205 protein-coding genes, 2 tRNA genes and 4 riboswitches (2 of these 211 cut by a window edge) are annotated in these 225,686 nt (G+C 71.0%); of the genes, 94 read left to right on the plus strand and 113 right to left on the minus strand.

What is annotated here, in order from left to right; genetic code table 11:
- Positions 1-151 carry the beginning of a TlpA family protein disulfide reductase gene (locus V6S67_RS14465; RefSeq protein ID WP_334210890.1) on the minus strand. It extends 470 nt beyond the left edge of the window, so only the first 151 of its 621 coding nucleotides appear in the window; its start codon is at positions 149-151; the stop codon falls past the left edge of the window.
- Positions 152-190: 39 nt separating this feature from the next.
- Positions 191-865 carry a histidine phosphatase family protein gene (locus tag V6S67_RS14470; RefSeq protein WP_334210891.1) on the minus strand — a complete coding sequence of 225 codons (675 nt, stop codon included), beginning with the start codon at positions 863-865 and terminating at the stop codon, positions 191-193.
- Between the two features lie 169 nt (positions 866-1,034).
- Here V6S67_RS14470 and V6S67_RS14475 point away from each other — a divergent pair, with 169 nt between their 5' ends.
- On the plus strand, positions 1,035-1,592 hold the full coding sequence (locus V6S67_RS14475; protein ID WP_334210892.1) for a YceI family protein: 558 nt from the start codon (positions 1,035-1,037) through the stop codon (positions 1,590-1,592).
- Between the two features lie 245 nt (positions 1,593-1,837).
- Positions 1,838-2,539, plus strand: a complete 702-nt coding sequence (locus V6S67_RS14480) for a hypothetical protein (protein WP_334210893.1) — start codon at positions 1,838-1,840, stop codon at positions 2,537-2,539.
- 40 nt (positions 2,540-2,579) lie between these two features.
- On the opposite strand, the gene V6S67_RS14485 is transcribed toward V6S67_RS14480, so the two are convergent.
- Both V6S67_RS14485 and V6S67_RS14490 read right to left on the minus strand, forming a co-directional pair.
- Complete coding sequence (locus V6S67_RS14485) at positions 2,580-3,287, minus strand: redox-sensing transcriptional repressor Rex (protein WP_334210894.1); 708 nt, start codon at positions 3,285-3,287, stop codon at positions 2,580-2,582.
- A 135-nt stretch (positions 3,288-3,422) separates the two neighbouring features.
- Positions 3,423-3,677, minus strand: coding sequence for a glutaredoxin family protein (locus V6S67_RS14490; protein ID WP_334211612.1), 255 nt, complete (start codon positions 3,675-3,677; stop codon positions 3,423-3,425).
- Positions 3,678-3,766: 89 nt separating this feature from the next.
- Here V6S67_RS14490 and V6S67_RS14495 point away from each other — a divergent pair, with 89 nt between their 5' ends.
- Positions 3,767-4,579 carry an HAD family hydrolase gene (locus V6S67_RS14495; protein ID WP_334210895.1) on the plus strand — a complete coding sequence of 271 codons (813 nt, stop codon included), beginning with the start codon at positions 3,767-3,769 and terminating at the stop codon, positions 4,577-4,579.
- 198 nt (positions 4,580-4,777) lie between these two features.
- Here V6S67_RS14495 and V6S67_RS14500 read toward each other — a convergent pair whose 3' ends face one another.
- The 4 genes from V6S67_RS14500 to V6S67_RS14515 all read right to left on the minus strand — a co-directional run bounded on the left by V6S67_RS14500 (position 4,778) and on the right by V6S67_RS14515 (position 7,251).
- Positions 4,778-4,876 carry a 30S ribosomal protein bS22 gene (locus V6S67_RS14500; RefSeq protein ID WP_003792170.1) on the minus strand — a complete coding sequence of 33 codons (99 nt, stop codon included), beginning with the start codon at positions 4,874-4,876 and terminating at the stop codon, positions 4,778-4,780.
- A gap of 185 nt (positions 4,877-5,061) precedes the next feature.
- Complete coding sequence (locus V6S67_RS14505; RefSeq protein ID WP_334210896.1) at positions 5,062-5,274, minus strand: helix-turn-helix domain-containing protein; 213 nt, start codon at positions 5,272-5,274, stop codon at positions 5,062-5,064.
- 201 nt (positions 5,275-5,475) lie between these two features.
- Positions 5,476-6,000: an ArsR/SmtB family transcription factor gene (locus tag V6S67_RS14510; protein WP_334210897.1), complete on the minus strand. Its 525-nt coding sequence runs from the start codon at positions 5,998-6,000 to the stop codon at positions 5,476-5,478.
- A 54-nt stretch (positions 6,001-6,054) separates the two neighbouring features.
- Entirely contained in the window at positions 6,055-7,251 is a 1,197-nt protein-coding gene (locus V6S67_RS14515; protein ID WP_442884886.1) for an acetoin utilization protein AcuC, read from the minus strand.
- A 170-nt stretch (positions 7,252-7,421) separates the two neighbouring features.
- Between V6S67_RS14515 and V6S67_RS14520 the strand changes: the two genes are divergently transcribed.
- From V6S67_RS14520 to V6S67_RS14530, 3 genes are read left to right on the plus strand one after another with little or no spacing between them, the layout of a single operon-like run.
- Positions 7,422-8,834, plus strand: coding sequence for a TrkH family potassium uptake protein (locus V6S67_RS14520; protein ID WP_334210899.1), 1,413 nt, complete (start codon positions 7,422-7,424; stop codon positions 8,832-8,834).
- Positions 8,827-9,495 carry a potassium channel family protein gene (locus tag V6S67_RS14525; RefSeq protein WP_334210900.1) on the plus strand — a complete coding sequence of 223 codons (669 nt, stop codon included), beginning with the start codon at positions 8,827-8,829 and terminating at the stop codon, positions 9,493-9,495. The genes V6S67_RS14520 and V6S67_RS14525 overlap by 8 nt, the downstream gene beginning before the upstream one ends.
- 31 nt (positions 9,496-9,526) lie before the next feature.
- Positions 9,527-10,930: a glycosyltransferase 87 family protein gene (locus V6S67_RS14530; protein WP_334210901.1), complete on the plus strand. Its 1,404-nt coding sequence runs from the start codon at positions 9,527-9,529 to the stop codon at positions 10,928-10,930.
- Here the strand turns inward: V6S67_RS14530 and proC are convergent.
- The 6 genes from proC to trhO form a co-directional block, all read right to left on the minus strand.
- A complete protein-coding gene (gene proC / locus V6S67_RS14535) occupies positions 10,896-11,753 on the minus strand; it encodes a pyrroline-5-carboxylate reductase (protein WP_334210902.1) in 858 nt (285 codons plus the stop codon). The two genes, V6S67_RS14530 and proC, sit on opposite strands and share 35 nt — an antisense overlap.
- A 276-nt stretch (positions 11,754-12,029) precedes the next feature.
- Positions 12,030-12,830, minus strand: coding sequence for a sugar phosphate isomerase/epimerase family protein (locus tag V6S67_RS14540; protein WP_334210903.1), 801 nt, complete (start codon positions 12,828-12,830; stop codon positions 12,030-12,032).
- 1 nt (position 12,831) lies between these two features.
- Complete coding sequence (locus V6S67_RS14545) at positions 12,832-13,845, minus strand: Ppx/GppA phosphatase family protein (protein ID WP_334210904.1); 1,014 nt, start codon at positions 13,843-13,845, stop codon at positions 12,832-12,834.
- A gap of 60 nt (positions 13,846-13,905) precedes the next feature.
- Positions 13,906-16,653, minus strand: coding sequence for a type I DNA topoisomerase (gene topA, locus V6S67_RS14550; RefSeq protein WP_334210905.1), 2,748 nt, complete (start codon positions 16,651-16,653; stop codon positions 13,906-13,908).
- Between the two features lie 120 nt (positions 16,654-16,773).
- Positions 16,774-18,486 (minus strand): DUF7059 domain-containing protein, encoded by a 1,713-nt coding sequence (locus V6S67_RS14555; protein ID WP_442884812.1) that lies wholly within the window; start codon positions 18,484-18,486, stop codon positions 16,774-16,776.
- Positions 18,483-19,409 (minus strand): oxygen-dependent tRNA uridine(34) hydroxylase TrhO, encoded by a 927-nt coding sequence (trhO, locus tag V6S67_RS14560; protein ID WP_334210906.1) that lies wholly within the window; start codon positions 19,407-19,409, stop codon positions 18,483-18,485. Before trhO ends, V6S67_RS14555 begins: the two co-directional genes overlap by 4 nt.
- A gap of 86 nt (positions 19,410-19,495) precedes the next feature.
- Here trhO and V6S67_RS14565 point away from each other — a divergent pair, with 86 nt between their 5' ends.
- Entirely contained in the window at positions 19,496-20,146 is a 651-nt protein-coding gene (locus V6S67_RS14565) for a GNAT family N-acetyltransferase (RefSeq protein WP_334210907.1), read from the plus strand.
- Between the two features lie 48 nt (positions 20,147-20,194).
- Positions 20,195-22,684, plus strand: a complete 2,490-nt coding sequence (locus tag V6S67_RS14570) for a DEAD/DEAH box helicase (RefSeq protein WP_334210908.1) — start codon at positions 20,195-20,197, stop codon at positions 22,682-22,684.
- A 147-nt stretch (positions 22,685-22,831) separates the two neighbouring features.
- Here V6S67_RS14570 and V6S67_RS14575 read toward each other — a convergent pair whose 3' ends face one another.
- The 7 genes from V6S67_RS14575 to ssd form a co-directional block, all read right to left on the minus strand.
- The gene (locus tag V6S67_RS14575) at positions 22,832-23,215 is read right to left on the minus strand and encodes an Rv3654c family TadE-like protein (RefSeq protein WP_334210909.1); all 384 of its coding nucleotides are present in this window, start codon (positions 23,213-23,215) and stop codon (positions 22,832-22,834) included.
- Positions 23,208-23,585: a TadE family type IV pilus minor pilin gene (locus V6S67_RS19995; protein ID WP_442884887.1), complete on the minus strand. Its 378-nt coding sequence runs from the start codon at positions 23,583-23,585 to the stop codon at positions 23,208-23,210. The genes V6S67_RS14575 and V6S67_RS19995 overlap by 8 nt, the downstream gene beginning before the upstream one ends.
- Positions 23,586-23,812: 227 nt before the next feature.
- A complete protein-coding gene (locus V6S67_RS14585) occupies positions 23,813-24,442 on the minus strand; it encodes a DUF4244 domain-containing protein (protein WP_334210911.1) in 630 nt (209 codons plus the stop codon).
- A 260-nt stretch (positions 24,443-24,702) separates the two neighbouring features.
- On the minus strand, positions 24,703-25,338 hold the full coding sequence (locus V6S67_RS14590; protein WP_334210912.1) for a type II secretion system F family protein: 636 nt from the start codon (positions 25,336-25,338) through the stop codon (positions 24,703-24,705).
- Positions 25,338-25,997: a type II secretion system F family protein gene (locus V6S67_RS14595; protein WP_334210913.1), complete on the minus strand. Its 660-nt coding sequence runs from the start codon at positions 25,995-25,997 to the stop codon at positions 25,338-25,340. Before V6S67_RS14595 ends, V6S67_RS14590 begins: the two co-directional genes overlap by 1 nt.
- Positions 25,998-26,116: 119 nt before the next feature.
- Positions 26,117-27,298 (minus strand): TadA family conjugal transfer-associated ATPase, encoded by a 1,182-nt coding sequence (locus V6S67_RS14600; RefSeq protein ID WP_334210914.1) that lies wholly within the window; start codon positions 27,296-27,298, stop codon positions 26,117-26,119.
- Positions 27,299-27,426: 128 nt separating this feature from the next.
- Positions 27,427-28,500, minus strand: a complete 1,074-nt coding sequence (ssd, locus tag V6S67_RS14605) for a septum site-determining protein Ssd (RefSeq protein WP_334210915.1) — start codon at positions 28,498-28,500, stop codon at positions 27,427-27,429.
- Positions 28,501-28,603: 103 nt separating this feature from the next.
- On the opposite strand from ssd, the gene V6S67_RS14610 reads away from it, so the two are divergent.
- On the plus strand, positions 28,604-30,301 hold the full coding sequence (locus V6S67_RS14610; protein WP_334210916.1) for a bifunctional 3'-5' exonuclease/DNA polymerase: 1,698 nt from the start codon (positions 28,604-28,606) through the stop codon (positions 30,299-30,301).
- An 8-nt stretch (positions 30,302-30,309) separates the two neighbouring features.
- Here V6S67_RS14610 and V6S67_RS14615 read toward each other — a convergent pair whose 3' ends face one another.
- The 3 genes from V6S67_RS14615 to V6S67_RS14625 all read right to left on the minus strand — a co-directional run bounded on the left by V6S67_RS14615 (position 30,310) and on the right by V6S67_RS14625 (position 33,315).
- Entirely contained in the window at positions 30,310-31,014 is a 705-nt protein-coding gene (locus V6S67_RS14615) for an NUDIX hydrolase (protein WP_334210917.1), read from the minus strand.
- Positions 31,007-31,810 carry an endonuclease III gene (gene nth, locus V6S67_RS14620; protein WP_334210918.1) on the minus strand — a complete coding sequence of 268 codons (804 nt, stop codon included), beginning with the start codon at positions 31,808-31,810 and terminating at the stop codon, positions 31,007-31,009. Before nth ends, V6S67_RS14615 begins: the two co-directional genes overlap by 8 nt.
- 65 nt (positions 31,811-31,875) lie before the next feature.
- Positions 31,876-33,315: a hypothetical protein gene (locus V6S67_RS14625; RefSeq protein WP_334210919.1), complete on the minus strand. Its 1,440-nt coding sequence runs from the start codon at positions 33,313-33,315 to the stop codon at positions 31,876-31,878.
- 337 nt (positions 33,316-33,652) lie between these two features.
- Between V6S67_RS14625 and acs the strand changes: the two genes are divergently transcribed.
- A complete protein-coding gene (gene acs / locus V6S67_RS14630; RefSeq protein WP_334210920.1) occupies positions 33,653-35,611 on the plus strand; it encodes an acetate--CoA ligase in 1,959 nt (652 codons plus the stop codon).
- Positions 35,612-35,668: 57 nt separating this feature from the next.
- Here the strand turns inward: acs and V6S67_RS14635 are convergent, their stop codons facing one another.
- On the minus strand, positions 35,669-36,091 hold the full coding sequence (locus V6S67_RS14635) for an organic hydroperoxide resistance protein (RefSeq protein WP_334210921.1): 423 nt from the start codon (positions 36,089-36,091) through the stop codon (positions 35,669-35,671).
- A 109-nt stretch (positions 36,092-36,200) separates the two neighbouring features.
- Here V6S67_RS14635 and V6S67_RS14640 point away from each other — a divergent pair, with 109 nt between their 5' ends.
- The 5 genes from V6S67_RS14640 to V6S67_RS14660 all read left to right on the plus strand — a co-directional run bounded on the left by V6S67_RS14640 (position 36,201) and on the right by V6S67_RS14660 (position 41,804).
- Complete coding sequence (locus tag V6S67_RS14640; protein ID WP_334210922.1) at positions 36,201-36,785, plus strand: TetR/AcrR family transcriptional regulator; 585 nt, start codon at positions 36,201-36,203, stop codon at positions 36,783-36,785.
- 147 nt (positions 36,786-36,932) lie between these two features.
- Positions 36,933-38,258 carry an MFS transporter gene (locus V6S67_RS14645; RefSeq protein ID WP_334210923.1) on the plus strand — a complete coding sequence of 442 codons (1,326 nt, stop codon included), beginning with the start codon at positions 36,933-36,935 and terminating at the stop codon, positions 38,256-38,258.
- A gap of 7 nt (positions 38,259-38,265) precedes the next feature.
- Positions 38,266-38,751: a type II 3-dehydroquinate dehydratase gene (gene aroQ, locus V6S67_RS14650; RefSeq protein ID WP_334210924.1), complete on the plus strand. Its 486-nt coding sequence runs from the start codon at positions 38,266-38,268 to the stop codon at positions 38,749-38,751.
- Between the two features lie 56 nt (positions 38,752-38,807).
- Complete coding sequence (locus tag V6S67_RS14655; protein ID WP_334210925.1) at positions 38,808-40,706, plus strand: ABC transporter ATP-binding protein; 1,899 nt, start codon at positions 38,808-38,810, stop codon at positions 40,704-40,706.
- An 84-nt stretch (positions 40,707-40,790) separates the two neighbouring features.
- A complete protein-coding gene (locus V6S67_RS14660; protein WP_334210926.1) occupies positions 40,791-41,804 on the plus strand; it encodes a DUF5996 family protein in 1,014 nt (337 codons plus the stop codon).
- 174 nt (positions 41,805-41,978) lie between these two features.
- On the opposite strand, the gene V6S67_RS14665 is transcribed toward V6S67_RS14660, so the two are convergent.
- From V6S67_RS14665 to V6S67_RS14675, 3 genes are all read right to left on the minus strand, one after another.
- Positions 41,979-42,920 carry an ABC transporter permease gene (locus V6S67_RS14665; RefSeq protein WP_334210927.1) on the minus strand — a complete coding sequence of 314 codons (942 nt, stop codon included), beginning with the start codon at positions 42,918-42,920 and terminating at the stop codon, positions 41,979-41,981.
- Complete coding sequence (locus V6S67_RS14670; RefSeq protein ID WP_334210928.1) at positions 42,917-43,921, minus strand: ABC transporter permease; 1,005 nt, start codon at positions 43,919-43,921, stop codon at positions 42,917-42,919. The genes V6S67_RS14665 and V6S67_RS14670 overlap by 4 nt, the downstream gene beginning before the upstream one ends.
- A gap of 100 nt (positions 43,922-44,021) precedes the next feature.
- Positions 44,022-45,716 carry an ABC transporter substrate-binding protein gene (locus V6S67_RS14675; RefSeq protein ID WP_334210929.1) on the minus strand — a complete coding sequence of 565 codons (1,695 nt, stop codon included), beginning with the start codon at positions 45,714-45,716 and terminating at the stop codon, positions 44,022-44,024.
- Between the two features lie 373 nt (positions 45,717-46,089).
- Between V6S67_RS14675 and V6S67_RS14680 the strand changes: the two genes are divergently transcribed.
- Positions 46,090-46,932: a DUF2332 domain-containing protein gene (locus V6S67_RS14680; RefSeq protein ID WP_334210930.1), complete on the plus strand. Its 843-nt coding sequence runs from the start codon at positions 46,090-46,092 to the stop codon at positions 46,930-46,932.
- Positions 46,933-46,947: 15 nt separating this feature from the next.
- Here the strand turns inward: V6S67_RS14680 and V6S67_RS14685 are convergent, their stop codons facing one another.
- Positions 46,948-48,147 (minus strand): MarP family serine protease, encoded by a 1,200-nt coding sequence (locus V6S67_RS14685; RefSeq protein WP_334210931.1) that lies wholly within the window; start codon positions 48,145-48,147, stop codon positions 46,948-46,950.
- A 236-nt stretch (positions 48,148-48,383) separates the two neighbouring features.
- Here V6S67_RS14685 and V6S67_RS14690 point away from each other — a divergent pair, with 236 nt between their 5' ends.
- Positions 48,384-49,061: a Crp/Fnr family transcriptional regulator gene (locus V6S67_RS14690; RefSeq protein ID WP_104050098.1), complete on the plus strand. Its 678-nt coding sequence runs from the start codon at positions 48,384-48,386 to the stop codon at positions 49,059-49,061.
- Between the two features lie 187 nt (positions 49,062-49,248).
- Here V6S67_RS14690 and V6S67_RS14695 read toward each other — a convergent pair whose 3' ends face one another.
- The 3 genes from V6S67_RS14695 to V6S67_RS14705 are packed head-to-tail and all read right to left on the minus strand — an operon-like array spanning position 49,249 to position 50,813.
- A complete protein-coding gene (locus V6S67_RS14695; RefSeq protein WP_334210932.1) occupies positions 49,249-50,163 on the minus strand; it encodes an NUDIX hydrolase in 915 nt (304 codons plus the stop codon).
- 3 nt (positions 50,164-50,166) lie between these two features.
- The gene (locus tag V6S67_RS14700; protein WP_334210933.1) at positions 50,167-50,655 is read right to left on the minus strand and encodes a RidA family protein; all 489 of its coding nucleotides are present in this window, start codon (positions 50,653-50,655) and stop codon (positions 50,167-50,169) included.
- A 2-nt stretch (positions 50,656-50,657) separates the two neighbouring features.
- Positions 50,658-50,813: a DUF4177 domain-containing protein gene (locus V6S67_RS14705; RefSeq protein WP_108724255.1), complete on the minus strand. Its 156-nt coding sequence runs from the start codon at positions 50,811-50,813 to the stop codon at positions 50,658-50,660.
- Between the two features lie 35 nt (positions 50,814-50,848).
- Here V6S67_RS14705 and V6S67_RS14710 point away from each other — a divergent pair, with 35 nt between their 5' ends.
- From V6S67_RS14710 to V6S67_RS14730, 5 genes are all read left to right on the plus strand, one after another.
- Positions 50,849-53,200, plus strand: a complete 2,352-nt coding sequence (locus tag V6S67_RS14710; protein ID WP_334210934.1) for a transglycosylase domain-containing protein — start codon at positions 50,849-50,851, stop codon at positions 53,198-53,200.
- 1 nt (position 53,201) lies between these two features.
- Positions 53,202-54,149, plus strand: a complete 948-nt coding sequence (locus tag V6S67_RS14715; RefSeq protein ID WP_442884813.1) for a metallophosphoesterase — start codon at positions 53,202-53,204, stop codon at positions 54,147-54,149.
- Positions 54,150-54,260: 111 nt separating this feature from the next.
- Positions 54,261-56,129 (plus strand): ABC transporter ATP-binding protein, encoded by a 1,869-nt coding sequence (locus tag V6S67_RS14720; RefSeq protein WP_334210935.1) that lies wholly within the window; start codon positions 54,261-54,263, stop codon positions 56,127-56,129.
- Complete coding sequence (locus V6S67_RS14725; RefSeq protein ID WP_334210936.1) at positions 56,126-58,018, plus strand: ABC transporter ATP-binding protein; 1,893 nt, start codon at positions 56,126-56,128, stop codon at positions 58,016-58,018. Before V6S67_RS14720 ends, V6S67_RS14725 begins: the two co-directional genes overlap by 4 nt.
- Before the next feature lie 87 nt (positions 58,019-58,105).
- A tRNA-Pro gene (locus V6S67_RS14730) sits at positions 58,106-58,179 on the plus strand.
- Between the two features lie 53 nt (positions 58,180-58,232).
- Here the strand turns inward: V6S67_RS14730 and V6S67_RS14735 are convergent.
- The 4 genes from V6S67_RS14735 to purD all read right to left on the minus strand — a co-directional run bounded on the left by V6S67_RS14735 (position 58,233) and on the right by purD (position 64,972).
- Positions 58,233-61,361 carry a hypothetical protein gene (locus V6S67_RS14735; protein ID WP_334210937.1) on the minus strand — a complete coding sequence of 1,043 codons (3,129 nt, stop codon included), beginning with the start codon at positions 61,359-61,361 and terminating at the stop codon, positions 58,233-58,235.
- Between the two features lie 160 nt (positions 61,362-61,521).
- Positions 61,522-62,532, minus strand: a complete 1,011-nt coding sequence (locus V6S67_RS14740; RefSeq protein WP_334210938.1) for a hypothetical protein — start codon at positions 62,530-62,532, stop codon at positions 61,522-61,524.
- A gap of 251 nt (positions 62,533-62,783) precedes the next feature.
- Positions 62,784-63,683, minus strand: a complete 900-nt coding sequence (locus V6S67_RS14745) for a phosphoribosylaminoimidazolesuccinocarboxamide synthase (RefSeq protein ID WP_334210939.1) — start codon at positions 63,681-63,683, stop codon at positions 62,784-62,786.
- Positions 63,680-64,972 carry a phosphoribosylamine--glycine ligase gene (gene purD, locus V6S67_RS14750; protein WP_334210940.1) on the minus strand — a complete coding sequence of 431 codons (1,293 nt, stop codon included), beginning with the start codon at positions 64,970-64,972 and terminating at the stop codon, positions 63,680-63,682. The genes V6S67_RS14745 and purD overlap by 4 nt, the downstream gene beginning before the upstream one ends.
- A gap of 104 nt (positions 64,973-65,076) precedes the next feature.
- On the opposite strand from purD, the gene V6S67_RS14755 reads away from it, so the two are divergent.
- Positions 65,077-66,801: a molybdopterin-dependent oxidoreductase gene (locus V6S67_RS14755; protein WP_334210941.1), complete on the plus strand. Its 1,725-nt coding sequence runs from the start codon at positions 65,077-65,079 to the stop codon at positions 66,799-66,801.
- Positions 66,802-66,878: 77 nt separating this feature from the next.
- Here the strand turns inward: V6S67_RS14755 and V6S67_RS14760 are convergent, their stop codons facing one another.
- The gene (locus V6S67_RS14760; RefSeq protein ID WP_334210942.1) at positions 66,879-70,196 is read right to left on the minus strand and encodes a S8 family serine peptidase; all 3,318 of its coding nucleotides are present in this window, start codon (positions 70,194-70,196) and stop codon (positions 66,879-66,881) included.
- Positions 70,197-70,406: 210 nt separating this feature from the next.
- On the opposite strand from V6S67_RS14760, the gene V6S67_RS14765 reads away from it, so the two are divergent.
- The 6 genes from V6S67_RS14765 to purM all read left to right on the plus strand — a co-directional run bounded on the left by V6S67_RS14765 (position 70,407) and on the right by purM (position 76,588).
- On the plus strand, positions 70,407-71,411 hold the full coding sequence (locus tag V6S67_RS14765) for an asparaginase (protein WP_334210943.1): 1,005 nt from the start codon (positions 70,407-70,409) through the stop codon (positions 71,409-71,411).
- Between the two features lie 12 nt (positions 71,412-71,423).
- On the plus strand, positions 71,424-71,789 hold the full coding sequence (locus V6S67_RS14770; RefSeq protein ID WP_334210944.1) for a sterol carrier family protein: 366 nt from the start codon (positions 71,424-71,426) through the stop codon (positions 71,787-71,789).
- A 41-nt stretch (positions 71,790-71,830) separates the two neighbouring features.
- Positions 71,831-73,327 carry a DUF2079 domain-containing protein gene (locus tag V6S67_RS14775; protein WP_334210945.1) on the plus strand — a complete coding sequence of 499 codons (1,497 nt, stop codon included), beginning with the start codon at positions 71,831-71,833 and terminating at the stop codon, positions 73,325-73,327.
- Positions 73,328-73,346: 19 nt separating this feature from the next.
- Positions 73,347-73,811, plus strand: coding sequence for a hypothetical protein (locus V6S67_RS14780; RefSeq protein ID WP_334210946.1), 465 nt, complete (start codon positions 73,347-73,349; stop codon positions 73,809-73,811).
- A gap of 108 nt (positions 73,812-73,919) precedes the next feature.
- Positions 73,920-75,479 (plus strand): amidophosphoribosyltransferase, encoded by a 1,560-nt coding sequence (gene purF, locus V6S67_RS14785; protein ID WP_334210947.1) that lies wholly within the window; start codon positions 73,920-73,922, stop codon positions 75,477-75,479.
- A complete protein-coding gene (gene purM / locus V6S67_RS14790) occupies positions 75,476-76,588 on the plus strand; it encodes a phosphoribosylformylglycinamidine cyclo-ligase (RefSeq protein WP_334210948.1) in 1,113 nt (370 codons plus the stop codon). The genes purF and purM overlap by 4 nt, the downstream gene beginning before the upstream one ends.
- A 145-nt stretch (positions 76,589-76,733) precedes the next feature.
- Here purM and V6S67_RS14795 read toward each other — a convergent pair whose 3' ends face one another.
- Both V6S67_RS14795 and V6S67_RS14800 read right to left on the minus strand, forming a co-directional pair.
- Complete coding sequence (locus V6S67_RS14795) at positions 76,734-79,772, minus strand: endo-1,4-beta-xylanase (protein ID WP_334210949.1); 3,039 nt, start codon at positions 79,770-79,772, stop codon at positions 76,734-76,736.
- A 165-nt stretch (positions 79,773-79,937) separates the two neighbouring features.
- Positions 79,938-81,083 (minus strand): endo-1,4-beta-xylanase, encoded by a 1,146-nt coding sequence (locus V6S67_RS14800; RefSeq protein WP_334210950.1) that lies wholly within the window; start codon positions 81,081-81,083, stop codon positions 79,938-79,940.
- Positions 81,084-81,262: 179 nt separating this feature from the next.
- Between V6S67_RS14800 and V6S67_RS14805 the strand changes: the two genes are divergently transcribed.
- The 3 genes from V6S67_RS14805 to V6S67_RS14815 all read left to right on the plus strand — a co-directional run bounded on the left by V6S67_RS14805 (position 81,263) and on the right by V6S67_RS14815 (position 85,132).
- Positions 81,263-82,297: a LacI family DNA-binding transcriptional regulator gene (locus V6S67_RS14805; RefSeq protein ID WP_334210951.1), complete on the plus strand. Its 1,035-nt coding sequence runs from the start codon at positions 81,263-81,265 to the stop codon at positions 82,295-82,297.
- 120 nt (positions 82,298-82,417) lie between these two features.
- On the plus strand, positions 82,418-83,608 hold the full coding sequence (gene xylA / locus V6S67_RS14810; RefSeq protein ID WP_334210952.1) for a xylose isomerase: 1,191 nt from the start codon (positions 82,418-82,420) through the stop codon (positions 83,606-83,608).
- A gap of 3 nt (positions 83,609-83,611) precedes the next feature.
- The gene (locus tag V6S67_RS14815) at positions 83,612-85,132 is read left to right on the plus strand and encodes an FGGY family carbohydrate kinase (RefSeq protein ID WP_334210953.1); all 1,521 of its coding nucleotides are present in this window, start codon (positions 83,612-83,614) and stop codon (positions 85,130-85,132) included.
- Between the two features lie 121 nt (positions 85,133-85,253).
- Here the strand turns inward: V6S67_RS14815 and V6S67_RS14820 are convergent, their stop codons facing one another.
- A complete protein-coding gene (locus V6S67_RS14820) occupies positions 85,254-86,156 on the minus strand; it encodes an alcohol dehydrogenase catalytic domain-containing protein (protein WP_334210954.1) in 903 nt (300 codons plus the stop codon).
- Positions 86,157-86,258: 102 nt separating this feature from the next.
- On the opposite strand from V6S67_RS14820, the gene V6S67_RS14825 reads away from it, so the two are divergent.
- Entirely contained in the window at positions 86,259-86,747 is a 489-nt protein-coding gene (locus V6S67_RS14825; protein ID WP_334210955.1) for a MarR family winged helix-turn-helix transcriptional regulator, read from the plus strand.
- A gap of 156 nt (positions 86,748-86,903) precedes the next feature.
- Here the strand turns inward: V6S67_RS14825 and V6S67_RS14830 are convergent, their stop codons facing one another.
- Complete coding sequence (locus V6S67_RS14830; RefSeq protein ID WP_334210956.1) at positions 86,904-87,521, minus strand: hypothetical protein; 618 nt, start codon at positions 87,519-87,521, stop codon at positions 86,904-86,906.
- A gap of 320 nt (positions 87,522-87,841) precedes the next feature.
- On the opposite strand from V6S67_RS14830, the gene V6S67_RS14835 reads away from it, so the two are divergent.
- A complete protein-coding gene (locus V6S67_RS14835; RefSeq protein ID WP_334210957.1) occupies positions 87,842-88,678 on the plus strand; it encodes a PRC and DUF2382 domain-containing protein in 837 nt (278 codons plus the stop codon).
- A 200-nt stretch (positions 88,679-88,878) separates the two neighbouring features.
- Here the strand turns inward: V6S67_RS14835 and V6S67_RS14840 are convergent, their stop codons facing one another.
- Genes V6S67_RS14840 through V6S67_RS14855 form a run of 4 tightly spaced genes read right to left on the minus strand, consistent with a single transcriptional unit; the run spans position 88,879 to position 94,293 of the window.
- A complete protein-coding gene (locus V6S67_RS14840; protein WP_334210958.1) occupies positions 88,879-91,215 on the minus strand; it encodes a glycoside hydrolase family 3 N-terminal domain-containing protein in 2,337 nt (778 codons plus the stop codon).
- 2 nt (positions 91,216-91,217) lie between these two features.
- Positions 91,218-92,036 carry a carbohydrate ABC transporter permease gene (locus tag V6S67_RS14845; RefSeq protein ID WP_334210959.1) on the minus strand — a complete coding sequence of 273 codons (819 nt, stop codon included), beginning with the start codon at positions 92,034-92,036 and terminating at the stop codon, positions 91,218-91,220.
- Positions 92,036-92,983 carry a carbohydrate ABC transporter permease gene (locus tag V6S67_RS14850; RefSeq protein ID WP_334210960.1) on the minus strand — a complete coding sequence of 316 codons (948 nt, stop codon included), beginning with the start codon at positions 92,981-92,983 and terminating at the stop codon, positions 92,036-92,038. Before V6S67_RS14850 ends, V6S67_RS14845 begins: the two co-directional genes overlap by 1 nt.
- An 8-nt stretch (positions 92,984-92,991) precedes the next feature.
- Entirely contained in the window at positions 92,992-94,293 is a 1,302-nt protein-coding gene (locus V6S67_RS14855; protein ID WP_334210961.1) for an ABC transporter substrate-binding protein, read from the minus strand.
- A gap of 165 nt (positions 94,294-94,458) precedes the next feature.
- Between V6S67_RS14855 and V6S67_RS14860 the strand changes: the two genes are divergently transcribed.
- Together V6S67_RS14860 and V6S67_RS14865 are read left to right on the plus strand one after the other, a co-directional pair.
- Positions 94,459-95,514 carry a LacI family DNA-binding transcriptional regulator gene (locus V6S67_RS14860; protein ID WP_334210962.1) on the plus strand — a complete coding sequence of 352 codons (1,056 nt, stop codon included), beginning with the start codon at positions 94,459-94,461 and terminating at the stop codon, positions 95,512-95,514.
- Between the two features lie 82 nt (positions 95,515-95,596).
- Positions 95,597-96,760: an ROK family transcriptional regulator gene (locus V6S67_RS14865; protein WP_334210963.1), complete on the plus strand. Its 1,164-nt coding sequence runs from the start codon at positions 95,597-95,599 to the stop codon at positions 96,758-96,760.
- A gap of 149 nt (positions 96,761-96,909) precedes the next feature.
- Here the strand turns inward: V6S67_RS14865 and V6S67_RS14870 are convergent, their stop codons facing one another.
- Positions 96,910-97,149 (minus strand): DUF3073 domain-containing protein, encoded by a 240-nt coding sequence (locus V6S67_RS14870; protein WP_104050066.1) that lies wholly within the window; start codon positions 97,147-97,149, stop codon positions 96,910-96,912.
- Between the two features lie 300 nt (positions 97,150-97,449).
- On the opposite strand from V6S67_RS14870, the gene V6S67_RS14875 reads away from it, so the two are divergent.
- Positions 97,450-98,820: a septum formation family protein gene (locus V6S67_RS14875; RefSeq protein ID WP_334210964.1), complete on the plus strand. Its 1,371-nt coding sequence runs from the start codon at positions 97,450-97,452 to the stop codon at positions 98,818-98,820.
- A gap of 65 nt (positions 98,821-98,885) precedes the next feature.
- Here the strand turns inward: V6S67_RS14875 and clpB are convergent, their stop codons facing one another.
- Complete coding sequence (gene clpB, locus V6S67_RS14880; protein ID WP_334210965.1) at positions 98,886-101,510, minus strand: ATP-dependent chaperone ClpB; 2,625 nt, start codon at positions 101,508-101,510, stop codon at positions 98,886-98,888.
- A 201-nt stretch (positions 101,511-101,711) separates the two neighbouring features.
- Here clpB and V6S67_RS14885 point away from each other — a divergent pair, with 201 nt between their 5' ends.
- The 5 genes from V6S67_RS14885 (at position 101,712) to V6S67_RS14905 (ending at position 110,081) form a co-directional block, all read left to right on the plus strand.
- Positions 101,712-103,688: a penicillin-binding transpeptidase domain-containing protein gene (locus V6S67_RS14885; RefSeq protein ID WP_334210966.1), complete on the plus strand. Its 1,977-nt coding sequence runs from the start codon at positions 101,712-101,714 to the stop codon at positions 103,686-103,688.
- A gap of 144 nt (positions 103,689-103,832) precedes the next feature.
- Positions 103,833-105,320 carry a flotillin family protein gene (locus V6S67_RS14890; protein ID WP_334210967.1) on the plus strand — a complete coding sequence of 496 codons (1,488 nt, stop codon included), beginning with the start codon at positions 103,833-103,835 and terminating at the stop codon, positions 105,318-105,320.
- A gap of 252 nt (positions 105,321-105,572) precedes the next feature.
- Positions 105,573-107,123 (plus strand): APC family permease, encoded by a 1,551-nt coding sequence (locus V6S67_RS14895; protein ID WP_442884814.1) that lies wholly within the window; start codon positions 105,573-105,575, stop codon positions 107,121-107,123.
- 145 nt (positions 107,124-107,268) lie between these two features.
- Positions 107,269-108,321, plus strand: a complete 1,053-nt coding sequence (locus tag V6S67_RS14900) for an agmatine deiminase family protein (protein ID WP_442884888.1) — start codon at positions 107,269-107,271, stop codon at positions 108,319-108,321.
- Complete coding sequence (locus tag V6S67_RS14905) at positions 108,321-110,081, plus strand: amidase (protein WP_334210968.1); 1,761 nt, start codon at positions 108,321-108,323, stop codon at positions 110,079-110,081. Before V6S67_RS14900 ends, V6S67_RS14905 begins: the two co-directional genes overlap by 1 nt.
- Here V6S67_RS14905 and V6S67_RS14910 read toward each other — a convergent pair.
- A complete protein-coding gene (locus V6S67_RS14910) occupies positions 110,072-110,473 on the minus strand; it encodes a YccF domain-containing protein (protein WP_334210969.1) in 402 nt (133 codons plus the stop codon). The genes V6S67_RS14905 and V6S67_RS14910 overlap by 10 nt on opposite strands.
- Before the next feature lie 106 nt (positions 110,474-110,579).
- A complete protein-coding gene (locus tag V6S67_RS14915; RefSeq protein ID WP_334210970.1) occupies positions 110,580-112,256 on the minus strand; it encodes a DEAD/DEAH box helicase in 1,677 nt (558 codons plus the stop codon).
- 352 nt (positions 112,257-112,608) lie between these two features.
- On the opposite strand from V6S67_RS14915, the gene V6S67_RS14920 reads away from it, so the two are divergent.
- Positions 112,609-113,835: a M20 metallopeptidase family protein gene (locus tag V6S67_RS14920; RefSeq protein WP_334210971.1), complete on the plus strand. Its 1,227-nt coding sequence runs from the start codon at positions 112,609-112,611 to the stop codon at positions 113,833-113,835.
- A 47-nt stretch (positions 113,836-113,882) separates the two neighbouring features.
- On the opposite strand, the gene V6S67_RS14925 is transcribed toward V6S67_RS14920, so the two are convergent.
- On the minus strand, positions 113,883-114,716 hold the full coding sequence (locus tag V6S67_RS14925) for a GAF domain-containing protein (RefSeq protein ID WP_334210972.1): 834 nt from the start codon (positions 114,714-114,716) through the stop codon (positions 113,883-113,885).
- Positions 114,717-114,846: 130 nt separating this feature from the next.
- Here V6S67_RS14925 and trmB point away from each other — a divergent pair, with 130 nt between their 5' ends.
- Positions 114,847-115,725, plus strand: coding sequence for a tRNA (guanosine(46)-N7)-methyltransferase TrmB (trmB, locus tag V6S67_RS14930; RefSeq protein WP_334210973.1), 879 nt, complete (start codon positions 114,847-114,849; stop codon positions 115,723-115,725).
- A gap of 102 nt (positions 115,726-115,827) precedes the next feature.
- Positions 115,828-116,859, plus strand: a complete 1,032-nt coding sequence (locus V6S67_RS14935) for a DUF695 domain-containing protein (RefSeq protein ID WP_334210974.1) — start codon at positions 115,828-115,830, stop codon at positions 116,857-116,859.
- A gap of 57 nt (positions 116,860-116,916) precedes the next feature.
- Here the strand turns inward: V6S67_RS14935 and V6S67_RS14940 are convergent, their stop codons facing one another.
- Complete coding sequence (locus tag V6S67_RS14940) at positions 116,917-118,056, minus strand: EAL domain-containing protein (protein WP_334210975.1); 1,140 nt, start codon at positions 118,054-118,056, stop codon at positions 116,917-116,919.
- Positions 118,057-118,083: 27 nt separating this feature from the next.
- Positions 118,084-118,260, minus strand: coding sequence for a DUF1059 domain-containing protein (locus V6S67_RS14945; protein WP_334209576.1), 177 nt, complete (start codon positions 118,258-118,260; stop codon positions 118,084-118,086).
- 335 nt (positions 118,261-118,595) lie between these two features.
- On the opposite strand from V6S67_RS14945, the gene V6S67_RS14950 reads away from it, so the two are divergent.
- The gene (locus V6S67_RS14950; protein ID WP_334210976.1) at positions 118,596-120,215 is read left to right on the plus strand and encodes an amidase family protein; all 1,620 of its coding nucleotides are present in this window, start codon (positions 118,596-118,598) and stop codon (positions 120,213-120,215) included.
- Positions 120,216-120,284: 69 nt separating this feature from the next.
- Here V6S67_RS14950 and V6S67_RS14955 read toward each other — a convergent pair whose 3' ends face one another.
- From V6S67_RS14955 to V6S67_RS14970, 4 genes are all read right to left on the minus strand, one after another.
- Positions 120,285-120,467 carry a hypothetical protein gene (locus V6S67_RS14955; protein WP_334210977.1) on the minus strand — a complete coding sequence of 61 codons (183 nt, stop codon included), beginning with the start codon at positions 120,465-120,467 and terminating at the stop codon, positions 120,285-120,287.
- Positions 120,468-120,604: 137 nt separating this feature from the next.
- Complete coding sequence (locus V6S67_RS14960) at positions 120,605-121,456, minus strand: polysaccharide deacetylase family protein (protein WP_334210978.1); 852 nt, start codon at positions 121,454-121,456, stop codon at positions 120,605-120,607.
- Positions 121,456-123,021: a YcaO-like family protein gene (locus V6S67_RS14965; RefSeq protein WP_334210979.1), complete on the minus strand. Its 1,566-nt coding sequence runs from the start codon at positions 123,019-123,021 to the stop codon at positions 121,456-121,458. Before V6S67_RS14965 ends, V6S67_RS14960 begins: the two co-directional genes overlap by 1 nt.
- 63 nt (positions 123,022-123,084) lie before the next feature.
- Entirely contained in the window at positions 123,085-123,768 is a 684-nt protein-coding gene (locus tag V6S67_RS14970; protein ID WP_334210980.1) for an SDR family NAD(P)-dependent oxidoreductase, read from the minus strand.
- A 104-nt stretch (positions 123,769-123,872) separates the two neighbouring features.
- Here V6S67_RS14970 and V6S67_RS14975 point away from each other — a divergent pair, with 104 nt between their 5' ends.
- On the plus strand, positions 123,873-124,451 hold the full coding sequence (locus V6S67_RS14975) for a DUF5655 domain-containing protein (RefSeq protein ID WP_334210981.1): 579 nt from the start codon (positions 123,873-123,875) through the stop codon (positions 124,449-124,451).
- Here V6S67_RS14975 and V6S67_RS14980 read toward each other — a convergent pair.
- The 9 genes from V6S67_RS14980 to V6S67_RS15020 all read right to left on the minus strand — a co-directional run bounded on the left by V6S67_RS14980 (position 124,408) and on the right by V6S67_RS15020 (position 132,923).
- Positions 124,408-125,109, minus strand: a complete 702-nt coding sequence (locus V6S67_RS14980) for a PspA/IM30 family protein (protein ID WP_334210982.1) — start codon at positions 125,107-125,109, stop codon at positions 124,408-124,410. The genes V6S67_RS14975 and V6S67_RS14980 overlap by 44 nt on opposite strands.
- A gap of 51 nt (positions 125,110-125,160) precedes the next feature.
- Positions 125,161-125,727: a hypothetical protein gene (locus V6S67_RS14985; protein ID WP_334210983.1), complete on the minus strand. Its 567-nt coding sequence runs from the start codon at positions 125,725-125,727 to the stop codon at positions 125,161-125,163.
- 130 nt (positions 125,728-125,857) lie between these two features.
- Complete coding sequence (locus V6S67_RS14990) at positions 125,858-126,286, minus strand: heat shock protein transcriptional repressor HspR (protein WP_334210984.1); 429 nt, start codon at positions 126,284-126,286, stop codon at positions 125,858-125,860.
- 50 nt (positions 126,287-126,336) lie between these two features.
- Complete coding sequence (locus tag V6S67_RS14995; protein ID WP_334210985.1) at positions 126,337-127,335, minus strand: DnaJ C-terminal domain-containing protein; 999 nt, start codon at positions 127,333-127,335, stop codon at positions 126,337-126,339.
- Positions 127,336-127,541: 206 nt separating this feature from the next.
- Positions 127,542-128,201, minus strand: coding sequence for a nucleotide exchange factor GrpE (locus V6S67_RS15000; protein WP_334210986.1), 660 nt, complete (start codon positions 128,199-128,201; stop codon positions 127,542-127,544).
- Positions 128,202-128,203: 2 nt separating this feature from the next.
- The gene (gene dnaK, locus V6S67_RS15005) at positions 128,204-130,075 is read right to left on the minus strand and encodes a molecular chaperone DnaK (RefSeq protein ID WP_334210987.1); all 1,872 of its coding nucleotides are present in this window, start codon (positions 130,073-130,075) and stop codon (positions 128,204-128,206) included.
- Positions 130,076-130,214: 139 nt separating this feature from the next.
- On the minus strand, positions 130,215-131,528 hold the full coding sequence (locus tag V6S67_RS15010; protein WP_334210988.1) for a DUF2252 domain-containing protein: 1,314 nt from the start codon (positions 131,526-131,528) through the stop codon (positions 130,215-130,217).
- Between the two features lie 61 nt (positions 131,529-131,589).
- Positions 131,590-132,582 (minus strand): permease prefix domain 1-containing protein, encoded by a 993-nt coding sequence (locus V6S67_RS15015; RefSeq protein WP_334210989.1) that lies wholly within the window; start codon positions 132,580-132,582, stop codon positions 131,590-131,592.
- A complete protein-coding gene (locus tag V6S67_RS15020) occupies positions 132,579-132,923 on the minus strand; it encodes a PadR family transcriptional regulator (protein ID WP_334210990.1) in 345 nt (114 codons plus the stop codon). The genes V6S67_RS15015 and V6S67_RS15020 overlap by 4 nt, the downstream gene beginning before the upstream one ends.
- A 119-nt stretch (positions 132,924-133,042) precedes the next feature.
- Here V6S67_RS15020 and V6S67_RS15025 point away from each other — a divergent pair, with 119 nt between their 5' ends.
- Together V6S67_RS15025 and V6S67_RS15030 are read left to right on the plus strand one after the other, a co-directional pair.
- Positions 133,043-133,462, plus strand: a complete 420-nt coding sequence (locus V6S67_RS15025) for a cupin domain-containing protein (protein ID WP_334210991.1) — start codon at positions 133,043-133,045, stop codon at positions 133,460-133,462.
- Between the two features lie 45 nt (positions 133,463-133,507).
- Positions 133,508-133,732 (plus strand): hypothetical protein, encoded by a 225-nt coding sequence (locus V6S67_RS15030; protein WP_334210992.1) that lies wholly within the window; start codon positions 133,508-133,510, stop codon positions 133,730-133,732.
- Between the two features lie 93 nt (positions 133,733-133,825).
- On the opposite strand, the gene V6S67_RS15035 is transcribed toward V6S67_RS15030, so the two are convergent.
- Positions 133,826-134,359 (minus strand): GNAT family N-acetyltransferase, encoded by a 534-nt coding sequence (locus V6S67_RS15035; protein WP_334210993.1) that lies wholly within the window; start codon positions 134,357-134,359, stop codon positions 133,826-133,828.
- Between the two features lie 152 nt (positions 134,360-134,511).
- Positions 134,512-134,586: riboswitch (cyclic di-GMP riboswitch) on the plus strand.
- A 121-nt stretch (positions 134,587-134,707) separates the two neighbouring features.
- On the opposite strand from V6S67_RS15035, the gene V6S67_RS15040 reads away from it, so the two are divergent.
- Positions 134,708-135,523: a response regulator transcription factor gene (locus tag V6S67_RS15040; protein WP_334210994.1), complete on the plus strand. Its 816-nt coding sequence runs from the start codon at positions 134,708-134,710 to the stop codon at positions 135,521-135,523.
- Positions 135,524-135,530: 7 nt separating this feature from the next.
- Here the strand turns inward: V6S67_RS15040 and V6S67_RS15045 are convergent, their stop codons facing one another.
- The 6 genes from V6S67_RS15045 to V6S67_RS15070 form a co-directional block, all read right to left on the minus strand.
- Positions 135,531-135,983: a hypothetical protein gene (locus V6S67_RS15045; protein ID WP_334210995.1), complete on the minus strand. Its 453-nt coding sequence runs from the start codon at positions 135,981-135,983 to the stop codon at positions 135,531-135,533.
- A gap of 190 nt (positions 135,984-136,173) precedes the next feature.
- A complete protein-coding gene (locus tag V6S67_RS15050; RefSeq protein ID WP_334210996.1) occupies positions 136,174-136,464 on the minus strand; it encodes a DUF6221 family protein in 291 nt (96 codons plus the stop codon).
- A 223-nt stretch (positions 136,465-136,687) separates the two neighbouring features.
- Positions 136,688-138,256, minus strand: coding sequence for a sensor histidine kinase (locus tag V6S67_RS15055; protein ID WP_334210997.1), 1,569 nt, complete (start codon positions 138,254-138,256; stop codon positions 136,688-136,690).
- Positions 138,253-138,999 (minus strand): response regulator transcription factor, encoded by a 747-nt coding sequence (locus tag V6S67_RS15060; RefSeq protein ID WP_334210998.1) that lies wholly within the window; start codon positions 138,997-138,999, stop codon positions 138,253-138,255. The genes V6S67_RS15055 and V6S67_RS15060 overlap by 4 nt, the downstream gene beginning before the upstream one ends.
- A 183-nt stretch (positions 139,000-139,182) precedes the next feature.
- Entirely contained in the window at positions 139,183-139,431 is a 249-nt protein-coding gene (locus tag V6S67_RS15065; protein ID WP_334210999.1) for a hypothetical protein, read from the minus strand.
- A 113-nt stretch (positions 139,432-139,544) separates the two neighbouring features.
- On the minus strand, positions 139,545-141,698 hold the full coding sequence (locus V6S67_RS15070) for an MMPL family transporter (RefSeq protein WP_334211000.1): 2,154 nt from the start codon (positions 141,696-141,698) through the stop codon (positions 139,545-139,547).
- A gap of 100 nt (positions 141,699-141,798) precedes the next feature.
- On the opposite strand from V6S67_RS15070, the gene V6S67_RS15075 reads away from it, so the two are divergent.
- The 9 genes from V6S67_RS15075 (at position 141,799) to V6S67_RS15115 (ending at position 149,895) form a co-directional block, all read left to right on the plus strand.
- The gene (locus V6S67_RS15075) at positions 141,799-142,260 is read left to right on the plus strand and encodes a MarR family winged helix-turn-helix transcriptional regulator (protein ID WP_334211001.1); all 462 of its coding nucleotides are present in this window, start codon (positions 141,799-141,801) and stop codon (positions 142,258-142,260) included.
- Between the two features lie 41 nt (positions 142,261-142,301).
- Positions 142,302-143,099, plus strand: a complete 798-nt coding sequence (locus V6S67_RS15080; protein ID WP_334211002.1) for a methyltransferase domain-containing protein — start codon at positions 142,302-142,304, stop codon at positions 143,097-143,099.
- A 96-nt stretch (positions 143,100-143,195) separates the two neighbouring features.
- Positions 143,196-144,248 (plus strand): hypothetical protein, encoded by a 1,053-nt coding sequence (locus V6S67_RS15085; protein ID WP_334211003.1) that lies wholly within the window; start codon positions 143,196-143,198, stop codon positions 144,246-144,248.
- Positions 144,249-144,288: 40 nt separating this feature from the next.
- Complete coding sequence (locus V6S67_RS15090; RefSeq protein ID WP_334211004.1) at positions 144,289-144,957, plus strand: hypothetical protein; 669 nt, start codon at positions 144,289-144,291, stop codon at positions 144,955-144,957.
- Positions 144,954-145,340, plus strand: a complete 387-nt coding sequence (locus V6S67_RS15095; protein WP_334211005.1) for a hypothetical protein — start codon at positions 144,954-144,956, stop codon at positions 145,338-145,340. The genes V6S67_RS15090 and V6S67_RS15095 overlap by 4 nt, the downstream gene beginning before the upstream one ends.
- A 53-nt stretch (positions 145,341-145,393) precedes the next feature.
- Entirely contained in the window at positions 145,394-145,903 is a 510-nt protein-coding gene (locus V6S67_RS15100) for a low molecular weight protein-tyrosine-phosphatase (protein ID WP_334211006.1), read from the plus strand.
- 23 nt (positions 145,904-145,926) lie between these two features.
- On the plus strand, positions 145,927-146,544 hold the full coding sequence (locus V6S67_RS15105; RefSeq protein ID WP_334211007.1) for a LysE family transporter: 618 nt from the start codon (positions 145,927-145,929) through the stop codon (positions 146,542-146,544).
- Between the two features lie 78 nt (positions 146,545-146,622).
- Positions 146,623-148,710 (plus strand): aminodeoxychorismate synthase component I, encoded by a 2,088-nt coding sequence (gene pabB, locus V6S67_RS15110; protein ID WP_334211617.1) that lies wholly within the window; start codon positions 146,623-146,625, stop codon positions 148,708-148,710.
- A gap of 54 nt (positions 148,711-148,764) precedes the next feature.
- Positions 148,765-149,895 (plus strand): FAD-dependent oxidoreductase, encoded by a 1,131-nt coding sequence (locus tag V6S67_RS15115; protein WP_334211008.1) that lies wholly within the window; start codon positions 148,765-148,767, stop codon positions 149,893-149,895.
- Between the two features lie 9 nt (positions 149,896-149,904).
- Here V6S67_RS15115 and V6S67_RS15120 read toward each other — a convergent pair whose 3' ends face one another.
- Positions 149,905-150,777, minus strand: a complete 873-nt coding sequence (locus V6S67_RS15120; protein ID WP_334211009.1) for a GAF domain-containing protein — start codon at positions 150,775-150,777, stop codon at positions 149,905-149,907.
- A gap of 192 nt (positions 150,778-150,969) precedes the next feature.
- Between V6S67_RS15120 and V6S67_RS15125 the strand changes: the two genes are divergently transcribed.
- The 10 genes from V6S67_RS15125 to V6S67_RS15170 all read left to right on the plus strand — a co-directional run bounded on the left by V6S67_RS15125 (position 150,970) and on the right by V6S67_RS15170 (position 161,468).
- Positions 150,970-151,809, plus strand: coding sequence for a GAF and ANTAR domain-containing protein (locus V6S67_RS15125; protein WP_334211010.1), 840 nt, complete (start codon positions 150,970-150,972; stop codon positions 151,807-151,809).
- Positions 151,810-151,970: 161 nt separating this feature from the next.
- The gene (locus V6S67_RS15130; protein WP_334211011.1) at positions 151,971-152,576 is read left to right on the plus strand and encodes a GNAT family N-acetyltransferase; all 606 of its coding nucleotides are present in this window, start codon (positions 151,971-151,973) and stop codon (positions 152,574-152,576) included.
- Between the two features lie 520 nt (positions 152,577-153,096).
- Positions 153,097-154,083 carry an ABC transporter substrate-binding protein gene (locus V6S67_RS15135; RefSeq protein ID WP_334211012.1) on the plus strand — a complete coding sequence of 329 codons (987 nt, stop codon included), beginning with the start codon at positions 153,097-153,099 and terminating at the stop codon, positions 154,081-154,083.
- Between the two features lie 94 nt (positions 154,084-154,177).
- Positions 154,178-155,701, plus strand: coding sequence for a sugar ABC transporter ATP-binding protein (locus V6S67_RS15140; RefSeq protein ID WP_334211013.1), 1,524 nt, complete (start codon positions 154,178-154,180; stop codon positions 155,699-155,701).
- Complete coding sequence (locus V6S67_RS15145) at positions 155,698-156,729, plus strand: ABC transporter permease (RefSeq protein WP_334211014.1); 1,032 nt, start codon at positions 155,698-155,700, stop codon at positions 156,727-156,729. Before V6S67_RS15140 ends, V6S67_RS15145 begins: the two co-directional genes overlap by 4 nt.
- Positions 156,729-157,742: a galactofuranose ABC transporter, permease protein YjfF gene (gene yjfF / locus V6S67_RS15150; RefSeq protein WP_334211015.1), complete on the plus strand. Its 1,014-nt coding sequence runs from the start codon at positions 156,729-156,731 to the stop codon at positions 157,740-157,742. Before V6S67_RS15145 ends, yjfF begins: the two co-directional genes overlap by 1 nt.
- A 30-nt stretch (positions 157,743-157,772) precedes the next feature.
- Positions 157,773-158,651 carry an aminodeoxychorismate lyase gene (locus tag V6S67_RS15155; RefSeq protein ID WP_334211016.1) on the plus strand — a complete coding sequence of 293 codons (879 nt, stop codon included), beginning with the start codon at positions 157,773-157,775 and terminating at the stop codon, positions 158,649-158,651.
- A 107-nt stretch (positions 158,652-158,758) separates the two neighbouring features.
- Positions 158,759-158,876: riboswitch (SAM riboswitch) on the plus strand.
- A 165-nt stretch (positions 158,877-159,041) separates the two neighbouring features.
- Positions 159,042-159,959 (plus strand): ABC transporter substrate-binding protein, encoded by a 918-nt coding sequence (locus V6S67_RS15160; protein WP_334211017.1) that lies wholly within the window; start codon positions 159,042-159,044, stop codon positions 159,957-159,959.
- A 10-nt stretch (positions 159,960-159,969) separates the two neighbouring features.
- Positions 159,970-160,734, plus strand: coding sequence for an amino acid ABC transporter permease (locus V6S67_RS15165; protein ID WP_334211018.1), 765 nt, complete (start codon positions 159,970-159,972; stop codon positions 160,732-160,734).
- Positions 160,731-161,468 carry an amino acid ABC transporter ATP-binding protein gene (locus V6S67_RS15170; protein WP_334211019.1) on the plus strand — a complete coding sequence of 246 codons (738 nt, stop codon included), beginning with the start codon at positions 160,731-160,733 and terminating at the stop codon, positions 161,466-161,468. Before V6S67_RS15165 ends, V6S67_RS15170 begins: the two co-directional genes overlap by 4 nt.
- A 140-nt stretch (positions 161,469-161,608) precedes the next feature.
- Here the strand turns inward: V6S67_RS15170 and V6S67_RS15175 are convergent, their stop codons facing one another.
- From V6S67_RS15175 to V6S67_RS15185, 3 genes are read right to left on the minus strand one after another with little or no spacing between them, the layout of a single operon-like run.
- Positions 161,609-162,406, minus strand: coding sequence for an energy-coupling factor transporter transmembrane component T family protein (locus tag V6S67_RS15175; RefSeq protein WP_334211020.1), 798 nt, complete (start codon positions 162,404-162,406; stop codon positions 161,609-161,611).
- On the minus strand, positions 162,403-163,893 hold the full coding sequence (locus tag V6S67_RS15180; RefSeq protein ID WP_334211021.1) for an ABC transporter ATP-binding protein: 1,491 nt from the start codon (positions 163,891-163,893) through the stop codon (positions 162,403-162,405). Before V6S67_RS15180 ends, V6S67_RS15175 begins: the two co-directional genes overlap by 4 nt.
- Positions 163,890-164,495 (minus strand): ECF transporter S component, encoded by a 606-nt coding sequence (locus V6S67_RS15185; protein WP_334211022.1) that lies wholly within the window; start codon positions 164,493-164,495, stop codon positions 163,890-163,892. Before V6S67_RS15185 ends, V6S67_RS15180 begins: the two co-directional genes overlap by 4 nt.
- Before the next feature lie 61 nt (positions 164,496-164,556).
- Positions 164,557-164,681: riboswitch (TPP riboswitch) on the minus strand.
- Positions 164,682-164,826: 145 nt separating this feature from the next.
- Here V6S67_RS15185 and V6S67_RS15190 point away from each other — a divergent pair.
- On the plus strand, positions 164,827-165,087 hold the full coding sequence (locus V6S67_RS15190) for a DUF4235 domain-containing protein (protein WP_334211023.1): 261 nt from the start codon (positions 164,827-164,829) through the stop codon (positions 165,085-165,087).
- A gap of 61 nt (positions 165,088-165,148) precedes the next feature.
- On the opposite strand, the gene V6S67_RS15195 is transcribed toward V6S67_RS15190, so the two are convergent.
- A complete protein-coding gene (locus tag V6S67_RS15195; protein WP_334211024.1) occupies positions 165,149-166,276 on the minus strand; it encodes an FUSC family protein in 1,128 nt (375 codons plus the stop codon).
- 168 nt (positions 166,277-166,444) lie between these two features.
- On the opposite strand from V6S67_RS15195, the gene V6S67_RS15200 reads away from it, so the two are divergent.
- Entirely contained in the window at positions 166,445-166,699 is a 255-nt protein-coding gene (locus V6S67_RS15200; protein ID WP_334211025.1) for a hypothetical protein, read from the plus strand.
- On the opposite strand, the gene V6S67_RS15205 is transcribed toward V6S67_RS15200, so the two are convergent.
- A complete protein-coding gene (locus V6S67_RS15205) occupies positions 166,696-168,180 on the minus strand; it encodes an amino acid permease (protein ID WP_334211026.1) in 1,485 nt (494 codons plus the stop codon). The genes V6S67_RS15200 and V6S67_RS15205 overlap by 4 nt on opposite strands.
- 301 nt (positions 168,181-168,481) lie before the next feature.
- Between V6S67_RS15205 and V6S67_RS15210 the strand changes: the two genes are divergently transcribed.
- Positions 168,482-170,005 carry a SulP family inorganic anion transporter gene (locus V6S67_RS15210; RefSeq protein WP_334211027.1) on the plus strand — a complete coding sequence of 508 codons (1,524 nt, stop codon included), beginning with the start codon at positions 168,482-168,484 and terminating at the stop codon, positions 170,003-170,005.
- Between the two features lie 124 nt (positions 170,006-170,129).
- Here V6S67_RS15210 and V6S67_RS15215 read toward each other — a convergent pair whose 3' ends face one another.
- Positions 170,130-170,531 (minus strand): ArsR/SmtB family transcription factor, encoded by a 402-nt coding sequence (locus V6S67_RS15215; protein WP_442884815.1) that lies wholly within the window; start codon positions 170,529-170,531, stop codon positions 170,130-170,132.
- A gap of 163 nt (positions 170,532-170,694) precedes the next feature.
- On the opposite strand from V6S67_RS15215, the gene V6S67_RS15220 reads away from it, so the two are divergent.
- From V6S67_RS15220 to V6S67_RS15235, 4 genes are all read left to right on the plus strand, one after another.
- On the plus strand, positions 170,695-171,165 hold the full coding sequence (locus V6S67_RS15220; RefSeq protein ID WP_334211028.1) for an arsenate reductase ArsC: 471 nt from the start codon (positions 170,695-170,697) through the stop codon (positions 171,163-171,165).
- 102 nt (positions 171,166-171,267) lie between these two features.
- Complete coding sequence (locus V6S67_RS15225) at positions 171,268-171,915, plus strand: 4a-hydroxytetrahydrobiopterin dehydratase (RefSeq protein WP_334211029.1); 648 nt, start codon at positions 171,268-171,270, stop codon at positions 171,913-171,915.
- A gap of 17 nt (positions 171,916-171,932) precedes the next feature.
- Positions 171,933-173,477 (plus strand): FAD-dependent monooxygenase, encoded by a 1,545-nt coding sequence (locus V6S67_RS15230; RefSeq protein ID WP_334211030.1) that lies wholly within the window; start codon positions 171,933-171,935, stop codon positions 173,475-173,477.
- On the plus strand, positions 173,474-173,815 hold the full coding sequence (locus V6S67_RS15235) for a UBP-type zinc finger domain-containing protein (protein WP_334211031.1): 342 nt from the start codon (positions 173,474-173,476) through the stop codon (positions 173,813-173,815). Before V6S67_RS15230 ends, V6S67_RS15235 begins: the two co-directional genes overlap by 4 nt.
- 107 nt (positions 173,816-173,922) lie before the next feature.
- Here the strand turns inward: V6S67_RS15235 and V6S67_RS15240 are convergent, their stop codons facing one another.
- The 7 genes from V6S67_RS15240 to V6S67_RS15270 form a co-directional block, all read right to left on the minus strand.
- Entirely contained in the window at positions 173,923-174,303 is a 381-nt protein-coding gene (locus V6S67_RS15240) for a response regulator transcription factor (RefSeq protein WP_334211032.1), read from the minus strand.
- A 153-nt stretch (positions 174,304-174,456) separates the two neighbouring features.
- Positions 174,457-174,870 carry a monovalent cation/H(+) antiporter subunit G gene (gene mnhG, locus V6S67_RS15245; RefSeq protein WP_334211033.1) on the minus strand — a complete coding sequence of 138 codons (414 nt, stop codon included), beginning with the start codon at positions 174,868-174,870 and terminating at the stop codon, positions 174,457-174,459.
- Positions 174,871-174,875: 5 nt separating this feature from the next.
- Positions 174,876-175,133, minus strand: coding sequence for a monovalent cation/H+ antiporter complex subunit F (locus V6S67_RS15250; protein ID WP_334211034.1), 258 nt, complete (start codon positions 175,131-175,133; stop codon positions 174,876-174,878).
- Positions 175,130-175,678, minus strand: coding sequence for a Na+/H+ antiporter subunit E (locus V6S67_RS15255; RefSeq protein ID WP_334211035.1), 549 nt, complete (start codon positions 175,676-175,678; stop codon positions 175,130-175,132). Before V6S67_RS15255 ends, V6S67_RS15250 begins: the two co-directional genes overlap by 4 nt.
- Complete coding sequence (locus tag V6S67_RS15260) at positions 175,675-177,285, minus strand: Na+/H+ antiporter subunit D (protein WP_334211036.1); 1,611 nt, start codon at positions 177,283-177,285, stop codon at positions 175,675-175,677. Before V6S67_RS15260 ends, V6S67_RS15255 begins: the two co-directional genes overlap by 4 nt.
- The gene (locus V6S67_RS15265) at positions 177,282-177,788 is read right to left on the minus strand and encodes a Na(+)/H(+) antiporter subunit C (RefSeq protein WP_334211037.1); all 507 of its coding nucleotides are present in this window, start codon (positions 177,786-177,788) and stop codon (positions 177,282-177,284) included. Before V6S67_RS15265 ends, V6S67_RS15260 begins: the two co-directional genes overlap by 4 nt.
- Complete coding sequence (locus V6S67_RS15270) at positions 177,785-180,781, minus strand: Na+/H+ antiporter subunit A (RefSeq protein ID WP_334211038.1); 2,997 nt, start codon at positions 180,779-180,781, stop codon at positions 177,785-177,787. Before V6S67_RS15270 ends, V6S67_RS15265 begins: the two co-directional genes overlap by 4 nt.
- A gap of 143 nt (positions 180,782-180,924) precedes the next feature.
- On the opposite strand from V6S67_RS15270, the gene V6S67_RS15275 reads away from it, so the two are divergent.
- Positions 180,925-182,322 (plus strand): MFS transporter, encoded by a 1,398-nt coding sequence (locus V6S67_RS15275; protein WP_442884816.1) that lies wholly within the window; start codon positions 180,925-180,927, stop codon positions 182,320-182,322.
- Positions 182,323-182,326: 4 nt separating this feature from the next.
- Here the strand turns inward: V6S67_RS15275 and dcd are convergent, their stop codons facing one another.
- Positions 182,327-182,902 (minus strand): dCTP deaminase, encoded by a 576-nt coding sequence (dcd, locus tag V6S67_RS15280; RefSeq protein ID WP_104051780.1) that lies wholly within the window; start codon positions 182,900-182,902, stop codon positions 182,327-182,329.
- Between the two features lie 103 nt (positions 182,903-183,005).
- Entirely contained in the window at positions 183,006-183,860 is an 855-nt protein-coding gene (locus tag V6S67_RS15285; protein WP_334211040.1) for a tryptophan 2,3-dioxygenase, read from the minus strand.
- A gap of 98 nt (positions 183,861-183,958) precedes the next feature.
- Between V6S67_RS15285 and V6S67_RS15290 the strand changes: the two genes are divergently transcribed.
- From V6S67_RS15290 to V6S67_RS15340, 11 genes are all read left to right on the plus strand, one after another.
- Positions 183,959-185,008 carry a M4 family metallopeptidase gene (locus V6S67_RS15290; protein WP_442884817.1) on the plus strand — a complete coding sequence of 350 codons (1,050 nt, stop codon included), beginning with the start codon at positions 183,959-183,961 and terminating at the stop codon, positions 185,006-185,008.
- Positions 185,005-185,373, plus strand: coding sequence for a protealysin inhibitor emfourin (locus tag V6S67_RS15295; protein ID WP_334211041.1), 369 nt, complete (start codon positions 185,005-185,007; stop codon positions 185,371-185,373). Before V6S67_RS15290 ends, V6S67_RS15295 begins: the two co-directional genes overlap by 4 nt.
- Positions 185,374-185,398: 25 nt before the next feature.
- A tRNA-Gly gene (locus tag V6S67_RS15300) sits at positions 185,399-185,469 on the plus strand.
- A gap of 87 nt (positions 185,470-185,556) precedes the next feature.
- A complete protein-coding gene (panD, locus tag V6S67_RS15305) occupies positions 185,557-185,985 on the plus strand; it encodes an aspartate 1-decarboxylase (RefSeq protein WP_334211042.1) in 429 nt (142 codons plus the stop codon).
- Between the two features lie 160 nt (positions 185,986-186,145).
- Positions 186,146-187,465 (plus strand): extracellular solute-binding protein, encoded by a 1,320-nt coding sequence (locus tag V6S67_RS15310; RefSeq protein ID WP_442884818.1) that lies wholly within the window; start codon positions 186,146-186,148, stop codon positions 187,463-187,465.
- Positions 187,462-188,472, plus strand: a complete 1,011-nt coding sequence (locus V6S67_RS15315; RefSeq protein WP_334211043.1) for a carbohydrate ABC transporter permease — start codon at positions 187,462-187,464, stop codon at positions 188,470-188,472. Before V6S67_RS15310 ends, V6S67_RS15315 begins: the two co-directional genes overlap by 4 nt.
- Positions 188,472-189,320, plus strand: coding sequence for a carbohydrate ABC transporter permease (locus V6S67_RS15320; protein WP_334211044.1), 849 nt, complete (start codon positions 188,472-188,474; stop codon positions 189,318-189,320). The genes V6S67_RS15315 and V6S67_RS15320 overlap by 1 nt, the downstream gene beginning before the upstream one ends.
- A 37-nt stretch (positions 189,321-189,357) precedes the next feature.
- Positions 189,358-190,743 (plus strand): ABC transporter ATP-binding protein, encoded by a 1,386-nt coding sequence (gene ugpC / locus V6S67_RS15325; RefSeq protein WP_334211045.1) that lies wholly within the window; start codon positions 189,358-189,360, stop codon positions 190,741-190,743.
- Between the two features lie 90 nt (positions 190,744-190,833).
- Positions 190,834-192,423: a helicase HerA-like domain-containing protein gene (locus V6S67_RS15330; protein ID WP_334211046.1), complete on the plus strand. Its 1,590-nt coding sequence runs from the start codon at positions 190,834-190,836 to the stop codon at positions 192,421-192,423.
- A 67-nt stretch (positions 192,424-192,490) separates the two neighbouring features.
- Positions 192,491-192,925 (plus strand): DUF3592 domain-containing protein, encoded by a 435-nt coding sequence (locus tag V6S67_RS15335; RefSeq protein WP_334211047.1) that lies wholly within the window; start codon positions 192,491-192,493, stop codon positions 192,923-192,925.
- 26 nt (positions 192,926-192,951) lie between these two features.
- Positions 192,952-193,935: a hypothetical protein gene (locus tag V6S67_RS15340; protein WP_334211048.1), complete on the plus strand. Its 984-nt coding sequence runs from the start codon at positions 192,952-192,954 to the stop codon at positions 193,933-193,935.
- 28 nt (positions 193,936-193,963) lie between these two features.
- Here the strand turns inward: V6S67_RS15340 and V6S67_RS15345 are convergent, their stop codons facing one another.
- The 11 genes from V6S67_RS15345 to V6S67_RS15395 all read right to left on the minus strand — a co-directional run bounded on the left by V6S67_RS15345 (position 193,964) and on the right by V6S67_RS15395 (position 204,245).
- On the minus strand, positions 193,964-195,055 hold the full coding sequence (locus tag V6S67_RS15345; RefSeq protein ID WP_334211049.1) for an SDR family oxidoreductase: 1,092 nt from the start codon (positions 195,053-195,055) through the stop codon (positions 193,964-193,966).
- Positions 195,056-195,147: 92 nt separating this feature from the next.
- Complete coding sequence (locus V6S67_RS15350; protein ID WP_334211050.1) at positions 195,148-197,130, minus strand: NHL domain-containing thioredoxin family protein; 1,983 nt, start codon at positions 197,128-197,130, stop codon at positions 195,148-195,150.
- Positions 197,127-199,277, minus strand: a complete 2,151-nt coding sequence (locus V6S67_RS15355) for a cytochrome c oxidase assembly protein (protein ID WP_442884819.1) — start codon at positions 199,275-199,277, stop codon at positions 197,127-197,129. The genes V6S67_RS15350 and V6S67_RS15355 overlap by 4 nt, the downstream gene beginning before the upstream one ends.
- Before the next feature lie 120 nt (positions 199,278-199,397).
- Complete coding sequence (locus tag V6S67_RS15360) at positions 199,398-199,676, minus strand: HU family DNA-binding protein (protein WP_104051767.1); 279 nt, start codon at positions 199,674-199,676, stop codon at positions 199,398-199,400.
- Positions 199,677-199,922: 246 nt separating this feature from the next.
- Complete coding sequence (rpsN, locus tag V6S67_RS15365; RefSeq protein WP_026545363.1) at positions 199,923-200,228, minus strand: 30S ribosomal protein S14; 306 nt, start codon at positions 200,226-200,228, stop codon at positions 199,923-199,925.
- Between the two features lie 3 nt (positions 200,229-200,231).
- Positions 200,232-200,399, minus strand: a complete 168-nt coding sequence (rpmG, locus tag V6S67_RS15370; protein ID WP_019481734.1) for a 50S ribosomal protein L33 — start codon at positions 200,397-200,399, stop codon at positions 200,232-200,234.
- Positions 200,399-200,635 carry a 50S ribosomal protein L28 gene (gene rpmB, locus V6S67_RS15375; RefSeq protein ID WP_043441573.1) on the minus strand — a complete coding sequence of 79 codons (237 nt, stop codon included), beginning with the start codon at positions 200,633-200,635 and terminating at the stop codon, positions 200,399-200,401. The genes rpmG and rpmB overlap by 1 nt, the downstream gene beginning before the upstream one ends.
- A gap of 304 nt (positions 200,636-200,939) precedes the next feature.
- Complete coding sequence (locus tag V6S67_RS15380) at positions 200,940-202,082, minus strand: glucose-1-phosphate adenylyltransferase family protein (protein WP_334211051.1); 1,143 nt, start codon at positions 202,080-202,082, stop codon at positions 200,940-200,942.
- A 105-nt stretch (positions 202,083-202,187) separates the two neighbouring features.
- The gene (locus tag V6S67_RS15385; RefSeq protein WP_334211052.1) at positions 202,188-202,700 is read right to left on the minus strand and encodes a MarR family winged helix-turn-helix transcriptional regulator; all 513 of its coding nucleotides are present in this window, start codon (positions 202,698-202,700) and stop codon (positions 202,188-202,190) included.
- Positions 202,701-202,804: 104 nt separating this feature from the next.
- A complete protein-coding gene (locus V6S67_RS15390) occupies positions 202,805-203,422 on the minus strand; it encodes a M23 family metallopeptidase (protein WP_334211053.1) in 618 nt (205 codons plus the stop codon).
- 40 nt (positions 203,423-203,462) lie between these two features.
- The gene (locus tag V6S67_RS15395; RefSeq protein ID WP_334211054.1) at positions 203,463-204,245 is read right to left on the minus strand and encodes an SGNH/GDSL hydrolase family protein; all 783 of its coding nucleotides are present in this window, start codon (positions 204,243-204,245) and stop codon (positions 203,463-203,465) included.
- A gap of 83 nt (positions 204,246-204,328) precedes the next feature.
- Between V6S67_RS15395 and V6S67_RS15400 the strand changes: the two genes are divergently transcribed.
- Positions 204,329-205,345 carry a diacylglycerol/lipid kinase family protein gene (locus V6S67_RS15400; protein ID WP_334211055.1) on the plus strand — a complete coding sequence of 339 codons (1,017 nt, stop codon included), beginning with the start codon at positions 204,329-204,331 and terminating at the stop codon, positions 205,343-205,345.
- Between the two features lie 45 nt (positions 205,346-205,390).
- Here V6S67_RS15400 and V6S67_RS15405 read toward each other — a convergent pair whose 3' ends face one another.
- The 7 genes from V6S67_RS15405 to V6S67_RS15435 form a co-directional block, all read right to left on the minus strand.
- Positions 205,391-206,515: a M23 family metallopeptidase gene (locus V6S67_RS15405; protein ID WP_334211056.1), complete on the minus strand. Its 1,125-nt coding sequence runs from the start codon at positions 206,513-206,515 to the stop codon at positions 205,391-205,393.
- A 255-nt stretch (positions 206,516-206,770) separates the two neighbouring features.
- A riboswitch (cyclic di-AMP (ydaO/yuaA leader) is annotated at positions 206,771-206,996 on the minus strand.
- Between the two features lie 162 nt (positions 206,997-207,158).
- The gene (locus V6S67_RS15410) at positions 207,159-208,211 is read right to left on the minus strand and encodes a siderophore-interacting protein (RefSeq protein WP_334211057.1); all 1,053 of its coding nucleotides are present in this window, start codon (positions 208,209-208,211) and stop codon (positions 207,159-207,161) included.
- A complete protein-coding gene (locus V6S67_RS15415) occupies positions 208,208-209,155 on the minus strand; it encodes an ABC transporter ATP-binding protein (protein ID WP_334211058.1) in 948 nt (315 codons plus the stop codon). The genes V6S67_RS15410 and V6S67_RS15415 overlap by 4 nt, the downstream gene beginning before the upstream one ends.
- Positions 209,156-209,157: 2 nt before the next feature.
- Entirely contained in the window at positions 209,158-210,129 is a 972-nt protein-coding gene (locus V6S67_RS15420) for a FecCD family ABC transporter permease (RefSeq protein ID WP_334211622.1), read from the minus strand.
- 98 nt (positions 210,130-210,227) lie between these two features.
- Positions 210,228-211,289 carry a FecCD family ABC transporter permease gene (locus V6S67_RS15425; protein WP_334211059.1) on the minus strand — a complete coding sequence of 354 codons (1,062 nt, stop codon included), beginning with the start codon at positions 211,287-211,289 and terminating at the stop codon, positions 210,228-210,230.
- Positions 211,290-211,423: 134 nt separating this feature from the next.
- Positions 211,424-212,434: a glutathione S-transferase family protein gene (locus V6S67_RS15430; RefSeq protein WP_334211060.1), complete on the minus strand. Its 1,011-nt coding sequence runs from the start codon at positions 212,432-212,434 to the stop codon at positions 211,424-211,426.
- Positions 212,435-212,512: 78 nt separating this feature from the next.
- Positions 212,513-213,604 carry a YihY/virulence factor BrkB family protein gene (locus V6S67_RS15435; protein ID WP_334211061.1) on the minus strand — a complete coding sequence of 364 codons (1,092 nt, stop codon included), beginning with the start codon at positions 213,602-213,604 and terminating at the stop codon, positions 212,513-212,515.
- A 139-nt stretch (positions 213,605-213,743) separates the two neighbouring features.
- On the opposite strand from V6S67_RS15435, the gene V6S67_RS15440 reads away from it, so the two are divergent.
- The gene (locus V6S67_RS15440) at positions 213,744-214,826 is read left to right on the plus strand and encodes an NAD-dependent epimerase/dehydratase family protein (RefSeq protein WP_334211062.1); all 1,083 of its coding nucleotides are present in this window, start codon (positions 213,744-213,746) and stop codon (positions 214,824-214,826) included.
- Between the two features lie 43 nt (positions 214,827-214,869).
- Here V6S67_RS15440 and V6S67_RS15445 read toward each other — a convergent pair whose 3' ends face one another.
- Complete coding sequence (locus V6S67_RS15445; protein WP_334211063.1) at positions 214,870-216,939, minus strand: sensor histidine kinase; 2,070 nt, start codon at positions 216,937-216,939, stop codon at positions 214,870-214,872.
- Between the two features lie 278 nt (positions 216,940-217,217).
- Entirely contained in the window at positions 217,218-217,982 is a 765-nt protein-coding gene (locus tag V6S67_RS15450; RefSeq protein WP_334211064.1) for a DUF7793 family protein, read from the minus strand.
- Between the two features lie 149 nt (positions 217,983-218,131).
- Here V6S67_RS15450 and V6S67_RS15455 point away from each other — a divergent pair, with 149 nt between their 5' ends.
- The 3 genes from V6S67_RS15455 (at position 218,132) to V6S67_RS15465 (ending at position 220,358) form a co-directional block, all read left to right on the plus strand.
- Entirely contained in the window at positions 218,132-219,502 is a 1,371-nt protein-coding gene (locus tag V6S67_RS15455) for a dihydrolipoyl dehydrogenase family protein (RefSeq protein ID WP_334211065.1), read from the plus strand.
- A gap of 127 nt (positions 219,503-219,629) precedes the next feature.
- Positions 219,630-219,998 carry a hypothetical protein gene (locus tag V6S67_RS15460; protein ID WP_334211066.1) on the plus strand — a complete coding sequence of 123 codons (369 nt, stop codon included), beginning with the start codon at positions 219,630-219,632 and terminating at the stop codon, positions 219,996-219,998.
- A gap of 96 nt (positions 219,999-220,094) precedes the next feature.
- Entirely contained in the window at positions 220,095-220,358 is a 264-nt protein-coding gene (locus V6S67_RS15465) for a DUF6480 family protein (protein WP_334211067.1), read from the plus strand.
- 96 nt (positions 220,359-220,454) lie between these two features.
- Here V6S67_RS15465 and V6S67_RS15470 read toward each other — a convergent pair whose 3' ends face one another.
- The 4 genes from V6S67_RS15470 to V6S67_RS15485 form a co-directional block, all read right to left on the minus strand.
- The gene (locus V6S67_RS15470) at positions 220,455-220,781 is read right to left on the minus strand and encodes a PRC-barrel domain-containing protein (protein WP_334211068.1); all 327 of its coding nucleotides are present in this window, start codon (positions 220,779-220,781) and stop codon (positions 220,455-220,457) included.
- A 77-nt stretch (positions 220,782-220,858) separates the two neighbouring features.
- Complete coding sequence (locus V6S67_RS15475) at positions 220,859-221,908, minus strand: iron-siderophore ABC transporter substrate-binding protein (protein WP_334211069.1); 1,050 nt, start codon at positions 221,906-221,908, stop codon at positions 220,859-220,861.
- A gap of 126 nt (positions 221,909-222,034) precedes the next feature.
- A complete protein-coding gene (locus tag V6S67_RS15480) occupies positions 222,035-222,460 on the minus strand; it encodes a ChaB family protein (RefSeq protein ID WP_334211070.1) in 426 nt (141 codons plus the stop codon).
- Between the two features lie 127 nt (positions 222,461-222,587).
- Positions 222,588-223,571: an ATP-grasp domain-containing protein gene (locus V6S67_RS15485; protein WP_334211071.1), complete on the minus strand. Its 984-nt coding sequence runs from the start codon at positions 223,569-223,571 to the stop codon at positions 222,588-222,590.
- Positions 223,572-223,761: 190 nt separating this feature from the next.
- On the opposite strand from V6S67_RS15485, the gene V6S67_RS15490 reads away from it, so the two are divergent.
- Positions 223,762-224,322, plus strand: a complete 561-nt coding sequence (locus tag V6S67_RS15490; protein ID WP_334211072.1) for a dihydrofolate reductase family protein — start codon at positions 223,762-223,764, stop codon at positions 224,320-224,322.
- Positions 224,323-224,343: 21 nt separating this feature from the next.
- Here the strand turns inward: V6S67_RS15490 and V6S67_RS15495 are convergent, their stop codons facing one another.
- Positions 224,344-225,686, minus strand: partial view of an AbgT family transporter gene (locus tag V6S67_RS15495; RefSeq protein ID WP_334211073.1) — the 3' portion only. Its footprint extends 229 nt past the window's final position; the window shows 1,343 of its 1,572 coding nt (coding positions 230-1,572); its start codon lies off the right edge, out of view; the stop codon is at positions 224,344-224,346.

Consider the following 225,686-nt stretch of genomic DNA (forward strand, 5'->3'; position numbering starts at 1 on the left):
AGTTCTTGCCGTCGCCCGCGGCCGCCTGCTGCGCGAGCGGGTCCTCGGCCGCACACGACGTCACCGCGAGCGAGACGGGCACGGTGAAGGCCAGTGCCATCCCCAGCGTGAGCAGGCGACGACGCTTCGTGGAGCGAATGCTTGAAGTCACGGCATCTTCCGTTGATTTCTACGACGTGTAGTAATTCTATTACGCCCCGGGGACATTCGCCGCACCGGGCAGCAGGTCGGCACAGGGCTCGGCGTAGCGCACCCGCTCGATGGTGTCGCCCACGAAGTCGATCGACGTGATCGACGTGAGGGTGCACTCACGCTGCCGCGGGTCGTGCCACAGCCGGCGGTGCTCCGCGGCGAGCCGCGTGACCCAGATGGGGAGCTGGTGGCTGACCAGGATGGCCTCGGCGGGGCGGTCCGAGGTGTCCCCGGCGCGTTCCACGGCGCGGCGGCGCGCATCCTGCACGCCCGCGAGCACGCGCTCGGCCTGCTGGGCGTAGGGCTCGCCCCACGACGGCCGGAAGGGGTTGACGAGCAGCGGCCAGTAGCGCGGCTGGCGGAGCCGGCTCTTGATCCGCGACATCCCTTCGAACCGGTTGTCCGCCTCGATGATGCGCGGATCGGTGGTGATGTCGAGGCCGAGCGCCTCCGCGACCGGCTGCGCCGTCTCCTGCGCCCGGACGAGCGGGGAGGCCACGAGGTGCACGATGTTGGCCCCGGAGCGACGCCGTTCCTCGAAGTGGCCGGCCATCTGTGCGGCCATCCGGCGGCCCAGGTCGGAGAGGTGGAATTCGGGGAGGCGTCCGTACAGGACACCCTCGGGGTTGTGGACCTCACCGTGGCGCACCAGGTGGACGGTTGATCGCTGCATTCCTCCAGTTTCCCGCATGCTCGTGCACGAGTGCGAATCGGTGAACCCGCACCTCGACCCGCGGTACGGCGTGGTTTGTTGAACATTTGACTGATTCGTGGAATAAATCATGCATACGCATGCTTATCTTTGACGTACAGATCGTCCGGTCCACCCTCAGGAGTTCATCATGACTGTTCCCTCCAGCCTCACCGCAGGTACCTGGTCCTTCGACCCCGCCCACAGCGAGGTCGGGTTCAGCGTCCGCCACGCCGGCATCAGCAAGGTGCGCGGCTCCTTCGGCGACGTCGACGCCTCCCTCACCGTGGGGTCCTCGCTCGAGGACTCCAGCATCTCGGCGACCATCCGCACCGCCTCCTTCACCTCGGGTGACGCCAACCGCGACGGCCACGTCAAGGGCGCCGACTTCTTCGACGTCGAGGAGTTCCCCGAGATGACCTTCGTCTCCACCTCCCACGAGGGCTCGGGCGAGACCTACCGCATCCACGGCGACCTGACCATCCGCGGCATCACCAAGTCCGTGGTGCTCGACGCCGAGTTCAACGGCGTGGCCGTGGACCCCTTCGGCGCCACCCGCGCGGGCGTCTCCGCCTCCACGAGCATCTCCCGCAAGGACTTCGGCCTCACCTGGAATGCGGCCCTCGAGGCCGGCGGAGTGCTGGTGGGCGACAAGGTGACCATCACCATCGAGGCAGCCTTCGTGGCCCCCGTCGTCGCGACGGTCTGATCCACCCGATCCGACCCACCGGCCTGATTCGTCCGGCCTGATCCACCCAGCTGATCCTCTGCGGCCTTCGAGCCGCCCGCACCAGCCGGCGCCGTCCCCGTGACGGCGCCGGCTGTTGCCGTTGGGCCCTGTTCCGGCCGGGAACCGACGAACTAGTCTTGCAGTGACCACATCCGCGCCGGGTACGTCCAATGGGGGCACCGGCGCACGGATGACCGCACCGCAGCGCAACGGAGGACGCCGAGATGAGCACGCCACAGGACGACCCAGGAACAGGGCAGGGCGGGCAGGCCTGGAACCCGCCCGGAACGAGCGGCGGCCAGACGCCGGCGGGCCAGTACGGCCAGCAGGGCCAGCAGGGCCAGCCGGGTCAGTACGGCCAGCCAGGCCAGTACGGCCAGCCAGGCCAGTACGGCCAGCAGGGCCAGCCCGGCTACCAGGCGGCCCAGCCCTACGCGTATCCCGGCGGCGGTGCGCTGCCTCAGCAGGCGGACAAGGGCCCGGCACCGAGGGAGGTCATGAGGGCCTACTACCTCATCCTGGCGGCCGGCGCCCTGTACCTCGTCTCTTCCGTCATCACCTCGCTGACGATGGACACGGCAGGCCTCCCCGGTGCGTCCGTGGGTGTGGCGTTCGGGCTGGTGTTCGCCGTCGTCTTCACGGCCATCTACGTGGTCCTGGCCCTCTTCATCCGGCGTGGCCAGAACTGGGCTCGCATCACCGCGACCGTGCTGGCGGCGCTCGACGTCCTGGCGGTCGCCTCGACCCTGCTGCTCACGCCGCTCGCGAGCGAGGCGGCCGCGACGAGCGGTCAGGCCATCCCGCCCACCTCCGGACTGGCGACGGCCCTCAGCGTGCTCGTGATGCTCCTCGGCGTCGCGGGTGTCGTGATGACCTGGCTGAAGCCCGCGCGGCCCTACTTCGTGCCGCAGAAATTCGGGTACTGAGCGGGTAGGCACAGCCCGCGGCGGTTCCGCCGCGTCATGATCACTGGGCGCGGGAGATCGGACCGAGGTCCGGCTCCTGCGCCCTCTGTGCGTGATAGGCCAGGATCTGCAGTTCCGTGGCCATGTCCACCTTGCGCAGCTGCACGTGCGGCGGCACCTGCAGGACCACGGGCGCGAAGCTGAGGATGCTCGAGATGCCCGCTGCAACGAGCCTGTCACACAGCTCCTGGGCGACCGCCCCGGGCACGGAGAGCACCGCCATGTTGGTGCGCGTCCTCTCCAGCACCGCCTCGAGGTCGTCGACGGCGTTGACGCGGAGGTAGCCGACCTCCGCCCCCACCACGAGCTGGTCGGCGTCGAAGAGCGCCACGATCTCGAAGCCCCGTGACACGAAGCCGGAGTACCCGGCGAGCGCGCGGCCGAGATTACCGGCCCCGATGATGGCCACCCGCCAGTCGAGGGTGAGGCCGAGGGCGAGGGAGATCTGGCGGTTGAGGACCTGCACGTCGTAGCCGACCCCCCGGGTTCCGTACGAGCCCAGGTAGGAGAGGTCCTTGCGCAGCATCGGCGAGTTCACCCCGGCCGCGTCCGCCAGCTCCTCCGAGGACACGCGTTCGGTACCCTCCGCCAGCAGCGCGTTAAGGGCCCGCAGGTAGATGGTGAGGCGGGCCACGGAGGCGGGCGGGATGTGGCGGGCTCCGTCCCCCACGGGGTGGAGGCCTGGCATGTCCGGTGGTGTCACTGTCATCGGCTCCGTTGCTAGCGCCACCGTCCGCGGTGGGCGGGCGGGCCCTCCGGCACCTCGTCGTCGGGGGCGGAAGTACCCCCACTGTATGCCGAGCGTGCGGGGTCACCAAGCCGGCGATCGGAAGCCTCGGCCGGCTCACGCACCCGGCGTCGGGGACAGCAGCCGGCGGAGCCTAGCCTCGTCGATCGACCAGAAATCGCGCTGCACGCCGTCGATGAACAGGACCGGCAGTTCCTCGGCGAAGCGCTCCCCGAGCGCGGGTGCCTCGACCACGGAGAGCTCCCGCCAGCCCAGCCCGACGTCGGCCGTCACCCGCGCCACCACCGCCCGCGCATTCTCGCACAGGTGGCACTCGGGGCGGGTGAGGAGCACGACGCCGGGGCCCGGCATCTCGGCTGGCGTTTCCATCCCCCCACCGTACTGCCGCGCCGCGGCGAGGGTCGGCAGAGGGGCGGGGAGGGAAGAACTACACTACGAACATGCCGGACGCCGCCCGGGCCACGCAGCCCCTCCCAGAGCCCCCGGCACCCCTCAGGGGGGAAGCGGCGTTCTTCGACGTCGACAACACCATGATGCGGGGCGCGAGCCTCTTCCATGTGGCCCGGAAGATGTACCAGCGGAAGGCGTTCACCCTGCGTTTCGCCGCAGGCCTGGCATGGAAGCAGCTCCGCTTCATCATGCGCGGCGAGACCATGACCGACGTGAACTCGGTGCGCGATGCCGCCCTCGCCTTCGCCATCGGCATCGCCCACGAGGACATCCTGGCGCTCGGCGAGGAGGTCTACGACGAGATGATCGCGTCCAAGATCTGGCCGGGCGCCCGCGCCCTGGCCGAGCAGCACCTCTCCTCCGGCCGGCAGGTCTGGCTCGTGACGGGGACCCCCGTGGAGGTGGCGGGCGTCATCTCCAGCCGGCTGGGCCTGACCGGCGCCCTCGGGACGGTGGGGGAAGTAGCCGACGGCCTCTACACGGGCAAGCTGGTCGGCGAGTTCCTGCACGGCCCGGCCAAGGCGGCCGCCGTCCTGATCCTCGCGGAACGCGAGAACCTCGACCTCGCACGGTGCTGGGGATACAGCGACTCCTACAACGACATCCCCCTGCTGAGCGTCGTCGGCCACCCCGTCGCCATCAACCCGGACAGCAGACTGCGACGCCATGCCCGCGCGAACAACTGGCCCGTGTACGACTTCCGCAGCGGACGCCGCGCCGCCACGTTCGGCCTGCGTGCTGCCACCGTCGCCGGGTCCGTCTACGGTCTGTGGCGCGGCTTCTCACGCTTCCGGAGCCGCTGACCACGTTCCGCCGTCGCGGCGGGCCCGTCCTGATCCCGCGTCCTGCCCGTCCTGATCCAGCGTCCTGCCCGTCCTGATGCAGCGGCCAGCCCGTCCTGATCCAGCATCCCGCCCGCGAACGACGACGGCCCGGGCCCCCACCACAGGGGCGGGGATCCGGGCCGGTCGGCGCGCACCGGCTCGAGGCCGGGCGGCTGGCTACTTCTTGTTGCGGCGCTGGTGACGCGTCTTGCGAAGCAGTTTGCGGTGCTTCTTCTTCGCCATACGCTTGCGGCGCTTCTTGATTACTGAACCCATAGAGTCCTCACAGACGGTCGTGGTGCCAGCGCGGACCGCGGCCTGAAGCCGGTGAGCCAGCACTGGTGGCGGAAGGCACGTGCCTGGTGGCAGCTGCCCTGATGAAGTCGGGCGGGCCGAAAGCCCGCCCAAAACGCTCCTTAACAGCGTACATCCGTTTGGAGAACAGGCCGGACGGCCGGGACTCAGGCGCTCTCGGACTGCCCGTCCACCTGGGCGCTGCGCAGGAAGTTCCCGACGGCGGACTCGGGGACACGGTAGGAGCGGCCGAACTGCACAGCCGGCAGCTCCCCTGCATGGACGAGCCTGTACACGGTCATCTTCGACACGCGCATGAGGTCGGCCACCTCCGCGACCGTCAGGAACTGCACATCCGAGAAGGAATTCCCGTCTGCCATCTCACCACTTTTCCTTTGCATGGGACCGCGCTTCACCTGAGACCGGCATCGAGAAGCTTATCGCGGGGCGACCCCGTCCGGCGTGTCGCCTTGTAGCAAAAGGATTATCCGTCTATCGGATCACTGTAGTGGCTGGAGTGACGGATGTGAAAGCCCTTCGCGGACCGCTGCACCACCGATCTCCCGGGCGCCTGGACGCTCCTACGAGGACGGATCGCGACGACGGCGCAGCTGCGAGAGCAGATCGGCTGCCCGCTCGGCCGCCCGGCCCATGGTCCTGCCGATCTGGGGGCGCGGGACGTCCACCTCCGTGGGCGCCGGCCCTGCGAGGACCGCCGCAGCCAGCACCCCGGCGTCGGCCGGCTCGGGGTCGACGGCGGCAATCGTCTCCGCGAGGGCCTCGGGCAGCGGAGCGGGACGATCGTGCTGCGCGCCGGCGTCGGCCGGCAGCCCGTCCGGGAGACCCTCCATGTCGAAGCCCGCGAGCCACTCCCGGACGTGGCCGAGCGGCGCCGTCTCCAGCGAGTAGTAACGCTTCTGGCCCTGGGCGCGCATGGTGACGAGCCCTGCTTCCCGCAGGACCTTCAGGTGCTTGGACACCGTCGGCTGGCTCACCTGCAGTTCGACCACGAGCTCGCCCACCGCCATGTCGCCGTCGCGCAGCTGCCGCAGGATCTGCCGGCGTGTGCCTTCGGCGATGACGGCGAATACATCATCGATTCCCATCCGCCCACCCTAGCGATATATACGCCCCACGGCATCCTGCGGCGTGCCGCGCGTTCAGTCGAACCAGGGGTCGAGGCCGTGCAGGGGGAAGAGGGCCTTCCGCGTGGCCATCACGGTGCGGTCGAGATCGTCGTCGGGGTCGTAGCCGACCTCCCACGAACGCCACCACGTGTCGGCCCCGTCGCCCATGAGGCTCGGCGCCTCCATACCGTGCCGCTCCAGGACATACTCGCGCCAGGCGTCCGGCACAGGGGTCCTGGGGCCCGTGGTCGCTCCCGCCGCGACGGCGACGAGCAGGGCCCAGGACCGCGGGACGACGCTCGCGAGGGCGTACCCGCCCCCGCCCGTCGCGATCCACCGGCCCTCGCACAGGCGGTCCGCCAGCTCCCGGACGGCGAGCATCATGGCGTGCTGGGCGTCGACGCTGACCCGCAGGTTGGTGAGGGGGTCCTCCCGGTGGGAGTCGCACCCGTGCTGGCTCACGATGACATCCGGCGAGAACGCTGCGGCGAGCTGCGGGACGACGGCGTGGAAGGCCCGCAGGATCGCGGCGTCCCCGGCGGTCGTGGGCAGGGCGACGTTCACCGCGTAGCCCTCCGCATCCGGGCCGCCGATCTCTGCAGCGAAGCCCGTGCCCGGGAAGAGGCTCATCCCCGTCTCGTGGAGCGAGACGGTCATGACGCGCCGGTCGTTCCAGAAGATGCTCTGGGTGCCGTCGCCGTGATGGGCGTCGACGTCGATGTAGAGGACGCGCTGCGCGCCGCGGTCGAGCAGGCGCTGCACGGCGGCCGCGGCGTCGTTGTAGATGCAGAACCCGCTCGCCCGCGACCGTGCGGCGTGATGCATCCCTCCGCCGAAGTTCACCGCCCGGACGGCCCTGCCCGAGAGGACCGCGTCCGCTGCACCGAGGGACCCGCCGGCGAGCCGGGCACTGGCCTCGTGCATGCCCGCGAAGGCCGGGTTGTCCTCCGTGCCGAGCCCGCGGGCCGCGTCGGAGGCCTCCGGGTTGCGGCTCACGTGCCGGACGGCACGGATGTAGTCGGGGCTGTGGACCGTCGCGAGGTCCTCGTCCGACGCGACGGACGGCTCGGCGACCACCACGCCGTCGAGGTCGAGCAGACCGCAGTCGCGGACGAGGCGTGCGGTGAGATGCAGCCGCTCCGGGTTCATCGGGTGCCCGCCGCCGAAGTCGTAGGCCAGCATCGATTCGTTCCAGACGACCTGGAGGGGCACCGCTGACCTCGAGTGCATAGACATCCCTGCAAGGGTACGCGATGGGCGATATCCCGGCGACGCACCCGGATGGGATGCTTTACTACTGCAAGGACAATCCACCGCATCCACCCCTATTGGGGACCGGCGCGGGTGGACACGGTGCCGCTTCGGCGGGAGGACCAGCAAACGGGGCAGAGCGGGCGTCAATGGTAAGTCAACAGCCACGGTGGCTGACGGACGATCGACACGGATACGTCAGGCTGCTGGCCTCGGTCCGCGACTTCGTCGACTCCTTCGCGAACAGCTCCCCCGCCCGGCTCGCCCTCTTCATCTTCAGCGGTGTCATCCTCGTCTTCACGGTACTGCTCAGCCTGCCCGTGGCAGCCAGCGACAGGCAGGTCACACCCCTCCACGACGCCTTCTTCACCGCGGTGTCGGCGGTCTGCGTCACCGGCCTCACCGTCGTCTCCACTGCCACGCACTGGTCCTTCTTCGGCCAGCTGGTGATCCTGTTCGGCATCTTCATCGGCGGGCTGGGGACCCTGACCCTCGCCTCCCTCCTCGCCCTGATCGTGAGCAAGCGACTCGGGGTGCGCGGCAAGCTGCTGGCCCAGGAAGCCCTCAACAACGCGAGCCGCCTCGGTGAGATCGGCACGCTCCTGCGGATCGTCATCACCACCTCGGTGGTGATCGAGATCGTGCTCGCCGTCGTGCTGATCCCCCGCTTCATGATCCTCGGCGAACCCTGGTGGCAGGCGCTCTGGCACGGCGTCTTCTACTCGATCTCCGCCTTCAACAACGCCGGCTTCACCCCGCACAGCGACGGTCTGGTGCCCTACGAGACCGACCTCTGGATCCTGACGCCACTCATGGTCGGTGTCTTCCTCGGCAGCCTGGGCTTCCCGGTGATCATGGTCCTCGTCCAGGTACGGCACCGCTTCAGCAAGTGGACGCTGCACGCGAAGCTGACGGTGTACGTCTCGCTGATCCTCCTGGTGGCGGGGACCTTCGCCTGGGGCTTCCTCGAGTGGGAGAACGATCGGACCATCTCGAACCTCGGCGTCGTCGACAAGTCCATCCACGCCCTCTTCGCCTCGGTCATGACGCGCTCCGGCGGCTTCAACCTGGTGGACCAGAACGACATGAACTCGACGACGATGCTCCTCACCGACGCCCTCATGTTCGCGGGCGGCGGTTCGGCGTCGACCGCCGGAGGCATCAAGGTCACCACGATCGCCGTCATGTTCCTCGCCATCGTCGCGGAGGCGCGTGGAGACACCGACGTCCGCGTCTGGGGCCGCACCATCCCGCACGGCGTCATGCGCGTGGCCATCTCCGTGATCTTCATGGGCGCGACGCTCGTCCTGGTGGCCAGCGGTCTCATCCTCGCGCTCACCGACGAGTCCCTGGACAAGGTGGTCTTCGAAGTCATCTCGGCGTTCGCCACCGTCGGCCTCAGTACCAACCTGAGCGCCGAACTGCCCCCGGCGGGCAAGTACATCCTGTCCGCCCTGATGTTCGCAGGGCGGATGGGCACCATCACCCTCGCCTCGGCCCTGGCGCTGAGGCAACGCAGCACGCTGTACCGCTACCCCGACGAGAGGCCGATCATTGGCTGAAAGACCCGCCCACAACGCACCCGTCCTCGTGATCGGGCTCGGCCGCTTCGGTGCCGCCACGGCCGAGCAGCTCGTCCGGCAGGGCCGCGAGGTCCTGGCCATCGAGCGGGACCCGCAGCTGGTCCAGAAGTTCTCGGGCATCCTCACCCACGTGGTCGAGGCGGATGCGACCAACATCGACGCCCTCCGGCAGCTCGGCGCGCAGGAGTTCTCGGCCGCCGTCGTCGGAGTGGGCACCTCGATCGAATCCAGCGTGCTCATCACGGCCAACCTCGTGGATCTCGGCATCGACCACCTGTGGGTCAAGGCGATCACCCCCTCGCACGGCAAGATCCTGAAGCGCATCGGCGCCAACCACGTGATCTACCCCGAGGCCGACGCCGGACAGCGCGCCGCGCACCTCGTGGGCGGCCGGATGCTCGACTTCATCGAGTTCGACGACGGCTTCGCGATCGTGAAGATGTACCCGCCGAAGGAGACCCAGGGCTTCACGCTCGCGGAGTCCTCCGTGCGCTCGAAGTACGGCGTCACAGTGGTGGGCGTGAAATCGCCGGGCGAGGACTTCACGTATGCCCGCCCGGACACGAAGGTCTCCGGCCGGGACATGCTGATCGTGTCCGGTCACGTGGACCTGCTCGAGCGCTTTGCCGGCCGGCCCTAGGGTGCCCGGCGCTGCTCCCCGGGCGGGCCGCGTGAGAGCCTCCGGCGGGTCGCGCCGGCGTGACCGCGCCGCAGCTGCCCGGTCGCACCCGCCCGTCGGGCCCCAGCCCCACGAGTCCCAGCCCCACGAGTCCCAGGGACCCCGCGGGCTCCTCGCAGGCCTCGGGCCCCTCGGGGCGGCAGTCGTCGCGCTCGCTGGGGCGCTGGTGCTCGCCGTCGTGGTCCTGGCGGCGCAGATCCACGGGTTGGACCTGTCCGTGTACCGGCAGGGCGCACTCGCGCTGCTCGGACGCGCCGGCGACACCGAGCTGTACGACGACGCGCTCGTGCAGACGGACACGCGCGGGCTTCCCTTCACCTACCCGCCGTTCGCCGCGATCCTCTTCGTCCCGCTCGCGCTGGTGCCGGCACCGGTGGGGCTCGGCATCGTCACGGCGCTCTCGTGCCTCTGCCTCGTCGGCGTGGCCGTCGTCGTCGTGCGCTACCTGCGTGCCGCGACGCCGGCCGGCGGGGCCGCCCCCTGGCGGGCGGCCGCAGCGGTCCTCGTGGCGATGCTGCTCATCGGCATCAGCGGCCCATGGCGGGAGGGGCTCGGCTTCGGCCAGGTCAACGCACTCCTGATGGTCCTGATCCTCGCCGATCTGCTGCGGTCCACGCGCCTGCCGTCCGGCGTGCTGATCGGGATCGCCGCCGGCATCAAGCTCACACCGCTCGCGTTCGGCCTGGTGTTTCTCGCCCGGCGCGACTGGCGGTCGCTGGCCTGGCTGGCGGCGTCGTTCGGCGGGACGGTGGCCCTCGGGTGGCTCCTGGCGCCCCGGGAGTCGGCGGCCTTCTGGCTCGATGCGCTGTTCGACGCCTCCCGCGTCGGCGCGACGGCGGACCTCTACAACGTCTCGCTCAACTCGATCGTCGCGCAGTCGGGGCTGGGCGCGAGCGTGCAGCGACCCGTCTGGCTTCTCGCCTCGCTGGCCGTCGTCGCCGTCGGCTATGTCGCGATCCGGCGGGCCCTCCGCGACGGCGACACCCTCCGGGCCGTCACCGCCAATGCCGTGGTGATGCTCGCGATCTCACCCATCTCGTGGTTCCACCACTGGGTGTGGATCGCGCTGGTCCTGCCGGTCGGCTACGTGGTGGCCCGGCAGCACGCGGGCGCCCGACGGACGGTAAGCCACGTGTTGCTCGCCGTCCTCGTGCCCGTGATGATGTTCTCCTCGATCACGGTCACCCTCACGCTCACCGGCACGGTGTCCGGTGAAGGGCCCCTGCCGCTGCGTCTCTTCACGGGTCTCGGGGTGGTGCTGCCGGTCGCCCTGCTGGTCGTCTGGGCATCACTGCCCGAACGGTCCACACCGTCCGCACCGTCCGCACCGTCCGCACTGTCCACCTCGTCCGCTCGCCCTGTCAGGACGACGGCGGGACCGCCAACCCGCGCGTGATCTCCGCAGCCCGCGCCGTCGCGGCCCGGGCCCCGTCGGCGACGACGTCCGCCAGACCCCGCGCCTCGAACGTCTCGATGGCGGCCTGCGTGGTGCCGTTGGGGCTCGTGACGGCCCTGCGGAGGGCTGCGGCGTCAGCACCCTCCTCGGCCAGCATGAAGCCCGCCCCCGCGACCGTCTCCCGGGCGATCAGCGCGGAGAGTTCCGCGTCGAGGCCGAGTTCGACGCCGGCTGCGGCCATCGCCTCGGCCAGGAAGAACGCGTAGGCGGGGCCGGAGCCGCTGACGGCCGACAGTGCATCCACCTGGTCCTCGGGGATCTCGACGACGGTACCGGCGGGCCGCAGGAGCTCGCGCGCCTGCGCCATGAGTTCCGGGCCGGCGCTCGACCCGGCGGAGATGGAGAGCACTCCCCTGCCGAGCCGTGACGGCGTGTTGGGCATCGACCGGATGACGGGCTGACCCTCGGGCAGGGCGTCCTCGATCATCGCGAGGGACACCGCGGCGGCGACGCTCACGACGACGGCCGACGGCTTGAGGGCGGCCGCGATCTCCCGGGCCAGAGGCACGATGCCCACGGGCTTCACGCCCAGCACCACGACGTCCGCGTCCTGCGCGGCGGTGACGTTCGCGGCGTCGTCGTCGGCGGTGGCGAGGGCCTTCACGCCGTGGCGCTCCGCCAGCTCCGCGGCCCGGGCGGACCGGCGTACGGTGGCGGTGACCAGCACCGGGTCGAGGCCCGCGGCCAGCAGCCCGGCGAGGATGGACTCGTTCATGGATCCGCAGCCCAGGAAGGCGATGCGCTGCGCGGCTGGAGGTGTCATGGCCCCATCCTGCCACGCACGCGCCCAGCGTTCTCCCAGCCTCCTCGGTGCTCCGGCACAAGGACCGGTCCTAGTGTTGGGGATACCTCATAAGGGTGCGAGTGAGACCGGATGTCCTGATCCGGTCCGGCGCCGGTGGCACCAGATGATCCCCCCAACATCTGGACGGTCCACCGGCGCCTCCCTTCTTAACGGGGTTCCACCGGGCACGTTCGATGCAGTCTCACCGGACCCGACCCGACCCGACGGGCCCACCGGTCTACCGTGCGCGAGGCCTCAGTGGCGCAGGTGCTCCCGCGCGAAGCGCAGCGTCTCCGCCAGCCACTCCTCACGTTCCCCTGCGCCGCGCGCGCGGCGCGTGCTCACCTCCACGGCCACGACGCCGTCCCACTCGGACGCCGCGAGGTGGCCGAGGGCCTCGGCGCACCGCTGTTCCCCCTGGCCCGGCAGCAGGTGCTCGTCCTTGCCGTTCGGTGTCCCGTCGGTCAGGTGCACGTGCGCCAGCCTCCCGCCGAGCGCACGGATCTCCTCGTACGAGTCCATGCCCGCGATCGCTGCGTGCGAGAAGTCCCACGTGATGCGCTCATAGGGCTCCGGGACGGGGTTCCAGTGCGGCAGGTAGGCCTTCGCCTCGCGGCCCCGGACCTTCCACGGGTACATGTTCTCGACGGCGATCTCGACGCCGTACTCCGCAGCCACCCGCGCGATCCCCTCGGGGAACTCCTCCGCGTAGCCGGTCTGCCAGCGGAAGGGCGGGTGGGTGACCACGGTCCGGGCTCCGACCTCGGCGGCCATGGCCGCGGACAGCTCGATCTTCGTCCAGGCCTTGCCCCACACCTGCTGCGTCAGGAGCAGGGTCGGCGCGTGGATCGCGAAGATCGGCATGCCGTACCGCTCGCTGAGGACGGCGAGCTGGTCCGGGTCCTGGCTCACCGAGTTGTTGGTGACCATCACCTCCACGCCGTCGTAGCCGAGATCCTGCGCGAGCGCGAAGGCATCGTGGACCGCCAGCGGGTACACGGAGGCACTGGACAGGGCCACCGGGATGGCGGGCAGGCCGCCGGCGGGTCCGGCCATGTCAGGCCCCCCTGGGCAGGGCCGTACGCCGCATGGAGTCGAGCTGGGCGTGTCCCACCCCGGCCCCCGGCAGCGGTTCATCGGCGTCGAACATCTTGGCGTCGAAGCGTCGCAGCAGCAGTCCCTCGCGCAGCGCCCAGGGGCAGATGTCCATGGACGGCACCTTGAACAGTTCGAGGGCGCACTCGGCCACGAGCGCACCGGCGAGCACCTGGGGCGCCCGCAGGTCGGAGACGCCGTCGAGGTTCGTGCGGTCGGCGGCGCTCATGGCGGCGAGCCGCTTGGTCCACAGCGTGAGGTCCTCGAGGCGCAGCTCCCGCCGGACGAACGGCCCGGCGGCGGACGGCGCGGCGCCGGCGATCCGGGCCAGCGACCGGAACGTCTTGGAGGTGCCCGCGACGAGGTGCGGCTCACCGAGTTGCGCGAACTGCGGCACGGCCTCGCGGAGCGTCGCCCTGATATAGCGGCGCAGCTCCTTCACGCTCTTGGCCGACGGCGGGTCGCCCTGCAGCCAGTCGCGGGTGAGCCGGCCGGCACCGAGCGGCACGGACAGCGCCACCTCCGGGAGCTCGTCCGTCCCCATGGCCATCTCGAAGGAGCCGCCTCCGATGTCCAGGTTGAGGATGGACTCCGCGCCCCAGCCGTACCAGCGGCGGACCGCCTGGAACGTGACAGCGGCCTCCTGGTCGCCCGAGAGCTCCTGGAGGTCCACGCCGGTCTCCTCCCGCACGCGGGCCAGGACCTCGCTGCCGTTCCCTGCCTCGCGGATCGCCGAGGTGCAGAACGCGAGGAAGTCCTCGGCGTCGTGCCCTGCAGCGAACGCCCGGGCCTCGCGGACGAACCCGACGAGCTCGTCCTGGCCTCGCCGGGAGATCCTGCCCTGCTCGTCGAGGTACGCCACGAGCTGCAGGGGCTTCTTGTGGGACGCGAACGGCACCGGCCGTCCTCCCGGGTGGGCATCCACGAGTAGCAGATGGACCGTGTTCGACCCTATGTCCAGCACACCTAGCCGCATTGTTCCCGCGCTTCCAGCTCTACTCCCGCTTGTGGTCAGTGTCCGCGTGCCGCGCCAGGGCTACTTGCCCGCCGCGACCTTGCGCTTGGCGGGCGCCCGCCGGGTGGTCTTCTTCGGCGCCGGGCCCTTCGCCCGCTTCTCCGCGAGCATGTCGATCGCCTGCTCACGCGTCAGTTCCTCGATCGCCATGCTGCCCGGCACCGTGATGTTGGTGATGCCGTCGGTGATGTAGGGGCCGAACCGGCCGTCCTTCACCACGATGGGCTTCTCCGTCACGGGGTCCTCGCCGAACTCGGCGAGCGGAGGCGTGACCGTCCGGCCGCCGCGCTGCTTGGGCTGCTTGTAGATCTCCAGGGCCTGCTCGAGGGTGATCGTGAAGATCTCCTCCTCCGAACCGATGGACCGCGAATCGCTGCCCTTCTTCAGGTACGGGCCGAAGCGACCGTTCTGCACCGTGATCTCCTTGCCGTCCTCGTCCGTCCCGAGGACGCGCGGCAGGTTCATGAGCTTCAGGGCGTCCTCGAGCGTGACGGTGTCCACCGACATCGACTTGAAGAGGGACCCCGTGCGCGGCTTGACCTTCGCGGGCTTCTTCGGTGGCTTCGGCTTGCCGTTCTTGTAGTACTCGACCGGCTGGTTCGCGAGGTCCTCCGCGGTGACCTCGGGGATCAGTTCGATCACGTAGGGCCCGTAGCGGCCGTCACGGGCCACGATGGTGCGCCCCGTCTCGGGATCGGTGCCCAGCACGCGCTCCTGCGAGGTGGGGGCCTCCATCAGCTCGAGGGCCTTCTCGACGGTCAGCTCGTCGGGCGCGAGGTCCTCGGGCACGTTGGCGCGCTGCGGTTCGGTGCCCTCCGGGGCGTCCGCGGGCAGCGGCTTCTCGAGGTAGGGGCCGAACTTGCCCACGCGCAGCGTGATGCCGTCGGCGATCTCCACCGAGTTGATGCTGCGCGCGTCGATCTCGCCCAGCTCGGAGACGATCGTGTGCAGGCCCGTGTCCTTGCGATCGCCGTAGTAGAAGTGGTTGAGCCACTCCACGCGGCCCGCTTCACCGCGCGAGATGCGGTCGAGGTCCTCCTCGAGCTCCGCCGTGAAGTCGTAGTCGACGTAGTCGTTGAAGTGCTCCTCGAGCAGGCGCACCACGGAGAACGCGATCCAGCTCGGCACGAGGGCCTGCCCGCGGGTGCTCACGTAGCCGCGATCCATGATCGTGGACATCGTCGCCGCGTAGGTCGACGGGCGACCGATGCCGCGCTCGTCGAGCACCTTCACGAGCGACGCCTCGGTGTAGCGCGGGGGCGGCGAGGTCTCGTGGCCGACGGCCTCGATCGCCGTCGCACCGAGCGGGTCGCCCTTGGCGACGTCGGGCAGGCGGGTGCCCTGCGCGTCGTCGTCCACGCCGTCCTCGGAGCGGCCCGCGTCGCGGCCCTCCTCGTAGGCGGCGAGGAAGCCGCGGAACGTGATGACCGTGCCGGAGGCGGCGAACTCGGCGTCGCGGCCGTCGGTGCTCCGCGCGCCGAGGCGCAGGGACGCGGTCGAGCCCTTCGCGTCGGCCATCTGCGAGGCGACGGTGCGCTTCCAGATCAGCTCGTACAGGCGGAACTCGTCGCCGCGGAGGGACTGCGCCACCTGCGCCGGGGTGCGGAACGAGTCGCCCGCGGGACGGATGGCCTCGTGGGCCTCCTGCGCGTTCTTGGCCTTGCCCTTGTACACGCGGCGCGCCTCGGGGACGTACTCCGGGCCGTACAGCTCGGACGCCTGCCGGCGGGCAGCATTGATGGCCTGGTCCGAGAGCGCCGAGGAGTCGGTACGCATGTAGGTGATGTAGCCGTTCTCGTACAGCCGCTGCGCCACCTGCATGGTGACCTTCGAGCTGAAGCGCAGCTTGCGGGCCGCCTCCTGCTGCAGGGTGGACGTGGTGAACGGCGCGGCGGGACGGCGCGTGTAGGGCTTGGTCTCGACGGAGCGGATCTCGAACGCGGCGCTCTCCAGGCCCGTGGCGAGTGAACGCGCGGCGTCCTCGTCGAGCCGGACGGCGTTGGCGGCCTTCAGCTCACCACGGTCCGAGAAGTCCTTGCCGGAGGCGATGCGACTGCCGTCCACGGCCACGAGCTTGGCCGGGAAAGCGCCGCCCTTGGCGGAGTCCTCGGGCGTGAAGGTGCCGGTCAGGTCCCAGTACGACGCCGCACGGAACGCCATGCGCTCGCGTTCCCGCTCGACGACGAGGCGCGTCGCCACCGACTGCACGCGGCCGGCGGACAGACCGCGGGCCACCTTGCGCCACAGGACGGGAGAGATCTCGTAGCCGTAGAGGCGGTCGAGGATGCGGCGGGTCTCCTGGGCGTCGACCATCGGGATGTCGACGTCGCGCAGTTCCCCGAGCGCACGGGTGACGGCTTCCTTCGTGATCTCGCCGAAGGTCAGGCGGTAGACGGGGACCTTCGGCTTCAGGACCTGCAGCAGGTGCCAGGCGATGGCCTCGCCCTCGCGGTCGGCGTCGGTGGCGAGGTAGAGCTCGTCGGCGTCCTTGAGCGCCGCCTTGAGCTCGGCGACGGTCTTCCGCTTCTCCGGGGAGACCACGTAGTAGGGCTCGAAGTCCTTGTCGAGGTCCACCGCGAACTTGCCCACGGAGGACTTCTTCAGTTCGGCGGGGAGGTCGGACGGCTGGGGCAGGTCGCGGATGTGCCCCATGGACGCCGCGACCTGGAAACCCTCACCGAGGTAACCCGAGATGCTCTTGATCTTGCTGGGGGACTCAACGATGACGAGCTTCTTGCCGTGCTTCTTGTCCGTGGCCTTGGTCGGCACTTCTCTCCTATGAATACGGGTGCGATGCCGCGGATCGAACGCGGGCATCCGGTCCGAATGCCGCTGGCCGCGCTCCCCCAGTATGCGTCATGAGTACCTGCACAAGGGTAACCGGTGGTTTCAGGGGGCCGGAATCAGGAACCCTTCGCGGACGAGCTGCTCCACATCGACGAGCAGCTCCGAGGTGAAGGCCGAGTCGGGACGATCCAGCAGCATCGCCAGGGCGCCGGCGATCTGTCCCGCCGTCAGATCGCCGTCGCACGCGGACGCGAAGCCCGCGAGCTCCGTGCTCAGCAGGGTGGTGCGGCGCAGCCCGGCCCCCTGCCGCAGCAGGATGACGCCGGGGTGTTCCGCCCCGGGCCGCTGGTGCCGTTCCTCGGTGACGTCGTCGGCCACGAGCAGGAACTCGTCGGCGAGGCCGACACCGGACGCGGCCTGCTCCGTGTGCTCGGCGAGCCAGTCCGCCCGTCCGATGGCGGCCGCCAGGTGGGGGCCCACCGGCTGCTCGATCTCGTGCGTGATCTCCTCGAGCGTCACGCGCACGAGGCCGCCCGGATTCCGTGGGCGCCGCAGCCACACGGAGCCGAACCCGATGCCCTCGACGTCCCGGGAGGCGAAGTCCGCGAGGTAGTCGGCGAAGCTCCGCAGGTAGGCGTCGCGGTCCCGGTTCTCGGCGGCGTCCCGCAGCCACGTCTCCGCGTACTGTACGGGGGTCAGCTGCTCGCGCTGGATGATCCACGCGTCGACGCCGGGCGGCACGAAGCCGCGGATCCGCCGCTCCCAGCCGGTGCCCTCGGTGATTTCCCAGTTGCCGAGCAGCTGCGCCGCCCCGCCCGGTGGGAGGACGCCGGGCAGCTCCCGGACCAGGGTCTCCACGATGGCGTCCCCGGCGAGTCCGCCGTCGCGGTAGGTGTAGGACCCGGCCGGGTCACCCGTGCGCGGGGTGATCACGAAGGGCGGGTTGGACACCACGAGGTCGAACCGCTCGCCCTCGACCGGCTCGAGCAGGCTGCCGAGACGCAAGCTGACCCGCTCGCCGAGTCGCTGCGGGTCGAGGCCGAGGGCCGGGGCGTTCAGCAGGAGGTTGAAACGCGCGAAGGCGAGCGCACGCACGGAGATGTCGGTCAGGGTGACATGGCGTGCGTGCGACAGGAGATGGAAGGCCTGGATGCCGCAGCCCGTGCCGAGGTCCAGCGCCCGGTCCACGGGAGCCCTCATCACGGTCTGCGCCAGGGTCAGCGACGCACCGCCGATCCCCAGGACATGGTCGTGGGGCAGCGGCCCCGGACGCTGCTCGGAGCCGAGATCGCTGGCCACCCAGAGGCTGCCGCCGACGTCGGAGGCGTAGGGGCGGAGCTCGACGGCGGCACGCCAGGCGCGCGGGGCATGGTTCGTCCCGCCGGGCGCCGGGCGGGGTCCCGCGGCATCCTGGGGGACCCCTTCGATGAGCCGGAGCCGTTCGAGCCCGGCGACACCGATCGAGGGGAAGGCGGTCCGGAGGAGGTGCTCCGCCACGTCCTCGCCGAGGAGCCACAGGAGCACGGGCACGGCATGCGGGTCCACGGCACGCGGGTCCCCGGCACCGGTGTCCCCTGCGTCCGTGGTGTCGCCGTCTCCGAGGAGGCGCCGGACCTCCAGCAGGGCCGGCACGAGCTGTCCCCGGCCGAGCGCCGAGTAGGCGGGGCCGCCCAGGAGGGCGCCGACGCCGTCGACCGTGTAGTCGAGGGACGTCAGATCGGCGGCGAGGGCTTCGAGGGCTGCGGCGTCCATGCTGGACGGCGCGGACGCGACGTCGTCGTCGAACTCCCGGTGTCCGGCAGGAAGGGGCGTCATGCGGCGCCCGCGGTCGTCGCCTCGTCCTCGTCCGATTCGCAGCCCTGCGGGCAGCGCAGCGTGACGGGGTCGGCGGCGCACCCCGCGCAGTACAGGGTGAGGTTGCGGCAGGCGGGGTTGGAGCAGTTCTCGAAGGTGCTCGTGGGCGCATGGCACCGCACGCACTTGCCGAGGGTCACGGCGTCGTCGCTGAACTCGAGGTGCATGCGCCTGTCGAAGACGTACAGCGATCCCTCCCAGAGCCCGGTGTCGCGGTACTTCTCCCCGTAGCGGACGATCCCGCCGTCGAGCTGGTAGACCTCCTGGAAGCCGCGGTTCACCATGAGGCTGGAGAGCACCTCGCAGCGAATCCCACCCGTGCAGTAGGTCACGACGGGCTTGTCCTTGAGGTCGTCGTACCGGCCGGAGTCGAGCTCGCGGACGAAGTCGTGGGTGGTCCGCACGTCGGGCACGACGGCGCCCTTGAACCGTCCGATCTGCGCCTCGAGGGCGTTCCGGCCGTCGAAGAAGACGACCTCCTCCCCCGCCGCGCGCTTGGCGTCGACCAGCGCGTGCAGTTCCTCGGGCTTCAGGTGCGTGCCGCCACCCACCACGCCGTTCTCGTCGACCTTCAGTTCACCGGGGGCGCCGAAGGACACGATCTCGTCGCGGACCTTGACGCTCAGGCGCGGGAAGTCGTCGGCACCGCCGTCGGACCACTTGATCTCCATGCCCTTGAACGCCGGATACTCTCGCGTGGCCTTCACGTACTGCTTCACCGCGCCGACCTCGCCGCCCACGGTGCCGTTGATGCCGTCCTTCGAGATGAGGATCCTGCCGCGCAGCCCCCACCTCTCGCAGAGAGCCCGCTGCCACAGCCGTATCGCTTCGGGATCGGTCAGCGGAGCGAAGGCGTAATAAAGGGCGATCCGGTTCGTCGACACACGTTAAAGCGTACTTCGCGTCTCGGAACGGTCAGGCTCGCGGCCCTCTATGTCCAACGCCCGCGACGGGAACTAGGGTTCAGCACATGGGCGCACAAGCAGACAAAGCACTTCTCGACACGTGGATCACCGGGTGGTCCGCGTGCAGGGGCTACGAGCCGCACGACGACGGCCGCACCACCTCGGTCCTCCTGACCGACCAGCAGGACCAGACGGAGCACTTCCTCTTCGAACCCACCACCGAGCAGTTCCTCGACGTGGCCGCGGAGACCCGGCAGGACCCCCTGCGGGTGCTGACCGTCGTCACCGGCCGGATGCAGGAGCTGATCGACGCCGCCGCCCCGCTGGGCATGCGCGTGACCGACCGTCGGCAGTCGCTCATGAGCGTCGACATGGCCGGACAGGACGTCGAGGAGCCCAGGGCGCCCGGCGACGACTTCGTCCTCGGTCGTATCCGCGACGGGGCGTGCCGCCGTGTCACGGTCCACTCCCACGGGCGCCTGGCCGCCCGTGGTTCCGTGTCCGCGGTCGGCGAGTACGCGGTCTACGACCGGATTGTCACCGAGGAGGATTTCCGGCGGCGCGGGCTGGGCAGCTACGTGATGCGGGCCCTCACCGCCGACGTCCTGGACGACGACGTCACCCTGGGCCTTCTCATGGCCTCCGCCGACGGGCGGGCGCTGTATGAATTCCTCGGGTGGCAGCACCTGATCGATGTGTTCGTCATCAGAGGATAAGGACCCGATCCGCCCTCCCCGTCCGCAGGCCGATGGGAGAATGGCGGCGTGGCTGCACACGACTCCCTGATCCCCCTGCTCGGGGGTGGACCCGACCCCGAGCAGCTGCTGCATGTCCGCGAGATCCCCGCGCGGGACGCCGAGCACGCCCCGTGGCCGGAGTGGGTCCACCCCGACGTAGTGTCCGCCTTCGCCGCGCGCGGCGTGCACGAGCCCTGGCGTCATCAGGTGGAGGGCGCCACGTCCGCGCACGACGGCGAACACACCATCGTCGCCACGGGCACCGCGTCCGGCAAGTCCCTCTGCTACCAGCTGCCGGTGCTCGACGAGATCCACCGCAGCGAACTGGCGAACCGGGCCACGCTCGCCCCGAACGGGTCGGTGGCCCTCTACCTCGCACCCACCAAGGCACTGGCGGCGGACCAGCTCTCGGCCGTCAACGCGCTCAAGCTGCCCACCGTTCGCGCCGAGACGTACGACGGCGACACGGAGTCCGGCGCCCGCCGCTGGATCCGCGACCACGCCAATCTGGTCCTCGCCAATCCCGACATGCTCCACTACGGGATCCTCCCCAACCACACGTGGTGGGCGCGGTTCTTCCGCCGGCTGAAGTTCGTCATCATCGACGAGGCGCACAGCTACCGCGGCGTCTTCGGCTCCCACGTCGCGAACCTCCTGCGGCGGCTGCGCCGGGTCTGCGCGAGCTACGGCGCGCATCCCGTGTTCATCGGGGCGTCGGCCACCTCCGCGGCGCCCGCGGCATCCTTCAGCAGGCTGATCGGTGCTCCCGCGCGGGCCGTCGACCAGGACTGCTCACCGCACGGTTCCACCACGGTGGCCTTCTGGGAGCCGCAGCTCACCGGGTTGAAGGGCGAGAACGGGGCGCCCTCCCGGCGGACGGTCATCGCCGAGACGTCCGACCTGCTCGCGAACCTGATCTCCGCCCGGGTGAGGACCATCGCGTTCATCAAGTCCCGGCGCGGGGCGGAGAGCATCGCGCAGACCACCCGGCGGATGCTCGAGGACGTGCACCCGAACCTGCCGCACCGCATCGCGGCCTACCGTTCGGGCTATCTGCCCGAGGAGCGGCGGGCGCTCGAGTCGTCGCTGCGCAGCGGTGAGCTGCTGGGAGTGGCCAGCACCTCCGCCCTGGAACTCGGGATCGACATCTCCGGCCTCGACGCCGTCCTCGTGGCCGGCTGGCCGGGAACCCGCGCGTCCCTCATGCAGCAGATCGGCAGGGCGGGGCGGTCCGGCCAGGACGCCATCGCCGCGTTCGTCGCCAGCGACGACCCCCTCGACACCTACCTCGTGCACCATCCGGAGGCCGTGTTCGACCTCGCCGTCGAGGCCACGGTGTTCGATCCCTCCAATCCCTACGTGCTCGGACCCCACCTGTGCGCCGCAGCGGCCGAGCTGCCCCTCACGGAGGCGGACCTCGAACTGTTCGGGGCGACGTCTGAGGCCCTGCTCGGCACCCTGTGCGAGCAGGGCTTCCTGCGGCGACGCCCCGCGGGCTGGTTCTGGACCCACCCCCAGAGCGCCGCGGCGATGGTCAACCTCCGGGCCGACGGCGGCGGCCCCATCAACATCGTCGACGCGGACTCGGGCGCCCTGCTGGGGACCATGGACTCGCCGCAGAGCCACTACCAGGCGCACCCGGGTGCTGTGTACGTGCACCAGGGCCGGACGTTCGTGGTGCAGGAGCTCAACGAACAGGACCACTGCGCCATCGTGTCCCGGGCCCACCCCGACTACTACACCCAGGCGCGGGACGTCACGCAGATCGAGGTGATCGGGCGCGACGTCAGCGCCCTGTGGGGCGGGGTCCTCGCGAACTTCGGCGATGTGAAGGTCACCACCCAGGTGGTGTCCTTCCAGCGCAAGGCGTTCTCCTCCAACGAGATCCTGGGGGAGGAACCCCTGGAGCTCGAGGCCCGGGACCTGTTCACGAAGAGCGTGTGGTTCGAGATCAGCCCCGAACTGCTCGAGGCAGAGGGCATCCTCGCGGAGGAGCTGCCCGGAGCGCTCCACGCCGCCGAACACGCTGCGATCGGACTGCTGCCGCTCGTCGCCTCGAGCGACCGATGGGACATCGGAGGTGTCTCGACGGCGCTGCACGCCGACACGGGCCTGCCGACCATCTTCGTGTACGACGGGCACCCCGGGGGTGCGGGCTTCGCCGAGCGCGGATTCGAGGCTGCCCGCACCTGGCTGTCGGCGACCCGCGACGCCATCGAGGCCTGCGAGTGCGAGTCCGGCTGCCCCTCGTGCGTGCAGTCCCCGAAGTGCGGCAACAGGAACAACCCCCTGAGCAAGGGCGGCGCCGTCGCGGTGCTGTCCCTCATCCTCAACCAGGCGGCACGTGCTTCCGCGCAGGGCGTCGGCCCCGATGCCACAGTGGCGCCCGCTGAACCCGTGACGTCGTCCGCCGGCTCGGCGGTCGACGCCGCAGCGCCAACGCCAACGCCAACGCCAGCCTCCGCCTCCACCTCTGCCTCCGCCTCCGCGCACGGTCGAGCGGCAACGGCAGGCTGAGCGGTTCCAGCAGGTGGCCCTCGCGGGGGGCGGTCTCCCGCCGCCTCCACGTCCCGTGTCCCCGACCATCGACCACCGATCACCGACCACCGACCGGAGGACGGCGGGCGGCGGGCGGCGGGCGCTGAGCCCCATACCCCGATCCCCTCACGGCGGCGGCCCCGCCCTCGCCGCGCCGACCGCGTCCGGAAGCAGGCCGCGCCCGCTGATCGAGACTCGGACCACGGCCGTCCCGGGCCCTGTTCCGCCGACCGAGCACGCCTGCAGCGTCGCACCGTGATGGTGCGCCACCTCTCCCGCGGCCGTGCACGGGTCACCCGGGGTGATCCCCCTGGCGACGTCCGCCGCCGCGAGCGCTGCGAGATCGGCTGCGGTCGCCGCTTTCGACGCGGCCGCAGCAGCCTGGAGCAGGAGGGCGGCAGCTGCAATCAGGAGTAGTGCCATCAACGCGAGCCCTGCCATGAGCAGGGTCCCGGCACCCCTTTCCCGGTCGCCGCGGGACTGCCGTGCCGGCGGTGCCGCCCTACCCATCGTGTTCCTCCTTCCCCGACGCCGAAGCGTGCAGTTCGATGTCCAGCAGGTCGACGAGGGGGCCGTCCACATGAGCCCGCACTTCCACCGTCGTCCAGCCAGCACCCGAGACGATCCGCGCCGACGCCGCGGTCCCTGCGAGTCGCTGCACCGTCTCCTGCACGGACTCGCTGCTCTCACCCCGCATGAGTTCACGCGCCCCGGCTCGGGCCGCCTCCTCGAGCCGGAGCTGCGTGGCACCGACATGGGCCGTGCCGATCAGGAGGGCGAGCAGGAAGACCAGGACGGGTAGCACGACAGCGACCTCGGCAGTGACGGAGCCCTGTTGCAGCAGCTCCGACTGCGCTCCCGACGCCCGTGCTGCGCCTATCCCATGACCGTCACGGCGTCGACGCGCTGTCGGTGTCGGCACTTTGGATGCGGGCGTCGCGGGCGCGGGCACCGCGGCTAGGGGCACCGCGGCTAGGGGCACCGCGGAGATCCGTGCCGTCGGTGCCGGCATGGTGGATGCCGACGCCACGGCTGCGGGTGCGGCGGATGCGGGTGCAGCGGAGTCCCGCGCCGTACCGTGCCTCGATCCCTCCCGGCCGCCACGCATCAGCCGAAGTTCAGCGCAGACGTGATGAGGGACATCAACAGCCCTCTGACCTCCCCGCTCGACAGGACCGCGACCAGCAGCGCGGCGAACCCCACCGCAGCCAGGGTGGCGATCGCATATTCGGCGGTCGCCATGCCTGCTTCCCGGTCCACGGCGTCCCGACGGTGCCGGGTCACCCTGTCGTCCGATCTCCGGCGCCGGGCTCCGGCACGGCGGGCAGCCCGATCACCCCGGCCGATCGGGTCGATCGGGTCGATCGGGTCGATCGGGGTGACCCGGTCACCGGTCGGCAGGCTGCGCTCACCTCCCGTGCCGGTCCCTCCCGTGCCGGTCGCCGACACGATGGAAGCTGCGCCCATGGAAGCCATGCCGACGGATGACAGCGGCACGATCTGCGCCTGGCCGTCCTGCCCCTGCCCGAACGGCGTGCGTCCGACCAGCGCTGGCCTGATCTGCACCCGTCCGCCCGGCACCGCGGAGGCTACCGACAAGGGCATCACCGGGCACACCGTCCCGCCCCCGGACCGGCCACCCTGCGTCACGTCCACCGGCACCTCCTTCGAGAAGGCATCCCCTCCCCTCTGCCCCGGATCCTCCACCGTGCCGTGCTGCTGCATCCGCATTCCCATGACAGCTCCTTCTTCATCGACGTGGACCCTGCCCACGCGGCGTGAGCGGCGGTTGCCGCACCACCAACTCTGGCGCCCGCCCACGGCCGGTCGGGCGCCGGAGCCCGGTAAGTGGATAACCGGTGGAGCCCCCCTTAGCGGTGCAATCAGCGGGCCTGCAGCGGAGGGGCCCATCCCTCGGGAGCGCCGTACCTGCGACGTCGAAGCGCCGCGAACTGCCACGTCGCCGGAACCCGTCGCAGGGCACTGCAGCGCGCGAACTACAGGGCCGGCAGGAGACCGAGGACGACGGGCACGACACCGAGGCAGATGAACGCCGGCAGGGAGCACAGTCCGAGCGGCAGCACGAGCTGGACGCCCAGCACGGCGGCCTTCCTGTCGATCTCGCGGTTGCGCCGTCGTCGTAACTGGGCGGCATGAGCGTGCAGGAGCGCCGCAGATGGTGCGCCGGTGGAGGTGGCGAAGCGGAGACCGTCCCGGACGTCCGCGACGGTCCGCGCATGGACGCGCGCGGTGCGGCGGTGCCGGGGTGACGGGTACCGGGGCCTGGCAGGAACGCCGCGGGTGTGGCGAGGCCCTGCGTCGCTCGATGCCGCGGACGCCGACTCCCACGCCGACTCCCAGGTAGCCCCGAGAAGCCTGGCCGCACACACCCGGGCGAGAGCCGGCTTGAGATCGGGGTCGCAGGCGTCGCTGACGACCGTCAGGGCACTCTCGACCGACGCCCCGGCCGCCACCATCGCACCGAGCAGATCGAGCATCAGCGGGGCGTCCCGGATCCCCTGCCGGACCGCCGGGTTCTCCTTTGTTCCGGACACCCGCCGGAGGCGCCCGGAAGGGAGGGTGAGGATAGCCGACGCGACCCCGAGCAGGAGTCCCACAACGAGGCCTGCCATCACGGGCCACTCCCGGCTGCGCTGGCACGGTGCACGAGACGACGCGTCCAGAGGCGGGAGGCGATCATGAGCACGACCCCCGCGGCGAGGGCGGCCCGTCCGAGGAATGACCCCAGGAGGACCGCGAGGGGATTCAACCCCAGTGCGAAGCCCAGAACCAGTCCGACGGCCGGGAGCCACGCGAGAAGGACGACCGTGGCGCGCGGCCCGGCCAGTGCCGCCTCCCGCGCCGACAGCCCGTCGAGGTCGGCGACCAGTTGCGCAGCGTACTGCTCGAGGATCCGGGCCAGCGGGGCACCGCTTCGTTCCGCGACGATCAGGCAGCCGGACAGGTCAATCCACAACCGGTCGAGGTGCTCATGGGCCGGACCTCCTGCTGCGGGCGCCGCTGTGCGGTCCGTCGCCTGGCGCAGGGCCTCGGGAACGCTCAAACCCAGTTCCGCGGCCCGGCGCGCGGTGGCGAGTACCGGCAGCACTACGGTCGCGAACGCGCTCCGCGACCCGGCATGCACCCTCTCCAGGTCGGCCCACAGGACGTGCGGTGGCCGTCCTGCCCGGAGGAGGCCTGCCAGCTGAAGGACGAACAGCGGCAGTTCGTGCAGATCGACGGTCCGTCCTGCACCCTCGATCACCCCGCCGTGGCGGTGGCCGACGGACAAGGGCCGAGATCCCGGAGGACGGCCGACCTCCGTTCCACCACCCCGTGCCGGAGGCTCTGCTCCCCGCGAAGTGAGGAGCACACAGGACGCCGCCAGCAGGAGGGCGACGACCATCCCGGTCATGGCCCGGGAGGCCGGGTGCCCCGAGGGTCGGGGCCCTGTGCAGGGACTGCAGCGGCCCATCCCACGCGGTGAGCGAAATCGTCCCAGCCCGCGGCCCGACGGCAGCCCGCTCCGGAATCCACGAGGACGGGTCGGACGACCAGTGCGGTCCCCTGCCCGAGTTCGAGCAGGCCGATGCTCTCGACACGGCGGCCCCGAGCATCCCGCACGACGTGGACGACCACGTCGAGGGCGCTCGCCGCCTGCAGCGCGAGGGCGTCGGCCGTCAGCCCGGCGAGCGCCGCGAGCGCACTCAGGCGTGCGGGCACGGCCTCGGCCGAGTTCGCGTGGATCGTCGCCCCACCGCCGTCGTGTCCCGTGTTCATCGCCGCCAGCAGCTCACGCACCTCTGCGCCCCGGCATTCCCCGACCACGAGCCGGTCCGGCCTCATCCGCAGGGCCTGCCGGACCAGTTCGGTGAGGTCGAGCACGCCCGCCCCTTCGAGGTTGGCGTGCCGCGACTGCAGCCCGACCGTATGGGGATGGGCGGGGTCGAGTTCGGCGGCGTCCTCCACCAGCACGACGCGCTCCTGCGGCCCGGCGAGACCGAGGAGGGTGGAGAGGAGGGTCGTCTTGCCCGTTCCGGTCGCGCCGCTGATGAGGAAGTTGAGGCGGCTCCTCATCATCAGGGTCAGGGCGTCGGCCATCTGGAGCGCCACGGTCCCGCCGGCGGTGAGTTCCGCGAGGGAGAACACCCGCGGGCGCCGGATACGGATGGACACGAGGGTGCCCGTCGTGGAGATGGGCGGGAGGACAGCATGGACCCGGAGTCCGTCGAGGCGGACATCCGCAGCCGGGCATCCGTCGTCGAGACGCCGCCCGCCGGCCGCCACGAGACGGACGGCAAGGGCTCGCACCTCGTCGTCCGTGCCGAACACGCGGCCGATCCGCCGCAGGCCGGTGGTGCCGTCGACCCACACATCGGCCGGACCGTTGACGAGGATGTCCGTGACCGACTCCTCCGCAAGGAGGTGTTCGAGCGGACCCAGTCCTTTGAGTTCGGCTCGCACCCGGTCGAGGGCCGAGAGTGTGCCCTCCGAACCGAGCAGCCGGCCACTCGAGCCGACCGCGTCCGCGAAGGCCGCGCCGGTCGGCCGGACGTCCCCCGCCAGGACGGCCCTGCGGACGGTGTCCACCATGGACACCGCCCCGGCGTCATCCGTCGAAGGGCTCCCACCGGCACGTCCGCCGGCACCGGAACGGGGCGGAGGCTCGCCCTGTGCACGCAACTGGCGCCGCGTCGGCCCGTCCTCTCCGCTGCCGCCCCTCATCCCGCGCGCTCCAGCCCGGCGCAGACGGAGTGGACGACGTTCCGCGCCCTCCGGGGGAGCCTGAAGCCGAGCATGCCGCCACCGGCCTCCGCCGGAGCGGCTCCGCGGACGAAGGGCAGATACGGCAGCGGACCGGGCCGCCCGGTCAGATCGGCCACGTGCCATGCGTCGAGCCCGTCGAGGACGGGTCCGCGCAGCACCACCGTGACGTGCGCCGAGCCGTACACCGGCAGGACGGCCTCCAGCGCCGCGATGCTGCGCGGACGCGAGGGCACCAGCAACACGAGGTGATCGCAGGCCGATACCAGGGATCGGCCTGACGGGACGCTGCCACCGAGGTCCACCAGGCTCACGTCGAACGCGCCCCGGGCAGCGTCGAGCACGGCGGCCGCGGATTCCATTCCCTCCGCCGCAGCCGCTCCGCTGGCGTCGGGACGCGCCGTGTGGGACAGCACCGACAGATTCCCGGCGACCGGCAGGGCGGACTTCAGCTGCCCCGCGTTCAGGGTGCCCCGCAGCTCCCGGAGATCGCGCCAGCGGACGCCGGGGTGTTCCTCGAGCCCCAGGGCTACGTCGAGCCCGCCATGCAGTGGCTGCCCGTCCACCAGCAGGATGGGCCTTCCGCGGCGGGCAAGACTGCGCGCACACCAGAAGGCGAGCGTGCTGACGCCGCATCCGCCGGCCGTCCCGAGGAAACCGACCACCGATCCGGCAGCCGCCGGGTTCAGGCACCGGCCCAGGTATTCGGCGAGCCAGCCGGAGCCGTGCGGCAGGATCACGACCCGGGACGACGCCAGGCCCGCCGCGGCCGCCCACACGCGCGCCTCGTCCTCGGGCGCGCCCACCACGATCACCTCCCCGTGCCCGGCCACCCCCGCCCGGGCCTGATCGGGGCCGGCGAGCAGCACCGCCGGGTCCAGGGGCAGTGCGTCCGCGATGCCGTCCACGAAGGTCGGCGTGGCCCCGGCAGCCGCGCACGCCCGCGCCACCTGGTCCTGCACGTACTGGGAACCGCCCGCGAGGACCACGCGCCCTCGTCGGGCCTCCGGGGTCCAGGTCTGGTGCCTCATGCGCCAAGCCTCACCGGACGGCCCGGGCCGCCAGCGCTCGGCGGCCGCTATGTGGACAACCGGTGATTGCAGGAATGACACCGCCACCGCCGACAATATGGACATGTACATCGCCGTGGCACCGACGCCGTCGCACCAGGGCGGCAGCAGCAGCGTTTCGCTCCAGCGACTGGACCCGAGCGGTGTCCGGACGGGTGCTCCGAGGATCGTGGAGCCCGGTGGGCTCGTGTCCGCCGTCGCCGAGGCCGAGGTCGGCCGCCCGCGCTGGGTCTGGGACCGGACACGGCGCTGGTACCCCGAGCTGCTGGCGGCAGGCGTGAGCGTCGACCGGTGCTGGGACGTGACACTGACCCGTTCCCTCCTCGCCCATTCACCGGCGTGCCGCCCCTCCCCGTACATCGACTCCCTGCGGGCGACGGCCCGCACGGACGACGGCACCGAACCCGTGCGGACCTCGCTGCCGCCGGTCCCGCCCGCACCGAACCAGCAGTCGCTGTTCGACGAACCGCAGGCCACGGCGGGCCCGTTCCTCGACGACGTCGTCGACGAGTTCGGCCGGCAGCTCGCCGCCGTCGCCGACGCCACGGAAGCCGCGCGCCTCACCCTGCTCGTCGCGGCCGAGTCGGCGGGTGCCCTCATCGCCACCGAGATGGAGTCCTGGGGCCTCCCCTGGCGCCGGGACATCCACGAGGAGCTGCTCGAACGGAGCCTGGGCCCCCGGCCGGCGGAAGGCGCCCGGCCACGGGAACTGGAGCGGCTCGCCGGCGAGCTGCGGACGGCCCTGGCGAACCCGGGCCTGAATCCGGACTCGCCGCAGGAGGTCCTGCGGGCACTGCACCGAGCGGGGATCGAGGTGAGGACCACCCGGTCCTGGGAACTCGAGCGCCAGCAGCACCCGGCGATCGCGCCGCTCCTCACCTACAAGAAACTCTCCCGGCTCCTGACCGCCAACGGGTGGACCTGGCTCGACACCTGGGTGCACGACGGCCGCTTCCGCCCGGAGTACGTGGTCGGCGGCGTCGTGTCCGGACGCTGGGCCTCACGGGGCGGCGGAGCGCTGCAGATCCCTCACCAGGTGCGCGACGCCGTGAGACCGGACGAGGGCCACGTCTTCATCGTCGCCGATGCCGCGCAGCTCGAACCGCGGGTGCTGGCGGCCCTCGGGCGGGACTCGGCGCTCGCCGCCGCCGCACGCGGCCGCGACCTCTATCAGGGCATCGCCGACCAGGGCTTCGGCGGCGACCGGGCGAAGGCCAAGCTCGCGATGCTCGGTGCCATGTACGGCGCCACCAGCGGCGAGTCCGGCCGACTGATGCCGCAGCTGACCCGCGCCTACCCGCGGGCCATCGGCGTGGTGGAGGCGGCAGCCCGGGCGGGCGAGGCGGGAGACGGCGTGGCGAGCCATCTCGGCCGCGGGTGCCCGCCCGCATCGGAGGAATGGCGGGCTCGACAGCGCACCACGACGGCGGAGGAACAGCGCAGGGCGGACGGCGCCGCCCGGGCGCGGGGCCGCTTCACGCGGAACTTCGTGGTGCAGGCCTCCGCCGCGGAGTGGGCCCTCTGCTGGCTCGCCGAGATCCGTCGCCGCCTCGCAGCGAGCAGCATCCCGGAACCACGGAGCCGGATCGCGTTCTTCCTTCACGACGAGGTGGTGCTGCACGTCCCGACGGACCGGGCGGAGGAGGCGCAGCTCATCCTCGAGGAGGCCGCACGCGCCGCGACCCGCCTGATCTTCGGCGCCATCCCCATCGAGTTCTCCATCACGACCGTCACGGTGTCCTCCTACGCGGACGCGAAGTAGGGCGCCGTTCAGAGAGGCGCCGGGATCTCCTGCGACCGGTCCCAGGGCACGGTCCAACCGAGCCCGTCGAACATCGCGTCGAGGAGCAACGCCGTGAACCCCCAGATCACGGCGTCGGGAGTGATGAACGCGGGCGTCCGGCTGACGAAGCCGTTCCGCCGCACCACCGCCGTCCGACGATGCGCCGGGTCGAGGAGCAGTGCCACAGGGCACCGGAAGACCGCCTCCGACTCCGCCGCGTCCACGGCGTGCACGGGCGACTGCTCCGTCCACCAGGCGACGACCGGGGTGACCAGGAAGTTGCTGACCGGGAGGCCGACCTCCGGAAGCATCCCCACGATCTCGACGCCGGCGGGATCCAGTCCCGTCTCCTCGTGCGCCTCGCGGAGGGCCGCCGCGCCCTCGTCGGCGTCGCCCGGGTCGATCGCGCCCCCGGGGAACGCCACCTGGCCGGGGTGGTTGGACAGGGAGGCGGCCCGCATCAGGAAGAGGATGTCCAGGTCGTCCCGCCCCGGACCGTTCGCAGCGGGTCCGGGGTTCACGCCGTCGCGGACCCCGAAGAGGACGAGCACAGCCGCCCGGCGGCTCCGGGCGGGATCCAGGGCGGCGAACTGCCAGCCGCCGGGACGGACCAGCGCCGAGCCCGACGCGGCCTTCGCGCTCACCCACGCGGCCAGGTGGTCGTACACCGTGCCGACCGGAGGGCTAGGCACCCAGGCCGTGCCCGGCGTCTCGGAGTTCGGCCCGGGACCGTCCACCGCGCATGAGCGCCAGCAGGTCCTCCCGGCCCGGAGCGAGTTCGTACTTGAGCAGCTTCGCGGCCTTCATCGGGTCGGTCTCCCCCTCCCCGAAGGACGGGCACAGTGCGGCGACGGGGCACACGGCACACGCCGGCTTCTTCGCGTGGCAGATCCGCCGCCCGTGGAACACCACGCGGTGGGACAGCAGGGTCCAGTCCTTGCGGTCGAAGAGGGCCGCGACGTCCATCTCCACCTTCACCGGGTCCTCGGAGGTGGTCCACCGGAACCGGCGGGCCAGTCTCCCGAAGTGGGTGTCGACGGTGATGCCCGGGACACCGAAGGCGTTCCCGAGGACCACGTTGGCGGTCTTGCGCCCGACACCGGGCAGCGTGACGAGGTCCTCCAGGCGGGCGGGGACCTCTCCGTCGAACTCGTCGACGACGCGCCGGGACAGTGCGAGGAGGCTGTTGGCCTTGGCGCGGTAGAAGCCGGTCGGCCGGATGATCTCCTGCAGTTCCACCTCGTCGGCCTCGGAGAGGGAACGGGCATCCGGGTAGCGCTCGAACAGCGCCGGCGTCGTGAGATTGACCCTCACATCGGTCGTCTGCGCCGACAGGACGGTGGCCACGAGCAGCTCGAACGCGTTCCGGAAATCGAGTTCCGCCACCGCGTACGGGTACGTCTCACCCAGGATCCTGTTGATCTTCCGCGCCCGGCGCTTGAGCGCGACCGGCGATTCCTCCTCGACCCTGGGCTTCCTGCCTGCCACGTGCGTGTCTCCTTCCAGCGGTACTTCTCGAATCACCCGGGCAGTGGCAGGGGCGGCGCTCGGCGTCAGTCGCGCGGAGCGCGCTCGATGTTGCGCAGATCCCGCAGGATGCCGACGGCACCCGTGCGCTTGTCCTGGACGAGGAACTCGCTGCCACGGTCCTCGATGCCCACCTCCCAGTCGCCCGGCTGCAGCCGGAAGACCTCGCGGCCCGTCTGCTCGTCGTAGACCGGTCGCTGGGACCCGACGGCGAACCAGAACGCCTCGACGACGGGCTCCTCGTCCGCCGAGCGGGTCGCCGTGATCGGTTCCTGCCGGGCCCGCTCGCCGGAGGTGGAGTCGGCCGCGGCATCGGTCCGTGTCGTGTCGTCACGGACGACGTCGTGGACGCGCGTCTGCTCGGGCCGGGCCGAAGCGGAGGCGGAACGGTCCGTCGCAGCGGTGCCGTCGGTGCCGTGCGAGGCTTCACGCGAGGTCTCACCCGAGGCGTCACCCGAGGTGTCACCCACAGCGTGTGCGCCCATCTGGCCGTGCGGCGCCTGGTCGGGACGCACGGCGTCTCCTGCCGCGGCATCGGAGGCCGGGGCCGTCGTCGAGGTACCGCGCTCGATGCCGGCCTGGCCGGCTGCGGCAGCGCCTGCGCCCACAGCCCCTGCACCGCCCGCTCCGTACAGGCCCGCACCGTTCTGGCGGACACCGGCGGCAGCAGGATTGATGCCGGACGGGGACGTCCGGCCCGTGCTGCCGGGAGCCGCCGCGGTCTCCGCCGGAGCTGCCGGCTTCGGCGGACGGGGGCGTGCAGCCGTGATGGGACGGGCCGCAGTGCGGGCGGGAACCTCGGGGCGGTCCGTGAAGTCGTCCTTGAGGACGGGCAGGAACGGAGCGACCACGCTCGCGGCCAGCATGCCGAGCGAACCGATCAGGGCGACCAGGGGTCCCACGTGGTACGCGGTGACGGTCTGCAGGAAGAAGAACGTCGCGGCCAGGACGGCGGTGACCGACGCGAACTGGTCGACCGACAGGGACCCCACCCGCAGCCCGGAGCTGCCCAGCCGCCGGGCGGCGAGGAGCGCCAGTGCGACGACGGGCAACAGGATGCCGATACCGATGAAGAAGAGGGACGCACTGCTCCAGAAGTTGGTGTAGAGCACGTCGCCGCCGATGAAGGGCAGCAGCGTGCCGATGAAGACGAGCGCGACGCCTCCCCCGAAGATCAGCTCCCGCAGGGTGAACGGTCCCGCGGCGGCCTTGCTCGGACCCGTCGGGGCGTCCGTCGTCGACACACCGGACGACGTACCGGAACCCGACGTGCCCGACCCGGCGGTGCCGGCTGTGGTGACGGTGCCGACGGTGCCCGACGTCACGGTGCCCGACGTCCCGGCGCTCGAGGTACCGGACCCCGTCGTCGCAGCCAGGGCGGACGCACCGTCGTCGTGTCCGGCACCCGGCCGTGATCCCGCCGATGAGACGCCGGTGGCGCGCTTCCCCTCGGATGCTTCCGTCATGGTGTACTCCCGTTCGTAGCGCTCATCGCCCGCAGCCCTCGGCCGCCGGTCGTGGATACCTCCTTCCACCCTAGCCACCGGTCCGCGCCTTCTCCACCGACGACGGGCCGTGATCGGGCGCCGCTCACCGCACAATCGCCCCAGCTCGGCTAGGTCCTGTGACGGTGGACACACAGGACCCCGGAGGACTCGGTAATGTTCCCTTGAAGCGCGCATCGCAGCGCGCACACGAGCACGCAGACACGCGGACAAGCACAGGCGCACGGCCGCCCGACCGGGCACCGGGCGTCCCGCCCACCGCCGCACACCACACGATCACGTCACAAAGGGGTAGAACATGAGCGCCGATCGCCAAGGCGACGCCTTCGAGAACCTGCTGCACGAGGAGCGCCGCTTCCCGCCGAGCGAGGAGTTCGCCGCGAACGCCGTCGCGCAGCCGTCCCTCTACGACGAGGCACGCGAGCAGGGCACGGAGTTCTGGGCCCGGCAGGCCCGGGAACTGCTCACCTGGGACCAGGACTTCACGGAGACCCTCGACTGGTCGGACGCGCCGTTCGCCAAGTGGTTCGTCGGCGGGACGGTCAACGCCGCCTACAACGCCCTGGACCGCCACGTCGAGGCCGGCCTCGGCGACCGCGTGGCGATCCACTTCGAGGGCGAGCCGGGCGACACCCGCACCATCACCTACGCGGAGCTCACCCGGGAGGTGAAGCGGGCAGCCAACGCGTTCGAGTCCCTGGGCGTCCGGAAGGGCGACCGGGTGGCCGTGTACCTGCCGATGATCCCCGAGGCCGTGGTCACGATGCTCGCCTGCGCCCGCATCGGGGCCGTGCACTCCGTGGTCTTCGGCGGCTTCTCCGCGGACGCACTGCGCAGCCGCATCGACGACGCGGAGGCGAAACTCGTCGTGACCTCCGACGGCACGTACCGCCGGGGCAAGCCGAGCGCCCTCAAGCCCGCCGTCGACGGCGCCCTCGAGCGGGAGGGCCACACGGTCACGAACGTCGTCGTGGTCCGCCGCAACAACGAGCCGGTCGCATGGACCGAGGGCCGCGACCTCTGGTGGCACGACACCGTGGACACGGCCTCCGACGAGCACACCGCCGTCGCGCACGACGCCGAGCACCCCCTCTTCATCCTGTACACCTCGGGGACCACCGGAAAGCCCAAGGGCATCCTGCACACCACCGGCGGCTACCTCACGCAGACCGCGTTCACGCACAGGAACACCTTCGACCTGCGCCCGGAGACGGACGTGTTCTGGTGCACCGCGGACATCGGCTGGGTCACCGGGCACAGCTACGTCGCGTACGCGCCCCTGGTGAACGGCGCCACGCAACTGATGTACGAGGGGACGCCGGACACCCCCCACCAGGGCCGCTGGTGGGAACTCGTCGAGAAGTACAGGGTGTCCATCCTGTACACGGCGCCGACGGCCATCCGCACGTTCATGAAGTGGGGCCGCGACATCCCGAAGAAGTACGACCTGTCCTCGATCCGCGTCCTCGGATCCGTCGGCGAGCCCATCAACCCCGAGGCGTGGATGTGGTACCGCGAGGTCATCGGCGGCGGCAAGGCCCCGATCGTCGACACCTGGTGGCAGACGGAGACCGGTGCGCACATGATCGCCCCCATGCCGGGCGTCATCGCGACCAAGCCCGGCTCGGCGCAGGTAGCGGTCCCGGGCATCGCGATCGACGTCGTCGACGAGATGGGCGAGTCGGTGCCCGACGGTTCAGGCGGGTACCTCGTCATCCGCGAGCCGTGGCCCGCCATGCTGCGCGGCATCTGGGGCGACCCGCAGCGGTTCAAGGACACCTACTGGTCGCGTTTCGACGCGATGTACTTCGCGGGCGACGGCGCCAAGAAGGACGGCGACGGCGACATCTGGCTCCTGGGCAGGGTGGACGACGTCATGAACATCTCGGGCCACCGCCTCTCGACCACCGAGATCGAGTCGGCCCTGGTGAGCCACCCGTCAGTGGCGGAGGCCGCCGTCGTCGGGGCGAGCGACGAGACGACCGGCGAGGCCGTGGTCGCGTTCGTGATCCTGCGCGGATCGGCGAAGGACGACGACGACATCGTCACGACGCTGCGGAACCACGTCGCGAAGGAGATCGGCCCCATCGCGAAGCCGCGGAACATCCTGGTGGTCCCCGAACTGCCGAAGACGCGCAGCGGGAAGATCATGCGCCGCCTGCTGAAGGACGTCGCCGAGGGCCGCGAGGTCGGTGACGCCACGACGCTGTCCGATCCGACGATCATGCAGCAGATCGCGGTCTCCCTGCGGAAGTAGCCGACAGACGCGAGAGGCCCCCGCCTGAGCGGGGGCCTCTCGCGTGTCAGGGCTGGATCAGCCGATCGTGGCGTCCACCGTGACCTCGATGTTGCCGCGCGTCGCGTTGGAGTACGGGCACACCTGGTGTGCCTGGGCGACGAGCGCGTCGGCCGTCTCCTGGTCCACCCCGCCGATCTCGGCGTGCAGGGCGACCGCGAGCTGGAACGCGCCGCCCTCCACCGGGTTGATGCTGACCTCGGCGGTGACCGCCGTGTCGCTGATCCTCGCCTTGCTGCGGCCGGCGACGAGCTTCAGGGCGCTGTGGAAGCAGGCGGAGTAGCCGAGGGCGAAGAGCTGCTCGGGGTTCGTGGCCCCACCGGCGCCGCCCATCTCCTTCGGGACCGCGAGGTCCACCACGAGCTGCCCGTCGTCGGTGTGCGCCTTGCCGTTGCGTCCGTCGCCCGTCGCCGTGGCCACTGCCGTGTAGAGAGCACTCATGCGTGTCAGACCTTCCCTCGGGGTGCCCTGTCGGCGACCCATCTCCTAGTAGACTAACTAGTCACTCTACAACGGCATAATCCACCGGTGCCGTGCGACGATCAGGAGCATGATGGACACCTCCCTGCCGGTCCGCGAGCGACTCCTCGCCTCCGCGACCCGATTGTTCGACGAGAACAGCATCCGCTCGGTCAGTGCGGACAAGGTCATCGCCGACGCCGGCACCACCAAGGTCACGTTCTACCGGCACTTCCGGTCGAAGGACCAGCTCGTGGTGGCATACCTCGACGCCCAGCTCGAACGGCTGCAGGCCGCCCTCGACGCCGAGCGGGGCGCCGGCCGGGACGCCTGCGCCCTGCTGCTCCGCCTCGCCGCGGCCAACGGGAGCGCCGCGTGCCGGCCGGGCTTCCGCGGCTGCGCCTTCATCAACGCCGCTGCCGAGTACCCGGCTGACGGCAACGTGGTCCGCGCCGCGGTCGGGCGGTACCGCGCCTGGCTGCACGGCGTGGTCGCCGGGCTGCTGGAGGAGCTGGGCGTGGACCGGCCGGGGGTCGTGGCGGACCAGCTCATCATGCTGCGCGACGGCGCGATGGTGCACGGGTTCATGGGCGATCCGGGCGCCGTCACCGAGCAGCTCGTGACGGCCGGACGGGCCATCGTCGCAGCGCACCTGAGCTCGCCCCGGCCCGCCTGACGGCGGACCCGGTCCCGGCAGGCGTCCCCCTGCGGCGCCCGGCCGGATCCTGCCGCGAGCGCTCCGCGATCATGCGGGAGGGACGGCTGATGTGACGTTCGTCCTGAAACGTGGCCCGCATGCCGGGGCGGGAGGACAATCTTCAGCGTGTCCACTACCGTCCAGCAGCCCCCCGTCACGAATCCACGCATGGCCCGCCGCGTCGCCGGCGCCTCCTTCGTCGGAACGGCCCTCGAGTCCTACGACTTCTACGTCTTCGGCACCGCCGCCGCGCTCGTGTTCAACGTCGTCTTCTTCACCGAGCAGGATCCCCTGGCCGGGACCCTCTCGGCCTTCCTCGTGTTCGCCATGGGGTTCGTCGCCCGCCCGCTCGGCGCGATCCTCTTCGGCCACCTCGGGGACCGGATCGGCCGCAAGCGGACCTTGATCTGGACCATCACCCTCATGGGCCTGGCCACCGGCACCGTGGGCCTGCTGCCCGACTACAACACCATCGGCATCTGGGCGCCCATCATCCTCACCGCGCTGCGCTTCCTGCAGGGACTCTCCCTGGGCGGCGAGTGGGGCGGCTCCATCCTCATCGCGACCGAGCACGCCGAACCCCGCAAGCGGGCGCTGTATGCGTCCATCCCCCAGCTCGGCTCCCCCGTGGGCACCATGCTGATCTCGGCCATCTTCCTGGTGCTCGCCGTCGTGGCCCCCGACATCATGACCACCTGGGGCTGGCGCATCCCGTTCCTGCTCGCGTTCCCCTTCCTCGCCGTCGCGATCTACCTGCGCCTCGCCATCGACGAGACACCCGTGTTCAGGCAGGCGAGCGAGGGACACCAGCTGCCCCGCATCCCCTTCCTCGAGGTCCTGAAGTCCCAGCCGGTCGCGATCGTCGTCGCCATCGCCTCCGCCGTCCTCGGCATCGGCTCCTACTTCCTCATGGTCACGTACACCCAGGCGTACGGCACCGAGACGCTCGGCCTCTCCCAGGCCACGGTGCTCAACGCCGCACTCGTCGGATCGATCCTCCAGCTCGGCACCATCCCGGCGTTCGGCTACCTCGCGATGCGCATCGGCTCCGCGAAGGTCGTCGCGGGCGGGGCCCTCGGGACGGCGCTGATCGCCTTCCCGCTGTACTGGGTCATCAGCATCGCCACCGAACCGATGTACATCGCCGCGATCATCCTCGGCGGCATCCTCCCGACGGCGAGCTGGGCCGCCCTCGGCGGACTGATGGCGGACATCTTCAGGCCGGCGACGGCGTTCACCGCCCTCTCCTTCGCCTACAGCATCGCCGCGATCGTGGCCGGCTTCGCACCGTCGATCACGCAGCAGTTCGGCATCGCCACCGATGGCGCGTGGTGGCACCCCGGCGTCGTCCTCGCCGCCATGAGCCTCGTGACGGTGGCGGGGGCCCTCGGTGCCGTGCGGCTGCGGGCACGGCTCGCCGATCCGGTGACCGCCACCATGCGTGCGGCATAGTGGGGGCATGACCCCGCGCACGCCCAGCATCCTCGTGATCAACGGACCGAACCTGAACCTGCTCGGCACGCGTGAGCCGGCCGTGTACGGGACGGCCACGCTCGACGACGTCGTCCGCCTCGCCGCGGACACCGCGCAGGAGCGCGGGTGCACCACCTCGGCGATGCAGTCCAACCACGAGGGCGAGATCATCGACGCCATCCACGCGGCGCGGTCGACGAGCCACGGGATCGTCATCAACGCCGGCGCCCTCACGCACACGTCGATCGCCATCCGCGACGCCCTGGCCGGCGTGGGCCTGCCCGTGGTCGAGGTGCACATCAGCAACGTGCACCGGCGCGAGGAGTTCAGGCACCACTCCTACATCTCCGGGGTGGCCGATGCCGTGATCGTGGGCGCGGGCATCGACGGCTACCGCCTCGCCGTCGACCACCTCGCCGGTCTGCTCACCGCCGACGCCGACGCCGGCACGGCATCGTTCCCGAAAAGTTAGCGCCGCCCGTCGCCGGGCGGACGGCGTCGGGCCCTCCCATAGGGCACGATGGTGCTATGACGGACATCACTCCTGCCGGTAGCGCGCCCGCCCAGCCCGAGAACCCCGATGCACCCCTGCTCGAGGTGCGGAACCTGGCGGTGACCTTCCGGACCACCCACGGCGAGGTCCACGCGGTCGAGGACGCGAGTTTCAGCCTCAAGCGCGGCAGCGCCCTGGCGATCGTGGGCGAGTCGGGCTCGGGCAAGTCGACGACGGCGATGGCCTGCATCGGCCTGCTGCCCGGTAACGGGCGGGTGACCTCGGGCAGCATCCTGTTCGAGGGCCAGGATCTCGCGACCCTGCCGGAGGCGAAGATGCGCGCCATCCGTGGCCGGGCGATCGGCCTCGTGCCCCAGGACCCGATGTCCAACCTGAATCCGGTGACGAAGATCGGCACGCAGGTCGCCGAGACGCTCCTGGTCCACGGCATGGCCACCAAGAAGAACGTCAAGCAGCGCGTCATCGAGGTCCTGACCGCCGCCGGGCTGCCCGACGCCGGCGAGCGCGCCAAGCAGTACCCGCACGAGTTCTCCGGCGGTATGCGGCAACGGGCCCTCATCGCGATCGGCCTCGCCTGCCAGCCGCGGCTCCTCGTCGCCGACGAGCCGACGTCGGCCCTCGACGTCACGGTGCAGCGCACCATCCTCGACCAGATCGAATCGATGACGGAGCAGCTCGGCACGTCGGTGCTCCTCATCACGCACGACCTCGGCCTCGCCGCCGAGCGCGCCTCGCAGCTCGTGGTCATGCACCGCGGGCGCGTGGTCGAGACCGGGCCGGCCGAGCAGCTGCTCAACGATCCGCAGCACCCCTACACGCAGTCCCTCGTCCGCGCGGCTCCCAGCGTCGCCGCGGTGCGCCTGCGGCCCGGCGCGTTCACCGCGGATGCCGCGTCGCGCCTCAAACTGGCCGAGGCGGTCTTCGCAGAGCACGAGGCGGAGCACGCCGGTGGGCACGACGGTGCGCACGCCGGTGGACACGGCCACGACGCCGCGCACGCGCCGTCGGGTGCCCACGCCGCGACGTCGTCGTCGGACCGGGCGGCAGGGCCGGCCGGGGCGGCAGGGATCGATGCGGCGTCCGGGGTCACGGGCAGGGCGGCCCACGGCGCTCCCCCGAACATCGTGGAGATCCGCGACCTCACGAAGATCTACAAGCGGCGCGGCAGCAAGGAGGACTTCTACGCGGCGAAGAACGTGACGCTGGACGTCCCGCGTGGGCAGACCGTCGCGATCGTCGGCGAGTCCGGCTCGGGCAAGACCACCACGGCGCGGATGCTGCTGAAGCTCATCGAGCCGACGTCGGGCACCATGACGTTCGACGGCATGGACGTGGCCACGCTCGACAAGGCGCAGCTCTCCGACTTCCGCCAGCGCGTGCAGCCCATCTTCCAGGATCCGTACTCGTCCCTGAACCCCATGTTCACGATCGAGCGCATCGTCGAGGAACCACTCAACGCCTACCACCGCGGCTCGAAGAAGGAGCGTGCGGCGCGGGTCCGTGAGCTGATGGACCAGGTCTCCCTTCCGCAGAACGCCCTGCGGCGCTACCCGGCGGAGCTCTCGGGCGGGCAGCGGCAGCGCGTCGCGATCGCACGGGCGCTCGCCCTGCAGCCCGAACTGATCGTGTGCGACGAGCCCGTGTCCGCGCTCGACGTGCTGGTGCAGGCGCAGATCCTCAAGCTCCTCGGTGACCTGCAGTCCGAGCTGGGGCTGAGCTACCTGTTCATCTCCCACGACCTCGCCGTGGTGCGCCTCATCTCGGACTACGTGTGCGTGATGAAGGACGGCGAGCTCGTGGAGGCCGCCAGTTCCGAGGAGGTCTTCCAGAACCCGCGGCACCCGTACACGCGCCGGTTGCTCGCCTCCATCCCGGGCAACGAGCTGAACATCGACGAGGAGCTCGCCTCCTGATCGGGGCAGGACCGCGCCGCTGCTGTCCCCCGGGCGAGGCAGCCCCTACTGTGGTCTGATCCACCGGACAGCGGGAGGCACACGATGAGCGAGCAGCACGGCACGCCCAGCACGCCCAGCACGCCCAGCACGGGCACGGCAGGCGGCATGATGACGGCGGACGGGGAGCGGGACGCCTGGCCCCGGCTGCGCGTCGCGGACTGGCAGGACACGCAGGCGACCCTGCACATGTGGCTGCAGGTGGTCGGCAAGATCCGCATGGCGCACGCGCCGCTGGTCAACCACTGGTGGCAGGTGCCGCTGTACGTGACGCCGCGGGGACTCGGCACGTCCGCGATCCCGTACCGCGCGGGCATGTTCGACCTCGAGGTCGACGTCGTCGCGCACCGCCTGCTCGTCCGCAGCAGCTCCGGCGAGGACCGCAGCGTGCCCCTCGAGCCGCAGTCCGTCGCCAGGTTCCACGAGCGGACCATGGCGGCGCTGTCGGACCTGGGGATCGAGGCGCCCATCCGGCCCGTGCCCACGGAGGTGGACCCCGCCGTCCCTTTCGCCGAGGACCATCACCACACGTCCTACGATCCCGGCGCGGTGACGGCGTTCTGGCGGCAGCTCGTCCAGGCCGAGCGTGTGCTCACGCGGTTCCGCGCCGAGTTCCTCGGCAAGGTGAGCCCCGTGCACTTCTTCTGGGGAGCCATGGACCTCGCCTGCACGCGTTTCTCGGGCCGACCCGCACCTCTGCACCCCGGCGGCGCTCCGAACTGCGCCGACTGGGTCATGCAGGAGGGCTACTCGCACGAGCTCTCCAGCTGCGGATTCTGGCCCGGAGGCGGCGAGGAGGGCGCCTTCTACTCGTACGCGTACCCGGAGCCCGAGGGCTACCGTGACGCCGTGATCGGCGTCGAGGGCGCCTTCTACAGCGACGGGTTCCGCCAGTTCCTCCTGCCCTACGAGGCCGTGCGCACCGCGGCGGACCCTGACGCCACCCTGCTCGAGTTCCTGCGCGCCACCTATCGCGCCGCCGCGACCACGGGCTCCTGGGACCCCGATCTGCTGATCGATCCGCATCGCCTCGACCGACACACGCGGTCGGCGCGGTAGGCGCGGGACGGGCCGGTACGTGAGCCTCGGATCGTTCAGCCCGTGCAGCCCGTGCAGGCCGTGCAGGCCGTGCAGCCCGTGCAGCCCGTGAGAACGCGTAAGGGCCCGGACACGACGGCGGCCACCACCCGTCGCGGGTGATGGCCGCCGTCGTGCGCGGGTCCTGGCGCGGGACTACTTGCGCCGGGTCTTCGGGTCGAGCGCCTCACGCAGCGATTCGCCCAGCAGCGTGAATCCGAGTGCCGTGATCGCGATGCACGCACCGGGCAGGAAGGCGAGCTGCGGTGCGACCGCGAGTTCCGCCTGCGCGTAGGTGAGCATGCGCCCCCACTCCGCGGCCTGGGGCAGCCCGCCGCCGAGACCGAGGAACGACAGGGCTGCGGCGTCGATGACCGCGGTGGCGAGCGTCAGGGTGGCCTGGACGATCACCGGCCCCATGCTGTTCGGCAGCAGGTGGCTCATCGTGATGGTGCGGCGGCTGAGCCCCAGGGTCTGCGCCGCCAGGATGTAGTCGGCGCCGCGCTGGGACAGCATCGACGAGCGCAGGAGCCGCGCGAAGATGGGGATCTGCGAGACGCCGATCGCGATCATGATGGCGTACGAACTCTGGCCGAGGACCGCTGCGATGCTGACGGCGAGGAGCAGGTTGGGCACCGACAGCAGGATGTCGACGAAACGCATGATGACGTTGTCCACCCAGCCGCCGAGGCCGCCGGCAAGGATGCCGAGCAGCATGCCGCCCGCGAGGCCGAGCGCCGTCGAGACGACGCCGATCAGGAGCGAGGCCTGGGCGCCCCACATCAGCTTGCTCAGGACGTCCCCGCCGAAACGGTCGAGCCCGAGGGGGAAGCCCTCGATCTGCCCGGGGCCCGGGATGGTGGTGGGCGTGATGGAGGTACGGCCCGGGAGCTCGTTGCCGCCGTACGGCGCGAGGATCGGGGCGAGGACGGCCACGAGCAGGAACAGTCCGATGATGACGGCGCCCACGATCGCCTGCGGGTTCCGGCGGAGGCGGAGGAACGCGTCCTTCCACAGTCCGGTCCCTCCCCCGGTGTCGACCGCGGGATCGGTGGGGGCCGCTGAACCGCCGGCGGCGGGAGGCAGGATGGCACTCATTGCACACGCACCCTCGGGTCGATGACGGAGTAGGACAGGTCGACGATCAGGTTGATCAGTGCGTAGAGGATCGCGATGAAGATGATGAAGCCCTGGAGCACGGGGTAGTCGAGGCCGAAGATGGCGTCGCGCAGGAACCGGCCGATGCCGTTGAACGCGAACACCGTCTCGGTGAGCACCGCCCCCGAGATGAGCAGGCCGAGCTGCAGGCCGATCGTGGTGACGACGGGCAGCATGGCGTTGCGCAGGATGAAGCTGCCCCGGATGGTGCGCTCCATGAGGCCCTTCGCCCGCGCGGTGCGGACGTAGTCGGCGTTCTGCACCTCGAGGACCGACGCACGCGTGATCCGGACGATGATCGCGAGCGGGATGGTGCCGAGCGCCAGGCCGGGCAGGATCAGGTGCAGGAAGGCGTCCCAGGCGGCGTCGTACTCGCCCGTCAGCAGGCCGTCCAGCACGTAGAACTGCGTGTAGTGGGTGGCGTCGATGCGGGGGCTCTGCCGGCCGTCGGGCGGCAGGAGGGACCACTGGATGGCGAACAGGTACTTGAGGATGAAGGCCAGGAAGAACACCGGGATGGTGATCCCGACGAGGCTCAGCACCACCGAGCCGTGGTCCAGGAACCGGCCGTAGTGGCGTGCGGCGAGGTAGCCGAGCGGGATGCCGACGCCGATCGCGAAGACGAGGGCCACGACGGTGAGCTCGAGTGTCGCGGGGAACCGGGTGGCGAACTCCTCGAGCACCGGGCGGCCCGTGTTGATGGAGACGCCGAAGTCGCCCTGCAGCAGCTTGCCCATGTAGGTCAGGTACTGGGTGATGAGCGGGCGGTCGAAGCCGTAGAGCTCGTTGACCCGGGCGATGGCCTCGGGGGTGGCCTTCTCGCCGAGCAGGGCCGTGGCCGGGCCGCCGGGGAGGTTGCGCACCCACAGGAACAGCAGGATGGACAGGCCGAACAGGGTGGGGATGAGCAGGGCTATCCGTTTACCGATGACGCGTAACACTGGAGGTCCTTCCGGGTTGACCGGCGGGCAGCCGGGCAGGGGTAGCACACGCACGGGCCGGCCACCGTGATCAGTGGCCGGCCCGTGCTGCGGGTCGCTGCTACTCGCTCAGCTCGATGTCGGTGAAGACCTCGTCGTTGACGGGGCTCGCCGGGTAGGAGGTGACGCGCGGCGCGAACGCCAGCGACGGTGCGGGGTGGGCGAGCGGGATGGCCGGGTTGAACTCGGCGATCTGCTCGTTGATCTCCTTGTAGAGCTCCGTCTGCTGGTCGCGGTCGCTGACGCCGCGGGCCTCGTCGAGGGCCGCGAACAGTTCGGGGTTGTTGAAGCCGAACTCCAGCTTCTCCTGGCCGAAGAACACGCCGATGAAGTTGTCCGTGTCGTTGTAGTCACCGGTCCAGCCGAGCAGGTGCAGGCCGTGGTCCGGGGTGCCCTGGACCTGGTTGAGGTAGTCGGGCGACCAGGCTGCGGGAGCCGGCGTGACCGTGATGCCCACCTCGTCGAGCTGCGCCTGCAGGTTGGTGAAGACCTGCTCGGGCGTCGGCATGTACGGGCGCGAGACGTTCGTCGGGTAGTTGAACGTGACCTCGAAGCCGTCGGGGTAGCCCGCCTCGGCGAGCAGTTCCTTCGCACGCTCGGGGTCGTAGTCGTAGGTGGTGACGTCCTCGTTGTAGCCGTCGACGACCTCGGGGATGAACTGCGTGGCGACCTCCGTGCCCTCGGGCAGGGTCTGGGCCACGAGCGCGTCCTTGTCGATCGCGTGGGCGATGGCCTCGCGGACCTTCGGGTCCTTGAGCTCGGGGATGGCCTGGTTCATGCCCAGGTAGAGGATGGTGAACGGGTCGCGCGGCGTGATGTTGTAGCCGGCGTCCTTCAGCGACTGGGTGTCCGCGGGTGCCACGAGGTCGTAGCCGTCGATGTCGCCGGCCTCGAGGGCCTGGCGGCGTGCCTGCGGGTCGTCGATGATGCGGAAGATCGTGTTCGTGATCTGCCCCTTCTCGCCCCAGTAGTCGTCGTAGATGGACAGTTCGAGCTGCTGGCCGACGTTCCAGGCGTCGAACTTGAACGGACCGGTACCGACGGGGTGGCCGAGCGCGTACTCGCTGAGCGAGGGGGCCTCGGCGGTGCCGCCGATCTCGTCGGCCGCGTACTCCTCGAGGGCCGTGGGACTCTGCATCGCGAAGGCCGGCAGCGACAGTGCTGCGATGAACCCGGCGAAGGGCTTGGCGAGGTTGATGGTGACCTCGTTGTCGCCATTGGCCTCGCAGGACTCGTAGACGGCCTTGTCCGGGCTGTCGGCGAAGCCGCGGAACAGGGAGCCGTAGTAGTACGACGTCGTCTCGGCCTGCTGGATGCCCGTCCAGTTGTACCAGCGGTCGAAGTTGAAGCAGACGGCTTCCGCGTCGAACGGGGTGCCGTCGTGGAAGGTGACGCCCTCCTTGAGCTGGAAGACCGTGGACAGGCCGTCCTCGGCCGTCTCCCAGGATTCGGCGAGCAGGGGTGCGGGGTCGGCGGTGCCGGGCTCGACGCCCACGAGGCCCTCGAAGATCTGGCGGCTGACGCGGAAGGACTCGCCGTCACTGGCGAACGCGGGGTCCAGCGACTTCGGGTCGGAGGAGGCGGCGAAGACGAAGGTGGAGTCGACAGCGGCGTCGCCCTCCGCCCCGGTGCTCTCCTCGCGCTGGCTCTGCACGCAGCCGGTGAGGAGGAGCGCTGCGATGGAGAATCCTGCTGTGAGCGCCGCGCGTTTCCTCGCGAAACCTGCGCCGTGCACGGATGTGCCTGGGTTGGACATGTAGTACTCCTGGTGGACGAGTGATTCCTACCGGATGGACCGGTAGCCATGGGGACCACGACGGCGAACGCGCTGATCCGTGTGACGAGCCTAACTTCCGGGCAGCCCGCCAGCAGTATTTCGGCGGCATAGGTGGTTACGATTTGGCATCGCGGGTGCTACGGCCGAGGCCGGTAACGCCCCGGAAACCGCTGCGAAACCGGAGGACCCATGAACGGGACAGAGACGGCAACATCGGTGCGCTACCGGCGCTTCGCGGAGGTCGACGCCCGCGGCTACTCGCCCCTGTACGACGAGTGGTGCACGGGTGTCAGCGAGGACGACGAGGTCCTCGCCCTCCTCGACACCCTCCCCCCCGGCGCGCAGGCAGCCCGTGCTGTTCCTCGGGGCGGTGCGCTTCGTGGGGGTCCCCCTCGAGGGCTACGGCGTCTTCCGGGCGTTCGTCGTCGGACACTGGGCGGAGATCCGCTCGGTGCTGGAGACCCGGACCACCCAGACCAACGAGGCCGGGCGCTGCGCCGTCCTGCTGCCGAGCCTCGCGGCGATCAGCGCAGAGGAGGGGCGGCCCCTGGCCCTGATCGAGGTCGGGGCGTCGGCGGGTGCCTGCCTCTACCCGGACCGGTACGCGTACTCCTACGCGCCCGGCCCGTTCCTCGAGCCCGACGGCGGCTCACCCGTGCCTCCGCTCGCCTGCTCCGTGGCCGGCGACGTGCCGCTGCCCTCGGCGCTGCCCGTCGTGGCCTGGCGCGCGGGCATCGACCTGAACCCGCTCGACGCCCGCGACGACGACGACGTCCGCTGGCTCGAGGCGCTCGTCTGGCCCGAGCACGTGTTCCGCGCGGAGCGCCTCCGGGCCGCGCTCGGCGTCGTCCGGCAGGATCCCCCGCTGCTCGTCCGCGGCGACCTGAACGAGCAGATCGCCCCGCTCGTCCGGCGCGCACCGCACGACGCCGTGGTCGTCGTGTTCCACAGTGCCGTCCTCGCGTACCTGGACGCCGCCGGCCGGCGCAGGTTCCACGACACCATGACGGCTTTCACGGCCGACCGGGACCGCCCCGTGCACTGGCTCTCCCACGAGGGCCACGGCGTCCTCGACGGCGTGCCCGGCGCGATGGAGAAGGTGCCGGGCGAGCAGGACGGGAGGTTCGTGCTGCAGCACAACGGGCGGTCGGTGGCGCGCACCGGGCCGCACGGGCAGTCGATCGAGTGGCTCTAGCGGAGCCGGCGCCGCCTAGCCACGCGTGCACTGTCCGGCGGAGACGGCGTCGGCGAGCTCCGGTGCACCCTCGGCGACGGGCCGCAGCTCCTCGAGGGACAGCGCGTACCCCACCGGCGCGTCCGCCGTCGACTTCGCGAAGACCATGCCCGCCACCCGGCCCTGCAGGTCGAGCAGCGGCCCGCCGGAGTTCCCCTGCTGCACGTTCGCGGCGAGGCTGTAGACCTGGAGCGGCTGCGGGTCGGCGCCGTAGATGTTGTTGACCAGCACCGGCGAGAGTCCCTGGATGCTCGCGGGCTGGATCCGGTAGGGGCCACCCGCGGGATATCCGGCGAATGCCGCCGTCGTCCCCTGCCCGAGGTCGTCGCCGAGCGGAAGCGGTGCGGCGCCCAGCTCGTCGACGGCGATCACCGCGATGTCGCGGGCCGTGTCCAGCTGCACCACGCGGCCCGGCAGCGCACCGCCCCCGGGGACCTCGACCACGGGCTCGTCCACCCCGGCGACCACGTGGGCGTTCGTGATCACCCGGCCCGGGGCGACGACGAACCCCGACCCGGTCTGGTTCTGGCCGCACTGGAAGGCCGTGCCGGTGATGCGGACCACCGAGGCGGCCGCCGCGGCGAGCTCGGGGGTGTCCACCGAGGCGTCGGGTACCACCGCCGGCGCCGCGGGCCCCACGCTCTCGAGGATGGTCGGGATCCCGTCGTCGACCGCGATGGTGCGCAGCTGCGCCATCCAGGTGCGCACCGGACCCGGGGTGGCCGTGTCGATCCCCTGGATCACCCGCGAGGCCGCCAGCGGCTGGGAGAGGAAGGGCACGCCCAGGGTGCCGACGCTGAACGCGAGCATCGACAGCACGAGGGCGGCGACGACGACGTTGACGACGCCGCCGAGGATCCGGTCCACGATGCGCAGGGGCGGGAAGTCCGACCAGCGCCGGATGGAGGCGCCGAGCGCCGACCCGACGGCCTGCCCGACGATGACCAGCACCACGACCGTGCCGATGACCGCGATGAGGCGCCACGGGTTGTCGGGCACCCAGGCGCTGACGAGCGGGATCGCGAAGAACGCCGCGACGGCCCCGCCGACGAACCCGGCGATGCCGCCGAGGGTCACCAGGAAGCCGTTGCGGATCCCGGCCACGAGATAGCCGAGGAGGACCACCACCAGCACGAGGTCGAGGAGCGTGAACCCCTCGAGGCTGAATTCGGGCACGTACGTTCTCCTGGCTCTGGACGGCAGGAGGATCGCGCGCCTCCGGACACTGCGTGCGATTCTAGCCGCGCAGCATGGGAAGAAGCATGGCAGCCGGCTGTGGACAGGCCCCGAGGAGCCCGGAATACCGGGCAGTGGAGCGTGTATCAGTCGTCACAGGCGCTCCGGTACGGCAAGATGGTCAGCAGAAGACAGCGGGGACCGCCGCGGAACGACGCAATTCATCAGGAGATTTCATGGACATCGAGGTACTGCGCCGGGCGCCCCTCTTCGCATCACTGGGAGACGACGTCTTCGCGGCGCTCACGGACGAGCTGATCGAGGTCGACCTCCCCCGCGGTTCGTCGGTCTTCCGTGAGGGCGACCAGGGCGACCAGCTGTACTTCATCGTCTCCGGCAAGATCAAGCTCGGGCGCACCGCGCAGGACGGGCGCGAGAACCTGCTCGCGATCCTCGGCCCCGGCGAGCTGTTCGGCGAGATGGCGCTGTTCGACCCCAGCCCGCGCACCGCGACGGCGACCGCCGTATCCGAGACGCGCCTCGCGGGCCTGAAGAACGAGGACCTGCGGACGCTGCTCGAGACGCGCCCCGAGGTGTCGGCGCAGCTCCTGCAGGCGCTCGCCCGCCGCCTCCGCCGCACCAACGAGTCCCTCGCGGACCTCGTGTTCTCCGACGTCCCGGGGCGCGTGGCCAAGGCCCTGCTCGACCTCGCGGACCGCTTCGGCCGCCCCGCGACCGACGGCATCCTCGTGGCGCACGAACTCACGCAGGAGGAACTGGCCCAGCTCGTCGGGGCATCGCGCGAGACCGTCAACAAGGCGCTCGCCGAGTTCGTGCAGCGCGGCTGGCTCCGCCTCGAGGCGCGCGCCGTCGTCATCCTCGACATCCAGCGCCTGCGCCAGCGCAGCCGCTGACCCGGCCCGGCTCTGCCCGGCTCTGCCCTGTCCGGCTCGGCCGGGAATGACGGAAGGCACCCGCCGTGCGGCGGGTGCCTTCCGTGGTTCCGGGCGATCGTGGTCGGTGTGCGGCGTCGGACCGCACGACGGCCGCGCGTCGGGCGGGCGGGGACGCGGGACGGGGGGATGATGCGGGACGGTGGCGTCAGCGCCCCCGCTGCACCGACCCGCCCTCGGTGAGCTTCGGGCATTCGACCTGCAGCACCAGATCGCCGTCGTGCTCCGCGAGCTGCGGGTGGTACAGCTTCACCGGGCGCTTGTGGGACAGGTAGGCGATGCACCCGCGGGAGGAGCCGATCTTCTCGAGGATGATCTCGACGGCGGGCACCGCCAGCTCGCTCAGGGTGCAGCCCACGGTGTTCGGCTGGCCCACCTCGTCGCCGAGCCTCGTGGTGTCGCGGTCCGCGATCTCCTGGGCGGCCCAGCGCCACTGCCCCCAGACGCCCTTGCTCGCGAGGATGATCGGCTCCTGGTTCACGGGCTGCGCCGCCGCGAAGTAGTGCGTGTCGAAACGGCGGTGCGCGAAGTCGGGCGTCACCCAGTGCGAGAGCGGCTTGATGAGGTCCGTCCGGACGCCGAGCCCGCGACGGTCGAGGATGTCCGTGAAGCGGCACTCGCCCTCGTTGATCGCCTCGCGCGCCTTCATCCACTCCTTCGCCTGCGTGCCCTCCACCAGTGAGGACGCGTCGGGGCCGGCGAGCAGCACCCCGGTCTCCTCGAACAGTTCGCGGATGGCGCACAGCACGTGCCGGCGGGCCACGCGGTGGTCCTCGATGCCGAGGGCCTTCGCCCACATCGCCGGTGTGGGACCGAACCAGCGCAGGTCGTCGTCGTCGGACTCCTCGATGCTCCCGCCGGGGAACCCGAGCACACCGAGCGGCGAGTTGCCGCGCCGGTAGGAGAGGTAGGTCTCCGTGCCGATCGCGCTGTCACGCAGCAGGACCACCGACGACGCCGACCGGGCCTTCAGGGGGGTGCGCTCCCCATGGTCGATCCAGCTCCGCGCCGCCGTGCGCTGGTCCGGCGCGACGGGGAAGTGTCGGGTGCTGAGACGGTCCACGGTCTAGACGAACTCCGCGACGACCTCGACCTCGACGGGCGAGTCGAGGGGGAGGACGGCCACGCCGACGGCGGACCGCGCGTGGACGCCGGCGTCTCCGAGGACGGCGCCGAGCAGCTCGGAGGCTCCGTTGACGACGCCGGGCTGGCCGGTGAACGAGGGATCGGACGCGACGAAGCCGACGACCTTCACGATCCGCGTGATGCGGTCGAGGTCGCCGATCTGGCTCTTGATCGCCGCCAGCGCGTTCACGGCGCAGGTGGCGGCGAGGGACTGCGCCGTCGCGGCGTCGACACCGCCGTCGGCCCCGACCTTGCCCGAAGCTGTGAGTTTGCCCTCAATGAACGGGAGCTGGCCGGAGGTGTACACGTGGTTGCCGCTGATGACGGCGGGGACGTAGGCCGCGACGGGCGGAGCCACATCGGGAAGGGCGATGCCGAGGTCCGCGAGGCGCGCCTCGACGGCGGAAACCGCCGTATCTCCAGCAGGCACTGCTAGCTCTTCTCCCTCTTCAGGTACGCGACGAGGCCGTTGCCGTCGGGTCCGGGGACCACCTGTACGAGCTCCCACCCGTCCTCGCCCCACTGGTCGAGGATCTGCTTCGTAGCATGGATGATGAGCGGAATCGTAGAGTACTCCCATTTCGTCATGGGGAAAGCCTAGCGCGTGCTTGTAAACTGGAATAATGGCTGCGCGCAAATCACCCCTCTTCGACACGGCAACCACCCTCGGCAAGATCATCGCGTTCCTCGGGATCAGCGGTCTTGCGGGTGTGCTCGCCGCAGGCCTCCTCGTGCCCGTGGCTGCCGCCGCCGGCACGGGCGCGTCGGCCTCGCTGCAGTTCTTCGAGCAGCTGCCCGCCGAGATGGAACGTGAGGCGCTCGCCCAGCCGACCACCATCCAGGCCTCCGACGGATCCCTCATCGCCACCCTGTACGAGGAGAACCGCCAGCCGGTGACGCTCGACCAGGTGTCCACGACGATGCAGGACGCCCTGATCGCCATCGAGGACTACCGCTACTACGAGCACGGCGGCGTGGACCTCGAGGGCATCCTCGGCGCGATCGCCAGCAACGTCTCCAGCGGCACGACCCGCGGCGCCTCCACCATCACGCAGCAGTTCGTGAACAACGTCCTGATCGACGCCGCCCGCCAGAACGGCGGGACCGTCACCCTGAGCGGCGGCGGCAAGTCGGTCGGCGACAAGCTGCGGGAGATGAAGCTCGCCATCGCCGTCGAGAAGGAGATGTCGAAGGACGAGATCCTCGAGGGCTACCTCAACATCGTGCCTTTCAGCGGCACCACCTACGGCGTCCAGGCCGCCTCGAAGTACTTTTTCAACACCGAGGCCAAGGATCTCAACCTGGCGCAGAGCGCGCTCCTGGCGGGCCTGGTCAACGGCCCGAGCGCCTACAGCCCCGAGACGAACCCGGAGGGAGCCCTCCAGCGACGCAACATCGTCCTCGGAGCCATGCTCACGCGCGGCAAGATCACCCAGGCGGAGCACGACGCTGCCGTCGCGACCGATCTCGGTCTCGCCATCACGCCGACCCTCAGCGGCTGCGTCGGCGCCGCGCAGGCCCCGTACTTCTGCGACTACGTCACGCACCTCGTCCTCAACGATCCCGCCTACGGCGAGACGCCGGAGGAACGCGAGAAGGTGCTGTTCCGTGCGGGCCTGACCATCAAGACGACCCTCGACTCGCGTGTCCAGGCCGCAGCCCAGACCGCGGTCAACGAGACCGCGAACCCCGACACCACCGACGGTGCCGTGGGCCACTCCATGACCAGCCTCGAGCCCGGGACTGGCAACATCCTCTCCATGGCCCAGAACACCCGGTACATGCCCGGCGAGGCAGCCGGCGACTCGGTGCTCAACTTCAACGTGGACCAGTACCAGGACGGCGATCCCGCCAGGAGCCTCGGCGGCGTGGGCGGGTTCCAGCCCGGGTCGACCTTCAAGCCCTTCACCGTGGCCGCGTGGGTGGACTCGGGGCGCTCGCTGAACACCGCGATCGACGGCCGCAAGCGCACCTACCCCGAGGGTGACAAGTGGCCGGCGAGCTGCCTTCCCGGCGGCTCGTACACGGTCCTGAGCGACGACGGGAAGGGCTACTCGCCGCAGAACTACGGCGACACGAACTACGGCACCTACACCGTGCTGCGCGGGCTGGCCCAGTCCTACAACACGATCACCATGCAGACCGCCCGTCAGCTGGACATGTGCAGGATCTTCGACATCGCCTACGAGATGGGCGTGCACAACGGCAAGAGCGCGGACGGTTCCGCGGAGAAGCTCGACGTCCTCGCGCCGGGCCTCATCGGCGGCGTCCAGGACGTGGCACCGCTGTCCATGGCCACGGCGTTCGCGGGCTTCGCGGCCGAGGGCAACGTCTGCCAGCCGCGCGCCATCACCGAGGTGACCGCCGCGGACGGCACCAGCTACCCCGTCGCTCCCGTGAACTGCAAGCAGGCCATCTCGAAGGAGACCGCGCAGGGCACGAACTATGCCACGCAGGAGGTCATCAAGTCCGGCTCCGGCCAGCTCCTCGAGTTCGGGGAGATCCCGATGGCCGGCAAGACCGGTACCAACGACCAGCGGTCGCAGACCTGGTTCATGGGCTACAACTCGGGCATGGCGACGGCGAGCTGGATCGGCAACTGGAAGGAGGGCAACACCTCCCTGAGCGGCCTGCAGATCGGTGGCCGCACCTACCCCGAGATCGACGGTTCGCTGATCGCCGGTCCCTCCTGGGCACGCTTCATGCAGCAGATCCCCGGTTTGTACGTGGGCAAGCCCTTCGCGAATCCCCCGGCCGCCATGATCAACGGCCCCCAGCGCGGCACCACGCCGGTCAACCCCGCGCGGCCCGCGGCGCCGGGTAACGGCACCGGCACCAACACCGGTGCGACGGGGACCAACACCGGGGCGACCGGCACCGGTGACACTGGCACGGGCACCGTGACGGGTGGTACCACTGGAGGTAGCGCCGGCGGCAACTCCGGTACCAACGGCAGCAACGGAGGCAACGGCTAGCGTGAAATCGACTTCCACATCCCGGAGCGGGGCACCGCTCGGCTGGGCGGCAGGGCTGACCCTGACCACTGCGGCCGCGACCCTCGCCTACGCTTCGACCGTGGAGCGCACGCTGTACCAGGTACGGGAGGAGACCGTCCCGGTCCTTCCGCCGGGCACCCCGCCGCTGCGGGTGCTGCACCTGTCCGATATCCACATGGTGCCCGGGCAGAAGTCGAAGGCGGACTGGCTGCACAGCCTCGCCGGCCTGAACCCCGATCTCGTGGTCAACACCGGTGACAACCTGAGCCACCGGAAGGCCGTGGGGCCGCTCCTCGAGGCGCTGGAACCGCTCCTGAAGGTGCCCGGCGTCTTCGTGCCCGGGTCCAACGACTACTACGCCCCCGTGTTCAAGAATCCGCTGCGCTACTTCGCCGGCCCGTCGATCGCCCCCAGGGAGTCGGCGCCGCAGGACCTGCCGTGGGCCGACATGTTCAGCGCCTTCGGTGCTGCCGGGTGGGTGGACCTGACGAACAGGTCCCAGTCCGTCGGGTTCCGCGGCCTCCGCATCGACTTCACGGGCGTCGACGATCCGCACCTCGACCGCGACCGGTACGCGCCCTACCCCTCGGGCAGCAGCACCTCGGCGGAGGCACCGCACATCCGCGTCGCCGTCGCCCATGCGCCCTACCAGCGCGTGCTGGACTACTTCACCGACGGCGGGGCGGACCTGATGCTCGCCGGCCACACGCACGGCGGCCAGGTGTGCGTGCCGGGCTTCGGTGCGCTGGTCAGCAACTGCGACCTGCCCACGTGGCGCGCCCGGGGGCTCACGCAGTGGGAGCAGAACGGCCGCTCCGTCCCCCTCAACGTGTCCGCGGGCATCGGGACGTCGCGCTTCGCGCCGATCCGCTTCGCCTGCCGGCCGGAGGCGGTCCTCCTGACCCTTACTCCCCGGAGCCCGCGCTAGCCACCCCTTCCTGCTTCTTCGGGTTCCCGTAACGTGATCGGCGTTACAGTCCTCCTGGCCTAGGATGGTTGCTGAGGGACACCAATAACCATCGATCACCGAAGAGATGGCATGAAGAACCAGAACACCCTGTGGGAATCGCTCGGGCGCCTCTATCCGCATGTCCGGCCCATCATCCCGAGGCTCGTCCTCGGGCTGCTGTGCGCCCTCGGGGCGAGCGTGATGGCCCTCGCCATCCCCCAGGTGCTCCGCGTGCTGGTCAACGACGCGCTGGCCGAAGGCGGGTCCGCCCGCACGGTCTGGATCGCCTCCGGCGTCGTGCTGCTCCTCGGCGTCCTCGAGGCCACCTTCGTGGCGCTGCGGCGCCAGTTCGTCATCACCCCGGCGACGACGGTGGAGACGAACATGCGCACGTCCTTCTACCGCCACCTGCAGAATCTGACCGTCGAGTTCCACGACCGCTGGGGCAGCGGCCAGCTCCTCTCCCGCGCCATGAGCGACCTCAACCTCATGCGACGGTGGATGGCCTTCGGCCTCATCATGCTGGTGGTCACCTCGCTGACCGTGGTGATCGGCGTCGTCATCATGTTCTTCATGAGCTGGGTGCTGGCCCTGATCTTCCTCGCGGCCGCCGTGCCGCTGATCATCTACGGCTACTACTTCCGCGCCTCCTACAGCCGTGTCTCCCGCAAGAGCCAGGACCAGGCCGGTGACCTCGCGACGACGGTCGAGGAGTCGGTGCACGGTATCCGCGTGCTCAAGGCGTTCGGGCGGAGCCGCGAGGCGCTGGAGGACTTCGAGGAGCAGGCCGAGGAGCTCCGGCAGACGGAGATCTTCAAGGCGAGGTCCCTCGCGAACTTCTCCATGATCGTGACCCTGCTGCCCGAGCTCGCCCTCGGTGCGTCCCTCGTGGTCGGCATCATGCTCGCGGCGGGCGGCGACGTCAGCATCGGCTCGCTCGTGGCGTTCTTCGCGACGGCCGCGGCCGTCGCCGGACCGGTCGAGTTCATCGGTCCGCTGCTCGCCATGACGTTCACGGCGAAGACCGCCATCGACCGCCACTACGAGGTCATGGAGTCCGAGAACACCATCACCGATCCGGCCGTCCCGGTGCACCTCGGGGAACCGCGCGGTGCCCTGGTGTTCGACGCCGTGCACTTCCGCTACCCCGACGCCCCACAGGACGCCGGCGACGTCCTCGACGGGATCGACCTGACCCTGCGCGCCGGCGAGACGATGGCGCTCGTGGGCGTGACGGGCTGCGGCAAGAGCACCCTCCTCCAGCTCGTGCCGCGCCTCTACGACGTCACGGGCGGCAGCATCAGCATCGACGGCGTGGACCTGCGCGAGCTCACCCTCGGGGAGCTGCGCACGCTCGTGGCCGTGGCGTTCGAGGACACCACGCTGTTCTCCAGCTCCGTCCGCGACAACGTGCTCATGGGCTCCGACGCGACGGGCGCGGAGGCCGACCGGATCCTCGCCGAGGCCCTCGAGGTGGCGCAGGCCCAGTTCGCCCACGACCTGCCCGAGGGACTGGACACGCTCATCGGCGAGGAGGGCCTCAGCCTCTCCGGCGGCCAGCGCCAGCGCATCGCCCTGGCACGCGCGATCGCCGCGCGACCGACGGTCCTGGTCCTCGACGACCCGCTCTCGGCGCTCGACGTCGCCACCGAGGAACGGGTCTCCGAAGCCCTCCGCGCGGTGCTCACCACGACGACCACGCTCATCGTGGCCCATCGGCCCTCCACCGTGGCCCTGGCGGACCGCGTGGCGCTGCTGCAGGACGGGCGGATCTCCGACGTCGGCACGCACTCCGAGCTGCTCGCCCGCAACGACCACTACCGGTACGTCATCGCGAGCCTCGACGACGAGGAGATCGCCCAGCTGGGACGCACGGCGCAGCCCGCCGACCGGACCGCCGACGAGACCGCCCACCCCGCGCACGAACCCGCGCACGACGACGAGGAGGCGCTGGCATGAGCCGCACCACGGCGACGCCCGGCGAGGCGCCCAGGGGCAGGGGCAGGGGCAGGGGCAGGGGCACGGGCAGGGGTACGGGCGACACCGCGTCGGCCGGCGTCCTCAACGAGGACGACGTCCTCCTCGACCGGGCCCGGAGCAGGTCCGTCCGCGCGCGGTCCTTCACACTCCTCGGTTCCCTCATCCGCCCCAACCGCCGGCAGTTCGTCTGGACGGTCCTGCTGGTGGTCATCTCGCAGGCGGCCCGCGTGGCCGGCCCCGCGATCATCGCCTTCGGCATCGACCGCGCCCTGCCCGCCCTGATCGCCGGCGATCCCCTCCTGCTGTGGACCGCCGGCGGCACGTACCTCCTCGCCGCGGTGCTCGCCTCGGTCCTGACGGCGGGTTACGTCCGCGCGACGGCGCAGCTCAGCCAGGCCATGCTGCTGGACCTGCGGCTGCGGGTCTTCCGCCACACGCAGCGGCTGAGCCTCGAGTTCCACGAGAAGTACACCTCCGGGCGCATCATCTCCCGGCAGACCTCCGACCTCGAGGCGCTGCGCGAACTCCTGGACTCGGGCGTCAGCTCCCTCGCCTCCGGGGCCATCTTCATGCTCTTCACGGCCGCCACCATCTTCGCCCTCGACTGGCGGACCGGCTTCCTGATCCTGGCCGCGGCTGTGCCCATGTTCCTCCTCGCCCGGTGGTACCAGAAGCACTCCCAGATCGCCTACCGCGAGTCCCGGGTGGTGTCCGCGCGACTGATCGTCCACTTCATCGAGACGATGACCGGCATCCGCGCCGTGAAGGCGTTCCGCCGCGAGGCGGTCAACGCGAAGCGGTACGACGAGCTGGCCGAGGACTACCGCACGGTCACCGTCCGCTCCATCAACCTCAACGGCGTCTTCCAGCCCGGGCTCGTCCTGATCGGCAATGTGACAGTGGCCGTCGTGCTGGTGTTCGGCGGGTTCAGGGTCCTCGGCGGCACGCTCGAGGTCGGCGCGCTCCTCGCACTGCTCCTCTACAGCAAGCGGTTCTTCCAGCCGGTCGACCAGATGGCCATGTTCTACAACTCGTTCCAGTCGGCCGCCGCGGCGCTCGAGAAGGTCTCCGGACTGCTCGAGGAGGTGCCGACCGTCCGGCCGCCGAAGCATCCCGTCCCGCTGCCCCACCCCCGCGGGGCCATCGACTTCCACGGGGTGAGCTTCCGCTACGGGGAGGGCCCCGTGGTGCTGCCCACCCTGGACCTGTCCATCCGCGCCGGCCAGACCGTCGCTCTCGTGGGCCAGACGGGCGCCGGGAAGTCGACGCTCGCCAAGCTCATCGCCCGCTTCTACGACGTGTCCGAGGGCCGGCTGACGCTCGACGGCGTGGACCTCAGGGACCTCGCGCCGGAGGACCTGCGGCGTGCCGTCGTCATGGTGACGCAGGAGGCCTTCCTGTTCAGCGGGTCCGTGGCGGACAACATCGCCCTGGGCAGGCCCGAGGCGAGCCGCGAGGAGATCGTCGCGGCGGCGCGGGCCGTCGGGGCCGAGGACTTCATCCTCGACCTCCCGGAGGGTTTCGACACCGACGTGAACAAGCGCGGTGGCCGCGTCTCCGCAGGCCAGCGGCAGCTCATCAGCTTCGCGCGCGCGTTCCTCGCCGACCCGGCCGTGCTGATCCTGGACGAGGCGACGTCGTCGCTCGACATCCCGAGTGAGCGGCTCGTGCAGGAGGGCCTGCAGAAGCTCCTCGGCAACCGGACGGCGCTCATCATCGCGCACCGGCTGTCCACCGTGGCGATCGCCGACCGCGTGCTCGTGGTGCACGACGGCCAGGTGGTGGAGGACGGGACACCCGCCGACCTCATCGGCGGCACCGGCAGATTCGCGACGTTGCACGCGGCGTGGAAGGACTCCCTGGTGTGAACCGGGGCGCCGGTTTTCCTCGCCGCTGATCCTCGGCTATTCTTGGACAGTTGCGGTTCGGGAGGTTCGGCCTCCCGGGTGCGACACCGGGGTGTGGCGCAGCTTGGTAGCGCGCGTCGTTCGGGACGACGAGGCCGCAGGTTCAAATCCTGTCACCCCGACCCTGCAGGACGAGAGGCCCGCCGGCACCAGCCGGCGGGCCTCTCCCATGTCCTCAGGACCAGTGCTCCCGCACGAAGGGCGGCTCGGGCGATCCTGCCGTGTCCCGCCGGGCGCGTGTCAGCAGCGCGAACTCCGCCGGGGAGTCGATCTCGACCAGCGCGCAGGCACCGATCGTCCCGCGCCACCGCCGGGCGAACGCCTCCGCATCGGCACGCCGGCGTCCGAGGACGGACGGCACCGGCAGCGCCAGCTCCCGGGGCGTGAGCAGATGGGCCACCCACAGGCCGAGCTGCAGGAGGGGCTGCCGACGGACGGACGCCGGCTCACCGCGGGCGACCCGGAGGAGGAACCTCGGTGTGCGGACGGGCCCGAACAGCTCGGCGAGCGCCGTCGCGACCACGCGACGCTCGGTGGCCGAGCCGCCGACCACCTCCAGCTCGAACCGCGCCACCAGCTCCCCGCTCGTCTCGGGCGTGACCCGGATGTCCCCGTCGCCGAAGGTCGGCACGTGCCCGGCGTCGTGGAGCGCGTCCGCGGTCGCGCGGACCACCCGACGGTACGCTTCGGCGGTGCCGAAGGCCTGGCGTGCGGCGAGGCCGAACTGCCGGCACAGCGGCCAGGCCAGCCAGCCGGCAAGACCGAGCGTGAGCGCCGTGCCGGCGAGGCCTGCGGCCACGTGGGACTGCCAGAGGTCGATGAGCAGCCCTCCGAACCGGTACAGGACCACGGCCAGCGTGATGAGGATCCCGGCGAGGATCACCTGGAGCGTCCAGCCGGTCCGGAAGGCCCTCGGACGGTCGCCGGGCACGACGGCCGACGCTCCCTCACGGTCGGCGTAGGGCTCCCCGATCCGCCAGGCCCGGTAGCTGTCCGCACGCGACGGCAGGGCGTCCGCGGTGGTCTGGTTGATGCCGCCCACGCTCTGCCGCCGGTCCTTGCCCTCGAGGGCACGCAGCCGGGCCGCCTGCTCGTCGCTGAGCGCGATCGACTGCCCGCGCACCACCTGGGTGGAGTCCTCACGCCGCAGACCCCACACGCGCTCGTGCTTGCGGGTCATCCGGCGGATGTCCGGCGCGGACATCAGGCCGATCCTCGCGGGAATCACGGCCGTGACCACCCAGTTGTGGGCCACCTTCTCCGGCCAGGCCGGGTCCAGGCGGAGGGTACGCCCGCGGAGCTGCTGCGTGGAGGACGACGTCGCGACGGCGGTCAGGTCGATGAGCGTGTTGACCGCCGGGCAGTCCCACCCCTCCCCGAGCAGGCCCCGGGTGCCGACCACCAGGCGCACCTGCCCCCGGGCGAGCAGGGCGGACACCGCACCGACCACGGCGGCCGAGCCCCGGCCCGCCGCGTCGAGCGCGAGGACTCCCGGCGACCCCTCGACCGGGGTGGCGGTGACGGGGGCGTCGAGGGCCTCCGACAGCGCCGGCACGAGGAGGCCTGCGTCGTGCGCGGCGATCCGGAGGTGCTGCGCGGTGACGAGGACGGGGCACAGGCCGGTGAGGGTCGGATCGGCCACGACGGAGTCGAACACACGGAGTGCTCCCGCCGCAGGCCCGGCGGCACCGCGCTTGTTCCCGTGCACGGCGAAGTCGGTCACCACGACGGCGCGCACGAGCCCGCCGGTGGGCTGCTGGAGCTCGAGGCGCAGGATGTCGCCCACCGCCGCGTCCTTCGCCGCGGACGACGCGAGGAGGGTGTCGACGGGATCCCGTCCCCGCCGCACGCCGCGGTCCGTCAGCGTGTAGCCGAAATCGGCGACCGTCCGCCTGATCCGGTCCCACTGGTCGGCCCGCGCGGTGTCGGGCAGCACCCGGTCGAGCGCGTAGCGGGCGAGCAGGCGCACGCTCTGCTCGGTCTCCGGGGGTGTACGGAGGCCGTCGGGCAGCAGCGCCTCGAGGGGATGCTCCGGCGCAAGGGAGAGCAGCATCCGCGCCGCCGATTCCGCGAGGGCGAAGTCGTCGGCGAAGGCGCGGGCGAGGCGCTCCTCGGCAGGCCCGTCGCCGCCGTCGGCCGTCCCGGTCGACGGCTGGAGCAGCGCCGCGAGGTAGGCGACGCCGTCGTGCCCGGCCAGCAGGTCGCTGATGAGGTCGGCGAGGCGTCGCTCGTGCTCGCGCAGGAACGTCAGCTCGTCCTCGGGCGGCTCCACGAACCAGACATGGTCGCGGTAGGGGGCGAGGTTGCCCTCCTTGACGACGGCCGGGGTCGGCACCTCGTAGTCCACCTCGCCGAGCAGCGCCTCGTAGGTGTCGTAGGCCCTCCCGTCCTCGGGGGACGGCAGCGTGGCCGTCAGGCCGATCAGCAGGGGCGTACGGCCGGCAGCACGGATGCGCGAGGCCAGGTAGGCGACGACCAGCGCCCAGTGGTCGAGGAGGTGGTGGCACTCGTCGAGGATGATCGTCCCGACGCCGTGCGCGACGAGCCGGTCCACGAGTTCGCGGGCGTTGGGATGCAGCGCCGTCGCCAGCACGTCCGCGTCCTCCTGCGCCAGGTGCCGCCGGAGCCTGCGGGAGCGGCGCCGGATCCCGTCGCGGAACGCGCGCGGATTGGCCGTGCGCAGGTCCTCGATCCAACGCACCGCGGCTGCCTCACTGCGCCCTCCCCCGACGAGCTCCCGGGTCCACTCGGCCACGGCGAGATCGGTGAGCGGATTCCCTCCCTCGACCACGCTGAGCAGCTGGTAGGTCAGGGCGGTCAGGTCGCCGGGCCGGTGCGGGTCCTCGGACACGGCGCCTGCCGCGCCCTCGAGGCCTTCGGCGGTGCGGACCCACTGGGCGCGGATCGTGGCCGTCGGCGCGAGCGCGACGGCGCGTGCCCCGTGGCGCGCGGCGAGCAGCAGGCCGAGCAGCGTCTTGCCCGAGCCGGGCGGGGCGACGATGTGCAGGGGTTCGCCGGCGACGACCGGGACGCGCTCGAGGACGTCGGCCTGATAGGTCCGCAGCCGTCCGGCGAACCGCCAGGACGCGAGAGGGGTGGTACGGCCCGCGGACCCAGGAGGACCGCCGTGTGCCTGGCGCCGTGCGAGGCGCCGGGCGAGGCCCGCGAAGGCGTCCTGCGCGGGCTCCGCCGCACCGGGATCGAAGAGGGTGGCCCACGCCCGCCAGGCCTCGGCGAGTGCCCGGGGGTCGTCGAGCACCAGGGTGCCGGACCGGGTGATGACGAACTCCTCGAACCGCTGCACCGCGCTCCTCCCCCAGCTGTCACGCGCCCCCTGCGCGCAGACGTGCCCGCCCTCGGATCAGGCGTGGCAGCCCTATGCTAGTCGGCCCGCCGGCATCCGCCGGCGGGCCGACTAGCATGTCGCTGCGGGTCGCTCGGGGCCAGTCCGCTCCCGCGGCCCGTCAGCGTGCGGAGACCGTCACCACCTCGTAGCCGCCGGGGTCCACCGCGCCGAACTTCGCGTTGGCGAGGGCCAGCGTGTTGCCGAAGAGCGCGACCGTGGTGGGCACGTCGAACAGCGGGCTCGTGATGACGTCCTCGACCTCCCCGCTGGACAGGTCCTTCGACAGGTCGATGCGGCTGACCTGGTTGCTCCTGTTCTGGACGGCGTAGACGGTGTCCCCCTTCGCGAGGATGCCGTCGACGTTGGGCAGGGCCCCCGTCTCGATGACCACGCTCTCGCCCGTCCCAGGGTCCACGGTGTAGAGGGCCTGGTTCGCGGAGTGCGCCACGATCAGCGTCCTGCCGCGGTCCACCGCCGTGATGCCGTTCAGATTGAAGCCCGGCGTCACGAGTGCCGCCGGGCCCGACAGGGCGATGGTCTCCGGCTCCCCGATCCGTCCTCCGCCGTCCACCGGGACGAAGTAGAGCGCCGCGCTCCGGGAGTCGGTGAAGTAGGCGCCGTCCCGCGTGAGCGTGACGTCGTTGATGAAGGCCTCGCCGGTGGCGAGCTGGAGGTCCGCGACGGCGTCCCCCGTGCGGGTGTCGTAGACGTACGCCCGACCGGTCGCGCCGCCCGAGACGAACAGCAGGTCACGCTTCACGTCGGCCTTGAGTCCGACGGCGGCCCTGCCCTCGGGGGCGTCAATGAACAGTTCGGCCGTGCCCTCGCGGATGTCGCCGCGGAAGATGTCGCCGCGGCCGAGGTCCCCGGCGTAGAACGTGGAGCCCTTGCCCCTGGCGATGCCCTCGGCGGAGGATGCGCCGGGCAGCGGGATGCTGAGGTCCCGCTCCCGATGGGTGGGCACGGAGGTATGGGCAGAGGTCTGGGCGGAGGCCTGGGCGGCCGACGCCGGCGGTGCTGCCACGGCGCCCGCCGCCGGCAGCAGGAGGGCGGTCGCGGCGACGGCCACGGCGGCGTGTACTGCGCGGCGGGCGGTCGAGCGGCCCGGGGTGTGCTGGGTGCTGTTCACTGTGCTCCTCGATGGTTCGGCGCCGCCCGCGACCCTGAGGGTCCGCACGGCGCTGTGTCGACTGGAAACGGGATGACGCGAGTACTCGGAGGAAAGCCGGACCGGACGAGCCGGATCGGAGGAGAGCCGGATTCGACGAGCCGGACCAGGAGGTGGTCGTCGCGGCCCTGGGGCTTGTGCTCCGACCGGACTGCCGGCCGGACCGTAGGGAGAACGATCCGCTCCCGGGCATCGTGCCCGCGCTGCGGGCGTCAGGCGAAGGCGCGGCCCGTGAGGCGCTCGTACGCCTCGATGTAGCGGGCACGCGTCCGCTCGACGACGTCGTCGGGCAGTGCCGGCGGCTCGGAGTGCCGGTCCCAGCCGGACGCGTCCGAGGTCAGCCAGTCGCGCACGAACTGCTTGTCGAACGAGGGCTGCGCCTGCCCCGGCGCGTACAGCGCGGCGTCCCAGAACCGCGAGGAGTCGGGCGTGAGGACCTCGTCGCCGAGCGTGATGCGACCCGTCGCGGGATCGAGCCCGAACTCCACCTTGGTGTCCGCGAGGATGATCCCGCGCTCCCGGGCGATGGCCTCGGCCCTCGTGTAGATGTCCAGGGTGAGGGCGCGCAGCTGGGCCGCGGCGTCGTCGCCCACGGCCATCACGACGGCGTCGTAGGAGATGTTCTCGTCGTGCTCGCCCACCTCGGCCTTGGCCGACGGCGTGAAGAGCGCCGGGTCCAGGCGGGAGCCGTCCACGAGCCCCTCGGGCAGCGGCAGCGAGCAGACCGTCCGCGAGGCGCTGTACTCGAGCAGTCCGCTGCCCGTGAGGTAGCCGCGGGCGATGCACTCGATCGGGTACATGATGAGCTTCCGGCAGATCATCGCCCGGCCCTCGACCGCCGCCGGCACCCCGCCGGCCACCTCGGCGGTGACCACGTGGTTCGGGATGCCGGAGAGCCGCTCGAACCACCAGAGGCTGAGCTGCGTCAGGACGCGCCCCTTGTCGGGGATCTCCGTGGCGAGCACGTGGTCGTAGGCGCTGATGCGATCGCTCGCGACCACCAGGACGACGTCGTCGGGTCCGTCCTCGGGCTCGTACAGGTCGCGGACCTTGCCGGAGTAGACGTGCCGCCAGCCCGGCAGCTCAGGGTGCGGGGGTGCGAAGCCGCTCACGCCGGCGCTCCCGCGGGACCGCCGACGGCGACCCCGGTGCGCGCCGCCGCGAGCGCGATGTCCGTGCGGGCCTGCCCGCCCTCGAGCTCGATCCGTGAGAGTCCCTCGTACGCCGTGACCCGCGCGTCCTCGAGGGAGTCGCCGAGCCCCACGACGGCGAGCACCCGTCCCCCGGCGCTGACCACCTTGCCGTCGTCGAGCCTCGTGCCCGCGTGCAGCACGTGTGCGCCGTCCACGCGCGCGGCCTTCTTCAGGCCCCGGACACGCCGGCCCGTCACGGGGGTGTCCGGATAGTTCTCGGAGGCGAGGACGACGGCGACGGCGGCCTGCGGCGACCACATGAGCGGGTCGATCTGGTCGAGCGTGCCCTTGGCGGCCGCGAGCAGCACCCCGCCGAGCGGCGTCGTGAGGCGGGCCAGGACGGCCTGCGTCTCGGGATCGCCGAAGCGCGCGTTGAACTCGATGACGCGCAGTCCGCGGGAGGTGAGGGCGAGGCCCACGTAGAGGACCCCGGCGAAGGGCGTCCCGCGGTGCGCCATCTCGTCGATGACGGGCTGCGCCACGCGGCTGAGCACCTCCTCGACGAGCGTCGCAGGAACCCACTCGAGGGGCGAGTAGGCGCCCATGCCGCCGGTGTTGGGCCCCTGGTCGCCGTCGTGGATGCGCTTGAAGTCCTGCGCGGGGGCGAGCGGCACCACGGTGCGCCCGTCGGAGAGCACGAACAGAGAGACCTCGGGGCCGTCGAGGTACTCCTCGACGACCACGGTGCCGCCGGCGCTGAAGCACGCCGAGGCATGGGCGCGGGCAGCGTCGAGGTCGTCGGTCACCACGACGCCCTTCCCCGCGGCGAGGCCGTCGTCCTTCACCACGTAGGGGGCACCGAAGGTGCACAGCGCCTCGCTCGCCTCCTCGTCGGTCGCTGCCACGCGGGCCATCGCAGTGGGTACCCCGGCGGCGGCCATGACCTGCTTCGCGAAGGCCTTCGACGCCTCGAGCTGCGCGGCGGCCCTCGTGGGACCGAAGACGGGGATGCCGGCATCGATCAGGGCGTCGGCGACGCCGGCGGCGAGCGGCGCCTCCGGGCCGATGACCACGAGGTCGGCGCCGAGCGTACGCGCGAGGGCGGTGACGGCCGCCGGATCGTTCGCGTCGATGGCGTGGGTGGGGACGTCCTCGGCGATCCCCGCATTACCGGGAGCCGCGTGCACCTCCCGGACGAACGGGTCGGCCAGCAGTGCGCGGACGAGGGCGTGTTCGCGGCCGCCGGGGCCCAGTACGAGAACCTTCACAGTAGGACAGCGTACTGGAGGGCACCGGCCGGCACGCCCGGTGATCCACTGTTACGGCGACCCCTGATACCCATACCCCCTCCACCGCTCTCCGAATACTTTCCATGAGCACCCTCACCGAGCGCCGCCGCGGTACGTCCCTCCTCGCCGCCCTGGCCGGGATCCTCGCCGCGGGCGTGGTGCTCGGGATCGCCGAGCTCACGGGCGCCTTCTTCCGCGCCAGTGCCACCCCGGTCATCGCGATGGGCTCCACCTTCATCGACTTCACCCCGCCGTGGCTGAAGGACTTCGCGATCGACACGTTCGGCACCAACGACAAGCTGGCCCTCCTGGTCGGCATGGGCATCACCATCACCCTCCTCGCGGCTGTGCTCGGCATCGTGGCGTTCCGTTCCTGGGCCCTCGGCGTGGCGGGCGTGGTCCTCATGGGCGCCATCATCCTGGCCTGCGTGTTGACCCGTGCCGGGGCCTCCCTGCCCGACGCCGTCCCGACCGTGGTCGGCACCGCCGCGGGCCTGCTCGCCCTCCGGTGGCTCATCGCACGGCTGCGCCATGCCGTCGCACCCGCCACCGTTCCCGCCACCGCTCCCGCCACCGCTCCCGATGCCGCTCCCGATGCATACCGCGACCGGTCCGGGGACCTCCCCGCCGGGCCCGCCGCGAGCATCGGGTCCCGCTCGGACGACATCGGCCCCGCCCGCACAGGATCGGCGGCGACGGCTGTCGCGACCGCTGCAGCCCCTCCTGCGACCGGGCGCGGCACCTCGCGCCGCGGGTTCTTCGCCGCGGCCGGCGTCACCGCCGTCGTCGCGGCAGCGGCCGCGGGTGGCGGGCGCCTCCTCGCGGCGACCCGCACCAACATCGCCGCCGTGCGGGACGGCCTGCAGTTCCCCGCCCCGGCCAGCCCGGCAGCCGCCCTCCCCGCGGGCGTCCAGTCCCCCGTCGAGGGCGTGACGCCGTTCATCACCCCGAACGGCGACTTCTACCGCATCGACACCGCACTGAGCGTCCCGCAGCTCACCACCGACGACTGGGTCCTGCGCGTGCACGGCATGGTCGAGGAGGAGTTCGAACTCTCGTTCCAGGACCTCCTCGACGCCGAGCTGATCGAACGCCACGTCACCCTCACCTGCGTCTCCAACCCGGTGGGCGGATTCCTCGCCGGCAACGCGAAATGGCTCGGCTACCCGCTCCGGGAGGTCCTCGCACGGGCGAAGCCCCTCGACGGGGCCGACATGGTCCTGTCGACCAGCTCCGACGGCTTCAGCGCCTCCACACCCCTGCCCGTCCTGCAGGACGACCGCGACGCCATCCTCGCCATCGCCATGAACGGCGAACCGCTGCCGGTGGAACACGGGTTCCCCGTCCGCATGGTGGTGCCCGGCCTGTACGGCTACGTGTCCGCCACCAAGTGGGTGGTGGACCTCGAAGTCACCCGCTTCGCGGACAGGACGGCGTACTGGACGGACCGCGGCTGGTCCGAGAAGGGCCCCATCAAGACCATGGCCCGCGTCGAGGTCCCGAAGCCCTTCGCTTCGCTCGACAGCGGCCCCGTGATGATCGGCGGTGTCGCCTGGTCGCAGCAGCGCGGCATCACGAAGGTCGAGGTGTCGGTGGACGGCGGCGACTGGCAGGGCGTGACCCTCGCGGCCGAGGCGTCCGTGGACACCTGGCGCCAGTGGTCGCACGAGATCACCCTCGAGTCCGGCCTGCACACCCTCCGGGCCCGCGCCACCGACCGCGTCGACGGGCTCCAGACCGAGGAGCGCGCGGACACGGTCCCGGACGGCGCGTCGGGCTGGCAGACGGTCCAGTTCACCGTCAAGTAGGCCCCGGGCAGGGAGCGACGCCCAGACCTGCGCCCACCGGATGTCCGCTCCGGTGGGCGCAGCCGGGAGGTGGCGGATCAGTCGGACGCGACGCCCAGGATCTCGTCGCGGTCCCCGGACGGGTTGTGGTGGTGCAGGAACAGGGCCCGCGCGGTCGTGTCCCCCGCCGTCCGATGCACCCGCAGGATCGACCCGTCGGCCACGATGAAGCTGGTGTCCGAGGTGGTCCCCTCGAACCAGAGTGCCGGCTGCGTGACGCTGAACGGGATCCAGTCCGTCTCGTCCACCGGGACCGCAGCGCCCGACTCGTCGACGCTGAACGCGCTCGAGGTGCTCACGCGGTAGGAGATGGCGCCCGCCGCCGGATCGAGGCCCAGCGCCGCCACCGGGAGCGGCAGGGTCACCACGTTCGTGTCGAGCAGGTTCGTGTCGACATCGCCGGCCACGTTGTTGGCCGCACTGCCGCCCACGGCGACGGCCCCGACCGATCCGTCGTCGCCCACCGGGTACACGTTGAACAGGACCAGGTCGACGTTCGCCGCGCGGCCGGTCCGTGCGAGGAACTCGGGCTCGCCGTTGTTGTCGGTGTCGATCTCGACGATGAGCTGGGGCGCACTCGAGAGGGTGTTCCAGTTGGCCCACGTGCTGATCCCGAAGGACAGGGTGCCGTCGAGGGCGGTGCCGCCGGCCGCCACCACGCCGGGGACGGTCGACGATGCACCCACGGACTTCAGGTCGAGGGCGTACAGCGACTCGAGCGGCAGCGACTCCTGGCGGGGGCTCTCGGCGCCGAGGACGAACGGGGAGGCGACCGATGCGTACAGCGAGTCGGCGCCGCCCTGCAGCAGGCCGCGGCCCGTGAACGCGAGATCGGCCTCGAGGTCGGCCGGGGTGTCGAAGGCGAGCGCCGTGCCGGCGCTGAGGTCCGCGGTCGGCTTCGGCGCCGCATGGACGGGGACCCGGAGCGTCGACGCGGTGTCGCTGGTGAACTGCACGCGCCCCGAGGCGTCCGCGATGTACTGGCGCGGGAGTCCGAGCTGCACCCGCTCGGCGGCGGGGTCGAGGGTCTTGGCCAGTTGCGTCGGATCGGCGATGCTCAGCACGACGTCGAACGTCGCCGAGCCGTCCGCCGGGATGTCCGCCGTGGCGGTGGCGCTGCCGGTGGCGGTGACCGCGATGGCGACGCCGGGCATGGTGGTGGCCGCGAGGTACTCGGCCGTGTAGCGCACCGGGGCGTCCGAACGGTTCTCGACGGTGATCTGCCGGGTCAGCGCGAGGGGGTCGGCGCCGACCTCGAGGACGCCGAAGCCCACCGTGGTCAGCGCGGGGTCCTCGGAGGCGTAGGCGAGCGACGTCGCCGTCAGGGCGTCGAGTGCGTCGACGCGCCCGGACCCGGTGCGGTTCGGGGCGTGGACGACGCCGCCGGCCGTGAGGAGGTCGTGCGTCGCCGTGTTCATGATGACGCTCTTGACCTGCGAGGGGTCGTAGCCCGTGGCGGCCATGACGAGCGCGGCGATGCCGGCGACGTTCGGAGCGGCCATGGAGGTGCCCGTCTTCACGGACGGCAGGTTCCCCGTTCCGACCTGCACCGAGCCGATGGACGTGCCGGGTGCCGCGACGTCGGGCTTGACCACGCCGTTGGAACCGTGGACGCCGCGCGACGAGCTGGCGCTCAGGGTGTCGAGCGCGTTCGACGCCCCGGTCGAGGTGCCCTGGAGTCCGGCCGCGAGGCGGATCCGGAGCGTGCCCGCGGTGGCGGCGGGCCGGAGCCTGTCGGAGGACGCCGCGTTGAACTGCACGCCGGGGATCCCCGCGTTGCCGGCGATACCGGCCGCGAAGACCGACCGGGGCGAGTCGAGGACGACGCCTGCGGCACCGGCGGCCTGCGCGTTGTCGAACCGGATGCGTGAGCCGCAGGGCATCGCCCCGTTCTCCTCCCACTGCAGCCAGACCCACCTGCCCGCGAGGGACCCCGGGTCGAAGGGTGTGCAGCCGAACCTGTTGGCAGCGGGCGCTGCGACGACGTCGCCCGTCAGCTGCGCCTCGGTGGCCGTCGCGTAGCCGGTGAAGTCCGCGCTGTACTGGCCGGCGGCGCGGCCGGCGACGTCGGCCGGGGCGAGGACGTCCACCCCGTCGAGGGTGACCTGGGACCCGATCGAGTTGGCGACGGTCAGGGCCGATCCCGCGCTGCCGGGGGTGCCGCCGTTGTCGAAGACGTCCCCGCCGTTGCCGGACGAGACGACGGACAGGATGCCCTGGTCGGTCAGGCTGTTGACGATGTCGATCTCGGGGTCGTCGTACGCGGGGAAACTCGACCCGAGGGACATGTTGACGATGCTCGCGCGGTCCGAGAAGTCGCCGTCCTGGTTCGGGTCGAGGACGTAGTCCAGGGCGAGGCCGACGAGTTCGCTCGATCCCTCGCACCCGAAGACGCGGAGACTGACGAGCCCTGCCTCCGGCGCGGTGCCCGGGCCGATGCGCATGGCGTTGACCTGCTCGGCGGTGAGGCTCGAGTAGTCGCCGCGGAACGTGGTGCCGTCCTCGTTCACCCCGTAGCCGGCGGCCGTCCCGGAGACGTGGGAGCCGTGGCTCTCGCAGTCGAGGGGGTTGCCGTCGGGAACGGCGACCGGGTCGTAGGTCGGTGACGCCGGATCCGCGTTGTAGGCGTCCCCCACGAGGTCGTAGCCACCGATGAACTTCGCGGGGTCGTAGAGGCCGGAGGACTCGTCCGGGAGGGTGGCGGACGCCTTGGCCGTGGCGAACGCCTCGAGGGTGCCGGGCCCACCGAAGCCGGCGTGCGTGTAGTCCAGTCCGGTGTCGAGGACGGCGATGGTGACGCCCTTTCCCGTCCGGTCCCGCTGGGCCCAGGACGCGAGGGCACCGGTGTCCATCACGCCGCCCTTGTTGTCGAGGGTCTTGGGGACGATCCCGGTGATCTTCCGGACGTCGGCGCGGCCGGCCAGGGCGCGGATCCGGCCCGCGTCACCGGTGAGGGCGACGCCGGGGAGTGTGTCGGTGGTGGTGTACAGGCTGGTTGCTCCGGCGTCGGCGGCGACCTGCGCCGCCCGCGCCTCGATGCCGGCCCGGATGCCCTGCACCTCGGCGACCTTCGGCACGGGCGCGGTGAGACCGGAACGCACCTCCGCCGGCTGGGTCTGCTCGAACGCTCCTGCACCCTCGAACTGGACGAAGACCGAGACCTGCCCGCTCCGGGCCTGCAGGTCCTGCGAGATCTTGAGGTCCGGGCGGGCGAGCGAGCCGAGTCCCTGTGCGGTGGGCTCCTCCTGCGGCGCCTTCTCTGCGGCCGGGGCGGCGGTCACCGTACCCGCTGCCAGGACGATGCCGGTGAGCGTTGCGAGCGCTGCCCTTCCGGCCCGACGGTTCCACTTGCTCATGCTTCTCTCCTTCGTGGATCGGTCGTGCTGACCGGGCGGAGAGCGGGACCCGAGGAAGCCCGCCGGTACCGCCGAGAGACCTGTGGGTGATGGACCTGGGAGGAGGGCGCTACCAGCCGCGACCAGACGTGTCCCGTGAGGGGCGAAGCGAAGTGCTCCTACTGTCGCGGCTGGAAGCGGGAGAGTCAACGGGTAGGGAATACTGGAGACATGCCCTCCACCTTCACTACGGCCGATGCCGTGGACTTCGCCGTCCTCGAACGCAACGGTTTCATCGAGTCCCGCCACGTGGGCGCCGCCGTCGTCCTGGCTGCCGACGGCACCGTCGTGACCGAACTCGGGGACATCACGAGCCCGGTCTTCCCGCGCTCCACCCTCAAGCCCTTCCAGGCGCTCGCGAGCATGAAGGCGGGCGTACCGCTGCGCGGCCCCCAGGTGGCGCTCGCCGCGGCGAGCCATGTGGCCAGTGACCGCCACATGGACGTGGTGCGCACCATGCTCGACGCCGCCGGCGTCACCGAGGACGACCTCCAGTGCCCCGCGGACTGGCCCCAGGACGAGGAGGCCCGCAACGGCCTCGTCCGGGAGGGCAAGGGCAGGCAGCGCATCGCGTTCAACTGCTCGGGCAAGCACGCCGCCTTCCTCTGGGCGTGCACGGAGAACGGCTGGGACACCGCGACCTACCTCGAGCCCACGCACCCGCTGCAGCGGTCCGTGGCCTCGGTCATCGAGGAGTACACGGACGAGACCGTGGCGGCCTGGGCCGTGGACGGCTGCGGCGCACCCGTGGCCGCCGTCTCGCTGACGGGCCTCGCGCGCGGTATCGGCAGGATCGCCAAGGCCCCCTCGGACAAGCACGCGGACGCGCGGGCGGCGACGATCGCGACCGCGATGCTCGACTACCCCTGGGCCGTGCACGGCGAGGGCCGGGAGAACTCGGTGGTCATGGAGGATCTCGGGGTCATCGCCAAGAGCGGGGCGGAGGGCGTCCTCGTCCTGGCCGCGCCGACCGGGGCGTCGCTGGCGCTGAAGGTCCTCGACGGCAACTCGCGGGCGGCGACACTCGTGGGACTGACCCTCCTCGCCGCCTCCGGCGCGATCGACGCCGGGAAGGTGGGCGAGGTGCTCGCCAAGGTGGTCCCGCCGGTCCTCGGCGGCGGGCGACCCGTCGGCAGCCTGCGGCTCGCCGCCCCCGTCCTGGCGCTGCTCGACTAGGCCGGCGGGACCGTGGCACGGCGACGCATCACCGCTGAGGACGGCCACCGGGCCCTCGCGCGGGTGGCCGACGGTTCGGCGGCCCGGGCGGAGCTGGCCACCGCGGTGCGCTTCGCCCTCGAGGAGCTCGCCGAGCTGGCGCCCGGCAACAGCGTGGAGGTCCGGGTACCGCCCTTCGGCGTGACCCAGTGCGTCGAGGGACCCCGCCACACGCGGGGAACTCCCCCGAACGTCGTCGAGACGGATGCGGCCACCTGGCTCGCCCTGGTCACCGGTGGGACGGACTGGCCGGCGGCGGTCGCCGCCGGCAAGGTGGCGGCCTCCGGACAGCGCGCCGACCTCAGCGCATGGCTCCCCCTCTTCGGTCACCGCGCGTGAGCACCGGGCGCTCCGTGGACCCGCGCCCGCCGGGAGGACCGATGGCGGCGACGGGTGATTCCGGGACGGGCGCGGACCGTGCCGGTTCGACGGCGCGTGCCCGCGGCTCAGGGGTGACGGGTGCGGAGGACCGCCTGCGGAGACTCCGCACCCGGACCTCGGCGGCGGTGCGCCGCCAGCCTGCCGCAGCGTGGCTGACCGGTCTCGCCGCAGCCGCCCTCTACACCGTCTTCTCCGTCACCCAGTGGAACCAGCTCGGCTCCCCGTCCTGGGACCTCGGGATCTTCACGCAGCTCGCCAAGGCCTACGCCGGGCTCGGCGCCCCGATCGTGCCGATCAAGGGCGAGGGCTTCAACCTCCTCGGCGACCACTTCCACCCGCTGCTCGTCCTGCTGGCGCCCGCCTACGCGCTCGCGCCGTCCGGCCTGACCCTCCTGATCGTCCAGGACCTCCTCTTCGGGCTGTCGGTGGCCGTGGTCGCGCGGGCGGGCATGCGGCTCATCGGGCCGAGGTCCGGTGTGGCCGTCGGGATCGCCTACGCCCTGTCCTGGGGCCTCCAGTCCGCGGTCGCCGCGCAGTTCCACGAGATCGCCTTCGCCGTCCCGCTCCTCGCCCTCAGCCTGGAGGCCGTCCTGATGCGGCGCGTGCTGCCCGCCGTCGTGTGGGGCGGTCTCCTCGTCTTCGTCAAGGAGGACCTCGGGCTGACCGTGATGGCGCTGGGGCTGGTGCTCGCCTGGCGGCTGCGGACGGTGGCCGGGCTGTGGCTGACCGCCTGGGGTGCCCTGTGGCTGATCGTCTCCGTCCGCCTGGTCCTGCCCGCCCTCAACGCCGCCGGGCAGTACGACTACTCGGACCGCATCGACGTGGGCGCGATGCTCGGCGATCCCGCGGGCGCCGTCGTCGGCCTCGTCTCCGGTGCCGCCAAGTACGAGACGCTGCTACTGCTACTGCTCGCCGGCGGGCTCCTGTTCCTGCGGTCCCCGCTCGGTCTCGTGCTCGTCCCGACGCTGCTGTGGCGGTTCGCGTCGAACGAGGAATGGTACTGGGGCCCCGAGTGGCACTACAGCGCGGTGCTCATGCCCGTGCTCTTCCTGGCCCTGGTGGACGGCGTCCGCCTCCTCCGGGGGAGCCCGCGCGGCTGGATCCGGACCACGGCGCTCGTCGGCGTCCCCGCCGCCGCCGTCGCCTGCCTCCTGCTCCTGCCGGCCCAGAAGTTCGCGGTCCTCGCCGACCCGGCGACCTACAGGCCGTCCGAGCGCTGGGATGCCGCACACCGCATGATGGAGCTCATCCCCGCCGGGTCCACGGTGGAGAGCGGGGTGGTGCTCATGGCGTACCTCGCGCCCGAGACGCGCGTGTACTGGCTGGGCAACACCAATCCGGCACCGGACTACCTGATCGTCGACGCCGACGACTGGAGCTGGGGCGCCGTCCGGCCGGGCGACGCCGAGGCGCACGCCGAACAGCACTATCCCGGGTCCGACTACACCCTCGTGTTCAGCGAGGCCGGCTACCAGCTCGTCCGGCTCGAACGCTGACGCCCGCTAGCCTTGAAGCATGACCTCCGAGCAGCCCAGCAGCATCCCCGAGCCGCCGAACAGCACGCCCGAGCAGCCCGACACGCGCGGCGCCGTCCCGGCGGACGGTCAGCCCGCTCCCGCTGACCGGGCAGTCCCCGCCGAGGGACAGGCACAGGCACAGGCACAGGGGCAGGGACAGGGACAGCCGCAGCGTCCCGCAGAGCCCGCCTACCGGGAGGTGACCATCCGGAGGGCACCGAAGTTCGTGCCGTTCATGCTGCTCGGCGCGTTCCTCGGGTTCCTCGCGGCGCTCGTCGTGGCCTACACCGGCCCGGAGGACCCCACCCTCACGCGCGAGTCGATCCTCGGCTTCTTCACCGTGGCCTTCGCCCTGCCCGGCCTCCTGCTGGCGGCCCTGCTGGTGCTCGTCGTGGACCGCCGGAGCGTCAAGCGCGCCGAGCGCGCGCGTGCGGAGCGCACGTACGACGACGACGCCGCCTGAGGCGGGCCGGCCGGGTCAGCAGGCCGCGCCTGCGGCGGCAGGGCCGCTCGGACGGGCGGAAAGACGATCCGCGCCGGCGGCCCCCGCACACCGTGAGAGAATGGCCGCATGGTGCGCGGTGACGGACAACTCTCCCACGATCTTCTCCCCGGCGAAAAAGGACCACAGGACGCCTGCGGCGTCTTCGGTGTCTGGGCCCCCGGTGAGGAGGTGGCGAAGCTCGCCTACTACGGCCTCTACGCGCTGCAGCACCGCGGCCAGGAGTCGGCGGGGATTGCCACGAGCGACGGTCGCCGGATCAACGTCTACAAGGACATGGGCCTCGTGTCCCAGGTCTTCGACGAGTCCACGCTGAACACGCTGACCGGGCACATCGCCGTCGGCCACTGCCGCTACTCCACCACCGGCTCGTCCCACTGGGCCAACGCGCAGCCCACCCTCGGGGCCACCGCCGCGGGCACCGTGGCCCTGGCCCACAACGGCAACCTCACCAATTCGGCCGAGCTCTACCAGATGGTCCTCGCCCGCCACGGCAAGCCCCGCGCCGGCGAGATGGCGCAGGGCAACACCACCGACACGGCCCTCGTGACCGCACTGCTCGACGGTGACGACGACCGCTCCCTGGAGCAGACCGCCCTCGAGCTGCTGCCGAGCATTCGCGGCGCCTTCTGCTTCGTCTTCATGGACGAGGGGACCCTGTACGCGGCGCGTGACGCCTACGGCGTCCGCCCCCTCGTCCTCGGCCGCCTCGAGCGCGGGTGGGTGGTCGCCTCCGAGCAGGCCGCACTGGCCACCGTGGGCGCGAGCTTCATCCGCGAGATCGAGCCCGGCGAGTTCATCGCCATCGACGAGGACGGCGTGCGCAGCAGCCGCTTCGCCGCCCCGACCGCCGCCGGCTGCGTCTTCGAGTACGTCTACCTGGCCCGGCCCGACGCCGCGATCGCCGGCCGCTCGGTCTACGAGTCCCGCGTCGAGATGGGCCGGCAGCTGGCCCGCGAGAACTCCGCCGTCGCGGACATCGTGATCCCGGTCCCCGAGTCCGGCACGCCGGCCGCCGTCGGCTTCGCCGAGGAGTCCGGCATCCCCTTCGCCCACGGCTTCGTGAAGAACGCCTACGTGGGCCGCACGTTCATCCAGCCCAGCCAGACGCTGCGCCAGCTCGGCATCCGCCTGAAGCTCAACGCCCTCGAGTCCGTCATCCGCGGCAAGCGCATCATCGTGGTGGACGATTCCATCGTCCGCGGCAACACGCAGCGCGCCGTCGTCCGCATGCTGCGCGAGGCGGGGGCCGCGGAGGTCCACGTCAAGATCTCCTCGCCGCCGGTCCGCTGGCCGTGCTTCTACGGCATCGACTTCGCCTCCCGTGCCGAGCTGATCGCCAACGGTGCGGCGATTGACGAGATCAGTAAATCGATCGGCGCCGACAGCCTCGCCTACATCTCGGAGGACGGCATGATCGACGCCACGCAGCAGCCGCGCGAGCGCCTGTGCACGGCGTGCTTCACCGGCACCTACCCCATCCCGCTGCCCGACGACGACCGCCTGGGCAAGAACCTGCTCGAGCGGCTCGACCCCGCCGACAAGGCCGGCGCCACGGGCTGCGATCCCGGGCCGGACGCCGAGTTCGAAGCCGTCCTGACCGACGAAGACAAGAAGGAGCGGGTATGAGCGTGTCCGGACCCATCACCTATGCCAGCGCAGGAGTGGACGTCGAGGCGGGTGACCGCGCCGTCGAGCTCATGAAGGACGCCGTCCGGGCCACCCACGGCGAGCAGGTCGTGGGTGGGGTGGGCGGTTTCGCCGGGCTCTTCGACGTCTCCCGCCTCCTCACCTACACGCGGCCGCTCCTCGCGACGTCCACCGACGGCGTGGGCACCAAGGTCGCCATCGCCCAGGCCATGGACATCCACGACACCATCGGCATCGACCTCGTGGGGATGGTGGTCGACGACATCGTGGTGGTCGGCGCGGAGCCGCTGTTCATGACGGACTACATCGCGTGCGGGAAGGTTGTCCCCGAGCGCATCGCGGACATCGTCCGCGGCATCGCGGCCGGCTGCTCGATGGCGGGCACCGCCCTCGTGGGCGGGGAGACCGCGGAGCACCCCGGCCTGCTCGGCGAGCACGAGTACGACGTCGCGGGTGCCGCGACCGGCGTGGTCGAGGCGGACCGCGTGCTCGGCCCGGAGCGTGTCCGCGAGGGCGATGTCGTCATCGCGATGGCGTCCTCGGGCCTGCACTCCAACGGCTACTCCCTGGTGCGCCGGGTCATCCACCAGGCCGGGTGGGCGCTCGACCGACAGGTCTCGGAGCTGGGCAGGACGCTCGGCGAGGAACTCCTCGAGCCCACGCGCGTCTACGCGGCCGACTGCCTGGCGCTGGCCCGCAACGACGACGCGCAGGTGCACGGCTTCAGCCACGTCACCGGCGGCGGCCTCGCGGCGAACCTGGCCCGCGTGCTGCCCCGCGGACTCGAGGCCACGGTGGACCGGTCCACCTGGGAGCTCCCGCCGATCTTCACGCTCGTGTCCCAGCTCGGCAGCGTGCCCCTGCCGGACCTCGAGCGCACGCTCAACCTCGGGGTGGGCATGGTCGCCGTCGTCGGTGCGTCCGGCGCCGATGCAGCCCTCGCCCAGCTCACCGCCGCCGGCGTACCGTCCTGGGTCATGGGCGGCGTCCGTTCCGCGAGCGGCGGCAGCACCGACGGTCCGGACTACGTCCAGGGCGCCAAGGGCGTCGACGGCGGATCGGTGCGGCTGGTCGGCGCCTACGCCTGACCGGGCACGTCCACAGCACCGACACCGACACCGACACCGACACCGACACCGACGGAACCTACCTCTGCCCGGCCCCTGATCATCGGGCCACTAGCGCCACGAAGCCCCTGCCCTCGAAGGAGGACAGGGGCTTCGTCGGGACCGGTCAGGGCTTCCCGGGCTGCTTGCGGGTCACGACGACGTCGAACGAGCCGGTGCGGGTGTTGCCCGCCTCGTCCGTGGCGGTGCACGTGACCGTCGTGACGCCGATGACGAAGCGCGAGCCCGACGCGGGCTCGCAGGTCGGCGACACCGCGCCGTCGAGGGTGTCGATGGCCGACGGCAGGGTGTATTTCACCTTCGCGCCGCTGGCTCCGCTGGAGATGGCGGTGATGTCCGGCTGGTCGGCGATGCGCGGCGGCAGTACATCGGCGGGCCGGGCGGGCAGCCTGGCCGGGTCGACGATGCCCCAGTAGGCCGGCGTGACCTGCAGCTCGTCGTCGAAGGGCAGCGGCTGCTCCCAGGGTCGGGCCATGGGCCAGGTCCGCAGCCAGGTGCGGGCGTTGCTGATCCCCCAGAACGTCACCGAGTCCACGGCCGCGTCGTGCTCGCGCAGCATCGCGAAGAGGTCGCGGTAGTAGTAGCCGACCTCCGCTGCGGCGTCCGCGTCGTCCTCGAAGGCGGGGCTGTACGGATCCACGGGAGCGCCGCTGACATCGGCACCCTGGTTCTCCGTGGAGGCGTTGACGTCGAGTTCCGTGATGGCCTGCAGGAGCGCGGGGTCCAGTGCCTCGACGGCCTCGATGGAGTCCTCGAGCCACTGCACGGGCCGGGCGACGTCCACGTGGGCCTGGTGCCCCACGCCGTCGATCGGCACCCCCCGGGCCTTCAGCGCACGGATCAGGTCGAGGTAGTCGGCCCGCTTCTGAGGCATCTCCGTGTTGTAGTCGTTGATGAACAGGGCCGCCTCGGGGAAGTAGCGGTCCGCCAGGCGGAAGGCCTCGTCCACGAAGCCCTCGCCGAGGACCTGGAACCAGCGGCTGTCGCGCATGTCGTGCGGGTTCGCCGTGTCGCCGTCCGCGATGACCTCGTTCACTACGTCCCAGGCCCAGACGGGGCTGTCGCCGTCGGGGTAGCGGGCGTCGATGTGGTCCGCGATGCCCTTGATGTGCGCTTCCATGCGGGCCTTCAGGAGCGCCTGGTCGGCGGGGCTGTCGGTGAGGTCGCGGGTCCCGTCCTTGAAGAACCACGCCGGGGTCTGCGAGTGCCAGGCGAGGACGTGTCCGTAGACCTGGACGTCGTTGGCGTCCGCGAAGTCCAGCAGCTGGTCCAGCTGCGTGAAGGCGAACTGGCCCTCGACCGGCTGGACGCTCTCCGGCTTGCCCGCGTTCTCGGGGGTGAAGGCGTTGAAGTGCTTCCGCACGAGGTCCGCCGCCGTTCCCACGGTCTCCCGGGCATCGATGGCGACACCGACGTGCTCGATGCCGTCCGCGCCGAGGACGTCCTTCAGCGCGGGGACATCGGCCTGGATGGGCTTCTCGGTGACCGGTGCGAGGCTGAAGTCGTCCAGCAGGAAGTCCACCCCCACCGGGCCCTCGACATAGACCTGGGCCTTGTCCGCGGCCGCACCGAGCGTGTAGGTGCCCTTGAGCTGGACCCAGCCGTCGGCCGTCACGGAGGCACCGGCGCCGGCGACGCCGTCGTACGCGCTCCCACCGCCGTTGTCGCGCTGCACGGACACCTTGAGCGAGGCCGGCGCCTGGCCGGGAGCGAGCTTCGCCCACACGGATACCTGCACGGCGGTCCCGACGGGCAGGCCCGCCGTGACGTCGAGCGCGGCACCGTGCCAGGGCTGGGTGCGGTTCGTGACGAGCAGGCTGCCGGTGCCGGTGCGGGCATCGCTGCCCGTGGCGACGGACACGCCATCGCCACGAGCCGTCCAGCCGTCGGTGCCGGTCTCGAAGCCTGAGGTGACCTCGACAGGTGCGGCTCCTGCGCCGCCCTGCGGCAGGGTGAAGGTCCATCCCTCGGCGAGCTTCTCGCTCACCACCGTCGTGACGGCCCGGACCGTGTTGGAGCGGTCACCGCCGCCGTCGTGGGCGAGGACAACGGAGCCGGGGGTGAAGGCCGCGCGGAGGTTGGCGGTCAGGGTCGCCTCGCTGAGGTCGTTGCCGTCCCAGTCGAAGATGACGTTGCCGAGGCCGAGCGGCTGCATGCCGAGCGCCGCGGCCACCTCCCCGGTGGCGCCCCAGCTGCCGTTCGGCGCCCGGAAGTACGGCACCTGCAGGGCGGGATCGCCGACAGCGGTCCGGATGATGCGCAGGTTCTCCTTCAGGTCGGTCTCGACCTGCGCCCGGGTCCAGGAGCCCATGTCCGCGTAGGACGTGCCGTGGTTGCAGAGGGTGTGCCCCTCGGCAACGATGCGTCGCAGGAGGTCGGCGCCGCCGTCCGCCTGCACGTTCTGCCCGATGATGCAGAACGTCGCGGTGATGCCCTTGTCCCGCAGGAGGTCGAGGACCGCCGCGGTCTCCCCCGGGTTCGGTCCGTCGTCGAACGTCAGGGCGACGGCGTTCCCGGTGCCCCGCGCCGCGGCGAGGGGTGTGCTCGTGGGGTTCGCTGCGCCGCCCGGCACGAAGGACGCGTCGGGGGTGGGCTGCCAGGCTCCGCCGTCGGCGGGCCCGGCCGTCCCGGTGATCACGACGTCGTCCACGAGGTAGTCGTAGGGTGCACCCAGGTCTCCCGTTCCGAGGTAGGCCCGCAGCGTCGCCGGGTCGGCTCCGGCCGGGGCGTTGAAGGTACCGGTCACCGTGGTCCACGCGTCGGCCGAGACCGTGGTGTTGCCCACCCAGCTGTAGGCGGGTTCGACGACGAAGCGCGCCGACGTCGTCGTCCCGGCGGGAGCGGAGAGCTTCACCTGCGCGGAGAAGGAGTAGGTCCCGCCGGCCTGCAGGAGGTCGGCCGGCGTCTTCACGCCGTCGTAGTCGTTGGTCCTGCCCGTGACCAGCAGCGCCTTGTCGCCGTCGGCCTCGACGACCGACAGCGCGGCTCCGCCGTTCCGCACCAGCGGCCCGAACGCGCCGTCCTCGAAATCCTCGCTGAGGAGCACGGCGGGCTCCTCGGCGTTCGCCGCAGGCAGCGCCAGGGCGCCCGCCCCGGCCACCAGGCCGAAGGCCGTGACTCCTGCGATCAGACAACGTCGTCTCATGGTTCTCCTTGATGTCTCGCCCGGGTCCCGGGGAAGGGCACGGGCGACGGCCGCGGACAGTCCGCGGCCGTCGGTGGGTGCTGCTGTGCGTGCTGCTGTTGGTGCTGCTCTGCTTCTGCTGTGCCTGCTGTGGACCGGCGACGCCGGCTCGTGGCGAAGCGGTGCCTAGCGGTGACCGCGCCCTGGCCCGGCCTGCTCGAGGGTGTCCTGCAGCGCGTAGTAGGCGGGCTTGCGGGTGAAGTCGTCCCACATGACGGTCGCCTCCCCCTCGCCGGAGAAGAACACCGGCACCCAGGAGTACTTGTCGGTGAAGCCCCAGATGGTGAAGGAGTTGCACTCCTCCACGAGGACGCAGGCCTCGAGGGCCCGCTGGTAGTAGCTCGACTGCTTCTCCAGCTGCGCGGCGGTGGGTTCGGTCCCCGCTGCCACGTCCATCCGGACATCGATCTCGGTGATCGCCGTCTCGAGCCCCAGGTCGTCGAAGCGCTGGAGGTTGGCCTGGAGATCACCCGGGAAGCCGTAGCGCGTGCTCAGGTGCCCCTGGATGGCGAAGCCGTCCACGGGGACGCCCTGGGCCTGCAGCCGGGGGATGAGCTCCAGGTAGGCGTTGCTCTTGGCGTTGATGCCCTCCACGCCGTAGTCGTTGAAGAAGAGCTTCGCCTTCGGGTCTGCCTCGTGCGCCCAGCGGAACGCGTCGGCGATGATCTCCGGGCCGAGTTCACGGATCCAGATGTTGTCCGTGGTGCGCAGCGTGCCGTTGTCGTTGAAGATCTCGTTGGCGACGTCCCACTGCTGGATCTTGCCCGCATACCGGCCCACGACCGTCTGGATGTGCTCCTTGAGGATGGCGCGCAGTTCGTCCTTCGAGAAGTCGCCCTCCTCGAGCCAGGCCGGGTTCTGGCTGTGCCAGAACAGGGTGTGGCCGCGGACCACCTGCTTGTTCTCCTGCGCGAACTCGACGATGGCGTCCATCTCGGCGAACCGGTAGACACCCTGCTCCGGGTGGACGAACTCCCACTTGAGCTGGTTCTCCGGCGAGACGGAGCTGAACTCGGCCGCGAGTCGCTCCCGGTACTCCTGGTCGAAGGTGAACGGATCGGGGTAGGGCTGCGTCTCGTGGTGGCCGCCCCCGGCGACGGCCGTGCCGATCTCGAGGTCGCGCGGGGCCACCCAGCGGAGGGTGTCCTTCTTGTCGCTGGCCTTCTCGATGCCCGGAGCCCGGGTGGGCTGGGCCGCGTGGGCGGGGGCCGCAACGGGCAGGATGACGGCCGACGCGAGGACTGCGGCGGCGAGGGTTGAACGGATCTGCATGAGCTCTCCTTTGAGGTACCTGCGATGCGGTGACCGATACTCCGATCGGAAGTTTTCCGGAAGTTTCCGGAAATACCGTTGCTGTAGGTTAGGAACATCGCATCCCAGAGGTCAAGGGTGCGTTTCGATTTCGCTCCGGGGGTGCAGGACTGCAGCGTCGGTGCCCCGAGGAGGACGACGTGCAGGACAATGCGCAGGGCAACGCCCGGCCGGCCGTGACGATCTCCGCCGTCGCCTCCGCGGCCGGGGTCTCGGTCCCCACGGTGTCGCGCGTCCTCAACGGCAGGTCCGACGTCGCACCCGCCACGCGCGAGCGGGTCGAGGCGCTGCTGCGCGAGTACGGCTATCGGCGCCGTGGCGCGGTGGCCCCCGCGCCGTCGGGACTCGTGGACCTCGTGTTCAACGATCTCGACAGCCCCTGGGCGGTCGAGATCATCCGCGGCGTCGAGGAGGCGCTCAACGGGGAGGGCCTGTCGGTGGTCGTGTCCGCCATCCATCGCCGCGGCGGCACGGATTCGACCCGCAAGTGGCTGGACACGCTGGGCGACAGGGCGAGCGACGGCGCCATCCTCGTCACCACCGATCTCGACTCCTTCCTGCACGCGGAACTCCAGCGCCTCAACCTGCCCGTGATCGTCATCGATCCTGCGGGAGTCCCGGACCTCGAGGTACCCACCATCGGCGCCACGAACTGGACGGGCGCCGTAGCAGCGACCGAGCACCTCGTCGAGCAGAACCACCGGCGTATCGGCTTCGTCGCCGGACGGCCGGGCCTCTGGTGCAGCCGCGCCCGCCTCGACGGCTACCGGGCAGGACTCGATGCCGCCGGCCTCGCGTTCGACCCCTCACTCGTGGTTCCCGGTGATTTCGACTACGCCTCGGGCTTCGCCGCCGGCGTCGAGCTGCTCGCGAGGGAGGACCGGCCGAGCGCGATCTTCGCGGCGAGCGACCAGATGGCTCTCGGCGTTTACGAGGCAGCACGCCAGCAGGGCCTCCGCATCCCCGACGACCTCAGCGTGATCGGCTTCGACGACCTGCCGGAAGCGTCCTGGGCCTCCCCGCCCCTCACCACGGTGCGCCAGCCCCTGTCCGAGATGGGGATGCTCGCAGCCCGCACGCTCGTGCGGCTCATGCGCGGCGAGCCGGTCGAGAGTCCACGCATCGAGCTCTCCACGAAGCTCATCCCCCGCGCGAGCGTGCGCGCTCTCGCCTGACCGGACGGCGGTCCAGCACCGGCGCCGGAAGGCGAACCGGCATTCTCCCCTTGACTCTGCGCGCAAAACTAATATGTTTGTAACGGCAACATATTGGTCACACACCCCCTGGAGCACTCAATGACGATCGAGCCCACCCGCGATGACAAATTCTCCTTCGGACTCTGGACGGTGGGCTGGGAAGCCCAGGACCAGTTCGGTTCCGCGACCCGCGCACCCCTCGACGTGGTCGAGGCCGTCAACCGCCTGAGCGATCTCGGCGCCTACGGCATCACCTTCCACGACAACGATCTCTTCCCCTTCGGCTGCTCGGCCGCCGACCGCCAGCGCGAGATCGACCGGCTCACCGGCGCGCTGAAGTCCACCGGCCTGGTGGTGCCCATGGTCACCACCAACCTGTTCAGCCACCCCGTGTTCAAGGACGGCGGGTTCACGAGCAACGACCGCGGCGTGCGCCGGTTCGCCCTGCGCAAGGTCCTGGAGAACATCGACCTCGCCGCCGAGCTCGGAGCGCAGACATTCGTTATGTGGGGCGGGCGTGAAGGCAGCGAGTACGACGCGGCCAAGGACATCCGCGGCGCCCTCGAGCGCTACCGCGAGGCCGTCAACCTGCTCGGCGACTACGTCACCGACAAGGGCTACGACATCCGGTTCGCGATCGAGCCCAAGCCCAACGAACCGCGCGGCGACATCCTGCTGCCGACGCTCGGACACGCCCTGGCCTTCATCGAGACCCTCGAGCGTCCCGAGCTGGTCGGCATCAACCCGGAGACGGGGCACGAGCAGATGGCCGGGCTGAACTTCACGCACGGCATCGCGCAGGCCCTCTACCAGGGCAAGCTGTTCCACATCGACCTCAACGGACAGCGCAGCATCAAGTTCGACCAGGACCTCGTGTTCGGGCACGGCGACCTCCAGAACGCCTTCTCCCTCGTGGACCTGCTGGAGAACGGCGGCCCCAACGGCGGACCGGCCTACGACGGTCCCCGCCACTTCGACTACAAGCCGAGCCGCACCGAGGACATGGACGGCGTGTGGGACTCCGCATCGGCCAACATGCAGACCTACCTCCTGCTCAAGGAGCGTGCCGCCGCCTTCCGCGCGGACCCCGAGGTCCAGGCCGCGCTCCAGGCGTCGCGCGTGTCCGAGATCAACGAGCCCACGCTCAACGAGGGCGAGGGCTACGAGGCCCTGCGCGCGGACCGCTCCTCCTACGAGGACTTCGACACCGAGGCGTACTTCAACGGCAAGGGCTTCGGCTTCGTGAAGCTGCAGCAGCTCTTCATCGAGCACCTGCTCGGGGCCCGCTGACCCATGGCCCTGGTCACGGGCGTCGACTCGTCGACGCAGAGCTGCAAGGTCGTCGTCGTCGACACCCTGACCGGCGCAGAGGTACGCAGCGGCCGGGCCTCCCACCCGGAGGGCACGGAGGTGGACCCGGAGGCATGGTGGCGGGCACTGCTCGACGCCATCCGCGCCGCTGACGGACTCGGGGATGACGTCGACGCCCTCGCCGTCGCGGGCCAGCAGCACGGCATGGTGCTGCTGGGCCGCGACGGCCGGGTGCTCCGGGACGCGCTGCTGTGGAACGACACCCGGTCGGCCGGGGCTGCACGGGAGCTGATCGCCGAGCTCGGTACCGACGCCCTCGTGGCGCGGACGGGATCGGCGCCCGTGGCATCCTTCACCGGCACGAAGGTGCGGTGGGTGCGCGACGCCGAGCCCGACGTCGTCCCAGCCGTTGCCGCGGTCGCACTCCCGCACGACTGGCTGACCTGGCGCCTGCGCGGCTTCGGCCCGGAGGGCGGATCGCCCCTCGGTCCGGTCCTCGAGGAACTGGTCACCGACCGGTCGGATGCGAGCGGTACGGGCTACTGGAGCCCTGCGACGGACGCGTACGACCTCGACCTGTTCGAGCGGATGCTCGGCCGCCCCGCCCGTGAGGCGCGGGGCGCCGACGCCGCCGGAACCGATGCGGAGTCGGTGATCCTCCCCCGCGTGCTCTCCGCCGACGCCGTCGCCGGGACCGTGCACGCCTCCTTCCTCCCGTCCGGGGACCGCCGCATCGTCCTCGGTGCCGGCGCCGGGGACAATGCGGGAGCAGCGCTGGGCCTCGGGGCCGAGGAGGGCGACGTCGTCGTGTCCCTGGGCACCAGCGGCACGGTCTTCGCCGTGGCGGCCGACGCGGTCGCCGATACCTCCGGCACCGTGGCGGGTTTCGCCGATGCGAGCGGGCTGTTCCTCCCCCTCGTGGCGACCCTGAACGCGGCCCGCGTCCTCTCGTCCGTGGCCGGCATGCTGGGTGTCGATCACGAGGGCTTCGCCGAACTGGCCCGGGCCGCCGGACCGGGCTCCGGCGGCGTCGTTCTCGTCCCGTACTTCGAGGGAGAGCGCACCCCCAACCTGCCGACGGCGAAGGCGAGCTTCCACAACCTCAGCATCGCCTCGGGCACGCGGGAGAACCTTGCGCGGGCGGCGATCGAGGGCATGCTCTGCGGGCTCGCCGACGCCCTGGACGCGGTACGCGCCACGGGCACGCTCCCGCGGCACCTGCTGCTCATCGGTGGTGCCGCGCAGAACCCTGCCGTGCAGGAGGTGGCGGCACAGGTGTTCGACCTGCCCGTGCGCATCCCGGCGCCCGGCGAGTACGTGGCGCGGGGCGGCGCCGTACAGGCCGCCTGGGCCCTGACGGGATCGAGGCCGCGCTGGGTCGTGGGCACGGTGGAGGACCGTGCCGCCGACCACCGGCCCGTCATCCGCCGGCAGTACAGGACGGCGATCGGGTCCCTGCGGTTCCCGGGCCCCGACGCCGACCGGACGACGTCCGAGGCGTGACCGGCTGTCCGGGATGACTGCCGCACCGCGGGCCGCGCCTTGATGGCGCGGCCCGCGGTGCTGTCGGCCGATACGGCGGGAGATGGAGCCCGCGGGAGGCCGGCCACTCCACGCCGCGGGGTCACGGCTGCGTGATGACGACCTTGCCGCTGCCGTTCTCGGCGAGGGTATGCGCCTCGACGATGTCGGCCAGGGAGAGTTCGTGGTCGACGCGGGGCAGGTAGAGCCCTTCCTGCCCGAGCGCCGCGGCGTACTGCAGGAGGGCCGAGTCGTTGCGGGCGTCGACCTTCCTCACGCCGAGGCGCGCAGCCCCCTGGTCGTCGATGACGGTGACGACCCGGGACGTGTCCCCGACGATGTCCACCAGGTCCGGCAGCGAGTCTGACGGGGCCGAGTGCAGGGCGGCATCCACGCCACCGGGCGCGAGTGCCTGGACGCGCCCGGCGAGTCCCGGACCGTAGGTCGTGGCGAGCACTCCGAGGGATTCCAGGTACGCGTGGTTGCTCTCACGTCCTGTCCCGATCACCGTGGCGCCGGCTGCGAGCGCGAAGGCCGCGGCGGCGCTCCCCACGGCCCCTGATGCACCCTCGACGAGGAACGTCCTGCCCTTCAGGTCCCCGAGCGCCTCGATGACGGCCGCAGCGGTGGCGGAGGCGAGCCCGGCAGCGGCGGCCTGTGCCGTCGTCCACCCGGTGGGCACGCGGCTCCACGCGGTGAGCACCGCGAACTCGGCCGTGGTGTCACTGATCCCACCCAGGCCGAAGACGACGTCACCGACCCGGGTGTCCGTCACGCCCGGACCGATCTCGTCGACGACGCCGACGGCGTCCCGACCGGGGATGGCGGGCAACGGCAGCGGCAGGAACGGCGCGAGACGGCCGGCGCGCAGGAGGACGTCGATCGGGTTCACGCTCGTGGCGTGCACCCTGATCCGCACCGAGGCCTCGTCGGCATGGGGTTCGGGCGCGTCCTCGATGACGAGGACGTCGGGGGCTCCGTAGGAGTGGAAGCGGGCAGCGCGCATGGTGGTTCTGCTTTCGGATGGACGAGGCGCAGCGAATACTTGCTGCGGAAAGGAACGCTAACCCGTATTCGTTTCTGCGGCAAGTAAAGGTATTCTGATCCCGTGCCAGCAGATCGCCTCTCACCTCAGCAGGACCGGACCTGGTCCCTGCTGGTGGGCGTCATGATGTGGCTGCCGGCGGAACTGGATGCCTACCTGGAGCGCTCGGCGGATCTCAGCCACGCCGAGTACGGGGTACTGCGCTGCCTGTCGCTCGGCGAGGACCGCGAGGTCCACATGAGCCGCCTGGCTGCCACCGCCAGCGTGACACCCTCGCACCTGTCGCGGATCGTCGGCCGGCTGGAGAAACGAAGCCTCCTGACCCGCAGCACGGACCCCGCGGATGCGCGGAAGACCCTGGCGAGGCTGACGCCGTCGGGCGCGCGCCTCCTGGCCGAGGTAGAGCCCGGCTACGTCGCGGAAGTCCGGGCCCGGGTGTTCGAGCTTCTCGGCAACCGGCAGCTCGAGCAGCTGGAGGACCTCGCCGAAGCGATCCTCACACCGCTCCGGGGCGAGTGCGTAGCCCTCCTGCCTCCACGATCGGCCCGGTAGCCCGCCTCACGATCGACCCGGTCGCCGGCCCCCACGACGGCAGCCGGTGGCCCTGCTCGCGCCATCGCGGGCCGGGCGAGTGCGAGGTCGGCCGACAAGACGGAGGCGCCAGCCCGTCGGGGCAGCGCCTCCATCGTCATCCGTACTGCGGGCCGGTCAGATGCCGGCCTGGTGGTTGATGCCCACCTGGTCCACCTTGCGGTGGAAGCGCATGCCGGCCTTGCCGCCGAGGATCGCGCCGATCAGCGGGACGAGGATCGCGATCGCCAGCGCGATCAGGCCGCTCGTGGTGAGGGCACTGCCGTCGACCGGGATGCTCGGGGCGCCGTTGAGGTTGGAGAGCACGTTGAACTGGTCGCCGGCCACGGCCGCGAGGATGGCCAGGACGACGGCGATGATGATGCCCCAGAGCCAGACGGCGACGCCCTGCTTCACGCCGTCGAAACGCGCCATGCGGCCGGCGACGTACCCGCCGCAGTAGTAGGCGACGAACAGGATGACGGCGAGGACGATCCCGCTGACGATCCCGATGGTCCCGGCGTTCTGCGTGGCCTGGTTCGCGGCCTCGTTCGCGCTGCCCGAGGTGGAGGCCCCGATGCCGACGCCGATCGCCGTCGCCAGGGCACTGAGGATGACGGTCAGGCCGATGGCCGTCAGCCAGCCGAAGAACGCCGACCCGAACTTGATGCCGCCGAACTGCTCCCTCTCGGCGGCGACGACGTCGTTGCGCCTGCTCTTCGGGGTGCTCGCTCCCGAGATGTTCTCCGATGCCATGATGCTGCTCCTTGCGTGGTGGATGACCGCGACGGCCGCGACGGATGCCGACCGGCCCTGATCATCAGTCTGCTTACTACCGTGACCGAGGCGGATCCATCGACGCAACCGGTTTCTTTTGCCCGGCGTGCAAGAACCTGGTGGGCGAAGGGGACGCCCGCGCGAGGACCGCCCGTGGCGCGCCCGCGGCGCGTCGGGCGCAGGCCGACGCCGGCGAGGGAGTTAGTAAGTGCCCTTGTTATCTCTTTGCCGCTTGCCTACAGTGAGGCGCAGTGCAGTCCCCGCTGCACGTCCACGATGGCAGATGCTAGGAGCGCTACATGATCACCTCGCACGATCTCGATCGCCTGACCACCGGCAAGGGCACGGTCTACACGAACGACGGCGACAAGCTCGGCTCGATCGGCGAACTGTACGTCGACGACAGCACCGGCCAGCCCAGCTGGGTGACCGTCAACACGGGGCTCTTCGGCACCAAGGAGACCTTCGTGCCGCTGCAGGACGCTTCCGCCGACGGCAACGACCTCCGCGTCCCCTACACCAAGGACCTGGTGAAGGATGCGCCGTCCGTCGAGCGCGACGGGCACCTGAGCCCGGAGGAGGAGGAGCGCCTCTACCGGCACTACAGCATCGGGTCCGGCACGACGGCGACGGACACGAGGACCACGACGACCACCACCTCGGACCAGGGGCGCGAGGCGCCCGGCTTCCAGCCCGGCGACGAGCGGGTGGACCGCTCGGACAGCCGCGGGATCGTCGGCCACGACACCTCCGGGCCGACGACCGATGACGCCATGACACGTTCGAAGGAGGAGGTCCGCGTCGGCACGGAGACGCACGAGGCCGGCAGGGCCCGCCTCCGCAAGCACGTGGTGACGGAGAACGTCAGCCAGACGGTCCCCGTGAGCCACGAGGAGGTCCGCGTGGAGCGGGAGCCCATCACGGAGGCCAACCGCGGTGACGCGTACGACGGACCGGCCATCAGCGAGGAGGAGCACGAGGTGATCCTGACCGAGGAGCGCCCGGTGGTCGAGAAGGAAGCCGTCCCCGTCGAGCGCGTGCGCCTCGACAAGGAGACGGTCACCGAGCAGCAGACCGTCAACGAGCAGGTGCGCGAAGAGCGCATCGAGACCGAAGGCGGCGGCACCGGCCGCTGACGCTCCGCCCGACCGACACCGCTCGATCGACACCGCTCGACCGATCGGCTCGGCACGGCTGATCGGCACGGCTGATCGGCACCGGACGACTGATGGGCGCGCCGCGTGGCGCGCCCATCAGTCATGTAGAACCCTCGACGGCGGGCCCGTTCACCGGGAGCGGGCCCGCCGTTCGCGGAAGGGGACCGGCCGAGGCGCCGTCAGAGCGACGTGATCGTCACGTCGCAGTGCAGCCGCCGGGTGTGGTCGACCTGCCGGATGCCTCCGGTCAGGTCGAGCAGCACGGCGGCCCGGATGTCACCGCTCGACGCGCCGAGGCGCAGTTCGAGGGCACCCGGCTCGATGATCCGAACCCCGTCCCGCCCGGTGAAGGACGCGACGTCGGCGGGCACGGTGAACGCGACACGCGCCGAGGACCCCGCCGTGAGCGGTACCCGCGCGTAGCCGACCAGCCGCTGCACGGGCCGCACCACCGAGGCCACAGGATCGTGCAGGTAGAGCTGCACCACCTCGACGCCGTCGCGCTCCCCCGCGTTCGTCACGGTGACCGTGAGGCCGACCTCGCCGTCGGTCGCGATGGAGTCCGCCGTCGATGCCGCATCGCTCCACTCGAAGTGCGTGTAGCCGAGGCCGTGGCCGAAGGGGAACGCGGCCGTCGGGTCGATGTTGGACACCCCGCTGGACTGCGCCAGGGGCGCCGCCAGGTAGGTGGACGGCTGGGCGCCCGGTGATCCCGGGATACTGACGGGCAGCCGGCCTGCCGGGTTGATGCGTCCGCTGAGCACCCCGGCGACGGCACCGGCCCCCTCCTCCCCCGGGAAGAAGCCCTGCACGATCGCCGCAGCCTCGCCCGCTGCGGTCCCGAGCGCATACGGGCGCCCGGTCAGCAGCACCACGACGACGGGCTTCCCGGTGGCGAGCAGACCCTCGAGGAGCTGCTGCTGCACGCCGGGCAGGTCGAGCGATTCGGCGTCGCACCCCTCGCCGCTGGTTCCCCGCCCGAAGAGGCCGGCCCTGTCCCCGAGGACGGCGACGACGACGTCCGCACCACGCGCGACCGCGAGGGCCTCGTCGAAGCCGGTCGTCGCGCGCCCGTCGATGGTGCAGCCGGCCGCCGTCGTGATCTCGCTGCCGGGGAACTCGTCGCGGAGCGCGTCCGCGACGGTGGGGATCTCCAGTCCGAGCTCGACCTCGGGGTGCTGCTCGCCGACGTGGGCCGGGAACGAGTAGCAGCCGAGGAACGCGCGGTGGGTATCGGCGTTCGGGCCGATCAGCGCGATGCGCGGCGCCGCTGCCAGGGGCAGGACGCCGGAGTTACCCACCAGGACGATCGACTGCTCGGCCAGCCGGCGGGCGATGTCCCGGTTGCCCGCCGGGTCCAGGTCGACGACGGGCGCCCCGCCGCCGGCAAGGGCTGACGGTACGGCGGACCAGTCCGGATCGAGCAGCCCCAGGTCCAGCTTCTGCCGCAGCACGCGGCGCAGCGCGCGGTCCACGAGCGCCTCGTCGATCGTGCCGCCGTCGATCTCTGCGAGGAGGTGGTCGCCGAAGGTGTGCACGGTGGGGAGCTCGACGTCGACCCCGGCGGTCAGCGCGGCGGCGGCGGCCTCACCGAGGGTCCCCGCGACGCGGTGGAGCTCCTTCAGGAAGGCGATGCCGAAGTAGTCGGCGACCACCGTGCCGTCGAAGCCCCAGGTGTCGCGGAGCAGCGAGGTCAGGAGCGAGGCGTCGGCCGCGGTGGGCACGCCGTCGATGTCCGTGTAGGCGTGCATCACGGAGCGGACGCCGGATTCCCGGATCGCCATCTCGAACGGCGGCAGGAGGACATCCGCCCGCTCGCGTTCGCCGATGGACACGGGGGCGAGGTTGCGGCCGGCCTTCGACGCGGAGTACCCGACGAAGTGCTTGAGCGTGGCGACGATCCCGGCCCGCTCGAGTCCCTGCACGTACGCCGTCGCGATGGTCCCGATCAGGTAGGGGTCCTCGCCGATGGTCTCCTCGACCCTGCCCCAGCGGGCGTCGCGGACGACGTCGAGCACGGGGGCGAGGCCCTGGTGGACGCCGACGGAGCGGAGGTCCGTGCCGATGGCCGAGGACATGGTCCGTACGAGGTCGGGGTCGAAGGTGGCTCCCCAGGCGAGGGGCACCGGGTAGGCCGTGGCCTTCCAGGCCGCGAACCCGGCGAGGCATTCCTCGTGGACGAGGGCGGGGATGCCGAAGCGGTTCGCCGCCGTGATGCGCTCCTGGGTGCGCTGCAGTGACAGGGCGCCGAGTCCCGGTTCCACGGGGGCGGTGCCGAAGGGCCGGGTCAGCTGGCCGAGCCCGTGCGGCAGGAGCTCGTCGAGGTCCACGGCCTCGTTCATCTCGTGCTGGTGGGGGGCCACCTCGCCGCCCTCGGTGTTGGCTCCGACCCAGACGCCGACCAGCTGCGCGACCTTCTCGCGCAGCGTCATCGCCTGGATGAGGGTCTCCACCCGGTCCTCGGGTGCTGCGGCGGTGTCCCGCCACGGGGCGTCGTTCAGTGTTGTCTCAGTCATGGTCACTTTCCGCCAGCGCCCATGAGGCCCTGGACAAGCGCGCGGCGCGCGAACAGGTAGACGAGCAGGACGGGCACCATCGAGAGTGTGACCGCGGCGAGCAGCCCCGGGATGTTGATGCCGTACTGCGTCTGGAAGTTGAAGAGGCCGAGGGTCACCACGCGGGTGCTCTCGGACTGGGTGAGGATCAGCGGGAACAGGAATCCGTTCCAGGCCTGCAGGGCGGAGAACACGGCGATCGTGGAGATCCCGCCCTTGGACAGCGGCAGCACCAGGCGGAAGAACGCCCGGGCCGGGCTGGCCCCGTCCATGGCCATCGCCTCGTACAGCTCACCGGTGATGTCACGCATGGTCCCGCTGAGGATCAGGGTGCAGATCGGCAGCGCGAACGCGGCGGTGGGCAGGATGATGCCGAGCAGGTTGTCGTAGAGTCCCACGGCGTTGATCAGGTAGAACACGGGCACGATCACGGCCTGCGCCGGGATCGCGAGGCCCAGCAGGAAGAAGCGGAACACGAACGATGCCGCCCGGCTCTGGCTGCGCACGATCGCGTAGCTGAGCGGCGGGACGAGCAGGAGCACGATGGCGACGACGCCGACGGTGACCACCACGGTGTTGAGGAAGTACCGGCCGAAGCCGCTGGTGATCGCGTCCGCGTAGTTCTGCAGCGTGAAGCTCGTGGGGAAGGACAGCGGACCGTTGTCGCCGAACTCCTCCCGCGTCTGGAAGGTGCCCGAGAGCATCACGTACAGCGGGATCGCGACGACCAGCAGCCAGGCGAACGAGCCGATGCCGGCGAGATAATTGGGACGGGTCTTCATCACAGGCCTTCCAGCGAGCTGTTCATCTTGTCGTAGCCGGACACCTTGACCACCACGAGGGAGATCAGGGTGGCGACGACCACGAGCACGAGGGCGATCGCGCTGCCGACGCCGAAGTCGAAGCTCTGGAACGCCTCCTGGTACATGTAGAAGGCGGTGATGGTGGTGTCGGTCCCCGGCCCGCCGTTGGTCAGGATCAGCACGGTCTCGAAGGTCGTCAGGCCGCCCACCACCATCAGGATGATCGAGGTGATCGCCGTGTTGCGCAGCTGCGGCAGGGTGATGGAGAAGAACTGCCGCACCATGCCCGCGCCGTCGATGGACGCGGCCTGGTAGAGCACGGGCGGGATGCCCTTGGCCGCGCCCTGGTAGATGAGGGTGTGGAAGGGCGTGAACTGCCACATGCCCACGAAGATGAGGACGCCGATGGCGCCGGCCTGCGTACCGAGCAGGTTGCCGTCACCGAAGAGCCACGGGAGCTGGCCCGGGAGGCCGAAGTTCGGATCGAGCAGGGCGCGCCACAGCACCGAGATGGCGGCCGAGGACAGCAGCAGCGGGATGAAGTAGATGGCGCTGAGGACGGCACGGTTGCGCTGGTGACCCGCGGCCCAGACGCCGAGCAGGATGCTCAGCGGTGTCTGCGTCACCACGCCGAGCACGATGAACAGCAGGCTGAGCCAGAGGCTCTTGAGCATCACGGGGTCGGCGACGAGCGTCTCCCAGTTCTCGAGCCCCACGAACTCCGGATCGCCGAGGCCGCTCCACGAGGTGAAGGACAGGACGGCGACCGCTGCGAGCGGCACGAGCGCGAAGAGCGCGAAGAAGATGGTGGCGGGCAGGGCCCAGGCGAAGCCGGGGCGCCCCACGGAGGAGGCGCCCGAGCGGGCCGGGCGGCTCGTGGTCGAGCCGCCCGGCGCTGCCTGCCTGCGGGTTGCAAGCGTCGTCATGATCGGTCCTACAGTCCCTGCATCGCCTTGATGAAGCCGTCTTCATCGATCTGGCCGCTGAAGAACTGGGACACGGCGGTGTGGATGGTGACGGTCGCCTCGGGCGGGTACGCCTGATCCCAGGACAGCTGGAAGTTGGGCGCATCCTTGACGAGCTCGAACTGGTACGTGGCGTACTCGGGGTTCGAGGCCTGGTCGAGGAACTGCTCGGTGTTGGTGGTGGTGGGCAGGTTACCGATGGCGATCTGCTCCTGGACGAACTCGTCGGAGTACATGAGCTTCAGGAACTCGGCGGCCTCCTCCGGGTACCGGGTGTCCTTGTGCACGGAGTAGAAGTTGTTGGTGTTGCCGGCGAGGTTGGCGGGGTCACCCTTGCCGCCCTCGATCTCGGGGAACTCGCTGTAGCCGAGCGAGTTCTCAGCGAACTCGGGATTGGCGTCGAGGTGCGTCGCGTAGGCCCAGGAACCCATGAGCTCGAACCCGGCCCTGCCGCTGGAGAGCAGGGTGGGCGAGCCGCCGTCGGTGAACTTCACCGAGTCGAAGTTGGTGCCGAAGGCACCGGCGTCGATGAGTTCGCGAAGCATGCCGAGGGCCTCGCGGCTCTCCTCGGAGTCCCACACCTCGGTGTCGCCGTCGAGCGCGGCCTGGAAGAGTTCCGGTCCGGCCACGCGGTCGAACACGTACTGGAACCACATCTGGGTGGGCCACTGGTCCGCTCCACCGAGGGCGATCGGCGTGACGCCTGCGGCCTTCAGCTTCTCGACGTCCTCCAGCAGCTCGTCCCAGGTGGCGGGAGGGGCGTCGATGCCGGCCTGCTGCAGCACCTCGGAGTTGTTGAAGAGCATGACCGGCTGGGTGCCGCGCATCGGGATGCCGTAGCTCTTGTCGTCGACGACGGCCGTGTTGAAGACCGAGGGCAGGAAGGCATCCTTGAGCTGCGGGTCCTCCTCGATGAAGTCGTCGAGCGGCAGGAGGAGGTCGGCCTTCACGAAGTTCGCGATGCTGCCGCCACCCCAGTTGAAGAAGACGTCCGGAGCGGAGTCCGTGTCGATGATGGTCTGCAGCTTGGTCTGGTAGTCCGCGCCGGGGATCGTGTCGAGCACGACCTTGACGTCGGAGGTCTCGTTGAACTTCTCGACCATGGCCTGCTCGACCTTGTTGCTGGCGTCGCCGTAGACCGCGACGTGCAGCTCGTTCTCGGGCCGGCTCGAGGCGTCGCCGCCGCCGCCACCGCACCCGGCAAGGGTGAAGCCCAGCATCATGACCGCGGTGCCCGCAAGAGTGCGGGACATCCAGGTTCGGTTGTTCATCGTTGAACGCCTCTCGAAAGTTTCGATCATATGATCGAAAGTGGTGTTGTCGCATGAGTGTATGTAGCGCTCCTCGGCAAATGCAAGGCGGCGTGTGCAGCGGGTCACATTCTGCGACGAGCGGCGTCCGATGGCCCGCGAATACGCGGGGGTAAGCTATCGCTCATGTCGATTCCGGCGGACGAACCGCGCGTCACCCTCGCCCACCTTGCCGCGCAGGCAGGGGTGTCCCTCTCCACGATCTCCAAGGTGCTCAACGGGCGCACCGACGTGTCGCCGAAAACCCGGGCGAAAGTTGAGGAGCTCCTCGAGGAGAACGGCTACCGGCGGCGCAAGGTCTCGACGGCCAAGGCGGGCCTGGTGGAACTGGTGTTCCACGAGCTGGAGAGCGCCTGGGCCCTCGAACTCATCCGGGGCGTGGAGAACGTGGCCCGCAGCCATGGCCTGAGCGTCGTCCTCACGGAGACCGGTTCGCGGCACGCCCCCGGACCGGAGTGGATCGAGGGCGTCATGTCGAGGCGGCCCGCCGGCGTGGTCCTCGTGTTCTCGGAACTGCCCCAGGACTTCCGTACGAAGCTGGAGGCCAGGTCCATCCCGTTCGTGATCATCGACCCTGCAGGCGATCCGTCACCCGACGTCCCCTCGGTGGGGTCGGCCAACTGGTCCGGCGGGATGATGGCCACACGGCACCTGATCGACCTGGGCCATACGCGGATCGCGGCGATCAGCGGGCCGGAGGACATGATGTGCTCCCTCGCGAGGATCGACGGATACCGCTCGGCCATGAACATGGCGTCCCTGCCGATCGACCCCTCGTTCATCAGGTTCGGCAACTTCCACGTGGACGGCGGCCGGGACCACGCCTTCTCCCTGCTGCGCGGTCCCCACCCGCCCACCGCGATCTTCGCGGGCAGCGACCTCCAGGCCCTGGGCGTGCTCGACGCCGCCCGGCAGATCGGCCTGCGCGTCCCGGAGGAACTCTCGATCGTGGGATACGACGACCTGCCCGTGGCCCAGTGGTCGAGCCCTGCCCTGACCACCGTCCACCAGCCGCTCATCCAGATGGCGGAGGAGGCCACGCGCATGGTCCTGCGCCTGCGCGACGGCGAGCGGCCCGACAACCTGCGGCTGGATCTCGCGACGAGTCTCGTGGTGCGCCAGAGCACGTCCGCGCCGGACGGCGTCCTTGCGGTGGACGGCCCGATCGGGCAGCGAGCCTGATCCCGGGGAGTCCACCTCCCGATACGATGACACTCAGACCAGGCGCACGGAGGCTCCTGCAGGACGAAGGAGGATCCGCGCTGTGCGGTCATCACCCGGCACGGCGAACGGCACCGAGGGCCTTCGCGCGCAGAACCTGTCCCAGATCCTCACCATGGTGCACCGGGACGGACCGCTGTCCCGCTCCGAGCTGACCCGCCGGAGCGGCTTCAACCGCTCCACCGTCGGCGCCCTCGTGCAGGCCCTCGCGGAGAGGAACCTGGTGCGCGAGTCCGAGCCGGCCGGCGCGGGACGGGTGGGGCGCCCGAGCCCCATCGTGCAGGCGAACCCCGGCGTGGCCGTGCTCGCGGTCAATCCCGACATCGATGCGCTGACCGTCGGCGTCGTGGGCCTCGGCGGGCGGGTGCACCATCGCATCCGCCGAGAGACCCGCGGGATCCCGTCGCTCGAGGACGCCGTCGGCCTCACCCGCGACATCGTGGCCGGCCTGCAGCCGGCGCTGGCAGCCCTCGACCGGGTGCTCGGCGTCGGGATCGCGCTGCCCGGACTCGTCAACGCGGGCACGGGCCGCGTGCTCGTGGCACCGCACCTGGGGTGGCGCGACGCCGACCTCACCGGGCCGTTCAGCCGGGCGCTCGGGCTCCCGGCGGTCGCCGGGAACGATGCCTCGCTCGGGTCCCTCGCGGAGAGCATCTTCGGCGCGGCGCTCGGGGTACGGGACGCGGTGTACCTGAACGGCAGTGCGAGCGGTATCGGCGGTGGGATCGTCACCGGAGGAGCCCAGCTCGTGGGCAGCCGGGGCTTCGGCGGGGAACTCGGCCACACCCTCGTCAGCCCGGGTGGGGCCGCGTGCCACTGCGGCCGCTCGGGGTGCCTGGACGCCGAGGTACGCCTGGAACGACTGCTCGATGCGGCCGGCGAGGACGCCGGGGGCGGCATCGAGGCGCTCGAGCGGGTGCTCGCCGAGGACCCCGGGCCGGCCGTCCGAGCCGAGGCCGAACGCCAGCGGGAGTTGCTCACCGTCGCCCTGGTCGACTTCACCAATATCTTCGACCCCCGGCTGATCGTCCTCGGCGGATTCCTCGGCGCCCTCGTCGGGTTCCCCGGGGATCAGCTCAGCGGGACGGTCAACGCGGCATCGCTCGCGGGCGGGGTGGAGGTGCGCCGCGCGGCGCTGGGCCCGGAGCTGCTGCTGATCGGGGCCGCGGAGCTGGCGTTCCAGCCCCTGCTCTCGGCGCCGTCCTGACCTCCTGGAGGACACCCTCCCAGCGAGCACGTGGAGGCGGCTCCGATGCGGCGGCGACCATCAGGGACCTGTCCGCAGGCATACGGAACGGCGCATCGTCCCTGCCGGGCTGATGCGCCGTGGTGCACAGAAGGTCGGCGGATCGAGGGTCAGCCGGTGCGGCGGGAGCCGCTCTCCTCGCCGTCGTCCTCGACCTCGTCGGCGTACTTGTCCTCATACGCCGAGTAGTCCGGTTCAACCGGCTCGACGGGTTCGGTACGTCGGGTGGAAGCACGACTGCCCGGGCCTGTGAGCTCTCGCTGCAGTGCCGAATAGTCAGTGGCCGGGCTGAAGTACTTCATGTCCCGTGCCTGCTTGGTAGCTTTTGCCTTTTGACGGCCGCGCCCCATGGCGTGACCCCCTTTGTGCGTCGATCCGGAGGTGGTCACTGGGGCACGAGGCCCAAGGCTGCAGCGAGGCCCCGGAGTATTTGGTCAAATTGTCGTAAGTATAGGTTACATGGTTTCACCGTCGCCCGAGCCCGGTTCGGATCGACGGCGCGCGGGCCGCTGCGGTTGCGGTGCCTCCGGCCTGCCTGATCCACCCGCCCTGCGCCGGGTCCTCGCGGGAGCGAACTTGGATAGAGTCGGAGCCACGTCGGAGCGTCCCGGCGACGACCGACCAGGAATGCAAGGAGACAGCGGCCCACCATGAGCAACGAGGAGCAGGCACCGAGGGAGCCCGGGACCGGTCCCGCGCCGGACAGCACGGACGAGCAGGACGGCCCGACGCTGGTCGATCCCGACGACGTGGTCCTCGACGACGGGGACGTGTCCGCCGACGCCCTCGAGCCGGAGCTGTCGGTCTCGCCCGAAGCCCTCGATCTGGAGGAGCCTGCCCTCGGACCCGTGCGCATCAGTACCGACGCCGCGGAGGCGGCCTCGCTCGAGGAGGCCGCCGCCGAGGCACGCGCCGTCGCCGCGGAGGCAGAGGAGACCGGGACGCTCGTCGGCGGGCCGATGCCCGCCGACGCCCCGCTCGTCCGCGCCGCCCCGGACGGCACGGCACCGGCCGGGGGCGCCGCGGGAGACACGAGCGGCGACACCACTGACGCCACTGGCGCCCCTCACACCGCTGGCGCCCCTCACACCGCCGGTACTAAAGACACGACCGGCAGCCATGGCGCCTCCGCCGTCCCGCCCCCCGGCGCCGAGCGGCATCCGGACCCCGGGCACGGCGGGGACGCCGGGCACGGCGGGGACGGCGAGCCCCGCGGGGACGCCGGGAACGGCTACCCTGGCGAGGATGCCGGGGTCCCGATGGGCGGGCACTATGCCTTCCCGCCCGAGGGCGGCGAGCCTGGCCTCGGGCACCCGGACCCGTACCCAGGGACGGATCCGGCCTTCATCGGCCCGGGAGCCGCAGGAGCAGCCGGAGGCGCCGGCGTCGCAGGAGCCACCGGAGCGGGGGGCACGACCGGGGGCGCGGGACCCGCCGGCTCGGACGACACCCCGGGGAGCGGCTCCCCCGCCCGCGCCGGCTGGGTCCCCGAGGCGTCCGACGACGGGCAGCAGGGCGCCGCGCAGGATCCCCTCCGGCGCGACAGGACCCGGGCCAGGAGCAGCGCCCTGCCGCTGCTCCTGGTGGTCGGCGGTGCCGTCGTGCTCCTCGGACTCCTCGTCTGGCTGCTCGTGTCCCTGTTCGGCGGATCGGACGACGGGCAGCGCGTGGATCCGTCGTCCCTCGCATCCGGCGAATGCCTGGCGGAGTTCACGGACATCACCGAGGACGCGGCCCGGGTGGACTGCTCCGAACCCCACAACGCGCAGCTCGTGGCGAGCGAGAGCTACCCGGAGGACGCCGAGTTCCCGGGCCGGGAGCAGCTCGGCCTGCGCGCCGAGGCGGCGTGCGCCGACGCCTCGGCGGCCATCGACCCGGACGTCGTCACCGAGGACCTCCGCGTCACCCTGCTCAATGCGGTCCCGACCACTCAGACGTGGGCCGACGGCGACCGCCGCGTGGACTGCTTCGCGGTCGTCGAGGACGGCGGCACCCTGAGCCGGAGCCTGCTCACCCCCTGACGGGGCGGGATGCACGAAGGGGAGGGACCGGATGGTCCCTCCCCTTCGCGTCCGGGGTGCGGAGGCTACCGTGCGGCCCGCACGAGCAGGCCCTCCGGCTCCGCCCCGGGGTCCCCGAGCGCGTCCACATCGGGCTCCGGACGGTCGACGACCACGGTGTCGCCGTCGACGATCTCGCCGGCGAGGATGCCCCGGGCCAGCCGGTCACCGATCTCGCGCTGGACGAGTCGGCGGAGCGGGCGGGCGCCGTACGCCGGGTCGAACCCGGTGAGGGCGAGCCACTCGCTGGCGGCCTCACTGACGTCGAGCTCGAGCCTGCGGTCGTGCAGCCGGTCGCCCAGCGACTTCACCTGCAGCTCCACGATCCGCGACAGCTCGTCGAGGCTCAGCGGGTCGAACACCACGACGTCGTCGAGCCGGTTCAGGAACTCCGGCCGGAAGTTCGCGTTGACGGCCGACATCACGGCGGCGCGCTTCGCGGCGTCGTCGAGGGACGGGTCCACGAGGAACTGCGAGCCCAGGTTCGAGGTCATCACGAGGATCACGTTGCGGAAGTCGACCGTGCGGCCCTGACCGTCGGTGAGGCGGCCGTCGTCGAGCACCTGCAGCAGCAGGTCGAAGACCTCGGGGTGCGCCTTCTCCACCTCGTCGAGCAGCACCACGCTGTAAGGGCGGCGCCGCACGGCCTCGGTGAGCTGGCCGCCCTCCTCGTAGCCCACGTATCCCGGAGGAGCACCGACGAGGCGCGCCACCGAGTGCTTCTCCGAGTACTCGGACATGTCGATCCGGATCATGGCGCGCTCGTCGTCGAACAGGAAGTCCGCGAGCGCCTTGGCGAGCTCCGTCTTGCCCACACCGGTGGGGCCGAGGAACAGGAAGGAGCCCGTGGGGCGGTTCGGGTCCGAGACGCCGGCCCGGGCCCGCCGGACGGCGTCGGACACCGCGGACACCGCCCGCTTCTGCCCGATCAGGCGTGCGCCGATCACATCCTCCATGGCCAGGAGCTTCTCGCTCTCGCCCTGGAGCATGCGTCCTGCGGGGATGCCCGTCCAGGCGGAGATCACCTCGGCGATGTCGTTCGCGGTGACCTCCTCGGCGACCATCAGCTCCGGGGCGTTGGCGCTCTGCTCCTCGGCGGCCTGCGCCTCGCGCAGCTCGCGCTCCACCTGCGGGATCTCCCCGTACAGGATGCGCGACGCCGTCTCGAGGTCCCCTTCGCGCTGGGCGCGGTCGGCCTGCGAGCGCAGGTCGTCGAGGGATGCCTTCAGGTCGCCCACGCGGTTCAGGCCGGCCTTCTCCGACTCCCACCGCGCGTTCAGCCCGTCGAGTTCCTCCTGGCGGTCCGCCATCTCGGCGCGCAGGGCGTCCAGCCTCTCGCGGGACGCCTCGTCCTTCTCACGGGACAGCGCCATCTCCTCCATGCGCATCCGCTCGAGGGACCGGCGCAGCTCGTCGATCTCCACCGGCGCGGAGTCGATCTCCATGCGCAGGCGCGAGGCCGCCTCGTCGACGAGGTCGATGGCCTTGTCCGGGAGCTGCCGCCCCGGGATGTACCGGTGGGACAGCGTGGCAGCGGCCACGAGCGCGGAGTCGGCGATCGAGACCTTGTGGTGCGCCTCGTAGCGCTGCTTCAGGCCGCGCAGGATGCCGATCGTGTCGGGAACGGACGGTTCGCCGACGTACACCTGCTGGAACCTCCGCTCCAGTGCGGGGTCCTTCTCGACGTTCTCGCGGTACTCGTCGAGCGTCGTCGCACCGATGAGCCGGAGCTCACCGCGGGCCAGCATGGGCTTGAGCATGTTCCCGGCGTCCATGGAACCCTCGGACGCACCGGCACCCACCACGGTGTGCAGCTCGTCGATGAACGTGACCACCTGGCCGTTGGACGAGCGGATCTCCTCGAGCACCGCCTTCAGGCGCTCCTCGAACTCCCCGCGGTACTTGGCGCCCGCGATCATGGAGCCGAGATCGAGGCTGATCAGGCTCTTCCCCCGGAGCGACTCGGGGACGTCCCCGGCCACCATGCGCTGCGCGAGGCCCTCGACGACGGCGGTCTTGCCCACGCCGGGCTCGCCGATCAGGACGGGGTTGTTCTTCGTGCGGCGGCTGAGCACCTGGACCACACGGCGGATCTCGGCGTCGCGCCCGATCACGGGATCGAGCTTGCCGCTGCGGGCCACCTCGGTGAGGTCCACGCCGAACTTCTCGAGGGCCTGGAAGGTGTTCTCGGGGTCCGGGGTGGTCACGCGCCGGTCACCGCGCACGCCGGGGAGCGCGGAGGCGAGGACCTCACGCGTGAGCCCGGCGGACCGGAGGATGCCGCCCGCGGCACCGGCGTCGGAGGCGAGGGCCAGCAGGAGGTGCTCGGTGGAGACGAACTGGTCCCCCAGGGTGTCGGCCTCCTCCTTGGCGGCGTTGACCGTCTGCAGGGCACCGCGGGAGAACTGCGGCTGCGCCACGGAGGATCCCGACGACGACGGCAGGGCCTTGATCGCGGCGCTGGCCTGCACGCTCACGGTATCGGGATCGGCGCCCGCGGCCTTGAGCAGCGCGACGGCGATGCCTTCCCGCTGATCCAGCAGTGCCTTGAGGAAGTGGGGGGTCTCGATCTGTGCATTGCCCGCCGTGGAGGCATTCATGGCGGCAGCCGACAGCACCTCACGGCTCTTGGTGGTGAAATTGGTGTCCACGCGCGGTTCCTTTCCGTCCTGACGCAGGGATGGCGATCACATTGAGTGTACTCGACTCAACTTTGATGCGGGGCTGGATATTCCCGGGGGACACCCCTGTACCGGTGCTGTACGCTCCCGGCGTCGGGGATCAGCGGCGGGGCCCGATGCCCGGTGAGGCGCGGAGCGGCCAGAGACCGCGTCTCCGACATAATGGCCCGTATGGGGAAACTTCACCGCGCCACGTCCGTGCTGACCACCGCCGTTCTCGCACTGAGCCTTGCAGCATGCACCGACGACCGTCCCACGGCCGAGGACGCCGCCCGCACGCTGGCCGAAGGGCTGGGCCGGCTCGACGTCGGTCAGTCCTCCTTCGGCTCCCTGGAATCGTCCGAGGTGACCGGCCGGCTCGCCGCGATCACGGAGGGCTTCGCACCCGGGGCGCCCCGGGTGACGGTGGCAGGCGTGGAGGAGACGGGCGAGGACAGCGCGAGAGCCACCCTCGACTACGTCTGGGACCTCGACGCCTCGGACTCCGACTGGACCTACAGCACCACGGCGGACCTGACGCGCGTGGAGGACGTGTGGCAGGCCGCGTGGGACCCGGCGGTGTTCGTCCCGAACCTCCTGCCGGAGGAGAAACTGACGCTGACGCGGGTGCCCGGCGACCGCGGTGACATCACCGGCGCGCGCGGCGAGGTGATCGTCACCCAGCGGCCCGTCATCAGGGTCGGGATCGACAAGACGCGCGTCCCCGCCGAGCAGCAGGCGGCGTCCGCCCGGGCCCTCGCGGCACTGCTCGAGGTGGATCCCGCGGACTACGAGCAGCAGGTCACGGGCGCCGGCGCCGAGGCCTTCGTCGTCGCCCTCGTGCTGCGCGACGACGCCACCCGCACGGTGACCGACGCGCAGATCGACGCCGTCCCCGGCGCCCTGCGGCAGGCCGACACCCTCGAGCTCGCACCGACCCGCACCTTCGCCCGCGAACTGCTCGGCGGCGTCGGCGAGGCGACCGAGGAACTGGTGGAGCAGTCCGGCGGCGCCGTCACGGCCGGGGACGTCACCGGCCTCGGCGGCCTTCAGCTGCAGCACAACGCCCGGCTCGCCGGGACACCCGGCCTGGAGGTCAACGCGGCGCCCGTCGACGCCCCGGCCACACCGACGCAGCGGCTGTTCGCCAAGCCGCCCGTGGACGGGACGGACCTCGCGACCACGCTCGATCCCCGCCTGCAGAGCCTCGGCGAGCAGGTGCTCGCGGACGAGCCCTCGGCGTCGTCGATCGTGGCCATCCGCCCCAGCACCGGCGAGATCCTCGCCGCCGCCAACGGCCCGGGCAGCGAGGGGCTGCAGACGGCGCTGCTCGGGCAGTACCCGCCGGGATCCACGTTCAAGGTGGCCACGAGCCTCGCACTCCTGCGGAAGGGCTTCACCCCCCAGACGCCCACCGACTGCGCCGAGGAGGTGACGGTGGACGGCCGGACGTTCAACAACGCCAGCACCTACCCGTCCCGGTTCCTCGGCACCATCCCGCTGCTCGAGACCTTCGCGCAGTCCTGCAACACGGGGTTCATCTCCGCGCGGGACAGGATCACCCAGGCCGATCTCGCCGGCGCAGCCACCGACCTGGGTATCGGCGTCGAGGCGAGCATCGGTACGCCCGCGTTCTTCGGTTCCGTACCCACCGAGGCGGAGGGCACGGCGCACGCCGCCGCCATGATCGGACAGGGCGAGGTCCTCGTCTCACCCCTCTCGCTCGCCACCATGGCCGCATCCGTCGGCGCCGGCTCACGCGTCACGCCGACGCTCCTGGCACCCGGCGGGTCCACGGCCCCGGACCCCGGGTCCGAGGACGCCGCGGCGACGGCGGCACCCACCAGCGACGCCACGGCGTCGGCCACCGCCGAACCGGAGGCGGCACCGAGCGCCTTCACGGCCGCCGAGTCCACGATGCTGAAGACCCTCATGGCGGCCGTCGTCGCCCAGGGCGGCGCGCAGCTGCTGAAGGACGTACCGGGCGAGCCCGTCCTGGCCAAGACGGGCACCGCGGAGTTCGGCAGCGAGACCCCGCCCCGCACCCACGCGTGGGTGGTCGCCCTGCAGGGCGACCTCGCCGTCGCCGTCTTCGTCGAGGAGGGCGAGCTCGGCTCCACGTCCGGCGGTCCCCTCATGCAGGCGTTCCTCGCGGGAGCCGCCGCCTAACAGCCACCGGCCCGCCGCGGAGGCCGGGCCGTCCACTTCGACGACATGGGGGGTCGGATCAGCACAGTGAACGCAGTAGCTTGATCATCCCCCGGCGCCACACGTGCGCCGGGGGCCATTCGAAGACCGTTGAAAGGGTCGCAAGTGGATCTCACGTTCATCCCGCTCATCATCGGCGCGGTGGTGTTGCTCGTCGCCATCGTCGTCGCCGTCGTGCTCGCCCGCATGGCGCTGCACATCGCCAGCCCGGACCAGGCGCTCATCATCTCGTCCAAGGACAGCAAGGGGCAGCCGGACCCCGACAGCCAGCGCGTCGTCTTCGGCCGCATCTTCATCAACCCGTTCTCGCAGCGCGCCTACCCGCTGTCCCTCGCCTCACGCCAGGTGTCCCTGCGCATCGAGGGCATCTCCAAGAACGGCATCAAGCTCCACCTGACCGGCGTGGCCCAGGTGAAGGTGGGCGGGGACGCCGACGCCGTCCGCAAGGCGGCCCAGCGCTTCCTCAACCAGCAGGACGCCATCGACCACTACACCCAGGAGACCCTCTCGGGCTCACTGCGCTCCATCGTGGGAACCCTGACGGTCGAATCGATCATCCGGGACCGCGCCACCTTCGCCAAGAGCGTGAAGGAGGAGGCGGAGCACTCGATGCACAACCAGGGCCTGGAGATCGACACCTTCCAGATCCAGTCCGTCGACGACGACTCCGGCTACCTGAAGAACCTCGGCCGGCCCGAGGCGGCACTGGCGGAACGCAACGCGAAGATCGCCGAGGCCCGGTCCATGCAGGAGTCCGAGCAGGCACGCGCCCTGTCCGACGAGCAGGTGGCCCTCGCGCAGCAGCAGCTGATCATCCGGCGCGCGGAGCTGAAGGAGGAGGCGGACGCACGCCAGGCGCGTGCCGACGCCTCGGGCCCGCTCGCGCAGGCGGAACAGCAGGAGCAGGTCATCATGCGGGAGCAGCAGGTCGCCCAGCGGCGCGCCGAACTCCGCGAGCGCGAGCTCGACACCGAGGTGCGCAAGCCCGCCGACGCCGAGAAGTACCGCCTCATCCAGCAGGCGGACGCGAAGCTCGAGGAACGCCGTCGTGCGTCCGAGGCCAGCGAGATCGAGGCCCGCGTCGACCTCTCACGGCGCAAGCTCGTCGCCGAGGGTGACCGCGTGGCGGCCGAGGCGGATGCCGCGGCCAACACCGCCCGCGGCACCGCCGAGGCGGCGATCAACGAGGCCAGGGGCCGTGCGGACGCCGCCGTCATCGCGTCCCGCGGTGAGGCGGAGGCCGGGTCCACGGAGGCCCGCGGCAAGGCCGAGGCCGCCGGCATCGCAGCCCAGGCGGAGGCCTACGAGAAGTTCAACCAGGCCGCCATCCTGTCGAAGGTCCTCGAGGTCCTCCCCGCGATGGCCCGCGAGATCGCAGCCCCCATGTCCGCGATCGACACCATGACCGTGGTCTCGAACGATGGTGCGAGCCAGCTCAGCAAGAACGTCTCGAGCGGCGTCCACCAGACCACCCAGCTGGTCAAGGACACCACGGGACTCGACATCATCGCGCTCCTCGGCGACCTGATGAAGAACACCGAGAAGGTCGGGCTGAACGGCTCGAGCAGGTCCGGCGCCGACGACGGCTCCTAGCCCTCCACGGACGGAAAGGGCCGTCACCGCCTCGGCGGTGACGGCCCTTTCCGCTGCCCGGCGCCCTGGCTGCGCCGCGCCCCCTTCCCAAAACCGGTGACGCCCCCTACAGTGATCCGAGTAAATGAATGCCATTCATTTTGAGGTGCGGGTCACGCCCGCCCGCGGTCGGACATCCCTCCGGCCGCACCCGCCCCGGTGGACGACGTCGATGACGCGATGCGTCCACCCTCCTGAGGAAGGCCGACCACCGTGCCCATATCGCCCAGCCAGACCGCGACCTCGGGGGCCGGCTCCGCCGGCGGGACGGGGACCTCCCCGAAGGGACTCGCCCGCGGCCAGCTCGGACTGCTCGCCATCGTCATCATCGGCATCTCGACGATCGCGCCCGCCTATGTCCTGACCAGCACGCTGGGCCTCACGGTCGCCGAGATCGGCGTCCACCTGCCCGCCATCTTCCTCGTCGGGTTCATCCCCATGTTCCTCGTCGCCCTCGCCTACAAGGAACTCAACGCCGACTCACCGGACAGCGGGACCACCTTCACCTGGGTCACGAAGGCCTTCGGTCCCTTCGTGGGATGGATGGGCGGCTGGGGACTGCTCGCCGCGAACATCATCGTCCTGTCCAACCTGGCCGGCGTGGCCGTCGACTTCTTCTACCTGTTCCTCGGACAACTCACCGGCGACCCCTCGATCGCCGACCTGACGGCGAACAAGGCCGTCAACATCGTCACCTGCCTGATCTTCATGGGGGCAGCGGTCTGGGTGTCCTGCCGGGGCATCCGCACCACGCGCACGGTGCAGTACGTCCTCGTCGGCTTCCAGCTGCTCGTCCTCGCCTGGTACACCGTCCAGGCCTTCGCACGGATCGCGGCCGGTGGCGCCTCCGGCCCCGCCTTCAGCTGGGAGTGGTTCAACCCCCTGGGCATCGAGAGCTTCTCCGCCTTCGCCGCCGGCCTGTCGCTGTCCATCTTCGCGTTCTGGGGCTGGGACGTCTGCCTCACCGTGAGCGAGGAAGCCACCGACGGACGCCGGACGTCCGGGCTGGCCGCCACCGTCGCGGCGGTCGCCATCCTCGTGATCTACCTCCTCGGGTCCATCGCGACCGTGATGTTCGCAGGCCTCGGTGACACCGGCATCGGACTGAACAACCCGGACAACTCCGAGAACGTGTTCACCTCGCTCGCCGCCCCCGTGATGGGCCCGTTCGCGATCCTCCTGTCGCTGGCCGTCCTCTCGAGCTGCGGCGCGTCGCTGCAGTCGACCTTCGTCTCGCCCGCCCGCACGCTCCTCGCCATGGGCTACTACCGAGCCCTACCGGGCCGGTTCGCGCGCGTCAGCACCCGCTTCAACTCGCCGGTCTACGCGACGGTCTTCTCCGGGGTCGTCTCGGCCGCCTTCTACGTCCTGATGCGCCTGATCAGCGAGAACGTCCTCAACGACACCATCCAGGCGCTCGGCCTGATGATCTGCTTCTACTACGGGCTGACCGCCCTCGCCTGCGTCTGGTACTTCAGGGACTCGCTGTTGAGCAGCCCCCGGAACATGGTCTACCGGCTCTGTGCGCCGCTCCTCGGCGGGATCGGGCTGATCGTCGTCTTCCTCCAGACCGCCGTGGACAGCTGGGACCCCGCTTTCGGCAGCGGATCCGAGCTCTTCGGCATCGGCCTCGTCTTCGTGATCGGCATCGGCATCCTCGTGGCCGGCGCCGTCGTCATGCTCGTCGTCCACCGGCGCAGCCCCGACTTCTTCCACGGCCGGACACTCACCAGGGACTCGTCGTCGCTCGTCCTCGACGACTGAGCGCCTGCCGGTGGCCTCCGGCTCCGGCACTCCCCCGATCCAGCATGCTCCGATCCAGCACTCCCGATCCAGAAGGACTCCAGTGAACACCCGACACCACGACGACGCACCCACCCTTCCGGCGGAAGCGTCCCCCGGACGAGCGATGCCCACGGGACTCCAGAGGATGCCCGCGGAGTGGGAGCCCCACGACCGCACGTGGATGGCCTTCCCCCCGGCCAATGACACCTTCGGCTCCGACGGAAGCGGGACCCTCGCCCGGGCGCGGAACGCCTGGGTGCGCGTCGCGCAGGTCGTCGCCCGCCACGAGCCGGTGACGGTCCTGGCCGATCCCGCCGACACCGAGGCGGCCGCCGCACTCCTCGGAGGGGGCATCACGGTCGAACCGGTGCCGCTGGACGATGCGTGGCTGCGTGACTCCGGACCCACGTTCGTCCAGGGCCAGGACGGCGCGGTCGCCGGCGTCGACTGGCTGTTCAACGGGTGGGGTGCCCAGCACTGGGCGGCCTGGTCCAGGGACCGGCACGTGGGACGCGCGGTGGCGGATCTGGCCGGGGTGCAGGTCCTCGGGAGCGGACTCGTCAACGAGGGCGGCGGTTTCCACGTGGACGGACGCGGCACCGTCCTGCTGACGGAGACCGTCCAGCTCGATCCTGGCCGCAATCCCGGGGCCACCCGGGAGTCCGTCGAGACCGAGATCCACGCCCGGCTCGGCACCCGCCACGCCGTCTGGCTCCCCCGGGGCCTCACGCGGGACTACGGGGAGTTCGGCACCCGCGGGCATGTCGACATCGTCGCCGCCTTCACCCCGGCGGGCTCGCTCCTCGTCCACCGGCAGGACGACCCGGGGCATCCGGACCACGGGGTGACCCGCGAGATCAGGGCCGTCCTGGCGTCCTCCACGGACGCCGACGGCCGCCCGCTGCCGATCATCGACGTGCCGGCCCCGACGGTCACCCACGACGACGACGGGATCGTCGACTGGTCCTACCTCAACCACTACGTCGCGAACGACGTGGTGGTGCTCTGCGCCTTCGACGACCCGAACGACGCCGTGGCCGCGGGGATCCTGCAGGACGCGTATCCCGGCCGCACCGTCGAGCTCGTCGATGCGCGCGACATCTTCGCCTTCGGCGGCGGCATCCACTGCATCACGCAGCAGCAGCCGGCCCCGCGCCGTGCGGGCGGCGGTCTCTGATGGGCTTCGACGTGGTGGAGGCGACCGTCGCGGCGTCGAGGGAGGCCCTGCGCACGGGCGCGATGACGAGCGAGCAGCTCGTCACCGAGTACCTCCGGCGCATCGAGGCGTTCGACCGGGGCGGACCCCGCCTGAACTCCGTCGTCGTGCTCAATCCCGATGCACTGGACGAGGCGCGCGCGTCGGACCGCCGTCGTGCAGCCGGGCGGGTGCTGGGCCCGCTCGACGGCATCCCCTACACGGCGAAGAACAGCTACAAGGTCGAGGGCCTCACCGTCGCGGCCGGGTCGCCCGCCTTCCGTGATCTGGTGGCCCGGCAGGACGCCTTCACCATCGGGCGCCTGCGCGGTGCCGGGGCGGTCCTGATCGGCCTCACGAACATGCCGCCCATGGCCAACGGCGGCATGCAGCGCGGGCTCTACGGCCGCGCCGAGAGCCCCTACAACGCCGACTACCTCACGGCAGCGTTCGCCTCCGGCTCCTCGAACGGGTCGGGGACCGCGACGGCCGCGAGCTTCGCCGCCTTCGGCCTCGCCGAGGAGACGTGGTCCTCGGGCCGGGCACCCGCCTCCAACAACGGACTGTGCGCCTACACGCCGTCCCGCGGGGTCATCTCCGTGCGCGGCAACTGGCCCCTGGTCCCCACCATGGACGTGGTGGTGCCGCATGCCCGCACCATGGCGGACCTCCTCGAGGTCCTGGACGTCGTCGTCGCGGACGACACCGAGACGCGCGGCGACTTCTGGAGGATGCAGCCCTGGCTCCCCATCCCCCCGGCGTCGGCGCTCCGGCCCGCTTCCTACACCGCCCTCCACCCGGACGGGGTCAGCGAGGCGCGCCGGGTCCTCGCCGGCAGGCGCCTGGGCGTCCCCCGCATGTACATCAACGCCGACCCGGACGCCGGGACCGGCGACGCGCCGGGTATCGGCGGGCCGACCGGCCGGCGCATCGCCACCCGCCCGTCCGTCATCGCGCTCTGGGAGGCGGCCCGCCGCGACCTGGAGGATGCGGGGGCGATCGTGGTCGAGGTCGACTTCCCCGTCGTCTCCAACTACGAGGGCGACCGCCCGGAAGCACCGACCATCTCCACGCGCGGCCTCGTGAGCCGGGACTTCCTGCGCCGGGAGATCACGGACCTGTCCTCATGGGCATGGCACGACTTCCTGCAGGCCAACGGCGATCCCGCGCTCTCCAGCCTCGCCGACGTCGACGGCTCGACGATCTTCCCCCCACCGGAGGGAGCCCTCCCCGACCGCTATCACGGCTTCGACGACGACATCACCGGCTACCCGGCGCATCTGCGCGAGAACGCCATCAGCGCCCTGACGGACATCCCGCACCTCGAGGAAGGACTCCGGGGACTCGAGGAGACGCGGCGGCTGGACCTCGACCACTGGATGGAACGGCACGGACTCGACGCCGTGGTCTTCCCGGCGGCCGCGGACATCGCCCCGGCCGACAGCGACCGGGACCCCGCGTCGGCGGACATCGCCTGGCGCAACGGGGTCTGGGTCTCCAACGGCAACCTGGTGCCGCGGCACCTGGGCATCCCGACGGTCACCGTACCCATGGGACTGCTCGAGGACCTGCGGATGCCGGTGGGCCTGACCTTCGCGGGGCCCGCCTACGCCGACACGAGCCTGCTCGAACTGGCGGCCGCGTTCGAACGCATCGGGGCGTCCCGGCGCGTCACACCGCCCCGGACGCCGCGTCTGGCACCATCAGCCGATGCCGGCCGGCCCGGCGGGCTTCAGCGGTAGGTGGGCAGGTAGGTGCCCGACGACGGCACGATCACCTTGCCGAGCGGTGCCAGCGAGACCGGGATGAGCTTGAGGTTGGCGAGCCCCAGCGGGATGCCGATGATGCTGACGAACATCGGGATGGCCGTGAGCACGTGCCCGATGGCGATCCAGATCCCGGCCACGAGCAGCCAGATGACGTTCCCCACCGCGGTGAAGCCGTTCGAGGGCCCGCCCCGGTTCACGACCGTCTGGCCGAAGGGCCACAGCGCGTAGATGCCGATCCTGAACGAGGCCACACCGAACGGGATGGTCACGATCAGCAGGCAGCAGATGATCCCTGCCGCGAAGTAGCCGAGGGCGAGCCAGATGCCGCCGAACAGCAGCCAGATGACGTTCAGGAGTGTGCTCATGCGCCCATTGTTCCGCACACGCCCCGGCGGCGCACCACCCCGACGGACGGAAGGACCCCTACCCGGGCGGGCAGGGGTCCTTCCGTTCATGCGGGGAACCGGCGGGTCAGCGGGGACGGCGGTCGTTCGACGCCGGTGCGCTGGCCCTGCGGGAACCGGCGGCGCGACGCGCACCCTCGGCCCGCGGCGCCGACGACGGCGCGTGGCTGCGCTGCCCACCCGCTGCGGGGGCTCCCGCGGCGGGGCGACGGACGGCGTCGCCCACGCGCTGGCCCGAGGCGGGACGGCGGCTGCGCGTCGAGGTCTCGGACGTGGTGCGGGGCTCGTCGGCCCGGCGGCGCGAGCCACCGGTCTTCGCGGCGGCACCGGTGTCGGACCCGAAGCGGGGTGCCTGCGGCTGATCCTTGCGGCGGTCGGCACGGTTGCCCTGCGCCGTCTGGGGGTCGGCGGAGACGCGTCCGCGTCCACCCCGTCCTCCACGTCCGCCGGCCGCCGGAGCGGCCGATCCGCGCCGGGCGCGCTTGCGCTCGGCATTGGCGCCGGTCGAGGTGCCCTCGCCGCGGGTCGATTCACGGGACGCCAGGAGCGCCGCCCGCGTGCGGGGATCGATCTTCTCCGCGAGGTCGCCGGTCAGGGACAGCACGAGCGGTGAGGTGGCCTTGACGGTCTCGAACGCGACGTCGACGCCTGCGGCCTTCATCAGCTTCTGCACCTCGGACTTCTGCTCGGGCAGCGTGATCGTGACCACGGTTCCCGAGGAGCCTGCGCGGGCCGTACGGCCCGAGCGGTGCAGGTACGCCTTGTGCTCAGTGGGCGGGTCCACGTGCACCACGAGTTCGACGTCGTCCACGTGCACGCCGCGGGCGGCGACGTCGGTGGCGACCAGGACGCGCACGTCGCCGGAGGAGAACTCGGTCAGGTTCCTGTCCCGTGCGTTCTGGGAGAGGTTGCCGTGGAGGTCGACGGCGGGGATGCCGGCGTCGGTCAGGGTCTTCGCGAGTTTCCGGGCGTGGTGCTTGGTGCGCATGAACAGCAGGCGGCGTCCGGTGCCCGAGGCGAGCTGCACGATGAGCTGCTTCTTCTGGGTCTGGTCGCCGACCATGAGCACGTGGTGCTCCATCGTGGTGACCGCGGCCTGCGGGTCGTCCACCGAGTGGGTGACGGGGTCGGTCATGTAGCGGTTGACCACCTTGTCCACGCCGTTGTCGAGCGTGGCCGAGAAGAGCAGGCGCTGGCCGTCCTTCGGCGTGGTGTCGAGGAGCTTCTTCACGACGGGCAGGAAGCCGAGATCGGCCATGTGGTCGGCCTCGTCGAGGATGGTGACCTCCACGGATTCGAGGGTGATGAGCCGCTGGCGCATCAGGTCCTCCAGGCGGCCCGGGCAGGCGATGACGATGTCGACGCCCGCGCGCAGCGCCTTCTCCTGGCGCTGCTGGGACACACCGCCGTAGATCACCGTGGTGTTGAGCCCGAGCTCCTTGGCGAGGGGCTCGACCGTGGCGTTGATCTGGGTGGCGAGCTCACGCGTGGGGGCGAGCACGAGCGCCAGGGGACGCCCCGGCTTGCGGCGGTAGGCCGCTTCCTGCTCGGCGAGGCGGGCGACCATGGGCAGCGCGAAGGCGAGGGTCTTGCCCGAGCCGGTGCGGCCGCGGCCGAGGACGTCGCGCCCGGCCAGGGAGTCCGGGAGGGACTTGACCTGGATGGGGAACGGTTCGGTGATCCCCTGCGCGGCGAGGTTCTCGACCAGCGCTTTGGGCACACCGAGGGCAGCAAAAGTAGTCATGAAGAGTTCACGAGCTTTCTTCTCATACTCCCCGGCACCGGTCGGTGCGGGGGTTCGCCGAAGAAAAGTCAGACAGTGTCCACCGCGCTTCCGGATGCCGGGAGCTGGATGCGGGACAAAAGAATGCGTTCTAGCGACGCAGGCTGCGCATCTCACTGGCGGAACCGATCCGCCCTGCGCAGGCAAGTGTTCCCAGTTTACCAGCAGGACGGCCCCGGCCCCGCATCGGCGCGGGGCGGGACGCCACGGCGAGCGCCCGAGCGCCCGAGCGGCCACATCCCGCGACCTCGCCATGCCGCGGGTCGTCTGGAAGGCTGGGGGCACACGCACCGCCCCTGCCAGGAGGAGTCCCATGGATCCGTCTCCCGCCGCCCTGCTCGAGGACGCCCGCTCCCTCGCGGGCGAGATCACCGACCTGCGCCACCGCCTGCACCGGGAGCCCGAGCTCGGCCTGCAGTTGCCGCGCACCCAGGAGAAGGTGCTCTCGGCCCTCGAAGGCCTCCCCTACGAGATCACCCTCGGCACGGACACGACGTCCGTCACCGCCGTGCTGCGAGGGGGCGCCGCGGCGGAGGGTGCACCCGTTGTGCTCCTGCGCGGCGACATGGACGCCCTGCCCGTACAGGAGTCCAGCGGCGTCCCCTACGCCTCGGAGGTTGACGGCGTGATGCACGCGTGCGGCCACGACCTGCACACCGCGATGCTGGCGGGCGCCGCGACGCTCCTCGCCGACCGCCGCGCGGCGCTGCCGGGCGACGTCGTGCTCATGTTCCAGCCCGGCGAGGAGGGGTACGACGGCGCCGGCGTCATGATCCGCGAGGGCGTCCTGGAGGCCGCGGGCAGGAGGCCCGACGCGGCCTACGGGCTGCACGTGGTCTCCTCGATGATGCCCACCGGGATGTTCACGAGCCGCGGCGGCCCGCTGATGTCGGCGTCGGACGGGCTGATGATCACCGTGCGGGGCGCCGGAGGGCACGGATCCTCGCCGCACTCCGCCAAGGACCCCGTGACGGTGGCGGCGGAGATCGTCACGCAGCTGCAGGTCCTGATCACGCGGCAGTTCGACATGTTCGACCCCGTGGTGCTGTCCGTCGGGGTGCTGCACGCGGGCACGCAGCGCAACATCATCCCCGGGACCGCCCGGATCGAGGCGACCGTCCGGACGTTCTCGGCGGCGAACCGGGAGCGGATGGCGGAGTCCGCCCCTCGCCTGGTGCGGCACATCGCCGCCGCACACGGACTCGAGGCCGACGTCGAGTACCTCCAGGAGTACCCCGTGACCATCACCGACGCGGCCGAGACGGCGCATGCCGGGGCGCAGGTCGCCGCACTGCTCGGGCCGGACCGGTACGTCACCATGCCTCAGCCCCTGGCCGGCTCCGAGGACTTCTCACGCGTCCTCGAGGCCGTGCCCGGGAGCTTCGTGTTCCTCTCGGCCGTCACGCCCGGCGTCGAGCCGGCGACGGCGCCCTACAACCACTCGCCGAACGCCGTCTTCGACGACGGCGTGCTCGCCGACGGCGCCGCGCTCTACGCACAGCTGGCCATCAGCCGCCTCACCTCGGGCACCGCCGGGTAGGCACCGCCGGTCTCCGCCGCACCGCCGCCCGGGAAGCCGCCGAGGGGTCACCCCGCCCGACGTGGCGCGGAGATCTCCAGCTGCACCAGGGCGGCGAGCGTGCGGAGCTTCGTCTCGTCCTCCTGGGTGAAGCACCGGGGCTCGTCGTCGATGATGCAGAGCGCACCGATGCGGTGGCCGCCGGGCCCGGTGACGGGGTGCCCGGCGTAGAAGCGGATGTGCGGCTCACCGAGCACGTAGGGGTTGTCGCTGAACAGGGGGTCGCGCAAAGTGTCCGGGATCACGAGGGTCCGGTCGAACCGGATGGTCTCGCTGCAGAAGGACAGCTCCCGCGGGACGTCACCGGTGGCCGCGCCATCGGCGGCGAGGGTGATTTGGCGGTTCTCCGCGATCACGGTGAACGCGGCGATCGCCGAACCGAAGTACTCGCGTGCCATACGCGGCAGGCGTTCCACGCTCGCCGGCGTGCGGGACGCCAGGAGATCCGACACGTCGAGCGACATCAGGCGCAGCAGTTCGCGCTCGTCCGGCTCGCGGGCGTCGTCGCCCGGGTCCCGCGGGCTGCGTCCGGCGAGGACATCACCGTCCGAGGGGCTGTGCGCGTAGCCGGCCGCCACGGCGACGGAGGAGTCGCTGTAGGGCGCCCTCGTCCCCGCCGCGGTGCGATCGCTGCCGATCAGGTCGTTGACGGCATGGGACACCAGGTCGCGCTGCAGCTGGGGCAGGCCGTCCGTCCCGAGGAGGTACCGCTCCACCTCGGACACCGAGCACATACCGCCCATCCCCGCGTACACCGCGTGGACGGTGTCCGGACGCAGCCCGCGGGAGGTCACGAGGTCGCCCGTGAGTCCCTGCTGCACATCGGCGTTACTTCCACTCATCAGTCCCCCCTGCACGCGTCATTGCACTCTCTTTACTACCAGACCCCGTCGCGCCCACGCATACGGACGGTCCCGCGGCGGACCAGCGGGTGCAGGGGCTGCCGATGTGCTGCCGGTAGCCTTGGACCTGATGGAGCCACAAGCACAGACCCCCGACCAGCCGCACCGCACACAGCCCGTGTCCTTCGTCCGGCGGGGTTCGCGCCTCCAGGGACGGCGCCGCGAGGCGTGGGACGAACTCGCCGAGGCCTTCCTGATCGGCGTCCCGCGCGTCGAGAATGCCGATACGTCCGTCGCCCCGGGGTTCGTGTTCGATGCCGCCACGGCCTTCGGGCGGGCCGCGCCGCTCGTCGTCGAGGTGGGCTCGGGTCTCGGCGAGGCCATCACGCATGCCGCGGAGCTCGACCCCGGGCGCGACTACCTCGCCCTCGAGGTGTACCGTCCGGGTCTGGCCCAGACGATGCTGCGCATCAGCCAGAAGGACCTGACCAATGTGCGGACCGCGCAGGTCAATGCGGCCGAGGCCTTCGCGGGCATGATCCCGGCGTCCTCCGTGGCCGAGCTGTGGACGTTCTTCCCCGACCCCTGGCACAAGGCCCGGCACCACAAGCGCAGGCTCGTCAAGGAGGACTACGTGGAGCTCGCCGCGCGCGTCCTCGAGCCGGGCGGCATCTTCCGGCTCGCCACCGACTGGTCCAGCTACGCGGTGCAGATGCGCGACGTCCTGGATGCGAGCGGACACTTCGAGAACCAGCACGACGGGGAGCGCACGGGTGCCGAGAGCCCTCTGACCCAGGTGTGGGAGAGCGGCGTGGAGTCCGTGGTGGGCGGCGCGCCGGTGCGCGAGGGCCGCGACCCGGTCAGCACCGGGAACACGGGCGTCAACGAGGGCGTCGACGAGCGGGGCGGGTGGGCGCCGCGGTTCGACGGGCGCACCCTCACGAGTTTCGAGAACAAGGCGATCAAGGCCGGTCGCATGGTCTTCGACCTCACCTACCGCCGCCGCTGAGCCGGGACGCCGCCTCTCCGCCGCAGGCGTCACCGGGGTAGATTCTCTGGGGTCACGGCAACCGGACCATCCCGGACACGCGCATCAGGGGAAGCAGGGACCATGGGACTCTTCAGCCGCCGGGCACGGCTCGGTGCGGCGCGCGGCAGGGACCCCATCGTCGCGTTCTGGCAGTGGTGGGCAGAGGACGGCGAGGAGCTGCTGACCACCGCCACCCGGGCCGGCGACTTCGGTGCCTACGTGGAGGTGATGACCCGCAGGGTGCAGGCGATCGCCCGGGGCCTCGAATGGGAGACCCGGACGGGCACCGACGCCGAGCACGCACTCTGCGTCTCCAGCGGCGGCGACGCCGCGCTGCGTCCGGTGGCCGAGCGCTGGTACCGGGCCTCACCGCCGTCGAGCAGGCGGTGGGAGTTCATCCCCGCCCGCAGCGCCCGCCCGGACATGCTCGACTCGACCATCACCTACCGCGGGAGGACGTTCGACCTCAGCCGCACCCGCGTGCACGCGGCGCTGACGCGCAAGGGCGACGGCTTCATCGTCTCCGTGCACAACCCGGGATTCACGGGCCAGTGGGACGACGAGCACGGCCTGTGCGTGCTGCTGCTCGAGTGGCTGCTCGGCGAGGACGACGTGGAACGCTGGGTGCGCCGCGTGGACTGCATCGTGAACGACGTCGTCGACAGCATCCCGGCGGCGGATCTGCCCGCCCGGGTGGCCGCACTCGCGCAGACCCTGCCCGCTCCCGGCTGGCTCCAGATGCAGGGGACGCTCGGGACCGGCGACCCGATCCTCGTGCGGGTCCTGCGTCCGCTGCGCTGGATCGACCACCCGCGCTTCGACCTCCACACGGCGCTGCGCGTCCCGTTCGACGCCGACGAGCAGGGCCTCCCCCTGCCGGCGGCCCTCGATCCCCTGGACGACCTCGAGGACTCACTGGTACGCGCCCTCGGCCACCGCGGGATGATCGTCGCGGCCGAGACCTCGAAGGGCGTCAGGACGATCCATGTCTACTCGGACTCGGAGGACCAGAACGGCCGGGACGTCCTTGACGCCGCCGCGCGCGAGCGGCGCGGCGTGTCCGTCCGCCACGCGCTCGACCCGGGATGGAGGAAGGTGCAGGACTTCGCGTGAGCAGTCGGGGGCGCCATGGTCCGGGCGCACCCCTCGTCGGACGCCAGCCGTCCTGGCCTACTGTCCGGCAGCGCCGAGGGTGGCGGTGATGAGACGGTCCATGGGGGTGATGCCTGCGTAGCGGCCTGCGTTGTCGATGATCATCAGCGGATCGTACCGCTGCCCTTCGGCACGCGTGAGCGCCCGATGCAGGGCTTCTGCCAGTGGTGTGTCGAGGTTCAGGCGGATACCGGCGCTGACGACTCCGAGGTCGGCGTGCTGGGCGTCCACGATCCACAGGGGGCGTCGGTGATCGTCGATGACGACGACGCGGCGCAGGTTCGGCTGGACGGCGAACAGGTCCGCGGCCGCCCGGGTGCTGGGCGCGCTCGCGCACGTCTCCAGGACGCTACGCATCGTCGCCCCGCCGGTGTCCCGGGACCGTGCAACCATGCGGTGGGCCAGATCCAGATCGAGTTCGGACCATCCGGTGTCCGGGCGTCCCAGTAGATAGCCCTGCACGAGCGGTACTTTCAGGGCGACGAGCACGTCGAGCTCCTCGGCGCGCTCGACCCCCTCGGCGAGGATCCAGGCGTCGATGCGACCGGCGAACACCCCGATCATCTCCACCAGGGCACGTTTCGCGGGGTCCTCGTCGATGTCCCGGACCAGTTCGCGGTCCAGCTTGATCAGGGCCGGCCGCACGGCCAGGAGATGGTTCAACCCCGCATAGCCGGCACCGGCGTCATCGACGGCGATCATCGCTCCGGCGCTGCGCAGGCGGTGCAGGGCCGGCTCGAGTTCGACGTAGGAGTCGATGGGTGTCTGCTCGGTCAGCTCGACGATGATCCCGCCCAGATCGCCTTGCTCCGCCCAAACCGCCTGCACCTCGTCGGTCAGCAGCAGGGCGGGTGAGACATTCACCGTCAGGAAGCAGTTGACGGGCAGCGCCGGACGCCGGGACAGCGCACCGCGCAGAGTGGCAGCCTCGAACGCGGCGGACAGGCCGAGTCTGTGGGCCGCGGAGAACCACGCCTCCGGGTTGGTCTGCTCGTACCCGGGAAATCGGGCCAACGCCTCGTACCCGACGATGCTGCCCCGGGCGGTGTCGATGATCGGCTGGTACGCCGTCGCCGTGCCGTGCCCCTGACCCGCCGCCATGATCATGGAGCGGGTCACCGGCCCGGGCGGTGTGGCGGGAGTCGCCTCAGCTGCCATCTCGTCCCACCCTGGCCACCGGGGGTGTCACCCGACCGGAAGGATGGAGGACCGGACCTGCGCGATGACATCATCCGGCAGGACGTGGAGACCGTGCGCCGATGCAGCATGTGCTGCGACCTGTGTCAGAACCTCATCATCCGAACTGCACACCCATCGGGCGTCGCAGCCGGGCACCACGTCACCGCACGCGAAAGACTTCATCTCGTTCTCCGTTCATGTCCTGCTTCTTCCCTGAAGCAACCGTTCCGAATATACGGACCGCGCTCTCCCTGCAGGACCAGAATCAGCCGGTCTGTCGGAAGACAGAGCTTTTCATGCGCTGATCCTTCGTTGACATCGTCGGCGCGTCCTTGTCCGACCTCCTCTCCTTCGCTACCGGGTGTGCGTTCGACTCCCTGTGGACCGTGAAACCGGCGCGACATCGAATTGGTGCTCATGTGAAACCTGATCCTGTTGTGATGAAGCATCACGCGGAGCGCTCTCACGACCCACCTGATGGTGGCGGGCTTCATCACCTCGTACGAAGGACACCAGGAATGCTGTTTCCCCTTTCGCCGTCACTGTCCCGCACCCGACGCGTCACTTCCGGGCTCACGGCAGGACTCCTCGCGGCTGCCGTCGTCGCCGGTCCCGCGGTCGCTGCACCGAAACCACTCCCACTGGACCTCAGCACCGCCGGTGTCTCCGAAGTCCAGGCGGGCCTTGCCTCCCGCAGCTTCACCTCCGAAGCCCTGGTGCAGGCCTACCTGGAGCGCATCGACGCACTGAGCATCAACGGACCCCACCTGAACTCGGTGCGTGCCATCAACCCCGCTGCGCTGGCCGATGCGAAGGTGCTGGACGCCGAGCGCAAGAAGGGCACGATCCGTGGGCCGCTGCACGGTGTGCCTGTGCTCGTGAAGGACAACATCGACGTCGCCGGCATGCCCACCACTGCCGGTTCAGTTGCGCTCGCAAACTCTTTTCCCGCTGCCGATGCTCCGATGATCACCGAGCTGAAAAAGGCCGGTGCGATCATCATCGGGAAGACGAACCTGACCGAGTTCGCGAACTTCATGACCAACGGGATGCCCGCAGGGTACAGCTCACTCGGCGGCCAGGTACTCAACCCGTATGACGCCAGCCAGACGCCGAGCGGTTCCAGTGCCGGCTCGGGATCGGCCGGGGCAGCAGGGCTTGCGACACTCACCATCGGCACGGAGACCTCCGGATCCATTCTCAGCCCCGCCCGAGCCAATTCGCTGGTGGGCGTGAAGCCGACGGTGGGTATTGCGAGCCGGACCGGGATCATCCCGATCTCCGGCACGCAGGACACCGCGGGCCCCATGACGAAGTCCGTGTACGACGCTGCGGTCCTCCTGGGCGCCATGACCGGTGTCGACCCTGAAGATCCCGCAACGGCGGCGAACCCGAGCGACAACGTGGACTTCACGACGGCCCTCAGTGACAGCGCCCTGGAGGGAGCCCGGCTCGGCTACATCGCGAGCAACACCGACCCTGTGTACACGGCATCGCTCGAGGCGTTGCGTGTGCAGGGTGCGACCTTGGTTCCCGTCACCGTCGGCGGCACCGCGGCGCCGAGCATCCTCACCCTGGAGTTCGAACGGGACCTCAACACCTATCTGGCGCGCCTTCCGGAGAACGCCCCGATGGACACGCTCAGCGACATCATCGCCTACAACAGTGCCAACGCACCGGCGGCGCTGAAGTTCGGGCAGACGCTCCTGACGGACTCGGAAGCAGTCGATCTCGACGATCCGGCACAGCTGGCGCAGTACGAGGCAGCACGTGATACCGGCCTGGCTGAGACCCGGGCCGCTATCGACACCGTGTTGACCGCGAACGACCTCGACGCGATCGTTTCCAACTCGGCAACGACAGGTGTCGGTGCGCGAGCGGGTTACCCCTCCGTGATCGTGCCGTCAGGCTACTCGGAGGCCAATCGGAGGCCGTCGGGAGTCGTGTTCCTCGGGACTGCCTGGAGTGAAGCGGACCTCCTTGGTTTCGCCTATGACTTCGAGCAGGCCACCAAGGCCTGGCAGTCGCCGCAGAACATCAACCCGTCCCTGTTCCGCTGCACATCAGTGGTCTCACCCTCGGAGTGGGACTCCTCCTGCACCACCACGACGACGAAACCAGGCAAGGGCAAGAAATAGGCCGGAAGTTCAGGGTAGAGGCCGCTGCTTCGCCGAGGTGGCGGCCTCTCCATGAAGTGGACATGCGCGTCAGAGACCGGTGACGTCAACGTCCCCGCGATCCGGTCTGCGGTTGAGGTATGCGGTCAGGAACACCACGAGGGTGGCCAGAACGGCTGCGACGATGACGACCCAGGCCGCCGACATACCGGTGAGGCCCTTCAGCGCCGCGAAGAAGAGCGGCCACAGGAACAGCCAGAACAGGGGATTCATCAACCTGCTCCGTAGGCGGGAGCGACGAATGGTGGCCCTACGGTGACGTGAAGCGCTGCTGTCCTGGTACTTGTCGGATGCACTCATGGTCCCTACCCTCGCATCCGCCACGGCCCGGTGCGGTGAGGTCGAGTCGGCTACTGCTGACGATCGCCTGCCTGGATGGTCTCCCAGGACCAGTTGGAGATGAGTCCGGTGACCCCGAGCTCCCGCAGGCGCTGGTTCCCGAGCAGGCGCTCGTCGAAGCGTGCACCCCCGCACCACGCGCCCACGCGGGGAGCACGGCCGGCCATACCGGTGAGCCGGTGCACGACGTCGGTCACCTCTGCGGCCTCCGATGCGGGGGTGATCTCGTCCGCCGTGCGGTGGGTGAGTGTGTGGAAGCCGAGCTCGTGCCGTTGCGCCAGGGCGGTCAGCTCGTCGTCACCCAGCGTCCCGGCGCGGTCGTCCTCCACCTCGAGGGCGATGGGCAGGATCAGGACGGGGAGCGCGAGGCGTTCACAGATCGGGACGACCATCTCCGCGGCGTCCCTGTACCCGTCGAACAGGAGGACCATGATCCGTGGGTGCGGCCCGGCGGGGTCCCCGTCCGGCAGGATGTCCCGCAGCCTCGCGAGCCTGTGCAGGCGCTCGTGGACGGCCCCGCGGTGGTCCTGCTCGACGTCGTGGAAATTCAGGGTCAGGCGCGGGATCGCCGACAGCTCGTCCCGGGACCAGCCGGCGCCGACACTCCCGAGCAGCAGCTCCCCGAGGACGCTCTGCAGGACATAGGCCTCGTAGCTGAACGGCGCGGGCCGCCGGAGCACTTCGGGCAACGGAGCCAGGAGGGCCGGGATCAGCGCGGACGGATCGGCGCCGCCCGCGACGGCGTCATCGTCGAGCAGGACCACCGGCACTCCGCCGGGGCGCTCGCCCTGATCGAGGATGTAGGCCTCGAGCTCGTCGGCCCTGCCGGCGTCGACCGGCCCGCCGGATCCCGCGGGGGCCATCAACGCTCGCCGAGGGCGCGTCGGGCGGCGTGCCGCCCGGGTTCCCGATAGATCGGCAGCAGTCCGGCGGCCACCGCGTCGACGGCATCGCGGTCGAACCAGGCCGGACCGCCGAGCCGTTCCTCGGCGTCGGGCGTCAGGATGACCTCACGCCACCCGGCGCCGTCGGGCCGCCGGCCCACGCGCGCGAGATCGTCCCGGCCGTCCTCGACCAGCCTGCGGACGCCGGCCTCGCCGATCCTGCCGTAGGCCACCGTCTCCACCTCGGTCCCGGGCACCACGACCTTCACCGCGCGGGCCGCACCGTCCCCGTGCACCTCCGGCGGGGTCAGATCGGCCACGAGGATCTCGAGGCCATGCCCGGCGAGGATCACCGACGGGTCCGCCGCCGGGTCGGTCGGCAGGTCGCCGAACCGGACGACCGACCGGCGGGAGAAGATCGTCGCGTCGAGGCGGGCCCGCACCGCCGTGTCCTGCTCCGCGCCGACGCTCAGCCAGGCCACGGTCGCCTCGAGGACGCGTGGCTCCTCGGCGGACGGGTCGACGACCGACAGCGCGTCGTCGAGGTAGTCCTGCGGCGCGACGTCACGGACCGCGGCCAGGGGGCCGTGCATGAACGCCTTGCGGGCCCGGGCGGACGCGAACTCGAGGACCGCCTTCCGGAGCGCAACATCGCGGTCGGGGTGTGCCGCCTCGCCGCAGGCCGTGGCGACGACGAGATCGTCGCCGGGTGCGTGCCCCACCACGTACAGGTTCGGCACCCCGCGGTCCACCGAGGCGATCTTCACGATGACGTCCACCCCGGCGGCGCGCAGGGCATCGAGCGCCTCGCGCGTCTCGCGGTCGCCGTCGTCCGGTCCCAGTTCGACAACGGCGCCGCGGTCGAGGGCTCTGAAGGAGAGGCCGTTGCCGTCGCGCTGGAGGATCTCGAGGACGCCGTGGAGGACGGCCTGCCGCAGGCTCGTCCCCGCGCCCATGCCGTTCGCCACGGGCATCAGGAGGCGCTCCCCCGTGTCGTGGTGGCCCAGCTCCGAGGGGCTGCTCGCCACGAGGTCCACCGGCACGAGCACCGTCTCATCATCGAGTTCGAGGGCCGGTGGGATCGAAGGGTCCGCGCTGCCGGTGCCGTCCCCGGCCGGGACGGCGTGGGCGCGCCGCATCGGCACCCAGGTCAGGGTCATGTCGTCGCGGTAGGCGGAGCCCGCCGGCAGCCCGAGCGTCCTCGGGTCGGCGACCCGCTCCACGCCCAGCCGCGACCGCAGATCCGTGTAGGACCCTGCGGTCCGTCCGAGGCGCTCGAACGCCAGGTGGGAGAAGACGCCCTCGACGGTCTCCCCCAGCGCGCCGACGCGCGCCTGTGCCGCGGAGGGGCCGTAACCGACGCCGCCCATCCCCGCACCCGGGTGCCGGCTCCGCCACCAGGTGGCCCACGTGGGGACACCGGACCGGTCGAGGCCGTCGATGGCGAACTGTGCGCGCAACCCCGGCAGCGCGGCCTCGTATGCCTCCGCGGCGGCCGCGAGCGATCCGGCCGTCGACGGCGAATCGGTGCTCCTGTGCATCATGACCCCCAGTAGAGCACACGCCCCCGGCGGGCGCAGGAGGCTGGAATTCGCCGTCCGCCGGTGCTAGAATGCCGTGGAGGGCAGGTCCCGCTCGCCGTCACGGATAGCGGTGACGATGCGTCCTGCCACGTCCGCCGGGTCCTTGCCCTGCGGCAGCCGCGGCGCCTCCCCGGCGATGGGCCGCGTGGCGAGCCCGGTCTCGGTGTGCGGTGGTCGCGCGTCGAGCACCCGGACGCCCTGCCGGCGCAGTTCCAGTGTCAGCGCCTTCCCGTAGGCGCTCAGCCCCGCCTTGGTGGCCGAGTACGCGGCCATGCCCGCCGTGGGGCTCTCGGCGACGACGGCGCTGATCTGCGCGATGAAGGAGCCCTTTCCGAGCGAGGGGGCGACCGCGCGGATGAGCCGCATGTAGCCGAGGAGGTTGACGAGCACGAGTTCGTCGAGGGTGTCGTCGTCCACCTCGACGGCAGGACCGAAGGCCACGACGCCGGAGGCGAACACCAGGCCGTCGAGGGGGCGCCCATAGACGGCGGCGGCGATGTCCGCCGGTCCCGTGGGCCTGCCGAGATCCGCTGCGGCGTGGGCGACGACGGCGTCGCCCAGTTCCTCCACGAGGCCCGCCAGTTTGTCCCCGGACCGGCCGGACAGGGTCAGCTGGGCGCCCTCCGCCGCGAGCTGCCGCGACAGTTCGGCACCGAGGACCCCTGTGGCGCCGACGACGAGGACATGGGCACCGCTCAGCTCGGTCATGCGCAGAGTGTAGCAACGCCCTCCGACGCCCTCAGGGGGTGCGTCCCCGGACGGTTCCGCACCGCACCGGTCCCGTTCACGCCGGCCCCGTCTACAGTGTGGGCATGGGTGAGATGCAGAGCTGGCAGGCCATGGTCGGGACCAACGCGGCGCGGCTGGTCCGCACCACGGGCCGGACGCCGGCGGACTGGGCCGCGGATGCCCGCGCGGCCGGGATCAGCACCCGCGAGGAGCTGTCCCGCTGGCTGAAGGGCCAGGGGATCACCGGGTACAACCTGATGAGCATCGACTGGGAGGTCTTCGGGCCCCCCGAGTTCTTCCGGCTCTCCGCCGACGAGCTCTACGCCGCCCAGTACGCCGACCGGCCGGCTCTCCGACCGCTCGCCGACAAAATCCTGCTGTGGGCCACGGAGACCCCGGAGGTCACCCTCCAGATGCGCAAGACCTACGTCTCGCTCCAGACGCCGCGCCGGAAGTTCGCCCAGCTCACACCCAGCACCAAGACAGCGGTGGACGTGTTCTTCCGGCTGGCGGTGCCCGACCTGCCCGGCCTCGAACCCGTCCGCACCACGGATCCGTTCGCCTGGCGCATCCGCCTGCGGCACGTGGACGACGTCGACGAGGCCCTCCTGCGCGCGCTCAGCGCTGCACGGGAGGATAGCCTCGGTCATTCCTCCGCTTGAGCTCGTCGAGTTCCTGCTGGGCGGCGGCCTCCGCCTCGAGCTCCTCGAACGCCTGCTGCAGGCGCGGGGAGGACGGATCCGTCCACGACAGTTCCTCTCGCGCCTGCGCCTGCGCTTCGAAGCGCCGCACCTCGAGCTCAGCACTGCGCCGGGCGGCCTCGATCGCCGCCGCCTCGCGGCTCGACGATGCCAGCGCATCATGGACGCCGATCGCAGCCTGCGCCGCGGCCCGGCGCGCCAGCATGGCGTCGTACTCCAGGGCGTTCTGCTGCACGCGCTGCTCGAGCCGTCGTACGTCGTCGTGGAGCCGGCGGGCCTGCTGCTCCGCCTCGCGCAACTGCCGGGTGAGGGTCTCGAGGCGGCGCCGTGCGGTCATCGACTCGCGGATGGCGGCCCGGGCGGCGTCGTCGTCCCCCCGCTGCACCGCGGCGGCCGCTGCGGCCTCGACCCGGTTCACGTAGTCGGCGGCCTCGTTCGCGGCGAGGCCCACGCGGTGGTGGTGCGCTGCGACGTCCGCGGCACCCCGCCGCGCCTGGTCGAGCAGTGTCCGCTGGGCCTGCTGCGCGGCCTGCGCCTGCGCCCGCGGGTCCTCCTTCGACTCGGCCGCGGCGTAACGGTTGGCCTGCACGATGCGCGTGATACGGCGTTTGATCGTCACGGTGGGGACCCCCGGGTCGGTGAGCGGAGTGCGTCTACATGGTCCAACCGGTCACCAGGCCTGCCGGTTCCCGTAGCTGTTCCGCCAGGTGGTCATGGCGGAGATCTCGGTGCGCAGGCGGTTGGTGGCCTGCTCGAGCTGGAGCGTGTCGATGGACCGGGAGGTGTGCAGCAGGCACCGGCGCAGATCCGCCGAGAGCTCGTCGAGCGCCCGGGCCTGCGCGGCGAGGTCGGTGGTCCACTCCTGCTTCAGGGCGCGGTTCGGCTCACGGTCGGCCGCGCGCAGCAGGTTCTCGAGCGAGTCCGCGGCCTGATCGATCTCGGCGGCGGCGCGGGGCAGGTCACCGACGGGGCGTCCCTGGGCAGCGGCCTCGGCGAGCGCGAGGTGGGTGGCGCGGGAGGAACGCCTGAGGTCGCCGATGAGCCGCGCCGGTTCCCGTGTCAGCCTGTCCGGCGCGTAGGCACGGGCGGCCAGCATGCCGCGGTCCCTGGTGCGCTCGATGATGCGCGATCGCCTCACCTTGCGCACCACGAGCCAGCCCGCCACGCCCGTCCCCGCGCCGAGGGCGGCCAGTACGCCGGCCCCGATCGCGAGGGCCTCGACGAACAGCTCAAACATGATGTGCCTCCGGGACGGGTTCCATCCTCCAAGTCTGCCCGCGCTCCCTGACAAATTCCACCGGCACCCGGCGGCGAGGACCTGCGGGGCGCACCTCCGGGGGCGACGGCGGTCGCATGGGCGGCCGTGCCTAGTTCGCGGTGCGCTCGGTGTCGGGGCGCCAGACGACCAGCGCCTGGCTGCGGGGCCGGGGACGCTGGCCGCGGGCCAGCGTGACGACGTCGCCTGCGAGGCCGGCAGCGAACACGCGGCCCGACTCGGCGTGCATCCGGCGGGAGGCCAGTTCGGAGGACAGCTCGGTCACGCGCGCCTGCAGGGCGGCCACCTGGTTCTCGAGCTGCAGGATGCGGCGGATGCCCTCGAGGGACACGCCCTCCTGGGACAGCTTCTGGATCTCGCGCAGCGTGCCGACATCCTTCTGCGAGTAGCGCCTCGCCCGGCCGGGTGCCCGGCTGGGCGTGACGAGACCGAGCCGGTCGTACTGACGCAGTGTCTGCGGGTGCATGTCGGCGAGCTCGGCGGCCACCGAGATGACATAGATGGGCATCGTGTAGTCCATGGCGGGCCTCCTTCCGTCACCGGCTCTCCGGCGGTTGCTCGAGCGTACTGCTACAGGCGCGCCTTCGCGGCGAGCCCGGCGCGTGGGTCGGCGTCCTTCGTGGCATCGCGGAACGCTTCCACAGCGGCTTCGGCCTCCCTGGACAGGTTCTGCGGGACGACGACGTCGACGATCACGAGCAGGTCGCCCGTACCCTTGGACGTCTTCACACCCCTGCCCTTCAGGCGCAGGGTCCGGCCTGATGGTGTTCCGGCCGGGACCTTCATCTTCACCATCTCGCCCGTGAGCGTGGGGACCTCGATCTGGGCGCCGAGCGCCGCCTCGGGGAAGCTGACGGGCACGTGCACGCGGATGTTGTCGCCGTCGCGCTTGAACAGCGGGTGGTCCTTCACCGAGACGGTGACCATCAGGTCTCCCGGACCGGCCTGGCCCGGCTGCCCCTTGCCTTTCACACGGACCTTCTGCCCGTCCCTGATCCCCGCGGGGATGCGCACGTCGATCTGCTCTCCCGAGGGTTCGCGCAGGCCGATGGTGGTGCCGTTGATCGATCCGCCGAAGGAGATGGTGGTGGTGGCCGTCCGGTCGGCGCCCTTCTGCGGACGCGTGGACTGGAAGCCGCCGGGGAACCCGTTGCCGCCCCCACCGCCGCCGAACAGGTCGGCGAACTCAGGGGGCAGGTTGCTGTTCGAGAAGCCGGTGCGCTGGCGTGTCCCCGTACCGGCGCCCTGGCCGAAGAGGTTCCCGAAGATGTCCTCGAAGCCCGCGCTGCCGCCGGCTCCCCCACCGGTGCCGCCGGCCGAGAACCGTGCTCCGCCGCCCATCGCGCGGATGGCGTCGTACTGCTGGCGCTGTTCGCCGTCGGACAGCACCGAGTACGCCTCGGAGACGTCCTTGAACGTCTTCTCCGACGAGGCATCACCCTGGTTCTGGTCAGGGTGGTACTTGCGGGCGAGCTTCCGGTAGGACTTCTTGATGTCGGTGTCGGAAGCATCCTTGGAGACACCGAGGATCTTGTAGAAATCCTTGTCGACCCAATCCTGACTAGCCAATGGGCGTCTCCTTTCGTAGGTACTGCTGAAGAGTAGGGACCGGACGGGTCCGGCCGTACCCCGAGTGCCCGGCCTTTCCTCTCAACCGGTCAGTTCGGGGAAGACGGGTGGGGCCGTCTTCTGTAGGGCCTTTAATATTCCCGAGCGAGCTCTGCGAGCTCAGGAATTTCGTTGGCCCGGGAAGACTGCCCCACCCGGCGTTCCAGTTACTCCGGAACCGCCACGATGACCTGCGCGGCCCGGAGGACGCGATCGCCCTTGCGGTAGCCCGCGCGGAGGATCTGGCTGACGCTGTCGGCCTGGACCTCCGCACTCGGCTGCTGCATGAGCGCCTCGTGGATGTTCGGGTCGAAGGCGACGCCGACCTCGTCGATGCGGGTGAGCTCGTACGTCCTGAGGGCGTTCTCGAGCTTGCCCGCGATGGCCGCGAAGGGTCCCTCGGCGAGATCGCCGTGCTGGCGTGCGGCGTCGATGTCGTCGAGGACGGGCATCAGCGTGTTGATGACGCCGATGACCGCCTGATCGCGGGCGACATCGCGGTCGCGCTCCACGCGGCGCCGGTAGTTGACGTACTCGGCCTGCAGGCGGAGCAGGTCGTTGCGCAGTTCAGCGACGACGTCCACCGCCGGGTTGCCCCCCTCGGCACCGGCCTCGTTGAGGATCGCCTCGGCCTGGGCCAGGGCGTCCCCCTCGGAGGCGTCGCCGGCAGGTGCGGCCTGCCCTCCGGCCGCGGATTCCTCCGCGGCCGGAGCGCCGGCGTCGTTCTGCTGCCCACGGACTTCGCCGGTCTCAGGGTCGATCTTCCGGTTGTCGCGGAAGCTCACCGGCTCTGACGCGTGCTCTTCTTCGTTTCCGTGGTGCGGCATGGCTACTTCTTCTCGTTGATGTCGTCGTCGACCACTTCGGCGTCGACGATGTCCTCGTCGGTGCCTGCGGTGGCCGGCTGGTCGTCGGCGGGGGCGCTGCCTGCCGCGCCCGCGTCCTGCTGGGCGGAGGCGTAGATCGCTTCGCCGAGCTTGGACTGGGAAGCCTGCAGCTTCTCGAACGCCGTCTTGACCTCGGCGTCGTTGTCCTGCGACTCGAGTGCCTTCTTCAGGGCGTCGACGTCGGCCTGGACCTCGGTCCGGACGTCCTCGGGCAGCTTGTCCGAGTTGTCGGCGATGAGCTTGTCCACCGAGTAGGCGAGCTGCTCGGCGCCGTTGCGCGTGTCGGCGGCCTCGCGGCGCTGCTTGTCCTCGGCTGCGTGCTCCTCGGCCTCGCGCACCATGCGGTCGATGTCCTCCTTGGAGAGGGACGATCCACCGGTGATGGTCATCGACTGCTCGGTGCCCGTGCCCTTGTCCTTGGCGGACACGTGCACGATGCCGTTGGCGTCGATGTCGAAGGTGACCTCGACCTGCGGGACGCCGCGCGGAGCCGGCGCGATGCCGGTCAGCTCGAACGTGCCCAGCGGCTTGTTGTCGCGGGTGAACTCGCGCTCGCCCTGGAAGACCTGGATGGCCACGGACGGCTGGTTGTCATCCGCGGTGGTGAAGGTCTCGCTGCGCTTGGTCGGGATGGCCGTGTTGCGCTCGATGAGCTTGGTCATCATGCCGCCCTTGGTCTCGATGCCGAGGGACAGCGGCGTGACGTCGATGAGCAGGACGTCCTTGCGCTCGCCCTTCAGCACACCGGCCTGCAGTGCGGCGCCGACCGCCACGACCTCGTCCGGGTTGACGCCCTTGTTGGGCTCCTTGCCACCGGCGAGCTCCCTCACGAGCTCGACGACAGCGGGCATGCGGGTGGAACCGCCGACGAGGACGATGTGGTCGATGTCGCCGACCTTGATGCCGGCCTCGGCGATGACGTCCTGGAACGGCTTCTTGGTGCGGTCCAGGAGGTCCTTGGTGAGGTCCTGGAACTTGGCGCGGGACAGGTGCTCGTCGAGGTGGACGGGACCGTCGGCGGTGACCGAGAGGTACTGGAGCGAGATGTTGGTGGACGTCGCGGAGGACAGTTCCTTCTTGGCCTGCTCCGCGGCTTCCTTCAGTCGCTGCAGGGCGATCTTGTCCTTCGAGAGGTCCGCACCCTTGGCCTTGGCCTGCGAGAGCAGGTAGTCGACCACGCGCTGGTCCCAGTCGTCGCCGCCGAGACGGTTGTCACCGGCGGTGGAGCGGACCTGGATGGTGGAGAACGCGTCCTCGTCCTTGCCCACCTCGAGCAGGGAGACGTCGAACGTCCCGCCACCGAGGTCGAACACGAGGATGAGCTCGTCCTCCTTGCCCTTGTCGAGGCCGTAGGCGAGGGCCGCCGCGGTGGGCTCGTTGACGATGCGCAGCACCTTCAGGCCTGCGATCTCGCCGGCCTCCTTGGTGGCCTGGCGCTCGGCGTCGTTGAAGTAGGCGGGCACCGTGATGACGGCGTCAGTGACCTTCTCGCCGAGGTAGCTCTCGGCGTCGGTCTTCAGCTTCTGGAGGATGCGCGCGGAGATCTCCTGCGGCGTGTACTTCTTGCCGTCGATGCCGACGTTCCAGTCGGTGCCCATGTGGCGCTTGACCGAGGCGATGGTGCGGTCGATGTTGTTGACGGCCTGGCGCTTGGCGATCTCGCCGACCAGGACCTCGCCGGACTTGGAGAAGGCGACGATCGACGGAGTGGTGCGTGCGCCCTCGGCGTTCGCGATGACGGTGGGCTCGCCGCCTTCGAGGACCGAGACGACCGAGTTGGTGGTTCCGAGGTCAATACCTACTGCACGTGACATGCAAGTTCCTTTCGACTGCCCGGGATTTGCAAGGCGCTCATCCGCCGGGCGCGTGGATTGAGCGTTCTGCACTCAAGTATAGTCGCGCTCCGTCGAGGAGCAAAATGAAGTTGAGTCTCCTTGACTCAACCCCTTCCCGTCAGGTAGCGGGGACGGCAGTGATGAGGCCCTCCCGGAAGGCATCGACGAAGAGGGCGTGGTCCTGCCGCACCGTCTCCGCGTAGGCCTCGCCGAACCCCACGATGTCCTCGATGAACTCCTCCAGGGAGTTCCCGACGGCGGCGAGGATGGCGGTCTCCGTGCGGAAGGGCACGAGGTCGTGGTCGCTGTCCTCGTCCGTGGAGCAGTGGATCTTGGCCGTGGCCTGGCCGAGGGCCTCGAGGACGGGGGCCATCTGGTCGGGCTCCGTGAGATCCTCCCAGGAGAGGTCGCGCTTGTACGGGGAGAGCTCAGACACCACGAAGGAGACGCCCCGGATCGAGGTGTAGCCGAGGAACGGGTCGGTATGGGTCTGCAGCGAGCGCTGGCTGACGACGGCGCGGTGTCCGTCGTCGTCGAAGAAACCACGGACGCGCTCGTCCTCCACGATGCGGCTGGGTGCGGCGATGTTCGACTGCTTCAGGGTGAGGATGATGTCGTTCTCCTGCGCCTCGTCGAAGCCCTCGATGAGCACGTTGTACGTGGGCAGCCCCGCGCTGCCGATCCCGAAGCCCTTCTTCCCCACGATCCCCTTGACCCGGTAGAAGACGCGGCGGCGCGAGCGCTCGCCGTCGGGGATCGTGCCGAGGTAGCGCTCGAAGGCCTCGGACACCTCCGCGTACTCGTCGTCGTCGAGGGGTCGGATGGAGCCGTCGTCGCGGAACCGGCGCTCGTAGTCCTCGATCTGCGTCAGGGAGTCGAGCAGGCGCGTCCGCCGTGCCGCGCGGGCCTGCTGCAGCACGCGGTGGATGGCACCGTCCGTGTTGTCGAGGCCGAAAGCGAAGGCCGACTGCTCGTCCTCCACGTAGTCCCCGACCCGCCCGAGATAGGCCTCGAGGTAGGTGCGCGCCAGCCCGCGGACCGCCTGGGACGGCAGGGCCTTCTGCCAGCACAGCAGGGTCAGCGAGGCGACGAACCGGCGCAGGTCCCAGGAGAAGTGGCCGACGTACGCCTCGTCGAAATCATTGACGTCGAACGTCAGCCGGCCCTGGTTGCTCATGTAGGTGCCGAAGTTCTCGGCGTGCAGGTCGCCGTGGATCCACACCCGGCCCGTGCGCTCGTCCGCCCAGTCGTCCTCGAGCTCCGCCATGTCGGTGTAGAACAGGGACGCACTGCCGCGGTAGAAGGCGTAGGGATCCGCAGCCATCTTCCGGAATCGTGCACGGAAGGCGAGGGGGTCGGCGACCATCAGGTCCTGATGGGCCTCGACGAGGGTCCTGACGATGTGCTGCTGACGGGAATCGGTGGCTGCCATCCGCCCACCGTACGCGCCTTGCCCCTGCACCGCTCCGGGCACCCCGGGCACCCCGGGCACCTCAGCGCAGGGCCGGGATGCCCGGGCGCAGCGGCGCAGCGACGGCGGCCCGACGTGCCTTGAGGAAGCCGTCCACCACGTCCCAGGCGGCGATCAGCACCGTCACGGCCGTGACGATGGAGACGACGGTCCAGCCGCCGCCGGTCGCAACCGCCGGATCCCACCCGACGGCGGCGACGAAGTCCGGGTTGAGCAGTCGCCCTTCGGACCACAGGAGGATCGCGGGGACCACGAAGGCGAGATTGAGCAGGACATTCACGACGGCGGCGTGCCAGGTCCAGCCCCGCAGGTACAGCCGGACGGCGAACCCGGCCTCCAGGACGATCAGCGCCAGGAACCACGGGAGCCAGAAGGACCACAGGGCGGGGTCGAGCAGCGGGATGGCGCTGCCGTCGTCCGCACGGGCGACGGACCGGATCTGCTGCCACAGGATCGCCCCGGCGAACAGCGCGAGGAAGACGAGGGAGGCGACGAGTTCGGCCAGGCGCCCGTCGCGCGTGCGGTCCGGCAGCTCGGGAAGGCGGTCGAGCCTCCACTCCATGCCGGTGTCGGCGGTGCCGCTGCGTTCGAGGACCACGAAGAGCAGCGTGGTCCAGAAGCCGATGTGCACGGTCGTGGTGATCGCCGTCGACACCGAACTGCCGATGGCTCCCCCGATGCTGCCCGAGGTGAGGAACTGGACCACCAGCACCACGACGGCGGCGATGGGGACGAGGATGGCGACGAGCGTCTTCAGGAGCCGCAGCCAGTCGAGGTAGTAGCGCGGCCCGATGAGCGTGAGGGGCCGGTCCACGTAGTCCGCCGCGAGGCGCTCCGGGTCCCCCAGCTGGACCAGCGCCGAGCGCTCAGCAGCGGCAGGGTCCTCGCCGGAAGCGAGGCGGGCGTCGACGGCGTCGCCGATCAGCTCCCTGATCTCGGGGTCGAGGCCGGAGCGCTGGGACTCCGGGACGGTCCGCAGAGCGGCCCACACATAGCGATCGGTCAGCGTGGTCATGGCACTTCCCCTTCGGCGAGGCGATGGAGCGAGGTTGTCAGCCGGTCCCAGTCGGCCGTGAGGGTGGTGGCGAGGTCGTCGCCGGCCGGGCTCGTCCGGTAGAACTTCCGCGGACGGGATTCGGCAGTGTTCCACTCACTCGTCAGCAGGCCCTGTTTCTCGAGGCGCCGCAGGAGTGGGTAGAGCGTGTTCGCGTCGACCTGGATGCCCAGGCCGTCGAGCGATTCGAGGAGCGCGTAGCCGTAGTCGGGGGTGCGCAGCCGGGTGAGGCACGCGAGGACGACGGTCCCGCGCCGCAGTTCCTGCAGGTGTCCGGCAATCAGGTCGTCGTCGTGTGCCATGCCCGAAACTATAGTGTGCGTCACACACTATAGCAACAGGCACAATGATGGGGCCTGCTGAGATGAGATCGACCTGCCCACTGCGTCCAACCGTCATCGCATCGAACCAGGAGGCAGCCATGGACGCCCGGGCCACCACTCAGGCCACCACTCAGGCCACACCGCAGGTCACAGCCGCTCCCCTGCCGGCGCGCGCCATCCCCCGGGAGGAACTCGCGCTCCCGGGCAGCAGGACGCGCCGCTTCGATGGCGGGTCGTTCGGCTCCGCCATCTCCTACTTCGCGGTGGACAGCGACCCGGGCGACACTGTGGCCCTCCATCGCCATCCCTACATCGAGACGTGGGTGGTTCTCGACGGGAACGTGCGCTTCACCGTCGGCACCGCGGTCCTCGAGGGCACGGCGGGCGACACCGTCGTGGCGCCGGCCCGCGTCTGGCACGGCTTCACGAACGACGGCGACGGACCGCTGCGGATGATGTGCATCCATGCCTCACCCCGCATCATCCAGGAGTGGAAGGACGACAGCGGGCCCGCGTAGCCGCAGGTCCGCCACGACGGGGCGCCGGGTGCCATACTGTCCGGCATGGACCTCGAGGAATGGTGGAACGGCGTCACACAGCAGACGCGGGACTGGCTGACGGCCCACAACGGGGAAGCACTCAGTCCCGAGGTGGTGGCGGACATCAGCAGGGCGGGAGGCCTCGTGGCCACCGACTCCTGGTGGATGGGTGGGCGCGGGCCCGACGGCGTGTTCCTCTCGGACGCCGCGACGGACTGGATCGAGGAACGCGCCAACGCCGAGCAGTAGCCGCCCGGGCGCCCCGCTCGGGGGTGCGAGGGTGTCCTCCCGTTCCGTCGAGCCACACCGCTGCGCTGCACCGTCCTCGTGCCGGGGCGGGCATCAGGGCGCCCGGTCCTCCGTCGTCCCGGGCCACGGGGCCGTCGCCGCCTGGCCGGACAGGTCCTTGAAGTAACGGGCGACGGGCCAGCGCTCGAACCCGGCCGCCTCGTACGCCCGGCGTGCCGGTTCATGGCCCGGATCGTCGCCGGTCTCGACGAGGACCATCCTCATCCCGGCCTCCCTCCCCCGGTCGAAGGAATGGTCCATGAGGGCCCGGGCCACGCCCCGTCGCTGGAACTCGGGGTCCACCGCCAGCACGTAGATCTCGCTCATGCTGTCGTCCGCATGGAATCGCGTGCACACCCAGCCCAGGGGCAGGTCCTCCTCGAGGGCCACAGCGACGTTCCGTGGTTCGCCGTCGAGCACGGCCGCCAGATCGTGTACCTGGCGTTCGCGCCATCCGTCCGGGTAGAAGGACTCGTAGACGAACGGCGCCACCGCCTCGCGGAACAGCGGGAACACCGGCTCCCAGGCCCGTATCGAGAGCGCGAGCAGCGCCGCCCGGTGGGCCGGCTCGTACTGCACGATCTGCATGGAAGGACCGTAGCGCCCCGAAGCCACCGGCGCAGCCTTCGGCGCGCCGCTCCGCCGCGGCGGATCGGCGCCCGGCACGGCACGGACCGCAGCATGCCCGCGTCACGGATGTGTCGGTCGGGGTTGCTAGTATCGTCGGGCGGGCAACCGCTCGTCGATAAGGGCAAACCCGGTGCGAGCCGGGGACGCAAAGCCACGGGACCCACGCGGTCAGCCGGGCCGCCGAAGAGAACAGGTCCACGAGTATGCCTCGGACAGTCCAACTCAATACACCTCCCGGATCGGCCGGAGACGCTGTGGACGAGCACACCTCCCCCGCCGCGCGGAATCATCGCGGGGTTTCCCGCTATGAGTAGCTCCGGGCCCGGCGAGGTCCGGGCGGCCGTCGTGATCGAGGACGATCTCGACATCCGCAACCTGGTCTCCGCCATCCTCGCCCAGGGAGGCTTCCAGGTGACCGGCGCGGCCTCCGGCCGTGAGGGCGTCGACATCGTGCGCCAGGAACATCCGGTCGTGGTGACCCTCGACATCGGGCTACCCGACATCGACGGGTACGAGGTCCTCCGGCGGATCCGCTCCACCACCGACTGCTACGTGATCGTCCTGAGCGGCCGCGACGACGAACTGGACATCCTGACCGCCCTCCAGGCCGGCGCCGACGACTACGTCCTGAAGCCCTTCCGCCCCCGGGAACTGCGGGCGCGGATCGACGCGATGCTCCGCAGGCCACGCGCGGGCCAGACGACGCAGCATGCCTCCGCACGGCCGGCGCCTCCTGCTGCAGCTCCCGCCGTGTCCGGCGACGAGCGCCAGGAGTCGTCCGACACGCTCCTGCGGAACGGAGTCCTGGTGGTGGACGGCGAGGCCCGCACCGCCAGCTGCGCCGGCGTCGAGCTGCCACTGACGAAGACGGAGTTCAACCTCCTGCACGAACTGATGCGGAGCAACGGCGCGGTCCGGACCAAGGAGGAGCTCGTGCGGGTCTCGCGGGGTCGCGACTACCGCGGCTACAACTTCGTGAGCCGGACGGACGAGCGGGCCATCGAAGTGCACATCGCCAACCTCCGCCAGAAACTGGCACGGACCAAGGGCGACCCGGACCTCATCGTGACGGTCCGCGGCGTGGGCTTCCGGATCGTGCCGCGGAGCGCCACCTCGCGCTGAAGCGGCGTCAGGGCTGGCCGGAGGGCTCCTGGAGCGTCCTGACGGTGTCGTCGGCGCAGGCACGCAGCAGGGTGACGGAGCGCCTGGCGCCCTCCAGGTCGCCGGTCGTGACGAGCCGGAGGGTCGCGCGCCCGGCCTGGCCGAGGCGCAGCGCGCCCACCATCGCCGCGGACGTCGTCACGCTGAGCACGGCGTCCTCGGCTCCCGCCGCGTCCCCCTCGCCGAGCCGGAGGTCCAGCCTGTCGATCTTCCCCGGCAGGTCGGCGCAGAAATCGCGTGCGAACTGCCGCACGGTCGCCGCGTCGGAGAAGTCCCGCTGCATGTCCCGGAGGACCGCCGGGTCCAGGAGCTGCGCTGCCTTCCCGGGCGCGACCGGGACCGTGACGGCGTCGACCCCGCGGGGCGCAGGGCCGTGGTCCTGGTGCTGGCCAGGGGAGGGCGGGGTGGAATGGATGGGCACGCTTCAAGGGTAGTGACGGTCCGCCCACCCGGAGGAGTCCCTCGATGTTCTTGCGCAAAGCTTGCGGAAGGATGACATCCCGTGGTCGGGACGGACCCGATCGGCCGCGTCCGCAGCGGATCGACCCCGTGGGCCGGAGCTGCGGAGGGGCCGGGGAGGTCCTCCGCGAGCCGTCCCGCCAGGCCTTCGGCTAGGCCTTCAGCCCGTCCTCCAGGACCGCCGCCGTCCGCCACTCGGCACTGTAGTCGGCGTGTCCGGCCCACGGGAGCGCCAGCAGTCCGAGGACCTCCGCCCGCTGCCGGGCGTCCAGTTCGGCGACCGCGTACCGGAGGAGCTCGCGCTTGGCCCGGCATTCCGCGAGGACCCGCTGGGGGTCGAACCAGCCGCCGACACCCCACACTTCCTCGGGCAGGCTTCCCCTGCGGGCCGCCTTCTCGTCCTCGGAGATACGTGCGTCCAGAAAGGCGGCGATGTCGTTCATAGGTAGAGAGTAGCGACCTTCAGCCCTCAGGGGACCCAACGCCACGGCTCGGATGGAGCGGACGCCGCGCCGGGGATGTCACCGGCCTGCGGGACGGCTTCGTCGCCGACCAGGAACGTTCGATGGTCACCGCCAGCCGACCCGGCTGCGGAGCTGGATCCGTGAGGAGCTCGTCCCCTCCTCCGTCCTCCACCCGGTTGATCGACGTCCCGGGTCGGCACGCCTAGCCGGAGTCCCGGCCGGCGGACGCGGCGGCCCGGGCGGGCGGCCGGGCGAGGGGCAGGTCCACGCGGAACTGCGTGCGGCCGGGTTCGCTGGACACGCTGATGGTGCCACCGTTGGCGTCGACGAGGGCCTGGACGATCGCGAGGCCGAGGCCGGTGCTGGTGGCGCTGCCGGCGCCGGCGGACCGGGCGGCGTCGCCCCGGCTGAAGCGCGTGAAGACGGTCTCGAGGAACGCAGGGTCGATGCCCGGCCCGGAGTCGGTCACGGTGATGCCGACCGTGCCGCCCCCGACGGCGAGGGCGGTGGCGACGGCGGTGCCCGGCGGCGTGTGCCTGTGGGCGTTGGAGAGCAGGTTGATGAGCACCTGCCGGATCTCGGCCTCCACGGCGTGCACCTCCACGGGTTCGTCGGGCAGGTCCAGGCTCCAGGAGTACCCGGAGGCCGCGACACGGGCGTCGCTCGTCGTCTCGACCACGAGCTCGGTGAGGTCGACGTCGGACGCCTCCCCGCGCTGGCCCTCGTCCAGGCGCGCGAGCAGCAGGAGGTCCTCGACGAGGGAGGACATGCGCCTGGACTCGCTGTCCACCCGCTCGAGTGCGGACCGGCCGGACGGGCTGACCGTCTCGCTCATCAGGACCAGTTCGGTGTACCCGCGGATCGAGGTCAGCGGCGTACGCAGTTCGTGGCTGGCGTCGGCCACGAACTGGCGCACCTTCTGCTCACTCGCGTGGCGCTCCCGGAGGGCGCTGCTGACGTGGTCGATCATCGCGTTGAGGGCCAGTCCCACGGTACCGACCTCCGTGCCGGGCCGAGCGACGGCCGGGGGGACGCGCACGGGGATCGCCACCTCTCCCGAAGAGAGCGGCAGCTGCGAGACGGAGGTGGCGACGGCGGACAGCTCCTCGAGGGGGCGCAGCGAACGGCGGATGATCACCGTGCCGGCGAGTCCGGTGAGCACGATGCCTGCGAGGGAGAGACCGGCCACGGTGATGTCGAGGGACACCAGCGTGCTGTCGCGTTCGGTCGTGGACAGCCCGGTGACCAGGACGGCGCCACCGCCTGCAGCACCGGCTTCGCCGTCATCGCCTGCAGCGCCGGCCGGCAGGGCTACCGCGTCCACGCGGTAGTGGCCCGTGCCGAGGGTCAGCTCCTGCGGGCCGGCGGCAGGGTCGAGGGCGGCCAGCAGGTCGAGGTCGGCCACGGTGAGGGGATCCGTGCTGCCGTCGTCCTGCACCAGCGCGGAGGTCCGCACCTCCCCGTCGTCGAACACCGCGTTCAGGGTCCCTGGCCGTTGCCCGGCCGCGTTCTGCGGATCGACGTCGCGCCGCGGCCGCTGGTCGTCCCCCGGAGGGCGCCCGCCAGGGAACCCGGCCCGATCCGCAGCGGGGGTGAGGGCGGCGTCGAGCTGTCCGGTGAGGTAGGCGCCCATCGCGAGGTGGCTGAGCACGCCGATCGCGACGCAGATCGCGGTGAGCAGGGCGAGCGTCGCGAGGATCAGCGTGGTGCGGAGATGGAGCGGCCTCCGGCCCGCCCCCGGGCCGCCCTGCCCGATGCCGGGAGCGGTCACGGAGCCGCGGGCTTGAGGACGTACCCGGCGCCGCGCACGGTGTGGATCATGGGGGTCCGCCCGGCGTCGATCTTCTTGCGCAGGTAGGAGATGTACAGCTCCACGATGTTCGCCTGGCCGCCGAAGTCGTAGTGCCACACGTTGTCCAGGATCTGCGACTTGCTGACCACGCGCCGCGGGTTCTCCATGAGGTAGCGCAGCAGGTCCCACTGGGTGGAGGTCAGGGTGATGTCGTCGCCGCCGCGGGTGACCTCGCGGGTGTCGACGTTCATGAGGAGGTCACCGACCACCAGTTCGGCGGAGTCCGACGCCGCCACCCCCGAGCGCTGGACGAGGCGGTGGAGCCGCAGCAGAAGCTCCTCCATGCTGAAGGGCTTGGTGACGTAGTCGTCGCCGCCGGCCGACAGCCCGGAGATGCGGTCCTGGACGGCGTCCTTGGCCGTGAGGAACAGCGCCGGGACGTTCGGTGCGAACGTACGGATCTTCGTGAGCGCCTCGATGCCGTCGACTCCGGGCATCATGACGTCGAGGACCAGCACGTCGGGGCGGAAGTCCCGCGCCGCGGACACCGCGGTGAGTCCGTCGTTCGCCGTCGTCACGCTCCAACCGGCCATGCGCAGGCCCATGCTCACGAGCTCCGCGAGGCTCGTCTCGTCGTCGACGACGAGCGCCCGGATGGGGCTGCCGTCCGGGTGCGCGAGGCGCGGCAGGTTGTCGGTCATCGAGTGGGAGGCGTCGGCCATCGTGTCTACCTGGGTTCTTCCTGGGTCGTTCCGGGGTTCATCCCGGGGTCGTTCCGGCGACCGGCGCGCGCCGGACAGGGCGGGCGTTGCGGTCCAGTATCCCCCGGCAGCCGTGGGCCCGGTCCGAGATCCGGTGTCGGGGATCGGTGTCGGGGATCCGGTGTCGGGGATCCGGGGTCGGGATCAGGTCCGCAGCGGCGCCGCCGCGCCCTGGTCGAGCGAGCCGCCCGTGTCCTGTCGGCGGACCACCGCCTGCTCGGCGGCGACGGTGGCGCCCACGACGACGGCGTCCGCTGCAGCGGTGGCGGTGTCGGCGCCCGCCGGCGCGAAGGCGGTGGTGCCGAGGACCGCGGCCAGCACCATGGCCCCGAGGGCGGCCCGGAGGCCCCTGCGTCCCGGGGTGGGTTCGGGGGTCGGTCGGTAGCTGATCATGGTGTCCTCCAGGCGGGTGGGTCGTCGTACCTCCACCGTGCCGCCCGGAGTTCGACGGGGCCTTTCCGGAAGCTGTGCGGCCGCTGTGCAGGGAACTCCCAGCCCGCGCACCGTCACCGCGGGGACGGCACCTTCCCGAGCGCCGACGGCCACCAGATCCTCGGGCCGATGTCGTAGGCGAGCGCCGGGATGAGCAGCGAGCGCACCAGGATCGTGTCCAGCAGCACGCCGAACGCCACGATGAACGCGATCTGCGCGAGGAACAGGATCGGGATCACACCCAGCGCGGCGAAGGTCGCCGCCAGCACCACGCCGGCCGAGGTGATCACGCCGCCGGTCACGCCGAGCCCGCGGAGGATGCCGGGGCGCGTGCCGATGCGGAGGGACTCCTCCCGGACCCGGGTCATGAGGAAGATGTTGTAGTCCACCCCCAGGGCCACGAGGAACACGAAACCGAACAGCGGTACCGACGCGTCCGCGCCCTCGAACCCGAAGACGTTGTTGAACACGAGCGCCGAGACGCCGAGGGCCGTCGCGTAGGAGAGCGCCACGCTGGCCACGAGGAGCACGGGCGCGAGCACCGAGCGGAGCAGGACGATCAGGACCACGAGGATGACGGCCAGGACGATCGGGATGATCTTCACCAGGTCCGCGAGCGCGGTGTCGTTCGTGTCGATCGCCACCGCCGTGACCCCGCCGACCAGCGCGTCTCCTCCGCCGGCGTCGTCGAGCGCCGTGCGCAGCTCACGCACCACGTCCTCCGCCCGCTCCGAGTCGGCCTGGTAGCCGAGCGTGCCGCTGATCAGGATCCGCCCGTCCTCGACGACGGCGGCGCCGCCCGGGTCCGTGGTCAGCGTGGCGTCGGAGATGCCCTCCTGCGCCGTGACGACGTCGAGCGCCGCCTGCTGGTCCGCCTCGGGCGCGACGACGTAGACGGGACTTCCGGAGCCCGCGTCGAAGTGGCGGCCGAGCGCCTCCTGGCCGTCGACGGCGTTGGAGGGCGTCAGGATCACCGCGGACTGGGGGACGCCGTTCGCCTGCAGCTGGGTCAGCCCGAGCGCTCCGGCAGCCAGGACGAGCAGGGACACCATCCACAGCACCCGCGGGCGGCGGGCCACGAGCAGCGACACCCGACGCCAGAGGCCCCTGAGCCCTTCGAGTCCTGTCTCCGGCCCGGCGTCGGTCCGTGCCGCGTGCCTGCCGTGGTGCGGCGCGACGACGGCGGTCGCCCCCGGATCGAAGCGCGGCACCAGGGGCCAGAAGGCCGCCCTACCCAGCAGGAGCAGGAGCGCGGGGAGGAGCGTGAGCGCTGCAGCGAGCGAGAAGGCGATGCCGATGGCGGCGATGGGCCCGAGGCTCCGGTTCGAGTTGAGATCCGAGAAGAGCAGGCACAGCAGGCCGAGGATCACGGTGGCGCCGGAGGCGAGGATCGGCTCGAAGGAACCGCGGAAGGCCACGCGCATGGCCTCCCACGTCGTCCTGTTGCCGACGAGTGCCTCCCGGAACCGGGCGACGAGCAGCAGCGCGTAGTCCGTGGCAGCGCCGATCACGAGGATCGAGAGGATGCCCTGGCTCTGGCCGCTGAGCTGGATCAGATCGAGCTTCGCGAGACCGAAGATCAGCAGGATCGACGTCGCGAGGGCGAACACCGAGGTCAGCAGGACGAGGAACGGCAGCACGATGGACCGGTACACGGCCAGGAGGATGACGAACACGGCACCGAGCGCGACGGCGAGGAGGATGCCGTCGATCCCGCCGAAGGCCTCCACGAGGTCGTTGGTGAGCCCGGCGGGACCGGTCACGTAGCCGGTGACGCCGTCGGGCAGGTCGTCGACGAGGATGGTGCGCAGTTCGCCCACCGCCTCGGCGAGTTCGGCGTCGGAGGAGACGAACGCGACGTACTGGACGGCGAGGCCGTCCTCGGACGGGATGGGCCCCACGACCGGCGGAGCACCCTCGGCCGCCGGCTCGAGCCCCTCGACCTCCCCGAGCGTGGCGGCGAGATCCTCGTAGGGTCCGAGGTCCCGCGGATCGATCGCGGTCTCCGACTCGGCCACGATGATCGCCGGGACGGCATCGGAATCACTGAAGCGCTGCTGCAGCTCGCCCGCCTCCGTGGACTCGGCACCGGCGGGCAGGAAGGACGCCTGGTCGTTGCTCGAGACCTCCTCGAGCCGCCCGAAGGTCGGACCACCGACCGCCGCCCCGATCAGCCAGATCAGCACCACGACCGCGGGCAGCAGCACCCTCAACCATCTGTTCTTCATGGAGTTCCCTACCCACTCGACGTTATCTCTGCAATAAAGTATATCTATGATGGAGATAATGTGAACCGGCCTAAACTGAGGGGAAAGAAGGCGAGGATCCATGGCCGCGAGGGAAGAACTCATGGCACTGCTGCGGCAGTTCACGGTCGAGACCGACCGCTACGTCGACGTCGCGAGCGAGCGGGACAGCCTCTACCGCACCGACCTCCATGCCCTGAGCATCATGATGGGCGCTGCCCGCGCCGGACTCACGGTGACCCCCGGATTCCTGCGGGAGGAGCTCAACCTGAGCTCGCCGGCCACCACGGCCCTGGTGGACCGCCTGGATTCGGCAGGCCATGTGACCCGGCGGCGCAGCGACGTCGACCGGCGCCAGGTGCACCTCGAGATGACGGAGAAGGCACGCTCCACGGGGGCGATGCTGTTCGCTCCCCTCGCCCGCCACATCGACGCCGTCTTCGACAGGTACTCCGAGGAGCAGCTGGAACTCCTGCGCGACATGCTCCAGGACGTCACCGATGCCACGGTCGCCGCACGTGACGTGGCACTGGACGGCGGCTGAAATGCTGACCGAGTGCCCTCCCGCCGGTTAGCCTTCGGAGCATGAACGACGAGGTCTACTCCCACGGACACCATCCGAGCGTCACGACGGCGCACGCAGCGCGGACCGTCGCGTCGTCGGCCGCCTACCTCGAGCCCTTCCTCGAAGCCGGCCTCGACGTCCTGGACGTCGGCTGCGGACCCGGCAGCATCACGGCAGGGTTCGCCGATCTGGTGGCGCCGGGCTCGGTGACGGGCATCGACAGCTCGGCGGACGTCGTCGCGCAGGCCGCGGAGGCGCACGCCGATCTCGCGAACGTCGAGTTCCGCGAGGGCAACGTGTACGACCTCGACGCCGCCGACGAGTCCTTCGACGTGGTCCACGCACACCAGCTCCTGCAGCATCTGGCCGACCCCGTGGCGGCCCTCCGCGAGATGCGCCGCGTCGTCCGGCCCGGCGGGATCGTGGCGGCCCGCGAGGCCGACTTCGGCGCGATGACCTGGTTCCCGGTGGTCGACGAACTCGACGAGTGGCGGGAGCTCTACCGCACCCTGGCCCGCGGCAACGGCGGAGAGCCCGACGCGGGACGCCGTCTCCCCGGCTGGGCGGCCGAAGCGGGGTTCGCCGACGTCGAGGTGTCGTCGTCGAACTGGATCTACGTCACCGCCGAGGAGCGCCGCGTCCACGCGGAGTCCTGGGCGCAGCGGGTGCTGCATTCGGCCTTCGCCGGCCAGACCATCGAGCGCGGCCTGGCCGATCAGCGCACCCTCGAGCGTCTGGCGGAGGGCTGGCGCAGATGGTCGCGGCTGGGCGACGGCGTGTTCCTGATGCCGAGCGTGGAGATCCTCGCGCGGGGCTGACGGCGCGGCACATGTGATGGGGAGCCCTCCCCATCGCCGATCCCCGCCGTCCCGGTAGGCTGACGACCAGGTCTCAACCGCACGGGGGAACAGCTCATGACGAACGGTACGATCGGCGCGGATCTCGCCGCGCTCAGGGAACTCTCCGCGAGCTTCGGCCAGGCCCAGCAGCAGCTGTCCGGCATCTCGCTCATGATCTCCTCGCGGGTCAATGCGCCCGGCTACTGGAACGGCTCCGACGCGGACCGCTTCCGGGCCGCCTGGAACGCGGACCACCGCATGCGCATCCTCGCTGCGGAATCCTTCCTCACCGAGGGCGCCACCACCCTGCGTGCGAACGCCGACGAGCAGGAGGGAGCGAGTGACCAGGGGGCCGGCTCCATCCCGGCCGGGAACGGCGGAGGTACCGGGAACGGCGGAGGTACCGGGAACGGCGGAGGCGCCGGGAACGGCGGAGGCGCCGGGAACGGCGGGAGCGATCCGGAGCAGTCCCTGCTCGAGCGGCTCCTCGGAGGGCTCGGCGACCTCGGCAGCGACGCCTACGACCTCTACGGCGACCTCGACTCCCTGCGCGGGGCCACCGAGCTGCCCATCGCCGCCCTGAGCCTGGCGCGGACACTGCAGCTGTCCGGAGAGTTCGCGACCCTCGACGACGCGCTTCGCGCTGCGTCCCAGGGACGCACCTTCGCGCGGCTCGCGGAGGTGCTGGGTGGCGGGTCCTGGGGCCCGGAACTGCAGGCTCTCAGCAACGCGATCCCCGAGGGCGGGATCAGCCGCACCATCGGGAGCCTGGCGGAACCCCTGGGTTCCGTCGGGAAGGCCCTCGGCCCGATCGGCGTGGCACTCGGCGCGCTGACGACGTACCAGGACATCCAGAACGGCGACTACGGCCGGGCCGGCCTCCACGGTGCCACGACCGTCCTCGGCGCCGTGGCGCTCATGCCCATCCCCCCGGTGAACCTCGCCTGCGGTGTGGCAGCAGGCGCCCTCGCCCTGGGGGAACTCGCCTACGACCACATCCCGATCGTCCACGACGCCTTCAACGCCGTGGGCTCGACGGTCGCCGACGGCGCGGAAGCCCTCGGCGACGGCATCGAGAACCTCGGCGAAGGCATCGCCGACGTCGCCGAAGACGTCTGGCCGTTCTGACGATGACCGACAGACCCACCGCACTACGCAAGGAGTTCCAATGGCACCGGTAGTCTCCACCCCGGACCCCGTCCTCCACGGATCGGCGCTGCCGGTCCTCGGATTCGGCGTGGCGGAAGTGGCCTTCCTGCTCTCCCTCGCCGAGGGCGAGCAGTCCGCACGATCGAGGGACGCCCTGGCGATCGGGGCCGAGCTCTCGACAGCGGTGCTGACGGCGGCGGGGGCCTCGTCGCTCCTCGCCCGTGGCCTCGTCCGTGTCGAGGACGGGAGGATCAGCCCGCTCGCCGGCGCCGAGTACCTCGCGTACGTCCTGGCGGCGGCGGAACGCTGGACGCGTATCGGCCTGTTCAACGAGGACGCCTTCGAGTTCGCCATCTACGTGCAGGCCCGCGAGGCGTCCGTCCTCCTGCAACCTGCCGCGCTCAGCACCTGGTTCGCCGTCATCAGGGAACCCGGCGCGACGGATGCCGACCTGCTGCTCGACGTCGTCCGCACGAATGTCGCCGCGCACCCCTCGAGTGCCGTCTACCTGGGCACGTCGACCCTCGACGGAACCGCCGATTTCTTCGTCAGGGCCGCCGGGGACGACCTCTGGGACACCGCGGACGTCCCGGAACCGGGGATGCAGGACCGCGACCCGCTGGTACCGACCGCGCGCCTGGTGGAGAAGCTGGCGGCCCTGACCGCCCTCCCGGTCGTGCAGCGATGAGCGCCCCCCTGTGGCGCCCTCAGCAGTGGGACGCCCATGTGCCGCCGGATCTGAAGGAGCCCTTCCCCTCCGCGCACCCGAACAGCCGGCAGGGCATCCACCCGTTCAGCAATCCCCGCAACACCGCGCTGTTCGGGGTCGCGCTGGCGCTCATGGGCGTCGTGATCGCGGCGGGTGCCGTCTCGCGCTTCGCCGACACCGGGGAGGCAGGTGCCCTCGTGGTGGGCTCGATGATGCTCCTCGGCCTGGGCGCGGTCGGCGCCTTCGGGATCCACGTCGGCCTGGCGCGCCTGCGCTGGATCCGGCGTTTCAGGGAGGCGTACGGCTTCTCCCCCTTCGACCGGCAGCCCGGCGAGATCGATCTGCACCGGCTGGGACGGTGAGCCCGGAGGACGCCAGGACGATCCGGGACGTGCACCGCAGCTAGGCTGGCGTGATGTACCGCATCGTCACCGTCTGCACCGGGAACATCTGCCGCTCCCCCATGGCCGAACTCATGCTGACGCACGCGTTCGGCCGGGCAGGGCTGGGGGACGACGTCGTCGTCGACTCGGCGGGCACCACCGACTGGGAGGCAGGCAGGCCGATCGACGAGCGTGCCGCGGCGAAGCTGACCGAGCTCGGCATCGAGAGCCACCTGCACCGGGCCCGGATGTTCGAGCCGGGCTGGTACCGCGACCGCGACCTCATCCTCGCCCTCGACCTGGACCACTACCGCGAGCTGCGCCGGGACGCGCCCGACGACGACGCCCGCGACAGGATCCACCTCCTGCGTGAATTCGACCCGTCGACCACGGACACGGCCCTCGAGGACCTCGGCATCTACGACCCCTGGTACGGCGACGCGAGCGACTTCGAGGCCACCTGGAAGATGGTCGACGGTGCGGTGGACGGCGTCGTGCGGTTCGTACGCCACGAGCTCGATGCCGACCGTTCGGACGACTGACGCGCGGCGCATACCATGAACGGGTGGATCCCTCCCTCTGGCTGGCGCTGCTGGGCGCCCAGACGCTCATCAGCTTCATGCCCGGCGCGGGCGCGGTGAACACGATGAGCAACGCACTGGCCGTGGGATTCCGGCGCTCCATCTGGGGCATCCTGGGCCAGCAGACGGCCCTGCTGGTGCACATCGGCATCGCCGGAGCGGGCGTGGGCCTCCTCGTCGCGAACTCACCGCTCGCCTTCAACCTCATCCGGTACATCGGCGCCGCCTACCTCGTGTACCTCGGGGTGCGGAGGTTCCTCGCGCGGCCCGACCACAGCGAGGTCCGTGCCCTGCAGGGCAGCGAGGCGCCCCTGTCCATGTTCCGCCGCGGCGTGTGGGTGAACCTGCTCAATCCCAAGGCCATCGTGTTCTTCCTCGCGCTCATCCCTCAGTTCATCCGGCCGGAGGAGCCGCTGCTGGGCCAGTACGGCGTGCTGACCGCGACCGTGATCGTGATCGACGTCCTCGTCATGTGGTTCTTCTACGCGGGCACCGCGCGCTCGTTCCGGCGCTTCACCGAGGACGAGCGCGGCCAGAGGATCCTCAACCGCACGTTCGGGTCCCTGTTCGTCGGCGTCGGCGCCCTGCTCGCCCTGGCCTGAGCCGTGCCCGACACTCCCGACACTCCCGGCACTCCCGGCACTCCCGGCGCTCCCGGCACTCCGAGCCGCGCCGCCCCCCTGCTCATCGCCATCGACGGCCGGTCCGGCGCCGGCAAGACGACCCTCGCCGTGGAACTCGCCGCCCTCCTGCGCGAGCACCACACCGTCAGCCTCTTCCACCTCGAGGACATCTACCCCGGCTGGGACGGGCTCGACGCCGGGATCACCCGCTACGTGGAGCACGTCCTCACCCCCCTGCGGGCGGGACGGACGGCACGCTGGAACGCCTGGGACTGGGTGCGGGGGGAGGACGGCGCGGAGCGCACGACGACGGCGGCGGAGATCGTGCTCCTCGAGGGAGTGGGCGCGGCAGCGGCGGCGGCCCGCGACCGGCTCGACGCCGTGATCTGGGTGGAGGCCGACGCGGAGGTCCGGCAGCGCACCGCGATCGAGCGCGACGGCGACGCCTACGCCCCGTACTGGCAGCGCTGGGCCCACCAGGAGGACCGCTGGCTCGCTGCCGACGACCCCGGTACCGCCGCGGACGTCGTCGTGCAGGGCCACCGGGGGCCGCCGTCGCCCCAGGCCGTGCGCCTGGCGCTCACCGGGCTGCCCTCCTGCACCGTCCTGCTGGCGCCCGAGCGCGCGGGGCGGCGCGGACTGACGCTGGAGGCCGAGCGCCTCGAGGCGGTCCCGGACGCCGCGGCCCTGTTCTCGACGCTCTACCGCGACGCGCCCGCCGCTGCCTGGCTGGACAGCTCCGACGCCGTGGTGCAGCCCCCGACCGGTTCTCCGACAGGATCCCCGGCAGGGCCCGCGAACGGCGAGCGCAACCGCTTCAGCATCATGGCCGACGCCGGCGGGGCCTTCGGGCAGCTGGCCCAGCACCGCGGCGGCGTCACGGAGATCGTGGCCGGTCCCGTGACCACCCGGATCCGCGAGCCCTTCTTCCGCTGGCTCGACGACGTCTGGGGGCGGCGTGCCGTACGCGTTCCGGACGGCCTCGCCTGCGATTTCGGTCTCGGCTGGCTGGGCTACCTCGGCTACGAGCTCAAGCGCGAGACGGGCGGCGCGGACCTCCCCGGGCCGGGCCTGCCCGACGCCGCGCTCCTCTTCGCCGGCCGCGCCGTCGTCCTCGACCACACCGACGGCGCCGTCTTCCTCCTGACCCTCTCCGACGGACGGCCCGACGCCGACCGGGACGCGTGGCGGGCGCGGGCGCGGGCGGCCGTGACGTCGCCCGATCCCCTGCCGGCGCCGGCGCGGCTCCCGGTGCCGCGGTTCGGGGCACGGGACACGCACGCCGCGTACCTCGCGAAGATCCGGCAGGCGCAGGCCGAGATCACCGAGGGCAACACCTACGAGGTGTGCCTGACCACGTCGCTCGCGGCGCAGCTGGACGCCGGGGAGGGCCTCGACCCGCTGGACGCCTATCTCCGGCTGCGCGCCGTGAACCCCGCACCGTTCGCCCATTTCCTGCGCTTCCCGGGATTCGCCGTCGCGAGCACCTCACCCGAGCGCTTCCTGCGGCTCACCACGGACGGGCACATGCAGGCGGAACCGATCAAGGGGACGCGGGGGCGCTCGGCCGACCCCCGCGCCGACGCCGCGCTGCTCGAGGACCTCAGGACGTCGGCGAAGGACCGCGCGGAGAACATTATGATCGTGGACCTCCTGCGCAACGACCTCTCCCACCACGCGGTGCCGGGCTCGGTGACGGTCAGCCGGCTGTGCGCCATCGAGACGTACGCCACCGTGCACCAGATGGTCAGCACCATCGATGCCCGGCTGCGCCCCGGGAGCGCGCGGGCCGGCGTCGTCGCGTCGGCGTTCCCCGCCGGGTCGATGACCGGGGCACCGAAGATCAGCACCATGGCCATCCTCGACCGGCTAGAGCAGGCACCGCGTGGTCCCTACTCCGGCGCTGCAGGCTACTTCAGCCTGACGGGTGCCACCGACCTCGCCGTGATCATCCGCACCCTCGTGATGCAGGAGGACAGGGGCGCGGAGGACGACGGCGCCACCCGCCTGCTGCTCGGCGTGGGCGGGGCGATCACGGCCGATTCCGACCCCGAGGAGGAATGGGCCGAGGTGCGCACGAAGGCGCACGGCGTCCTCTCGGCCCTCGGTTCCGCGTTCCCCGGGCCTGCAGGTCCGGGCCGGTAGCCTTGCCGGAGGCGCCCGGGCCCGGCAGGGTCCCGGGCCCGGAGAGGAGCGCTCATGACGGGCATCACGGTGATCGGCGCCGGCCTGGCCGGGTCCTCGGCCGCGTGGCGGCTCGCGCAGGCCGGGCACGAGGTCGTGGTCCTGGAGCAGGACACCCCGGCCCACCGGCGGGGCAGCTCGCACGGCTCGGCGCGCATCTTCCGCTATGCCTATGCCGAGCGGCTCTACGTGGACCTGGTCCGGGAATCGGCCCGCGGGTGGGCCGAGCTGGAGGCCGCCGGGGCCGCCCTCCTCACGCGGACCGGAGCCCTCGACCACGGCGAGGGCCACGACCCCGCGGGCTTCGCCCGGGTCCTCGCGGCGGCCGGTGTGGAGCATGAGCTGCTCGGCGCCGCCGAGGCGTCAGCACGCTGGGACCTGGAGTTCACCACACCGGTTCTGTGGCACCCCGGCGCGGGAGTGCTCGACGCCGAGGCCGCCGTCGTCGCCATGCTCGACCAGGCACGCGCCCACGGGGCCTCGCTGCAGCAGGGGTGGCGCGTGACCGGGGTGCGACGCCACGGGCGCGGGTACCGTGTGCACGCCGGGGACGGACGATGGGTCGACGCCGAGCAGGTGGTCGTCGCGGCGGGCGGCTGGCTCCCCGACCTGCTCACGGAGCTGGCCCTGCCGGAGGCGTTCACCGCAGCGCTGCCCCTGCTGGAGGTGCGGCAGGAGCAGGCCTACCACTTCCCGTACACGGGGGACGGCGACAACTGGCCCACGTTCATCCACAGGACGGAGGACATGGTCGTCTACGGCCTGCCCGGCGGCAGGGACGCCGGCTGGTCGGGCCAGAAAGTGGCCGAGTACAACGGCGGGCGGCGTATCCGCTCGGCGGGGGCGCAGGACGGCGTGGTCCACGGCGAGAACCGGCGGCGCGTGGTCGCCTACGTGGAGCGCCACCTGCCGGGCCTCGTGCCGGAACCGTACGCGGAGACCACGTGCCTGTTCACGAACACCCCCACGGAGGACTTCGTGATCGACCGGGCGGAGGGCATCACGGTCCTCTCGGCCTGCTCGGGCCACGGCGCGAAGTTCGCGCCCCTGCTCGGTGAGCTGGTCACGGCGCTCGTGGAGGGGCGCGGCACGGTCCCGGAGCGGTTCAGGCCCGGCAGGGCGTCCGCAGCGCGCAACCGCCCCTGACGCCCGGCGTCAGCCGAGCGGCCCTCTCCAGATCTCCTCCTGGACGAGCTGCGCGAAGGAGCGCAGGTCGCGGACGTCGTTCTCCGTGAAGTCCCGCGGCTTGTCGTCCATCACGCACAGCGACCCGATACGCCACCCGTCGACGGAGGTTAGCGGGTGCCCTGCGTACAGGCGGACCTTCGGGCCGGCCGTGACGAGGGGGTGGTCGCGGTAGGAAGGATGCTGGAGTGCGTCGGGGATCACGAGGGTGCGGTCCGCGGTGACCGTCACCGCACAGAGCGAGAGCTCGAGCGGCAGGTCCTGGCCGATGGGCCCGGCCAGGGACTTGATCACCTGCCGGTCCTCGGCGATGAGGGCGATCGAGGACGAACTGACGTCGAACCATTCCCGGGTCCGCGCGGTCAGGCGGTCGAACCGGGCCTCGGCGCCGGTGTCGAGGAGGCCCGACCGGTAGAGGGCCTGCAGCCGCCGGAACTCCCGATCCTCCGTCAGGTCGGGCGATCCGCCCGCCGGACCGTTCCCGGGACCGCCGGCCCGGGTATCGGGCCGGAGTGCGCGGCGGTCGAACCCGTACCCGTCGGGATCGGTGACGAGCGGCCGGAGGTAGTCCTCGAAGCCGGAGGAGGTCGCCGCCCGGTCGGTGCTGTAATGGGCGCCGTCGGCCATGGAGCCGGTGGTGTCGATGATCTCGTTGATGGCATCGGCGATCAGGTCCCGGTCGCGGCGGGGTAGCCGGGTGAGCCCGCGGAGGTACCCCTCCACGTCGAACACGTCGTGGGTGCCGCCCAGCGCCGCGTAGCCCCTGGCCACCTGCTCGAGCGCTATGCCGGCCGCCCGCGTGGCCTCGAGGGCTGTCCACTGCTGGAGATACGCATCGGTCACTTCTGGTCCTCTTCCGTTCGTGGGCGAGCTCACGACGAGGAGCCATCAGCCGCCCCACGGCTGGCATCCATCGTAGGCCCCCGGGAGCACGTCGCACGGGATCGACGGCGACACCCGCGGGGGCTGGACAGGACGACGAAAGCACGCATGCCGCGTCGGGCCCGGCCGGGCCCTGGCCGTATAGTTCAGGCAGTGGTGCTCCTCCCGGGGCCCCACCGGTTCCGGCTCAGCAGGGAGCCCTTCCTGCCGCGGTGCGACGAACGGACCAGTGCCACCATGCCCGATGAAGAAGAACTCGCGTACGAGACCGAGCGTGATCCGGTCACGGCACTGCTGCAGGACATGGTCCTCGAGAGCGCGGACGTGCAGGTCTTCCTCACCGGACTCGCGACCGTCGCGTCGAAGGCTTTCACCGGCCCCTACGGGGAGGTGTTCTGCGGGGTGACCCTCCTCCGCCCGCGGTCCATGATCACCGTCGCGAGCAGCAGCGACCGCGCCCGCGACGTCGACGAGGTGCAGTACGGGTTCGACGACGGCCCCTGCCTCAGGGCCGCCCGCACGGGCGAGACCGTGCACATCCGGGACTTCCTGGCCGAGCGGCGTTTCCCCGAGTACCGGCAGGCCATCGCGTCCTACGGGCTCCGCTCCGCGCTCGGCATCCCCATCCGGCTCGAGGACGGGGCCAGCGCCGGCCTCGATTTCTACTCCACCACCCCGGACGTCTTCGACGAGAAGGGCATCGCGGTGGCGGAGGGCCTGGCCCGGGACGCCTCGCGCTCGCTGCGGCTCGCCGTGCGGATCGCCGCACTGAGCGAGGACAGCCGGAACCTCAAGGCCGCGATCACGGCCCGCACCACGATCGACATGGCCGTCGGCGCGATCATGGCCCAGAACAGGTGCCCCCAGGAGGAGGCGTTCGCGATCCTCCGGCGGGCATCGTCCACCCGGAACGTGAAGCTGCGGGACCTCGCCGTCACCGTCCTCGAATCGGTCGGCCAGTCGCACCCGGTCACCACCCACTTCGACCACTGACGGCGGGGCCGCTGGCGCGGGCGGCGACGGTGGGACAGGATGACGCCCATGAGCGAGGAGACCGGAAGGTGGAGCAGGGCGACCGTCCATCCCGACAGGTGGGTGGACCCGCAGGACGATCCGCGCAGGTCCGTGCCGCCGTCCAAGGTGAAGATCGGATCATGAGCACCCTCCGACCGGTCACCCTGCGCGGCACCCGGGTGCTCCTGGAACCCCTCGCTCCCGAGCACCACGACGGGCTCGTCGCGGCCGCCGCGGACGGCGAGCTGTGGAGGCTCTGGTACACCTCGATCCCGACGCCGGAGGGCATGCGCCAGGAGATCGACCGGCGTCTCGCACTGCAGGGCGCGGGCTCGATGCTGCCCTTCACCACGAGGCTCCCCGCGGACGACGGCGGGCCCGGCCGGATCATCGGCATGACGACCTACATGAACATCGACCGGGACACTCCGCGGGTGGAGATCGGCTCCACCTGGAACGCCGCCTCCGTGCAGCGCACCGGCACCAACACGGAGTCCAAGTACCTCCTGCTCCGCCACGCGTTCGAGGTGGTCGGCTGCCCAGCGGTGGAGTTCCGCACGCACTGGATCAACCACCAGTCCCGCGAGGCGATCGTCCGGCTCGGCGCGAAGCAGGACGGCGTGCTCAGGAGCCATACGCGGGCCACGAACGGCGAGCTGCGCGACACCGTGGTCTACTCGATCCTCGCCCACGAATGGCCCATGGTGCGCGATCACCTCCTGCACAGGATGTCCCTCCACGCCTGACCGACGGGCCCGCCGGCCGCTTCCCCGCCCGCTCGCCCGCTCGCCCGGAGCGTTTGTCAACCGGATCCTGGCGGTACCGCGCCCCGTTCGGGAAGGTGCAGGATGAAGCCGTCAGACTGCGGCAGCCACGGTGGGCCGCGGACCGGTTCGACTGGAAGAAGACTCTATGGCGGACAGTGGCGGAATGGCTGACAAGGCCAAGGATTATGCACAGGACCATCCCGAGAAGGTGGACTCGGCCAAGGACAAGGCCAAGGACGCCCTCGACGGCAAGGACAGCGATCAGAAGTAACTGACCCCCTACCGGAAGGCCGGACCGCGTGGCACGCGGTCCGGCCTTCCGTCCGTCACGGCCCCGGCCGGGCTCTCTCCGACCCGGGGAAGATCGCTACCGGATTGTGGCCCGGAGCCCTTGACCCGCCATTTGTTACCGTTCACAATTGCGGCAGGGCTCCCCGCCCCTGCAGCAACGACGGTGCAGATGCCCCCTTGCTGTGGTCCCGATTCCCAGGAGGCAGCAGTGTTCAGGAAATCCTTCGTGGCGGCCCTTGCCGCCACAACCCTCGCCCTCACGGCCTGCGGCGGCGGATCCGAGTCCGGCGGCAGCGGCGGCGGTGCCGGCGGTGACGACACCATCACCATGGGCTTCGCCCAGGTCGGTGCGGAGAGCGGCTGGCGCACCGCCAACACCAAGTCCGTCCAGGACTCCGCGGAGGCGGCGGGCGTCGATCTGAAGTTCTCCGACGCGCAGCAGAAGCAGGAGAACCAGATCAAGGCCATCCGGTCCTACATCCAGCAGCAGGTGGACGTCATCGCCTTCTCCCCCGTGGTCGAGTCGGGCTGGGACACCGTGCTGAAGGAGGCCAAGGATGCCGAGATCCCCGTCATCCTCACCGACCGGTCCGTCGATTCCGCCGACACCTCGCTGTACCGGACCTTCCTCGGCTCGGACTTCGTGGAGGAGGGCAAGAAGGCCGGCGAGTGGCTGGTCGAGGACTCGGCGTCCACCGAGGGGCCCGTGAACATCGTGGAGCTTCAGGGGACCACGGGCGCAGCCCCCGCCATCGACCGGAAGGAAGGCTTCGAGGCCGCCATCGCCGCCGATCCGGACCTCACGATCGTCGAATCGCAGACCGGCGACTTCACCCGCAGCGGCGGCAAGCAGGTGATGGAGGCGTTCCTGAAGAACACCCCGGACATCGACGTGGTCTACGCGCACAACGACGACATGGGGCTCGGTGCCATCGAGGCCATCGAGGCCGCAGGCAAGGTGCCGGGCAAGGACATCAAGATCATCACGGTCGACGCCGTGAAGGACGGGATGACGGCGCTCGCGGACGGCAAGATCAACTTCATCGTCGAGTGCAACCCGCTCCTGGGCGAGCAGTTGATGGACCTGGCGGCCAAGGTGGTCGCGGGCGAGGAGGTCCCGGCCCGCGTGGTCACCGAGGAGACCACCTTCACGCCGGAGCAGGCCAAGGAAGTCCTCGCGAGCCGCGAGTACTAGGAACCGGACCCGGCCGTCCCCGCGGGACGGCCGGGTCACCAGGGGGATGCGGCGGGGACCCGCCGCATCCCCAGGCACAGGAGGGCAGAGCCGTATGAGCGAGACCGTCCCCGTGGTGGACATGCAGGGCATCTCCATCGCCTTCCCGGGCGTGAAGGCGCTCGACGGCGTCGACTTCCGGCTGTTCCCGGGAGAGGTTCACGCCCTCCTCGGCGAGAACGGCGCCGGGAAGTCGACCCTCATCAAGGCGCTGACAGGCGTCTACCCGCTGGACAGCGGAACCATCACCGTCCTCGGGGCGCAGCAGAGCTTCGGCACCCCGGCGGAGGCACAGGCGGCCGGGATCAGCACGGTCTACCAGGAGGTGAACCTGTGCCCGAACCTCTCGGTCGAGGAGAACATCCTGCTGGGCCGCGAACCGCGCCGGCGCGGGGGCATCCACTGGCGGAACGTCCGGCGGAGGGCGCAGGAGGTCCTCGGGCAACTGCAGCTGGGCCACATCGACCCCCGATCCATCCTGTCCTCGCACTCCATCGCCGTCCAGCAGCTCGTCGCCATCGCGCGGGCCATGCAGGTGGACGCGCGGGTCCTCATCCTCGACGAACCCACCTCCAGCCTCGACGCGGACGAGGTCCAGCAGCTGTTCGCCGTCATCCGGACGCTCCGGGACCGGGGGGTGGCGATCCTGTTCGTCTCCCACTTCCTCGAGCAGGTCTACGAGGTCTCCGACCGCATGACCGTGCTCCGCAACGGCCGGCTCGTGGGTGAGTACCCGACCCGCGATCTGCCGCGCATGGGCCTGATCTCCAAGATGATCGGCAAGGAACTGGACGCCCTGACCGCCCTCGAGGAGGCCGAGAGCCGGCGCCACCCGGACCGCACGGAGCAGGTGCCGTTCCTGCAGGCGGAGGGCCTGGGCCGGAAGGGCTCCGTACGGGACGTCACGGTCACCGTCCACGCCGGGGAGATCCTCGGCCTCGCCGGGCTGCTCGGGTCCGGCCGCACCGAGACGGCGAGGCTGCTCTTCGGCGCCGACCGCGCGGACCAGGGACAGCTGACCATCAGCGGCACCCCCCGTACGCTGCGCACGCCGCGGTCCGCCATCGACCGCGGCATCGCCTTCTCCTCCGAGAACCGGAAGGAGGAGGGACTGATCGGGGACCTGTCGGTCCGCGACAACCTGATCCTCGCGATGCAGGCCGGCAAGGGCTGGTGGCGGCGCGTCCCCCGCGCCACCCAGGACGAGCTGGCCGAGCGGTTCATCAGGGCCCTCGACATCCGCCCGTCCAACCGGGACTCGCTCATCCGGGACCTCAGCGGCGGCAACCAGCAGAAGGTGCTGCTCGCCCGCTGGCTCATCACCGAGCCGAAGCTGCTCATCCTCGACGAGCCGACCCGGGGCATCGACATCGGCGCCAAGACGCAGATCCAGAAGCTCATCAGCAACCTCGCAGCCGACGGCATGTCCGTCATCTTCATCTCGGCCGAACTCGAGGAAGTACTGCGCCTCAGCGACCACATCGCCATCCTCAAGGACCGGCAGATGGTGGCCGACATTCCCAACGACGGAGTCACCATGGAAGACGTCATGACGGTCATCGCGGGAACGAACCCATGAGCGCGCTGCTGAAGCACCGCCTCACCTGGCCCGTCCTCGCGCTGGTCCTGCTGCTCCTGCTCAACCAGCTCTTCCGCGCGGACTTCCTCTCGGTCCGTGTCCAGGACGGCCACCTGTACGGGAGCCTGATCGACATCCTCCGCAACGGGGCCCCGACCATCCTGATCGCGCTCGGCATGACCCTCGTCATCGCCTCCCGCGGCATCGACCTCTCCGTGGGGGCGGTCGCGGCCATCGCCGGCGCCGTCTCCTGCATGTACATCTACAGCTCCCCCGATCCCACCTCCCTGCAGACCGCGGCCACCGGTGTGGCGATCGCCGTCGTCGCCGGGCTCCTCCTCGGGGCGTGGAACGGGTTCCTGGTCTCGGTCATCGGGATCCAGCCGATCATCGCCACGCTCGTCCTCATGACCGCCGGCCGGGGGCTCGCCCAGCTGGTCACCGACGGGCAGATCATCTCCGTCTCCAACGACTCCTACCAGGCGATCGGCGCCGGCTTCTTCCTGGGCCTGCCCATCTCGATCCTCATCGCGGCGGCCGCCTTCGGTGCCGCCGGGCTGCTCACGCGCCGCACGGCCCTCGGCACGCTCATCGAGGCCGTGGGCATCAACCCCGTGGCCAGCCGGCTCGCCGGCCTCGACGCCCGCACCATCACCTGGACCGTGTACATCTTCAGCGGACTGTGCGCGGCGGTCGCGGGCCTCATGATCAGCTCGAACGTCACCGCCGCCGACTCCAACAACGCCGGCCTCTACATCGAGATGGACGCCATCCTCGCCGTCGTGATCGGCGGCACCTCGCTGGCCGGTGGCCGCTACAGCCTCGTGGGCACGCTCGTCGGGGCGCTCATCATCCAGACCCTGACCACCACCGTCTACACGCTGGGCATCCCGCCCGAGGCGACCCTGGTGTTCAAGGCGCTCGTGGTGATCATCGTCTGCCTCCTGCAGTCCCCCAGGGCGCGCACCCTCTTCGGGCGACGCAGGCCCCCCGTCACCGCGCAGCCGCGGGTGGAGGTGGCCGCCTGATGTCCGTCCTCACCCGCACCTCCGCCCCGCTCGGCCGCTCCCGGATCGGCAGCCTGCAGAGCAAGGCACGGTACGCCCCCACGCTGGCGACCGTGGGCCTGTTCGTCGCGATGTTCGCCGTCGGCGCCGCCATGTACCCGGGGTTCCTGTCCGGGCAGGTCTTCCTGAACCTCCTCATCGACAACACCTTCCTGATCGTGCTCGCCGTCGGCATGACGTTCGTGATCCTCACCGGGGGCATCGACCTGTCGGTCGGCTCCGTCGTGGCGCTGTCCATGATGATCGCCGCCGCCCTCCTGCAGGCCGGCTGGAGCCCGGTCGCGGTGATCCTCCTCGTGCTCCTGACGGGGGCGACCTTCGGCCTCGCGATGGGCCTGGTCATCCAGGTCTTCGAGATCCAGCCGTTCATCGTGACCCTCGCCGGGCTGTTCCTGGCCCGCGGCCTCTGCTACGTCATCAGCGTCGACTCCATCACCGTGACCGACCCGTTCTTCACGTCCATGGCCCAGGCGAGGATCCCGCTGGCGGGGAAGCTGTTCGTCTCCCCCGGCGTCCTGATCGCCCTGCTCGTCGTCGCGGTCGCGTTCTACGTGCTGCACCAGACGCGCTTCGGCCGCACCGTGTACGCGATCGGCGGTGGGGAGTCCTCCGCGGTGCTCATGGGCCTCGCCGTCCCGCGCACCAAGGTGCTCGTGTACGGGATCAGCGGGGTGTGCTCCGCGATCGCCGGGATCCTGTTCTCGTTCTACAGCCTCTCCGGGTACAGCCTGGCCGCCACGGGGCTGGAGCTCGACGCGATCGCCGCGGTGGTGGTCGGCGGCACGCTGCTGACCGGCGGGTACGGGTACGTGCTCGGTTCCCTCGCGGGGGTGCTCGTCCTCGGTATCGTCCAGACGTTCATCTCCTACGAGGGCACGCTGAGCTCCTGGTGGACGCGCATCGTGATCGGCGCCCTGCTCCTCGCCTTCATCCTGCTGCAGAAGCTGTTCACCCGGAAGGTCGGACTCACCTGACGCGGCGGGCCCCCCGCTAGGCTGGGGCCCATGACGGTTCTCGTGTTCCTCGACCCCGACCACGACCACGGCAGGATCGCGGACGCCTCGCAGCCGCAGCTGATGATCTCCGATCTCGGCGCCACCCGCGGCGACGGCGTGTTCGAATCGATGCTCGCCGTCGACGGGACGCCCCGCAAGGAGCAGGCGCACCTGGCGCGGCTCGCGTCGTCGGCCGCGGCCCTCGACCTGGCCGTGCCGGGCGCCGACGCCTGGAGCCGCGCCATCCGCACCGCCCTCGGCGAGTTCGCGGGCGCCGAGCCGGGCCGGAGCAGCGCCGTCGTGAAGCTCGTGGCCACCCGGGGCGTGGAGGGCGCGGGACGGCCCACGGCGTGGGTGCAGGTGGCGCCCGTCCCCGCGGCCACTCTGGCGCAGCGCGAGGCCGGCCTGAGGGTCCTGTTCCTCGAGCGCGGGTACGACAGCACCGTGGCGCAGCGCGCGCCGTGGCTGCTCATGGGCGCCAAGACGCTGTCCTACGCCGTCAACATGGCCGCGATCCGCCACGCGAAGGCGTCCGGCGCCGACGACGTCATCTTCACCTCCTCCGACGGCAAGGTCCTCGAGGGGCCCACGTCCACCGTGCTGCTCGCCACCGTGCGCGACGGGCGGAAGACGCTCGTCACGCCGCAGCTCGAGAGTGGCATCCTGGCCGGCACCTCGCAGGCCGCGCTGTTCGCCGCGGCGAAGGAGGAGGGGTGGGACCTCGGGTACGGGCCGCTCGAACCGCACCACCTCCTCGACGCCGATGCCGTGTGGCTCATCTCGAGCATCCGGCTCCTCGCGCCGGTCCTCTCACTCGACGGGCAGGAGATCCGCACCTCCCCGGCCCTGACCGCGGAACTGACCGCTCTCGTGGACCGGTTCGTGTGAAGTCGGCCACACCCCGCGCCTGGACCCCCGGATTCCCGCGTCAAGCGGCGCAATATCCGTGATCCCGTTTTGACCGGACACTCCGTGCTGCCCTAGCGTTTTGCTCAAATCAAGAGTTCCAGCCATCGGCCCTGGCCGGCTGGACAGCAACCCTCTCCCGTAGTGGGGTGCTCCAGGTGAAGATTCGGCCGCCGGGTCCAGTCCCCCGGTTGGCAAGTACGGCGTCGTGCGGTCCTTCCCCGGTGTTCCGTCCGGTCCGGCCGCCACAGCGCGCACAGCCCAGAACAGCGAGCGTGTCACCCAGCAGCCAGCAGTCCTCCCGCCGGCCTCCGGCGTCCCAGCACCCCACCCAGCGCACCCGTTCCCGGGCCCGCCACCACGAAGGACACCATGAACCTCTCCCGTAAGGTCCTCACGGCACTGACCGTGCCCCTGCTCGCCCTGACGGTCTCCTGCGGCAGCTCCAGCAGCAGCGAACCCACCGAGACCACCGACGCCCTGGCCGGCAGCGACCAGCAGTCGCTGGACCAGTACACCACCGAGACCACCACCCCGGTCGAGGAGATCGATCCGGCGAACCTCGGCCTCATCACGGACGGGACGCTGCGCGTCGGCACCCTCTCCGACGCCCCGCCGAACATCTTCATCGAGAACGGTGTCTTCACCGGCTACGACAACGAACTGCTCCGCGCCATCGGCGACAAGCTCGGCCTCGAGGTCGAGTTCGCGTCCACCGACTTCTCCGCGCTCCTCGCGCAGGTGCAGAACAAGCAGTTCGACGTCGGCTCCTCCTCGATCTCCACCACGGCGGCACGCCGCGAGAACGTCGGCTTCACCAACGGGTACGACTTCGGCTACATGGCCGTCGTCACGAAGAACGGCTCCTCGGTCACCGGGTTCGACTCCCTGTCCGAGGGCACGCGCATCGGCGTGGTCCAGGGCACCGTCCAGGACGACTACGTCACCAACACCCTCGGCCTCGAGCCCGTCCGGTTCGCGGACTACAACACCGTCTACGCCAACGTGAAGAACGGCCAGGTGGACGCCTGGGTGGCACCGTCGCAGCAGGCCACGGGCCAGGTGAAGGAGGGCGACGACACCACGATCGCCGAGACCATCATCAACACCGAGAACTTCACGGCCTACGCCGTGAACAGCGAGAACCAGCCGCTCATCGACGCCCTCAACGCCGGCCTCGACGCCGTGATCGCCGACGGCACGTGGACCGAACTCACCAAGGAGTGGTACCCGGACCGCGAGATGCCCACCGACTGGAAGCCCGGCAGCAAAGCCGTGGAAGTAAAGTAGCGGTCCCTGCATGAATGCCTTTGAACAGCTCGCGCAGACCTTCTTCGACTGGGGGGCGATGGCCGCCGTCCTGCCGGAGCTCCTCACGGTGGGTCTGCGGAACACCCTGATCCTGGCCCTGGCCTCCGGCATCATCGGGACGATCCTCGGCATGGTCCTCGCGATCATGGGGATCTCCCGCAACCGGCTGCTGCGGTGGGTGGCCCGCATCTACACGGACATCTTCCGCGGCGTGCCCGCCGTCGTGATCATCCTGCTCATCGGCATCGGGCTCAGCCCGATCTACCGCCAGCTCACCGGCAGCACGAGCCCGTTCCCGATGGGGATCCTCGCGCTCTCGCTCATGGCGGCGGCCTACATCGGCGAGATCTTCCGCTCCGGCATCCAGAGCGTGGAGAAGGGGCAGCTGGAGGCCTCGCGCGCGCTGGGCTTCAGCTACCGCTCGTCGATGCAGCTCGTGGTGGTCCCCCAGGGCGTGCGGCGCGTGCTGCCCGCCCTGGTGAACCAGTTCATCGCGCTCATCAAGGAGTCCTCGCTGGTGTACTTCCTGGGACTGCTCTCGAGCGAGCGCGAGCTGTTCAGGATCGGCAACGACGCGGCGAGCACCACCGGCAACCTGTCACCGCTCATCGCGTCCGCGGTCCTGTACCTGTGCCTCACCATCCCGCTGACGCACCTGGTCAACTACATCGACAACCGGCTCCGCGTGGGCAAGAAGCAGAAGCCCGAGCCGGACGAACTGGCCGCGAAGATCGGTGAAGGAGCCAAGGCGTGAAGATCCAGGAATCCGGCACCCTGACAGGGCGGGACCTGCACCTGTCCTTCGGGTCCAACCACGTGCTGCGCGGCATCGACCTGCACGTGGACCAGGGCACGACGGCGTCCGTCATCGGCCCGTCCGGCTCCGGGAAGTCCACCCTGCTGCGGGTCCTGAACCGGCTGATCGAACCCGACCAGGGCGACATCCTCCTGGACGGCCGGTCGGTGCTCAAGGACAACCCGGACGAGCTGCGCCGGCGCATCGGCATGGTGTTCCAGCAGTTCAACCTCTTCCCGCACAAGACGGTGCTGGACAACGTCTCGCTGGCCCTCCGGAAGCTCCGGAGGATGTCCGCCGACGAGGCCCGGGACAAGGCCCTCGCGCAACTGGACCTCGTGGGCCTGAAGCACAAGGCCGACGTCCGGCCCGGCAACCTCTCCGGCGGGCAGCAGCAGCGCGTCGCGATCGCCCGGGCGCTGGCCATGGACCCCGAGGTGATGTTCTTCGACGAGGCCACCTCGGCCCTGGACCCGGAACTCGTGAAGGGCGTCCTCGCGCTCATGGCGGATCTCGCGGCCGGCGGCATGACCATGGTGGTCGTCACCCACGAGATGGGTTTCTCGCGCAATGTCTCGGACACCGTGACGTTCATGGACGGCGGTGTGGTGGTCGAGACCGGAGCGCCGGCCGCGATCTTCGACGACCCGCAGACGCCGCGCCTGAGGTCGTTCCTCTCGGACGTCCTCTAGCACCTGCGTCGGTTCCACCACGGGGGTCCGCTTCGGCGGGCCCCCGTTCGCGTCTGCCGCGGATCGCGCCCGGGACACCGGGTGCTCCGCGAACCGCGGCCCGGGCCGCCCTGACCGCCCTGACCGCCCTGACCGCCCGGTCAGGACAGCAGGAAGCTCCACGTCCCGGCCAGCACGGCCGCCGTCACCGCGCCCGCGGCGATGAGCAGCCCGACGACGGCGACGACGGCGTCGAGGCCCGAGAAGGTGCTCGTCCGGGCCCAGGTGCGGGTCCCGCCGCCGAAGCCGCGCGCCTCCATCGCCGTCGCGAGCCGGGTGGCCCGTCGGATGGCCTGCACGATCAGTCCGAAGGACTGCCCCAGCAGGTTCCGGACGCGGGCGGGGAAGGACCCGTCCGAGCCGACACCGCGGGCGTGCCGCGCCAGGCCGAGGGTCTCCCACTGCTCCACGAGGAGGCCCACGAGCCGCAGCGCCGCCAGCCCGCCGAGCACGAAGCGGTGCGGCAGGTGCAGCTTCTGCGCGAGGGCGTCGGCGAGGTCCGTGGGGTCCGTGGTGAGGAGGATGAAGATGCCCGGCAGCGCCAGGCCCAGTCCCCTCAGCCCGACGGCGATGCCCGCGGCCACGGATCCCTCGGTGAACAGGAACGGCCCGACGTCGAGCAGGACCGCCCCGGTCTTCTCGGCGAGCAGGGCGGTCCCGTAGGCGCCGACCCCGGCGGCGACGAGGAGCGGCCAGATGCGCCGGGCGAGGCCTCCGACGCTGATGCCCAGCAGCGGCATGAGGGCGAGCTCGCACGCGAGGACCACTGCGGCGCTCACCCAGTCGATGCTGGCCAGGAGCGCCAGCGTGATCACCGCGGCGGCGAAGAGCTTGGACACCGGGTTGGCCCGCAGGAGCGCCCTCCCCGTGAGCACCGGGGTCAGGTAGTCGCCGCTCATCGGGCCACCAGCCGTCCTGCCCCGCCGGAGATGTGGAGGGTCGCGCCACCGAGGGCGGCGATGAACTCGGCGTCGTGCGTCACCGAGAGGACGGCCACGCCGTCGTCGACGAGTTCGCGCAGCAGGGTCACGAGTTCGGCCCAGGTCAGGGCGTCCTGGCCGAAGGTCGGCTCGTCGAGGATGAGGACGCGCGGGGCCGTGGCGAGCATCGTCGCCACGGACAGGCGCCGCTTCTCCCCGCCGGAGAGCGTGAACGGGTTCGCCTGCAGCAGGTGCGTGAGGCGCAGCCTCTCGGCCACCGACCCGATGCGCGCCGGATCCACGACCCCGCCCTGCCGCGGACCGAATGCGAGCTCGTCCGCGACGGTCGCGGTGAGGAACTGGTGCTCCGGTTCCTGGAACACGGTCCCGATGCGGCGGACCAGCTCCGCCGACCGCCACCGGAACGGGTCGCTGCCGGCCGGTCCCGCCAGGGCCGGTGCGGCGCGGAGGTGTCCGGCGCGCGGGCGCAGCAGTCCCCCCAGCGTCAGGGCCGCCGTCGACTTCCCGGCACCGTTGGGTCCGGTGATGCTCAGGGCTCCCCCGGACCGCACCTGCAGAGCGAGGCCGTCGACGGCGACCGGGCCGCGACGCGTCCGGGCGACGCCGAGGCCCTCCGCCGACAGGAGGGTCCCGCCCCCGGGCCCGGCGGGCAGCGTCCCGCCCACGGCCGGTGGCAGGCCGGGCACCCACACGCCGGCGGAGGCGAGGCGCGCCCGGGTGTCCTCCTGCACCAGGACGGTGGCGGGCGGGCCGTCGGCGAGGACACCGCCGTCGGCATCGAGCACGATCACGCGGTCGACGACGTCCGCCCACACGGCCACGCGGTGCTCCACGACGACGAGCGTCGCACCCGTGCGCTCGAGGACGCGGACCACGGCGTCGCGCACCTCCAGGACGCCGTCGGGGTCGAGGTTGGCCGTGGGTTCGTCGAGCAGGAGCAGGCCGGGTTCCATCGCGAGGACGGAGGCGAGGGCGAGGCGCTGCTTCTGCCCGCCGGACAGCGCCGTGGTGGGGTGGTCGAGCGGGAGGTCCAGGCCGACGTCGTCGAGTGCCCGCCCCACACGCTGCCAGATCTCCTCCCGTGGCACGGCGAGGTTCTCGGCGGCGAAGGCCACCTCGTCGCCCACGCGGGCGAGGACCACCTGCGTCTCGGGGTCCTGCAGCACGAGCCCGGCCCTGCCGCGCGCCGCGGCGGGGTGGACGCCGTCGAGCAGCAGCTCGCCCTCCTGCTCGCCCTCGTCGTGGCTGCCGAGCAGCCCTGCCAGCCCGTGCAGCACGGTGGACTTGCCCGCGCCGGAAGCCCCGAGGAGCAGCACGCGCTCGCCCGGCTGGAGCTCGAGGTCCAGCCGGCGTGCGGCGAAGGCCCTCCGGCCCGCGTGGCGCCACCCCCATCCCCGGGCGCGGACCCGCACCGCGCCCGGGGAGGGTCGGTCGGCTGCCGTCACACGTCCGCCGTCCGGCCGGCGGCGAAGGCGGACAGCACGCCCGTCCTCGCGAGTCCCCGCATGGCCAGCCAGGACAGCAGGCCCGCGATGACGACCCCGGAGATCCCGGCGAACAGCACGTAGAGCAGCTGGAACTCGATGCTCCAGAGCGCGTTGTAGAGGATGTTCTCGCTGATCGCCAGCGCCAGGCCCGCTCCGAGGCCGGCGAGGAGCGCGACGGAGAGGTTCCACTTGCGGTAGAGGAACAGCAGGAAGACGAGCTCCGCGCCCGCGCCCTGGATGGCCCCGGAGAGCAGGACGCTGAGCCCGAACTGCGTGCCGATGAGGGCCGAGACCGCCGCCGCGAAGGTCTCGCAGTAGATGGCGGCGCCGGGCTTGCGGATGATGAGCCCGCCGAGCACGCCGGCGATGAGCCAGCCGCCCGTGTACAGACCGCCGACCGGCGGGAAGCCTGCGGCGAGGATGCTGATGCCGGAGTAGCCGGCGGACCAGACGAAGAACAGCACGCCGACGGCGACGGCGATGACCGAGGCCACCACGATGTCGACGACGCGCCACTGCCTGGTGGTCCGGGTGCCCGGTAGGGCTGTTGATGATGCCATGGGATTCCTCCTGGGATGCAGGAGGGGATGGTGGCGGGCGATCACCGCAGCGACGTCCGTGCACCCTGAGAACTCGACTCCCTTCGCCGGTACTAGCCGGATCAGGTTCGAGGGTCTGCGGCGGTCCGCACTCTCAGCGCCCGCTCCGGCAGCATGCTGCGGATCGGCGCTCCCCTGTCGTTGTTGGTTGAGCGCTACCGATCCTACACCGGCGCGTCGCGCCGCCGTGCGCCGGTGTGCGGTCCGCAGGAGCCGGCCGAGCTGCCCCTGCGGAGGGGCGAGGAGCACGACTAGGCTAGGGCAAGGACTATTCGGACCAGAAGGAGAAACCATGACCCTGGTGTTCAAGTTGCTCGGCGTCGGCATGAGCGTCGGTGCGGGCTTCGTCGGGACGAAGCTCGTCGACTTCCTGTGGGAGAAGATCACGGGTGAGGCGCCCCCGAAGAGCAAGGACGGGCTCGAGAACACGCTGCGCTCCGCCCTGGTGTTCGCGATCATCTCGGGTGCCGTGAGCACCACGATCCAGGTGCTCACCAACCGCTCCACGCAGAAGGCCATCGAACGGTTCGCGAAGACCCGCGACCTGACCTGATCCGCCGCGGAGAGGGGAGGAGGGACGCCCGCCCCGGGTGTCCCTCCTCCCCTTCGTCGTCCTAGTCCGCGCCCTCGATGTGCAGCCCGGGTGTCACGGCCTGCACGATGCGATGCAGGCTCATGGCGATCGCGGCCGCCGCACCGAAGGGCACGTCCCGACTGGACGACTCGTAGGCCGCCGAGGCGAGTGCCTGCAGGCTCTCCTCCGCCGCGCGGAGGGTCGCGGCGTCGTCCTCCTCGACCGTCCAGAGATCGAGGACGTCGCCCACGGCGGTGAAGGCCCGCTGGAGGGGCGGCCGGACCGCCGCCGGGATGGGGTGCTCCCTGGACGTCCCGTGGAGCCCGTCCTGCAGCATGTTGGTGATGTTCAGCGTGTGGGCCGCGACGACCTCGAGGACCTCGACGTGCCGGTGGTCGCTCCGGACGTCGCGTGGGTGGAAGCGCCGCCGCACGTTGCCCTTGCGGCTCTCGTCCGCGTACTGCAGCGCGTTGCGCGCGTTGCGGGCCGACGCCTGGAGGTCGTCCCGCCGTTCCGACCAGCGCGGATCGTCGGTGTCCCAGTCCTCCTCGAGGGCCTCGCCCATCTCCTGCAGCTGGCGGGCGGCCGTCCTGCGGAGCCGGCTCATCTGGCCCACGGCGTCGTCCAGGTTGAGCGGCGGCAGGATCAGCGCGCTCACCGCGAGCCCCACGCCCACCCCCACCACCGTCTGGACGAAGTAGCCCAGCGAGTACCCGAGGTTCTCGTTGCCGATGACGAGGACGAACAGCCCGGCGGACGCGATCCCCGAGCCGCCGCCGGCCGTCCTCCTCAGGGCTCCCGCGAGGAGGACGCCCACCCCGACCACGAAGGCGATCGTCCCCCAGTTCGGCTCTCCGGCCCAGACCGCGACGTGGGCCAGGACGATCCCGATGGTGAGGCCGATGACCGTCTGCAGCCCCGACTTCAGCGTCCCGGCGACGGTCGGGTAGATCGCGAGCAGCGCACCGAGCGGCGCGTAGTAGGGGTACCGGGAGGCCTCTCCGGGGATGGCGAGTGCGATGGTCCAGGCGAGGGCCGCGGCGAGGGCGGCCTTCGCCGCGAGCAGGAGTTGCGGGTCGAGCACCGCGGACCGCAGGCGGTCCTTCAGGTCGTCGTCGAGGCGGGCGGCGAGGACGCCACGGCCGCGGGGAATCCTGTTCTTGGCCATCCGAGCAGTATCGCAGCCGCTCCTGACCGGACCCAGGACGCCGGGTCGCCGGGTCGCCGTCGTGGGTGCCGCCGCGGGGATGACCCGGGCCGGGCGCGTTCCCCCTCAGGGATGACGCGCCGGAGGGCGTTCATCCCTACGCTGGACGGGTCGAGGGAAGGAGCGGGCATGCGATTCGTGCAGAGCAGGACCCTCTGGTTCGTGGCCACCGTGCTGGTGGTGACGCCGATCCTCGTCGCCGCCCACACCGAGACCGGCCGGGGGCTGGAGACCGCCGTCCTCCTCAGTCTCGTGACGGCTGCCGCGATCGGGGGTCTCAACGCCGCCCTCCTCGGCCGCCGCGACCGCGGGCAGGCGCACGGCCGGGACGCACGAAGGACCGCCCCGGGCGGGACGGTCCTTCAGCGCGATCACCGGGACTAGGCGCGGGCCGTGCGCGCGGCCTGTTCGCTCCGCACCAGGGCCCTGTGCTCCTCGATGCGGGCCTGCTGCAGGGGCGTCCTGCGGTTCAGGGACCACGCGGCGCCGAGCAGGATGAACCACACAGGGGCCACGAACAGCGCCAGGCGGGTGTCCTCCGCCTGCGCGAGGGCGACGAGCATGAACAGGAAGAACGCGAGGACCACGTACGGCATGAACGAGGAGCCGGGCATCCTGAACGACGACGCCTCGTGCAGTTCGGGCCGGCGACGCCGGAACGCGAGGTAGCTGATGAGGATCATGGACCACACGAACATCGTCAGCACCGAGGCGACCGACGTGACGATCGTGAAGGCTCCGATCACGGAGTCGCCCGAGTAGAGCAGGATCAGCCCGGCGAGCAGGAAGATGCAGGAGAACAGCAGGGCGTTCTGCGGCACCTTGCGGGAGCTGAGCCTGCCGAAGGACGTCGGTGCGTTGCCGTCCTGGGCCAGCCCGTAGACCATGCGCGACGTCGAGTAGATGCCGGAGTTGGCACTGGACGCGGCCGAGGTCAGCACCACGAGGTTCACGACGACGGCGGCGATCCCGAGGCCCGCGAGGGTGAACATCCCGATGAACGGGCTGTTGGCGGCGTCGATGGTGCGCCACGGGTTGACGGCCATGATGACGGTGAGCGCGCCCACGTAGAAGAGCAGGACGCGGAGGGGGATGGAGTTCACGGCGCGGGGCAGCGTCTTCTCGGGGTCCTTCGTCTCGGCGGCGGCGGTGCCGACGAGCTCGATGCCGGCGAACGCGAAGATCGCGATCTGGAAGCCGAGGATGAAGCCGAAGAGGCCGTGCGGGAACATGCCGCCGTCGTTCCAGATGTTGGCGAGGTCCGCCACCTGGCCGCCGGGGGACTGGAAGCGCGTGGCGATCATGACGATGCCGGTGACGATCAGCGCGAGGATGGCGACCACCTTGATGATGGCGAACCAGAACTCCGCCTCGCCGAACGCCTTCACGGTCGGGAGGTTGAGGAGCAGCAGCACCACGGGGGTGGCGAGCGCCGGGATCCACAGCGGGGTCCCGGGCGCGAGGATGTCCACGTAGCCCGCGATGGCCACGATGTCCGCGACACCGGTGACCACCCAGAAGAACCAGTAGGACCACCCCGTGAAGAACCCTGCCCAGGGGCCGAGCAGGTCGCCGGCGAAGTCGCTGAAGGACTTGTACTCGAGGTTGGAGAGCAGGAGCTCGCCCATGGCGCGCATGACGAAGAACAGCATGAAGCCGATGATCATGTACACGAAGATCACGGAGGGGCCGGCGAGCGAGATGGTCTTGCCGGAGCCCATGAAGAGGCCGGTGCCGATGGCCCCGCCGATGGCGAGCAGCTGGATGTGGCGGTTGCTCAGGGACCGGCTGAGATGCGGTGACTGGTGCTGGTCACCGACGGCGGGGGCCGCCGAGACCTGCACCGGGGAAGCGGATTCGGGCATGGGGTATGGATTCCTTCCGCGGGCGCAGGACCTGTGGCCGAGCTGCGAGCGCGTGGGTCGGAGCGATGAGGACAGACCTAAAACCCTGAACCGTCGCCGGGCGTGAGTCAAATCACGCGCCTCCACGCCCTCGTCCCGCACACCCGGGCGGCCCCCTTCGACCGGCCCGCCGTCGGTGCCGGCCGTCGCTGTACTGTGGATGACCACGGGGTTCCCGTACGACGGCAGAGCCGGTTCCCCACCTCCAGCGGTGACCTCTTCCCGCCCGTCCCAGCACCCGCGACACACGAAGGACCCCTCCATGTCAGCAGCCGCGCCCACCGCGACCACGGCACCCTCTCCCGTCGAACGCCAGTCCGTCACCCGGACCCTGCGGGATCCGCGCCTGCTGAAGACGGAGGTCCTCGCGGGGCTCGTCGTCGCCCTCGCCCTGATCCCGGAGGCGATCGCGTTCTCGATCATCGCCGGCGTCGACCCTCGCCTGGGCCTGTTCGCCTCCTTCACCATGGCCGTGTCCATCGCGTTCCTCGGCGGGCGCCCCGCCATGATCTCGGCCGCCACCGGCGCGGTCGCCCTCGTCATCGCACCCCTGGTCGCCGACCACGGGGTGGACTACCTGATCGCAGCCGTCATCCTCGGCGGGATCTTCCAGGTGGTCCTCGGCATGACCGGCGTCGCACGGCTGATGAGGTTCATCCCCCGCTCGGTCATGGTGGGCTTCGTCAACGCCCTGGCGATCCTGATCTTCCTCTCCCAGGTCCCCGAACTGCTGGGCGTCCCGTGGCTGGTGTACCCGATGGTCGCCGTCGGCCTGCTCATCGTCTTCGGCCTTCCGCGACTGACGACGGTGGTCCCGGCGCCGCTGGTCGCGATCGTGGTCCTCACCGTCTTCGCCGTCCTCGCCCAGGTGCCCGTCCCGACCGTCGGCGACAAGGGCGACCTGCCCGAGAACCTGCCGTCCCTGTTCTTCCCGGACGTCCCGCCGACCCTCGAGACCCTCCGGATCATCGCCCCGTTCGCGCTGGCCCTGGCCGCCGTCGGACTCCTCGAATCCCTCATGACGGCGAAGCTCGTCGACGACATCACCGACACCCGCTCGAACAAGACCCGCGAGTCCTGGGGGCAGGGCGCGGCGAACATCATCACCGGCCTCTTCGGCGGCATGGGCGGGTGCGCGATGATCGGCCAGACCATGATCAACGTCAAGGCCTCCGGGGCACGCACCCGCATCTCCACCTTCCTCGCCGGGATCTTCCTGCTCGTCCTCGTCGTGGCCCTCGGCGACATCGTGGCCCTCATCCCGATGGCCGCCCTCGTCGCCGTGATGGTCTTCGTGTCCATCGCGACCTTCGACTGGCACAGCATCCGCCCCTCCACCCTGAAGCGGATGCCCGGGAGCGAGACCACCGTCATGCTCGCCACCGTGATCGTGACCGTCTGGACGCACAACCTGGCGATCGGCGTCGGCGTCGGCGTGCTGGTGGCCATGGTGGCCTTCGCCCGCCGCGTCGCCCACGTCGTCACCGTCGAGCGCACAGAGAACACCGTGGACGGTGAGCGCCACGCCACCTACACCGTGAACGGTGAACTGTTCTTCGCGTCCTCGAACGACCTCTACACGCGCTTCGAGTACGCCACGGATCCGCACCGCGTCACCATCGACCTGCACGGCTCGCACCTGTGGGACGCCTCGACCATCGCCGCCCTCGATGCCATCCAGGAGAAGTACCGCAGCCATGGCACCGAGGTGAGGATCGTGGGCCTGAACGAGGGGTCCACGCTGATGCGCGAACGCCTCGGCGGGATACTGGGCGCCGGCCACTGACCGCCCTCCCGCGCCGCGTCCATCCCCGCGTCCACCCCCGGGCGCATCCCCGTCGACGCACCGGCGCACCCCCGCGCCCGCCGTCCGCCGCTGTACGGCCAGGACGGCGGGCACCCGGAAGGGGTCAGCGGGTCTCGCCGAGGACGGCTGCGAGGGCGTCCAGGGCGCCGGGCACGATGGAGAAGTACGCCCGGACGCCGCGCTTCTCGCGGTGCAGGATGCCCGCGTCCACGAGGATCCTCAGGTGGTGCGACACGGTGGGCTGGCCGAGGTGCAGGGGCCCGGCCAGATCGCAGACACACGCCTCGTGCCCGGCGCCGGCGGAGATCAGGGAGATCAGGCGCAGGCGGTTCGGGTCGGCGATCGCCTTGAACTGCTGCGCGAGTTCCCCGGCCCGCTCGGCAGTCATCGCGGGAGCCCCCGGGGGCGTGCAGCCGCGATCCCCGTCGATGGCTGCGCCGGGCGGTACGGAAGCCGGTCCGGCGGCGGCGATGCGCCTCGTCCCGGGCTCTGGGAACGTCGACATCCGGTCAGCCTATCCAGACATTGACAATCATCGATATACCTCTCCATACTCGACACCGGTCGATCCGTAGCACGGTGACTGCTCGGACGACACCCGTCGGGTCCCTCCGACTCCCCCAGCGCTCGGCCGGTCCTCCCGGGCGGGCGACGACCGAAGGATCATCATGAATACCGATCCCGCAGCTGCAGCGACCACCGACCCGAAGAAGCCGTCGGTGCTGTTCGTCTGCGTCCACAACGCCGGCCGCTCCCAGATGGCCGCCGCGTATCTGCAGCACCTCTCCGAGGGGCGGATCGAGGTGCTCTCCGCCGGATCGCAACCCGCCGATCAGGTCAACCCCGCCGCCGTCGAGGCCATGCAGGAGGAAGGCATCGACATCACGGCCGAGGCCCCGAAGATCCTCACCACCGAGGCCGTGAAGGCCTCCGACGTCGTGGTCACCATGGGGTGCGGCGACGAGTGCCCCTACTTCCCCGGCAAGCGGTACGAGGACTGGGTCCTCGAGGATCCCGCCGGGAAGGGCGTCGACTCCGTCCGCCCGATCCGCGACGAGATCCGGGGTCGCGTCGAGCAGCTCATCACCGAGCTCCTGCCCGCGGGGAGTCACGAGGGCGACGGGACCGCCCGCCTCTGACATCCCGGGCTCCCGGGCCGCCCGGCGCGGGAGCCCGCCCCCGTCCGGCGCCGACGCGCGACGGCCCTTCTCCCGCCCCTGCGTCCGCGCCATACTTGCCGCATGACGATCCTCAGCACCCAGGACATCCTCGACGCCGGGCTCGACGACTGGCGGAAACTGACGCAGGCGCTGCACGCCCGGTTCCGTACCGGCGACTTCGCCACGGGGCTCGCGCTCGTGACCGCCATCGGCGGGCTCGCCGAGGAGGCGGGCCACCACCCCGATGTGACGCTCACCTATCCGCACGTCGACGTGAAGCTCCTGAGCCACGACGCGGCCGGGATCACCCGGCGCGACGTCGACCTGGCCCGCCGCATCAGCGCAGCCGCCGCGGAGCGGGGCATCAGCGCCGATCCCTCCGCGCCCACCGTCGTCGAGCTCGCCCTCGACACCGCCGACGCGGCCGGCATCGGCCCGTTCTGGGCGGCCCTGCTGACCGGCGACGCCGGTGCCGTCGACGGGGACGACGTCGTCGACCCGACCGGCCGGGTGCCGCTGCTGTGGTTCCAGCACACCGACGCGCACGAGACGCCGCGCCAGCGCTTCCACCTCGATGTTTGGGTGCCCCACGACGCGGCGGACGCGCGCATCGCCGCGGCCGTCGCGGCCGGCGGCACGGTGGTCGACGACGCCGCCGCGCCCTCCTTCACGGTGCTGACGGACGCCGAGGGCAACCGGGCGTGCGTCTGCACCGCCCTCGAACGCTGAAGGGCCCGGGAGGCGGCATGACGTACGGGAGCGCGGCACCGGAGGACGTCGAGGTCCTCGTCGTGGGAGCGGGCCCCACCGGCCTGATGCTGGCGAACTGGCTGGTGAAGCTGGGGCGGCGCGTGGTCGTGATCGACGCCAAGGACGGACCGACGGTGGAGTCCCGGGCGCTCGGCGTGCACTCGCGGTCCATGGAGATCTACGACCAGCTCGGCGTCGTCGACCGCGTGCTCGCCGAGGCCGTGCACGCCGAATCCGTCCGCCAGGGGTACGGGCGCCGCGCCTTCACGCCCGTCCCGCTGTCCGGGCTCGGGCGGGGGCTCACGCCCTACCCGGGCATCTACATGCTGGAGCAGAGCGCCAACGAGCGGATCCTGGGCGACCACCTGCGTGTCCTCCGAGGGTCCGTCCGGTGGCGGCACCGGCTGACCGCGCTCACCCGGACCGACGACGGCGTCCTCGCCGTCGTCGAGGGTCCGGGCGGGTCGACGACGATCAAGGCCCGCTTCACGGCCGGCTGCGACGGTGCCTCCTCCACCGTCCGGACCCTGAGCGGGACGGCTTTCGAGGGGACCACCAGCCGGCAGAGCTTCTATCTCGTGGACGCGGTGGGCGTCCACGGACTGGCCCCCGCGTCCGTCAACATCCGCCAGGGCGCCACGGAGTTCCTGCTCGCGTTCCCCATGCGTCCCGCCGAGGACGGCCGGAACGGCCAGCGCCTGATCGGCGTGGCGGGTGACGAGACCCCCGCGATCACCGAGGACGCCGCACGTCGGCGCATGGCCCAGGTCTTCGGCGTCACGTACGAGGACTCCCGCTGGTTCTCCACCTACCGCGTGCACCACCGCATCGCCGCGCACTTCCGCACCGGCCCCGTGTTCCTCGCGGGAGACGCCGCCCACGTCCATTCGCCGGTCGGCGCCCAGGGCATGAACACCGGCCTCCAGGACGCCCACAACCTCGCCTTCACGCTCGACGACGTCCTGGCCGGGCGCGCCCCGGAGACGCTCCTCGATCGGTACGAGGCCGAGCGCCGGCCCGTGGCCGTGCGCCTCCTGAAGACCACGGACACGGTGTTCCGGGGGCTCACCTCCGGATCCAGGGCGGCGATCCTGGTCCGCCGCTACGTGCCGCGGGTGGTGCTGCCCGTCGCCATGGCCGTGCTGCCGCACCTGCCGGTCGGCCGCCGCCTCGCGGGGTACCTCGGCCAGCTCCGCATCCACTACCGCATGGACGGCGCGGGCGGGGGGCGACGCCGGGACGCCGTCGTCGGACGCCGCCTGCCGTGGACCGGCGACAACTTCGAGGTCCTCCGGGCGGCCGTTCCGCAACTGCACCTGTACGCTGCGGATACCGGCACCGAGCGTGAGGCCGCGCTCGCGGCCGGTGAACTCGGACTCCCCCTCCACACCTTCGCGACGACCGGCTCGACGCCGCTCCGGCCCGGCCTGCTGTACCTCGTACGGCCCGACGGGTTCGTGGCAGGTTCAGCCGCTCCCGCGGAAGCGAGCACCGCGTTCCGGTCGACGCCGGAATTCTCCCCCCAGGAAGGACGACCATGACCGGGACCATCGACACCAGCGTTCCGCCCTCCGGCACGGGCTGCAGGGACTGCGACGATTCGGGCGGCTGGTGGGTGCACCTGCGCCGCTGCGCCGCGTGCGGCCGGGTGGGGTGCTGCGACAGCTCACCGGCCCGGCATGCCTCCGCACACGCCGCGGCGGCAGGGCACGCGGTGGCCATGTCCTTCGAGCCGGGTGAGGACTGGTTCTGGGACTACAGCACGCAGCAGTTCGTCGACGGACCGGCCCTGGCGGAGCCCACCAGCCGCCCGGAGGACCAGCCCGTGCCCGGCCCGGCGGGACGCGTGCCCGCCGGCTGGCGCGGCCTCATCCACTGATCCGGGACGTTCACGACGCCGACGACGGTCACCTCGATCGCCTCCGTGGTCTCGCTGCCGCTGGTCATGGCGGTGGCGCTCCTCGCGGAGGGCCTGGCCCGTCCGTGCTACGCGGCGCCCTGGAGGGGCAGGACGCCGTCGAGGTGGGCGCGCAGGGCGCGCGGGCTGAAGGGCTTCGCCATGAAGTGGTCCGCGCCGGCGGCGAGGCACTGCTCCTCGGTGAGCTGCGGTGGCCGTGCGGAGATGGTGAGGATGTGCGCGTCCGAGCGTGCCCTGAGCCGCGGGCACAGGTCCAGGCCGTCCAGGTCCGGAAGGTTGAGATCCAGGGTGATCAGCTGCGGACGGGCCGCCTCGACGAGCCGCTGTCCCTCGGCGCCGGTGCCGGCCTCGTGCACCGTGAACTTCCGCCCCGACAGCACGATCACGAGCAGACGGCGGATGTCGGCGTCGTCCTCGATGACCACCGCGCTGCGCTGCAGCATCTCCATTGCCGAACCCCACTCCAGTACCGTGCACCAACCTGCCACCCTACCGTCCGCCCGCGGAAGGCGCCGTGGCTGCGGCGCTCCCGGAGACGGCTTGACAGGCGGGCGACGGCACCGTTCCAGGGTGCCGAGTCTCCGGGAGCCCCCTGTCCCTCGTCAGGCTCTCCCGTCGTCGTCCTCCCGCGTGGTGGAGTCCGCTCCGCCCGTGTGACCGGGACGCGGCGGCTGCGACTCCACGGCCCGGGCGACGACGTCATCGAGCTCGTCGAGGGTGAGCAGGTCGCGGCGCAGGTGGCGCGTGCGGTAGCCCGCCCGGCCCACCATGTGTGCCGAGACGGGACTGGTGAGCAGCTGGAACACCCAGCACAGCACGAGGACGGGCACCAGGATCCAGCTCTCGTTCTCGACGGCGAGCGCGAGCAGGAGCAGCAGGAGCCCGAGGACCTGCGGCTTGGTGGCGGCGTGCATCCGGGAGAGCAGGTCGGGGAAGCGGACGAGGCCGATCCCCGCGGCGAGGGACATGAGGGCCCCGCCGATCAGGAGTGCCGAGACGACGACGTCGTTGACCATGGGCACTACTTCCTGTCCGTGACGAAGCGGGCCACCGTGACCGAGCCGATGAACCCGACCAGCGAGATCGTCACGAGGAGGATCAGGTTGTCCAGGTGCCGGTTCACCACCATGTTGAGCACGAGGGCCGCCCCGATGATGGCCAGGACGACGTCGAGTGCCAGCACGCGGTCGAGGATCGACGGTCCGCGCACCGCACGGTAAAGCGCCAGGGCCGCCGCCACGGCGAGTATTCCACCGACGACATACGCGACGAGGCTCATGGGCGTGCCTCCTCGGCGCGGAGCGCCGCGAGGTCCCGCGCGCTGCCCATGATCCGGATGAGCCAGGCCTCCGTGGCCAGGACGTCACGGCGGACGGCCTCGGCGTCGTCGGCGCTCCGCACATTGAGACAGTGGAGATACAGCGTGGAGGTGGACCGGTCCACCTCCAGTACCAGCGATCCCGGGATGAGGGAGATGGCGTGGCCGGTGGCGGTGACCAGGAAGTCGGAGTGGCTGCGCAGGGCCACGGCCACGACGGCGTTCCGGAGCCTCGGCCCCCGGGTCACCGCGAGCCGGAAGACCTGGACGCTGGCGGTCACGAGCTGGACGAGGAACCGTCCGATGAACGGCACCAGCCAGAGGACGTTGAAGCGGCCCGTCAGCTCGACGGGCGGCAGGTAGAAGAAGTTGACGACGACGTACGCGATGACGGCCCCGAACAGGAGGGTGCCCGGGCTGAAGTCCTGCCAGAGGGCGCCCCAGACGAGCACGAGCCAGATGACGAGCGGGAGCTCGGTGACGAGGGGGATGTGCCGGCGGGTCATCCGTCGGCTCCCGGCCCGAGGACGGCCTCGATGTAGGGGGTGCGGTCGAGCATCTCCTGGGCCGCGTCGTCGCTGAGGGCGAAGAGCGGGCCGGCGAGGACCGTGAGGGCGAGGCCGAGGGCCACGAGGCCGATGGTGGGGCCCGTCATGGTGCCGGGCAGCAGGGTGACGGGGTCCTTGCCGGCGAACTTCCCGGTGTCGTCGCCCGTCACATGGCGCGACGTCCCCACCCGGGAGCCGTCCGCCTTGCTGGCGAGCAGGATGGGGTCGGGGTCCTCGGCGTCGGCCGGGCTGCGCCAGAACGCGCGGTTCCAGACACGCGCCATGACCAGGAGGGTGAGCAGGCTCGTGAGCACGCCTCCGGCCACCAGCACGTAGGCGAGCGGCGTCCCGAGCTCCACGCCGGCCTGGATGAGCCCGAGCTTGCCGAGGAACCCGGAGAAGGGAGGGATGCCCGCGAGGTTCATGGCGGGCAGGAAGAACAGGAGGCCGAGGAGCGGCGACAGCTTCGCGAGGCCGCCGAGCCGGTCCACGTTCGCCGTGCCGCCGCGGCGCTCGATCAGCCCGGTCACGAGGAACAGGCTCGTCTGCACGGTGATGTGGTGCGCCACGTAGTAGACCGCGGCTCCGAGCCCGATCCGCGAGGAGATGGCCAGCCCGAACACCATGTACCCGATGTGGCTGACGAGGGTGAAGGACAGCAGCCTCTTGATGTCGGACTGGGCGAGGGCACCGAGGATCCCCACGAGCATCGTCAGCAGGGCGACCACCATGAGCAGCGAGTTGATGCGGTCGCCGGGGAACAGCAGTGTCTCCACCCGCACCATCGCGTACACGCCCACCTTGGTGAGCAGACCGGCGAACACCGCGGTGACGGGTGCGGGGGCCGTGGGGTAGGAGTCCGGGAGCCAGAAGGAGAGCGGGAAGACGGCGGCCTTGATGCCGAAGGCCACGAGCAGCATGAGGTGGAGCACCATCTGCGTCGCCGGGTCCACGGACTCCAGCTTCACGGCGAGGTCGGCCATGGTGACCGTCCCGGTGGCTCCGTAGATCATGGCGATCGCGATGAGGAACAGCATCGAGGACACCACGCTCACGACGACGTACGTCACGCCCGCGCGGATGCGCGGCGCCGTGCCGCCCAGGGTCATGAGCACGTAGCTGGCGGTGAGGAGGATCTCGAAGCCCACGTAGAGGTTGAACAGGTCGCCGGTGAGGAAGGCGTTGGACACGCCCGCGACGAGGATCAGGTACGTGGGGTGGAAGATCGACACCGGGCCGTCCTCGTCGCCGTCGGCCATGCCCTGGCCCGCGGCGTAGATGAGCACCGCGAGGCTCACGGCGGACGAGACCACGAGCATGAGGGCCGAGAACTGGTCCACCACGAGCACGATCCCGAACGGCGGTTCCCAGCCGCCCAGCCGCACCGCGTGGGTCCCGGCGGACGGCGCGGCGAGGAGCATGAGGACCTCGATGAGCAGGGTCACGCTGAGGGTGGTGATGCTGACGGCGCGCTGCGCCCGTGAGTGGCGGATGAGCAGGAACGTCACGGCGGCGCCGAGGAACGGCAGGACGACGGCGAGCGGGGCGAGGTCGGCGGCGATCATCGGGCGTCCCCCGGCCGGTCGGCGCGGGCCCCGCCGGAGCCGGGCGTCGCGGCCGGCCCGGGGGCGGAGGCGTCGTCGGAGGCGTCGTCGTCGGAGAATTCGGTGGTGTCTGCGGCGATGTCGGCGTCGTCCTCGTAGTCGTAGCTGGGCTGGTCCGCGACGCGGCGGTCCTCGGGGTCGTCCTGGACGTCGTCCTGGCGACCGAGCACCCAGGATCGGTAGATGATGCCCAGCATGAACGCCGTGACGGCGAACGTGATCACGATCGCCGTGAGGATCAGCGCCTGCGGCAGGCTGTCGGTGTAGTCCTCGGCGGGGGTCCCGGAGACGTAGAGCGGGGACCTGCCCCCTCCCCCGCTCATGGAGAGCAGGAGGATGTTCGCCCCGTTGCCGAGGAGGATCAGCCCGAGCAGCACCCGCGTGAGGCTGCGCTCGAGCAGGAGGTAGATGCCGGCGGCGAAGAAGACGGCCATGAGCACGATCAGGGTGATGTCGACGGTCATGGCCGGATCCCCTCCGTGGCGGGCGGGACGAGGGCGTCCGCCCCCGCGTCCTCCTCGACGGGATCGTCCGCCTCGCTGCGCTCGTCGATCTCGGAGCCGAGACTGCGGAGGACGTCGAGGACCAGCCCGACGACGATGATGTACACGCCGATGTCGAAGACGGTCGACGTCACGAACTTCACGTCCCCGATCACGGGCAGCCAGAACTCCAGGATGTAGCTCTCGAGGACCGCCCCGCCGACGAGGAGCGGCGCCGCGGCGGTCAGCGACACGATGGCGAGCCCGGCGCCGAGCAGGGCGCCGGCGCTCACGGGGCTCGCCTCCGCGAGTTCGAACCGGCCTCCCGCGAGGTAGCGGACGGCCAGGGCGATGCCTGCGGTGAGCCCTCCGGCGAAGCCCCCGCCGGGCAGGTTGTGCCCGGCGACGAGCAGGTAGAGGGACAGCACGATGATGGTGTGGAAGAGCAGCCGCGTGACGACCTCGAAGACGATCGACCGGCGCTCGGGGGCGAGGGTCCGCCCGGCGACGAGCCAGGGGTCGCGCGGGACGTCGGTGAACCGGGCCGCGAGCGCGAGCGCGGCGCCCGAGCGGCCGCGGGCGTCGAGGGGTTCCTGTCCCCTGTCCACCGACCCGTCCTCGACGCCGTCGGCCCGGCGCCGGTGGTCGCTGCGCCCCCGGATGAAGATGAGGCTGGCGACCCCGGTCGCGGCGAGGGCCAGCACGGTGATCTCGCCGAACGTGTCCCACGCGCGGATGTCGACGAGCAGCACGTTGACGGCGTTCGCGCCGCCACCCTCGTCGTAGGCCAGCTGCGGGTAGGCGAGCGAGATCGGGGCGGCGTTCCGGGAGGCCATCGCGGACATCGCGATGACGGCCATGATGCCGCCGAACGCGATGCCCAGCCCTGCGCGCAGCAGGCGGTGCCGGCTCTCGGCGCGGTTCCACAGCCGTGCGGGCAGCGACCGCAGCGCGAGCACGAAGGCCACGAGCACGATCGTCTCGACGAGCATCTGCGTGAGCGCGAGGTCGGGTGCCCCGTGCAGGGCGAACACCGCCGCCATGCCGTACCCGGTGATCCCGACCATGAGCACCGCCATGAAGCGCTTGTTCGAGCGCAGCGCCGCGATGATCCCGACGATGATGGCCCCCGCCACCACGACCTGCGCCGGGGACTGCGCGATCCGGAAGGCGGTGGGCAGCGGGGCGTCGAAGATGATGAGGGCGGTCAGTGGCGTGACGACGGCGGTGGCGAGGATGACGAAGAGGTAGAAGGCCAGGGATCCGCGCTGCGTCCGTCCCGTGATCCAGACCGCGACGTCGTCGAGCACGCCGATCACCGACCGGTAGACCACTTCGGCCTCGCGCATCGACGGCAGGCGCGCCTGGAACCGCTCGAGCGGTCTGCGGGCGAGGTAGAGAGCGGCACCGGCCGCCAGCGTGAGACCCGAGAGGAGCAGCGGGAGCCCCACACCGTGCCACAGGGCCAGGTGCGGGGCGGTTCCGTCGGACACGAAGAGGGTGGCGTACGGCTGGATGACGCCGTCGAGCGGTGCCGGCCAGAGACCGAACACCACGGAGGCGACGGCGAGCAGTGCGGGCGCCAGCACGAAGGAGACACGGACGCGCTTGAAGGTGGTGCGTGCCCGGCCGTGCTTGAGTGCGAAGGCGCCCCACACGAACCGGGCGCTGTAGGCGAAGGTGAGGATCGATCCGAGCACCATCCCGCCGAGCAGCAGGGTCCCGGCGGTCCCGTCCTCCGCCCGGTGCACGAGCGCCTCGTACACCGATTCCTTCGCCACGAAGCCGAGCAGCGGCGGGACCCCGGCCATGGACCCCGCGGCCACGAGGGCGACGGCGAACAGCACGGGCGAGGTCGCCCCCACGCCGGACAGGACGCGGAGGTCGCGGGTCCCCGACTGGTGGTCGATGATGCCGACCACCAGGAAGAGCGTCGCCTTGAAGAAACCGTGGGCGAGGAGCATGCCCAGGCCGGCGACCGCGCCGTCCTGCCCGCCGAGCCCCACCGCCATGGTGAGGAAGCCGAGCTGGCTCACGGTCCCGTACGCGAGCACGAGCTTGAGGTCGAACTGCCGCAGCGCCCGCCATCCGCCGAGCAGCATGGTCGTCATGCCGAGCACGAAGATCAGGGGGTACCAGAACGCCGTCTCGCTGAAGCCGGGGGCGAAGCGGGCCACGAGGAAGACACCCGCCTTCACCATCGCCGCGGCGTGCAGGTAGGCGCTGACCGGGGTCGGCGCCGCCATGGCCGCGGGCAGCCAGAAGTGGAAGGGCACCAGCGCCGACTTCGTGACGGCCCCGACGAGCACCAGGGCGATCGCGACGTCCACGAGCGTCCCGCGCGCCACGAGGCCCTCGGTCTCCGCAAGGATCGCCGAGATGCGGTAGGTCCCCGCCTCCTGCCCCAGCAGCACCAGTCCCACGAGCATCGCGAGCCCGCCGAAGGTCGTGATGATGAGGGCCTGCAGGGCGGACCGGCGGGCGGACAGCCGGTGCCGGGAGTAGCCGATGAGCAGGTACGAGAGGATCGTCGTCAGTTCCCAGAAGATGAACATCAGGATCAGGTCGTCGGCGATCACGAGCCCGAACATCGCGGCCGCGAAGGCGAGGAGCTGCGCCCCGAAGGCGCCGACGTCGGGGTCGTCGTTCTTGAAGTACCGCGCGCAGTAGAAGAGCACGAGGGCCCCGACCCCGAGGATCAGGAGGCAGAGCACCGCGGCCAGCGCGTCGAGCCGGAAGGCGAGCTCGAGCTGCAGGGAGGGGATCCAGGGGATCACGAGCGACGGCGGGGCGCCGGGCGCACCGGTCGGGGCTGCCTGGTCGGCAGAGAGGACGGCGGGCAGCTCGACGAGGAGCCACCCGAAGGCCGCCGCCGGCGCTGCGGCGAGGACGAAGAAGGCGGATCTGCCGAACCGGGCGAAGAGAAGGGGCGCTCCGAGTGCCAGCGCGAACATCGCGATGAGCACGGTGAGCATGGGTCTCGATCTTCCGCTGGGGGACGGTCGGGCTCCCTCCAGTCTAGCGAAGGAATTACTTCGACCTCCCACCGACCGCGGGCGGTGCCCGCCCCGGCGCGGCCGCGGCGGACCGGGCGTGACGCACGTCATGCGGCGCTAGCATGTGCCCTATGAGTACGCATCAGCAGGTCCCTCCGCCCGCGGAGGCCCCTGCACCCCTGCCGGTCGTGGGCTCCGGCCGCATCTTCAGCAGACCCGTCCTCGCCTGGGCGTCCTGGGACTGGGGCTCGGCCGCGTTCAACGCCGTCATGACCACGTTCGTGTTCACGGTCTATCTCACGTCCGAGCCGTTCGGCGGGGAGGAGCGGGCCTCGCAGGTGCTCGGCTGGGGCCTCGCCGTGGCCGGCCTGCTGATCGCGCTCCTCGCGCCCGTCACCGGCCAGCGCTCCGACAGCGGCGGCCGGCGGAAGCTCTGGCTCGGCGTCAACAGCCTCGTGGTCGCCGTCCTCACGGCGCTGTGCTTCTTCGTGTTCCCGAGCCCCCAGATGCTGATCCTCGGCGTCGCGCTGATCGCCGCAGCGAACATCTTCTTCGAGTTCGCCGGGGTCAACTACAACGCGATGCTGACCCAGATCTCCACGCCGTCCACCATCGGGCGCGTCAGCGGTTTCGGCTGGGCCATGGGGTACGTGGGCGGGATCGCGGCCCTGGTGGTGGTCCTCGTGGTGTTCATCCAGCCGGTGGTCGACTGGCCCGGGGCCTCGAGCGAGGACGGCCTGAACATCCGCCTGGTCGCCGTCTTCTCGGCGCTGTGGTTCGCGGCGTTCGCGATCCCGGTGATGCTCGCGGTGCCGGAGGTCCCGCGCCGCGCCCGGGCCGCACAGCTGGGCTTCCTCGCGTCCTACGGGCTGCTGGTGCGCCGCGTGAGGACCATCTACCGGGAGAGCCCGCACACCATCTACTTCCTGCTCGCCAGCGCCATCTTCCGCGACGGGCTCGCCGCCGTCTTCACCTTCGGCGGCATCCTCGCCGCGGGCGCCTTCGGCTTCTCCGCGAGCATGGTGATCGTCTTCGCCATCGCCGCCAACGTCATCGCGGCGGCGGGCGCCGTCATCGGCGGCTTCCTCGACGACCGCGTGGGGCCCAAGCGCGTCATCATCGGCTCCCTCGTCGGGCTCCTGGTCGCCGGGACGGCGATCCTCCTGCTGGGCACGGAGACGCATTCCTTCTTCGGCATGGAATGGACCTCGGACACCACGTTCTGGGTCTTCGGCCTGCTGCTGACCCTCTTCGTCGGTCCCGCCCAGGCGTCCTCACGGGCCTACCTCGCGCGCCTCGCCCCGGTGGGCGACGAGGGCGAGCTGTTCGGCCTGTACGCGACGACGGGCCGCGCGGTGAGCTTCCTCGCCCCGACCCTGTTCGCCCTGTGCATCGGGATCTTCGGTTCGCAGCTCTACGGCGTGATCGGCATCCTCGTGGTCCTGCTCGCGGGGCTCCTCGTGCTGCTCCCGGTCAGGCCTCCCGCGCGCGTGACGCGCGCCGTCGTGCCGGAGGCCTGATCCCCTAGATCCGGGTGCGGTGGAAGTTCAGGTGGCTGCGCGACGCCGTCGGGCCCCGCTGGCCCTGGTACCGGTTGCCGTACTCGCCGGAGCCGTAGGGGTGCTCGGCCGGGGAGGTGAGCTTGAAGAAGCACAGCTGCCCGATCTTCGAGCCCGGCCACAGCTTGATCGGCAGGGTGGCCATGTTGGACAGCTCGAGGGTCACGTGGCCCGAGAACCCGGGGTCGATGAAGCCGGCCGTGGAGTGCGTGAGGAGCCCGAGCCGGCCCAGGGAGGACTTCCCCTCCAGGCGCGCGGCGATGTCGTCCGGCAGCGTGACGGTCTCGTAGGTGGAGCCCAGCACGAACTCGCCCGGGTGCAGGATGAACGGTTCGTCGGGGGCCACCTCCACCAGGCGGGTGAGCTCCGGCTGGTCCTCGGCGGGGTCGATGTGGGCGTACTTGTGGTTGTCGAACAACCGGAAGTAGCGGTCGATGCGCACGTCGACGCTCGAGGGCTGCACCATCGCGGGGTCATGCGGGTCGAGGACGATCCGCCCGGCGTCGAGTTCTGCCCGGATGTCGCGGTCTGAGATCAGCACCGTTCAAAGCTACCAGCCCGGCAGCGCGCCGCCGGCGCGCTCGTCGGCGCGCTCGTCGGCGCGCTCGTCGGCGCGCTCGTCGGCGCGCTCGCTCGAGGGCCGGTCAGTTCCCGATCTCGGTGCGCACGGCGAACAGCTCGGGGAAGAACGTGAGCTCGAGGGCGCGCTGGAGGAACCCGACGCCGGACGAGCCGCCCGTGCCGGTCTTGAACCCGATGGTCCGCGCGACGGTCTTGAGGTGCCGGAACCGCCAGAGCTGGAAGTTGTCCTCCAGGTCCACGAGCTCCTCGCACGCCTCGTAGATGTCCCAGTGCCCGGCGGCGTCCTCGTACACCTGCTTGTAGACGGCGACGAGCGCGGGCGCGAACTCGTGAGCCACGCTCTTGTCGCGTCCGAGCAGCTCCGCCGGGATCGCGTAGCCCCGCCGCGCCAGCAGCGCGATGAACTCGTCGTACACGCTGCTCTGCGCCAGGAGCTCGGTCAGCAGGGCCCGGGCGGCCGGATCGGAGCCGAACACCGGGATCATGGCCGCGTTCTTGTTGCCGAGCAGGAACTCCACGGCGCGGTACTGGTAGGACTGGAAACCGCTCGCGGAGCCGAGGTCGCCACGGAACTCGGCGTACTCGGACGGGGTGAGGGTCGCCAGCACGGACCACTGCTCCGTCAGCGAGCGCTGGATGTGCTTGATCCGGGCGATGCCCTTCATCGCGGCCCGCAGGTCGTCCTCCCGCAGGTGGAGACGGACGGCGCGCAGCTCGTGCAGGACGAGCTTCAGCCACAGCTCCGAGGTCTGGTGCTGGATGATGAACAGCATCTCGTCGTGGTGCTCCGGGGAGCTCACCGGATGCTGGGCGTCCAGCAGGCGGTCCAGGTCGAGGTACGCGCCGTAGCTCATCGTGTCGGAGAAGTCCCGCTTGATGCCCTGCTCCAGGTTGCGGGTGTTCCGCTCCACGCTCATGCGGCAAGCCTACGCGGCGCCCTTCGGGACAGGACGGCCGCCTGCCCGTGCACTGTCGGTCCGCCCGTCTACGGTGGGACCAGTCCGAGGAGGTCTCCATGCAGCCGATCCACTGCAGCATCATCCCGCCCCACCTGCTCACCCGCCTCGCCGCCCTGCGGGACGCGCACCTGTCCGTCGCGTCCGAGGCCGCCCGCCACGCCCTGCTGGAACTCGAACCCGTGCTGCAGCACCGGGCGGAGGCACTGAAGGCCCCGGTGCGGCAGGGGTCCGCCGTCATGGGGACCCTGACCCGCCGGATCTCCGACGCCGGCGGCCGCGAGGAGCTCCCCGGGGCCCTCGTGCGCCGGGAGGGCGCGCCGCCCACCGGCGACGCCGCAGCCGACGAGGCCTACGACGGTCTCGGCGCCACCTACCGGCTCTTCAGCGAGGAGTACGGGAGGTCGTCCGTGGACGGCGCCGGCCGGCCCCTCGAGGCGACGGTGCACTACGGGGCCAACTACGACAACGCCTTCTGGGACGGCGAGCGCATGGTCTTCGGCGACGGCGACGGCGAGGTCTTCGGACGCTTCACGGCCTCCCTCACCGTGATCAGCCACGAGCTCACGCACGGCTTCACGCAGTACTCGACCAACCTCGAGTACCAGGGCCAGTCGGGCGCCCTCAACGAGTCCCTGTCGGACGTCTTCGGTGTCCTCGTGGAGCAGCGCGAACGCGGCCAGGACGCCGCTGCCGCGTCATGGCTCGTGGGCGAGGGCATCTTCACGGCGGCGGTGGAGGGCAGGGCGCTGCGGTCCCTGGCCGCGCCGGGCACGGCCTACGACGACGACGTCCTCGGCCGGGACCCGCAGCCGGCCACCATGGCCGACTACGTCGTGACGACCTCGGACAACGGCGGCGTCCACATCAACTCCGGCATCCCCAACCACGCCTTCTACCTCGCGGCCACGTCGATCGGCGGCCGGGCCTGGGAGGGTGCGGGCCGCATCTGGTACGACGCCGTCCTCGGCGGCAGCATCCCCCCGGACTGCGACTTCCCCACGTTCGCGCGGGCCACCCAGGAGTCCGCGGAGAAGCGGTTCGGGCCCGGCAGCCCGGAGGCGGGCGCGGTCGCCGGGGCGTGGACGCAGGTCGGCGTGCTGCCGTGAGGATCGAGATCACCCGGTCGGGCGGCTTCGGCGGACTCACCCGGACGTGGAGCCTCGAGGTCAGCCGGACGGAGGCCGAGCAGCGCTGGCTCCCGCTGGCGGAGGCCGAGGCGGCGGGAGCTCCGGGCGACACTCCGGGCGACACCCCGGCGGGAACCGAGGCCGGGACTCAGGCCGGGAGTTCAGCCGCCGCGGCGCCGCGGGGAGCCGGCCGGCAGCGGGACCGCTTCACCTACCGGATCGCCATCGGCTACACGGAGGTGCACCTCTCGGAGAGCCACCTCGGCGATCCGTGGCGGGAGCTGATCGACCGGGCGAGGGCCGCGGCGGCGCCCGATCCCGGGAAGCCGGAAGAACTGTTGTAAGGTGATGGAGCGGTTCAAGCACCGTGCGGGCGTAGCTCAATGGTAGAGCGCTAGCTTCCCAAGCTCGATACGCGGGTTCGATTCCCGTCGCCCGCTCTTGTTCCCTCCGGGGAGGGCCCGGTGTGCCCAAGGACACCTCCCCCGCCCACCTCAGGGCCCGGTATCGGCAGTATCCTTGAGGCGATGAATCGCACAATGTTCGCGTCGAAGATCCACCGCGCCACCGTCACCCACGCCGACCTCCACTACGTCGGCTCCGTCACCGTGGACCTCGACCTGCTCGACGCCGCGGACATCCTGCCCGGGGAGCTCGTCTCGATCGTCGACATCACCAACGGGGCCCGGCTCGAGACCTACACCATCGCCGGTGAGCGTGGATCCGGTGTCATCGGCATCAACGGGGCGGCCGCGCACCTCGTGCACCGCGGAGACCTCGTCATCCTCATCGCCTACGCGCAGATGACCACCGAGGAAGCCCGTGCGTTCGTCCCCACCGTGGTGCACGTCGACGCCGACAACCGGATCGTGGAGCTCGGCTCCGATCCCGCGGAGGCCGTGACCGCAGGCGTCGAGCGCCCTCCGTTCGCCCTGGATCATTCCGCCGTCTTCTGACGTCCTGCCGGGACACATCCGCGCGTCGCGTGATCGTCAGCAGCCTGTCTAGCGATTTGCCGCGCCAAGGCATAGGGTCGAAAAAGCAAGGTTGCTTAGGCTGTCGGTTCGTCCGGACCGTCAGCCGGGTTGTCTACAAGGATGTGGAGGCTCGGTACGAATGCCCAACAGTCGACGAACACGCTCCGCCGTGAGAAACCGTCCGGGAGGCACCGTCCTGGCGGGCCTGGTCATGGGGACGCTGGTCATGAGCGGCTGCGGACCCGCGCAGGCGGACAACAGCCTCACCTGGTACATCAACCCGGATGCCGGCGGCCAGGCCGCCATCGCGCAGAAGTGCAGCGACGAGTCCGGCGGCCGCTACAGCATCGAGACCTCGCTCCTCCCGAACGACGCCGCCTCGCAGCGCGAGCAGCTCGCACGCCGCCTGGCAGCGGGCGACGCATCGCTCGACATCATGAGCCTCGACCCGCCGTTCATCCCCGAACTCGCCGAACCGGGCTTCCTGGCGCCGGTCCCCGAGGACGTCGCCGAAGCCACCACGGAGAACGTCGTCGAGGGCGCCATCGCCGGTGCCACCTGGAAGGACGAGCTCGTCACGGTCCCGTTCTGGGCCAACACGCAGATCCTCTGGTACCGCAAGTCCGTGGCGGAGGCGGCCGGCCTCGACATGTCCGGCCCCGTCACCTGGGAGCAGGTCATGGAGGCGGCGCGGACCCAGGAGAAGACCCTCGGGGTGCAGGGCGCGCAGGCCGAATCCATGACGGTCTGGCTCAACGCCCTCATCGAGTCGGCCGGCGGCTCGATCATCGTGGACCCCGAGGCGACGGCGGAGACCGTCGAGCTCGGCCTGGACTCCGACGCCGGGATCGCCGCCGCGGAGGTCATCTCCACGATCGGCAAGGACGGGCTCGGCGGCCCGGGGCTTCCCACACAGGACGAGAACGCCTCCCTCATCGGCTTCCAGGGGGACTCCGGATCCTTCATGGTGAACTGGCCGTTCGTCTACCCCGCCACCGTCGGCGCCGTCGAGGCGGGCACCCTCGACCAGGCGGTCATCGACGACATCGGCTGGGGCATCTACCCGAGGATGACCGAGGACCAGGAGGCGGCCCCGCCGCTCGGGGGCATCAACCTCGGCGTGGGAGCCTCGAGCGACAACCCCGAGCTCGCCTACGAGGCGATCCAGTGCATCGTCTCGGTCGAGAACCAGTCGGAGTACTTCGTGACCAACGGCAACCCGCCGGCGAACACGGAGGCCTACGAGGACCCCCGGATCGAGGAGTCCTTCCCCATGGCCGAGACCATCAGGGATTCCCTCCAGGTCGCGGCACCCCGCCCGCAGACCCCGTTCTACAACGAGGTCTCCACCGGCATCCAGCAGCGCTGGGCGCCACCCGCCGCCGTCGACCCGGACAGCACGCCGCAGTCGTCGAGCGACTTCATCACATCGGTCCTCAGAGGGGAGCAACTCCTGTGACCTCCGCCATCCCAGCGAAGACGACGACGGCGTCGCCCGCAGAAGCCGGACCGCGCCTCGACGCGGGCCGGGGCAACGGCACCAAGACCGGCAGGGCCCCGAAGCAGTACAGCGACCGCACCCGCGCGGAGCGGCGGCTCGGCTGGATCCTCGCCGGTCCGGCGTTCGTCATCATGCTGCTCGTCACGCTGTACCCGATCCTGCAGGCCATCTACGAGTCGCTGTTCCGCTTCCGGCTGACGGCGCCCGATGAGCGGGCCTTCATCGGCCTCGAGAACTACCTCGTGATCCTGTCGGATCCGGTCTGGTGGTCCGGGCTGTGGACGACGGTCTTCATCACCGTCGTCACCGTCCTCGTGGAGCTCGTCCTCGGGTTCGCCCTCGCGCTCGTGATGCACAAGGCACTGAAGTCGGTCCGGGGGTTGCTGCGCACCGCGATCCTCGTGCCCTACGGCATCATCACCGTGGTCTCCGCGTTCGCCTGGTTCTACGCCTTCGACATCAACTCGGGTTACGTCAACAGCTGGTTCGCCTGGCTGCCGGGCATCGACGAGAACCTCAACTGGTTCGCCCAGGGCGGCACCGCCCTGTTCGTCATCATGGCCTCCGAGATCTGGAAGACCACGCCGTTCATCTCGCTGCTCCTCCTCGCCGGCCTCGCGCAGGTACCGGACGAGCTCAGCGAGGCGGCGAAGGTCGACGGAGCCACCTGGTGGGAGCAGATGCGCAAGGTCATCATCCCGAACATGAAGGCGGCGATCATGGTCGCCGTCCTCTTCAGGGCGCTGGACGCCTTCCGCATCTTCGACAACGTGTTCATCATGACCAACGGCGCCTACGGCACGGAGGTGCTGTCGCTGCTCGCCTACCGGCAGTCCATCAGCAGGCTGGAGATCGGACTCGGCTCGGCTGTGTCCGTGCTCCTGTTCCTCTGCGTCCTGCTGATCTGCTTCGTGGCGATCAAGCTGTTCAAGGTCGATCTCGCCGGAACGCAGGGAGGAAGATAATGACGAACACCAGCACCAGGAACAAGGTCCTCTGGGCGGTCGCCACGGTCCTCGTCCTCCTCTACGCGCTCTTCCCGGTGGCCTCGATCCTGGCGACGTCCTTCAAGTCCCCGAGTGACCTGACGAGCGGGAAGTTCCTCCCCTCGTCGGGCACGGCGACGACGAGCAACTACGAGCAGATCCTCGTCGGCGACGCCCAGGGGCTGTTCCTCTCGGCCCTGCGCAACTCCATCGGCATCTCGCTCATCGCGACGTTCATCGCCGTGGTGCTGGCGACGCTGTGCGCCTACGCGATCGCCCGCCTGGACTTCCCCGGCAAGAAGCTCATCCTGACGACGGCGCTGGCCGTCTCGATCTTCCCCGTCATCTCGATCGTGACGCCGCTGTTCAACCTGTGGCGCAGCATCGGCCTCTACGACACGTGGCTCGGCCTGATCATTCCCTACCTCTCGCTCACGCTCCCCATCTCCATCTGGACCCTCGCCGCGTTCTTCCGGCAGATCCCCTGGGAACTGGAGCAGGCGGCCCAGGTCGACGGCGCCACGACGTGGCAGGCGTTCCGCAAGGCCATCGTCCCGCTCGCCCTGCCGGGGGTGTTCACGACGGCGATCATCGCGTTCTTCATCGCATGGAACGACTTCGTGTACGGCATCTCGCTGACGTCCACCGAAGCGGCGCGGCCCGTCCCCGCCGCCCTCGCGTTCTTCACCGGGGCCTCGCAGTTCGAGTCACCGACCGGAGCCATCTCGGCGGCCGCGATCATCGTCACGATCCCGGTGGTCCTCCTCGTCCTCCTCTTCCAACGCCAGATCGTCTCCGGCCTGACCTCGGGCGCCGTCAAGGGCTGACGGCCCCCGCGGCGCGCTCAAGAAAAGGAATCGCACCATGGCTTCAATCACCCTCAACCACCTGGTCAAGAAGTACGGCGACGGCTTCCCCGCCGTCAACGACATCAGCATCGACATCGCGGACGGGGAGTTCATCATCCTCGTGGGCCCGTCGGGCTGCGGGAAGTCCACGCTGCTGCGCATGATCGTGGGCCTCGAGGACATCACGGACGGCGACCTGCTCATCGACGGCCAGCGCGTGAACGACAAGGCACCCCGGGACCGCAACCTGGCGATGGTGTTCCAGAACTACGCCCTGTACCCGCACCTGACGGTGTACGAGAACATCGCGTTCCCCCTGCGCCTGGCCAAGGGCAAGCACTCGGAGGACCAGGTGGACAAGCTCGTCACCGAGGCGGCGGCCACCCTGGAGCTGACCGACCACCTGCAGCGCAAGCCGGCGAACCTCTCGGGCGGTCAGCGGCAGCGCGTCGCGATGGGCCGGGCCATCGTCCGCCAGGCGGACGCGTTCCTCTTCGACGAGCCGCTGTCCAACCTGGACGCCAAGCTGCGCGGGCAGATGCGCTCCGAGATCTCCCAGATGCAGCGGCGCCTCGGGGTCACCTCCGTCTACGTGACGCACGACCAGACCGAGGCCATGACCCTCGGCGACCGCGTCGCCGTACTGAAGAAGGGCGAGCTGCAGCAGATCGCCTCCCCGCGGGAACTGTACGAGCAGCCCGTGAACCTCTTCGTGGCGGGCTTCATCGGCTCGCCGTCGATGAACTTCCTGCCCGCGACCCTCGAGGGCACCACCCTGAGAACCGCGCTCGGCGACATCGGCATCCCGGAGGACAAGGCCCGCAAGGCGGCCGGCAAGCGCGTGGTCCTCGTGGGTGTGCGCCCCGAGTTCTTCGAGGACGCCAAGCTCGTGGAGGACAGCAAGCGCCCCCACGGCTCCACGTTCATGGCGACCCTCACGCACACGGAGTGGCTCGGCAACGAACAGTACGGGTACATCAACTTCGACCCCGCACCCGAGATGCGCGAGCTCCTCAACAGTCTGGCCCGGGACATGGACGCCGACGAACTCCGTCCGCAGGTGGTGGTCACCCTCGACGCCGCGAGCCGTATCCGTGGCGGGCGGGAGGCCGAGATCTGGCTGGACACGCGGAAGCTCCACCTGTTCGACGCCGAGACCGGGGAGAACCTGACGCGTGATGCCGAGGCGGGCGCCGCGCTGACGGCCGAGGCCGCCGAGGACCGCGCGGAGGAGATCGCCACCGCCCAACAGGCGGACCGGGACGGGAGCGCCTTCGGCAACGGCACATCGGGCAACGGCACATCGGGCAACGGGACCGCGGCCGCAGGGAATACCTCGGTCGATGCCGGTGCCCGTTCGGGCGGCTCGTCGGCGGCCGGGGGCAGGCACGCGGCAGGCTGACCGGACCCGGGCGGCCAGCCGCCCGGAGAGCTCCTCCACGGCAGGACCGGCACCCGGGAGGGCGCCGGTCCTGCTGTGTAGTGTGGCCCTATGGTCGAACACGACGGCGCCGCCCAGGTCGCCGACATCACCGCCGGATACGTCTTCGAAGGACCGACCCTGCACCTCGGGGCGGCCCTGGTGGGCGGCACGGTGCACGCCGACGCGCAGGTACGCCTGCCGCTCGCCATGATGAACCGGCACGGCCTGATCGCGGGCGCCACGGGCACCGGCAAGACCGTGACCCTGCAGGTCCTGGCGGAGCAGCTCTCCGCGCAGGGCGTCCCCGTGTTCCTGTCCGACATCAAGGGCGACCTCACCGGGCTCGCCACGCCGGGAACGGCGTCGGACCGGCTGGCGAAGCGCACGGCGAGCGTGGGACAGGACTGGGCGCCCGCCGGCTTCCCCGTCGAGTTCCTCACCCTCGGCACCGGGAACGGCGTCCCCGTCCGCGCCACCATCTCCTCCTTCGGCCCCCTGCTCCTCAGCAGGGTGCTCGACCTCAACGAGACGCAGGAATCGAGCCTTCAGCTCGTCTTCCACTACGCGGACCGGAACGGCCTGGAGCTGTACGACCTCGCCGACCTCCGCGCCGTCATCGTCTTCCTCACCTCCGACGAGGGCCGGGACGCCCTGACGTCCCTCGGCGGGCTGTCGAGCGCCACGGCCGGGGTCATCCTGCGCGGACTCGTGACGCTCGAGGCCCAGGGCATGGACGCGTTCTTCGGCGAACCGGAGTTCGACACGGCGGACCTCCTCCGGACCGCGCCGGACGGCCGCGGGATCATCACCGCGCTGGAACTCGTCAGCGTGCAGCAGAAACCGCGGCTGTTCTCCACGTTCCTGATGTGGCTGCTGGCCGACCTGTTCGCCGAACTGCCCGAGGTCGGCGACACGGACAAGCCCCGCCTGGTGTTCTTCCTCGACGAGGCGCACCTGCTCTTCACCGGGTCCTCGAAGGCCTTCCGCGAGTCCATCCAGGCCACCGTGCGGCTGATCCGGTCCAAGGGCGTGGGCATCTTCTTCATCACGCAGACACCGAAGGACGTGCCCGGGGAGGTCCTCGGGCAGCTCGCCAACCGCATCCAGCACGCGCTGCGGGCCTTCACCCCCGACGACGCCAAGGCCCTCCGCGCCACGGTCTCGACCTTCCCCATGAGCGACTACGACCTCGAGGAGGTCCTGACCTCCGCCGGTATCGGCGAGGCCGTGGTCACCGTGATGAACGAGCGCGGTGCGCCCACGCCGGTCGCGTGGACCCGGCTCCGCTCCCCCGAATCCGTGATGGGCCGCGGACCCGAGGGGACGGTGTCCACCGCCGTCGCCGCCTCCCCCCTCCTCCCCCGGTACAGCCAGGCCGTCGACAGGCATTCCGCGTACGAGAAGCTGACCGGACGGTCCGGCGGCGTCCCGGGCCGCGCACCGGTCCCCCCTCCCGATCCCCCCGCGCGCGACGCCGGACCCACCGGACCCACGCGCGATGCACGCGAGGTGCGCGACGAGGAGGCACGCCGCATCGAGGAGGAGATCCTCGGCCTGCCTCCGCGCAGGGAACCCGGGCACGCGGAGCCCCGCCCGTCCCAGGACGGACGACGGCGGGACGCGGCCCGGACCGGGACGAGCTGGCGGATCTCGCCCTGAAGGCGGCCGGGGTCATCGGGAAGGAGCTCGCGCGCGGCCTGTTCGCCACGAAACGCCGCAGGCGCCCGTGGTCCTGAGGCTGCGGACCCCCGCGGCGGTGTCCGAGGAGACACGCTCCGCGGTGGTGATCGAGTTCGTGTCGGCGGGCCTGACGGCGCTCGGACTGGGGCTGCTGATCGCTGCACTCGTCATCCGGCTGATCTACGGGTCGTGGACCCGGACGCAGGCCATCACCTTCGACCACGAGGGGCACCCGTACCTCCGCTGGCACGATCACCGGTACCGGATCGTCGAGGCGCTGTGGTCCGGCGGCATCCGGAGAGGGCGGCAGGGCGCCGCCCCGTCGCCGCTGCCGCCCGGGGAGGACGTCACCATCTTCTACCAGGCGAGGAACCCGGCGCAGTGGACCCTCGAGGAGCCGTACCGGGGCACGCGGGTGGTCGCCGTCGTCGGCCTCGTGTGCGCCGTGCTCGGGGCGCTCCTCGGATTCCTGCCCGGCTGACGCGGACCAGCCGGTACCGTTGAGGGGTGCACACCACTCCTGTCGTGAAGGCGCTCGCGGGCTGGCTGCTGGCACTGATGCTGGTCGGCACGGGCTTCCTCGCGACCGTCTCCCTCCTCAACGGGCAGCTGTACGGCCCCGAGCACCAGGTCCGCCTGTACCTCGAGGCGCTGCGCGACGGCGACGGCAGCAGGGCACTGGGCCTGCTCAACGCCTCGGTGCCGGAAGGCTCCAACCCCGCCCTGCTGGACGGCGGGGGCCTGGAGCGGGCGGGCGCGGCGCTCGAGGACGTGACGGTCGGCGATGCGCGCGAGGCGGGTGCGGACCGGGTGGAGGTCCCCGTCAGCTACACGCTCGACGGCGCGCGGACGACCACCGACTTCCCCCTCCAGCGCACCGGCACAGAATGGGGCCTGTTCACCGTGTGGCGCTTCGAGCAGAGTGTCCTGCCGGCGGTCGAGGTGTCCGCCGTGAACAGTGTCCGGGCCACGGTGAACGGCGTCGACGTCGGGCTCCCGGACGGCAGGGTGTCCCTCGCCTCCTTCTACCCCGCAGCCGTCACGGCACAGTACGAGGGCCGGTACTTCTCGGCTCCGGAGCGCCGCGCGACGGTCACCGGCCGGGACGCCCCGCCGCCCCTGGCGCTCGCCACCGAGGCGACGCCCGAACTGACCCGGGCGGTCGACGACCAGCTGCATGCGTTCCTGGACGACTGCGCCCGCCAGACCGTCTTCCAGCCCAGGAACTGCCCGTTCAACTACATCACCAACGAGCGGCTGGCCGGGGACATCACCTGGTCCATCGAGGACTACCCCTCCGCGTCCATCACGCCGAAGGACGGCGGCTGGCTCCTGGCGCCGCTGCGCGGATCCGCCCGGATCGAGACCCAGCTCCGGGACTTCTTCTCGGGCGAGGTCCGGGACGTGGTGGAGTCCGTGCCCTTCGAGTTCGGCGCCGACCTCGCGGTGACCGGGGACGCCGTCACCGTCACGCCCGTGGTCCGCTACTAGGCGCTGCCGCTCCCCGCCGCGGCCCGCATCACGGGATGAGGCGCTCGGCGCGGTAGCGGTCGAACAGCGCGGTGAACGCGTCCGGGGTCCGCCGGTACCCGGTGAACCCGGCCACGCGGCTCCTGCCCATGTCGGTGACCACCTCGATGTCCCGCCCGAGGTCGCCGTCGGTGTGCCACCAGGAGGCCATCCGGTCCAGTCGGGGCTCGGCGAGGCCGTGACGCTCCGCGATCCCTGCCCACTGCGCGTCGCGGCCGGCCATGGCCTGCTCGAGCGGACGCGGCGCGCCGCTGTACCCCTCCCACTCCACGCCGAAGTAGGCGGCGAGCTGCGGCCACAGCCAGCGCCAACGGAAGACGTCGCCGTTGACGATGTTGAATGCCTGATCGGCCGCGGCGGGGGCCGTCGAGGCCCACAGCATGTGCTCGGCGAGGAGCCCGGCGTCGGTCATGTCGGTGAGCCCGTTCCACTGCGTCTCCGACCCGGGGAACACGAACGGTTCGCCCGCCTCGCGGCAGAGGGTGGCCTGCGTGGCGAGCGTCAGTCCCATGTTCATCGCGTTGCCGACCGCATGGCCGATCACCGTGTGCGCCCGGTGGACCGACCAGGTGAAGCCCTGCTCCGCTGCCGCGGCGAACAGCTCGTCCTCCTGCGCGTAGTAGAAGTTCCGGACCGGCAGGCGCGGCTCCTCCTCGTGGAACGGTGTATCGGCCATCTGCCCTGCGGCATAGGCCTCGAAGGGCCCGAGGTAGTGCTTCAGCCCGGTCATGAGGGCCACGTGCGCCACGTCCTTGCCGCGGAGGGCGAGCAGCAGGTCCCGCAGCATGCCCGCGTTGACCTCGATGTTCGCCTCCTCGGTGTCCTGCCGCGACCAGGCGGTGAAGAACACGTGCGTGGGCCGCTCCGGGGCGAGGGCGGCTGCCACGGCGTCGGCGGAGGTGAGGTCCGCGGACAGCCAGCGGACGCCGTCGTGCCCGGCACCGGGCCTGCGGGAGAGCGCCAGGACCTGCCAGCCCTCCGCGGTGAGCCGCTCCACGAGCGCCGATCCGGCGATGCCCGTGGCTCCCACCACGAGGGCCGTGCGCTGTGCCGGTGCTGCGGGTCCGCTGTCGGTGGTCATGGTGGCTCCTCGTCGTGATGCTGGGTGCGCGTCGTCGGTCTGCGTCGGTCTGCGTCGGGCTGCGGTGGGGCTGCGGTGCGGCCCCGACGGGGTCAGTCCAGGCCGCGCAGGTCCAGCGTCAGGGCGGTGTCGCCGTCCGCCGTGACCGACACCGGGATGCCCCAGTCCTGCTGGTACAGGTGGCAGGCGGCATGGTCGGGGATCTCCCCGCCCGGCTCGCCGTCGCAGGACGCCGCCCGCGCGGTGATGTGCAGGACGCCGTCGCCCGCCTCGGGGGACAGCACGAGTTCCCGCGTCAATCCCGTGGACGTCCCCCCGCCGGAGACCAGCAGCGACTCCGGGGAGGCGCTGATCTTCAGCTGCGTGGGGTCTCCCCAGCGGTCGTCGAGCTTCTGTCCCGTGGGGGCGGAGAAGCGCACGGTCAGGGCCACGGGCCCGGCGGACATCGGCGTCTTGGGCCGCTGCGTCTGCGACGCCCCCTCGTCGACGGCGAGCGCCTCCTTGGGCAGCGGCACGCGGACGAGCTGGTGCCGGTTCGCCTCGACGACGATCAGCAGCGGGTCCCCGCCGTCGGCGACGGGCGTGGTGTCCACGAGCACGTCGGACGGCTCGGACAGGCCGCGCAGCAGCGTGGACACCTGGCGCGTGGCCGGGTCGTAGCGGCGCACGGCGCCGTTGTAGGTGTCGGCGATGGCGATGGAGCCGTCGGGCAGCGCCGCGACGCCGAGCGGGTGCTGCAGGCGCGCCTGGTCGGCGTCGCCGTCCCGGAAGCCGAAGTCGAACAGGCCGGTCCCGACGGCCGTCTGCACCTGGACGCGCCTGCGCCCGTCGACCTCGAGGAAGGACAGGATCCGCACCGAGGACGTCTCGGAGTCGGCGATCCAGATGGTGCCGTTGGCGTCCTCGGCGAGACCGGAGGACTGGGCGAACCACGCCGCGGAAGCGTCGCCGTCGAGCAGCCCCTCGAGGCCGGTACCGGCGAGGACCTCGACGGCGTGGCTGCGGGGGTCGTAGGTGAAGATCTGGTGCGTGCCCGCCATCGCGACGACCAAGCGGTCCAGGACCGTCGAGTGGAGCACGTCCCAGGGGGAGGACAGCGACACGTTCAGGGCGTCGGTACCGAGCTGCGTCTGGGTGAGGCGCGGTGTCTCGCTCTCCGCGCCGACCTCGTGCGCGTTCTCCTGCCGGCCCGTCTTGGTGTGGTTGCCGGCGTCGAGCAGGCGCTGCGTGCCGTTCCCGGCGAGCGTGCGCACCTCGCCCGTGGCGAGGGTGACACCGCGCAGGCGGTGGTTCACGGAGTCGGCCACGACGACGTCGTACCCGACCTCCGCGGCGAGCCCTGCCGGGAGGAGCGCGACGCCCTGCGGCTCGTTGAACTGTGCCTCGCCGGCCGCACCGTCGCGGAAGCCCTTGGTCCCGGAGCCGATGGTGCGGCGCACGGTGACGAGGTCCGCCTCGAGCTCCACGAGGCGGTGGTGGCCCGTGTCGCCCGCGAGGAAGGTGCCGGTGGCGGGCAGGGCGATGAGCTTGCCCGGGAACTTCAGGTCCCCGGCCGTGCTCTCGGCGGGCACGTAGGGCCCGTCCCCGCGGTGCAGCGTGCCCTTGGCCTCGTGCTCGGCCACGAGCTCCTCCACCAGGGAGGTGAGCCCGGCGGCGTGCCCCTCGCCGGAGAGGTGCGCCACGATGTAGCCCTCGGGGTCGATGACCACGAGCGTCGGCCAGGCCCGCGCCGTGTAGGCCTGCCACGTGGTCAGTTCCGGGTCGTCCAGCACCGGGTGGTGGATGTCGTAGCGTTCGACGGCGGCGGCGAGCGCCACCGGGTCGGCCTCGTGCTCGAACTTCGGGGAGTGCACGCCCACCGTGACGAGGACGTCCGAGTACTGCTCCTCGAGGGGACGCAGCTCGTCGAGGACGTGGAGGCAGTTGATGCAGCAGAAGGTCCAGAAGTCGAGGATGACGATCTTGCCGCGCAGGTCCTCCAGCTGCAGTTGCTTCCCGCCGGTGTTGAGCCAGTTGCGGCCGGTCAGCGCTGAACCGCGCACGCGGTAGCCGGTGCGCACGGTGGTCTCGGTCATTCGGTCTCCCCTGCAGAGTCTCCTGGTGTGGCCCGCGCGGGGGACTGCTGCCCTGGCCCGCGGGTTCCGGCGTCGCGCTTGGCGAGGTCGGCGAACATGCTGTTGTAAGCCGTGAGATCGGCGTCGTTATTCCTGTCCGCCGCACGGTCGGTGCGCTTCGTCTCCCGGGCGTCCGACCTGGACCACATCACCGCGACGCCGATCGCGAGCAGCAGCGTCGGGATCTCGCCCACGCCCCACGTCACGGCACCGCCCACCTGCTGGTCGGCGAGGGCCGAGACACCCCACTCGCGGCCCATGTTGCCGAACCAGGAGGCCTCGAGCAGGGAGGTGGAGCCCATGAGGGTCACGCCGAAGAAGGCGTGGAAGGCCATGGTGGCGAACAGGAGCACGATCCGCAGCGGGTAGGGCGCGCGGAACGGGACAGGATCGGAGCCGATCATCGAGAGCACGAAGATGTACCCGGTGATGAGGAAGTGCGTGATCATGAGCTCGTGGCCCACGTGCTCGCGGAGCGCGAAGCCGAACAGGGGCGAGTAGTAGAAGACGATGATCGAGGCCACGAAGTTGCCGGCCGCGAACAGCGGGTGCGTGATGATCCGTGACGGCCAGGAGTGCACGATCACGAGGATCCACTCGCGGATGCCGCGCGTGCCGTCGCGTCGCGCGTCGAGCGCCCTGAGCGCCAGTGTGACGGGCGCTCCGAGGACGAGGAACAGCGGCACCACCATGGTCAGCGCCATGTGGTCGATCATGTGGGCGCTGAACAGCACCATGCCGTAGATGGCGGGGGCTCCGGACGTGAAGTAGGTGAGCAGCAGCAGGCCCACGATCCAGCTGGCGAGCTTCAGCAGGGACCAGGAGTCGCCGCGGCGGCGGAGTTTCACCGTGCCGAGGATATAGGCGACGCCGAGGGTCAGGGCGACGGTGATCCACAGCCAGTCGGGCCGCCACTCGCTGAGCCAGCGGATCGGGGTGGGCTCGGGCGGGAGGTCGTAGCCGGTCAGGATGCGGGCGGGCCCTGCCGCGGTGGGCAGTTCCTCGGTGCGGGGCGGCGCGGTGCGGCCGAGGGCCCCTGCCACGCCGGAGACCGCGGCCATGACCACGAGTTCCACGGCGATGAGCTGCCACAGCACCCGTCGGGCGGACAGCTTCGACGCGGCCGTCCCGGCGGGGGCGTCCAGCTGCGGGATGATCCACTGCCGGTGCATCCAGCCGATGCCGCCCAGCAGCAGCGTGGCGATGGTCTTGAAGGTGACCAGCAGGCCCCACTGCGAGCTGAGCTGCGCGAGATCCGTGATGCGGAGGCTCGCGTTCACCACGCCCGAGGCCACCACGAGCAGGAACGCGAACCCGGCCAGGGCCGAGAAGCGCTTGAGGACGGGCACCGTCTGCTCGCCCAGTCTGCCGCCGACGACGGCCAGCGCGATGATCCCGCCGACCCACAGGCACACGCCCACGAGGTGCAGGGCGATCGAGTTGACGGCCGCGTTGTGGTCGTCGCCGCTGGCGGAGTGGCCGATCAGGGCCATAGGCAGCAGGTTCAGGAGCGCCAGCACGAGGGCCAGCGCCAGCCCGATCTGGGACCGCACCCCGAACAGGATCGTGGCGAGGACGGCGGACACGATGGACGTCACGAGCCAGGCGCGCCCCGTGGAGAAGTCGGTGAGGAACGCCGCGAGGCCCTGGGTGTAGGTGGGGTCGGAGCTGAGCGGGAGGCCCGCGGCGTCCGAGTAGGTGAAGACCATGACGCCGAGCGCGCCGAGCGTCCAGGCGACGGCGGAGGCGGAGGCGAGGAGCAGCACGCGGGAGAAGGCCGGATGCTCGCCTGCATCCTCCCGGGGTTTCCGCCCCTTCGAACCGACCTGCCGCGGCAGCATGACGACGGCGAAGACGAGGGCGCCGATGGTGCCTGCGGCCGCGGTGTTGTTGAGGACCTTGGCGACGGGCAGGCCCCACCGCGTCAGGGCGCCGGGGTCACCGAGCTGGCGGGCGGCCGCCGCGCCGGAGAAGAACAGGGCCACCACGAGTGCGGCGAGGACCGCGACGCCGGCAAGGACCAGCCAGACGGTCCCGATGGCGCGCTCCGGGGAGGTGCTGGCGAGCGTCTCGCGCGGGTGCTTGGCAGTAGTGGACACATACACCATTCTCTACCCGCAGTAGAAATAGGGCGAATTCCCTGCGGGACCGTACGCCCGGGGCGGATCCGTGCAGGAACGACGGAGGGCCGCTGCCATGGTGGCAGCGGCCCTCCGGTGGAACGTGGACTACTTGGCGGAAGCCTTCAGCTTCGAGCCGGCGGTCAGCTTGACGCTGTGGCCGGCCGCGATCTGGATGGTCTCGCCGGTCTGGGGGTTGCGGCCCGTGCGCGCTGCGCGGCTCGTGCGTTCGACGGCGAGCCATCCGGGGATGGTGATCTTCTCGTCCTTGGCGATGGACTCGGCGAAGACGTCGAACAGCGCGTCGAGGACGCTGTTGACTGCAGCCTGGCTGGTGTCGGCCTTCGCTGCTACCTCGGAGACAAGTTCACTACGGTTCTTAGCCAATTTAGGTCCTCCTGGACGTACTCTTCGGAACGAGCTTTCCGCGGTATTCGAAAAGCCTCTGTTCGAAAACCTATCAGCTTGCACGCGGTGTTCCGCGTGTTTACGCGGCTTTTCGGCCCGATCGGGGGCGGATTGACCCAGTTCGGGCCTCATTCGCGGGCTTCGGGCGGAAACGGCAGAAGCCGGCAACCCGTGGGTTGCCGGCTTCCGAGGTGCCGTGCGGAGGGCGTCACGCCCCGGTGGCTGCTACCAGCTCGACTTGGTCACGCCGGGCAGCTCGCCCCGGTGCGCCATGTCACGGAAGCGGACACGCGAGATGCCGAACTTCTGGAGCGTGCCGCGGGGGCGGCCGTCGATCTGGTCGCGGTTGCGCAGTCGCACCGGCGAGGCGTTGCGGGGAAGCTTCTGCAGGCCGAGGCGTGCTGCTTCGCGGGCTTCGTCGGTGGCGTTCTCGTCGACGAGGGTCTTCTTGAGCTCGAGGCGCTTGGCCGCGTAGCGCTCGACGATGACCTTGCGCTGCTCGTTGCGAGCAATCTTTGACTTCTTGGCCATGGTTTAGCGCTCCTCTCGGAATTCGACGTGCTTGCGGATCTTGGGGTCGTACTTCATCAGGACCATGCGGTCCGGATCGTTACGACGGTTCTTGCGCGTCACGTAGGTGTAGCCCGTCCCTGCGGTGGACTTCAGCTTGATGATCGGACGTACGTCCTTGTCCTTCGCCATTAGAGCTTCACTCCCCTCGCGAGGATCGACGCGACGACAGCGTCGATGCCGCGGACGTCGATCGTCTTGATGCCGCGGGCCGAGACCTGCAGCGTCACGTTGCGGCGCAGGGAAGGCACGTAGTAGCGCTTCTTCTGAATGTTGGGGTCGAACCGGCGCTTGTTGCGGCGGTGCGAGTGCGAAATGCTGTGTCCAAAGCCGGGCTCGGCTCCGGTCACTTGGCAGTGGGCTGCCATAACTCTCCTCCAGATTAGATGAACGTGACGGAATCACTTGTCGAGCGTCCCGCCACCAGTAATGACACCGCTATTACTGCAGCTTTCCGGAGGTTGGCCTGGCAGGGTGAGAACCTGCCGAAGCGCCTCGCCGCGGGGAAGACGGTGAAGATCGGGCGGCGCACAGCCTCGCGGCGCACAGCCCGACATTTCAGGTAGTCGCGGGTAACCGGGCGGACTCCGTCCCGTCCACGGACGGATCGGCGTCAGCCACAGCCAAACGCCCTACCATACTACCGGCAGGATCTGGCTTGACCAAAACGCGTCAGTCGCTCATCCGCCCGTCGCGGTCGACGACCACGGGCTCGTCCGGTCCTGCCCCGGCGCAGTCCCCCGACACGACAGCGCCGGAGTCGACGATCGCGTGCCGGACGCGGCTGCCCGCGGTGACCCGCACGCGGTTGAGCAGCACCGAGTCCTCCACGACGGCACCGGCCTCCACCGTGGCGCCCGAGCCGATGACGCTCCTGCGGACGGTGCCGTGCACCGTGGCTCCGGGGGCGATCAGCGCGTCGGCGACCACGGCTCCCTCACCGATGCGCGCCGGGGTCAGCTGCGGGGGCTCGGTGAGGATGGGCCACTGCGGGTCCGCGAGATCCAGCCCCCGGCCGTCGACGAGGTCGAGGTGGGCACGGAGGTAGTTGACCGGCGTCCCGAGGTCCCGCCAGTACCCCTCGAGCCGATGCTCCACCACGGCTCCGCGCTGCACCAGGTGGGGCACCAGGTGGTGCCCGTAGTCCCCGAGCCCGTCCTCGGTGTCCTGCAGGCTGTCGAGCGTGTCGAGCAGGGCGGCCGCGGTGTAGAGGAAGATCTCGGCAGCCACGATGCTCGTGGGAGGGCTGTCGGGCTTGTAGGCGAAGTCGGTGACCCTGCCGGCGTCGTCGACGGTGGCCACGCCGTGGTGGGAGGCGTCGCCGTCGAAGTCGACGGTGACCATGGTGAGGTCCGCGCCGGTGCGCAGGTGCGTGTCGACGACGTCACGGTAGTCGAGGCGGTAGAGGTGGTCGGAGCTGAGCACCAGGACGAGGTCCGGGGCGAAGTCCCGGATGAAGGCGGCCTGGCGGAGCAGGCCGTCCGCGTTGCCGTCGGCGAAGCCCTCACCCTCCCTGCCGCTGAAGGGCGGCAGGACCAGCAGTCCGCCGCGCGTGCGGTCGAGGTCCCAGGGCCGGCCGTTGCGGAGGTGGTCGTTGATGGTCTTCGGCTGGTACTGCTCCATGATCCAGACGTCGGAGATGCCGCTGTGATGCAGGTTCGACAGTGCGATGTCGATGAGCCGGAAGCTGCCGCCGAGGGGCATGGCCGGCTTGGCGCGGTGGTCTGTGAGGGCGCCGAGGCGGCCGCCGGCCCCGCCCGCGAGGACGATCGCGAGGACGCTGGGTTGGTGCCGGAACTGTCCGTGCGGGGCCATCTGCCGTCCTATCCCCGGTCTCTGCCGGGTGCTGTCGGGTGCTGTCGGGTGCTGTCGGGTCCTCGGACGGGGTGCGTGACCGAGGGGATCGTGACCGGTGCAGGCCTAGGGCGACCGGGGTGAGGCGCTCGCCCCGATCTCCTCGCCGTCGGACAGGATCCAGTGGGCGCTGTCCATGCCGCGGAGGATCTTGCGGCCCACCCGCTCGAGGTCGGCAACGTCCTGCCCGTCGAGGGCGTCGAAGACCGTGGCGCGGACCTGCGCGACGTGCGCGACCGCCAGTTCGGTCAGCATCTCGAGTCCGGCGGGCGTCAGGGAGGCCGTCGTCACCCGGCCGTCCGAGTGGGACGGGAGGCGGGTCACCCAGCCGCGCCCCTCCAGCTTCTTCACCACATGGCTGAGACGCGAGAGCGACGCCGTCGAGCGTGCAGCCAGTTCGCTCATGGGCAGGCACCTGCCCTCGGACTCGGAGAGCATCGCGAGGACCGTGTAGTCGAACAGGGTGATGCGTGCCTCGCGGAACAGGTGCGCGTCGAGGCTCGCGGGGACCAGGGACGTCAGCGCATACAGGGCCAGCCATGCGCGCCGCTCGTCGGATGTGAGCCATTGCGCCGCCATCCGCTCATTCTGGCACACCGGTTCCGGGCCGCCGAAGGGCTCCGCGCGGAGCGGCGCCGGCTTGCGGGCCACTGCCGCGGGTGCTTGTCGGGCCCCGTCGGTCCTCACACCCGGATGATCTGCGACTCGCGCGGCACCTCGGTGCCCGTGGCGGTCCGGAAGGCGAGGGGCAGGCCACGCGCGGCACCCCAGTCGGTGCTGTCGGTCACCTGCAGGTGCACGTGCGGCTGGGTGCTGTTGCCGGAGTTCCCGCACTCGGCCAGTGACTCCCCCGCGAGGATCCGGTCCCCCACCCCGACCCGGAGCGATCCCCGGCGCAGATGGGCCACCAGCACGAAGGGCCCGCCACGTTCGAGGGCGACGACGACGTGGTTGCCGGCAATCGCCGCCGGCCCGTCGTGGATCCGGCGGGACTGGCCCGCCGTGTAGGCCAGCAGCGCAGGCTGCGACCTCCGCGCCGCGTGGTCCTCCTCGCCGTCGTGGGCGATCACGACGGTGCCGGCGGCCGGCGCCAGGACCGGGGCGCCGAAGCCGACGAACGCCTCGGGCGGCTCGGTGGCCAGCAGGGCGCGCCACCCGCGCGCGGCCACCCGGCCGTGCACGTCGACGGGGACGAGGTCGATGGCGTAGGTGGTGCCCATCAGGTGGGTGCCGTGGCTCGGCACGCGGCGTGCAGGGCTGTTGCGGGCCCGGAAGGATCCGCGGAGGGGATACTGCAGCACGACCGGTGCACGGGGCGGCAGCATGTCGGGCCCGGAGACCTCAGGCCGGGACGGTCGCCCAGTCGGGCTGGACCGGCGCCGGGTACTTGGCGGTCAGTTCGTCGCCCGAGGAGACGCCGCGCAGGCGTCGGCCCACCCACGGCTTCAGGTACTCCCGGGCCCACTGCGCATCCGCCTTGAGCTGCTCGGCCCGTCGGAGGACCGGGCGTGCCTCGAGCTCCGGCAGGTCGATCCGGTGGGAGGCCTTCAGTGCCTCGAGGACGCGCGCGGCCATCAGCGTGTGTCCGGCGGTGGACATGTGCATGCGGTCGACGTCCCAGTAACCCCAGTCCTGGAACTCGCGCAGCCGCCAGTAGTCCACGATCGTCGCGCCGCGGTTGTCGGCGATCTCGCGGACCCACTCGTTGTAGACGGCCGTGCGTCCGCGGGTCTTCCCGAACACGGCGGAACCCGCCGCGTCGAAGCCCGTGAACAGCACGACGGCGGCTCCGGCGTCGCGGAGCCGCCCGATGCCGTCGTCGTAGTGCGCCATGAGGGCGTCGATGTCGATACGGGGGCGCAGGATGTCGTTGGCACCCGCGTAGAGGGTCACGAGCGTCGGCTGCAGCGCCAGCGCGGCGTCGATCTGCTCGTCGAGGATCTGGCGCATCTTCTTCCCGCGGATCGCGAGATTCGCGTAGCCCCAGGAGGGGTCGGCGAGGATGAGCTGCTCGGCCACGCGGTCCGCCCAGCCGCGCACGCCGTTGGGGGACGCCGGGTCCCAGTCGCCCACCCCTTCGGTGAAGGAATCGCCGAGGGCCACGTATCGCTGGGGAAAGTTCACGTCCCAAAGATTACCCTCGGCGCCGGGGGCGGCCGGGATAAGCTCGACGGAGCCACCCGTTGACACCCCGCACGAAGGACACCATGCCCACCGACGTCTTACCCGCGCCGACCACCGACACCGATACCGACGCCGTCGCGGATGCCGGATCGGGCCGCCGTCGGGCCGCGCTGATCGTCAACCCCATCAAGGCCACCACCGCCGACGTCGAGGGCGCCGTCCGGCGCATCTCGGCCGAGGACGGCTGGGAGGAACCGCTCGTGATCGAGACGACCGCCGACGATCCCGGGCACGGCCAGGCCCGGGAGGCGCTCGAGGCGGGGGTGGACCTCGTCATCGCGGCCGGCGGGGACGGCACGGTCCGGTGCGTCGCCGAGGAACTCGCCGGCACCGGGACCATGATGGCCCTCGTGCCGCTGGGCACCGGGAATCTGCTCGCCCGGAACCTCGACATCGCCGTCGACGATCCGGATGCCGCCGTCGAGTCCGCGTTCCGCGGGACGGAGCGGACCATCGACGTCGTGCACGTCACTGTGGACCGCGCCCAGGACGCCCACGTGTTCCTGGTCATGGCGGGGATCGGCTACGACGCCGCCATCATGTCGGACACGCGGGACGACCTGAAGGACAAGGTCGGCTGGCTCGCGTACGTGGACGCCGGGATCAGGAACCTGCCCGGCAGGCCCTCGCGCACCACCATCTCGGTGAACGGGGGCAAGCCCTTCGAGCGCCGCCTGCGCAGCGTGATGGGCGGGAACTGCGGGAAGATCATGGGCGGCCTGGAGATCTTCCCCGGCGCCAGGATCGACGACGGCCTCATGGACCTCATGACCGTGGCCCCCAAGGGCAGGCTCGGGTGGCTGGCCGTCGCGGGCAAGCTGGTCGCGCGCGGCAAGGGCAGGAGCAAGGACCCGTCGCTGGAGTACTTCCAGTGCCGCACCGCCGAGATCACGCTGCGTGAACCGCTCGAGGTGCAGCTCGACGGCGATGCCCTCGGCACGGCGACGCACATGGCGTTCGAGGTCAAGCCGGACTCGCTCCGCCTGCGGATGCCGCTCGGCTACAAGGACCCCGCCGTCGTCAGCGAACCGCTGCCCTGACGGGACCCGGGGCAGCGGCGGCCCCCGGGCCGGCGGTGCCTCCGGTCACAGCCAGGGCTGCGGGTCGACCTTCTCGTCGTTGACCAGGACCTCGAAGTGGAGGTGGCACCCCGTGGAGTTGCCCGTACTGCCGACGGCGCCGAGGAGGTCTCCGCGCTTCACGGTGGTGCCGGCCGGCACGTCGAGGGCGCTCAGGTGGTTGTAGGTGGTCTTCAGCCCGTCGCCGTGGTCGATCAGGATGCGCTGCCCTCCGCCGTAGGCGTGCCAGCCCGAGTCGACGACCGTCCCGGCGTCCGCGGCCTTCACCGGGGTGCCGCAGGCGCTGGCGTAGTCGACGCCCGTGTGGAGCTCCGTCCCGGAACCGCCCAGGGGATTGACCCTGTACCCGAAGGTCGAGGCGACCTCCGGGTTCTCCACCGGGGCGCTGAAGGCCTTGCGTTCCTTCGCTGCCGGTGCTAGGGACGCCGAGAGCGCCCGCGCACTCGCGATGCTCGGGGCGATGCCTTCGGCGGCGGGACCCGCGGCCTCGAGGCCGAAGGTGACCGTGGCTCCTGCGGGCGCGGTGACGGCCTGCGGGACGCCGGATGCGACGGCAGCCTCCGCACCACCGGCAGGGGCCGGGGCCGAGGTGGCCGACGGCGCGACGGCGCCCATCAGCAGACCGGCCGAGGCAAGGACGATACCGGCGGTGGCGGCGTTGTCCCGCAGGCGGGTGAACGACGTCGGGAGGGCGTTCCGGGCTGCCGTCCGGCGGGTCGCGAGAGCACGTGCGTCCGTCCGTCGCCGGGCCGACGACGGCGTGCGTCCGCTGCTGCGGACGCTGCGGCGCGACGGCAGGGCCACAGGGGCGGAGGCGGAGGCGTCGTCGGAGGCATCGGAGGCATCGGAGGCATCGGAGGCATCGGAGGCATCGGAGGCATCGACGGCAGCGTCATCGACTGCGGTGGCAGGTGCGGTGGCGTCGGTGGCATCGGTGGCAGTTGCGTCGGTGGTGACAGCGTCATCGGTCGCGACAGCGTCATCGGCGGGTGCCTCCTGGGCGGCCCGCTCCCGGGCGCGGAGTTCGCGGCGGGTCAGCGGGGCGGGGGGACGCGGCGCGTCCCCGGAAGGAGTCGGGACGGCAGAGGGCACGGACGCATCGGGTCCCGTCTCCACGGATTGCGGCTCCATGGGCGCGACGGCACGCGTCGGTGCCGGGATGGACGGGGCAGAAACGGACGGCGCAGGAACGGACGGCGCGGGAACGGGCTGTGCGGCCGGCAGGGAGGCCGCGAAGAGGGGGCTGTGCGCGGGGTGAGGCTGCGAACGCAGCGAACGACGGTTCGGCGGAGGGGTGTGCGCAGGGAGCTGCGGCATCGCGTGGTGCTGGTCCGGGCGGGCGTCGGACGCTCGACGGCGCCCGGACATGAGCGTCTGGGTCAACTGCATACCTCTCTCACACGCCCGCGAAGTTAGCTGTCGGATTCGAGCAAGAGTTGACTCGGCCCCCACGGCGCGGCCCTCGGTGCTGCAGAAGCGCAGGAAGGGCCGTGCTGTCGACTATGCGTGAGGGCTTCACCCCGAGGCGGCTCGTGCCGCCGGAATGTGGATCCTCCACCCCTGTCACAGGTTGTCCAGGCGGTCCGCTGACAGGGTTAGGCGTGCGGACCTGAATTCCACGATGGAGCTTGACTGCTCAAACAGTAGGCGAGGAAAGGCGTAGTTACAATTCCGTTATCCACCCTGTGGACAATTCGTGCAATACTGCCCTCTGCCACCAGTAATCCTGAGGAAATGTGCGGCAGAACTTGAGTTCCGGCCGCGGGAAGCGCTGTCAGGACAGCTCCGCCCGACCCTTGCGCCAGTACCCCATGAAAGCAACCTGTTTCCGGTCCACTCCGACGTCACGCACGAGGTAGCGGCGCAGGCCCCGGACCACGGCGGCCTCGCCCGCGATCCAGGCGTAGAAGGGCTGGGTGCCCGGAGGCCGTTCCGGGTTGACGGTCGATTGCACGATCGCCGCCTCGAGCAGCTGCGGTGTCTCCCAGAGGATGGTCCTGTCGATGTCCACGTCCTCCGGCTCGCTGCCACCGCTGGCGGCGACCTCCCCGGAGAGGGAGACCCACCCCGGCAGCCGCACCGCGTTCCGGACGGCGGTCTCCAGCAGCTCCCCGTGGGGGCGGCGGCCGCGGGCCAGCCAGGTGATGGAGACCGAGGAGCGTGTGCCGATGTGCTGGATGTCCGCGCCGTCCGGCACCTCAAGGAACGCGTGGCCGCTGATGTCCTCGGGGAGCGACTCGAGGATGGCGCTGATCGCGGGCACCGCGGTCTCGTCGCCGGCGAGGAGCACGTGCTGGGCGAGGCCCGGGCTCCACTCGATGCCCCCGTAGGCACCCGCCGTCGCGCACTGCGCGGCGGCGGAGTTCGGTCCGATGACGCACACCCGGTCCCCGGGCCTTGCTGCTGCCGCCCATTCGGATGCGGGGCCACCACGGCCGTCCTCGTCGAGGTGCATCACGAAGTCCACGTCGATCTCCGGCTGCGGACCCGAGCAGCGCGAGTCGCGCACGGTGTAGGTGCGCATGGAGCCGCGCTCCTCCGCGTCCATGCCGAGCCACAGCTGGTACCAGCTGGACGCGGCGCCACCGCGCATCATGCCCGCGATGTCCGGGCACGCGCGTCCGGCGGACGGGATGACGATCTTGATCCGGAGGTCGAGGGTGTCCCCCGCGACGCCGAAGGACTCCAGGCATGCGCCGCCGAAGGTGATGCGGCGGAAGTTCGCGGTGAGGTCCTGCACGGCCGTGACGACGACGTCGAACGCCAGCACCATGGGCTCGGTGTCCGCCGCGGTGCGTCGGGCAGTCCTCTGTGTCACATCGGTCATGATGCCTCCATGCGTGCCGGGACGATGTCCTGGGGGTTGGATCGGTAACCGCGTCCCGGCTCACGGCCGGGAGCGGGAGTACTGGCGGGAACGGTTGCGGGAGTGCCGGCGGGCACGGCTGCGGGCGCGCCGTGGTGCCTGCCGACGGGAACCACCATCGGCGTGCCGGACACGGGGTCCTGGATGATCCGGCAGTCGAGGTGGAACACACCCGTCACCGTCTCCTCGGTGACGACGGCGGACGGCGCGCCTTCGGCGACGATCCGGCCTTCCCGCATGGCGATCAGGTGGTCCGCGTAGCGCGCGGCCAGGTTGAGGTCGTGCAGCACCATGACCACGGTGGTCCCGGAGCGCCGGTTGAGGTCGGTGATGAGGTCCAGTACCTCGATCTGGTGGGTGACGTCGAGGAACGTGGTGGGCTCGTCCAGCAGGAGGATCCCCGTCTGCTGGGCGAGCGCCATCGCGATCCACACGCGCTGGCGCTGCCCGCCGCTCAGCTCGTCCACGGTGCGGTCCGCGAGGGACAGCGTGTCGGTGGCCTCCAGCGCGCCCGCCACGGCGGCGTCGTCCTCCGGGGTCCACTGGCGGAACCAGCCCTGGTGCGGGTAGCGGCCGCGGCCTACGAGATCGGCGACGGTGATGCCGTCGGGGGCCACCGGGGTCTGCGGCAGGAGCCCGAGCAGGCGTGCGACGGCCTTCGTGGACTGGGTGGCGATGTCCGCGCCGTTGAGCAGCACGGTGCCCTCGACGGGCTTGAGCAGGCGTGCGAGCCCCCGCAGCAGCGTCGACTTGCCGCACGCGTTGGCGCCGACGATCACCGTGACCTTCCCGGCGGGCAGCGAGAGCGAGAGCCCGTCGACGACGGTGCGCTCGCCGTAGGCGAGCGTGATCCCGGCGGCGGACAGCGAGGCCGCTCCCGTATCGATCGGTGGGCGTGGAGCCATGGTCAGCCTCCCTGGCCGGAGCGGTTGGCGGTGGCGAGCAGCCACAGCAGGAACGGCGCGCCGAGGGCGCCCGTGACGATGCCGACCGGCAGCGACGTCCCGGGCACGAGGTTCGCGGCGACGAAGTCCGCGCCGAGCACGATGACCGCGCCGACGAGGGCCGCCATGGCCAGCGACGGTCGGTTGCCGAGCAGGCGGCGGGCGATCGGCCCGGACAGGAACGCCACGGAGGCCACGGGGCCGGCGGCGGCGGTCGCGACGGCAGCGAGGGCCACAGCGGTGGCCATCAGCCCCAGACGGGACGCCTCGACGCGGATCCCGAGCCCCGCGGCGGCGTCGTCGCCCAGTTCCAGGCCGCGGAGGCTGCGCGCGAGGACCGCAGCTGCGGGCAGCAGCACCACGAGCGCGCCGACCAGCACGGTGGCGCGGTCCCAGGTGCTGGAGTTGAGCGAACCGCCGAGCCACAGCACGGCCTCGCTCGCCGTCCGCAGGTCCGTGCGGGTGATGAGGAAACTCACCACGGCGTGCAGCACCGCGGCGAACCCGATCCCCACGAGGATGAGCCGGTACCCGGCCACTCCCCCGCGGCGCGAGACGAGGTAGATCGCGGCCGCGACCATCAGCGCGCCGAGCAGCGCCGAGACGGACACGGCGGCGCCCGCGGCACCGAACAGCACGATCACCGTCACCGCGGCCGCACTCGCGCCGTAGCTGATGCCGATGATGTCGGGACTCGCCAGGGGGTTGCGCAGCATCGTCTGGAAGACGGACCCGGCGATGCCGAACGCCACACCGATGAGGAGCCCGATCACGGCCCGCGGCAGCTTGTTCTCCAGGACGATGAAGCTCGCCCCCGGGATGTCCGCGCCGCCGAGGATCCGGAAGAAGTCGGGGATGGTCACGGTGTAGGAGCCGAGGAGCACGTCCACGGCGAACAGCACCACGACGACGGCGGCAGCCGTGGCCAGCCGCAGCCCCGCGCTCCTCCGGCGACGGGCACGGGTGGCGGTGAGGTGCTCGGTGGGACGCAGCGGGCGTGCGGTGTCGGTGGCAGCGTGCTCGATCGACGCGCTCACAGCTGGGCCATCCGCCGGCGCCGCACGAGCCAGATGAAGAAGGGCGCTCCTACGACGGCGGTCATGATGCCCACCTGCACCTCGCCGGGCGGCAGGACCACGCGGCCGAGGACGTCCGCGCCGAGCAGCAGCACCGGTCCGAGGAGCGCCGAGAAGGGCAGGATCCAGCGGTAGTCGGCGCCGACGACGAGCCGCACCGCGTGCGGAATGACGAGGCCCACGAACGCGATCGGTCCGGCCGCCGCCGTGGCCGCACCGCACAGGACCACGACCCCGAGGGCCGTGACGCCGCGGGCCAGGTTCACGTTCTGCCCGAGGCCGCGGGCCACGTCGTCGCCGAGAGCCAGGCTGTTGAGGACCTTGCCCGTGGCGAGCGTCAGGACGAGTCCACCGAGGAGGAAGGGCGCGACGGCGCCGATCACGTCCCAGCCGCGCCCGGACAGCGTGCCGACCTGCCAGAAGCGGAACGCGTCGAGCGTCTCCTGGCTCGAGACGAGGACGGCGTTGGTGAGGCTCCCGAGGCCTGCGGCGAGGGCGGCACCCGCCAGGGCGAGCTTGACCGGCGTGGCGCCCTCCCGGCCGAGGCTCGCCACGGCGTAGACCAGGAGCGCCGCGGCGCCGGCGCCGGCGAACGCGCACCAGATGTACCCGGAGGCACTGCCGAGGCCGAGGACGTAGATGCCGAGGACGACGGCGAGGGACGCACCCGCGTTGATGCCGAGGATGCCCGGGTCCGCCAGCGGGTTGCGGGCCACACCCTGCAGCGCGGCGCCGGCGGTGGCGAGTGCGGCGCCGACGAGCAGTCCGACGACGGTGCGCGGCACGCGGGAGAGCACCACGGCGTGATCGCCGTTGGACGGGTCGAACGCCGTGACGGCGTCGAGCATGGTGCCCAGACCGACCGAGCGTGCCCCGATGGTGAGGGAGGCGAGGCACGCCACGAGCAGCACCAGCACCGTGAGGACGAGCTTCGCGAGGGTCCGGGAGGTCGACGCCCGACGACGGGCGGGGCGATCACCGGCAGGACCAGGGCGCAGGGAGGTGGCCTGGACTGCCATGATGCCTCCCTCAGACGGTCGATCGGTCTGAAGTAAGGCTAGCCTACGCTCCGGAGAATTAGGAAACGAGTTCGTTCCCTAATCCGGCGCGGAGGACGGGCCGCGGAGAGGGCACCGCCGGCCCGTCCTGCGGTCTACGCGGCGACCGGCGGGGTGCCGTTCCCGAAGGGCCGACCGCCCAGCGCCTCCCTGCCATGCGCGGTCGTCCACCCCGTGAGGTCCGGGCCCTTGGGCACGATCCCCGTGGGATTGATGTCCTCGTGGACGATGTAGTAGTGCTGCTTGATCTGCTCGAAGTCCACGGTGTCCCCGAAGCCCGGTGTCTGGAAGAGATCGCGCGCATACCCCCACAGCGCCGGCATCTCGCTCAGCTTGTTCCGGTTGCACTTGAAGTGGCCGTGGTAGACGGGGTCGAAGCGCACGAGCGTGGTGAAGAGGCGCACATCGGCCTCCGTGATGGTGTCGCCGACCAGGAAGCGCTGCGTGGTCAGCCGCTCCTCCAGCCAGTCCAGGGCGGTGAAGAGGCGGTCGTAGGCGGCGTCGTACGCTTCCTGCGACCCCGCGAAGCCGCACCGGTACACGCCGTTGTTGACCTCCGTGAAGACGCGCCGGTTCACGGTGTCGATCTCCTCGCGCAGGGCCTCGGGGTAGAGGTCGGGTGCACCCTCGCGGTGGAAGTCCTTCCACTCGCTCGAGAAGTCGAGGGTGATCTGGGGGAAGTTGTTGGTGACCACGGCGCCGGTGGTGGTGTCCACGATCGCCGGCACGGTGATGCCACGGGAGTAGTCCGGGTCCCGCTTGAAGAAGGCCTCCTGGAGCCGCTCGATGCCGAGCACGGGATCACGACCGTCGGGGTCGAGGTCGAACGTCCACGAACGGCTGTCATGGGTGGGGCCGGGAGTGCCGAGGGAGATCGCGTCCTCGAGCCCCAGGAGCCGCCGGACGATGATGGTCCGGTTCGCCCAGGGGCAGGCCCGGGCGGCGATGAGCCGGTAGCGTCCGGCCTCGACGGGGAAGCCGTCGGCGGCGTCGCGCGTGATCCGGGTCTCGATGTACTGCGTGTCCCGCGTGAACTCCTTGCCACCGGTCACGTAGGACCCCTTGGTGCTGTGCTCGGACGTGTCGGCCTGCTCGGTGTCGGTCATGCTGCCAGTCTAGGGCGGCGGGCACGCAGGAGGCCCGGCCGAAGAACGTGGCCGGGCCTCCTGGCGGGTTCAGCAGGGCTACCGCCGGGCGGATTCCCGCCCGTACTTCTCGCGGAGCTCTCGCCCTTCCCGGACGAGCTTGAGGTGCTTCTCGGCCTTCTTCTCGGCGGCCTTGCTGTCGCGCGGCGGCAGCTGGATGGTCTCCTCCGCCTCGATGCCACCCTGCAGCTGGCGTCCGCGCTCCATCTCGGCGTCGAACTCGACGCCGAACAGCAGCGAGATGTTGGCGAGCCAGATCCACAGGAGCAGGACGATCACGCCGGCAATGGCACCGTAGGTCTTGTCGTAGCTGCCGAAGTTGGCCACGTAGAGGGAGAACGCCGCCGTGGTGAGCGCCAGGACGATCAGGGCGATGAAACCGCCCAGGCTCATCCAGCGGAACTTGGGCTGCTTGACGTTGGGGGCACCGTAGTACAGCACGGCGATCATGAGGACGGCGAAGAGGACCATGACGGGCCACTTGGCGATGTTCCAGATGACCAGGGCGGTGCCGCCCAGGCCGATGGTGTTGCCGACGGCCTCGGCGACGGGGCCGGACAGCACGAGCATCAGGCCCATCGCCACGATGAGCACGAGGACGATGACCGTGATGAGCAGCATCTGGGGGCGCAGCTTGATGAAGCCGCGGCCCTCCTCCACCTCGTAGACGCGGTTCATGGCGCGGGAGAACGCGTTGACATACCCCGAGGCCGACCAGATGGCGCCGAGGAGGCCGATGACGAATGTGAGGCCCGCGGCCTGGTTCGAGGCGAGCCCCTCGATGGTGGGCCGGATCGTCTCGAGCGTCTCCGGCGGGGCGAACTGGCCGATGATCTCCAGGACCTGGTTCGTGGTGTTCTGCGCCTGCCCGAAGAGCCCCAGGAGGGAGAGCAGGGCGAGGATGCCGGGAAAGATCGCGAGGACGGCGTAGTACGTCAGCGCGGCCGCGAGGTCGGTGCACTGGTCCTTGCCGAACTCGTTGACGGAGCGCTTGAACACGTACTTCCAGGCCGGCTTCTTGACGTCCTTCGGATCGTCCGGCTTGCGGGGATCGTTCGGATCGGGCGCATTCTGGGCTTTCTGCGCCGCGTTGCTCTGCGGCTCGCTGCGCACCCTGCTGTTGCTGCTCACGGATACCTCCGGCTCTGGCCCCCGACAGGGGCGTTCCTGCTGCTGTACGTCTGCTTCAACTGCACCATAAGCTTGCTTACTAGTCCAGTCCGGATCGGCACCCCCGCCGACCGGCACCACCCGACCCAGGAGAGTACACATGCGTATCGCAGTCATCGGCGCCACCGGAAATGTCGGCACGGCGGTCCTCTCCCGGCTCCGGCGGGCCGCCGACGACCGGGAGGCGATCCAGCGTTCCGGCTATGACACCTCCACGGACACCGGCGGCATCACGGTCACCGCGATCGCCCGCACGGTGCCGGACACGTCCCAGCCCCCGTACGACGGCGTGGACTGGCACGCGATCGACATCGGCACGGACGAGGGCCGGGACGCGCTGACCCTCGCCCTCGCCGGCGTCGACGCCGTCATCCACCTGGCGTGGGCCATCCAGCCGAACCGCGACGAGGCGGCCATGCACAGGACCAACGTCACCGGCACGGCCAACGCGCTCGCCGCGGCCGGCGCCGCAGGCGTGCGCCAGTTCGTCTGCGCCTCCTCGGTCGGCGCCTACTCCCCCGCGGACAAGACGACGCGGAAGGACGAGTCCTGGCCCACCGGAGGGATCGACTCCTCGCACTACAGCCGCCACAAGGCCGAACAGGAGCGGCTGCTCGACGCGTTCGAGCGCGACCACCCCGAGATCCCGGTGGCACGGCTCCGGCCCGGGCTGATCTTCCAGGCCCCGGCCGGCAGCGAGATAGGCCGCTACTTCCTGGGTCCGCTCGTGCCCAGGGTGCTCCTCGGCGGGCTGCCGCTGCCCCTCGTGCCCATCCCGGCGTCCTTCGTCTTCCAGGCGGTGCACGCCGACGACGTCGCGGAGGCCTACTGGCGTGTCGTCGCGCGCCGGGCCTCGGGCGCCTTCAACATCGCCGCCGAACCCGAGCTCACCCCGGAGCGTGTCGCCGATCTGCTGGACGCGCGCCGGGTCATCGGCCTCCCGGTGCGCCTGCTGCGGTGGATCGTCGGCGCGAGCTGGGCCCTGGGTCTCCAGCGCACGGATCCGGGCTGGATCGACATGGCGTCGCAGAGTCCGGTGATGGACACCTCGAGGGCGCGGGACGTCCTCGGCTGGGAGGCCCGGCACTCCTCGCGGGAGGCCATGGCGGAGGTCCTGGCGGGTCTGCGCGCGGGCAGGGGCCACGGCGGTTCGCCGAAGCTGTACCCGCGATCGGACGGATAGCCGCCCGGTCGTCGAGGCGCCCCGTGCGCGTCTGGGCGCCTCGTCAGGGCGCCGAGACGCGGGGGGTGTGCTCGGCACTCACCAGCGGGATGCCCTCCGGCAGCTGCTCCGGCGACCCCGGCAGGCTGACCGTGAACTCCGCGCCGCCCTCCTCGACGTTCCGGACGCTGATGGAACCGCCATGGGCCTCCGCGATGCGGCGGCAGATGGCCAGCCCCAGGCCGGTGCCCGTGGCCTGCCCGAGCCCGTTCTCGGAGCGGTGGAACTCCTCGAAGACCCGCTCGAGATCCCCCTCGGGGACCCCGATCCCGTTGTCCCGCACGTGGACCAGCGTCTGCCCGGTCGACGCGTCGGGACCCGTCGTCACGGTCACCTCGCCCGTACCGTCCGTCCTCCCGTACTTCATGGCGTTGCCCACGAGGTTCTCCATGAGCTGCAGGAACAGCCGCTCGTCGGCGTAGACGGGATCGGGCGCGTCCACGGTGAAGGCGACATCGGGGAGCTGTGTCCCCGGCAGCGCGGTGCGGAGGTCGATGATGCCCTCGACCAGCCCGCCGACGTCGATCCTCGACGCGGTGAGCCGCTCCTCCTTGGCGAGGCTGTAGGCCAGCAGGTTGCGGATGAGGGTCCTCATGCGCAGGCTCGCCCGCTGGAGCCGTTCGATGCTGGCCTGCCTCTCGGCGGGCGGGAGATCCGGGTCCTCGAGCAGTTCGAGCCACCCGTCGAACACCGTGAGCGGCGTCAGGAGGTCGTGGGCGACGACGGACGCGAAGCGCCCGAGATCGCGCTGGTACAGGCGCTCCCCCGTCACGTTGCGCATCACGAGCACCGCACCGCGTCCACCGGGGAGGGGGACGGCGTCGACCGACAGGTGCGTGACCTCGCCCGTGCGATGCGTGAGATCGATGTCCATGCGCTCGGTGACGATCCCCTGCAGCGCAAGGGTCAGGGGGTTGTCCTCGTCGGTCACGGGCTCCCCCCGAGGGGTGGTGACCTCGTAGTCGCGCCGCCAGATCTCCCCGGGCCGTGCGGTGCCCGGACCCAGCCAGCGCTCGCTCGCCCCGTTCTGGAAGATCAGGCGCCGGTCCGGACCGGCGACGAGGACGCCGTCGTTCATCCTGCCGATCACGAGGTCCCGGAGCTCCGCGGCCGTCCTGGCCTCCTCCGTGGCGCGGTACAGGCTGGCGATCAGCCGGCGACGCTCGTCCATGCTGAGGGCGAGGACCGCCGAGAGCGAGAAGGCGATGAACATGAAGGACTGCGCCACGTAGGCGCCGGTCATGGGGCCCAGCTCCTGGAAGGGCCCGAGGCCCGCGAGGGTGAAGAAGACGAGGAAGGCGCCGCTCAGGAGCCCGTGCAGCATGGCCCACCCCGCGCGGAGCCGGAGGCCGGCCCACATGTGGGCCGGGATGGTGATGTAGGCGATCGGCAGGGCCGCGGCGGTCCCGAAGGTCGCGGTGTACAGGACCACCGAGACGAGGACGAGGAGGGCATACTCGGCGCGGCGCGCCCCGGTGAGCGGCGGAGGCACATCGCCGTCCGCCCGGGCCCTGAGGTTCGAGGCGAGGACGATGCCGAGGGACCCGAGCGCGGTCAGGGACACGGCGTGACGGACCAGCCAGGGGATGAAGGCCGCCAAGGGCTCGGCCATGCCGTCGAGCGCGCTGCCGGCGACGATGAACAGCGCGCCCACAGAGCAGGCGGCGACGGCCACCCCGCCGAGCCGGAGGTAGTCGCCCACGGACCGGACGGTGACGCCCGGCACGAGTCGCCGGAAGAGGGAGGCGGCCACGGCCGTCTGCGCCATGCTCCCGACCGCGACCGCGAGCGCCAGCGCCGGGCTCAGGCCGGTGGCCAGGTTGACGACGGCCAGGAGGGGCAGGGTCGCAGTGAGGGCCACGGCGAGGTCGCGGCGGGTACGGGAGGCCCAGAGACCCCAGAGGAAGTTGATGCCCGCGGCGGGCCAGACGAGCGCGAGCCCCGAGGACTCGAGGTTGGTGTGGCGGCCGAAGATCGCGGCCGCGGCGAGCAGGAGGGCGAACAGTGCGTGGAGGGACACGGGAGGAAGCGACACCAGTGTCCGCGCGACCACCTGCATGCGCCTGTCACCCATCCTGCCCGTCCACCGGCACCCGTATCCTGCCTCGACGGGACCGGGAGCGCGGCCGCGACCGGCCGCCGATGGACAGCATACTTGCTGCCTCCCCCGCCCCGTGGGCGCTCCGGCCCCGGCGGGGCGGGCTCCCGAGAGCTCCCGCCCCTGCCCGGCGTCCTGCTGTCCTGCCGGCTACCCGAGGGGTCGCGGATGCCGCCGATGCCGGAGCCCGCGAACGGGCGCCGCCGGTCGAACAGGGTGAACACGTGCAGGGGCAGCGTAGGCCTTGACGGTTCTCAGGCGGTTCCTCCTGAGGAGGTGTCCATCCGGGCCAGCCAGCGGAGGGCTGCGGCCGTCGAGGCGAAGAACCTCGTGGGATAGGGCGGCGCGTGGAGCTGCTTGTAGTACCTGGCGATCGTCCGGTCTCCCTCCGCTCCGACGATCGCGAGCGCGCAGACGCCCAGCCGCTCCGCGAACACGTCGAGCGCTTCGCGCGTGAGGGACACCATGTCGTTGTTGAGCGCGAGCATCGGCGGACGCCGGAGGGGATTCAGGGCGGCCGCTGCGGCGACCAGCGATTCCGCGGCGTCGGTGGTCACGCTCGTGCCGCGGTCCCACTCGACCACCAGGATGCCGTCCTCCATGCGGGCCCGGAACGGGCTCGGACGGGCGGCGTCCCGGCTGGTGGCCTCCCCACCGTCGGCCTTCCCGGTCAACCACGCGATCGCCTCGGCCTCGTCGGTGAAGTACCTGCTCGGCGTCGCCGACCGGTAGTTGAAGGCCGTGAGCACCTTGCCCACCTCGTCCACGCCCACCACCCCCGTGCGCAGCGAGCAGGTGTCCTCGATGAGCAGGTGCCGGGCAGCCAGGGTGATCGCCTCGACCAGTCCGATGTTCACCAGGAGGGGGCGCTTGCCGGCGGGCGACGCCGCCGTCACGGCGGCCGTCGTCGAGCGGACGTCGTCCGCCTCGATGACGACGCCCGCGGCCCAGCGCAGGCGCAGAAAATCGCCGTCATCCGTCAGTGTGTAGCGCGACCGCTCCCCAGCGTGCCCAGGCATCTGCATCCGTTCGAATCGTGTGAGCTTCGATCCTAGGCGCCGGGGACGCCGGCGTCAGCACATGGCGCCCGTGGCGGCGGCGCATTGTGGCCCCGGCCGCAGCCGTGCAGGATGGGACGAGCGCCCGGAAGAGACCGAAGGAGTGTTCCATGGACTACACGTTCGACGTCCTCGTGATCGGCGGCGGACCCGCCGGCATGGCGGCGGCCACACGCGCCGCCGAACTCGGGGCGCGCACAGCCGTCGTGGAACGCTCGGCCCTGGGCGGCACCTGCGTGAACTCGGGCTGCGTGCCCACCCGTGTGCTCGCCAAGACGGCGCGCCTGTTCCGCGAGGTCCGGACGGCGTACGACTACGGGATCGTGGTGGACGCGCCGTCCGTCGACTGGGAGAAGACCGTGCAGCGCGTCCACGCGACCGTGGCCCGCGTGCTCGCCGCGAAGGGGTACGGGCCCACCATGGAGCGCCTCGGCATCGAGCTGATCGAGGGCGACGCCGAGCTGACGGGTGAGCACACGGTCGTCGTGGGCGATCGCGAGGTGACCGCCGCCTCGATCATCCTGTGCATCGGCGGGAGCGGCCGGCGCCTGCCCATCGAGGGTGCCGAGCTCGCAGTGCTGCCGCACGAGGTGCTGGGCCTCGAGAGTCTCCCGGGCACGGTGGCGATCATCGGCGGCGGACACACCGGAGCCCAGATGACCACCATCTTCGACGCTCTGGGTTCCGAGGTCCTCCTGCTGGACCTGGCGCCGCGCATCCTCATGACGGAGGACGACGACGTCGCGGCCGCGGTCACGGCCGCCTTCACCGGCAAGGGCGTGCAGGTGGAGACGGGCATCGGCGGGGTGGACGGCATCCGCGCGGACGGCGGAGGGCTGAGCCTCACCTGGCAGCAGGACGGCGCCCCGCGCTCCCGGTCCGTGGACGCGGTCATCATGGCGGCGGGCTGGCCCGCGAACCTGCCGGGGCTGGGTCTCGACGCGGCCGGCGTCGCGACCTCCCGCTCCTTCATCCCCGTGGACGAGTACCTGCGGTCCAACGTGCCGCACATCTTCGTGGCGGGCGATGCCAACGGCAGCAGCATGCTCGTGCAGGCGGCCGTCTTCGAGGGCGAGACAGCGGCCGAGAACGCCGTGCTGGGTGCCACGCGCACCACCCCGCACCACCTCCTGCCCGAGGGCGGCTTCACCGACCCCGACTACGCGGGCGTGGGGCTCACCGAGGCCAGGGCCAGGGAGCGCGACGCCGAATGCCATGCCGTCACCGTGCCCTATGCCGCCGTCGAACGCCCCATCATCGACGACCGCGAGCAGGGGTTCCTCAAGCTCGTGGTCGACCGGCGGCGGGAGCTGATCCTCGGGGCACACGCGGTCGGGGAGAACGCCGTGGAGGTCATCACGGCGGTGGCATCCGCGATGGCGGCCGGCACGGACCTCGCGACGCTCGCCCGGGTGAAGTTCGCCTACCCCACGTACAGCGCCGTCATCGGGCACGCGGCACGGGCGGCCCTGCGCAGCTAATGCCCCTCCCGGCGGGGGAACCCGTGCCCGGCAGCAGCCTGTCCTGCCCCGGATCCGCGCTGCTACAGTGACTGTCACCCACAGGGCACGGTCTCATTCCTCACACCACGGCAGGAAGACGACGGCGATGACCGACAGGAAATTCAGCGCGACGGAAGAGTCGACGAGCAAGCACCCGCAGGACTGGGGGCGCGCCATGGCGGTGGCCATCTGCCGCCTCGCGGAGATGGCGAGGGAGGCCGGGGATCCGGTGCACCACGAGGCACTGATCGGCGAGGACCTCCACCTCTTCGTCGAGGACACCGCGGACGGCGTCAGCATCACGATGTCCTGGACGCCGCGCGAGCAGGGTGCCTCACCGCCGGCGACGATCGCGCTGCCACCGGCCGACGGAGGCGCGGATGATGACGCGGATGACGACGCGGAGACCCCTCACAGCGCTTCGGGCCAGCGATTCGATCCTACCGGCGGCAGTACGGCAGGGGTCGGGCAGTAGTCCACCCCCGGTCCGCACCGGACACTTGATAAGCAGACTTACGATCCACGGGGTAGGGTGACAGGGAATCACCCAGCCAACCATGTGGAGGACAGCATGAGTGAACGCCCGGACCCCTCGAACGCGGGGAACCCCGATCCCATGGAGAACAACATCACGGGACTGGAGCCCGGCGGCGGTGTCCCGCCCGGAGAGACGCCTCCCGCGGAGGCCAGCACCACCTGGCAGCAGGGGCACGCCGACGAGGAGACTCCCTCGAAGGGACTGCAGGGGGTCTGGCTCGGCGTCATCGGGCTCGTGGTGCTGCTGGTCCTGGTCTTCATCATCGGGAACATCGTCGGCATCTTCCAGATGTTCTAGACGCTGGTGTCCTAGGCACGGTCCGATGCACCAGGAAGCCCCCGTCCGCGAGCGGACGGGGGCTTCCTGCGCTCCGTGGAGCGGAGCCGGCCGGGCCTAGGAGGCGTCGGCGCCGTCGCGGAGCCTGTAGTAGTCGATCAGGGCCGACTCCTCCTCCGGCGAGAGCTCGATGCTGCTGGCCGCACCCGGTGCGTCGGAGATCGTGCTCTTCGGCCAGGCGAGGTGGAGGTCGTCACCCTCGAAGCGGGAGTTGGCGAGGGGCACGTAGTGCTTGCGCGAATTGAGCAGCCCGAGGGACACGGTGATCCAGGCAGGGATGCCGGATTCCTTCTCGAGGTGCACGTCGTTCACGTCGCCGAGCTTCTTGCCGTTGCTGTCCCAGGCGGTTGCCGCCTGGAGTTTGTTGATTTCCGACTGGGCCATCGGTTTCCCTTCGTAGGACGAGCTGTCGATCCGCTCCCATTCCAGCCCAGATACGGCCGGAGGGCAATCGGCCGGCGTCAGGCCTTGTCCGCGGCCTCGCCGAGCATCGGCAGGAAGCGATCCAGGGCCCAGACGAGGCTCAGCGGGTTGGCGGCCGAGATGGACAGCGTGAGGGTGTTGTCGCTGTCCGCCACGAGCGCTCCGCGTTCGACGGCGGGGATCTGGCCGAGGAGCGGATCGCCGGCGATGGCGTCCTCGGTGGCGGCGTCGGGCACCCAGGTGACGAAGATGTCCGAGTCGAGTTCGTCGGCGCGCTCCGCGGACCACGGGATGAAGAACTCCTCCGAGTTCTGGGTGTTCTCGGTGACGACGTCCGCCTGCACCATGCCGAGCTCGGTCAGGAACCGCGGGCGGTTGTCGTTGGCGGTGTAGACGCTGACACCTTCCGCGCTGCCCGGCTCGAGGTTGCCGTAGATGAAGGTCTTCCCGTCCAGCTGGGGGTACTCGGCGGCCGCGTCGGCGATGGCCTGTTCCGTCTCCGACACGAGCTGCTCGGCGTCGCCGGACAGGCCGAGTGCCTCGCCGATGATGCGCGTGGAGTCCTGCCAGGCGGTGCCGTAGGCGACCTCCGGGTACGCGACGACCGGCGCGATCTTGCTGAGGGTGTCGTAGTCCTCCTGCGAGAGGCCGGAGTAGGCGGCGAGGATGACGTCGGGGTCGGTGGCGGCGATGTCGTCGAAGGCGATGCCGTCCGTCTCGGAGTACTGCGCCGGGGCGTCCTCCGTGCCGATGGCGGCGCCGAGCTCCTCGAGCTTCGCGTCCTTCCACGGCGTGGACTGGTTCTCGTTGCCGCCGTAGGTGTCCGCCGGCATGCCGACGGGCACGACGCCGAGGGCGAGGGACACGTCCGCGTTGACCCAGGAGACCGTGGCCACGCGCTCGGGCTTCTCGGTCAGGGTGGTCTCCCCGAAGGCGTGCTCGATCGTGACGGGGAAGGCGTCGGCGTCGGCCGTGGCGGTGCTGCCGCCGGTGGTCGCGGTACCGCCGTCGGCGGGGCCGGTGGAGCAGGCGGACAGCGTGAGGACGACGGCGGCTGCGGCGATCAGGCCGCGCAGGCGGGGGGCCATGAGGCTCCTTGGCTTCTAGGGCGAGCGGGGCCTCGCTCGAGGCCCCGGGGAAGTAGAAGTAAGGCTAGCCTAAGGAGTCGGCGATTACGAAATGGTTTTGTTGCGTAATGGGGCTACGTGCCTCGCCTATCGTTCCTCGCGTGCCCTGCGCGTCGCCCGGTCGTTGGCCTTCTGCAGCGCCGCCACGAGCTCGTCCTTGGACATCCGCGAGCGGCCCGGCACGTCGAGTTCCTTCGCGAGGTCGTAGAGGTGCTTCTTCGAGGCGTTGGCGTCGACCCCGCCCGCCGTGGGTCGTGCCTCGGCACCCCCGCCGGCCGCCTGCTGGTCCGAGGGCCCCTTCTGCTCCTTCGGCTCCCAGTGGTCCCCCACCTTCTCGAAGCCGTGCTTCAGCGAGGCGAACGCCGTGCGGCGCGCCCGCTCGCCGTCGCCGTACTGCTCCTCGGCGGCGTCGAGGGTCGCCGCGAACGTGTCCTGGGCCTTCTCGTCGGACCGCTGCAGCGTGCTCGGCAGGGTCTCGGTTCTGACCTTGCCGTCCTTCGTGAAACGGGACATCGGCTGCATCCTTCCATCGGCACTCCCCGCGCGACAGCCGCGGGCCGTACGAGCACGCTACCGCAGGCGGCCGCCCGGGGGGGGGCGAGGTCCGTACCCGACGCCGGGCCGGCACCGGGTGTATCCGTCAGGCGAGCGTTTTCAGGTACCGGGCGAGCTCCCGCGGCGCGGACTTCGGGGCCACTGCCTCGACGACCGCGTTGTAGTTGGTGTTCGTGTTGACGTCGTACGTCACCACGCGCCCGTCCGCCGTCTCGATGAACTCGATGCCGCACACCTCGAGGTGGTTGCGCCGGGCGAACTCCTCGAACTGCGCGATCACGGGGTGGCTGAATCCCTCGCGGAGGCTGAAGAGCTGCTGGCCCGGTTCGGGGGCGATCGTGGCACCGGGCGGCATGATCGGCCTGCCGGTGTCCGGGTCGATCGCGCAGGCATCGGCGGGGCACAGCTGGAAGCCGCCGCGGGCGGTGTCCGCCGTGATGGCGTAGACGAACGTGCCGCCCACGATCTCCGCGCGGGTGATGAAGGGCTCGGCGGCCTGGATGTACTCCTGGACGAGCGTGATGCCGTCCTGCGGCTCCTCGAAGTCCGGTGAGCCCACGTAGGCGGCCAGGTCCTCGTGCGCATCGAACTTCCGCACGCCCAGGCCCTTGCCGCCCTGGTTGTGCTTGACGATGAAGGGCGTCGCGAAACCCTCGGCGGCCTCGAGGATGCGCTCCCGTCCGATGGCGGCCACGGTCCGCGGGGTCTCGATGCCGGCCGCGCGCAGCGCGGTCAGCTGGTCCACCTTGCTCATCTCGAGCTCGAGGACGCGCCGCCCGTTCACGGTGCGGCGCCCGTGGGCCTCGAGCCACGACAGGACGGACCGGGCGTAGTCCTTGGACAGGGCGTGGTCCCGCGTGTGCGCCGAGGCGCTGATGCGGGACCAGAAGATGCCCTCCGGCGGCGTGGAGTCGAGGTCCAGCACCCCGTCCGTGAGCAGCCACTCGACCACCTCGACGCCCTCGGCCTCGAAGGCGCGGGCGAACGGCGGGAACCACTCCGGGTTCTCGTGCAGTGCGTAGACCGTGGTCACAGGGGTCCTTCCGTCGACGAGGTGATCTGGCGGCATAACCCGTGCGTCCGGGCACCTATTCCGGACGGTACGGCCGGCGCCCGCCCGGACGGCCCCCTGGCGCTCCGCAGGCGCGCCCGATGAGTTCCGGACGCACGGCCCGTCTACAGTTCGATCTGACACACCGGATCGCCGTCCTGCCGTGCCGGTGGGGCCGGACGATCCGCCACCATGGAGAGGGAACACCATGCGCACACTCATCGTCACCGAACTCATCTCGCTCGACGGCGTCATCGACTCGCCGGGCGGCGGCGACCATCCGCACGCCGGCTGGACCTTCAAGGACATCGAGTTCGACGAGGCGGCCTACGAGATCAAGGGCCGCGAGCAGGACGAGGCGACCGCCCTGCTGCTGGGACGGGTCAGCTACGACGAGTTCGCCCCCGTATGGCCCACCATGGACGAGTTCGCCGAGTACAACGCCATGCCGAAGTACGTCGTGTCCAGCACGCTGACCGACCCCGCGTGGAACAACACCACCGTGCTGCGGTCCCTCGACGACGTCGCCCGGCTGAAGCAGGAGGACGGCGGGGCCATCCTGGTGCACGGCAGCGGGACCCTCGCGAAGAACCTCGCGACCGCGGGCCTCGTGGACCGCTACCACCTGCTCGTCTTCCCGGTCCTGCTCGGCTCCGGCAAGCGATTGTTCGACGACGCGCCGCAGGCGACCAAGACGGCGCTCTCCCTCGTGGAGCACACCGCCTATCCGAACGGCATCACGCTGGCCGTGTACGACGTCGTCCGCTGACCGGCGGGCCGCCCGCGGCGGCTACTCCTCGATGAAGATGCCGTTGCCCGGTCCGAGCGGCAGGTCGAGGTAGAAGAACACCGTCAGGATGGCCACCCAGGCGAGCCAGAACGGCACCACGAAGGGGAGCATCCGGGCCATGAGGGTGCCGAGGCCGGCGTCCGGCTCGTACTTCCGCAGCATGGTCAGCAGCACGATCATGTACGGGTTCAGCGGCGTGATGACCTGGGTGGCCGAGTCGCCGACGCGGAACGCGCCCTGGATGAACGCGGGCTCGTACCCGAGCAGCGCGAACAACGGCACGAAGACCGAGGCCATGAGCGTCCACATCGAGGATCCGGAGATGATGAACAGGTTCAGGACGGACGCCAGGAGGATGAACGCGAGCACCGCCGGGTAGCCGGTCAGGCCGATCGTCTCGAGGCCCGAGGCCCCGGCGACGGCGATCCACGAGCCGATGCCGGACCAGTTGAACAGGGCGATGAACTGGCCGAGGATGAACGCGAGCACCAGGAAGCCCGCCATGTCCTTGATGGCCTCGCCCATGACGCGGGGTACGTCGCGCCCCGTGGTGATGGTGCCGACGACCCGTCCGTACACGAGTCCCGGAACGGTGAAGAGCAGGAAGACGATGAAGACGATCGAGCTCAGCAGCGGCGAGCGCGGCAGGAACCCGCCCGTCTCGTTCCGCCAGGGCGAGTCCGGGATGATCACGGCGACCAGGATCGCCACGGCGACGATGCCTCCGACGATCAGCGCCCAGCGCAGGCCGCGCGCCTCCTGCGGCTCCAGGTCGGCCTTCAGGACCACGGGCGCCGCGGCGTGCTCGCCGTCCTCCACCATCTCGTCGACGGGGACGCCCTGCCGGGCGAGCCGGGGTTCGAGCACCCTGTCGATGATGAACCCGGCGATGACGATCAGCACGAGCGAGGACGCGATGTTGAAGTAGTAGTTCGAGAGCGGCGTGACGGGCGCGCCGGCGTTGGGCAGGCTCTCGGTGACCGCCGTCGTGATGCCGGCGAACAGGGCATCGAGGCTCGTGACGAGCAGGTTCGTGGAATATCCCGCGCCCGCCGCCGCGAAGCCGCCGAGCAGCCCGGCCACCGGATGCCGCCCCGCGGCCTTGAAGACGAGGGCCGCGAGCGGCGGGATGATGACGAAGGCGGAGTCGGACATGACGGACCCGACCACGCCGACGAAGCCCACCGCGTACGGCAGGGCCCAGCGGGGTGCCGAGCCGAACACCTTGCGGATCAGGGCCCCCAGCAGGCCGGACTTCTCGGCCACGCCGACGGCGAGCAGGATCGGCAGCACCGTGGCCAGCGGCGGGAAGCCGAGGTAGTTGGCGCCGAGGTTCTCCGTGA

Origin of the sequence: Arthrobacter sp. Soc17.1.1.1, assembly GCF_036867195.1 — a bacterium.
Classification (GTDB): Bacteria; Actinomycetota; Actinomycetes; order Actinomycetales; family Micrococcaceae; genus Arthrobacter_D.

What these genes read in the sequence shown, in the direction of transcription:
- V6S67_RS14470 (WP_334210891.1), bottom strand. Translation starts at nt 865, where the DNA reads ATGCAGCGATCAACCGTCCACCTGGTGCGCCACGGTGAGGTCCACAAC.
- V6S67_RS14475 (WP_334210892.1), top strand. Translation starts at nt 1,035, where the DNA reads ATGACTGTTCCCTCCAGCCTCACCGCAGGTACCTGGTCCTTCGACCCC.
- V6S67_RS14480 (WP_334210893.1), top strand. Translation starts at nt 1,838, where the DNA reads ATGAGCACGCCACAGGACGACCCAGGAACAGGGCAGGGCGGGCAGGCC.
- V6S67_RS14485 (WP_334210894.1), bottom strand. Translation starts at nt 3,287, where the DNA reads ATGACAGTGACACCACCGGACATGCCAGGCCTCCACCCCGTGGGGGAC.
- V6S67_RS14490 (WP_334211612.1), bottom strand. Translation starts at nt 3,677, where the DNA reads ATGCCGGGCCCCGGCGTCGTGCTCCTCACCCGCCCCGAGTGCCACCTG.
- V6S67_RS14495 (WP_334210895.1), top strand. Translation starts at nt 3,767, where the DNA reads ATGCCGGACGCCGCCCGGGCCACGCAGCCCCTCCCAGAGCCCCCGGCA.
- V6S67_RS14500 (WP_003792170.1), bottom strand. Translation starts at nt 4,876, where the DNA reads ATGGGTTCAGTAATCAAGAAGCGCCGCAAGCGTATGGCGAAGAAGAAG.
- V6S67_RS14505 (WP_334210896.1), bottom strand. Translation starts at nt 5,274, where the DNA reads ATGGCAGACGGGAATTCCTTCTCGGATGTGCAGTTCCTGACGGTCGCG.
- V6S67_RS14510 (WP_334210897.1), bottom strand. Translation starts at nt 6,000, where the DNA reads ATGGGAATCGATGATGTATTCGCCGTCATCGCCGAAGGCACACGCCGG.
- V6S67_RS14515 (WP_442884886.1), bottom strand. Translation starts at nt 7,251, where the DNA reads ATGCACTCGAGGTCAGCGGTGCCCCTCCAGGTCGTCTGGAACGAATCG.
- V6S67_RS14520 (WP_334210899.1), top strand. Translation starts at nt 7,422, where the DNA reads ATGGTAAGTCAACAGCCACGGTGGCTGACGGACGATCGACACGGATAC.
- proC (WP_334210902.1), bottom strand. Translation starts at nt 11,753, where the DNA reads ATGACACCTCCAGCCGCGCAGCGCATCGCCTTCCTGGGCTGCGGATCC.
- V6S67_RS14540 (WP_334210903.1), bottom strand. Translation starts at nt 12,830, where the DNA reads ATGGCCGGACCCGCCGGCGGCCTGCCCGCCATCCCGGTGGCCCTGTCC.
- V6S67_RS14545 (WP_334210904.1), bottom strand. Translation starts at nt 13,845, where the DNA reads ATGCGGCTAGGTGTGCTGGACATAGGGTCGAACACGGTCCATCTGCTA.
- V6S67_RS14555 (WP_442884812.1), bottom strand. Translation starts at nt 18,486, where the DNA reads ATGACGCCCCTTCCTGCCGGACACCGGGAGTTCGACGACGACGTCGCG.
- V6S67_RS14565 (WP_334210907.1), top strand. Translation starts at nt 19,496, where the DNA reads ATGGGCGCACAAGCAGACAAAGCACTTCTCGACACGTGGATCACCGGG.
- V6S67_RS14575 (WP_334210909.1), bottom strand. Translation starts at nt 23,215, where the DNA reads ATGGGTAGGGCGGCACCGCCGGCACGGCAGTCCCGCGGCGACCGGGAA.
- V6S67_RS14585 (WP_334210911.1), bottom strand. Translation starts at nt 24,442, where the DNA reads ATGGGAATGCGGATGCAGCAGCACGGCACGGTGGAGGATCCGGGGCAG.
- V6S67_RS14590 (WP_334210912.1), bottom strand. Translation starts at nt 25,338, where the DNA reads ATGGCAGGCCTCGTTGTGGGACTCCTGCTCGGGGTCGCGTCGGCTATC.
- V6S67_RS14600 (WP_334210914.1), bottom strand. Translation starts at nt 27,298, where the DNA reads ATGGTGGACACCGTCCGCAGGGCCGTCCTGGCGGGGGACGTCCGGCCG.
- ssd (WP_334210915.1), bottom strand. Translation starts at nt 28,500, where the DNA reads ATGAGGCACCAGACCTGGACCCCGGAGGCCCGACGAGGGCGCGTGGTC.
- V6S67_RS14610 (WP_334210916.1), top strand. Translation starts at nt 28,604, where the DNA reads ATGTACATCGCCGTGGCACCGACGCCGTCGCACCAGGGCGGCAGCAGC.
- V6S67_RS14625 (WP_334210919.1), bottom strand. Translation starts at nt 33,315, where the DNA reads ATGACGGAAGCATCCGAGGGGAAGCGCGCCACCGGCGTCTCATCGGCG.
- acs (WP_334210920.1), top strand. Translation starts at nt 33,653, where the DNA reads ATGAGCGCCGATCGCCAAGGCGACGCCTTCGAGAACCTGCTGCACGAG.
- V6S67_RS14635 (WP_334210921.1), bottom strand. Translation starts at nt 36,091, where the DNA reads ATGAGTGCTCTCTACACGGCAGTGGCCACGGCGACGGGCGACGGACGC.
- V6S67_RS14640 (WP_334210922.1), top strand. Translation starts at nt 36,201, where the DNA reads ATGATGGACACCTCCCTGCCGGTCCGCGAGCGACTCCTCGCCTCCGCG.
- aroQ (WP_334210924.1), top strand. Translation starts at nt 38,266, where the DNA reads ATGACCCCGCGCACGCCCAGCATCCTCGTGATCAACGGACCGAACCTG.
- V6S67_RS14655 (WP_334210925.1), top strand. Translation starts at nt 38,808, where the DNA reads ATGACGGACATCACTCCTGCCGGTAGCGCGCCCGCCCAGCCCGAGAAC.
- V6S67_RS14660 (WP_334210926.1), top strand. Translation starts at nt 40,791, where the DNA reads ATGAGCGAGCAGCACGGCACGCCCAGCACGCCCAGCACGCCCAGCACG.
- V6S67_RS14665 (WP_334210927.1), bottom strand. Translation starts at nt 42,920, where the DNA reads ATGAGTGCCATCCTGCCTCCCGCCGCCGGCGGTTCAGCGGCCCCCACC.
- V6S67_RS14675 (WP_334210929.1), bottom strand. Translation starts at nt 45,716, where the DNA reads ATGTCCAACCCAGGCACATCCGTGCACGGCGCAGGTTTCGCGAGGAAA.
- V6S67_RS14690 (WP_104050098.1), top strand. Translation starts at nt 48,384, where the DNA reads ATGGACATCGAGGTACTGCGCCGGGCGCCCCTCTTCGCATCACTGGGA.
- V6S67_RS14705 (WP_108724255.1), bottom strand. Translation starts at nt 50,813, where the DNA reads ATGACGAAATGGGAGTACTCTACGATTCCGCTCATCATCCATGCTACG.
- V6S67_RS14710 (WP_334210934.1), top strand. Translation starts at nt 50,849, where the DNA reads ATGGCTGCGCGCAAATCACCCCTCTTCGACACGGCAACCACCCTCGGC.
- V6S67_RS14720 (WP_334210935.1), top strand. Translation starts at nt 54,261, where the DNA reads ATGAAGAACCAGAACACCCTGTGGGAATCGCTCGGGCGCCTCTATCCG.
- V6S67_RS14725 (WP_334210936.1), top strand. Translation starts at nt 56,126, where the DNA reads ATGAGCCGCACCACGGCGACGCCCGGCGAGGCGCCCAGGGGCAGGGGC.
- V6S67_RS14755 (WP_334210941.1), top strand. Translation starts at nt 65,077, where the DNA reads ATGAGCACCCTCACCGAGCGCCGCCGCGGTACGTCCCTCCTCGCCGCC.
- V6S67_RS14760 (WP_334210942.1), bottom strand. Translation starts at nt 70,196, where the DNA reads ATGAGCAAGTGGAACCGTCGGGCCGGAAGGGCAGCGCTCGCAACGCTC.
- V6S67_RS14765 (WP_334210943.1), top strand. Translation starts at nt 70,407, where the DNA reads ATGCCCTCCACCTTCACTACGGCCGATGCCGTGGACTTCGCCGTCCTC.
- V6S67_RS14775 (WP_334210945.1), top strand. Translation starts at nt 71,831, where the DNA reads ATGGCGGCGACGGGTGATTCCGGGACGGGCGCGGACCGTGCCGGTTCG.
- V6S67_RS14780 (WP_334210946.1), top strand. Translation starts at nt 73,347, where the DNA reads ATGACCTCCGAGCAGCCCAGCAGCATCCCCGAGCCGCCGAACAGCACG.
- purF (WP_334210947.1), top strand. Translation starts at nt 73,920, where the DNA reads ATGGTGCGCGGTGACGGACAACTCTCCCACGATCTTCTCCCCGGCGAA.
- purM (WP_334210948.1), top strand. Translation starts at nt 75,476, where the DNA reads ATGAGCGTGTCCGGACCCATCACCTATGCCAGCGCAGGAGTGGACGTC.
- V6S67_RS14795 (WP_334210949.1), bottom strand. Translation starts at nt 79,772, where the DNA reads ATGAGACGACGTTGTCTGATCGCAGGAGTCACGGCCTTCGGCCTGGTG.
- V6S67_RS14800 (WP_334210950.1), bottom strand. Translation starts at nt 81,083, where the DNA reads ATGCAGATCCGTTCAACCCTCGCCGCCGCAGTCCTCGCGTCGGCCGTC.
- xylA (WP_334210952.1), top strand. Translation starts at nt 82,418, where the DNA reads ATGACGATCGAGCCCACCCGCGATGACAAATTCTCCTTCGGACTCTGG.
- V6S67_RS14815 (WP_334210953.1), top strand. Translation starts at nt 83,612, where the DNA reads ATGGCCCTGGTCACGGGCGTCGACTCGTCGACGCAGAGCTGCAAGGTC.
- V6S67_RS14820 (WP_334210954.1), bottom strand. Translation starts at nt 86,156, where the DNA reads ATGCGCGCTGCCCGCTTCCACTCCTACGGAGCCCCCGACGTCCTCGTC.
- V6S67_RS14830 (WP_334210956.1), bottom strand. Translation starts at nt 87,521, where the DNA reads ATGGCATCGGAGAACATCTCGGGAGCGAGCACCCCGAAGAGCAGGCGC.
- V6S67_RS14835 (WP_334210957.1), top strand. Translation starts at nt 87,842, where the DNA reads ATGATCACCTCGCACGATCTCGATCGCCTGACCACCGGCAAGGGCACG.
- V6S67_RS14840 (WP_334210958.1), bottom strand. Translation starts at nt 91,215, where the DNA reads ATGACTGAGACAACACTGAACGACGCCCCGTGGCGGGACACCGCCGCA.
- V6S67_RS14845 (WP_334210959.1), bottom strand. Translation starts at nt 92,036, where the DNA reads ATGAAGACCCGTCCCAATTATCTCGCCGGCATCGGCTCGTTCGCCTGG.
- V6S67_RS14850 (WP_334210960.1), bottom strand. Translation starts at nt 92,983, where the DNA reads ATGACGACGCTTGCAACCCGCAGGCAGGCAGCGCCGGGCGGCTCGACC.
- V6S67_RS14855 (WP_334210961.1), bottom strand. Translation starts at nt 94,293, where the DNA reads ATGAACAACCGAACCTGGATGTCCCGCACTCTTGCGGGCACCGCGGTC.
- V6S67_RS14860 (WP_334210962.1), top strand. Translation starts at nt 94,459, where the DNA reads ATGTCGATTCCGGCGGACGAACCGCGCGTCACCCTCGCCCACCTTGCC.
- V6S67_RS14870 (WP_104050066.1), bottom strand. Translation starts at nt 97,149, where the DNA reads ATGGGGCGCGGCCGTCAAAAGGCAAAAGCTACCAAGCAGGCACGGGAC.
- V6S67_RS14875 (WP_334210964.1), top strand. Translation starts at nt 97,450, where the DNA reads ATGAGCAACGAGGAGCAGGCACCGAGGGAGCCCGGGACCGGTCCCGCG.
- V6S67_RS14885 (WP_334210966.1), top strand. Translation starts at nt 101,712, where the DNA reads ATGGGGAAACTTCACCGCGCCACGTCCGTGCTGACCACCGCCGTTCTC.
- V6S67_RS14900 (WP_442884888.1), top strand. Translation starts at nt 107,269, where the DNA reads ATGCCCACGGGACTCCAGAGGATGCCCGCGGAGTGGGAGCCCCACGAC.
- V6S67_RS14905 (WP_334210968.1), top strand. Translation starts at nt 108,321, where the DNA reads ATGGGCTTCGACGTGGTGGAGGCGACCGTCGCGGCGTCGAGGGAGGCC.
- V6S67_RS14910 (WP_334210969.1), bottom strand. Translation starts at nt 110,473, where the DNA reads ATGAGCACACTCCTGAACGTCATCTGGCTGCTGTTCGGCGGCATCTGG.
- V6S67_RS14915 (WP_334210970.1), bottom strand. Translation starts at nt 112,256, where the DNA reads ATGACTACTTTTGCTGCCCTCGGTGTGCCCAAAGCGCTGGTCGAGAAC.
- V6S67_RS14920 (WP_334210971.1), top strand. Translation starts at nt 112,609, where the DNA reads ATGGATCCGTCTCCCGCCGCCCTGCTCGAGGACGCCCGCTCCCTCGCG.
- V6S67_RS14925 (WP_334210972.1), bottom strand. Translation starts at nt 114,716, where the DNA reads ATGAGTGGAAGTAACGCCGATGTGCAGCAGGGACTCACGGGCGACCTC.
- trmB (WP_334210973.1), top strand. Translation starts at nt 114,847, where the DNA reads ATGGAGCCACAAGCACAGACCCCCGACCAGCCGCACCGCACACAGCCC.
- V6S67_RS14935 (WP_334210974.1), top strand. Translation starts at nt 115,828, where the DNA reads ATGGGACTCTTCAGCCGCCGGGCACGGCTCGGTGCGGCGCGCGGCAGG.
- V6S67_RS14940 (WP_334210975.1), bottom strand. Translation starts at nt 118,056, where the DNA reads ATGGCAGCTGAGGCGACTCCCGCCACACCGCCCGGGCCGGTGACCCGC.
- V6S67_RS14945 (WP_334209576.1), bottom strand. Translation starts at nt 118,260, where the DNA reads ATGAAGTCTTTCGCGTGCGGTGACGTGGTGCCCGGCTGCGACGCCCGA.
- V6S67_RS14950 (WP_334210976.1), top strand. Translation starts at nt 118,596, where the DNA reads ATGCTGTTTCCCCTTTCGCCGTCACTGTCCCGCACCCGACGCGTCACT.
- V6S67_RS14955 (WP_334210977.1), bottom strand. Translation starts at nt 120,467, where the DNA reads ATGAATCCCCTGTTCTGGCTGTTCCTGTGGCCGCTCTTCTTCGCGGCG.
- V6S67_RS14960 (WP_334210978.1), bottom strand. Translation starts at nt 121,456, where the DNA reads ATGGCCCCCGCGGGATCCGGCGGGCCGGTCGACGCCGGCAGGGCCGAC.
- V6S67_RS14965 (WP_334210979.1), bottom strand. Translation starts at nt 123,021, where the DNA reads ATGATGCACAGGAGCACCGATTCGCCGTCGACGGCCGGATCGCTCGCG.
- V6S67_RS14970 (WP_334210980.1), bottom strand. Translation starts at nt 123,768, where the DNA reads ATGACCGAGCTGAGCGGTGCCCATGTCCTCGTCGTCGGCGCCACAGGG.
- V6S67_RS14975 (WP_334210981.1), top strand. Translation starts at nt 123,873, where the DNA reads ATGGGTGAGATGCAGAGCTGGCAGGCCATGGTCGGGACCAACGCGGCG.
- V6S67_RS14985 (WP_334210983.1), bottom strand. Translation starts at nt 125,727, where the DNA reads ATGTTTGAGCTGTTCGTCGAGGCCCTCGCGATCGGGGCCGGCGTACTG.
- V6S67_RS14990 (WP_334210984.1), bottom strand. Translation starts at nt 126,286, where the DNA reads ATGGACTACACGATGCCCATCTATGTCATCTCGGTGGCCGCCGAGCTC.
- V6S67_RS15000 (WP_334210986.1), bottom strand. Translation starts at nt 128,201, where the DNA reads ATGCCGCACCACGGAAACGAAGAAGAGCACGCGTCAGAGCCGGTGAGC.
- dnaK (WP_334210987.1), bottom strand. Translation starts at nt 130,075, where the DNA reads ATGTCACGTGCAGTAGGTATTGACCTCGGAACCACCAACTCGGTCGTC.
- V6S67_RS15010 (WP_334210988.1), bottom strand. Translation starts at nt 131,528, where the DNA reads ATGGCAGCCACCGATTCCCGTCAGCAGCACATCGTCAGGACCCTCGTC.
- V6S67_RS15015 (WP_334210989.1), bottom strand. Translation starts at nt 132,582, where the DNA reads ATGACCACGCTGACCGATCGCTATGTGTGGGCCGCTCTGCGGACCGTC.
- V6S67_RS15020 (WP_334210990.1), bottom strand. Translation starts at nt 132,923, where the DNA reads ATGGCACACGACGACGACCTGATTGCCGGACACCTGCAGGAACTGCGG.
- V6S67_RS15025 (WP_334210991.1), top strand. Translation starts at nt 133,043, where the DNA reads ATGGACGCCCGGGCCACCACTCAGGCCACCACTCAGGCCACACCGCAG.
- V6S67_RS15030 (WP_334210992.1), top strand. Translation starts at nt 133,508, where the DNA reads ATGGACCTCGAGGAATGGTGGAACGGCGTCACACAGCAGACGCGGGAC.
- V6S67_RS15035 (WP_334210993.1), bottom strand. Translation starts at nt 134,359, where the DNA reads ATGCAGATCGTGCAGTACGAGCCGGCCCACCGGGCGGCGCTGCTCGCG.
- V6S67_RS15040 (WP_334210994.1), top strand. Translation starts at nt 134,708, where the DNA reads ATGAGTAGCTCCGGGCCCGGCGAGGTCCGGGCGGCCGTCGTGATCGAG.
- V6S67_RS15050 (WP_334210996.1), bottom strand. Translation starts at nt 136,464, where the DNA reads ATGAACGACATCGCCGCCTTTCTGGACGCACGTATCTCCGAGGACGAG.
- V6S67_RS15060 (WP_334210998.1), bottom strand. Translation starts at nt 138,999, where the DNA reads ATGGCCGACGCCTCCCACTCGATGACCGACAACCTGCCGCGCCTCGCG.
- V6S67_RS15065 (WP_334210999.1), bottom strand. Translation starts at nt 139,431, where the DNA reads ATGATCAGCTACCGACCGACCCCCGAACCCACCCCGGGACGCAGGGGC.
- V6S67_RS15070 (WP_334211000.1), bottom strand. Translation starts at nt 141,698, where the DNA reads ATGAAGAACAGATGGTTGAGGGTGCTGCTGCCCGCGGTCGTGGTGCTG.
- V6S67_RS15075 (WP_334211001.1), top strand. Translation starts at nt 141,799, where the DNA reads ATGGCCGCGAGGGAAGAACTCATGGCACTGCTGCGGCAGTTCACGGTC.
- V6S67_RS15080 (WP_334211002.1), top strand. Translation starts at nt 142,302, where the DNA reads ATGAACGACGAGGTCTACTCCCACGGACACCATCCGAGCGTCACGACG.
- V6S67_RS15085 (WP_334211003.1), top strand. Translation starts at nt 143,196, where the DNA reads ATGACGAACGGTACGATCGGCGCGGATCTCGCCGCGCTCAGGGAACTC.
- V6S67_RS15090 (WP_334211004.1), top strand. Translation starts at nt 144,289, where the DNA reads ATGGCACCGGTAGTCTCCACCCCGGACCCCGTCCTCCACGGATCGGCG.
- V6S67_RS15095 (WP_334211005.1), top strand. Translation starts at nt 144,954, where the DNA reads ATGAGCGCCCCCCTGTGGCGCCCTCAGCAGTGGGACGCCCATGTGCCG.
- V6S67_RS15100 (WP_334211006.1), top strand. Translation starts at nt 145,394, where the DNA reads ATGTACCGCATCGTCACCGTCTGCACCGGGAACATCTGCCGCTCCCCC.
- V6S67_RS15115 (WP_334211008.1), top strand. Translation starts at nt 148,765, where the DNA reads ATGACGGGCATCACGGTGATCGGCGCCGGCCTGGCCGGGTCCTCGGCC.
- V6S67_RS15130 (WP_334211011.1), top strand. Translation starts at nt 151,971, where the DNA reads ATGAGCACCCTCCGACCGGTCACCCTGCGCGGCACCCGGGTGCTCCTG.
- V6S67_RS15140 (WP_334211013.1), top strand. Translation starts at nt 154,178, where the DNA reads ATGAGCGAGACCGTCCCCGTGGTGGACATGCAGGGCATCTCCATCGCC.
- V6S67_RS15145 (WP_334211014.1), top strand. Translation starts at nt 155,698, where the DNA reads ATGAGCGCGCTGCTGAAGCACCGCCTCACCTGGCCCGTCCTCGCGCTG.
- yjfF (WP_334211015.1), top strand. Translation starts at nt 156,729, where the DNA reads ATGTCCGTCCTCACCCGCACCTCCGCCCCGCTCGGCCGCTCCCGGATC.
- V6S67_RS15155 (WP_334211016.1), top strand. Translation starts at nt 157,773, where the DNA reads ATGACGGTTCTCGTGTTCCTCGACCCCGACCACGACCACGGCAGGATC.
- V6S67_RS15160 (WP_334211017.1), top strand. Translation starts at nt 159,042, where the DNA reads ATGAACCTCTCCCGTAAGGTCCTCACGGCACTGACCGTGCCCCTGCTC.
- V6S67_RS15165 (WP_334211018.1), top strand. Translation starts at nt 159,970, where the DNA reads ATGAATGCCTTTGAACAGCTCGCGCAGACCTTCTTCGACTGGGGGGCG.
- V6S67_RS15175 (WP_334211020.1), bottom strand. Translation starts at nt 162,406, where the DNA reads ATGAGCGGCGACTACCTGACCCCGGTGCTCACGGGGAGGGCGCTCCTG.
- V6S67_RS15185 (WP_334211022.1), bottom strand. Translation starts at nt 164,495, where the DNA reads ATGGCATCATCAACAGCCCTACCGGGCACCCGGACCACCAGGCAGTGG.
- V6S67_RS15190 (WP_334211023.1), top strand. Translation starts at nt 164,827, where the DNA reads ATGACCCTGGTGTTCAAGTTGCTCGGCGTCGGCATGAGCGTCGGTGCG.
- V6S67_RS15195 (WP_334211024.1), bottom strand. Translation starts at nt 166,276, where the DNA reads ATGGCCAAGAACAGGATTCCCCGCGGCCGTGGCGTCCTCGCCGCCCGC.
- V6S67_RS15200 (WP_334211025.1), top strand. Translation starts at nt 166,445, where the DNA reads ATGCGATTCGTGCAGAGCAGGACCCTCTGGTTCGTGGCCACCGTGCTG.
- V6S67_RS15205 (WP_334211026.1), bottom strand. Translation starts at nt 168,180, where the DNA reads ATGCCCGAATCCGCTTCCCCGGTGCAGGTCTCGGCGGCCCCCGCCGTC.
- V6S67_RS15210 (WP_334211027.1), top strand. Translation starts at nt 168,482, where the DNA reads ATGTCAGCAGCCGCGCCCACCGCGACCACGGCACCCTCTCCCGTCGAA.
- V6S67_RS15215 (WP_442884815.1), bottom strand. Translation starts at nt 170,531, where the DNA reads ATGTCGACGTTCCCAGAGCCCGGGACGAGGCGCATCGCCGCCGCCGGA.
- V6S67_RS15220 (WP_334211028.1), top strand. Translation starts at nt 170,695, where the DNA reads ATGAATACCGATCCCGCAGCTGCAGCGACCACCGACCCGAAGAAGCCG.
- V6S67_RS15225 (WP_334211029.1), top strand. Translation starts at nt 171,268, where the DNA reads ATGACGATCCTCAGCACCCAGGACATCCTCGACGCCGGGCTCGACGAC.
- V6S67_RS15230 (WP_334211030.1), top strand. Translation starts at nt 171,933, where the DNA reads ATGACGTACGGGAGCGCGGCACCGGAGGACGTCGAGGTCCTCGTCGTG.
- V6S67_RS15235 (WP_334211031.1), top strand. Translation starts at nt 173,474, where the DNA reads ATGACCGGGACCATCGACACCAGCGTTCCGCCCTCCGGCACGGGCTGC.
- V6S67_RS15240 (WP_334211032.1), bottom strand. Translation starts at nt 174,303, where the DNA reads ATGGAGATGCTGCAGCGCAGCGCGGTGGTCATCGAGGACGACGCCGAC.
- mnhG (WP_334211033.1), bottom strand. Translation starts at nt 174,870, where the DNA reads ATGGTCAACGACGTCGTCGTCTCGGCACTCCTGATCGGCGGGGCCCTC.
- V6S67_RS15250 (WP_334211034.1), bottom strand. Translation starts at nt 175,133, where the DNA reads ATGAGCCTCGTCGCGTATGTCGTCGGTGGAATACTCGCCGTGGCGGCG.
- V6S67_RS15255 (WP_334211035.1), bottom strand. Translation starts at nt 175,678, where the DNA reads ATGACCCGCCGGCACATCCCCCTCGTCACCGAGCTCCCGCTCGTCATC.
- V6S67_RS15260 (WP_334211036.1), bottom strand. Translation starts at nt 177,285, where the DNA reads ATGATCGCCGCCGACCTCGCCCCGCTCGCCGTCGTCCTGCCGTTCCTC.
- V6S67_RS15265 (WP_334211037.1), bottom strand. Translation starts at nt 177,788, where the DNA reads ATGACCGTCGACATCACCCTGATCGTGCTCATGGCCGTCTTCTTCGCC.
- V6S67_RS15270 (WP_334211038.1), bottom strand. Translation starts at nt 180,781, where the DNA reads ATGCTCACCGTGCTCATCGCGATGTTCGCGCTGGCACTCGGAGCGCCC.
- V6S67_RS15275 (WP_442884816.1), top strand. Translation starts at nt 180,925, where the DNA reads ATGTGCCCTATGAGTACGCATCAGCAGGTCCCTCCGCCCGCGGAGGCC.
- V6S67_RS15285 (WP_334211040.1), bottom strand. Translation starts at nt 183,860, where the DNA reads ATGAGCGTGGAGCGGAACACCCGCAACCTGGAGCAGGGCATCAAGCGG.
- V6S67_RS15290 (WP_442884817.1), top strand. Translation starts at nt 183,959, where the DNA reads ATGCAGCCGATCCACTGCAGCATCATCCCGCCCCACCTGCTCACCCGC.
- panD (WP_334211042.1), top strand. Translation starts at nt 185,557, where the DNA reads ATGAATCGCACAATGTTCGCGTCGAAGATCCACCGCGCCACCGTCACC.
- V6S67_RS15310 (WP_442884818.1), top strand. Translation starts at nt 186,146, where the DNA reads ATGCCCAACAGTCGACGAACACGCTCCGCCGTGAGAAACCGTCCGGGA.
- V6S67_RS15320 (WP_334211044.1), top strand. Translation starts at nt 188,472, where the DNA reads ATGACGAACACCAGCACCAGGAACAAGGTCCTCTGGGCGGTCGCCACG.
- ugpC (WP_334211045.1), top strand. Translation starts at nt 189,358, where the DNA reads ATGGCTTCAATCACCCTCAACCACCTGGTCAAGAAGTACGGCGACGGC.
- V6S67_RS15330 (WP_334211046.1), top strand. Translation starts at nt 190,834, where the DNA reads ATGGTCGAACACGACGGCGCCGCCCAGGTCGCCGACATCACCGCCGGA.
- V6S67_RS15345 (WP_334211049.1), bottom strand. Translation starts at nt 195,055, where the DNA reads ATGACCACCGACAGCGGACCCGCAGCACCGGCACAGCGCACGGCCCTC.
- V6S67_RS15350 (WP_334211050.1), bottom strand. Translation starts at nt 197,130, where the DNA reads ATGACCGAGACCACCGTGCGCACCGGCTACCGCGTGCGCGGTTCAGCG.
- V6S67_RS15355 (WP_442884819.1), bottom strand. Translation starts at nt 199,277, where the DNA reads ATGGTGTATGTGTCCACTACTGCCAAGCACCCGCGCGAGACGCTCGCC.
- rpsN (WP_026545363.1), bottom strand. Translation starts at nt 200,228, where the DNA reads ATGGCCAAGAAGTCAAAGATTGCTCGCAACGAGCAGCGCAAGGTCATC.
- rpmG (WP_019481734.1), bottom strand. Translation starts at nt 200,399, where the DNA reads ATGGCGAAGGACAAGGACGTACGTCCGATCATCAAGCTGAAGTCCACC.
- rpmB (WP_043441573.1), bottom strand. Translation starts at nt 200,635, where the DNA reads ATGGCAGCCCACTGCCAAGTGACCGGAGCCGAGCCCGGCTTTGGACAC.
- V6S67_RS15380 (WP_334211051.1), bottom strand. Translation starts at nt 202,082, where the DNA reads ATGGCCCCGCACGGACAGTTCCGGCACCAACCCAGCGTCCTCGCGATC.
- V6S67_RS15385 (WP_334211052.1), bottom strand. Translation starts at nt 202,700, where the DNA reads ATGGCGGCGCAATGGCTCACATCCGACGAGCGGCGCGCATGGCTGGCC.
- V6S67_RS15400 (WP_334211055.1), top strand. Translation starts at nt 204,329, where the DNA reads ATGCCCACCGACGTCTTACCCGCGCCGACCACCGACACCGATACCGAC.
- V6S67_RS15405 (WP_334211056.1), bottom strand. Translation starts at nt 206,515, where the DNA reads ATGGAGCCGCAATCCGTGGAGACGGGACCCGATGCGTCCGTGCCCTCT.
- V6S67_RS15410 (WP_334211057.1), bottom strand. Translation starts at nt 208,211, where the DNA reads ATGACCGATGTGACACAGAGGACTGCCCGACGCACCGCGGCGGACACC.
- V6S67_RS15415 (WP_334211058.1), bottom strand. Translation starts at nt 209,155, where the DNA reads ATGGCTCCACGCCCACCGATCGATACGGGAGCGGCCTCGCTGTCCGCC.
- V6S67_RS15425 (WP_334211059.1), bottom strand. Translation starts at nt 211,289, where the DNA reads ATGGCAGTCCAGGCCACCTCCCTGCGCCCTGGTCCTGCCGGTGATCGC.
- V6S67_RS15430 (WP_334211060.1), bottom strand. Translation starts at nt 212,434, where the DNA reads ATGACCGACACCGAGCAGGCCGACACGTCCGAGCACAGCACCAAGGGG.
- V6S67_RS15440 (WP_334211062.1), top strand. Translation starts at nt 213,744, where the DNA reads ATGCGTATCGCAGTCATCGGCGCCACCGGAAATGTCGGCACGGCGGTC.
- V6S67_RS15445 (WP_334211063.1), bottom strand. Translation starts at nt 216,939, where the DNA reads ATGGGTGACAGGCGCATGCAGGTGGTCGCGCGGACACTGGTGTCGCTT.
- V6S67_RS15450 (WP_334211064.1), bottom strand. Translation starts at nt 217,982, where the DNA reads ATGCCTGGGCACGCTGGGGAGCGGTCGCGCTACACACTGACGGATGAC.
- V6S67_RS15455 (WP_334211065.1), top strand. Translation starts at nt 218,132, where the DNA reads ATGGACTACACGTTCGACGTCCTCGTGATCGGCGGCGGACCCGCCGGC.
- V6S67_RS15460 (WP_334211066.1), top strand. Translation starts at nt 219,630, where the DNA reads ATGACCGACAGGAAATTCAGCGCGACGGAAGAGTCGACGAGCAAGCAC.
- V6S67_RS15465 (WP_334211067.1), top strand. Translation starts at nt 220,095, where the DNA reads ATGAGTGAACGCCCGGACCCCTCGAACGCGGGGAACCCCGATCCCATG.
- V6S67_RS15470 (WP_334211068.1), bottom strand. Translation starts at nt 220,781, where the DNA reads ATGGCCCAGTCGGAAATCAACAAACTCCAGGCGGCAACCGCCTGGGAC.
- V6S67_RS15475 (WP_334211069.1), bottom strand. Translation starts at nt 221,908, where the DNA reads ATGGCCCCCCGCCTGCGCGGCCTGATCGCCGCAGCCGCCGTCGTCCTC.
- V6S67_RS15480 (WP_334211070.1), bottom strand. Translation starts at nt 222,460, where the DNA reads ATGTCCCGTTTCACGAAGGACGGCAAGGTCAGAACCGAGACCCTGCCG.
- V6S67_RS15485 (WP_334211071.1), bottom strand. Translation starts at nt 223,571, where the DNA reads ATGCCGCCAGATCACCTCGTCGACGGAAGGACCCCTGTGACCACGGTC.
- V6S67_RS15490 (WP_334211072.1), top strand. Translation starts at nt 223,762, where the DNA reads ATGCGCACACTCATCGTCACCGAACTCATCTCGCTCGACGGCGTCATC.